Source organism: Streptomyces sp. NBC_00536 (assembly GCF_036346295.1).
In the GTDB taxonomy this organism is placed as follows: Bacteria; Actinomycetota; Actinomycetes; order Streptomycetales; family Streptomycetaceae; genus Streptomyces.
In genome coordinates this window covers 3,669,936-3,896,881 of sequence record NZ_CP107819.1, presented here as the reverse complement: position 1 = coordinate 3,896,881, position 226,946 = coordinate 3,669,936, and the positions used below count along the sequence as shown (strand labels likewise).

Sequence of the window (226,946 nt, the reverse complement as noted above, 5' to 3'; positions counted from 1 at the left end):
GTCCGCCGGATCCTCGGACTTGACGCACTTCCGGTGGCCGTGACCTGCGTACAGGTACCGGTGATGACCGGGCATTCGCTGACCGTGCGGGCCGGCTTCGAGAGCGTGGTGGAGGTGGTACGGGCCCGGGAGATCCTGGAGGCGGCCCCCGGAGTGGTCCTCGTGGACGACCCGGCGGCGGGGGAGTTCCCGACCCCGGTGGACGCCGCGGGCACGGATCCGGCCTGGGTGGGCCGGGTGCGGGTGTCCCTCGACGACCCCCGTGCACTGGAGTTCTTCGTCTGCGCGGACAATCTCCGCAAGGGCGTCGCCCTGAACGCGACCCAGATCGCGGAACTGATCGCGGGTGAATTCGCGTAATTCGCTTTGTAGGATCGGTGACGATCCCTTGATCAAGGCGAAGAGCGGTGACGCATGAGGGCGGGCGACACAATGCTGGTGAGGCTGCCGCACGCGTACAACCCTGACCGGGGGACGCGTGTCCAACTGGCGTGGCAGAGGCATTGCTCGACTTCGTGGTTCCACCGGTGCGCCCCGGGATCCTTCCGGTACGGCGCCGCCCTGCGGGCTCCGGCCCCGGCGGCGGCTTCCCGGTGATCGTGCCCCTTCCGGCGGGAACGCCGGGCGCCGGCACGTCGGCCGTGCCCGCCCCCAAGGCCAGGGGGGCACGCGTGCCCGCCCCGCGTGACGGCTCCGACGGTGCCGAGAGCGCCGCGGCGGCGGCGTCCCAGACAGCGACACCCGAGGCCGTCGGCACCACAGTCGACCACCTCACCGCGACCTACCAGGCGCACTACCGCTCCCTGCTGGGCCTGGCCGCGCTGCTCCTCGACGACACCGCCTCCTGCGAGGACGTGGTCCAGGAGGCGTTCATCCGGGTCCACTCCGCGCGCAGCCGGGTCCGCGAGCCCGAGAAGACCCTGGCGTACCTGCGCCAGACCGTCGTGAACCTCTCGCGCTCCGCGCTGCGCCGCCGCATCATCGGCCTCAAGCTGCTGTCGAAGCCGATGCCCGACATGGCGAGCGCCGAAGAGGGCGCCTACGAGCAGCTGGAGCGGGACGACCTGATCAGATCGATGCGCGGACTGCAGCGCCGCCAGCGCGAGGTGCTGGTGCTGCGTTATTTCGCGGACATGACGGAGGCCCAGGTCGCCGAGACGCTCGGGATATCCCTGGGCTCGGTGAAGGCGTACGGATCGCGGGGCATTGCCGCGCTGCGGGTGGCGATGGAGGCTGCGCAGTCATGAACGACCAGGTGAACCGCTTCGGCGGAACGCACGAAGAGGATCCCGGCCACCGCGCGCGGGACTTCGCGCCGGACGAGCTGCGCGGGCTGCTGCACGGAGCCGTCGCGGAGCTGACGCCCTCGGACGGCGCGCTGGAGCGCCTGCGCCACGCCGTCCCGGTCCGCCGGGCCCGTAAGCGCCAGGCCGTCATCGGCGCCGCCGCGGCCGTGCTGCTGTGCGGTACGGCGGTCCCGGCCGCGATGCGCCTGACGGCGGCCGAGTCCACGCCCGGCGAGCACTCCGCGATGGCGGGCCACGGCACGGCCGCGGAGGGCAAGCCCGGCGGCGCCTCCGACCCGCACGCCGCCGGAGCGGGCGAAGCCCCCCAGTCCCCGCAGCCCCCGGCCCACGGCCAGGGCGTGGGCGCGGGCGGCACCGGCAGCACCCCGCAGCCCGGGGCGCCGACCCCGTCCGCCGGCGCGGGCACCGGCCCGGCCGCCACGGGCGCCGCGACCGGCGGCGGCCCGCTGCTGCCCCCCGCCGCCCCGGGGCTGCCCGGCTGCGGCGAAGCCCAGCTCGGGGTGCGCGCGGGCGCCCGTACCGCGGAGGCCGACGGCAAGGTCTACGGCAGCTTCCGGGTCACCAACGTCTCCGCCGCGGGCTGTACGGTCACGGGCGCCGACACCGTCACCGCGGCCCCGGCGTCGGGCGCGGCCACCGGCAAGCCCGCGGTCACGGTCCTCGCGCACACCGCGGGCGATCCGGCGACCGGACTGCCGAACCCGGCGGTGGAGGCGCCCGGCCTGGTCCTCCAGCCGGCCATGGGCTACGAGGTGCGCTTCGCGTGGGTGCCCGAAGCCGCCTGTACGGGCGGCGGCGCGGCGGATCCGGGCGGCAAGCCCCCGCAGGGCGGCGGAGCGCAGGCGCAGGGCGCGCAGAGCGACGCGGGCAGCGGGGCGGCCGTCGAGCCGAGCGCCGGGCCGACGCCGCCGAGTCCCGGGGTCGAGGTCACGCACACCGCGCAGGCGGGCGCGCCCGTCACCACGACCACCATTCCCACGGCGGCCTGCGGGGGGACGCTCTACCGCACGGGCGTCATTCCGCTGGACGCGACGCCGAAGCCGTAGCGGGGGCGGGGAGGGGGACGGTGGCGCCGTCCTCCGGCAGCAGCCCGGCCTCCGCGTCGCGCAGGGTCTCGACCTCGCGCCGGTAGAGCCTGAACCACATGAAGAGCACGAAGGCCGAGAAGACGAACCACTCGCCGGTGTAGCCGAGGTTCTGGAAGGCCTTGAGGTCGAGCCCGGTGTTCGCCGGTGCCTTGGCGGGGACCGGAACCATGCCGTCCGAGGCCGTCGGCACGGTCAGCCACGCGTCGTAGAGGCCGTAGGGCACCAGGTTGACCAGGGAGGCCGCCCCGATCACGCCGAGCTGTCCGGCGGGCAGACCGCCCTGCGAGTGGACGCCCTTGCTGCTGGAACTCTCCGGGGCCTGGAGCACACCGGTGACCTCGACCCGGCCGGTGGGCGGCGCCGGGGCCCGGGCCGCGTCCGCGCTCCCCGGGAGCCAGCCGCGGACCACCGGGACGGCCTTGCCGCCGTCGGTGCGCAGCAGGGTCAGCACGTAGAAGCCGGACTTCCCGTCGAGATCCCGCTCCGGGACCAGCAGCTGTTCGGCGTACTGGCCGGAGACGGAGGCGAGGCGTCCGGAGGTCCGGGTGTCCACCGGGAGCAGGGAGTCCAGCGGGGCGGCGCTCTGGTCGGCGGGCCGTTCGGCGCTCGCCTCCCGGTGGCTGCCGACGCGGTCCTCGAACCGGCCGAGCTGCCACGTCCCCATGAACAGACAGAAGGGAACGGCCAGCACGACGAAGACGTTGATCCCCCACCAACGCGGGGTCAGGAGAAACCGGTGCACCCCACCACCGTACGGGGGGTGCACCGGTCGCTCTGTCCCGGGGCGGACCGGGTCGGGCCCGCCCCGGGCCCGGACGTCAGGCCGAGGCCCCCCGCGGCAGGTGCTTCAGCGCGAAGTCCAGCTCCATCCGGACCTGCTTGATCCGCTCCTCCACGACCAGCGAGCCGTGCCCGGCGTCGTAGCGGTAGACCTCGTGCTCGGCGCCGCGCGCCACCAGCCGCTCGACGTAGTTGTCGATCTGCCGGATCGGGCAGCGCGGGTCGTTGACGCCCGCCGCGATGTGCACCGGCGCCCGCACCGCGTCCACGTACGTCAGCGGGGACGAGGCGGCGAAGCGGTCCGGCACCTCCTCGGGCGTCCCGCCGAACAGGGTCCGGTCCAGCGCCTTGAGCGGCTCCATCTCGTCCTCGTACGCCGCCACGTAGTCGGCGACGGGCACCGCGGCCAGCCCCACCGCCCACACCTCGGGCTGCGTGCCCAGGCCCAGCAGGCTCAGGTAGCCGCCCCACGAGCCGCCGGACAGCACCAGGCGCGCCGGATCGGCGAGCCCGGACTCCACCGCCCACGCGCGCACCGCGTCGATGTCCTCCAGCTCGATCAGGCCGACCCGGTGCTTGAGGGCGTCGGTCCACTCGCGGCCGTAGCCGGTCGAGCCCCGGTAGTTGACCCGGACCACCGCGAAGCCGTGGTCCAGCCAGGCCGCGGGGGTGGCGGCGAAGGCGTCGCTGTCGTGCCAGGTCGGCCCGCCGTGGATCTCGAAGATGGTCGGGAAGGGGCCCTCGCCGTGCCCGGCCGGGCGCTGCGCGAGCGCATGGATGCGCCCGCCCGGGCCCTGGACCCACACGTCCTCGACGGGCACGGAGCCCGGCGGCCGGAAGCCCGGCGGGTCCAGCACCACCGCGCCGGTGGTGGACCGTACCGAGGCGGGCTCGGCGGCCGAGGACCACTGGTATTCGACGGTGCCGTCGGGGCGGGCGGTCGCGCCCGAGACCGTACCGGGCGGGGTGTCCACCCGGACCAGCTCCCGCGTCGCCAGGTCGTAGCGCCACAGCTCGCCGCGCGCCTCGAACTCGTGCGCGATCAGCAGGGCGCCGCCGTCCGGGTACCACTCGGCGCTCACGTCACCGGGCAGGTCGATGTCCAGGGCCTCCTCGGTGCCCGCCACGACGTCCCACACCATCGGCTCCCAGCGGCCCCGCCGCTGGTGGCCCACCAGCAGCCGGGTGTCCCCGGCGACCGGCGCGAAACCGAGCGCGGACAGGCCCAGCTCCTCCGTACCGCCCTTGGAATCGTCCAGCTCGGCGACGGTCGCCCCGTCCAGGGTGACCACGCGCAGCGAGGAGTGCATCGCGTCGCCGTGCTCGGTGTGCTCGATCACGACGAGGGTGCCGTCGCGGGAGAGGTCGCCGACGCCCGCCGACTCGTGGTGGCGGTAGATCTCCACCGGCTCCGCGCCGGGGCGCACGACGTGCAGCGTCGAGCCGTCCTCGTCGGTGGAGCGGCCCACCACGGCCGTGCCGTCCCGGCCGATCGCCAGACCGCCCGGGTAGGAGGGCTCCAGGCCCGGGGTCGCGGGCTCGTCCGGACCGCCCTCGAAGGGCTGGCGCACCCAGACGCCGAACTCGTCGCCGTCGGTGTCGGAGAACCACCAGATCCAGGCGCCGTCGGGGGAGAGGGTGCCGTCGGTGGTCCCGTTCGGGCGGTCGGTGGCCTGGCGCTGCGTGCCGCTCGCGCGGTCCCACGCGTACAGCTCGTAGGTCCCCGTCGCGTTGGAGACGAAGAGGCTGCGGTCCGGGGCGTCCTCGGCCCAGTCGGGCAGTCCCACGCGGGGGGCCCGGAACCGCTTCTCCCAGTCCGGCATGGCGGGCGGGGCACTCACATCGCTCGCATCGCTGGGCACGCCGCTGGGCACATCGCTGCTCACATCGCTGGTCATGCGCCCATTCTTGCCGCACGGCGGCATTGCCGGGGCGCGCGGTGCCGTACGGCTATAACGTCACGGTATGCGCATGATCGTCCGGGGTGCCCGGCTGCACACAGGAGAGGGCCGCGGCGCGGTCGCCGCCGACCTCGTCGACGTCGAGGTGGCCGAGGACGGCCGGATCGCCCACCTCATCCCGCACGACGACGAGCGGGAACCCCCGGTGACGGGGACCCTCGTCGAGGCGCACGGCGGGCTGCTCACCGCGCCCTTCGTCGAACCGCACATCCACCTCGACACCGCGCTGACCGCGGGCGAACCCCGCCCGAACACCTCCGGCACCCTCTGGGAGGGCATCGCCTGCTGGAGCGAACGCAAACGCACCCTGACCCGCGAGGACGTCATCGCGCGCGCCACCGAGGTGCTGCGCTGGCAGGCCGCCCAGGGCGTGCTGTACGTCCGTACGCACTGCGATGTCACCGACCCCGGCCTGACCGCGCTCGACGCCCTGGCGGAGGTCCGCGACCGGGTGCGGGACGTGATGCACCTGCAGATCGTGGCCTTCCCGCAGGAGGGCATCGTCTCCTTCCCGGACGGCGAACGGCTGATGCGCGAGGCCGTGGTGCGCGGCGCGGACGTGATCGGCGCGATCCCGCACTTCGAGGACACCCGCGAGGACGGGGTCGACTCACTGCGCTTCGCCTTCGAACTGGCCGAACGGCACGGGCTGCGCGTGGACGCCCACTGCGACGAGATCGACGACGAACAGTCGCGGTTCGTGGAGGTACTGGCGACCCTGGCGCTGCGCTCCGGACTGCGCGGCCGGGCGACCGCCTCCCACACCACCGCGATGGGTTCCTATGGCGGCGCCTACAGCTTCAAACTCCAGCGGCTGCTGGAGCGTTCCGGGATCAACCTGGTGAGCAACCCCTTCGCCAATCTCAACCTCCAGGGCCGCTTCGACGCCTACCCCAAGCGGCGCGGCCTCACCCAGGTCAAGGAGATGCTGGCGGCGGGGGTCAACGTGGCCTTCGGGCACGACGACGTGATGGACCCGTGGAACGCCCTGGGCACCGGGAACCCGCTCCAGAGCGCCCTGGTGGGCCTGTACGCCGCCCAGTTGACGGGAACGGAAGAGATCCCCACCGCGTTCTCCATGGTGACGGACCGCGCGGCCCGGGTGCTCGGGCTCGACGAGGACGCGTACGGCATCGCGGAGGGCGCCCCCGCCAACTTCGTTCTGCTGCCCGCGCCTTCGCCGACCGAGGCGCTGCGCCGCCAGGTCCGCCCGCGCCTCGTCGTCTCGAACGGCCGGATCCTCGCCGAGACCCCGGTGGCACCGACCAGGCTGAGCTGGCCGGGCGAGGACCCGGAACCGGTGGACTTCGCCCGCCGCCTACAGTGACCAGCGTCAACCGGCGTCAGGCGGAGGGGAACCGAGCGATATGTGGACGGTAGCGGGACGATCGGCGGAGGCAGCGCGGGAGATCGCCGCGGAGTATGCGGACGAGGCCCTGTTCCACCATTCGGTGCGGTCGTACGCCTTCGGCGCGCGCCATGCCGCCGAGCACGGCCTGGTGTATGACGAGGAGCTGTTCTACGTCGCCTCGCTGCTGCACGACCTGGGCCTGACCGCTCCCTTCGACAGCCACACCCTCTCCTTCGAGGAGGCGGGCGGGCACGTGGCCCGCGTGCTGACGGCGGGCCTCGGCTGGGCCCCGGCCCGGCGCGCCCGCGCCGAGGAGATCATCGTGCGGCACATGCGCGAGGACGTCACGGCCGACGAGGACGTGGAGAGCCACCTGCTGCAGGTGGGCACCAGCGCCGACGTGTCGGGCCTGCGGGTGGAGGAGTTCGACGAGCGCTTCCGCGCGGAACTCCTCGCCGCCCACCCGCGGGCGGACTTCGGCCCGTCCTTCCTGGCCCTGTTCGAGGACCAGGCCGCCCGCAAGCCGCACTGCTCGGCGGCCGGGCTGGTCGCGAACGGCATAGCGGAGCGGATCGCGAAGAACCCGCTGGGCTGAGGAACCCGCTGGGCTGACGCGTCTTCATCGGTGCGGGGCTCCGTCGTCGGTACCCTGCGCCCATGTCATGGGACTGGGACGAGGACGGAGCCCCGCACCCCCTCGCGCTGCGCCGCTCCGGGCGCAGCGAACAGGAGCCGGACCGGCTGCCCGAGGTGCGTGAACTGGAGGTGCTCGGCTGGGAACCCGCCCCCGAGCAGGCGCTGTGGGTGTTCCTGCCGTACGTGTGGCCCGCCGACGCCCGGACCTGGGTGGCGGACCGCGCCACCCGCTGGGCCGTGGAGACCCGGCTGGACGGCCACGGCAAGGTCACCGACGTCGAGTGCGCGCCGCTGTCCGCCGCCGACCTGCACGGGATGGACGCGGAGGCCGACGCGGCCCTCGCCGGCCTCGGACTGCCGCCCCGCCCGGCGGGCCGCCTGTGGCTGCTGCGCCCGGTGGGGCCCTTCGCGGACCTGGAGGCCGTACTGGCCCACCTGCACGCGGTGGCCGGGGAGCGCGCGGTGGAACCCGCGGCGACGGGGCCGTTCATGGAGCTGGTCCGCGACGAACTGACGGCCCTGCTCGACGCGACGGGCTGACGTTGACCGGGAGCGGGAGGCGGGAGCGGCGCTCAGCGCGCGAAGACCTTCGCCAGGCAGGCGCGCAGCCCCGCCGCGGTCGGCGGGGTGAGCCGGGCCGCGAGGTAGCCGTCGGGGCGGACCAGGAAGGCGGTCGGTTCCCGTACGCCGTACAGGCGGGCGAACTCGCCGCGCGCGTCGCGGTACACGGGCACCGCGTCGGCTGCGTCCGTTTTGTGCTCCGCGAGAATCGCGCACACGTCGATTTGCCCGTCCGCCGCCTCCCGCACGGCGGCCGCGAGCGGGCCGAAGCCCTCAGCCGTCGGCCCGGTCCCGTACAGGAGGAGTACGTGCTCCCGCCCGCGCAGCAGGTCGAACAGGCGCAGCGGATAGGCCGCGATCGCCCCGGCCAGCCCGGCGCAGTCGGGCGCCCGGTCGCCGGGCTGCGGGCCGGGCCCGCCGTCCGCCGACGCCGGGTCCACGAGGGGGCCGCCCCGGTAGCCGACGAGCAGCTGGGCCTCGCGCAGCATCACCGTCCGCGGGTCGTCGGGGTCGGCCTTGATCCCTTCGGCTGCGTGCCGGACGGTGCGGCCGACGACCTCCTCGCCGACCGGCCTGCGCTCGGCGTCGTAGCTCGCGAGCAGACCCGGAGCCGCGGCGCCCTCGACGGCCAGGGCCAGCTTCCAGGCCAGGTTCCAGGCGTCCTGGATACCGGTGTTCATGCCCTGCGCGCCGGTCGGCGGGTGGATGTGCGCGGCGTCCCCGGCGACGAAGACCCGGCCGTCCGCGTAGCGGTCGACCAGCCGGTGGCTGATCCGGAAGACAGACGACCAGCGCAGCGCGGAGGCGGTCGTGGGCCAGGGCGACATCCGGTCCAGGACGGCCTGGATGTGGTGCAGTCCGGGCTTGCGCCCGTCGGCGGTGTCCAGGCCGTGCGCGATCCCGTCCGGTGTACTCCCCCTGGTCGCGGCGGACAGGTCGGGCGGCACCATCATGGACATCCGGTACCGGTTCGTGCCGGGCAGCGGGACGCCCATCAGCACGTCGTCGACGGCGCCCCCGGCGTCGTGGTGCGTGGCGCGCACCGCGTACCCGCGCGGGAGGTTCCACTCGACCTCGACGTCGGCGAGCATGTACTCCTCGGGGAAGGCGCCGCCCTCGAAGCCCAGCCCGAGCCCCTTGCGCACGGTGCTGTGCGCGCCGTCGCAGCCCACCAGGAACCGGGCGCGGACCTCTTCCTCGCCGCCCGGCGTGCGCAGCCGGCAGGTCACCCCGTCGGCGTCCTGGGCGAACGACACCAGCTCGGTGGACCGCTCGATGCCCGTCCCGAACCGGTTCAGGAACGCCTCCAGGACGCGCTCCGTCTCGTACTGCGGCAGCGCGGCGAAGCCGTACGGCACCTCGGGCGGCATCACCATTTCGAGCCGGGGCTGCTCGACGCCGTCCACGTACGTCAGCTGCCCGCGCAGCCGGACCGCCAGGTCGAGGGCGTCGTGGACGAAGCCCATCCGGTCCCAGATCTCCAGGGTGCGCGGCTGGATCCCGACCGCTTTCGCGTACGGCAGCCGGGCCGGGAGCAGGTCGACGAGCCGACAGCGCACCCCGCGCCGCCGCAGCTCGGCCGCGGCCGTCAGCCCGACCGGCCCGGCCCCCGCGACCAGCACGTCAATGGTTCCTCCGGAGGTGTCCGTCATGAGTCCCTCCCGGGACGAGCCCCCGTATGAACGGCCCCCGCACTCCATGGTCACCCCGGCACTCCGCCCCGGCACGCCGACGCGAGATGCAGTGGCCCGCGGGCTGACCGTCAGTGACCCGCCGCGAGTTCCCCGCTCAGCTTTCCGTACAGCCGGGCGCTGTGTTCGTTCAGGCCGGTGATCTCGACGTTCTTGCCGCGTCGGCGGTACCTGTCCTCGATGGCGTCGAGCGCCGCGACGGAGGAGGCGTCCCAGACATGGGCGCCGGAGAGGTCGATGACGACCTCGTCGGGGTCGCCCGCGTAGTCGAACCGCCCGACCAGGTCGTTGGACGAGGCGAAGAACAGCTCGCCGGTGACCGAGTACACCACCGTGCCGCCCTCGGGGTCGGTGACGGCGGTGACGTCCGCCAGGTGCGCGACCCGCTTGGCGAAGATGACCATCGCGGTGACCGATCCGGCGACGACGCCGACGGCGAGGTTGTGCGTGGCGACCACACAGGCCACGGTCAGCACCATGACGGTGATCTCCCCGGCCGGCATCCGCCGGAGCGTCTTCGGCGCGACCGAATGCCAGTCGAAGGTCGCGAAACAGACCATCACCATGACGGCGACGAGCGCGGCCATCGGAATGTCCGAGACCAGCGGCCCGAAGGCGATGCACAGCACCATCAGGAACACACCGGCGAGGAAGGTCGACAGCCGAGTCCGGGCGCCCGACACCTTCACGTTGATCATCGTCTGGCCGATCATCGCGCAGCCGCCCATGCCGCCGAAGAACCCGGTGACGATGTTCGCGACGCCCTGCCCGACGGACTCCCGGGTCTTCGAGGACCGCGTGCCGGTGATCTCGTCGACCAGCTTCGCCGTCATCAGCGACTCCATCAGCCCGACCACCGCCATGGCCAGGGCGTACGGGGCGACGAGCGCCAGGGTGTCCAGGGTGAACGGCACGTCCGGCAGCCCCGGCACCGGCAGCGACGAGGGCAGCGCCCCCTTGTCCCCGACGGTCGGCACCGCGATCCCCGCGGCGATGGTGATGGCCGTGAGGATGACGATGGCCACGAGCGGGGCCGGAACCACCTTCGTGACCTTCGGGAAGAACACCATCAGCGCGAGCCCGCAGGCGAGCAGCGGGTAGACGGCCCACGGCACGTTCCGCACCTCGGGGACCTGGGCCATGAAGACCAGGATCGCGAGGGAGTTGACGAACCCGACCATCACCGAGCGCGGGATGAACCGCATCAGCTTCGCCACACCGAGCGCGCCGAGCACGATCTGGAAGACCCCGCCGAGGATCACCGCCGCGATCAGGTACCCCAGGCCGTACTCCCGGTTCAGCGGCGCGATCACGAGCGCCACGGCCCCCGTGGCGGCCGAGATCATCGCCGGCCGCCCGCCGACGACCGAGATCACCACAGCCATGGTGAACGAGGAGAACAGCCCGATCGCCGGATCCACCCCGGCGATGACCGAGAACGAGATCGCCTCGGGGATCAGCGCCAGCGCGACGACCAGCCCGCCGAGCACCTCGGTCCGCAGCACCTTCGGCGACAGCCACGCAGGCCGCCCCGGCCGCCGCAAACCGGGCAGCCGTACGGATATGGGGGCAGGGGAAGAAGACACGCTCACGGACCTCGGGCTGGGCGGGCACACCCGAACCGGCAGGCAGGCGTGCGGAGAAGACACGAAAGGCCCGATCCACTGAGTGGATCAGGCCTCTTGCGTCTTACGAAGTCGGGGTGGCGGGATTTGAACCCACGACCTCTTCGTCCCGAACGAAGCGCGCTGCCAAGCTGCGCTACACCCCGATCGCCGCCTTGGCGGTGTTGCTGCCCTGGCGACATCGATTACTTTAGCGGACCGTCGGCCGGAGACGAAATCCGGTTTTCGCGGGGGGTGAGGAGGGCCGGGCGGAAGCGGTCGGCCGTGACCAGGGCGAGGCCCAGGGCGTAGAAGGCGAGGCCGAGGACGAGACCGTTCACCGCGACCCGGGCGTAGCCGTACTCCGCCACGTCGATGAAGGGGTACGTGTACCGCGTCTTCGTGCCCGGGGCCAGCAGGGCGCCGCGGACCAGGGCGAACGCCAGGTACAGGAAGGGGAAGGCCAGCCACTGGGCCGCATGGCGCGGGCGCAGTCGGCGCGGGGCCGTGAGCAGTACGAAGTCCAGGGCGGCCGCGATCGGGGTGACCGTGTGCAGCAGTTGGTTGGAGACGGCCCTGGCGCCGCTGAGCTTGTCGAGGTCCTCGACCACGTTGAACGGGCTCGACGGATTGTCCAGCACCAGGTGGAAGACCAGCCCGGTGATCAGGATGAAGAGCAGCACCCCGCCCCGCCACAGGGGGCCAGGCTCCGGGCGGCGCTGCCACGCGCGCACCGCGCAGAGCCCGAAGACCACCGCCACCAGGATGTTCGTCCAGATGGTGAAGAAGCTCAGCACGACGGGAACGCTGCCGTAGACGCACTCGATCACGAGGCCCACGGTCGCGGCCAGGGCGATCAGGGCGCGGAAGGAAGCTGCGAAACCTGCTGCGATCATCCGTTCAACGTACCGGCTGGGCCGCGTCGGGTCTCAGGACGCGGCCTCAGGACGCGGCCGTCAGGGTGAGCAGGGTCGCTTCCGGCGGGCAGGCGAAGCGGACCGGGGTGAACCGGTTCGTGCCGCAGCCGGCCGAGACGTGCAGGTACGAGCGCTGCCCGGCGGCCTCGTGCGTGGAGAGGCCCTTCACCCGCTTGGCGTCCAGGTCGCAGTTGGTGACCAGGGCCCCGTAGAAGGGGACGCACAGCTGCCCGCCGTGCGTGTGCCCCGCGAGGATCAGCGGATAGCCGTCCGCCGCGAAGGCGTCCAGCGCGCGCAGGTACGGGGCGTGCACGACGGCGACCGAGAAGTCGGCGTCCGCCTCCGGACCGCCGGCCACCCGCTCGTAGCGGTCCCGCTTGATGTGCGGGTCGTCCAGACCGGTGAAGGCCAGCTCCAGCCCGTCCAGCTTCATCCGCGCCCGGGTGTTGGTGAGGTTCAGCCAGCCCGCCGCGTCGAAGGCGTCCCGCAGGTCCTCCCACGGGTTGTGGACGGCGCCGACGACCGGCTTGTTGCCGTTCAGCCCGTGCCGGCCCTGGACCTTCTCGATCAGATAGCGCCCCGGGTTGCGCAGGCGCGGTCCGTAGTAGTCGTTCGAGCCGAAGACGTAGGCGCCGGGGAACTCCATCAGCGGACCGAGCGCGTCGAGCACCTCCGGGATCCCCTCGGTGTCCGAGAGGTTGTCGCCGGTGTTCACCACGAAGTCGGGCCGCAGTCCCGCCAGGGACTGGAGCCAGGCGCGCTTCTTGCCCTGCCCGCCGACCATGTGGATGTCCGATACCTGCAGGACCCGCAGGGGCCGCATCCCCTGGGGGAGCACCGGGACGGTCACCCGGCGGAGCCGGAACGACCGTGCCTCGAAACCGGCGGCATAGGCCACACCGGCGACTCCGGCCGCGGCGATGCCCGCGGTGACCTTCAGGGGGATTCCGTAACGCGCACGCATGGCCCCATCGTCGCAGACCGGGAAAACCGGCGGGCGCCAGCGCCCCCGCACCTGGCAGACTCGACCCATGACCACGCTCAAGGCCAAGCTCAGGGAAGACCTCACCGACTCCATCAAGGCGCGCGACGAACTCCGCTCGTCCACGCTGCGACTGACCCTCACCGCCATCACCAAGGAGGAGGTCGCGGGCAAGGAAGCGCGCGAGCTCTCCGACGACGAAGTCCTCAAGGTGATCGCGAAGGAGGCGAAGAAGCGCCGCGAGGCCGCCGAGGCCTTCGCCCAGGGTGGCCGGACCGAGCAGGCCGCGCGCGAGGTGGCCGAGGGTGAGCTGCTCGACGCGTACCTGCCCAAGCAGCTCAGCGACGACGAGCTGACCGCGATCGTGGCGTCGGCCGTCGAGGAGGCCAGGGCCGCGGGCGCCGAGGGGCCGCGGGCGATGGGCGCCGTCATGAAGATCGTGAACCCGAAGGTCGCCGGGCTGGCGGAGGGCGGGCGCGTCGCCGCGACCGTCAAGAAGCTCCTCTCCTGACACCTGCGCACACATGAGGGAGGGCCCCGGTCGCGACTGCGACCGGGGCCCTCCCTCATATACGTCTGCGTACGCGCTACGGGCGGCGGCCCGTCGGCTCGCCCAGGATGCCCGCCGGGAGGCTGATGCCCGGGTCGGGCGTGCCCGGGCCGCCGCCCGGGGTGCCGGTGGTCATGCCCGCGATCGTCTGCCCGCCCGGCGCGCCGTCACCCGGCTTGCCGTCGCCGCCCGGCTTGCCGGGCTTGCCCTTGCCGGGCCGGTTCGCGGGCGGCGGGTTCTGGTTGTTGCGGCTGCCGCCGGAGGGGGTCGAGGGCTCCGGGATGTTGACCGTGGTGAAGGTCGGGGCCTCGCGCCCGGACAGCGCGCCCGAGACGGCGTCCTTCCAGATCGGGCCGGGCAGGCCGCCACCGAAGACCTTCGGGTAGTACTGCCCGCCGATGGTGATGTCCTCCATCGAGATCTTCTTCGCGCCGCCCGAGCCGACCCACACCGCGCCGGACATGTTCGGGGTGTAGCCGACGAACCAGGCGTTGTAGCGGTTGTCGGTGGTACCCGTCTTGCCCGCGCTGTCGCGGTCGGTCAGCCCGGCCTTCTCACCGGTACCGGAGTCGACCACTCCGCGCAGCAGCGTGTTGACGGTGTCGGCGGTCGTCTCCGACATCGCCTGGTCGCACTTGGACTTCGGCACCTGGAGCGCCTTGTTGTGCGAGTCGGTGATGGCCTCGATCGCGACCGGGGTGCAGTAGACGCCGCGGTTGGCGAAGGCGGCGTAGGCGTTGGCCATCGTCAGCGGGGACATCTCGGCCGAACCGAGCGCGATGGACGGGGACTCGGGGAGCTTCTCGCCGCTCGCCGGGACGACGTTCAGCTTCTGCGTCATCTCGGTGACCGGGCAGAGCCCGACCTCGCCGATCATCTGGACGAAGTACGTGTTGATGGACTTCTCCATCGCCGTCTTCAGCGCGTACGGGCCGTACTCCTCCTCGGTCTCGTTCTGCGCCTTCTCGTACTTCTTGGTCTTGGGGTCGCGCTCGTTGATGTAGTTCGTGCCGTCGCAGCGCGCGATCGGGCTCGGGTAGTCGATCTCGTACGGCGCCGGGTAGACCTTGGTCGGCAGCGTCCCGCGCTCCAGCGCCGCGGCGGCGATGAAGGGCTTGAAGGTCGAGCCCGTCTGGAAGCCGAAGTTGGAGCCGCCCATCCGCTTGTCCACGGAGTAGTTGATCTGCGTCTCGTTCTTCCCGAAGCCGTACGGCTTCGACTGACCCATCGCGAGCACCCGTCCGGTGCCCGGCTGGACCATGGTCACGGCCGTCGCGATCGAGTCGTCCGCGTAGACGTGCTCCTTGATCGAGGCGTTGGCCGCCTCCTGCGACTGCGGGTCCAGGGTGGTCCGTACGGTCAGGCCGCCCTGGTTCCAGAGCTTCGCGCGCTCCTCCCGGGTCTTGCCGAAGACCGTGTCGGTCAGGAAGGTGTTGCGCACGTAGTCGCAGAAGAAGCCCGCGCCCTTGACGGCCGTGATGCAGCCGTTCTTCGGGCGGGTCACCTTCAGGGTGACGGGCTTGAGCTTCGCCGCGTCCGCCTCCGCCTGCGAGATGTCCTTCATGTCGGCCATCCGCTGGAGGACGACATTGCGGCGCTTCATGGACTCGGCCGAGTCGTTGACCGGGTCGAAGCGGGTCGGCGACTGGACGATGCCCGCGAGCAGCGCGGCCTCGTCCAGGGTGAGGTCCTTGGCGGGCTTGCTGAAGTAGCGCTGCGCCGCCGACTCGATTCCGTACGCCTGCTGGCCGAAGTACGTGATGTTGAGGTAGTTCTCGAGGATCTTCTTCTTCCCGAGTTCCTCCTCGACCTGGATCGAGTACTTCAGCTCGCGGATCTTGCGCCCGAGGCTCTTCTCCTGGGCTTCGCGCACCTTGCTCTCGTCGTCGCCGGCCTCTTCGACGAAGACGTTCTTCACGTACTGCTGGGTGAGGGTGGAAGCGCCCTGTGCGGCGCCGCCCTCCTGCGCGTTGCGGTTCACGGCGCGCAGGATGCCCTTGAGGTCCACCGCGCCGTGTTCGTAGAAACGCGAGTCCTCGATCGCGACGATCGCCTTCTGCATGTAGGGCGAGATCGCGGTGAGCGGCACGACCTGACGGTCACGTGAATAGACAGTGGCGATCAAGCCACCTTCGGAGTCCAGAATCGTGGTGCGCTGGCTCAGCGGAGGTGTCTTCAGATTGGCCGGGATCTCGTCGAATCCCTCGACCGTGCCCTTGGCCGCGAGGCCCAGCGCGCCCGCGCCGGGGATCGCGATGCCGGCGAGCACGACTCCGGAGAGAACGGACACCCCGAGGAACCTGGCGGCCTGTTGGCTCCCCGAGAGCCCTCCGCTTGAGCGCTTCTTTCCCATGGAGGGCAGCCTACGTTCTCATTCGCCGGACACACGCGAATGCCTTGGCCTAAGCTGGCAACAACTGTCACAGCAGTGCGGCGCGACATCAACCCCGCGGCTTGTTTTTCACCCTTCCCGAATGGGGTGAACTCTTGTCCGAATCTCGCGCCCCTCTCAGGTGGCCCACCGTCGATTCACCCGAATTGCCGGAATGGTCGGGCATGTCGTCCGATCACTCCGTCGGGTGATCTGCCGCTTACCCATAGTCCGTTCGGACCATTCAAGATTGGGCCCGACGGGGGTGTTGCACTGTGTCCACCTTCCGTAACGTCCTCAACTGGTAGCGGTGAATATGCCGCTACCGCCGTGGGGGAGCCTCGATTCGGGAGAGGACGGCGCCGGGATGGGCTGGGTTACCGACTGGAGTGCGCAGGCAGCCTGCCGCACTACCGATCCGGATGAACTGTTCGTTCAAGGAGCGGCACAGAACAGGGCCAAGGCGGTGTGCACCGGATGTCCGGTGCGGACCGAATGCCTGGCCGACGCGCTCGACAATCGCGTCGAGTTCGGCGTGTGGGGCGGAATGACCGAGCGGGAGCGGCGCGCATTGCTGCGCAGGCGCCCCACCGTCACCTCGTGGCGACGGCTGCTCGAAACCGCCCGTACGGAGTACGAGCGCAGTACGGGCATCCTCACCGTGGATGTCGATGCGGAGGTTGATCTTCGGTTCGAGACGTACGCGGCAGCCGGGTAGACCCCCGCGCAGCCCGTCTACGCTCCGGCCGGTACCCCGGCCGCGAGCCGCTCTCCGATGGCCCGCAGCCCGGCGAGGTCGTGTACATCGCCGGGCAGGGCGGCCACTTCGGCCACCGCCACCTCGGGGTGCAGCGAGGTGAACCGATCGCGTGTGCGCCGCTCGCGCGCGATCACCTGCATGCGCTCGGCGTGCAGGCGCAGCAGACCAGCGGTGATCTCGTCCGCTGTGAAGTCCTTGTCGAAGTCGTCGTCCGCGCCCTCGTCCGCTGTGAACTCTTCGGCGGGGGAGCCGTCCGCGGCGGAGTCACGATGTCCAGCTTTCCCGGACTCCTGATCGACAATGCCGCCCTCTTCAAGATTCTCTGCGGCGGCCAACGCCCGCTCCGCCGAGAGCTGGTCGGCCCCGCTGCCGTGCACCCGGTTCAGCACGAGCCCGGCCAGCGGCATCCGTTCCGCGGCCAGCCGCTCCACGAAGTACGCCGCCTCGCGCACCGCGTCCGGCTCCGGCGCCGCGACCACGAGGAAGGCCGTACCGGGAGCCTGCAGCAGCCGGTACGTCGCGTCCGCGCGGGTCCGGAAGCCGCCGAACATCGTGTCCATCGCGGCCACGAAGGTCTGTACGTCCTTCAGCAGCGAGGCACCCATCAGCTTGCTCAGCGTGCCGGTCATCATCGACATGCCGACATTGAGGAACTTCATCCCGGCCCGGCCGCCGACCTTCGCCGGAGCCATCAGCACCCGGATGAACTTCCCGTCCAGGAAGGACCCCAGCCGCTTCGGCGCGTCGAGGAAGTCCAGCGCGGAGCGGCTCGGCGGGGTGTCGACGATGATCAGGTCCCAGTCGTCCCGGGCGCGCAGCTGCCCGAGCTTCTCCATCGCCATGTACTCCTGCGTGCCCGCGAACCCGGCCGACAGCGACTGGTAGAAGGGGTTGTCCAGGATGGCCTTCGCCCGCTCGCCGTCCGCGTGCCCCTCGACGATCTCGTCGAAGGTCCGCTTCATGTCCAGCATCATGGCGTGCAGTTCACCGCCGGGCTGGTCCGCGCCCGGTTCGCCGCCCACCCCGGCCACCCGCCGCGGGGTGTTGTCGAGCGTGTCGATCCCGAGGGACTGCGCCAGCCGGCGCGCCGGGTCGATGGTCAGGACGACCACCGTGCGCCCGCGCTCCGCCGCCCGTACGCCCAGTGCCGCGGCCGTGGTGGTCTTGCCGACGCCGCCCGACCCGCAGCACACGACGATCCGCGTGGCCGGATCGTCGAGCAGCGCGTCGACCGCCAGCCGCGGCGGAGTGTCCAGGCCCATGGTCCCCGTGCTCCCCAGGTTCTCGCTCATTCGGTCCCCACCTGACCCACCTGCTTGCGGAGTTCCGTCGCCAGCTCGTACAGCCCGGCCAGGTCCATCCCCGCGCCGAGCAGGGGGAGTTCGTACGCCGCCACGTCCAGCCCGTCCAGGACCGCCCGCTGCTCCCGCTCCAGCTCCACCCGGCCCGCGTGTTCCGCGGCCTGCTCCAGCAGCGGGTCCAGCAGCCGCTCCGCCAGGCCCCCGCGCCGCGCGCCGCCCAGGCCGGCCCGGGACAGCGACCGGGCCAGCTCGGCGCGGTGGTTCCCGGCGGCCGCCCGCAAGGTTCCCTCGTCCAGGTGGTGCGGTCGCATCATGTTGACGATGACCCGGCCGACCGGCAGCCCGACGGCGCGCAGTTCTGCGATGCCGTCCGCGGTCTCCTGGACCGGCATCTCCTCCAGCAGCGTCACCAGGTGCACGGCCGTCTCCGGGGACTTCAGCACCTTCATGACGGCCTGCGCCTGATTGTGGATCGGCCCGAACCGGGCCAGCCCCGCCACCTCGTCGTTGACGTTCAGGAAGCGGGTGATCCGCCCGGTCGGCGGCGCGTCCATCACCACGTGGTCGTAGACGAACCGGCCCGCCTTGTCCTTGCGCCGCACCGCCTCGCACGCCTTGCCGGTCAGCAGCACGTCCCGCAGCCCCGGCGCGATCGTGGTCGCGAAGTCGATGGCGCCCAGCTTCTTCAGGGCGCGCCCGGCCGAGCCGAGCTTGTAGAACATCTGGAGGTAGTCCAGCAGGGCCCGCTCCGCGTCGATCGCGAGCCCGAACACCTCACCGCCGCCCGGCGCGACGGCGATCTTCCGCTCCTCGTACGGGAGCGCCTCCGCCCCGAAGAGCTGTGCGATCCCCTGCCTGCCCTCCACCTCCACCAGAAGCGTGCGTCCGCCCTCGCGTGCGAGGGCGAGCGCGAATGCCGCGGCGACCGTGGTCTTTCCGGTGCCGCCCTTGCCGCTGACCACCTGGAGCCTGCTCACAGCGACCGAGCCTAATTCCTCGGTGGCGCTGTCGTGGGCGGCGGGGGCAGGACGGGTCGCGCATCACGTCCCGGGACAGGCACTACGCTCGCTCCCATGACCAAGAAGTTCGAATACGCGACCGTCCCGCTGCTGGTCCATGCCACCAAGCAGATCCTGGACACCTGGGGCGAGGACGGCTGGGAGCTGGTCCAGGTGGTGCCCGGACCGAACAACCCCGAGCAGCTCGTGGCCTACCTCAAGCGGGAGAAGGCATGACCGCCGGAGCCGTGGAAGCGCGGCTGGCCGAGCTGGGCCTGACGCTGCCCGACGTCGTCCCGCCGCTGGCCGCCTACCAGCCGGCCGTGCGCTCGGGTGCGTACGTCCACACCGCGGGCCAGCTCCCGATGGTGAAGGGCAGCATGCCGGTCACCGGCAAGGTCGGTGCGGAAGTCTCGCCCGAGCAGGCCAAGGAACTGGCCGCCGTGTGCGCGCTGAACGCCCTGGCCGCCGTGAAGTCCGTCGTGGGTGACCTCGACCGGATCGCGCGCGTCGTGAAGGTCGTCGGCTTCGTGGCCTCCGCGCCCGACTTCACCGGGCAGCCGGGCGTGCTGAACGGCGCGAGCGAGCTGCTGGGCGAGGTGCTCGGCGAGCGCGGCGTGCACGCGCGCAGCGCCGTCGGCGTCGCGGTGCTGCCGCTGGACGCACCCGTCGAGGTCGAGATCCTGGTGGAGCTGACCCCCGACGAGGTCTAGTACCCGTCACACCCCGTTGAGAACTCGAGAGCCCCCGCCCCTCCCACGAGGGGCGGGGGCTCTCGAACATCCCGCCGGTTACCCGTAGCATCCCGCCATGCCGAAAGATCCGCACGGCCAGTCGCCCAGCGAGCCCTCCGCCCCCGGCGGCCAGTGGTACCCGCCCGAGTGGCCCGACCGCATCCGCGCCCTCGCCGACGGGACGCTGACCCCCGTCGCGCCCAAGCGGGCGGCGACGGTGATGCTGCTGCGCGACGACCAGAGCGGCGCGGGCGGCGTCGGCCCCGCCGTGCACATGCTGCGCCGCCGCGCCTCGATGGCCTTCGCCGGAGGCGCGTACGCCTATCCGGGCGGCGGCGTCGACCCGCGCGACGAGGACCACCGGATCGGCTGGGCGGGCCCCGCCCTCGCCGACTGGGCCGCCCGCATGGGCACGGACACCGCCACCGCCCAGGCCATCATCTGCGGCGCGGTCCGCGAGACCTTCGAGGAGGCCGGGGTGCTGCTCGCGGGCGAGAGCCCCGACACCGTCGTCGGCGACACCACCGGGGACGACTGGGAGGCCGACCGGCGGGCGCTGGTCGCCCGGGAGGTGTCCTTCGCCGAGTTCCTGGACCGCCGGGGCCTGCTGCTGCGCTCCGACCTGCTGGGCGCCTGGGCCCGCTGGATCACCCCGGAGTTCGAGCCGCGCCGCTACGACACCTGGTTCTTCGTGGCCGCGCTCCCGGCCGGCCAGCGCACCCGCAACGCCTCCACGGAGGCCGACCGGACGGTGTGGATCCGCCCGGCCGAGGCCGCCGCGGGCTACGACAAGGGCGAGCTGCTGATGATGCCGCCGACCATTTCCACCCTGCGCTCGCTGGAGCCGTACGGGAGCGCCGCCGAGGCGCTCGCCGCGGCCGCGGGGCAGGACCTGGCCCCGGTGCTGGCCCGGGCGGTGCTGGAGGACGGTGAGGTGGTGCTCAGCTGGCCGGGCCACGACGAGTTCACCAAGCGGGTCCGCCAGGGAGGCACCTCGTGACCGACGCCGCCGCCCTGCCGGGCCAGCCGCGCGGAACCGTCACCTCCGGTCCCGCCACCGCCCGCGCGGTCAACGTACTGGCCCCCAACGCCTCCGCGATGACCCTGGACGGCACCAACACCTGGCTGGTCTCCGAACCGGACTCCGACCTCGCCGTGGTCATCGACCCCGGTCCGCTGGACGAGGGCCACCTCCAGGGCGTGATCGACACGGCCGAGCGGGCGGGCAAGCGGATCGCGCTGACCCTGCTCACGCACGGCCACTTCGACCACGCCGAGGGCGCGGGCCGCTTCGCCGAGCTGACCGGCACCAAGGTGCGCGCCCTCGACCCCGCGCTCCGCCTCGGCGACGAGGGCCTGGCGGGCGGCGACGTCATCCGGGTCGGCGGTCTGGAGCTGCGGGTCGTGCCCACCCCGGGCCACACCGGGGACTCGCTCTGCTTCCACCTCCCGGCCGACCGCGCCGTCCTGACCGGGGACACCGTCCTCGGCCGCGGCACCACGGTGGTGGCCCACCCCGACGGGCGGCTCGGCGACTACCTCGACTCGCTGCGCCGGCTGCGCTCCCTGACCGTCGACGACGGGGTGCGGACCGTCCTGCCGGGCCACGGGCCGGTCCTGGAGGACGCGCAGGGCGCCGTGGAGTTCTACCTCGCCCACCGCGCGCACCGGCTCGCCCAGGTCGAGACGGCCGTGGAGAACGGCTTCGCCACCCCCGAGCAGGTCGTCGCCCACGTCTACGCCGATGTGGACCCCTCGCTGTGGCCGGCCGCCGAGTGGTCCGTACGCGCCCAGCTGGAGTACCTGCGCGAGCACGGCCTGATCCCGGGCGGCCCGGAAACGTACAGCTGACGCACCGCTCACGGCCCCGTCAGCGCGGGGTCCGGCGGCCGTGCCGGGCGGTGTACTCGGCGGCGAGCCACGGCCCGAGGTCGTCGAGGTGCGTGCGCAGGACACCGCGGTCGCAGCCCGGGGCCAGGCCCTCGGCGGCCGCGGCCCGCATCTGGGCCGCGCGGCCGGGGTAGTACCCGCCGAAGACCTCCGCGGACTCGGCCAGATCGCTGGTCCAGCCGCCCCACCGGGGCATGACCAGGGTGAATCCGGTGCGCACGAGCCGGCGTGCGAGGAAACGGTTCAGCTTGAGCAGCTCGGCGTCCGTCCGCGCCGCCGCGGCCCGCTCGCGCGCGGCGGCGAGTACGTCGTCCAGGTCACCGTTGGTCTCCCGGGCGAGCAGGGCGTCCGGGCGGTAGCGCGGCAGGTGCTCGGCCAGGTCGGCGCCGAGCAGCGGGGTGCACAGGCAGGCGAGGAACCACCCCAGGTCGTGCCGTTCCGCCTCGCTGAGCAGGGTCTCCTTGCCGTAGAGCAGGATCCCCACGCCGTCGATCCCCGCGAAGTCCAGGTCGAGCCCGCGCGCGAGCACCTCGGCGGTGTCCCGGTCCTCACCGGAGGGCTCGCGGTGCAGGGCGAGCAGCAGATCGAGGTCGGAGCGGCCGGGCCGGGCGGTGCCGCGCGGTACGGACCCGTACAGGTAGGCGCTGTGCAGCCGCCGGCCGTACGCCTCGGCGATCCGGGTCCGCGCGGCGGCGACCACGTCCCGGAAGGGCGCGGCGACCCGTCCGAGCGAGCCCTCGCGTTCGATGAACCCCTCGGAGTCCAGCCCTCTGTGTCCCAGTCCCATGTGGATCACTGTGACATCCCGGCTCCGGCGCCCGGCGCAGGCCCGGGCGCGCGAAAGGGGGCACGCGAAAGGAGGCACGAAAGGGGGCCCTGCCCTCGCGGGCGGGACCCCCTTCACGGGTGTCGTGCGCGGACGGCCGTCAGCGCGAGCGCTTCGCCAGCCGCTCCACGTCCAGCAGGATCACGGCACGCGCTTCGAGGCGCAGCCAGCCGCGCCCGGCGAAGTCGGCCAGAGCCTTGTTCACGGTCTCGCGGGAGGCGCCGACGAGCTGTGCCAGCTCTTCCTGCGTCAGGTCGTGCACGACGTGGATGCCCTCTTCGGACTGCACGCCGAAGCGGCGCGACAGGTCCAGGAGCGCCCGGGCCACGCGGCCCGGAACGTCGGAGAAGACCAGGTCGGACATCTGGTCGTTGGTCTTGCGCAGGCGGCGGGCGACGGCGCGCAGCAGCGCGGTCGCGACCTCGGGCCGGGCGTTCAGCCAGGGCTGGAGGTCGCCGTGGCCGAGGCCGAGCAGCTTGACCTCGGTCAGCGCGGTCGCCGTGGCGGTGCGCGGTCCCGGGTCGAACAGGGACAGCTCACCGATCAGCTCGCCGGGGCCGAGCACGGCCAGCATGTTCTCGCGGCCGTCGGGCGAGGTGCGGTGCAGCTTCACCTTGCCCTCGGTCACCACATACAGGCGGTCGCCGGGATCGCCCTCGTGGAACAGGGCGTCACCGCGGGCGAGGGTCACCTCGCCCATGGATGCGCGGAGCTCCGCGGCCTGCTCGTCATCGAGCGCCGCGAAGAGCGGGGCGCGCCGCAGAACGTCGTCCACGAGTCTCTCTCCTATGTCGACCGGCGTCAGGGGACCTTCGTCCCCCATTTTGCCGGACGCCTTAAACAGTGCGATCAGTCACTCAAGTCACAAGGATGCCGGACATACGGGTGTGCTGTGCGGCGAGAGGCCAATCGGAGTGGTGTTACCAGAGGTCCGGGCGGGTGTCAGCGCCCGGCCTTAGGCTGGCCGGGTGTCCAATAAGCCGGTGAGAGCACAGGCCAAGGGGTCCGCGGGTGTGACCGCGACCCATAATTCTGCTGTGGGCGAACAGACCCCTTCCGGGTCCGCTCCGGAGGGTCCGCCGCCCGAGAAGAGTAAAGTTTCGGCCAAGAAGCCTGCTGCGAAGACGGTGAAGCCCGCGGTTAAGGCGGCGAAAGCGGAATCCCACCTCGGCATGGTCCGGCGCGCCCGCCGGATCAACCGCGAGCTGGCCGAGCTGTACCCGTACGCCCATCCGGAACTGGACTTCCGCAATCCCTTCGAGCTGCTCGTCGCCACCGTGCTGTCCGCGCAGACCACCGACCTGCGGGTGAACCAGACCACCCCGGCCCTCTTCGCCGCCTACCCCACGCCCGAGGACATGGCGCAGGCAGTGCCCGAGGAACTGGAGCAGATCATCCGGCCGACCGGGTTCTTCCGGGCGAAGGCGAAGTCCCTGCTCGGCCTCTCCACGGCGCTGCGGGACAACTTCGGCGGCGAGGTCCCGGGCCGGATCGAAGACCTGGTCACCCTGCCCGGCGTGGGGCGCAAGACCGCCAATGTCGTCCTGGGCAATGCCTTCGGCGTTCCGGGGATCACGGTCGACACCCACTTCGGCCGTCTGGTGCGCCGCTGGAAGCTGACCGAGCAGGAGGACCCGGAGAAGGTCGAGGCGGAGATCTGCGCGATCTTCCCGAAGAGCGAGTGGACGATGCTCTCGCACCGGGTCGTCTTCCATGGCCGCCGGATCTGCCACTCCCGCAAGCCCGCCTGCGGCGCCTGCCCGATCGCGCCGCTCTGCCCTTCGTACGGCGAGGGCGAGACCGACCCGGAGAAGGCGAAGCTGCTGCTCAAGTACGAGATGGGCGGGCACCCGGGCCAGCGGCTGGCCCCGCCCGCCGACTATCCGGGCCGCCCGGCGGCCCCGCTCGGCGCGGGGGCGTGAGGCCGCGGGCCACGCCGATGTGCTGAGCAGTCCTGAGGAACGAAACCGGCCACGGACCGCGTTGTCCCGGTGTCGGAAGTACAGGGAGCATGGGTGCCTATGACGCGCGGGACGCAGGACGACAGCGTGACCACCGAGACCCGGGCCCGCACCGGACCCGGGCCGGGCCACGGAGACGGCACCGGCGGGGCCGCGGCCCCCGGCGGGGTCGAGGTCAGCACGCACGGGCTGCCCGGCTGGCTCGACCCCGTCGTGGCGGCCGCCCGGACCGTCCGGCCGACCCAGCTGAGCCGCTTCCTGCCCCCCGAGGACGGCGCGGGCCGCCAGTCCGCCGTCCTGGTCCTCTTCGGCGAGGGCCCCCGCGGCCCCGAGCTGCTGCTCATGGAGCGCGCCGGAACCCTGCGCTCCCACGCGGGCCAGCCGTCCTTCCCGGGCGGCGCCCTCGACCCGCAGGACGGCGACCCGCACACCACCGGCCCGCTGCGGGCCGCCCTGCGCGAGGCCGAGGAGGAGACCGGGCTGGATCCGGCCGGAGTACAGCTCTTCGGCGTGCTGCCCCGCCTCTACATCCCGGTCAGCGAGTTCGTCGTGACCCCCGTGCTCGGCTGGTGGCGCGCGCCCAGCCCGGTCGGGGCCGTGGACCTCGCGGAGACCGCCCGGGTCTTCACGGTTCCCGTGGCGGATCTCACGGATCCCGCGCACCGGGTCACCGTCGTCCATCCCGGCGGCTACCAAGGCCCCGCATTCCAGGTCGAATCGGCCCTGGTCTGGGGTTTCACCGCCGGAGTGATCGACCGGATCCTTCATTTCGCCGGCTGGGAGCAGCCGTGGGACCGCGCACGCGAGGTCCCCCTCGACTGGCGCGCATGAGACGGTGGCCCACGTGAACGTGCTGGACATCCTGTTGCTGGTCGCCGCCGTGTGGTTCGCGATCGTGGGCTACCGCCAGGGGTTCGTCGTCGGCATTCTGTCGGTGACCGGCTTCCTCGGCGGCGGTCTCATCGCCGTGTCCCTGCTCCCGCTCGTCTGGGACCAGGTGACCGACGACAAGGCCAAGGTGTCGACCACCATGGCCGTCGTCGCGGTGGTCGTCGTCATCGTCTGCGCCTCGATCGGCCAGGCCTTCACCACGCACCTGGGCAACCGGCTGCGCCGCTACATCACCTGGTCACCGGCCCGCGTGGTCGACGCGACCGGCGGCGCCCTGGTGAACGTCATGGCGATGCTGCTGGTGGCCTGGCTGATCGGCTCCGCGCTGGCCGGGACGTCACTTCCCACGCTGGGCAAGGAGGTCCGTAACTCCAAGGTGCTCCTCGGCGTGTCGCGGGTGCTGCCCGACCAGGCCAACACGTGGTTCTCGGACTTCAGTTCCGTGCTCGCGCAGAACGGCTTCCCGCAGGTCTTCAGCCCGTTCTCGAACGAACCGATCACCGCGGTGAAGCCGCCCGACCCGGAGCTCGCCCGCGGCCCGGTCGCCGAGCGCGCCAAGCTCTCCATCGTCAAGGTGGTCGGTACGGCGCCCAGTTGCAGCAAGGTGCTGGAGGGCTCCGGATTCGTCTTCGCCCCCGGCAAGGTCATGACGAACGCGCACGTCGTCGGAGGGGTCGGCGAGCCGACCGTCCAGATCGGCGGCGAGGGCAAGCTCTATGACGGCAAGGTCGTGCTCTACGACTGGGAGCGCGACATCGCCGTCCTGGACGTGCCCAAGCTGAAGGCGCCGGCGCTCGAATTCGCCGAGAAGGACGCGGCGAGCGGCTTCGACGCGATCGTCGCCGGGTTCCCGGAGAACGGCGCGTACGACGTGCGCCCGGCCCGCGTCCGCGGCCGGATCAATGCCAACGGCCCGGACATCTACCACCGTGGCACCGTCCGCCGTGACGTCTACTCGCTCTACGCGACGGTCCGCCAGGGCAACTCCGGCGGCCCGCTGCTGGCGCCCGACGGCAAGGTGTACGGGGTCGTCTTCGCGAAGTCGCTCGACGACCCGAACACCGGGTACGCGCTGACGGCGGACGAGGTCCGCGACGACATCAGGAACGGCAGGACGGCCCAGCGCCGGATCGACAGCCAGGGCTGCGCCCTCTGAGCCCGCCGCGCACGTCCCCGCGTACGTCCTGAGCCGTACGCGTACGTCCTGAGCCGTACGCGTACGTCGCCTACGCCTGCGCCTGCCTGCGCCGTCTACGGCTGCGCCCTCTACGTGCGTGGATGGCGCAGGCGCGCCGAGACCCAGCGGGCCCGGCGGCGCAGGATCAGGGGGATTCCGAGTCGGGGGTCGTGACCATGGCCCTGCCGGCCGACCCTCTCGTGGGTGCCCGGCGCCGTGGCCGTGCGTCGTTCGCGTGCGGAGTCACCGTAGTCGTGCGTCCAGCCCATACTCCGACCTCTGCCCGTGCCCCAAGGTCCGTAATCGCGTCGGGGTCGGCCAATTGGCCTATGCGGCGGGCAAGTGAACGTTCGTAGCACAAGCGTTCCGGTTCGGTGGTCCCGGCGGAGCTCCGGTCAACGGTCCGTCAGCGGTCCGTAGGCGGTTCATGGGCGCGGGCCCCGGCGAGCGGCGAACGGGAGGTCAGCGGTCCGGTTCCGGGTCCTTGAGCCAGTTCACCAGCTCGGTGGAGAAGACGTCCGGTGCCTCCTCGTGCGGGAAGTGCCCGAGACCGTCGAACAGCCGCCACCGGTAGGGCGCTTCGACGTACTGCCCGGAACCGGCCGCGCTGCGCGTGCGCATCACCGGGTCGAGCGAGCCGTGCACGTGCAGCGTCGGCACCCGTACCGGCCGCTTCATCCGGCGGTTGAACTGGAGGCCGTCCGGCCGGGCCATGGAGCGCATCATCCAGCGGTAGGGCTCGATCGAGCAGTGCGCGGTGGACGGGATGCACATCGCGCGCCGGTAGGCGTCGATGGCCGCCTCCTCGGCGACGGCGTCCGCGCCCTCCCGGGGCAGCGGGCCCGACCATTCGCGGATCAGTTCGCCGACCAGCGCGCCCTCGTCGGCGACGAGCTGCCGCTCGGGGATGAACGGGCGCTGGAAGCCCCAGATGTGCGAACTGGCGCGGGTCTGTCCGAAGTCGGACAGCATCGCCGAGCGCCAGCGGCGCGGGTGCGGCATGGAGGAGACGACGAGCCGCCGCACCAGCTTGGGCCGCATGACGGCGGCGGTCCAGGCGAGGTACCCGCCCAGGTCGTGTCCGACGAGCGCGGCGTCGGGCTCGCCGAGCGAGCGGATCACCCCGGTGACGTCCAGGGCGAGGTTGGCGGGATCGTAACCGCGCGGGGTGCGGTCGCTGCCGCCCACCCCGCGCAGGTCCATCGCGACCGCGCGGTAGCCCGCGTCGGCGAGCGCCACCAGCTGGTGCCGCCAGGTCCACCAGAACTGCGGGAACCCGTGGAGCAGCAGGACCAGCGGCCCCTCGCCCAGCTCGGCGACATGGAACCGGGCGCCGTTGGCGGCGACGTCCCGGTGGGTCCAGGGGCCGTCGATCCGCACCGGCGAGGCAGCCGGGGGCGGGGTGCTGCTGGGGTCCGGTGTGGGCGCTGTCATGAAGACGAGCGTGCCACACCCACCGCCTTGTCACTGACCGGCCGCGGGTGCGGCTTGACGGTCCCGACGACCGCCGCGGTCTGCTTGACGGAGGCGATGGACCGCTCCGGCGGCTTGACCTTCTTGAACTTCGACACGGCGAGCAGCGCGAGCAGGCCCGCGAGCAGCAGGAACGCTCCGCCGACGATCAGGAACGACCAGGCCAGGCCGAGGCCGAGGGCGTGGATCCCGTAGGCGGCCGCGAAGCTCAGCACCGGCAGCGAGAAGATTCCGAGCACTCCGGCGATACCGATGGCGGTGGCACCGATGCCCACGCGCTTGACGTCCTGGCGCAGCTCCGCCTTCGCGAGGGCGATCTCGTCGTGCACCAGGGCGGACATCTCGGCTGTGGCCGAGGCGACCAGCTGGCCGAGTGTGCGCTCGGCCCCTTGCGCCCCTTGGTCCACTGCGCTCATCGCTCTCTCCCTCATTCGTCTGCCGGCGACGGCTGTCCTCCGTCAGTCAGATCATGCCGGACGGTCGCCTCCGGCGGGGGACCCGGTGGCACCCGCGGTGGCCGCATCAGCCCCTTCGGCGGGTCCTTCGGCGGCTCCTTCGGCGGGTCCTCCGGTGGCGGCGGCCGCGGCCCGGCGGCGGTGTTCCGCGGCCTTGTCCTCGTAGATCTTCGCCATCCGCAGGTGGTACTCCGGCTTGTTCTCCTCGTAGATGTCCGGAATGCCGTCGAGGTCCTCGTCGCGCTCCTCGTCGTCGATGAGGGCCTTGTACTTGCGGTTGCGGAGCTTGAGCATCACACCGGCGAGCACGGCCGCGATCAGCGAGCCCATCAGGACGGCGGCCTTCACCTCGTCGGTGAGCGTCTGGTCGTCGGTGAAGGCGAGTTCACCGATCAGCAGGGAGACGGTGAAACCGATGCCCGCGAGCGAGGCGACCGCGAAGACGTCGGGCCAGGCGAGGTCGTCGTTCAGCTCGGCCTTGGTGAAGCGGGCGGCGAGCCAGGTGCCGCCGAAGATGCCGATGGTCTTGCCGACGACCAGGCCGAGCACCACGCCGAGGGTTTCGGGCCGGGTGAAGACCTGCCCGATCGACTCGTCCGAGAGGGAGACGCCCGCCGAGAAGAGGGCGAAGAGCGGGACGGCCAGCCCGGCGGACACGGGCCGGACCAGGTGCTCGATGTGCTCGCCGGGGGAGTGCTCCTCGCCGTCCCCCCGGCTGCAGCGGAGCATCAGGCCCATGGCGACGCCGGCGATGGTCGCGTGCACGCCGCTGTTGTACATCAGGCCCCAGATGACCAGGGCGAGCGGGACGTAGACGTACCAGCCGCGGACGTTCTTGCGCAGCAGGAACCAGAAGAGGACGAGGCCGACGACCGCGCCGCCGAGCGCCAGGAAGTTGATCTCGCTGGTGAAGAACACCGCGATGATCAGGATGGCGAACAGGTCGTCGACGACGGCCAGGGTCAGCAGGAACGCGCGCAGGGCGGACGGCAGTGAGGTGCCGATGACGGCGAGGACGGCGAGCGCGAAGGCGATGTCGGTGGCGGTGGGGACCGCCCATCCGTCCGTCGAGCCGTTGCCGAAGACGTTGACCGCCACGTAGACCAGCGCGGGCACGGCCATGCCGCAGATGGCGGCGATGACCGGCAGGGCGGCGGCCTTGGCGTCGCGCAGGTCGCCGGCGACCAGTTCGCGCTTCAGCTCGATGCCCGCGACGAAGAAGAAGACCGCGAGCAGTCCGTCGGCTGCCCAGTGCTGGAGCGAGAGGTCCAGGCCCAGGGAGGCGGGGCCGATGTGGAAGCCGCGGACGTCGGCGTAGCTGTCGGCCAGGGCGGGGATGTTCGCCCACATCAGGGCGGCGATGGCGGCCACGAGGAGCAGGACGCCGCCGACGGTCTCGGCGCGCAGTGCGTCGGCCACGAACCGGCGCTCGGGGAGCGAGAGCCTGCCGAGGAACTTGCGGCCGGGCTGCTGGTCGGTGGGGTGGGGCGCGGCCACGTGGGGACCTCCGGGGTCGGTTGGACGGCATGACGAAGCACGTTGCCGACCAGACTTCCCGGCGCACCCTGTGGATCAAATATTTACGTTCCTAATACTTTACAGGGGGCACGCAAGGGATGTATCCGGCGATCATCACCTTAAGTGCGAAAGGGGCGCCCGGCGCGTTGTGCGCCGGACGCCCCTTTCGGTGGCCGCTCAGGTGTGTCAGTCCTCGCTGCCCGCGCTGGGCAGCTGGGTCTGGATCAGGTCCATGACCGAGGAGTCCGCGAGCGTGGTGACGTCACCGACCGCCCGGTTCTCCGCCACGTCGCGCAGCAGGCGGCGCATGATCTTGCCGGAGCGGGTCTTCGGCAGCTCCTGGACTGGCAGGATCCGCTTCGGCTTGGCGATCGGGCCGAGGGTGGCGCCCACGTGGTTCCGCAGTTCCGCGACCAGGGTGTCGGTCTCGGCGGCGCTGCCGCGCAGGATGACGAAGGCCACGATGGCCTGGCCGGTGGTCTCGTCCGCCGCGCCGACCACGGCCGCCTCGGCGACCGCGGGGTGCGAGACGAGGGCCGACTCGACCTCGGTGGTCGAGATGTTGTGGCCGGACACCAGCATCACGTCGTCGACCCGGCCGAGCAGCCAGATGTCGCCGTCGTCGTCCTTCTTGGCGCCGTCACCGGCGAAGTACTTGCCCTGGAAGCGGGACCAGTAGGTGTCGATGAACCGCTGGTCGTCGCCCCAGATGGTGCGCAGCATCGAGGGCCACGGCTCGGTGAGGACCAGGTAGCCGCCACCGCCGTTGGGGACCTCGTTGCCCTCGTCGTCCACGACGGTGGCGCCGATGCCGGGCAGCGCGCGCTGGGCCGAACCCGGCTTGGTCGCGGTGACACCGGGCAGCGGCGAGATCATCATGGCGCCGGTCTCGGTCTGCCACCACGTGTCGACGATCGGGCAGCGGTCACCGCCGATGTTCTTGCGGTACCACATCCAGGCCTCGGGGTTGATCGGCTCGCCGACCGATCCCAGCACGCGCAGGCTCGACAGGTCGAACTTCGCGGGGATGTCGTCGCCCCACTTCATGAACGTCCGGATGGCCGTCGGCGCGGTGTAGAGGATGGTGACGCCGTACTTCTGCACGACCTCCCAGAACCGCCCCTGGTGCGGGGTGTCGGGGGTGCCCTCGTACATCACCTGGGTGGCGCCGTTGGCGAGCGGCCCGTAGACGATGTAGGAGTGCCCGGTCACCCAGCCGATGTCGGCGGTGCACCAGTAGACGTCGGTCTCCGGCTTGAGGTCGAAGACGGCGTGGTGGGTGTACGAGGCCTGCGTGAGGTAGCCGCCCGAGGTGTGCAGGATGCCCTTCGGCTTCCCCGTGGTGCCCGAGGTGTAGAGGATGAAGAGCGGGTGCTCCGCGTCGAAGGCCTCGGGGGTGTGCTCGGCGGACTGGCGGCCGACGACATCGTGCCACCAGACGTCCCGGCCTTCGGAGAAGGCGGTGTCCTGGCCGGTGCGCCGGACCACGAGCACGTGCTCGACCTGCGGGCACTTGGCCACGGCTTCGTCGATGGCGGGCTTGAGCGCGGTGGGCTTGCCGCGGCGGTAGCCGCCGTCGGCGGTGATGACGAGCTTGGCGTCGGCGTCCTGGATGCGGGAGGCGACGGCGTCGGCGGAGAAACCGCCGAAGACCACGGAGTGGGCGGCGCCGAGCCGGGCGCACGCGAGCATCGCGACGACGGCCTCGGGGATCATCGGCAGGTAGACGGCGACCCGGTCGCCGGTGCGCACACCCAGCTCGGTCAGGGCGTTGGCGGCCCGGGAGACCTCGTCCTTGAGCTCGGCGTAGGTGATCGAGCGGCTGTCGCCGGGCTCGCCCTCGAAGTGGATGGCCACCCGGTCGCCGTTGCCGGCCTCGACGTGACGGTCCACGCAGTTGTAGGCGACGTTCAGCTTGCCGTCCGCGAACCACTTCGCGAAGGGCGGGTTGCTCCAGTCGAGCGTCTCGGTGGGCTCGGCGGCCCAGCTCAGCCGACGTGCCTGCTCGGCCCAGAAGCCCAGCCTGTCCGCGTCGGCCTGTTCGTACGCCGCGGCCGTCACATTGGCGGCGGTGGCCAGATCGGCGGGCGGTGCGAACCGCCGCTCCTCCTTGAGCAGGTTGGCCAGGCTGTCATTGCTCACGACATCTCCCTTTCCCAGGGTGTCCGTTGTGTCCCCGGGTATAGCTCATCAGGTCAGACACCCAGGTGACAAGACCTTGCCGAGAATTGGTTTAGACCTATACCACGGTGGGCTGGGTGCCCCGGCCCCTGGGCGGGCAGGCACCGATGGCCCCTCCCCGCGATCTCGCGGGAAGGGGCCATCGGGGGCGTTCGAGGAGGGAGCGTAGCGGTTCAGGCGTGCGTGGCCGTCCTGGGCGGGGCAGGAGCATCCCGCTTGGCCGTTTTTGCCCCCTTGGTGTCCGGCAGGACACTGTCGAAGACCCGGCAGTCGAAGAAGTCCTCGCCCGGCGAGAGCAGATAGGCCTGGGCCTCGCCGACATGGAAGTACATGCCGTGGAGTTCCAGCGTGCCCTCGGCCAGCCTGCGCGCCACCGACTCGTGGGCCCGCAGGTGCTCCAGCTGCTGCACCACATTGGTCAGACACAGCTGCTCCACGGCGTCCGCGGGCAGCCGGCCCGAGATCCGCACCCAGGCGTGGTGCCGGCTCGCCATCCTGGCCAGGCTCGGCAGCCCGTGCCGCAGCCAGCGCCGCAACGGGGTCATCGGCGCGCCCGGCGCCGCGTTGAGCAGCGCCTGCATCGCCCCGCACCCCGAATGTCCGCACACGGTGATGCTGTCCACCCGGAGCACGTCCACCGCGTATTCGATGGCGGCCGCGACGGAGTCGTCGGTGGACTCCGCGCCGGGCAGCGGCACCAGATTGCCGACATTGCGGACGGTGAACAGGTCGCCCGGCCCGCTGGCCGTGATCATGCTGGTCACCAGACGGGAGTCCGCGCAGGTCAGGAAGAGCTGCGAGGGGCTCTGCCCCTCGCGCGCCAGCCGGGCCAGCTCGTCCCGGACGTGCGGGGCGGTGTCGCGCTGGAAGGCGCCGATCCCGTTGGCCAGTTGGCCCGCTCCCCGGCGGCGCGGCCCGGCGGCGGGGCGGGCGGCCCGGGCGGACTCGGCGGCCTGTTCCCGAGCGGAGTCGGCCGACGGCTCCTGTTCCGCCGCCGCTGCCCCCGTCTCTGCCGCCTCCGTGCGGTGGTCACAGTGGTTCTGCCACGGGGTCCAGGGGCGGCAGCAGTGGTGCGCCCCGCGCTGCGCCCGGTCGGGCTCGCCGATCCGCGCTCCGGAGCGGCCGGTGATCTCCACCGAACCGCCGTGCGCCAGATGGGAGTCCTGCCAGTCCTGGAGGGTCTCGTAGGCCGCGTGGTCGATGAAGGAGCCGTCCAGCTCGATCACCGCGTGCCCGTGCTGCGGGATCTGGCCCAGCACCCGGCTGAGCCGGGGCACCGCGAGGAAGGTCAACTGGCCGCGCGCCCACACCCGGTGGACCGCGCCGTCGTCCTGCACCTCCAGGGTGATCCGGGTGCGCGCCAGCCGGTGCAGGGCGATGGCGACGGCCACCGCGATCCCGACGGCCACGCCTTCGAGCACCCCGCCGAGCACCACGGCGGTGATGGTCGTGAGGTAGACGACGATCTCCCGGTGGCGGGTGACATTGCGCAGCCGCGTGATGCTGGCCATCTGGACGCCCACGGCCATGACGAGCGCGGCCAGCGCGGCGAGCGGGATCAGGTCCAGGACGGGGACGAGCAGCCCGGCCGCGAGCACCACCCAGAGCCCGTGCAGCATCGACGACCTGCGGCTGACCGCACCGGACTTGACGTTGGCCACGCTGCGGATGGCCCCGCCGGCGACCGGCAGTCCGCCCAGCGCGCCGGAGACGATGTTCGCCAGGCCCTGGCCGCGCAGTTCCCGGTTGAGGTCGGCGCGCGCCGGGCGGCCGTCCGTACCGCGGCTGGAGGCGATCAGCTTGTCGGTGGCGACCGAGGACAGCAGCGACTCCACGCTGCCGACCAGGGTGACGGTCAGCACCGCCGCGAGGATGCCGAGGACGGGCCCCTCGGGCAGCTCGGGCAGGGCGTGACTGCTCCAGGACGGCAGGTCGACCCGGGGCAGGCTGAGCCCGCCGAAGGCCGCGAAGGCGGTGGCCGCGGCGACGGCCGCGAGCGCCGCCGGCACCTTGCGCAGCGCCCGCCCGGCCCGCCCGGGCAGCCGCGGCCAGGCGAGCAGCACGGTCAGGGTGAGCGCACTGACGGCGAGCGCCCACGGGTGGAGGTCGGCCAACTGGGCGGGCAGCCCCAGCACATTGGCCACGGCGGAACTCTGCGGGGTGCCGCCGAGCACGATGTGGAGCTGGGCGATCGCGATCGTCACGCCGACGCCCGCGAGCATCCCGTGGACGATGGACGGGCTGACCATGAGGGCCGAGCGGGCGGTGCGCAGCAGGGCCAGGCCCAGCTGGCAGAGCCCCGCGAGCACGGTGATGGCGCAGGTGGTGCGCCAGCCGTAGCGCTGGATCAACTCGGCGGTGACGACGGTGAGTCCGGTGGCGGCACCGCTCACCTGGAGCGGGGCCCCGCCGAACCGTCCGGCGACGATCCCGCCCACCGCCGCGGCCACGAGTCCCGCCTCCAGCGGGGCGCCGGTGGCGAGGGCGATGCCCAGGGAGAGTGGCAGGGCGATCAGGAAGACGGCGGCGGAGGCGGACAGGTCGGCGGCGAAGCCGGGCGGGAGCCGGGGTGGACCCCCGGGTGGCGCCGGGGGCGGGGAGCCGTGGTGGGTGGGGCGCGTGGGGGCGCTGGCGGTCATGTCCCGTCTCCTCTGGGGGCAGGGGTGAAGCGGCGGGAGTCTCAACACTCGGTAAATGGATGGTAATGCAGAGTAAAGGCTGCGCCTAGACATAGGGGTTAAATGGTCTACGAATTAACTCGCAAGGGTGATTAAGTATTTAGTCGGGCTTGTCATACCTTTCCCGGGGTGGGGCGCGTGCGACGTTTCAGCCGGAACGTGCGGAACACCGAAACGGGCAAGGGATGAGGTGGGCGGATGATGGCCGCCACGAAGAAGATCGCCGGAGGCCTGGTCGCCACGGCACTGGTCCTCGGGGTGACCGGGTGCGGCGCCTCGGAGCCCGCGAAGCCCACCGGCTCCGCGGGCGGCCAGGTCAAGAAGGGCGCCGCGGCGCCGCCGGCCCCGGGCAGCGTGAACCGGATGATCGGCGACGGCTCGACCTCGTACACAGGAACGCAGCCGAATGTGCCCAAGCCGGAAAAGCTCAAGCCCGGGGAGAAGCCGCCGCAATTCGTGGTCTTCTCGTGGGACGGGGCGGGCGAGGACAGTCAGAAGCTCTTCTCGCACTTCCGCGGGGTCGGCAAGCAGTACAACGCCCGGATGACCTATTTCCTCAGCGGCGTGTACATGCTCCCCGAGGAGAAGCGTTCCCTCTACACCGCTCCCCAGCACGCGCCGGGCCGCTCGGACATCGGCTTCGGCGATCTCCAGGGCATCAAGGACACCGCCGAGCAGGTCCGCGGCGCCTGGCTCGAAGGCAATGAGATCGGCACCCACTTCAACGGCCACTTCTGCGGCCCCGAAGGCGGCGTCGGCACCTGGTCGGTGGAGGAGTGGAAGAGCGAGATCAACCAGGCCAAGTCCTTCGTCAAGTCCTGGAAGACGAACACGCCGGCCCTCAAGCAGGAGAAGGCGCTCCCCTTCGACTACGACAAGGAACTGATCGGCGCCCGCACCCCGTGCCTCGAAGGCCAGAAGAACTTCATGCTGGCGGCGAAGGACATGGGCTTCCGCTACGACTCCAGCGGGATCAGCAAGCAGATCTGGCCCAAGAAGACGGACGGCCTGTGGGACCTGCCGCTCCAGCTGGTGCCGATGCCGGGCCGTGCGTTCGAGACGCTCAGCATGGACTACAACTACCTGGTCAACCAGTCGGGTACGACCACGCAGGGCGACCCCTCGCAGCACGCCTACTGGGGTGAGCAGATGCGCGACGGCCTGATGAAGGCCTTCGGCCGCGTCCACGAGGGCAACCGCGCTCCGCTGATCATCGGCAACCACTTCGAGTCCTGGAACGGCGGCACCTACATGCGCGCCGTGGAGGACTCCATCAAGGGCATGTGCACGCAGAAGGACGTCCGTTGCGTCACCTTCCGCGAGCTGGCCGACTGGCTGGACGCGCAGGACCCCAAGACCCTGGAGTGGATGCGCACGCTCGACGTCGGCCAGGCGCCGAAGGAGGGCTGGGCGAAGTTCCTGACCGCGGGTCCGGCGACCCCGCCCTCCGCTCCCGCGGCGCCCGCGGGCGTCAAGCCGGCTGCGGAGTCGGCAGAGGAGAGCTGAGCGGATCACCGGACGCTCCGGCGGCCACCCCCGCGAGGGGCTCGCCGAGGCGCTGGTGACCGAGGCGCTCGTGCAGGACGAAATCGGGGTCGATCTGGTCCGCCAGGTCGACCCCGGTCTTCGCGTTGCCCCAGCTCTCGGCGTTCTTCCGGTGGAAGTGCACCATCTGCTCGGTGTACCGGGCCCAGTCGCGCCCCGCGTAGGAGTCGTCGGCCGCGTCCTGCAGCACCTGCAGGGCCACCCGGTTGCTGGCCTCCAGCAGGTCGAAGGGGGCCGGGCGGCCCTTCTCCATCGCCCGTACCCAGTCGGAGTGCCCGACGGTGACGAGCAGGTCGCTCCCCACCTCGGCGCGCAGGAAGTCGATGTCGTCCTGTCCCTGGACCTTGTTTCCGACCACCCTGAGCGTGATCCCGAAGTCCCGCGCGTACTCCTTGTACTGGCGGTAGACGGAGATGCCCTTGAGGGTCGGCTCGGCGACCAGGAAGGTCATGTCGAAGCGGGTGAACATGCCGGAGGCGAAGGAGTCCGAACCGGCCGTCATGTCGACGACCACGTACTCGTCGGGGCCGTCCACGAGGTGGTTCAGGCAGAGTTCGACCGCCCCGACCTTCGAGTGGTAGCAGGCCACGCCCAGATCGGACTCGGTGAACGGCCCCGTGGCCATGAGCCGGACGTACTCGACGTCGCCCTCCTCGTGGCCGTCGAGGATGACGGTACGGGCGCACGCGTCGTAGACCGGGTTGTCCTCGGCGACGCGCAGCAGGCGGGAGCCGGTGCCGGGCGGGGTGGTCTTGATCATCATCTCGGCGGAGGTGATGCGGGGATTGGAGCCGCGCAGGTACTCCTTGATCAGCGGCAGGTGCGCACCCATGGCGGGCATCGCGGCGGCCTCTTCCTCGGTGAGGCCGAGGGCGGCGCCCAGGTGCTGGTTGATGTCGGCGTCCACCGCGACGACGGGGGCTTCATTGGCTGCGAGGTGGCGGATGAAGAGGGAGGACAGCGTGCTCTTGCCGCTGCCGCCCTTTCCCACGAAAGCGATCTTCATGTTCACCAAGCGTAGCCGCTCGGTCGCTTGGTGTGGTCGGTGTGAGTGAAGAAGGCCACTCCAAGGAGGGGTCGGTGCTATGGGTGGGCAGTGCGTAGGCTCCCTACTTATGAGTAGCGCTTCTGACCCGCTGGCCGCCCTGACCTCGCTCCCCGGTGTTCCGGAGGCGGTGGACTCCGTACGCAAGGCCGTGGACCGGGTCTACGGGCACCGGGTGATGCGCCGTCGCGCCGGGGAGATCACCTCGGAGGCCGCGCTGCGCGCGGCCCGCGGGAGCGCGGCGCTGTCCGGGGCGGACTGGGCGCTGGAAGAGGTGCGGCGGCGCAGTGACTTCGGCTCGGAGGAGCAGGCGCGGACCGTGGGCGCGGCGCTGCGGCTCACCGCCGAGGCCGGGCAGCTGCTGAGCATCTGGCGGCAGTCGCCGATGCGGGTGCTGGCACGGCTGCACCTGGTGGCGGTGGGGCAGGTGAGGACGGGTACGGGCGCGGGTGCGGGCTCGGCCGCGGCTTCCGGTTCCGCTCCGGGCGCCGACGGGATCGCCGCGGACACCGTGGGGCGGCCGCGGCTGGCCGGTGAGCCGGTGGACGAGCCGCTGGTGGAACTGCCGCTGCCGGACGCGCAAGAGGTCGCGGGGCGGCTGGAGGGGCTGTCCGGGCTGATCATCGGAGGGAGTTCGGCCCCGGCGCTGGTCACCGCGGCGGTAGTGCACGGCGAACTGCTGGCCCTGCGGCCGTTCGGTTCGTACAACGGCCTGGTCGCGCGGGCGGCCGAGCGGATCGTGCTCATCAACAGCGGCCTCGACCCGAAGGCGATCTGCCCGGCGGAGGTCGGTCACGCGGAGCAGGGCCGGGCGGCGTACCTGGCGGCCTTCGAGGGGTACGTGTCCGGGACTCCGGAGGGGATGGCGGCCTGGATCGCGCACTGCGGCCGGGCGGTCGAACTGGGTGTCCGCGAGTCGACGGCGGTGTGCGAGGCGCTGCAGCGCGGCGCCGCCTGACGCGGCCAAGGGGCCGGGCGAAGGGGCGGGGCGACTCGGGGCGACTCGGCGGGGCAAAGGGATGCGGCGACACCGTCTTGCTTTGGTGTCGCCGCTGGCATTTACGCCCAGTTACCAAGCGTCCTCGAAGATTGCCCATCAGGTCGGGAACTCTGCCCGTCACCTGGTGCGGCTGGCCCGTAATCGACGGGTCGACGTCGCGTGGGTGCTCGGCGTTCATGCATTTTGCTCGGTCCGTGGGCCTTACTGCGGTTAAAGATGATCCTCTCGGATGTTCTTTGGTCTCGCGGGCCGTTGACTCATTTGTACCCCGCTTCCGAGGTAAGCGGAACCCCTGGCCCCACTTCTTTACTTTCCGGGACGTAGTGGAGTGAATCGGACAGGGCGCGTCGGTGGGTGTGTCGGCGCTGGTCAGGGGCCGTGTGGGGTGGTCCGGGGCGGGCGGTTTCGTGCCGGTTCCGGTCCGTGCCGGTTCAGGCGGTGCCGGTTCAGGCGGTGCCGGTGACCGCCGCGAGGGCGTTCACGGCGTTCGCCCGGCGGCGGCTGGCGTACCAGACCAGGCCCGCCGTGACCGCGGCCGCGCCGACGGCCGCCGCCGCGATCAGCGCGGGGCGTGCGGGCATGGAGAGCCCGGGCAGCCGCTGCTTGAGCCGGACGGGTCGGTTGAAGACCAGGACCGGCCACTCGCGCGCGAGCGCCTCGCGGCGCAGCGCTCGGTCGGGGTTGACCGCGTGCGGGTGGCCCACGGCCTCCAGCATCGGGACGTCCGTCGCCGAGTCGCTGTAGGCATAGCAGCGCGCGAGGTCGTAGCCCTCGGACTCGGCCAACTCCCTTACGGCTTCGGCCTTGGTGGGCCCGTAGGCGTAGTACTCGATCTCGCCCGTGAAGCAGCCGTCCTCGCCGACCACCATGCGCGTGGCGACGACCCGGTCGGCGCCGAGCATCTCGCCGATCGGCTCGACCACTTCCGCGCCGGAGGTGGACACGATCACCACATCACGGCCCGCGGTGTGATGGGCCTCGATGAGGGAGGCGGCCTCGTCGTAGATGATCGGGTCGATGAGGTCGTGCAGGGCTTCGGCGACGATCTCCCGGACCTGCTGCACGTTCCACCCCTTGCAGAGCGCGGAGAGGTACTCCCGCATCCGCTCCATCTGATCGTGGTCGGCGCCGCCGGCCAGGAAGATGAACTGGGTGTACGCGGTGCGCAGCACCGCTCGCCGGTTGATCAGGCCGCCCTGGTAGAAGGACTTGCTGAACGTCAGCGTGCTCGACTTCGCAATGACCGTCTTGTCCAGGTCGAAGAAGGCAGCGGTGCGAGGCAAGGAGTGCGGCAAGGGCTGATTTTCCACGCCCCGAGCATATGCGCCCACCATTCGGCGTAAGGTGTGGCGCGTGGGTTTGCCTGAGAAGGCTCTCGGGTACACCATGGAAGTCACGGATCGTTCGCGACCGTGCTAACCCGGTCTGGCTCCTCCCCCCCCGAGTCGGACCGTGGGGACGACCCCCGCTCTCCCCCCCGGCGGGGGTCGTCGCATGTCCGGACGCGGTTTGCGTCCCTGCCTTCGGCCCCAAGTGATCATTCCTCTGGCCCCCTTGCTCGGTGGGCCTGCGTGGCGAAGGCCCTCTCCCTCTCAGACGCGTGACGCTGTGTAGTTGTTCCGGCGCGCTCTGGAACTCATCCATGTGGGTGGCGGAGTTATTCACAGGCGAGTTCCTGTCCACAGTTTTCGAGCAAGATCCACTTGATTTCCCCTCATCGCCGCACGGTGATTCCGGGCGTGAAGTCCACGGCCCGGGATTTGCGGTGAGAAAGGGGTGGAGATCATGGCTGGATCGTTCGCAGGATCGATGGCCGGGGCGATGGCGGGTCCGATGACGGGGTCGGTGGGTGGACCGACGGCCGGACCGACGGGGCGGGCTGCGGTGGGACCGATGGCGCGGGCTGTGGCGGGGGTGGTGGCCGGACCGTCGGTCGGTCCGCCGGCCGGTGGGCGGCCGCTGATCATCACGGAGGATCCGCTGCTGCTCGACGACCTGCTGCGGCTGTGCGCCGCCGCGGGGGCCGAGCCGCATGTGGACCACTCCGTGCCGGAGCACAGCGGAACGGCGTGGGCCACGGGGTCCGGTGAGGCCGAGGGGGTCGAGGAGGCCGACCGGGCCGACGGGGCCGATCGAGGTGGCGGGACACGCGGCGGCGGCTCCGGTTGGGGCTCTCGCGGGGGCGGGGGTGTCGACTGGGAGACCGCGCCGCTCGTCCTGGTCGGGGACGACGCCGCCCGGCGGGTGCGCGGTGCGCCCCGCAGGGACGGGGTGTTCCTCGTCGGGCGGGACCTGGACGACCCCCGGGTGTGGCAGCGGGCGGTGGAGATCGGGGCCGAGGAGGTGCTGCGGCTCCCGGACGCCGAGAGCAGGCTCGTCGACCGGATCGCCGATGTCGTGGAAGGCGCCGGACGGCCCGCGCTCACGGTCGGGGTGATCGGTGGGAGCGGTGGGGCCGGGGCGTCCACGCTCGCCTGCGCCCTGGCGGTGCGGGCCGCCGCCTCCGGGGAGCGGACCCTCCTCATCGACGGCGACCCGCTGGGCGGCGGTATGGACGTGCTGCTCGGGGGTGAGGGCGCGGAGGGGCTGCGCTGGCCGGACTTCGCGGGCTCGCGGGGCCGGGTCGGTGCCGACGCGCTGGCGGAGTCGCTGCCGGAACTGCATGCGCTGCGGGTGCTCAGCTGGGACCGCGGGGACCGGGTGGTGGTGCCGCCCGCGGCCATCCGGTCCGTGGTCGCCGCAGCGCGGCGTCGAGGCGGGGTGGTGGTGGTCGACCTGCCCCGGCGGGTGGACGAGGCGGTGGGCGAGGTGCTGGCCCAGCTGGACCTGGTGCTGCTCGTGGTGCCGGGCGAGCTGCGGGCCGTGGCCGCCGCCGGGCGGGTGGCGGCCGGGGTCCGGATGGTGGCCGGGGACGTGCGGGTGGTGGTCCGGGGGAGGCTCCCCGGCGGGCTGGACGCCGAGGAGGTGGCTGCGCTGCTGCGGGTGCCGCTGGCCGGGGAGGTGCCGCTGGAAGTGGGGCTGCCGGGGCGGGTGGCCGAGGGGGAGACACCGGGGACCCGGGTCCGGGGCGCGCTGGCCCGGTTCTGCGACGGCTTCTGGGAGCGGGCGCTCGCGCCTTCCGGTCAGGGGGTGTCGGTATGAGCGCGGGGCTGCTGGACGCGGTGCGCCAGCGGCTCGCCGAGAGCGGGGCCGAGCCGACCCCGGCCCGGGTGGCGGCGGCGCTGCGGGCCCAGGGGCGCCTGCTGGGGGACGCGGAAGTGCTGGGCGCGGCCGAGGAGTTGCGGTGCGAGCTGGTCGGCGCGGGCCCACTGGAGGCGCTGCTGGCCGACCCCGGGGTGACGGACGTCCTGGTGGCGGCGCCCGACCGGGTGTGGGTGGACCGGGGCGGGGGGCTGGAGCTGACCTCCGTGACCTTCGCGGACGCGGAGGCGGTGCGCAGGCTCGCGCAGCGGCTGGCCGCCGTCGCGGGCCGTCGGCTGGACGACGCGCGGCCCTGGGTGGACGCGCGGCTGCCGGACGGGACCCGGCTGCACGCGGTGCTCCCGCCGGTCTCCGTGGGGTCGGCCTGCCTGTCGTTGCGGGTGGTGCGGCCGCGGGCGTTCACCCTGGAGGAGCTGGTGGCCGCGGGGACGCTGCCCCCGGGTGGCCAGCGGCTGCTCCGGGCGCTGGTCGAGGCCCGGCTCTCGTTCCTGGTGTCCGGGGGCACCGGAACCGGGAAGACCACGCTGCTCAGCGCGTTGCTTGGGCTGGTCGGGCCGGGTGAGCGGATCGTGCTGGCCGAGGACTCGGCCGAGCTGCGCCCCGACCATCCCCACGTGGTGCGGCTGGAGGCCCGGCCCGCGAACCAGGAGGGCGCGGGCCTGGTCACCCTGGCGGATCTGGTCCGCCAGGCGCTGCGGATGCGGCCGGACCGGCTGGTGGTGGGTGAGGTGCGGGGGCCCGAGGTGGCGGATCTGCTGGCCGCGCTGAACACCGGGCACGAGGGCGGGTGCGGGACGGTCCATGCGAATGCCGCCGCGCACGTGCCGGCCCGGATGGAGGCGCTCGGGAGCGCCGCCGGGCTCGACCGGGCCGCCCTGCACAGCCAGTTGGCGGCCGCGCTGACGCTGGTGATCCATCTGGTCCGGGACCGGGGCGGGCAGCGGCGGGTGGCCGAGGTGCACGTGCTGGAGCGGGATGCCGCCGGACTGGTGGTGACGGTACCGGCGTTGCGCTGGGGTGCGCGGGGCTTCGTCCGCGAGGCGGGCTGGGAGCGGCTGCGCCCGCTGCTGGGAGGGATCCGGTGAGCGCGGGGGCACCGCTGGTGTCGGCTCCGGTGTTCGCCGCGGCGCTCTGTACCGGGGTGGCCGCCTGGCTGCTGGCCGGGGGTGACCAAGGGCCCCGGCGGGCCCGGCTGTTGCTGGCCGGAGCGGGGCCGGTGGCCCCGGGCGGGCCGGTGCCGTGGGAGCGGCTGGCCGCCGCGGTGCGGGTACGGGCGGCACGCGGGCCGGAGTGGGGCGCGCTGGCGGCCGGGCTGGTCCTCGCCGTGCTGGGCGGGTCGGTGATCCCGCTCGTCGTGGGCGCCGTGGCGGTGCCGTTGGTACGGAGGCTGCTGCGGGTCCGGCGGCGGGCCCGGGCCCGGGAGGCGCGGGCCGCGGAGGTGGTGGCCCTGTGCGGGGCCGTGGTGGGGGAGCTGCGTTCCGGGGCGCAGCCGGGGCAGGCGCTGACGGCGGCGATGCGCCGGACGGTGGCCGGACCGGGAGGTCCCGGTGCGGCGGAGACGGGGCTGCTGGCGGCGGCGGCGTTCGGCGGGGACGTGGCCGGGGCGCTGCGGCTGGCGGCCCGGGAGCCGGGTGCGGAGGGGCTGGCCGGGATGGCCGCCTGCTGGCGGGTGTCGCTGGACGGCGGTGCGGGGCTGGCGGCCGGGCTGGAGCGGCTGGAGGGGGCGTTGCGGGCGGAGCGCGACCGGGAGGAGTCGCTGCGGGCCCAGCTGGCGGGGGCGCGGTCCACCGCGGTGGTGCTCGCGCTGTTGCCGATGGTCGGGCTGCTGATGGGGACCGCCATGGGGGCCGACCCGGTGCGGGTGCTGCTGCACACACCGCTGGGGCTGGGGTGCCTGGCGGTGGGCGGGGTCCTGGAGGCGCTGGGGCTGCTGTGGTGCCGGCGGCTGATGCGGGCGGGGGAGGGGTGAGGGGCGTGGCGGGTATGGCGGGATTCGGCGCCGGGTTCACCGTCCACAGGCTGGGGACGGCGCTCTGCCTCGCGGGGGCGGTGATGTGCCTGGGGTCGGCGCTGGGCGCGCGGGTCCGGGAGCGGGCGGCCCGGCGTCGGCTCGGGGCCCTCCTCGCGGTGGTCCCGGTGCGCCGGGGACCCGTGATCGGTTTCCGGCTCCGGGGTGCGGTGGCCGGGTGGGCGGGGCCGGTCGCGGCGCTGCTGGCCGGGTGGGTCCTGGTCGGTGGGGTCGCGGGCGCGGCGGCAGGGTGCGCGGCGGCCTTCGGGGTGCGCAGGTGGCAGTGCAGGGTGCGGGCATCGCCCGGGGAGGACCCGCGGGAGGCCGCGCGCCAACTGCCGTTCGCCGCGGATCTGCTGGCCGCGTGCCTGGCGGCCGGAGCCGGGCCGGTGGAGGCGGCCGAGGTGGTCGGGGAGTCGCTGGGCGGGCCGGTGGGCGAGCGGCTGGCCCTGGCCGGGGCGGAGCTGCGGCTCGGCGGTGAACCGGGGGACGCGTGGGGCAGGTTGGCGCGGATACCGGACGCCCGGGCGCTCGCCGAGTGTCTGGACCGGGCCGCGCGGACGGGGGCGCCCGCGGCGGAGCCGGTGTCCCGGCTGGCGACGGCGCTGCGCGAGGACCGGGCTCGGCGGGCCGGGGCCAGGGCGCAGCGGGTCTCGGTGCTCATCACCGCCCCGGTCGGGCTGTGTTTCCTCCCCGCCTTTCTCTCCGTGGGGGTGGCTCCGGTGGTGATCGGAATGGCTTCCGGTCTCCTCTCCGGCCTCTCCGGCAACTGAAATCACATCAGGAACGTAAATTCACAGGAGGTTGTCATGAGGATCATGTGGGCGCGTGTCCGGTCGGCTCTGCGGGGCCGTTGCGGGGACGCGGGAATGTCGACTTCGGAATACGCCATGGGCACGATCGCGGCGTGTGCGTTCGCGGCCGTTCTGTACAAGGTGGTCACGAGTGACGCCGTCGCTGCGGCGCTCCAATCGACCATTGGAAAGGCACTCGATGTGCCCTTCTGAGCGGCTCTCTGACTGCCCGTCGGGGGAATCGGGGAAGTCCGACAGGTTCAGGAAGTCCGACAGGTTCAGGAGGTTCGGGAGGTTCGGTGAAAGGGGGGACCTGGGATATGTGACGGCCGAGGCCGCCCTCGTCATTCCGGCGCTGGTCCTTTTCGCGGCGCTGCTGGTGTGGGCGCTGATGGCGGCGGCCGCACAGATCCGGTGTGTGGACGCGGCGCGGGCCGGGGCGCGGGTCGCGGCCCGGTCCGAACCGGCCGAGGCAGCGCTCGCCGCGGCCCGGGAGGCCGCGCCGGCGGGGGCGCGGGTGGAGCTGGAACGGACCGGTGACCTGTGGCAGGTCAGGGTGAGCGCCCCCGCACCGGGTCCGGGGTCCCTGCCGGTGCGGCTCGGGGCCCGGGCGGTGGCGCTGGCCGAGGACAGCGTGGGGCCGCCGCCATGAGCCGGGACCGGGGCCGGGGCCGGAGCTGGGGCGGGGACCGGAGCCGGGGCGGGGACCGGGGTTCGGCCACGGTGTGGGCGGCCGTGGTGGCCATGGCGCTCGTGGCGGTGTTCGGGGGCGTGCTGCTGCTGGGGCAGGCGGTGGCGGCCCGGCACCGGGCCGCGGCCGTCGCGGACCTGGCGGCCCTGGCGGCGGCCGCGAGCTGGACGCACGGCCCCACGGCCGCGTGTGCCACGGCGATACGGGTGGCGGTGGCACAGGGGGCCCGGACGACGGCTTGCACGGTGTCGGGGGAGGTCGCGGAGGTCACGGCCCGCGCCTCGACGGGCCCCTTCGCCCCGCGGTCCACCTCCCGCGCGGGCCCCCGCGCGGGCCCCCGGCCGGATTCCCGTCCGGATCCAGGGGTCAGCCCTGGTGCTGGGGCGGTGGTGGGGCTGCCGACAGGAGGTGGGTGAGGAGGCGGACGGCGCCGCGTTTGTGGAGGGGGTCGTTGCCGTTGCCGCACTTGGGGGACTGGATGCAGGACGGGCAGCCGGCCTCGCACTCGCAGGCGGCGATCGCGTCACGCGTCGCGGTCAGCCAGGCGCGGGCCGTGTGGAAGGCCCGCTCCGCGAACCCGGCTCCGCCGGGGTGGCCGTCGTAGACGAAGACCGTCGGAAGGAGGGTGTCCGGGTGCAGCGGCACGGAGACGCCGCCGATGTCCCAGCGGTCGCAGGTGGCGAACAGCGGGAGCAGCCCGATGGAGGCGTGCTCGGCGGCGTGCAGGGCGCCGCCGAGGATCTCCGGATTGATCCGGGCCTCGTCGAGCTGGTCCTCGGTGACCGTCCACCACACGGCCCGGGTGCGCAGGGTGCGCGGCGGCAGGTCGAGTTTGGTCTCGCCGAGCACCTCGCCGGTGATCAGTTTGCGCCGTAGGTAGGAGACGACCTGGTTGGTGACCTCGACCGAGCCGAAACAGAGCCGGGCCCGACCCCAGGGGATCTCGGTCTCGGTGTCCAGGACGGAGATGGAGGTGATGTCGCGGGCGGTGGTGGAGAAGGGCGGGGAGGCCTCCTCGACGAGGGCGACCGAGTCCTCCAGGTCCAGGCGCCGCACCAGGTAGGTGCGGCCCTGGTGGAGGTGGACGGCGCCGTCGTGGACGGCGGTGTGGGCGGCCGCCTCGTCGACGGTGCCCAGCAGCCGGCCGGTGGCGGCCTCGACGATCTGCACCGGGCGGCCGCCGCCGCCCCGGATGTCGGTGAGGTCCGAGGCCCGCTCCCGGCGGGTCCAGTGCCAGGCCGTGGCGCGGCGGCGCAGCAGCTTCGCCGCTTCGAGCTGGGGGAGGAGGTCGCGGGCGGCCGGGCCGAAGAGGTCCAGGTCGGGTTCGGTCAGCGGCAGCTCGGCCGCCGCCGCGCACAGGTGGGGGGCGAGGACGTACGGGTTGTCGGGGTCCAGGACGGTGGCCTCCACCGGCTGCAGGAACAGGGCCTCGGGGTGGTGGACGAGGTAGGTGTCCAGCGGGTCGTCCCGGGCGATCAGGATGGCCAGGGCGCCGTGGCCGGAGCGCCCGGCCCGCCCCGCCTGCTGCCACAGGGAGGCCCGGGTGCCCGGGTAGCCGGTGATCAGGACGGCGTCCAGGCCGGAGACGTCCACGCCCAGCTCCAGGGCGGTGGTGGCGGCGAGCCCGAGCAGCTCGCCGGAGTGCAGGGCCCGCTCCAGGGCCCGGCGCTCCTCGGGCAGGTAGCCGCCCCGGTAGGCGGCCACCCGGGCCGGCAGCGAGCGGTCGACGGAGGCGAGGCGCTCCTGGGCGATCAGGGCGATCAGCTCGGCGCCGCGCCGGGAGCGCACGAAGGCGACCGTACGGACCCCCTGGACGACCAGGTCGGTCAGCAGGTCGGCGGTCTCCGCTGTGGCCGTACGGCGCACCGGGGCGCCCTTCTCGCCCTTCAGCTCGGTGAGCGGCGGCTCCCACAGGGCGAAGACGACCTCGCCGCGCGGGGAGGCGTCGTCCGTGATCTCCGTCACCGGGAGCCCGGTCAGCCGGCTCGCGGAGGCCGCCGGGTCGGTGGCGGTGGCCGAGGCGAGCAGGAAGACCGGGTCGGCGCCGTAGCGGGCGCACAGCCGCCGCAGGCGGCGCAGCACCTGGGCGACGTGGGAGCCGAAGACCCCGCGGTAGGTGTGGCACTCGTCGATGACCACGTAGCGCAGGGCGCGCAGGAAGGAGGACCAGCGGGGGTGGGCCGGGAGTATCCCCCGGTGCAGCATGTCGGGATTGGTCAGCACGTAGTTGGCGTACTGGCGGACCCATTCGCGTTCCTCGACGGGGGTGTCGCCGTCGTAGACCGCGGGCCTGACCGCGTTTCCGAGGGGCCCGGCCAGTTCCCGTACGGCGCGGCGCTGGTCGGCGGCGAGGGCCTTGGTGGGGGCGAGGTACAGGGCGGTCGCGCCGCGTCCGTTGGGTGCCTCGGCGCCGTCCGCGAGGGCGCTGAGCACCGGGGCGAGGTAGGCCAGGGACTTGCCGGAGGCGGTACCGGTGGCGACGATCACGGATTCGCCGTCCAGGGCGTGCTCGGCCGCCGCCGCCTGGTGTTCCCACGGGTGTTCGATGCCCGCGGCCTGGATCGCGGCTACGACATCCGTTCGGATGCGATCGGGCCACACTGCATGACGGCCCTCCCGAGGGGGCAAGTGCTCCGTATGGGTGATGCGCGCAGCTCGCGAAGGCCCCCGTGACAGGCGGTCCAGGACCGTGTCGGGGCTGGGTCGTGGGTCCGTGGCCGCCGTGGGCCGACCGGGACGGGGAGTATGGGACATCCGAAGTGAGTGTGTCACCGGTGTGCGGGACAATGGTCCCAAGGCGTCGTGCGCGCCTGCCGGTAAGTGATTGAATGCCATCGCGGCAGCCAATCCCTCCTCTACCTTCGGGTGAGGAGGCCCCTGGGGGGCGCCGCTCGATAGCAAGGTGCTGGAGGATCCGTGGACCTGTCCCTGTCGACTCGCACAGTTGGCGACCGCACAGTCGTCGAGGTCGGTGGCGAGATTGATGTGTATACCGCGCCCAAGCTGCGCGAGCAGTTGGTCGAGTTGGTGAACGACGGCAGCTACCACCTGGTTGTCGACATGGAGCGAGTGGACTTCCTCGACTCCACCGGCCTCGGTGTGCTCGTGGGAGGCCTCAAGCGCGTCCGCGCGCACGAGGGCTCGCTGCGCCTGGTGTGCAACCAGGAGCGCATCCTCAAGATTTTCCGCATTACCGGTCTCACCAAGGTGTTCCCGATTCACACCACGGTGGAAGACGCCGTCAACGCCACCGACTGACGGATCCCGGCAGAAGGAGCGGGGGGTTCCGGGCCACAGTGGTCCGGGCCCCCGTAAGGCACGCCCGTAGTCCGAGGGGGACGCGCATGGCCACCGTTGAACTCCGTTTCAGCGCTCAGCCCGAACACGTCCGGACGGCCCGCTTGGTCGCGGCCGCCGTGGCGCGCCGGGCCGGCGTGGAGGAGGCCGTCCTCGACGAGGTCAGACTCGCCGTGGGCGAGGCCTGTTCGCGCGCCGTCGGACTGCACCGCGGCAACGGGCTCACCGCGCCCGTGCGCGTCGTGCTGACCGAGGAGGAGAAGGTCTTCTCCATCGAGGTCGGTGACGAGGTGCCCGGGCCGTCGGGCGGCGCTGCCGCGCGCCCGTTCGGCGATCTGTCCGCCGATCCCGGCTCCGCCGCGGCGGAGGCCGACACCGACACCGAGGACGAGATGAGCCTCGCCGTGATCAGCGGGCTGGTCGACGACGTCGAGGTGACCAGTGGTGAATCGGGCGGTGTCATCAGGATGAGCTGGCCGACGACCGGAGTCTCCGAACTGCCCTAGGCCTCCCGTGTTCCCCGGTGTTTCTCTCGATAGATCTTTAATCCCATCTTCCGATATTTTTTCAAGGCCCTGCTGAGCAGGGCCTTTTTCGTTTTTCTAGATCGAATACCGGCGATCCGCGGCCGGTCCGCGAACGGTCAATGGGTTTGCCCCATTACTACTTTCGAGGGTAATGGCGTGACGCGATCTATTGCTGAGGAGCAAGAGCAGGCCAATTCCGTTTCCCACCCCCTGTTTTGATCAGGTGGCGCTCCCTACAATCCGTCCACATCTTGAGCTCATCACGTCAAGGAGGACGAATGACGGGGCTCTTCACCCCTCTCGCGCAAGACGGCACCGCTCAGCTGGCAGCTGCGGTGCTTACCGATGACAATCGGCTTATCGTGATCGTCATCGCTGCGGTGGCACTCGCCGCACTCGTGGTCGCGCAGATCCTGGTCCGCCAGGTCCTCGCCGCCGACGAGGGAACCGACCGGATGAAGGAGATCGCGGCGGCCGTCCAGGAGGGCGCCAACGCCTACCTGGGGCGGCAGTTGCGCACCCTCGGCATCTTCGCCGTCGTCGTGTTCTTCCTGCTCTTCACGCTCCCCGCCGAGAACTGGACCCAGCGGGCGGGACGTTCCGCCTTCTTCCTCGTCGGCGCGCTCTTCTCGGCCGCCACCGGCTACATCGGCATGCGTCTGGCCGTCCGCGCCAACGTCCGCGTCGCCGCGGCCGCCCGCGAGGCCACCCCCGCCGAGGGCGAACCCGCCAAGGACCTCACCGAGGTCTCCCACAAGGCCATGCGGATCGCGTTCCGCACCGGCGGCGTGGTCGGCATGTTCACCGTCGGCCTCGGCCTGCTCGGCGCCTCCTGCGTCGTGCTCGTCTACGCCGCCGACGCCCCCAAGGTCCTGGAGGGCTTCGGCCTCGGCGCCGCACTCATCGCGATGTTCATGCGCGTCGGCGGCGGCATCTTCACCAAGGCCGCCGACGTCGGCGCCGACCTGGTCGGCAAGGTCGAACAGGGCATTCCGGAGGACGATCCGAGAAATGCCGCGACCATCGCCGACAACGTGGGCGACAACGTCGGCGACTGCGCGGGAATGGCCGCCGACCTCTTCGAGTCGTACGCCGTCACGCTCGTCGCGGCGCTGATCCTGGGCAAGGCCGCCTTCGGCGACCTGGGCCTGGCCTTCCCGCTGATCGTGCCCGCGATCGGCGTCGTCACCGCGATGATCGGCATCTTCGCGGTCTCCCCGCGCCGCACCGACCGCAGCGGCATGACGGCCATCAACCGCGGCTTCTTCATCTCGGCGGTGATCTCGCTGGTGCTGGTCGCCGGCGCGGTCCTCGTCTACCTGCCGTCCAGCTTCAAGGACCTGGTGGGCGTGGAGGACGCGGGCATCACCGGCCACTCCGGCGACCCGCGCGTCTTCGCGCTCGTATCCGTGGCCATCGGCATCGTGCTCGCCGCCCTCATCCAGCAGCTCACGGGCTACTTCACCGAGACCACCCGGCGTCCCGTCCAGGACATCGGCAAGTCCTCGCTGACCGGCGCGGCCACCGTCGTCCTCGCCGGCATCTCCATCGGCCTGGAATCCGCCGTCTACACCGCGCTGCTCATCGGGCTCGGGGTCTACGGCGCGTTCCTGCTCGGCGGCACCTCGATCATGCTGGCGCTCTTCGCGGTGGCCCTGGCGGGCACCGGCCTGCTGACCACCGTCGGCGTCATCGTCGCCATGGACACCTTCGGTCCGGTCTCCGACAACGCGCAGGGCATCGCGGAGATGTCCGGCGACGTCGAGGGCGCGGGCGCCCAGGTCCTGACCGACCTGGACGCGGTGGGCAACACCACCAAGGCGATCACCAAGGGCATCGCCATCGCCACCGCCGTACTGGCCGCCGCCGCGCTCTTCGGTTCGTACCGCGACGCGATCGCCACGGCCGTCAAGGACGTCGGCGCCAAGGCCGGCGACATGGGCCTGAGCCTGGACATCTCGCAGCCCAACAACCTGGTCGGGCTGATCCTGGGCGCGGCCGTCGTGTTCCTGTTCTCGGGCCTGGCCATCAACGCGGTGTCCCGCTCCGCCGGGGCCGTGGTCTACGAGGTGCGCCGCCAGTTCCGCGAGCACCCCGGGATCATGGACTACACCGAGAAGCCCGAGTACGGGCGCGTCGTGGACATCTGCACCAAGGACGCGCTGCGCGAACTCGCCACGCCCGGCCTGCTCGCCGTGATGGCTCCCATCGCGGTCGGCTTCAGCCTCGGCGTCGGCGCGCTCGGTTCGTACCTGGCCGGCGCCATCGGCACCGGCACGCTGATGGCCGTCTTCCTCGCCAACTCCGGTGGCGCGTGGGACAACGCGAAGAAGCTCGTCGAGGACGGCCACTACGGCGGCAAGGGCAGCGACGCCCACGCCGCGACCGTCATCGGCGACACCGTCGGCGACCCGTTCAAGGACACCGCCGGTCCCGCGATCAACCCGCTGCTCAAGGTGATGAACCTGGTGGCGCTGCTGATCGCCCCGGCCGTCGTGCAGTTCAGCTACGGCGTCGACGCCAGCGCGACCGTCCGTGCGGTGGTCGCCGTCGTGGCGATCATCGTGATCGTCGCGGCGGTGTACGTGTCCAAGCGGCGCGGCATCACGGTCGGCGACGACACCGGCAGCGACGCCGCCGAGCGGGTCGCCCAGCCGGCCGACCCCGCGGTGGTCTCCTGACCGTAGGCCGAGCGGCCCTCCCGGGGGTCGTCACGCGGGACCGAATGGCGGACGGGCGGCGCGGACTGACGCGCCGTCTGTCCGTCTTTCCGCTTATCCGGATGCAGACGTGTATCTTCCGGGCCGAGAGCCTTGGAAGGGACCGATCCGGTGAACAAGAAGTTTGCGGCCGCCTTGTCCGGCGGCGCGGTACTGATGCTCGTGCTGTCCGGTTGCGGTGACGACGGCAACAAGAAGACCGACGACTGGGCCAAGAAGGTCTGCGACAAGTGGCAGCCCGAGCTGAAGAAGATCGAGGGAGCCAACGCCGACATCAAGCGCGTGGCGACCGAGAGCAGCAAGCCCGAGGACGTGCAGAAGACCGACGCGGGCGCGTTCCAGACCATGTCCGGCTCGTACAAGGCCATGGGGACGGCCTTGACGGGCGCGGGAGTTCCTCCGGTCAAGGACGGTGATGCGACCCAGAAGGCCGCCGTCAAGGGCTTCGAGGACACATCCAAGGGCTACGCGGACCTCAAGACGAAGATGGACGCCCTCGACCCCAAGGACCAGGGCAAGTTCGCCGAGGGCCTCAAGACCATCGCCAGCGGCCTCGACCAGACCACTCAGGGCGGCAAGGCGGCCCTGGAGAAGCTGAAGTCGGGCGGCCTCGACAAGGCGATGAACGGTCAGAAGGGCTGCCAGGTCTCGGCGGCTCCGGAGCCCTCGAAGAGCTGACGGAGCGACGGAGCGTACGGCGATCAGGGCGGCCGGGACCGGAAACGGGCCCGGCCGTCGCCCGTGTCGCCAGCCGTGTCTCCGCCCGTGTCCCCGCCCGTGCCGCCGCCCGTGTCCCGTGCGTCGCACGGATTGTCGGTGACAGCGGACACAATGGACGGGTGAGTACCACCAGCCTTCCCCGCCTGCCCTCGCCCGTCCGCGCCGCCGCACTGCGTTCGGCCCTGCTCGCCGCGGGCTTCACCGCCGACGGCCTGCTCGACCTGCTCGGCGCCCCCGCCTACGCCGCGCTGGCCCGCAGCGAGACGGTCCCGGCCCTGCGCGCCACCCGGGACGACGGCCCGCTGCCGAGCCTGGTGCGGCTGTTCCTGCTCCAGCGGCCCGTGCCGTACGACCGGGCCGCGGCCGCGCTGCCCGTCGAGGAGGCGCTGGCCGACGGCTGGCTGCGCCGCGCGGGGGACGACGTACACGCCGTGGTGGACGTACGGCCGTACGGCGGCCCGGACGGCGAGGACTGGTTCATCGTCTCGGACCTGGGCTGCGCGGTCGGCGGGGCCGGCGGGATCGGCAGCCGGGAGGAGGGCGTGGTCCTGGGCGTCGGCGGGGCCTCCACGACCCTGGCCGGGATCACCGTGCGCACGCCGGTCGGTTCGGCCCTGGACGTCGGCACCGGATCCGGCATCCAGGCGCTGCACGCGGCGCAGCACGCGACCCGGGTCACCGCCACCGACGTCAACCCGCGCGCCCTGGACTTCACCCGTCTGACACTTGCGCTGTCGGGGGCCCCGGAGGCCGAACTGCTCACCGGCTCGCTCTTCGAGCCGGTCGGCGACGCGACCTACGACCTGATCGTCTCCAACCCGCCCTTCGTGATCTCCCCCGGGGCCCGGCTGACCTACCGGGACGGCGGGATGGGCGGCGACGACCTGTGCCGCGCGCTGGTGCGACAGGCGGGCGAACGGCTGAATCCGGGCGGATATGCACAGTTCCTGGCCAACTGGCAGCACGTCGACGGCGAGGACTGGCACGACCGGCTGCGTTCCTGGGTGCCGGACGGCTGTGACGCGTGGATCGTGCAGCGTGATGTGCAGGATGTGACGCAATACGCAGAGCTGTGGCTGCGGGACGCGGGCGACCACCGCGAGGACCCCGAGGCGTACGCCCGGCGTTACGAGGCCTGGCTGGACGAGTTCGAGGCCCGCAAGACCCGCTCGGTCGGCTTCGGATGGATCACCCTGCGCCGCACGGACGCGGAGGCTGCGTCGATCGTGGTCGAGGAGTGGCCGCACTCGGTGGAGCAGCCGCTCGGCGACACCGTCCGGGCCCATTTCGCCCGCCAGGACTACCTGCGCGACCACGATGACGCGGCGCTGCTGGAGGGATACTTCCGGCTCGTCGAGGAGGTCGTGCAGGAGCAGGTCGGCGCGCCCGGGGCGGAGGATCCCGAACATGTCGTGCTCCGGCAGAACCGCGGGATGCGGCGCGCCACCAAGGTGGACACGGTCGGCGCGGGCTTCGCCGGAGTGTGCGACGGCTCACTGAGCGCCGGGCGGATCCTCGACGCGATCGCCCACCTGGTCGAGGAGGATCCGGTGGTGCTGCGGGACCGCACGCCGGAGGCGATCCGGCTGCTGGTGGAGCAGGGATTCCTGGAGCCCGCGGAGCCCGTGCAACCGTGAATTAACCCGGGGTTGGCGTGCCGTACGCCTGGGCCTGGAAAGGTCCGGACCGGGGGGAGCCCGGGGGGAATCCGGGGGGATTCCGGAAGCTCCCCCCGAGCGGTCCACGGGCCGCTCGGGCCGCTCACCGGGCGGCTCACGAGGCGGTTCACGGGAGCGGTTCGCGGGGCGGGGGGAACGGCATGGAAAGCGGTCCGGCGGTCTTCGCGGCAACGGTGTTCCTGCTGTTCGGAACGGCGCTGCTGGCCTGGACGGGGGCGCGCGCACGGCGCCGCGCGCCGGTCGCCGAGGGCGTGCGCCACGCCGTGGCCGTACCGGTCGCCGTGCTGGCCGGCGGGGTCTCGCTCGCCCTCGGCGTGTGGTGCCTCGGCCGGCTCTGACCCGGCCCCCGTGCCGACGTACCGCAGGGCCCGCGGGAGCGCTGGAGCGACCGGTCGCAGGCCGGTCCGGCGAGGGCTCCGGCGGAGGCTCCGGACGGGGCTCCGGGGGAGGGGCCAGACGGCCCCCGGGACACCCCGCACGGTGATCGGGAAGGGTCCGCCGCGGCATCCGGGCGGCAGAAGTGGCACTTGTCGGGTTACCGTTCGAGTGGCCGTTGCGGGCTTGTGCCGTTTGACACGGGGGCGGGTTGTACCGTCACACTCCGCAGCGTCGCCGTACCGCGACCGAGTGCCGACCGGAGAGAAGAGCCAAGTTGTCCCCGACTAGCGAGACCGCAAAGGGCGGCCGCCGACTCGTCATCGTCGAGTCTCCTGCCAAGGCGAAGACGATCAAGGGCTACCTGGGCCCGGGGTATGTCGTCGAGGCGAGTGTCGGGCACATCCGCGACCTCCCGAACGGCGCCGCCGAGGTTCCCGAGAAGTACACGGGTGAGGTCCGCCGTCTCGGCGTGGACGTCGAGCACGACTTCCAGCCGATCTATGTCGTCAATGCGGACAAGAAGGCGCAGGTCAGGAAGCTCAAGGAGCTGCTGGCCGAGTCCGACGAACTCTTCCTCGCCACCGATGAGGACCGCGAGGGCGAAGCCATCGCGTGGCACCTGCAGGAAGTCCTCAAGCCCAAGGTCCCCGTCCACCGGATGGTCTTCCACGAGATCACCAAGGACGCGATCCGCGACGCCGTCGCCAACCCGCGCGAGCTGAACCAGCGCATGGTCGACGCCCAGGAGACCCGACGGATCCTCGACCGCCTCTACGGCTACGAGGTCTCCCCGGTCCTGTGGAAGAAGGTCATGCCGCGGCTGTCGGCCGGGCGCGTCCAGTCGGTGGCCACCCGCATGGTCGTCGAGCGGGAGCGCGAGCGCATCGCCTTCCGCTCCGCCGAGTACTGGGACCTGACCGGAACCTTCTCCACCGGCCGCGCCGGCGACGCCTCCGACCCGTCCTCGCTGGTCGCCCGCCTGGGCTCGGTCGACGGCAAGCGCGTGGCCCAGGGCCGCGACTTCGGCTCCACCGGCAAGCTCAAGAGCGAGGTGCTGCACCTCGACGAGGCGAACGCCCGCTCGCTGGCCGCCGCCCTCGCCGAGACGTCCTTCGCGGTCCGCTCGGTCGAGTCCAAGCCGTACCGCCGTTCCCCGTACGCGCCGTTCCGTACGACCACGCTCCAGCAGGAGGCCTCGCGCAAGCTCGGCTTCGGTGCGAAGGCGACCATGCAGGTGGCGCAGAAGCTGTACGAGAACGGCTTCATCACCTATATGCGTACGGACTCCACGACGCTGTCCGAGACCGCCGTCACGGCGGCCCGGGCGCAGGTCACCCAGCTCTACGGGGCCGAGTACCTGCCGGAGAAGCCCCGTGTCTACGCGGGCAAGGTCAAGAACGCGCAGGAGGCGCACGAGGCGATCCGCCCCTCGGGTGATCGTTTCCGCACGCCCGCCGAGACGGGTCTGACCGGCGACCAGTTCCGTCTGTACGAGCTGATCTGGAAGCGGACCGTCGCCTCCCAGATGAAGGACGCGGTCGGCAACTCGGTCACCGTCAAGATCGGCGGCCGGGCGAGCGACGGCCGCGACGCCGAGTTCTCCGCCTCCGGCAAGACGATCACCTTCCACGGCTTCATGAAGGCGTACGTCGAAGGCGCCGACGACCCGAACGCCGAGCTGGACGACCGCGAGAAGCGGCTGCCCCAGGTCGCCGAGGGCGACGCGCTGACCGGCGAGGACATCACCGCCGACGGCCACTCGACCAAGCCCCCGGCCCGCTACACCGAGGCCTCGCTGGTCAAGGAGCTGGAAGAGCGCGAGATCGGCCGTCCGTCGACCTACGCGTCGATCATCGGCACGATCCTCGACCGCGGCTACGTCTTCAAGAAGGGCACGGCGCTCGTGCCGTCCTTCCTGTCGTTCGCCGTGGTGAACCTGCTGGAGACGCACTTCGGCCGGCTCGTCGACTACGACTTCACCGCCAAGATGGAGGACGACCTCGACCGCATCGCGCGGGGCGAGGCCCAGTCCGTGCCGTGGCTCAAGCGGTTCTACTTCGGCTCCGAGGACGCCTCCGAGGTGGTCCCGGCCAGCGGCGACCACCTGGGCGGGCTCAAGGAGCTGGTCACGGACCTGGGCGCGATCGACGCCCGGGAGATCTCCTCCTTCCCGGTCGGCGAGGGCATCGTGCTGCGCGTGGGCCGCTACGGGCCGTACGTCGAGCGCGGCGAGAAGGACTCCGAGGGCCACCAGCGGGCCGACGTACCGGAGGACATGGCTCCGGACGAGCTGACCACGGAGTACGCGGAGGAACTCTTCGCGAAGCCGAGCGGTGAGTTCGAGCTGGGCAAGGACCCGGTCAGCGGGAACGAAATCGTCGCGAAGGACGGTCGCTACGGGCCGTACGTGACGGAGATCCTCCCCGAGGGCACCCCGAAGACCGGCAAGAACGCGGTCAAGCCGCGGACGGCCTCGCTCTTCCAGTCGATGAGCCTCGACACGGTGACGCTGGAGGAAGCGCTCAAGCTGATGTCGCTGCCGCGCGTCGTCGGCGTGGACGCCGAAGGCGTCGAGATCACCGCGCAGAACGGCCGCTACGGCCCGTACCTCAAGAAGGGGACGGACTCGCGCTCCCTGGAGACCGAGGACCAGCTCTTCTCGATCACGCTGGAAGCGGCGCTGGCGATCTACGCCCAGCCCAAGCAGCGCGGCCGGGCCGCGGCCAAGCCGCCGCTGAAGGAGCTGGGCACCGACCCGGTCAGCGAGAAGCCGGTGGTGGTCAAGGACGGCCGCTTCGGGCCGTACGTGACGGACGGCGAGACGAACGCGACGCTGCGGCGGGACGACGACGTCGAGACGATCACGCCGGAGCGGGGCTACGAGCTGCTCGCGGAGAAGCGGGCGAAGGCGCCGGCGAAGAAGACCGCCAAGAAGGCCCCGGCCAAGAAGGCGACCGCGGCCAAGAAGACGACGACGGCCAAGAAGACGGCCGCGAAGAAGACGACGACGGCGAAGAAGACGACCGCGACGGCGAAGAAGACGGCGACGAAGAAGACCGCCGCCGCGACCCCGGCGACGGACGAATAGCCGCTGTCGGCAGCCGTACCGAGGGCCCCGCGCACCAGCGCGGGGCCCTCGTCCGTCCCCGCAGCCCCTCCGTCCCGGCAGGTCGGGCGAGTGAACCGTCCCGAACGGCTCCGACGGGCCGAGGGGTGGGGACGGGCAGGTGGGTCCCCGCAGGCCGAGCGAGCCCACCACCCCGAGTCACTCCGACCCGCTCAGGGCTCGCGAGCCGAGGAGACCCTCCTGCCCGGCCCCACCCCGCCCGCAGCCGCGGGTCTACGGGCCGCACCCGCCGCGGGCCCCGCAGCCCGACCCCCGCCCGCAGCCGCCGGGCCCGGGCGCGGCCCGACCCGCAGCGGGCCGCAGCCGCCCGCAGCGGGCGCCGGGGCCGCCGGGGGCGGGTGCACGGGGGCCTTGTCCACAGCCCTCCGCACCCGCCAAGCGCAGCGGATAGGCTGGGCGGATGACGCGAGCCGAGCAGCCGACGGTCGTCACGGCCCCCGAGACCCCTTCCGCCCCCACCTACGACGAAGCCCTCGCCGCGGACTCCCGCGAGCGCGCGGTGCGCGCCCTGCTGCGCACCCCCAGGCTGCGCCGCCTGTGGAGCGCCCAGCTGGTGAGCGGCATCGGCGACATGCTCGCGCTGCTGGTGCTGGTCCTGCTGGCGCTCCAGGCCGCCGTCTCGGAGGGCTCGTTCGGTGGCGGCCCGCGCGGCCCCGCGCTCGCCGTCGCGGCCGTCCTCGGCGTCCGCGTCCTGGCCACGGTGCTGTGCGGCGCGGTGCTGCTCGGCCCGCTGACCAAGCTCACGGCGCCGGGCGGCAAGCTCGACCGCCGCTGGACCATGGTCGGCGCCGACGGGGTGCGCATCGCGCTGTTCGTCGTGGCCCCGCTGTGGCTCGACTGGCTCCCGGAGCACGCGCTGACCGTGCTGCTCGCCACCGTCTTCGTCTCCGGCGCCGCCGAGCGCCTGTGGACCCTGGCCAAGGAGAGCGCGGCTCCGGCCCTGCTGCCCGGGCCGCCGCCCGAGGGCGCGACCGTACGGCCGCTGCCCGACCACCTCGACACCCTGCGCAGGCTGACCCTGCGCACGGCGTTCGCCACGCTGCCGATCGCCGCCGCCGCGCTGCTCGCGGCCACCCTGGTCGGCCGGGCGATCGGCCTCGGGGTGGACTGGTTTGCGGCCAACCAGGCCGCGCTGGGTTCGTACGTCGCCGCCGGACTCTTCGCCGCCTCCGTCTCCCTGCTGCTCCCGCTGGTGCTCCCCGGAACGAAGACCCCGCGCCCGCGCTCGCCGCTGGAGGGGCTGCGCGCCCCGAAGGCGGGGGAGCGCCCGGAGAAGGGGCGTACGGGCGCCATCCGGCTGCTCGTGCTCGCCTGCGCGGCGGTCGCCGGAGCCGTGGCCTGCGCCGTCGGCGTGTCCGCGCTGCACGCGTACGACCTGGCCGGCGGGCCCGCCACCTTCGCGCTGCTGGTGCTCGCGCTGGCCGGCGGCACCGCCGCCGGGATCCGCCTCACCCAGGCCGGGAAGATGCTGCCCGCGCTCTCGCGGCGCCGTCTGCTGGCCCTCGCGCTCGCCGTCACCGGGCTCGCCCTGCTGCTGACCGGACTGGTCGCGGACACCGCGACCGTCCTGTTCCTGACCCTGCTCGCCGGGACCGGCGCGGGGGTGGCGGCCAACACCGGGCACACCCTGCTGGACCAGGAGACCGAGGAGTTCCGCCGGGCCCGGGTCACCGAGCACCTGCACGCCACGGTCCGGGTCGCGGTCGGCCTCGGCGCCGTCGGCGCCCCGGCGCTGGCCGCGCTGATCGGCCCGCACCGGCTGGCGGCCGGCCGGGTCGTCTTCGACCACGGCGGCGCGGCCTTCGTGCTCATGCTGGTCGGCGCGCTGCTGCTGCCCGTGGCCGTGATCGTGCTGATCAAGGCGGACGACCGCCGGGGCGTCCCGCTGCGCCGGGACCTGCGCGAGGCGCTGCGCGGCGGCGAGCCGGTCCAGGCCGCCTCCGGCACCGGCTTCTTCATCGCCCTGGAGGGCGGCGACGGCGCCGGGAAGTCCACCCAGGTGGAGAAGCTCGCCGAGTGGATACGGGGCAAGGGCCACGAGGTCGTCGTCACGCGCGAGCCGGGGGCGACCCCGGTGGGCAAGCGGCTGCGCTCGATCCTGCTGGACGTCTCCTCCGCCGGTCTCTCGAACCGCGCCGAGGCACTGCTGTACGCCGCCGACCGGGCGGAGCACGTGGACACCGTGGTCCGGCCCGCCCTGGAGCGCGGCGCGGTCGTCATCTCCGACCGCTACATCGACTCGTCCGTCGCCTACCAGGGCGCGGGCCGCGACCTGTCCCCGACCGAGATCGCCCGGATCTCGCGCTGGGCCACCGACGGGCTGGTCCCGAACCTGACGATCCTGCTGGACGTCTCCCCGGAGACGGCGCGGGAGCGGTTCACGGAGGCGCCGGACCGGCTGGAATCGGAGCCCCAGGAGTTCCACCAGCGGGTGCGGGCCGGATTCCTGACCCTGGCGGCGTCCGATCCCGGGCGTTACCTGGTGGTGGACGCGGGCCAGGACCCGGAGTCGGTGGCCACGGTCGTCCGGCACCGCATGGACCGGATGCTTCCGCTGTCCGAGGCCGAGGTGGCCGCGCAGATCGAGGCGCGCCGCCTGGCGGAGGAGGAAGCGCGGCGGGCCGCCGAGGCGGAGGCCGCGCGCAAGGCCGAGGAAGCACGGCTGCGCGCTGAGGAAGCACGGCTGCGGGCCGAGGAAGAGGCCCGCAAGGCACGCGAGGAAGAGGCCGCGCGGATCGAGGCCGAGGCGGAGGCCGCCCGCAAGGCGCAGGAGGAGCGGCTGCGCGCCGAGGAGGAGGCCCGGGCCCGGGCCGAGGCCGAGCGGCTGCGTGCGGAGGCCGAGGAGAAGGCCCGCGAGGTGGAGCAGGCGCGGCTGCGCAAGCAGGCGGAGGAGGAGGCCCGGCTGCGCGCCGAGGCCGAGGAACGGCGGCTGGAGAAGCAGCGGCGGGCCGAGGAGTCCCTGCTGAGGGCGGAGGAGGCGCGGCGGCTGGCCGAGGCCGCCGCGGCGGCTGTGGCCGCCGAGGCCGCGAAGGCCGCCGCCGATGCCGCGGCGAAGGCTGCCGCCGAGAGCGCCGCTGCCGCCGCCGCGACGGCCGCGACGTCCGCGAAGGCCGCCGCCGAGGCGCCCGCGCGGCGCGTGGACATGGTCAAGGGGCCGGAGCCGGTCGCGGAACGGGCCGCGGATCCGGTCGCGGACGCGCATCCGGCGGACGCGATCACGGTGGTCACCCCGGTGGTGAAGCCGGACGACATCACCGAGACGGTGCCGGTCCCGAAGTTCACCCCGCCGCCGGCCTCCGCGCGCCCGGTCTCCCCGAACGAGGAGACGGCCGTGCTGCCGCCGATCCACAGCTCCGACCCGACGGCCCGGGTACCGCAGCGGATCTTCCGGGATTCGGCGGCCGACCAGGGCCGTGGCCACGGCGGCGACAGCGGCGGCAACGGCAATGACGTCACCCGGGAGCTGCCGGTCGTCGACGCCTCCGGCCATCCCCGCCGGCGCCCGGAGTGGGCGGAGGAGACTCCGATGGACGATCTGCCGACCCTCGCGGACGAGCTGCTCGGCCCGCGCGGGCGCGACGAGGACGACGACGAGGGCCGCCCGCGCCGCCGCTGACCGCACCCGCCGGGCGGGCCGCGAGGCCCGTCGGCCGGGATTGTCAGTGGCCCCCGCCACAATGGTGAGCGTGGCAGCGGTGAGTGACCGACTGAACGCACAAAGAGAGAAAGGCGGTGGGCGGCATGCCCGTATGGGACGACCTGGTGGGCCAGGAGCGCGTGCAGACGCAGCTGGCCGCCGCCGCCCGCGATGCCGACGCCCTGGTCACGGCCGACGCCGCGGGCGTCGAGTCGGCGACCGCGTCCAAGATGACCCACGCCTGGCTGTTCACGGGGCCGCCCGGATCCGGCCGGTCCACCGCCGCCCGGGCCTTCGCCGCGGCCCTGCAGTGCACCAGCCCGGACCGGGCACTCGGCGGTGAACCGGGCTGTGGCTTCTGCGACGGCTGCCACACCACCGTGGTCGGCACCCATTCCGATGTCGAGATCGTCCGTACCGACCTCCTCTCCATCGGCGTGAAGGACACCCGGGACCTGGTCCGCCGGGCCCAGCTGTCCCCGGCCGTGGGCCGCTGGCAGGTCATCGTCCTGGAGGACGCCGACCGGCTCACCGAGGGCGCGGGGAACGTCCTGCTGAAGGCCGTCGAGGAGCCCGCTCCGCGCACGGTGTGGCTGCTGTGCGCGCCCTCGCTGGAGGACGTGCTCCCCACCATCCGGTCCCGCTGCCGCCATCTGACGCTGCGCACCCCGTCCGTCGCCGCCGTCGCCGACGTGCTGGTCCGGCGGGACGGCATCGAGCCCGAGGTGGCCGCCGCGGCCGCCCGCGCGACGCAGGGGCACATCGGCCGGGCCCGGCGGCTCGCCACGGACGAGCGGGCCCGTAGCCGCCGGGCCGCCGTGCTCAAGCTGCCGCTCCGGGTGGACGACGTGGGGGCCTGCCTCAAGGCCGCCCAGGAGCTGGTGGACGCCGCCGCCGAGGACGCCAAGCAGGTGGCCGAGGAAGTGGACGTCAAGGAGACCGAGGAGCTGCGTGCCGCGATGGGCGCCGCCGCGGGCACCGGCGGCCGGATGCCGCGCGGCACGGCGGGCGTGATGAAGGACCTGGAGGACCGGCAGAAGCGCCGCCGCACCAGGACCCAGCGCGACACCCTCGATCTGGCCCTCACCGACCTGATCGGCTTCTACCGGGACGTGCTGGCGCTCCAGCTCGGCTCCGGACTGGCCATCGCCAATGAGGAGATACGTCCGGACCTCGACCGGGTCGCCCGAGCGTCGGGCCCGGAGCGGACCCTGCGCCGCATCGAGGGGATCATCGCGTGCCGGGAGGCACTGGACCGCAATGTGTCCCCGCTCCTCGCGGTCGAGGCGATGACGATGGCGCTGCGCGCGGGCTGAGCGCTCGCCGGAGCACGGGTGGCGCCCGGGTAGGGGTAGCGCCCGGACACGGGTGGTGACGGGGGACGCCGGGGCCGCCGGTTGACCGGCTCACCCGTACGGGCGCGACGCGGCTGGAACCGCGAGGGCCCCGCCTCGCCGGTGCGGCGGGTCCCGCGCGTGCCGCGTCACCCTCCGGACCGGGCGCGGCCTCCGTCTCCCGGGCACCGGGCAGGCCGTACGCTCCGGAGATGGACACGAGTCGCCTGCTGCGCACCACCGGAACCGTGATCGCCGCCGCCGGGCTGCTGCTCTCCGGGTGCACCTCGGGAAGTTCTGGCCCCCGCGCGGCCGCGTCCTCCTCGGGGGCCGCCTCGCCGAAGGGCCCGGGCACGGCCACCGGGGCGAGCCCGGGAGCGAGCGCCGAGGCCCCCGAGCCCACGGCGACCCCGGCCGCCCTGGCCCCGTACTACGCGCAGAAGCTGAAGTGGCGCGACTGCGGTGCGCCGGGGTTCCAGTGCTCCACGATGAAGGCCCCGCTGGACTACGCGCACCCCGGAAACGGCCAGGACATCGAGATCGCGGTCTCCCGCAAGGTGGCGACCGGCCCCGGGAAGCGGCTCGGTTCGCTGCTGGTCAACCCGGGCGGCCCGGGCGGCTCCGGCATCGGGTACCTCCAGGCGTACGCGGGCATCGGCTACCCGGCGCCCGTGCGCGCCCAGTACGACATGGTGTCCTTCGACCCGCGCGGCGTGGCCCGCAGTGCCCCGGTGGACTGTCTGACCGGCCCGCGGATGGACGCCTTCACCCAGGTGGACCAGACCCCGGACGACGCGGCGGAGCAGGCGAAGCTGGCGACGGCCTTCAAGGAGTTCGCCGCGGGCTGCGCCGAGAAGTCCAGCCGGATGCTGCCGCACGTCTCGACGGTGGAGGCGGCCAAGGACATGGACGTGCTGCGCGCGGTCCTCGGCGACGAGAAGCTGACGTACGTCGGGGCCTCGTACGGCACCTTCCTCGGGGCGACGTACGCGGACCTCTTCCCCAGCCGGGTCGGGCGCCTCGTCCTGGACGGCGCCATGGACCCGGCGCGCCCGGCGCTGGAGCTGAACCGGGATCAGACGGAGGGCTTCGAGACGGCGTTCCGCTCCTTCGCCCAGGACTGCGCGAAGCAGCCCGACTGCCCGCTCGGCCACGGGAGCCCGGACGAGGTGGCGGCGCAGCTGAAGGAGTTCTTCCGCAAGGTCGACGCCCAGCCGGTGGCCAGCGGCGACGCGGCGCGCCCGCTGGGCGAGTCCCTCGCGACGACCGGTGTGATCGCGGCGCTCTACGACCAGGCGGCCTGGCCGCAGCTGCGCGAGGCGCTGCAGAGCGCCCTGAACGGCGAGGGCGCGGGGCTGCTCGCGCTCGCGGACAGCTACTACGAGCGCGACGCGAACGGCAAGTACGCCAATCTGATGTACGCCAACGCCGCCGTGAACTGCCTGGACCAGCCCCCCGCCTTCGCCGGCCCGCAGGACGTGGAGAAGGCCCTGCCCTCCTTCGAGAAGGCCTCCCCGGTCTTCGGCGCGGGCCTCGCCTGGGCCTCGCTGAACTGCGCGTACTGGCCGGTCAAGGCGACCGGCACGGCGCATCGCGCGCAGGCGAAGGGCGCGGCCCCGATCGTGGTCGTCGGCACCGTCCGGGACCCGGCGACCCCGTACAAGTGGGCCCAGGCCCTCGCCTCCCAGCTCGACTCCGGAGTCCTGCTCACCTACGACGGCGACGGCCACACGGCCTACGGCCGCGGCAGCGACTGCATCGACACGGCGATCAACCAGTACCTCCTGGACGGCACCCCGCCCCAGAACGGCAAGAAGTGCTGACCCCCTCCGCCACCCCCTCCACCACCCCCGGCCGACCCGGTTCGGGGCACCCGGTTTAACCCTGTAGACTTGGCGCCGCTGCTGATGAGAGCCTCCCACCAGGGAAATTCTTGTCTTCCCAGCGGTGCCGCCTTAGCTCAGTTGGCCAGAGCAACGCACTCGTAATGCGTAGGTCTCGGGTTCGAATCCCGAAGGCGGCTCTAGAAGAACCTCAGGACTCACTCGCCGTGACCTGGGGTTTTTCTTATGCCCTGACGCAGGCAGGCAGGCAGGCACGCGACGCAAGGAGTGGGCATGGGCGAGCGGGTTGTGGTGCGGGAGGCCACGAGCGGGGATGTGGAGGTGGCTGCCGGGTTGTTCCGGGGGTACCTCGACTTCTACGAGGTGACCGTCGCGGATGCCGGGGCGGCGCGGGAGTTCCTTGCCGAGCGGATGCGCAACGGGGAGTCGCTCGTGCTGCTCGCCGAGGTGGAGGGCGGGGACGGGGGCGGGACCGTGGGGTTCGCTCAGGTCTACCGGACGTTCTCGTCGCTGGCGCTGCGGCCGATGTGGGTGCTGAGCGATCTCTACGTCGCCCCGGCCGGGCGGCGGAGCGGGGCGGGGCGGGCGCTGCTGCGGGAGACCCTGCGGCGGGCGCGGGAGGCCGGGGTGTCCGGGGTCCAGCTGGAGACGGCGTACGACAACCACGTCGCCCAGGGCCTGTACGAGGCCGAGGGCTTCGTGCGCGATCCGTTCCACGTGTACTTCCATGATCTGGGCTGACGTACGTGTCTCCCGGCCCGGTCACTCCCTCACGTAAAGGGTGTTCAGGGCCCAGGCGCTGAGGGTGGCGAGGGCCAGGGCCAGGGGCCACTGGTTGAGCAGGGGCGGGGCGCTCGCGAGGAGGGCCGCCAGGCCGTAGGCGCCGATCAGCGTGCCCAGCAGGGCCTGCAGACCCTCCGGCAGGCGGCCCACCCGGACCAGCAGGTAGAGGACGACCGCGATGGCCGGGAACAGCCACGGGTACTCCCGCCCCGGCCCCTGGTACAGCACCAGGTCGCGCAGGTCGGGGAACCACGTCGCGCGGAATTCGCTCACCGCCAGCTGGTGCGGGTAACTCCAGTGCGGGGACAGCTCCGTCGACTTGCGCAGCGGGGCCGTCCAGCCGCTGAGGGCGAGCATCTGCCACAGGAACAGGACCAGCGCCGCGCCCTGGCCGAACGCGGCGTACTGGCCGAGGCCCGCCACCGGACGCGGCTGCACGGTCGAGACCCGAGGGGGGACCGGGGGTGCGGGTGTGCGTGGGGGCGTGGGTGTGCGTGGGGGTGTGGGTGGGGGTGTGGGCGTGGGTGACGGCTTCGGGGGCGGTGTCGGGGTCGGCGGTGCGGCGTTGTTGTACTTGAGGCGGGCCTCGCGGGCGCGGCGCATCGCCTCGGTCGTGTCGTCCCCCATGGGTGTTCCCTTCCTCCTTGCCCGGTCCAGGTCTGCTCAGCGGTGGTGGCGTTGCTCGAAGGCGCGCTTCTGGCGCCGGGTGACCTCGGCGTCGTCGCCCGCCCGCCCGCCGTACTCGCGGGGGTCGCTGCGCAGCGAAGGGTCCCCGCAGACCGGGCAGTCGGGCCGGCGCCCGGTGCGCAGCCAGATGCTCTGGAAGGCGTGCTGGCCGGGGGCCTCGCCGAGCACCCGCGGGAAGAACCAGTGGTCGGGCTCCATGGCGAACAGGGCCATGGACAGGTTCTTGCGGAGCGGGGCCGTGAGGAATCCGCCGACCCGCTCCGGGCCGCCGCCCTCGTGCAGCAGGGCCAGCACGATCTTCGCCGCCGCCGCGGTCAGGTGCTGGATGTCGGTGAGCAGCCCGGGTACGGCGTACAGGCGGCCGGTGCCGTAGTCCGTGCGCGGCTGGTGGCCCAGCTCGCCCAGGGATTCGCGGACCCCGCCGGTCGCGCACGACCAGCAGGGCGAGCCGGGGGTGGTGAAGACGACCTCGCCGCCCGCCGCGCCGTCGTACAGGCCGATGAAGACGGCCGGGCGGCGCAGGAAGTAGGAGAGGTGGTTGAGGCGTTGCTGCGCGTGGTTGTCGTCGGTGGCGGCGACCACGAGCCGGGCGTCGGAGATCCGCTGGTGCCAGTGGTGGTCGTCGAGGGAGGCGACGTCCTTGGCCAGGACGGTGACCTTGAGCTTCGGGTTGATCTTGCGCAGCCGCCGGGCGGTGGCCTTGGCCTTGTTGCGGCCGATGTCGCGCACGCCGAACAACGACCGGCCCAGGTTGGCCGGTTCGACCCGGTCGGGGTCGACCAGGGTGAGCCGGCCCACCCCGGAGCGGACGAGCACCTCGGCGAGGTAGCTGCCGACGGAGCCGACCCCGACCAGCAGGACGTGGGTGTCTGCGAGCGCGGGGGAGAGCAGCCCCTGGGTGCGGGCGAAGAGCCCGGCGCGCGCGGCCCGGGCCCGGCCGATCCCGGTCCGGTAGACGAGCCGGCGCATCCGGCCGGGGCCCGGGGCGGAGGGCGGCGGGGGCTTCTCCGAAACATCCGGGACGAGCGAAACATCCGGGACGAGTGGGGCCTGCGGGACGAGTGGGGCCTGCGGGTCCTGTGGAACGTACGGGCCGTACGGGCCGTGCTGGGCGAAGGAATCCGGCGGGCGGGAATCCGGGGCGAGCGGCTCCCGGGCGGCCGGGAGCGGCGCGGGCGCGGTGCCGCGTACCGGCTCGGGCGTGGACGGGGACGGGGACGGGGACGAGGGGGAGGACGTACGCCGTCCCGGCTGCCCGGCACCGTTGACGCGTGGGGCGCCCGTCCCGGGTGCGGTCGTACGGGCTTCCAGGGCCCCCAGGGCTCCGAGCGACTCCCGCAGCCGGTCCTGGTCCGGGATCCGCGGGTCCCAGCCCAGCTCCCGCACGATCAGCTCGGGGTGCGGCCCGTCCGCCCCGGCCTCCTCCAGCAGCAGCGGCGGGGCCACCGGGAAGTCGGCCGTGACGAAGAGGTGGCGCGGGGTGCCCGAGCGGCCCGGGGGCAGCGGGACCCGTACCCCGGGCACCCCGCCCACCAGGCAGGTGACCGGGAAGGAGTCGGACCAGGACAGCCCGGCGTGGCGGAGCGCGCCGGCCAGCGGCACGACCACCGGACGCATCGGTTCCAGCCGGACGCCGCGCTCGCTCCACATCGCGCCGAAGAAGGAGATCCGGGCGGTGTCGGTGAACAGCTCGTGCCGCTCGCCGGGGGTGGTGACGTCGTGGGTGACGATCGGCGCGAGGTAGCGCCCGAGGTCGGGCACCGCGTCCAGGGTGCGGCCGTACTCGCGGTGGTCCTGCCGGGAGGGCCGTGGCATGCCCGACGGGTGCGAGTGGACGATGCCCTTGAAGCGGACCGGACCGGCTCCCTCCATCCGCCCTATCTCGTCCAGCAGCCATGCGGTGTTGCGGTACTCCACCTGGGTCACCCGGGCGCGCGCGTCGTGGACGAAGGCGGTCAGCACGTCGCGCCCGCGCAGCCCGAGCAGGGCGCCGCCCTGCTCGGGCCGGGTCCGCCCGATGTCCCGCCCCACCTGGTGGATCACGTAGTCGAAGACATGTACGGGCAGCACGGCATCGGTCCCTACTGCTTGCGGTTGAACGGGAAGGGGCGTCCCATGCGGACGAAATCGACTCCGAGCGCCCAGGTCGCCGAGCGCGCGTACGCCTCCTGGAGGGTGGGCTGGCCCGAACCGGAGCGCTCGGAAAGGCAGATCTTCCCGCTGTGGTAGAGGTGGAAGCCGTGCTGGTCGTGGGTGGGCAGCGTCTCCAGTGCCGGTTCGATCAGGCGGACTTGGTACTCGACCCCGTCGAAGCGCGCGCACATCACATACCGGTGCTCGAACATCGTGGTGATCTCGTAGACCCAGCCCTCGGCGCCCGGGGTGTCCTCGTAGTAGGTGTTGGCGGGCAGTTTGGTCTCGACCACCCGGCGTTCGCGCTCCAGCCGGGCCGCGTTGGCTCCGGTGGCGGCGGCGAAGGTGCTCTGCGGGACTCTGGAGAGCGGGGCGTCGTTCTCGCCGCCGGTCCCGAGCCGGACCTTGCCCTCGCGGTCCACATAGACCTCTTGCTGCCCCGCCGTGCTCTTGGACTGGCTGGCGAAGAAGCTGTCCCGGATCGCGTTGAGGTCGTACATGTCTGCCATGGTCTTCATCCCCTCCCTGAAGGTGCGATGGATCGGTGGCGCGGTGGATCGGTGGCGCGTCAGGCCCGGGTGCGGGCGATCAGTTCGCGCAGGCGGACGGTCTGCGGGTGGTCCGGGCCGTACGCCGTCCAGTGGTCGGCGTACAGGGCCTCGAACTCGGCGGCGGCGCGCTGGGTCTCACCGGCCGCGGCCAGCCAGTGGGCCTGGTCGTAGCGGATCTCCGACAGCTTCGGGTCGGTGGCGGCCAGGACCCCGGAGACGGCGGCGCGCAGTTCGAGCAGGTGCTGGGCGGCCGGGCGCGGATGGCCGGACTCGCCGATGTAGCGGGCGAGGTTGAGGGCGCACACGACGGCCAGCTGGTCGTCCGCCCCGAGCACCTGGCGGGCCCGCGCGGCCACCGGTGCGAGCCGCTCGGCGGCGGCCGCGGGGCGCCCGGCCCGGGCCAGGGCCTGGGCGAGGTGCAGGACGACGAGCCAGATTCCGCGGTGGTCGGCGGGGAGCGTGGCGTGCGCGAAGGCGAGTACGTCGCTCAGCTGCCGCACCCGCTCGGCCGTCGCGGCCTCGGTATCCCGGTCGGTCGACTCCAGTACGGCGTTGCACCGGGTCTCCACCTCCCGGGCCGGATCGGCCGGGGGCCCCGGCGGCGGTCCGGGCGGCGGCGGGGTGGGCGGGCCGATGACGACGGTGGGGCGCGGTACGACGGCCACGCTGAGCCCGCGCAGCAGCCCCGCGATCTCCCGGGCGTCGGCGGGGCGTTCGCCGGGGTTCTTGGTGAGCAGCCGGGTGACCAGGTGGTCCACGGCGGGCGGCACCTCCGGGCGCAGGGCGCGGACGGAGGGGACGGGGGCGCGGCAGTGGAGCGAGACGAGGGCGCCGTAGTCGTCGGGCGCGACGTAGGGCTGGCGGCCTGTGAGCATCTCGAAGAGGACGCAGCCGACGGCGTACAGGTCGGTGGCCGGACCGATGGGCTCCTGGAGGAAGCACTCGGGGGCCATGTACTCGGGGGTGCCCACGAGTTGGGCGTAGCCGGTGACTCCGGCCCCATAACCGAGGTCGCCGAAGAGCGTGTACGAGCGGGCGATGCCGAAGTCCAGTAAGACCAGGCTGTCCTGGGGGGCCGCGGGCCCGGCGCCGGTGCCTGACGGGGTGCCGGTTCCGGCTCTCGTTCCGGCTCCGGTGGCGCGGATCATGACGTTCGTCGGCTTGATGTCGCGGTGGACCAGGTCCCGGGCGTGGACCGGGACCAGCGCCTCGCAGAGTTCGGCGGCCCAGCGCAGTGCCTGGGCCACCGCCAGCCGGTGGCCCTTGGGGACCAGGGCGCGCAGGGTCTGCCCCTCGACGTACTGGGTGATCAGATAGAGGTGCCAGGAGCCGTCGATCCGGGCCTCGTCCACATCGTGCACCCGCACGATCCGGGGGTCGTCGATGGCGGCCAGGATCTTCGCCTCGCGCAGGAAGCGGAGGGCGGGGTGGGTGCCCCGGTCCGTGACCCGCAGGAATTTGGCCACGACCATGCGGTCGAGCCGTTGGTCGTGCGCTTTCCAGACTTCTGCCATGCCCCCTTGGAAACGCTCCAGAAGTGCGTACCGGTCCAGCACAAGGCGCCGCACGGGCGAAGGGCCCGCCCCCCGAATACCCGACATGGGACAAGGGTGGCACTCACCCGGTCATCGGTTCAGCGTATTTCTGAAACATCTCTGAACCTCGCATGGCTCTTTTGCGTCGCTACTTTGCATCGGCATAACACTCCACCACGGCTGTGGTGAAGGGGAAGCGGACCGGGGTCTCCCCGAAGGCGATCCGGCCGGCCCGGTCGCCCGCCGCGCGGATCGCCTCCGCCACGGTTTCCGCCTCCTCGGCCGGGCAGTGCACGATCACCTCGTCGTGCTGGAAGAACACCAGCTCGGCGCGGAGCGGGGCGATCGCCTGGCGCAGCGCCGCCAGCATCAGCAGGGCCCAGTCGGCGGCGCTGCCCTGGACCACGAAGTTGCGGGTGAACCGGCCGCGGGCGCGGGAGTTGGACGAGGCGTAGCCGGGCGTGTAGCCGTCGGCGCCCGGTGCGGTGTCGTCCCCGGCGTACGGGCCCCCGGACGAGCGCCCGGCGTACGAGCCTCCGCCGTACGGGCCCCCCGCGTCCGGGGCCTCCTGGGGCAGGCCCGCCTCCTCCTGGGCGCCGGCCCCCGCCGCGGGCGGGCAGGTGCGGCCCAGCCAGGTGCGGACCAGGCGGCCCTCCTCGCCCGCGCGGGCGGCGTCGTCGACGTACGCCACGGCGCGCGGGAAACGGCGGCGCAGGGCGGCGAGGTTCTTCAGGCCGTCGCCGGAGGTCTGCCCGTACACCGCGCCGAGGACGGCGATCTTGGCCATCTCGCGGTCACCCTGGAAACCCTGGCGGGAGATCGAGGTATAGAGGTCCTCGGGGCGCCCGGCCACCTCCATCAGGCCCGGGTCACGGGAGATCGCGGCCAGCACGCGGGGCTCCATCTGGTCGGCGTCCGCCACGACGAGCCGCCAGCCGGGGTCGGCGACGACCGCCCGCCGGATCACCTTGGGGATCTGCAGGGCGCCGCCGCCGTTGGTGACCCAGCGGCCGGTGACGGTGCCGCCGGGGATGTACTCGGGGTGGAACCGGCCGTCGTGCACCCAGTCCTGGAGCCAGGACCAGCCGTGCGCGGTGTAGATCCGGTACAGCTTCTTGTACTCCAGCAGCGGGGCGATGGCCGGGTGGTCGATCTCCTGGATCTCCCAGCGGCGGGTCGACTTCAGCCTGATCCCGGCGCGGGCGAAGGCCTTGATGACCTCCGCCGGGAGGTCGGGGCGGACCGGGTGGCCGAAGGCGGCGGAGATCTGCTCGGCCAGCTCGGCGAGGCGGCGCGGGGCCCCGCCGCCGCCGTACCGCTCGCCGAGCAGGTCGGTCAGCAGCGCCCGGTGCACATCGGCCCGCCAGGGCAGGCCCGCCCGGTTCATCTCGGCGGCGACGAGGAAACCGGCGGACTCGGCGGTGGTGAGCAGGTGCATGCGGTCGGGGTGGGCGGTGGCGTTGTGCCGGCGCATCTGGTCGGCGTAGACGGCGAGCAGGGCGTCGAGGGGGAGCGGGGCCGGACGGGGGTCGAAGAGCGAGGACTGCGTGCCGGGTTCGGCGGCGCGCTGCGGGGGGTCGGGCGGGACGGGGGAGTTCGTCAGGCGGGCCCAGGCGGCGGCCGCGGAACGGGGTTCGCCGAGGCGGCCCTCGTGGCCGAGGAGGAGGAGTTCGGCGTCCTCGATGTCGTAGCAGCGCTCGATGGTTGTGTGGGTGCCGGTGCCGGTGCCGGTGCCGGTGCCGGTGGCCTCGGCGAGCAGGCGGGGGTAGACGGCCTGGGTGTTGCGCCAGATCCAGCGGGTGCCTTGCGGGGCGGCCCTTACCGCTTCTCCGGGGGTGGGCGTGGTGATGCGGGGGCCTTGGCCGTCGGCCGGGGTGGCCTGCCAGTGGGCGTCCGGGGTTTCGGCCAGCACCCACCGGGTGGGGTGGTCGCTCATCGTCCGAGTGTTCCACCGGGGTCTGACAGCGGGTTCCGGGGGCGGGGCGTGTCGGGGGTGTCGGGGTGCGGGGTGTTCGGGGGCGCGGGAGGGTCGGGGTGGGGCGGGCGGCTGCACGCGGGACGCCGGGGGTGTCTCCTCGGCTCGCAAAACCTTCGCGGGGTCGGAGATGTTGCGCTGTGCTGGTTTTGCTCGGCCTGCGGGGACACCCCCGGCATCCCACGCACAGCCGCCCGCCCCGGCCCTCCCGCGCCCCCGGACACACCTGCTGGGGGGTGGGTGGGTGGGGGTGGGGGTGGTGTGTGGGCTCCTCTGCCGGGGGTTAGAGGGAGAGAGCGGCTGCGTATGTCTTCAGGGCGTCGCGCGGGGGGTTCTGGAGGAGGGTGTGGAGGGGGCCCTGGTCCGGGGTGGAGAGGAAGTCCGCGGCGATCGCGGAGTAGGTGCCGATCAGCATCGGGATCTGGAAGGGGACCGAGCCGGGGCCCGAGAGGGCGGTGCGGGCGGCGGCCAGGGTGGTCGGGGTGTACGTCGTGCCCGTCGCGGCGGCCAGGTCGGCGCCGCCGATCGCGCGGTCGCCGACCAGTTCGTACGTACGGCCCGTGTGGGGGGTGGGGTCGAGGGCCACCCGTACCGCGATGTCGGCCAGGTCTTCCCGGGCCACTGCGGCTACGGTGCCGGTGCCCAGGGGGGCGGTGATGCGGCCGTCGGGGCCGGGGGCGGCGAGGGCGGCCAGGAGTTCGGCGTACAGGCCGTTGCGCAGGACGGTCCAGGCGAGCGGGGAGTCGCGCAGGCGGCGTTCGGTCCAGCGGTGGGCGAGGGCGTAGGGGAGGTGGTCGCCTTCCGCCGTCAGGCTCGTGTAGACGATGTGGCGGACGCCCGCGCGTTCGGCCGCGCCGATCGCCGCCTCGTGGCGGGCGATGACCGTGTCGTCCTCCCCGTAGCCCGCCGAGATGAGGAGGAGGGTTTTTACGGAGGAGAGGTCGAGGGTGTGGGGGGCGTCCAGGTCGATCTTGCGTTGGTTGGGGGTCGGGGTGCGGGTGCCTGTGCGGGTGTGGGGGTGGTGGGACAGTTTGCGGGCGATGAGGGAGCCCAGGGCGCCCGAGGCGCCGGTGAGTAAGAGCATGGTCGTTTTAACGAAGGGGCGCCGTCCCGGGCACTTGGTGGGGGCGTGCCAAGCTGTTGGTGTGAAACATGTTGTTGACCGTGCCTTTGACGCGGCGCTTTATGCCCAGGACGACACCGGGCTCGATACGGGTGCGTCGCTGCTCGCCGCCGCCGCGTGGGGCGAGGTGGGGCAGGAGCTGCTGGCGCGCGGGGAGGGGTTCGTGCGCCAGGCCTGGGAGCGCGGCTGGCAGCCCGCCGATGTGGTGCGGCTGGTGCGTCGGGATCTGGACGAGCGGCACGTGCGGCTCGTCGGGGACCTGATCGCCGGGGAGGCGCGGCGCTACGAGCGGCTGCCCGCCCGGTGGGGGGCCGGGCAGGCGTGGTGGGGCGAGGATGCGGCGTACGCGGAGCGGGTGGCCGCGCGGGAGAAGTGCGACCGGTTCTCGCTGGCCACCGGCGTGCTGGAGGTGCTGCGGGTGCTGGTGCGGCTGCCGTCCGTCGAACCGGTCGGGCCGCTGCCGGGGGATCCGGCGGGGGAGCTGGAGGCGGCCGGGCACATAGAGCCGCGGATGCTCGGGCGGATCCGGGCGCTGCTGGCGAAGGCCGAGGCCACGACCTTCCCCGAGGAGGCGGAGGCGCTCAGCGCGAAGGCGCAGGAGCTGATGGCCCGGCACACCGTCGACGAGGCGCTGCTGGCCGTGCGGGGCGGGGGGTCCGGGCAGCTGCCCGGGGCCTGCCGGATCGGGGTGGAGCCGCCGTACGAGGAGGCCAAAGCGGTGCTGCTGGACGCGGTCGCGCGGGCCAACCGGTGCCAGGCGGTGTGGAACGCGGCCTTCGAGTTCTCGACGGTGGTCGGGTTCGAGGGTGACCTGGAGTCGGTGGAGCTGCTCTACACCTCGCTGCTCGTGCAGGGCACGGCGGCGATGACGCGCGCCGAGGCCGGGCAGCGGGCGGGCGGGCGCAAGCGGACCAAGACCTTCCGGCAGTCGTTCCTGCTGGCCTACGCGAGCAGGCTCGGCCAGCGGCTGGCCGAGACCGCCGAGCACACGGCCGCCGAGGTGCCGGACAACCTGCCGGCCCTGGTGGCCCGCGACGTGGCCGTCAGCTCCCGGGCCGAGGAGATGTTCCCGAAGACGACCACGACCCGGCTGCGCGGGGCCACCGACCTCGCGGGGTGGACCGACGGCACCGAGGCGGCCGACCGCGCCCACGTGGGAACGGCGGGGCGGGCGGACCGTCGGCAGGCGCTGCGGGGGTAGGGGGTGTCAGTGCGGGGCGACCTCGCCCGGGGTGCTCGGGGTGCTCGGGGTGCTCTGGTCCTCCGCCCGCATGGCCTTGGCCTCGCTCTTGAGGATGCGGGCGGACTTGCCCAGGGAGCGGGCCATGTCGGGGAGCTTCTTCGAACCGAAGACGAGGAGGCAGACGACCAGAAGGACGACCAGGTGCCAGGGTTCCATGGCGTTCCTGAGCATGCGCGTACCCACCTTTCCTATGGTGTTCACCGGCATTGAACGGCGTCGGGCCGCCTTATGGAAGCCCCAACTGACGTGTCCGTACAAATCTGAAGAAACCCTGAAAGCAGCTACGCTCGCCCCATGAGCTGGCTCCGGGCCCTGAAGGACACCGCCCGATCGGGGCTGACGGTCGAGCGGACCCGGCTGGAACCGCTGATCGCCCTGCGCGCGGGCGCCGGGCTCGCTCTGGTCATCGCCTTCGGCCTGACCTTCCTGGGGCCCGGTTCGGCGGCCAGTTCCGCCTTCGGCGCCTTCATGGCGGCCGTCGCTTCCTTCCAGCGCAGCTGGCGCCCCCGCCCGGTGCTCGCGCTCGCCTCCGGGCTGACCCTCGCCGTCAGCACCTTCATCGGCTATCTCGTCGGCTCCTCCGACACCCTGGCCTTCCTCGCGCTGCTCGCCCTGTGGACCTTCGCCTCCGGGATGCTCTGGGCGGCCGGGCCGACCGCCGGGGTGATCGCCTCCGGGAACGTGGCGATCATGCTGGTGACGGTCACCCTGCCGACCTCCGTGGCCCAGGCCGCCGGGCACGCCGCGATGATCGCCGCGGGCGGGGTGGTGCAGGCACTGCTGATCGTGCTGTTCCCGGTCCGCCGCTGGGGCGCCCAGCGCGACGCCCTGGCCGACGCGCTCGCCGCCGAGGCCGACTACGCCCGGCGGCTGCGCCACGATCCGGCCGCGCCCTTCGACCCCGCGCCGCTGATGGCGGCCCGGGCCGCCGCCACCGTCACCCGCCGCCAGGCCCGCAGCCGCCCCGCCGAGCTGCACGGGGCGCGGGGGCTCGCCGAGCGGCTCCGGCCCGTGCTGGCCTCGCTCGCCGACCCCGCGGTGGGGGCGCCGGCCGAGGGGCCCGCCCGGGCCCGGGTGCGCGAACTGCTCGGCGCCGCCGGGTCCGTACTCGACGCGGCGGCGCACGCCATCCGGCAGGGGGAGCCCGTACGGCTGCCCGCGCCCGCCCTGGCCGTCCTCAAGTCACCGGACACGCCCGACCTGCTCGACGGGGCGGCGCTGCGGGCCGCGCGCCGGCTCGCGGCCCTGCTGGACGACGTACTGGAGACCGCGGAGCCGGGGACCGGGCGGACCGCGGATCCCGCGGAATCGATGCTGCGCCCCACCCTGCCCGGGCTGGTCCCGCTGGTCGCCAAGGCGGTACGGGAGGAACTGCGCCCCGGGTCGCCGGTCCTGCGGCACGCGCTGCGGGTCACCGCGGTCGCCTCGGCGGGCTATCTGCTCGGGCACGCGCTGCCCTTCGGACACGCCTACTGGGCCCCGATGGCCGCCGTCATGGTGATGCGGCCCGACTTCAGCCAGACCTACGCGCGCGCCGTCGCCCGCTTCGGCGGCACCCTCGTCGGGGTCGCGGTCGCCACCGGCATCGTCCAGCTCGCCCACCCCGGCATGTACCTCTCCGGTCTGCTCGCCGTGGTCAGCGCCTTCCTCATGTACGTCCTGATGCGCACGGGGTACGCCGTCTCCCAGGTCTTCGTCTCGGCGTACGTCGTCTTCCTGCTCGGCATGGGCGGGGTGCGCTGGGACCAGACCGTCCCCGACCGGGTCGCCCTCACCCTCGTCGGCGGGCTGCTGGCGATGACCGGCTACGCGCTCTACCCGGCCTGGGAGACCCCGCGGCTGCGCACCCGGCTCGCCGACTGGCTCGCGGCCGCCGGGCGGTACGCGGCGGCGGTGCTCGGGCAGTACGCCGATCCGGCGGGCGCCCGCCGGGCCGATGTGCGCGAGGCGGTGCTGGCCGCCCGGGACGCCCGGGTTGCCTGGCAGGAGGCGGCGGAGCGGGCCGCCGGGGAGCCGGTGCGACACCGGGGCATCTCCCGGTCGGCCGCCGACGACGTGGCGGAGGCGCTGGCCGCGCTGGGACGCGGCGCGATGCTCCTGGAGGCGCACTTCCCGGACCGCGACCGGGCCCCGGTGCCGGGTGCGGCGGCGCTCGCCGGGGCGCTGCGGACGGCGACCGAGGAGGGCGCGCGGGCGGTACGGGAGCGGAGGGTCCCCGGGTGGGAGGCGGTCCGGGCCGTCCTGGACGGGCCCGAGGGCCCGGACCACCCGGCCCCCGGGGCGCTGCGCAGTACGGCCGAGCTGCTGCTGGAGTCGCTGGAGGAGGTCTCGGCGGCCCTCGCGGAGAAACCGGCCGCCCGGCTGTGATCAAGGGACCACGCCCCGTGCACGTGCATCTGCCCATGCAGCCGTTTCTGAACACAGCTATGATCCGGTGCAGTTGACATCTGCACTATCGGGGGCTTCCTGTGGACCACGCGTACAACGGGATGGCGGCCGCGGCACTCGACGGGGTGATGTGGCAGAAGAGCAGGCACAGCAACTCGCAGGGATCGTGCGTGGAGTTCGCCAAGCTGCCGGGAGGCAATGTGGCGGTACGGAACTCGCGTCACCCGGACGGACCGGCGCTGGTCTACACGCCGGCCGAGATAGAGGCGCTGCTCCTGGGCGTCAAGGACGGGGAATTCGACCACCTCATCGCCTGACGGCACGGGGCCGCGGGCAACAGGCACAGGGCAGCTGATCAAGCCATGCACGTGCACTGGCCGGGAACGATCGCAGTGATCGTTCCCGGCCAGTGTCGTGTGTACCGGTCATATTCCGACGGGCCGTAGGCGCGCCGGTGGCGGGCCTACGGCGGGTCAGTCCTGGAGCATGAACAGGGCCCAGACCACCTTGCCGGTGAGTCGTCCCGCGAGCGGGTGCCAGCCCCAGCTGTCGCTGTAGGAGTCCACGAGGAACAGCCCGCGCCCGGATTCGAGGTCGAAGTTCTCCTCGGTCCGCTCCGGTGAGAAACAGCCCCCCGGCCGGTCCTCGCTCGGGTCGCGCACCGCGCACACCAGCCGCGTGCTCCACCGCATCAAGTGCAGCCGCACCGGCGGGTCCTGCTCCCCGCGGGACTCCCGGGAGTCGCGAGACCCTTGCGGCGCCCCGTGCGTCCCGTGGGATTCCTCGGGCAGGGCGTGTCTCAGCGCGTTGGTGACGAGTTCGGAGACGACCAGGGACACGTCGTCGAAACGGTCGTCCAGTCCCCATTGCGCGAGCGTGGAGCGGGTGAACGAACGGGCGCCCCGCACCGCCTCGTAGCGGGCGGGCAGAGCGCAGGAGGCGGACCCGGAGACAGCCGTGGGGTCGACCGGGGGCAGCCCCTGCCGTAACGGCTCTAGCACGGTCGATCCATTCGTCCCCATGCGAGGCACTCCCGGGATTCGCGGCCGGGCGGTGGCCCTGACCAGAAAGAACTGCGGGGTGGGTCTCGCGCCGGCGCGAAGAGCACGCAGGTGCGCGGGGACCATGCTTCCGAATGCGGATGTCAGATGCAAGGGCAGATGCACGTGCACGCGCCGGACCTGTCCGGTCCCGTCATGGTTCTTGCTCATTTCTTCCTGCGCATACTTACGGACTTCTTTGGCGGGACGCAGGATTCCGTTACAGAACGAGTACGGCCAGATGCGTTTTGGTGGCAGACTGCGGCCCCTGGGGTACGGGGGCCCCGCGCCAAGGCGAAGGGGAGGGCAGGACTAGTGACCGCAGAAGCCAGCGGTTCTGTGGTGCGCCGTATTCTCCTGGGCTCGCAGCTCAGGCGGCTCCGTGAATCCCGTGGGATCACCCGTGAGGCGGCCGGCTACTCGATCCGCGCGTCCGAGTCGAAGATCAGCCGCTTGGAGTTGGGAAGGGTGAGCTTCAAGGCCAGAGACGTCGAGGACCTCCTCACGCTCTACGGAGTCATGGACGGCACCGAGCGCGAGTCGCTCCTCGGGCTCGTCCGCGAGGCCAACGCGGCGGGCTGGTGGCACAGTTACGGCGATGTCCTGCCCGGGTGGTTCCAGACCTACATCGGGCTGGAGGGCGCCGCGTCGCTCATCCGCATCTATGAGGTCCAGTTCGTCCACGGCCTGCTCCAGACCGAGGCGTACGCCCACGCCGTCGTCAGCCGCGGCATGCCCACCGCCACCGCCGCCGAGATCGACCGGCGGGTCGCGCTGCGCCTGGAGCGCCAGAAGGTGCTGGTCTCCGAGAACGCCCCCGTCTTCCATGCCGTCCTGGACGAGGCCGCGCTGCGCCGCCCGTACGGCGACCGGGACGTCATGCGGGGCCAGTTGGAGCACCTCATCGAGATCTCCCAGCGCCCCAACGTCCAACTCCAGGTCATGCCCTTCTCCTTCGGCGGGCACGCGGGCGAGAGCGGCGCCTTCACCCTGCTGCGCTTCCCCGAGTCCGACCTCCAGGACATCGTCTATCTGGAACAGCTCACCAGCGCCCTCTACCTGGACAAGGACGAGGAAGTGGGGCAGTACAGCCGGGCCATGGAACGGCTCCAGGGCGACTGCCCGGACCCGCGCCAGACCCGGGATCTTCTCCGGGGCCTGCTCCAACTGTCTTGAATCGCACGTACTATGACGACTGATCAGTCTCCGGTGCAGCGCAAGGGTGCGCGCTCGCAGTAAGGGATGGCATGTCCATATTCAGCGACCTGGCCCACCAGTACATCGACGGCGAATGGCTGGCCGGTACGGGCTCGTGGGACATCATCGACGTCAACCCCTACAACGGCGAGAAGCTCGCGGCCATCACCGTGGCCACCGTCGAGCAGGTCGACCGTGCCTACCGGGCCGCCGAGCGCGCGCAGGCCGAATGGGCCGCGACCAGCCCGTACTCCAGACGCACCGTCCTGGAACGCGCCCTGCGGATCACCGAGGAGCGCGAGCCGGAGATCGTCGAGGCGATGATCGACGAGCTGGGCGGCACCCGGCCCAAGGCCGAGTACGAGATCCACCTGGCCAAGGAGTTCATCCGCGAGGCCATCCAGCTCTCCGTCCGCCCCGAGGGCCGCATCCTGCCCTCGCCGGTGGAGGGCAAGGAGAACAGGGTCCAGCGGCTGCCCGTCGGCGTGATCGCCGTCATCAGCCCCTTCAACTTCCCCTTCCTGGTCACCATGAAGTCCGTCGCGCCCGCCCTGGCGCTCGGCAACGCCGTGGTGATCAAGCCGAACCAGAACGCCCCGGTCGTCGGCGGCGGGGTCATCGCGAAGATCTTCGAGGACGCGGGCCTCCCGGCCGGACTGCTGAACGTCCTGGTCACCGACATAGCCGAGATAGGCGACGCGCTCCTCACCCACCCGGTGCCCAAGGTGATCTCCTTCGCGGGCTCCGACCGGGTCGGCCGGCACGTCGGCGCCGTCGCCGCCCGCCACTTCAAGCGGACCGTCCTGGAGCTGAGCGGCAACAGCGCGCTGGTCGTCCTCGACGACGCCGACCTCGACTACGCGGTGGACGCGGCCGTCTTCAGCCGCTTCGTCTACCAGGGCCAGGTCTGCATGGCCGCGAACCGGATCCTCGTCGACCGCTCCGTCGCCGAGGAGTTCACCGCGAAGTTCACCGCGAAGGTCCGCTCCCTGAAGACCGGTGACCCGCACGACCCCGGCACCCACATCGGCCCGCTGATCAACTCCTTCCAGGCCGACGCGCTCACCGCGCTGGTGGACCGGGCGGTCGCCTCCGGCGCGCAGGCGCTCGTACGCGGGTCTACGCGCGGCAACCTGGTCGAACCGACGGTCCTGGCGGAACTGCCCGAGGACTCCCCGCTGCTCGGCCAGGAGATCTTCGGTCCGGTGGCCCTGCTGGTCGTCTTCGACGGCGAGGAGGAGGGCGTACGGCTGGCCAACGCGACCCCGTACGGACTCAGCGGCGCGGTCCACACCCGGGACGTCGAGCGCGGCGTGCGCTTCGCCCAGCGGATCGAGACGGGCATGATCCATGTGAACGACTCCACCATCGGGGACGAACCGCTGGCCGCGTTCGGCGGCGAGAAGGCCTCGGGCCTCGGTCGGCTGAACGGCCAGGCGACCGTGGAGGCCTTCACCACCCAGAAGTGGATCTCGGTCCAGCACGGCCGGACGCGTTTTCCGTTCTGATTCCGTTCTGAGCCCTGTACACGCGGGATCTAGGACAGCAACTGACCGCATTGGTCCCTAGATTGTTTCTTGTCGGAGACGGCGCACGGAGCCGGATCCAGAGCACACAAGAGGCGGTCGGTCAGCATGGTCACCCACGTTCCCGCGGAAGCCCCCGGCGACGAGCGCGGCGCGCTCCTGTCCTTCATCGAGACCCAGCGCGGCGGGCTGCGGCGCTCGGTCCTCGGACTCACCGAGGAGCAGGCCGCGAGCCGCCCCAGCGCCAGCGAACTCTCCCTGTCCGGGCTGCTCAAGCACGTGGCCGAGACGGAACTGGGCTGGCTGCGGATGGCCCAGCAGCAGCGGAACGAGAAGCAGCGCACGCGGGAGACCTGGCCGGACAGCTTCCGGCTGGTCGACGGGGAGTCGGTCGGCGCGGTCCTGGAGTTCTGGGACGGGGTGGTGGCCGAGCTGGAGAAGTTCGTCCACGGTCTGCCGAGCCTGGACGACACCTTCCCGCTGCCGGACGAGCCGTGGTTCCCCAAGGAGGGCCGGGTCTCGATGCGGTGGCTGCTCCTGCACCTGATCGAGGAGCACGCCCGGCACGCGGGGCACGCGGACATCGTCCGCGAGTCCCTCGACGGCAAGACCGCCTTCGAGCTGGTGGCCCAGGCGACGGGCCAGTCCTGGAGCTAGCCGAGCCGGTCGCCTGCGGCTGAGCGCCCTGGGCTCCGCCCAGACCCGCGCCTCAAACGCCGGCGGGGCTGAAAACGGCAGATCCAGCCGGGCGGGCTGAACGCGACCGCCTGCCGCCAGCTGCCTGCGGCTGAGCGTCCTGGGCTCCGCCCAGACCCGGTCCTCAAACGCCGGACGGGCTGAAAGATCCAGCCTCGCCCGGGGGCACCTCCCAGCGGTAGCTGGGGGAGTTTGAGGCGCGGGTCTGGGCGGAGCCCAGGACGGCCAGCCGCAGGCGGCTACGCGGCCAAGGTGTGCGACACGCGGGCCGTGACCCGGCGGTGCAGGACCAGGGTCGTCGCCGCCGCGAGCAGCCCCGCGGTCAGGGCGAGCAGCCACAGCGCGGCCGGGCCGAGGCCGGTGTAGAGGGTGACGCCCAGGGTGAGGGCGGCGAAGCGGGCCAGCCCCCAGGTCCAGCCGAAGGCGCCCTGGTAGCGGCCGCGGGCGTGCGCCGGGGCGAGGTTGGCGACGACCGAGGCGGCGATCCCGGCGACGACCACCTCGCCCAGCGACCAGACGGCCACGGACGCCGTGTAGCCGACGATGCCGTCCGCGAGCCCGGTCAGCGCCACGCCCACGGCGATCAGCGCGCTGCCCGCGGCCTGCACGGGCAGCTGCGGCAGCCGGGCGAGCAGACCGGAGGCGAACGGCTGCAGGGCGACCACCAGGACCGCGTTGACGGCCGCCGTCGCCCCGTACGCGGCGGGGGAGAGCCCGCTGTCGCGCATGGCCAGCGGCAGCGCCACCTCGGTCAGCGAGTACACGAAGAGCTGGACCCCGAAGAGCGGGAGCAGGGCGAGCAGCAGCCGGTCCCGCAGCACGACCCCGTAGCCGAGCCCGGCCCCCGCGGCCGTGTCCGCGGCCTTCGGCGCGCGCCGCGGCTCGCGCAGCCGGGTCGCCACCACCGTGGCGTAGATCAGCAGGGTCCCGGCGTCGACCGCGAAGAGCAGCCAGTACCCGTGGGCGGCGAGGAACCCGCCCAGCACCCCGGCGACGGCGGTGCCGATGTTGACCCCCCAGCCGAACAGCGCGTACGCCCGCTGCCTGCGCTCCGCATCCACGGCATCGGCCATCAGCGCGTACGCGGCGGGGCTGACGGTCGCCGAGGCGGCGCTCAGCAGCAGGGCCGCCGCGGCCATGGTCAGGGCGCCCGGTGCGAGGAACAGCGCGCCCTGCGCGGCCGCGGCGGCGAGGAGTCCGGTCAGCATGGTGGGGCGGCGGCCGATCCGGTCGGCGAGGAAGCCGCCGAGGACCGGACCGAGCAGGTTGCCCGCGCCGAGCGCACCGAGGACGTACGAGGTCCCGGCCCCGGTCACCCCGCGGTCGGCCAGCAGGAACACGAGGAACGGTGTCACCAGGTGACCGAGCCGGTTGACGATCGTTCCGGCGAAGACGGTCCAGACGGTGGGCGGGAGTCCGCGGAAAGTGGAGAGCATGCGAGGAGCGTGCGCCCCCGACCCCCGCTGGCCGTATTGATTAAGCTCAGGCCGAATCCAGCGGGTCGAATCCAAAACGCGGGGTGTGGGGCTGTGGGGGGCGTGGCTGTGGACTCGGAACTGAGCTTTTCGACGGCGGACCTGGCGCGGACCCGGTTCGCGGTCTCGCCGATGTGGGAGGTCGTCACCAGCTTCCGGCTGCTGGCCGGTCCGGCCGACTCCGGGCCGCACCGCCGCTGGGCGGAGCAGGTGCGTCCCCGGCTGGCGCGCGCGGGCCTGGACCGCGGCTGGCTGGCCGCGCTGGTCCCGGCCCGCGGCTACCTCGCGGACTTCCTCAATCCGGCTCCGGCCGGTCCCTTCCCGGAGCCGGCCGCCGAGCTGGCGGCCGTACGGGCCACCGCGCCCGAGCGGGTACGGGCGGACCTCGCCCGGCTGCGCGCCGAGCGCCCCGGCCCCGCGGGCGCGGCCCCCGCCCGGCTGCGGCTGCTGGAGGAGGCACCGGAGGCCGCGCTGGAGAAGGTCGCGGCCGAGATCGAGACGTACTGGGAGCTGGCGATCGCGCCCTACTGGGCCCGGATCCGGCAGCTGCTGGAGGCCGACGTCTTCCACCGGGCGCGGCTGGTGGCCGAGCACGGCTCCGCGTACGTCCTGAACGAGCTGCACGAGTCGGTGCGCTGGGACGAGGGCACCCTGCGCCTGGTCCGCAGGCACTGCGCGGTGACCCGGGAGCAGGCGGGTCCGGGGCTGCTGCTGGTGCCCTCGGCCTTCGCCTGGCCGCGGGTGCTGACCCGCTCGGTCGCGCCGGACCCGCCGCAGCTGGCGTACCCGGCGCGCGGGACCGGCACGCTGTGGGAGCCCCGGCACCCGGGGACCGCCGGGGAGGCGGTCGCCGCCGTGCTGGGCCGCTCCCGCGCGCTGCTGCTCACCGAACTCGACACTCCGGCCTCCACGACCCGGCTGGCCGCCCGGTGCGGGCTGTCCGCGCCCGCGGTCTCGCAGCACCTGACCGCCCTGCGGGGCGCCGGGCTGGTCACCGCGCACCGGGCCGGCCGGTCGGTGCTGTACGCCCGTACGACGGTCGCGGACGCGCTGCTCACCCCGGTGGGGGCGCCGTGAGTCCGTACCGGGCGCCGTGAGCCCGTACGGGCCACCGCGCTCGCGCGGGCAGGGGCGGCCGATCAGGCTGGGACCGTGCCGACGAACGCTCACGATTACCGCGACCTGAACCTGCGTGCCGTCTATGTCAACTGCACGCTCAAACGCTCGCCCGAGATCAGCAACACCGACGGTCTGATCGACAAGAGCCGGGCGGTGATGGAGTCGAACGGCGTCACCACCGAGCTGATCCGCGCCGTCGACCGCGACATCGCCACCGGGGTCTGGCCGGACATGACCGAGCACGGCTGGGAGAGCGACGACTGGCCCGTCCTGTACTCGCAGATCATGGCGGCGGACATCCTCGTCCTGGCGGGCCCGATCTGGCTGGGCGACAACAGTTCCGTGATGAAGCGGGTCATCGAGCGGCTCTACGCCTGCTCCTCCGTCCTGAACGAGGAGGGCCAGTACGCCTACTACGGCCGGGTCGGCGGCTGCCTGATCACCGGGAACGAGGACGGGGTCAAGCACTGCGCGATGAACGTCCTCTACAGCCTCCAGCACCTGGGCTACACGGTCCCGCCGCAGGCGGACGCGGGCTGGATCGGCGAGGCCGGTCCCGGCCCCTCCTACCTGGACCCGGGCTCCGGCGGCCCCGAGAACGACTTCACCAACCGCAACACCGCCTTCATGTCCTGGAACCTCATGCACCTGGCCGCCCTGCTCAGGCGCTCCGGCGGGATCCCGGCGCACGGCAACCAGCGCTCGCAGTGGGACGCGGGCTGCCGCTTCGACTTCCCCAACCCCGAGCACCGCTGAGCGGCCGCCTCCGCGGAACGGGTCGCGCTTGCACCTCACGCCACGTGAGGCGGCACAGTGAAGCGCGTACCCGAGAAGAGAAGGAGCGGAGGCGATGAGCCACTCCGTGGGACAGGTCGCCGGTTTCGCCCGCGTCACCGTGCGCACGCTGCACCACTACGACGAGATCGGGCTGCTCTCGCCGAGCGGCCGCAGCGGCGCGGGGCACCGCCGGTACGACGACGGTGACCTCGACCGGCTGCAGCGGATCCTGTTCTACCGGGAGCTGGGCTTTCCGCTCGACGAGGTGGCGGCCCTGCTGGACGATCCGGACGCCGACCCGCAGGAGCACCTGCGCAGGCAGCACGCCCTGCTGTCGGAGCGGATCGGCACCCTCCAGCGGATGGCCGCCGCCGTGGAGCGCGCGATGGAGGCACGCACGATGAGCATCAAGCTGACCCCCGAGGAGAAGTTCGAGGTCTTCGGGGACTTCGACCCGGACGAGCACGCGGCCGAGGTGGAGGAGCGCTGGGGCGGGACGGAGGCCTACGAGGAGTCCGCCCGCCGGTCCGCCGGCTACACCAAGGAGGACTGGAAGCGGATCACGGCCGAGGCCGAGGACATCTCGCGGCGCCTGGCCGAGCTGCTGGACGCGGGCGTGTCCGCGGAGTCCGGGCGGGCCATGGACCTGGCCGAGGAGCACCGCGGCTGGATCGGCCGGAACCATTACGCGTGCTCGTACGAGATGCACGTCTGCCTCGGTGAGATGTATGTGGCGGACGAGCGGTTCACGGCGTACTACGACGCGGTCCGGCCGGGGCTGGCGGTGTTCGTGCGGGACGCGATCATGGCGAACGCGGTCCGCAAGGCGTAGGGACACGACGAGGGGCGGAGTTCACGCGGCGGCCCCCACCGGGACCTGGAACCCGGTGGGGGCCGCGTGCGTTCATACTTGAAACCACTGCCATGTGCTCCCGCCCGGCGCAGGTCCTGCCCGAAAGCCCCCGATCCAGGAGACTCCGGACTCGTGAACATGCTCGCACTCGGCCCTGAGTGGATTTCCCCGGAGTATCTGATCGGGCAGTTCGGCCTGATCGGAATCCTGATCATCGTCTTCGCCGAATCGGGTCTCTTCGCGTTCCTGCCCGGTGACTCGCTGCTCTTCACGGCGGGCCTGTTCGTCGCGGCCGGCACCATCAAGCAGCCGCTGTGGCTGGTCTGCGCCCTGATCGCGGCCGCCGCGATCATCGGTGACCAGGTCGGTTACATGATCGGCAAAGTCTTCGGCCCGAAGCTCTTCAACAAGCCGAAGTCGCGGATCTTCAAGCGGGAGAACCTCGACGCGGCGCACGACTTCATGGAGAAGCACGGCCCCAAGGCCATCGTGCTCGCCCGCTTCGTGCCGATCATCCGCACCTTCGCGCCGATGGTCGCCGGCGCGACCGCGATGAAGTACCGGACCTTCCTGATGTTCAACATCATCGGCGGCGTGCTGTGGGGCGCGGGCGTCACGGTCCTGGGCTACCAGCTCGGCCAGTTCACCTTCATCAAGGACAACGTCGAGCCGATCTTCATCGGCATCGTGCTGATCTCCGTCATCCCGGTGATCTTCGAGGTGCTCAAGGCCCGCAAGGAGAAGGCGGCGCAGGCCGACGAGGCCCCCGCGCCGGGCACCGCCCCGGACGGGCTCCCGCCGGTCCAGGGCCAGCGCGGGCGGCACGCCAAGCGCTGACGGCCGTACGGACGCGCGCCCCGGGAGCACCTCGTGCCCCGGGGCGCTGTCGTACGTACGGACGCCCGTGTGTACGTACGGACCCCCGCGCGCCCCGGTCAGAAGCCGCGGGTCCGCTTGGCCGCGCGGCGCTTGGCGGCGCTCGCGGCGCCGGGGATCCGCATGAACAGCCGGGAGGTCTCCGAGCCCAGGTTGACCCCGATGGCGATGGCGAAGGCGATCGCGGCGGCGTTGGTCAGCGAGGCGAAGCCCATGCTGAGCCGGTTCTCGGCGATCAGGAGCAGCCCGTAGTACGTCGCCGAACCCGGCAGCAGCGGCCCGATGGCCGCCGTCACATAGGGCAGTGCGGAGGCGAAGCGGTAGCGCGAGAAGAGCTGCCCGAACAGGCCCACCAGCCCGGCCGCGATGGCCGTGGAGGGCACGGGCGGGATCCCGCCCGCGAAGTGCAGGGCGCCGTACGTCACCCAGGCGACCCCGCCGTTCAGGGTCACGATCAGCACGGTGGAGCGTTCCTGCTGGAGCAGGATCGCGAAGGTGAAGACCAGCACCATCGAGGCCACGATCTGGATGACCGGCCGCTGGCTGATCTGGAGGGCCTCCTCCGGATTGGGCGTGGCGCCCCACTGGAGGCCGATGTAGATCACCACCAGCACGCCCATGATGATCCCGATGAAGAGGTACATGACCTCCAGCAGCCGGGCCGAGGCGGTGATGTAGTAGCCGGTCAGGCCGTCCTGCACGGCCGCCACCAGGGCCCGCCCGGGCAGCAGCGCGAAGAGCCCGCCGGTGATCACAGCCGAGGCGCGCACGTCGATCTCGGCGAGCTTGAGGGCCACCCCGAGGGCGGCGGGCGGCATCCCGGCCACCACGAACTGGTAGAACTCCGGCAGCCCGCGCCCGGCGCACAGCCAGGCGAGCCGGTCGCCGAGGACGGCCCCGATCGCGGCCGCGAAGAACACGACCACGCCACCGCCGACGAGGGTGGAGGCGGCCCCGGCGAGCAGTCCGGCGGACAGGGTGAGCACCCAGCCGGGGTACGGGTGGCGGTTGCGGCGGATCTCGGCGAGGCGGCGGTAGGCCTCCTCCAGGGAGATTTCCCCCTCGTGCTCGTTGATGTCGTCGACGAGCCGGAAGACGGCCGCCAGCCGGGTGTAGTCGGTGCCGCGGCGGCGTACGGTCCGGCTCGCCGAGACGGGATCGTCGACCAGCGAGGGCTGGTGCGTGATCGAGAGCATGGTGAAGGTGACGGTGGGCTCGCAGCGGTCGAGCCCGTAGGCGCGGGCCACGGCGAACATCGCGGCCTCGACGTCCTCGGCCCCCTCGCCGCCCGCGAGCAGCAGCTCGCCGATGCGCAGGGTGAGGTCGAGCACGCGGCCGACGGCGGGCCCGGAGTCCTCGCTCAGGCGCTGCACGGCCTCGGGGACGGGGCGCTCGCCCACGGGCATGCGCAGCATGGTGCGCATCCGGTCCTGCCAGGGGGATTCCTTCATCCGGGAGACCGGGTACCCCTGGCCGGGGGTGTAGGCGGGCGGGGAGTGCCGGCCGCTGTAGGTGGCGGGCAGGGCGAAGGCGGAGCCCTCGGGTTCGGCGGGCGGCGCGGCGGTGCCCGCGGGGGCGGCGAACTCGGAGGTCGGCTGCTCGTCCTCGAACACGCCGGAGTCGACCCCGGGGGGCTGGCTGAAGGCGCTGCGCGCCTCGTCCGAGGCGGGCTTGCGCCGGTCGCGGTCCTCTGAATCGGCCTCTGCCGCCACGCGCGCTCCTGTGTCCCTGGGCCGGATCCCCAACCGGTGATCCAATTATGCGGAATCGTTTCGTCCGCGGCGGCCCGGGATACGCCGACGGGCGGACATCAGCGGGGATCCACTCAGTGGTGGTCGCCCTGCGCCTGCAGGCGCTTGTACGAGGCCTCGATCTCGGCCTCGGCCTCGGTGCGGCCGACCCAGTTCGCGCCCTCGACGGACTTGCCGGGCTCCAGGTCCTTGTAGACCTCGAAGAAGTGCTGGATCTCCAGGCGGTCGAACTCGGAGACGTGGTGGATGTCGCGCAGGTGCTCCACGCGCGGGTCCGAGGCCGGGACGCAGAGCAGCTTGGCGTCGCCGCCCGCCTCGTCCGTCATGTTGAACATGCCGATCGCGCGGCACTTGATCAGGCAGCCCGGGAAGGTCGGCTCGTCCAGGATGACGAGGGCGTCCAGCGGGTCGCCGTCCTCGCCGAGGGTGTTCTCGACGAAGCCGTAGTCGGCCGGGTAGCTCGTGGACGTGAAGAGGCGACGGTCCAGGCGGATCCGGCCGGTCTCGTGGTCCACTTCGTACTTGTTCCGCGAACCCTTGGGGATCTCGATGGTGACGTCGAACTCCACGTCCTGCTCCTCCATGATCAGCTGCACTGCTTCGAGACTGCTGTGAACAAACCGCGTCTGTGGACAAACTGCCCGCGCTTCCGGCCCACCCCTGCGGGTGGGGTGCCACGCTCGCGGCAAGACGCAGTGGTTAAGTGTCCCTCACGCATATGTGTGATCGCGAAAGGGGCTGGTCGAGGTGCCATTGATCAAGACATGGCAGCTCATCACAGGTTCGGCCGTGGCGGGCCTGGCCCTGTCGGCCGGCGCGGTGGCCGCGGCCGGACCTTGGGACTCCGGCCAGCGTAAGGCCGAGCGGGTCACCGCCGCCTCCTGGAGCCGTACGGGTGGCGGAGATCACGGGGACCGTCCCGTTCCGCTTGCCGCGCCGAGCGCCCCCGGCGTGCTCTCGCCGCTGCGCGCCCCCGGAGCCGCCCCGGCCGCCCCCGCCGGGAACCACGCCGCCCTCGCGGACGCGCTGCGGCCCCTGCTGGCCGATCCCGCGCTCGGCACCGCCCGCGGCGCCTCGGTCGTCGAGGCCGCCACCGGCAAGGTGCTCTTCGAGACCGGCTCGCACGAGGCGATGACCCCCGCCTCCGTCATCAAGATCGCCACCGCCTCCGCCGCGCTCGCCGCCCTCGGGCCCGAACACCGCATCCGCACCACCGTCGTCCCCGACCAGGGCGGCCGGATCGTCCTCGTCGGCGGCGGCGACCCCTCGCTCAGCGCCCGCAAGAAGAACCCCGCGGGCCCCGGCGGCAGCCTCGTCGCCCTCGCCGCCGACACCGCCCAGGCGCTGCGCTCCGCGAACACCGACACCGTCACCCTCGGGTACGACGCCACGCTCTTCAGCGGCCCCGCCCGCCACCCGATCGGCCCCAACGACAACATCGCGCCCGTCAGCGCCCTGATGGCCGACGAGGGCCGCTCCGACGAGTCCTTCGCCGGCCCGGTGGACCGCACCGACGACCCGGCCAAGGACGCCGCCCGCGCCTTCGCCGACCTGCTGCGCGAACGCGGGATCAAGGTCACCGGCGAGCCCGCCCCCGCCAAGGCCCCGGCGGGCGCCCAGCCGCTGGCCGTGACCCTCTCCACCCCGCTCGGCGGCCTCGTCGAGCGGATGCTGACCAACAGCGACAACGACATCGCCGAGGCCCTGGCCCGCCAGACCGCGCTGGCCGCCTCGAAGCCCGCGAGCTTCGAAGGCGGCGAACAGGCCGTCACCGAGCGGCTCGCCACCCTCGGCGTCGACCTGGCCGGTGCCCGCTTCGCCGACGGCAGCGGGCTGAACCGCGCCGACCGGGTCAGCGCCGGACTGCTCACCGCGCTGCTCGCCCGGGCCGCCGACCCGGCCCGGCCCGAGCTGCGGCCCGTCCTCACCGGGCTGCCCGTGGCCGGGTTCAGCGGCACCCTGCGGGCCCGCAACGCCGGGGCCTCACCGGCCGCCGGACTGCTGCGGGCCAAGACCGGCACGCTCACCGGGGTGAACTCGCTCGCCGGCGCGGTCGTCGACCCCTCCGGGCGGCTGCTCGTCTTCGCGTTCCTGACGGCGAACACCCCCGCCCCGGACGCCGCCGAGAAGGCCCTGGACAAGCTCGCCGCCACCGTCGCCACCACGCCCTGAGCCAGCCCTGAGCCCCTCAGGGGGGATCCGTAGAACGGCCCGTCCACGTACCGTTGACGCATGACGAGCATCGGTGGTGTGGAGATGGTCGACTGGAATCTCGCGGTGACGACCGCGACCCGGCTCGTACGGCCCGGCCCGGAGATCACCCGGGACGAGGCGCGGGCCGTGGTGGCGGAACTGCGCGAGCACGCCAGGACCTCGGAACGGCACGTGCGCGAGTTCACCAGGATGATGCCCGAGGGCCTCGCCGTGGAGGACACGCCGGTCCTCGTCGTCGACAGGGCCGGATGGGTCAAGGCCAATGTGGCGGGGTTCCGGGAGCTGCTGGGACCCCTGCTCGGCAAGATGCAGGAGCGGCGCGGCAGCACGCCCGGCGGGGCCGTCCTCGGCGCGGTCGGCGGCAAGGTGACCGGGGTCGAGCTGGGGATGCTGCTGAGCTTCCTGTCCTCGCGGGTGCTCGGCCAGTACGAGACCTTCGCGCCCGTCTCCCGGGACCTGCCGGGCTCCGCCACCGGCGGCGGGCGGCTGCTGCTGGTGGCGCCCAACATCGTGCACGTCGAGCGCGAGCTGGAGGTGGACCCGCACGACTTCCGGCTGTGGGTGTGCCTGCACGAGGAGACGCACCGTACCCAGTTCACCGCCGTCCCGTGGCTGCGCGAGCACCTGGAGGGCGAAATCCAGACGTTTCTCGGGGCCACCGAGATGGACCCGATGACCGTGCTGGAGCGGCTGCGCGAGGCCGCCCAGTCCCTGGTCGGGGCCCGCCCCGAGGGCGAGCGCGGGGAAGAGGGCCGCTCCCTGGTGGAACTCGTCCAGACCCCCGAGCAGCGGGAGGTGCTGGGCCGGCTCACCGCCGTCATGTCCCTGCTGGAGGGGCACGCGGACTTCGTCATGGACGGGGTCGGCCCCGAGGTGGTGCCCTCGGTCGCGGAGATCCGGGAGAAGTTCCAGACCCGCCGGGCCAGCGGCGCCGGGCGCCTCGACGCGGCCCTGCGCAAGCTGCTGGGCCTGGACGCCAAGCTGCGCCAGTACCGCGACGGCGAACGCTTCGTCCGCGCCGTTGTAGGCCAGGTCGGAATGGATGGTTTCAACCGGGTCTGGACCTCACCGAACACACTGCCGACCAAGGCGGAGATCGCCAAGCCCGCGGACTGGGTGGCCCGCGTCCACCGGCGGGGGGAGTGAAACGGCGTGAACAAGGGGGCGTAAACGTGTCCCCTCGGGGGAAGCAGCGTCACCCGTCCGAGGGACCGTGGGCCGTGGAAGGGCGTGCGATGCTCGGGGAACGGCTCGGCTCTGTCACCATCGACGCACTCTGAGTGACAGTCCGTGTGGCAGTCCGTCCTCTCGCGGGAAACTTCGCGGGGACCGGCGGGCGCAGCGAGCGGCACCCCGAGCGCGCACCACCCCCAACGCCTCCGAGGCATCCGAACTCCACCGAAGGGCACCGGACATGGGTCCCCATCCTGCGGTCGCGGCGATACGCCTGGCGGTCCGCCGCGTACTCCACGACGTCCTCACCGACCTGACCGACCCCACCGAACGCCGTACCGCCCCCGCTGCCCGCCGCGCCGACCGCGCCGACAGCAGGGCCCGCACCGACCGTGCCGGCGGCCAGCAGCCGCTCGTGCTCGTCGCCTGCTCCGGTGGCGCCGACTCCATGGCGCTCGCCTCCGCCCTCGCCTTCGAGGCCCCCAAACTCGGCATCCGGGCCGGCGGCATCACCGTCGACCACGGACTCCAGGACGGCTCCGACCTGCGCGCCGCAGAAGTCGTCAGCCGGATGACCGCGCTCCACCTGGATCCGGCGGAAGCCATCGCCGTGCGCGTCGGCCGCGACGGCGGACCCGAGGCCGCCGCCCGTGACGCCCGCTACGCCGCCCTCGACGAGGCCGCCGACCGGCTCGGCGCCGCCACCGTGCTGCTCGGCCACACCCGCGACGACCAGGCGGAAACCGTCCTGCTCGGGCTGGCCCGCGGTTCCGGCATCCGCTCCCTGTCCGGGATGGCCGAGATCTCCGGCGGCCCCGGCCGCACCGGCCGCTACCGCCGCCCCTTCCTGCACATCGACCGGCAGACCGCCCGCAAGGCCTGCATGGTCCAGTCCCTGCCCGTCTGGGACGACCCGCACAACATCGACCCCGCCTACACCCGCTCCCGGCTGCGCCACGAAGGGCTGCCCGCCCTGGAGAAGGCGCTCGGCAAGGGAGTGGTCGAGGCCCTCGCCCGGACCGCCCAGCTCTCCCGGGACGACGCCGACGCCCTCGACGCCTGGGCCGCCGACGCGGAGTCCGCCGTACGGGACGAACTCGGCCAGCTGGAGTGCGCCAAGCTCTTCGCCCTGCCCCCGGCGGTCCGCCGCCGCGTGCTGCGCAGGGCCGTCCTGTCGGCCGGTTCCCCCGCCGGTTCGCTGTTCGCCCGCCACATCGAGGAAGTGGACCGGCTGATCACGGGTTGGCGCGGTCAGGGCGCCATCAACCTGCCCGGCCGGGTCGAGGCCCAGCGCCAGGGTGGCAGACTGGTCATCCGGCAGGGCTGACGGTGCGGACTGCGCCGTCGCCCCGGGGCGGCTGAGTCCTCCGGGGAACCCCCGGAGCCACGGCGGACGACGAAAGTGATGCGGGTGGACGAGAAGGACATGGGCGACGACCTCCAGTCGGTGCTCATCACCAAGGAAGAGATCGACGCGAAGCTGGCCGAGCTGGCCGCGAAGATCGATGCGGAGTACGCGGGCAAGGACCTGCTCATCGTCGGCGTCCTCAAGGGCGCGGTGATGGTGATGGCGGACCTGGCGCGTGCCTTGTCCACCCCGCTCACCATGGACTGGATGGCGGTGTCCTCGTACGGCGCCGGGACCCAGTCCTCCGGCGTGGTCCGGATCCTCAAGGACCTGGACACCGACATCAAGGACAAGCACGTCCTGATCGTCGAGGACATCATCGACTCCGGTCTGACGCTGTCCTGGCTGCTGTCGAACCTGGGCTCGCGCCAGCCGGCCTCCCTGGAGGTCGTCACGCTGCTGCGCAAGCCCGACGCCGCCAAGGTCGCCATCGACGTCCGCTGGGTCGGCTTCGACATCCCCAACGAGTTCGTCGTGGGCTACGGCCTCGACTACGCGGAGAAGTACCGCAACCTCCCGTTCGTGGGCACGCTCGCCCCGCACGTGTACGGCGGCTGACCCCACCGTCGCTCCCGGGGTCCCCGCGGGGAACCCGGGAGCGATTCCCGCCGTTGGAGCATGCGAAGGCGGGTCTGTCAGCCGTCCCACGAGGCCGCGGGTGACAATTCAGGGGTACATTCCGAAGAACAGTCTTTACTCACAGCAGCATTTACCTACGGGCAGGAGGGACGGGGTGCTCTGCGCCCCGTATGGATGGACGTGAAGCGATACTTCCGTGGGCCGGTCATGTGGATCGTGCTGGCCGTCCTCGCCGTGGTCGTGTTGATGAACGTCGTCGGCTCCGGCGGCGGCTACAAGTCGGTGGAGACCAGCGAGGTCATCAAGGCGATCAACCAGGACCAGGTGGCGAGCGCCAAGCTCACCACCGGTGACAGCCAGATGATCAAGATCGAGCTGAAGAGTGGCGAGAAGCTCGGCAAGAACGACGGCACCAAGTTCCAGGCCAACTACATCGGGGACCAGGGCGTCGCGCTCGCCAAGGACCTCCAGACCAAGTACGACGCGGGCAAGATCGCGGACGGGTACACCGTCTCGCCGGACAAGACCAGCCCGTTCCTCAGCGTGCTGCTGTCCCTCCTGCCCTTCGTCCTGATCGTCGTGGTCTTCCTGTTCCTGATGAATCAGATGCAGGGCGGCGGCTCCCGGGTCATGAACTTCGGGAAGTCCAAGGCCAAGCTGATCACCAAGGACACCCCGAAGACGACGTTCGCCGATGTGGCGGGCTCGGACGAGGCGGTGGAGGAACTCCACGAGATCAAGGAGTTCCTGCAGGAGCCGGCGAAGTTCCAGGCCGTTGGCGCGAAGATCCCCAAGGGCGTGCTGCTCTACGGCCCGCCCGGCACCGGCAAGACCCTGCTCGCGCGCGCTGTCGCGGGCGAAGCCGGTGTTCCCTTCTACTCGATCTCCGGTTCCGACTTCGTCGAGATGTTCGTCGGTGTCGGTGCCTCGCGTGTCCGTGACCTGTTCGAACAGGCCAAGGCCAACGCTCCGGCGATCGTCTTCGTCGACGAGATCGACGCCGTCGGCCGGCACCGTGGTGCGGGTCTCGGCGGCGGTCACGACGAGCGCGAGCAGACCCTCAACCAGCTGCTGGTCGAGATGGACGGCTTCGACGTGAAGGGCGGCGTCATCCTGATCGCCGCCACGAACCGTCCGGACATCCTCGACCCGGCGCTGCTGCGCCCCGGCCGCTTCGACCGCCAGATCGCGGTGGACCGTCCGGACATGCAGGGCCGGCTGGAGATCCTCAAGGTCCACCAGAAGGGCAAGCCGGTCGCCCCGGACGTCGACCTGAGCGCGGTTTCCCGTCGTACGCCCGGTTTCACCGGCGCGGACCTGGCGAACGTGCTGAACGAAGCCGCGCTGCTCACCGCGCGCGGGGACCGGAAGCTGATCGACAACCACGCCCTGGACGAGGCGATCGACCGCGTCGTGGCGGGCCCGCAGAAGCGGACCCGGATCATGTCGGACCGGGAAAAGAAGATCACCGCGTACCACGAGGGCGGCCACGCCCTGGTCGCGGCGGCTTCCCCGAACTCCGACCCGGTCCACAAGATCACGATCTTGTCCCGTGGGCGTGCCCTGGGTTACACCATGGTCCTGCCCGACGAGGACAAGTACTCCACTACGCGCAACGAGATGCTCGACCAGCTCGCGTACATGCTGGGCGGTCGCGCGGCCGAGGAACTGGTCTTCCACGACCCGACCACGGGCGCCGCGAACGACATCGAGAAGGCCACCGCCACGGCCCGCGCGATGGTCACCCAGTACGGCATGACGGAGCGCCTGGGCGCGATCAAGTTCGGTGGCGACAACACCGAGCCGTTCCTGGGCCGCGACATGACGCACCAGCGCGACTACTCGGAAGAGGTCGCCGCGCTGGTCGACGAAGAGGTCAAGAAGCTCATCGAGACCGCGCACAACGAGGCCTGGGAAATCCTGGTCGAGAACCGCGACGTGCTCGACAACCTCGTCCTCGCGCTGCTGGAGAAGGAAACGCTGAACAAGGAGCAGATCGCCGAGGTCTTCTCGACGATCGTGAAGCGTCCGGCCCGCCCCGCGTGGACCGGATCCTCCCGTCGTACCCCGTCGACGCGTCCGCCGGTGCTCTCCCCCCGGGAGCTGTCCCTGACGAACGCGGCGAACGGAAGCTCCGCTCCCGTCACGACTCCGGTTTCCACGGAGAAGACCCCCGAGGCCGTCCCGGAGGACCGTCCCGAGAGCTGACAGAGCGAGCACTCCGGAATGGATGCCGCGGCCCCCAGGTTCTAGCCTGGGGACCGCGGCACTTTTATATGTCCAGCGCTACCAGCACTGCTGTCCAGCACTGCTGTACAGCACTGCAATGGCAGGAACGAGGAAGAGATGACCAATCCAGTGACCCTGGATGGTGAGGGCGCGCCCCGCGAGTTCGACGAGAAGCGCGCCGAGGCGGCGGTGCGCGAGCTCCTCCTCGCGGTCGGCGAGAACCCGGACCGCGAGGGCCTTCTGGAGACTCCGGCGCGGGTGGCGCGGGCCTACCGGGAGATCCTGGCGGGCCTGTGGCAGGAGCCGGAGGACGTGCTCACCACGACGTTCGACCTCGGGCACGACGAGATGGTCCTGGTGAAGGACATCGAAATCGTCAGCCTGTGCGAACACCACCTGCTGCCCTTCCACGGCGTGGCCCACGTCGGGTACATCCCGGCCGAGACCGGCAAGATCACCGGTCTGTCGAAGCTCGCCCGGCTGGTCGAGGTCTTCGCGCGCCGTCCCCAGGTGCAGGAACGCCTCACCTCCCAGATAGCCGACTCGCTGATGCGCATCCTGGAGGCCCGGGGGGCCATCGTCGTCGTCGAGGCCGAGCACATGTGCATGTCGGTCCGCGGCATCCGCAAGCCGGGCGCCAAGACCTTCACCTCGGCGGTCCGCGGCCAGCTCCGCGACCCCGCCACCCGCAGCGAGGCCATGAGCCTCATCGTGGCCCGCTGAGCGGCCAGGGCGCCTTAGGGCGCTTACGCGGCGCGTGCACGAGGCTCGCGAACGAAGGACGGCCGTCGCATCAGCGACGGCCGTCCTCTTCGTTGTACGGGGCCCGGGTCGGCCCGGGGCAGCCCGGTCAGGCGGGGGCCGTCGCGTCGTCCTCGTCGTCCGGGAGGCGCAGGACGTGCTCCAGGAAGAGGGCCGCGACGACGACCGCGACACCGGCCAGGACCGAGAAGCCCGCGTAGTAGGCCTGCTCGCGCCGGGCGGGTACGTCCAGGCCGTTCGCCAGCAGGAAGACCCCCACACCGCCGTACATGCCCGCCACGAGGGCCGCCACCAGGGCGCTGGCCTGCCCGAAGACGACCGCGCGGGCCGCCATCAGGGGATCCACGCCCTTGGCGCCCGGACGGCGCTCACGCTGGGCCTTGAGGCGGCCGCGCAGCGAGAGGGCCGTGGCACAGAGCACGGCGGCGATCACCGCGAGGACGACCGGGGCGGCCAGCGGCACCCCGGGCAGGGTCCCGTAGGCGTTCCACAGCCGGGCGCCCGCCCAGGACAGCACTCCGGCGACGGCGAAGATGCCCGCCAGGACAGCCGGCCTCAGTTGCTTCACGTGCCCGTTCCCCGCTTTCCGTACCGATGGCAGTGAACAGGCTAACGACTACTCCGGCAGGTGGAGTTCCAGGTCGGGGCGCGCCGTGACACCGTCGCGGCCGATCGCGGCCAGCAGCTCGGCGACCGTACCGCGGCCGGGGACCACGGCCTCGGGGTCGACGTCCTGCCAGGGGGCCAGGACGAAGGCCCGCAGGTGTGCCCGGGGGTGCGGGAGGGTGAGCTCCGGGTCGTCGGAGACCACGTCGGCGTACGCGACGATGTCGACGTCGATGGTGCGCGGCCCCCAGCGCTCCTCGCGGACGCGGTCGAAGGCCTCCTCGATGGCGTGCCCGCGTTCGAGCAGCGAGGACGGCGGCAGGGTGGTCTTCACCCGGACCACGGCGTTGAAGTAGGACGGCTGCGAGCCGGGCTCCACGCCCCAGGGCTCCGTCTCGTACACGGTGGAGACGGCCTTGACCCGCAGGCCCGGGGTGTCACCGAGCGCGTCGATGGCGCCCTGGAGGGTCTCCAGGCGGTTGCCGAGGTTCGCGCCGAGCGCGATGACGGCCCACCTGGGGTTGGAAAGCGTCACGTCCGCCGCGTCCACCGTCTCGACGACGGAGGCGGGGACCGGCTGTACGGTCGGGTCGCTCTGTGCGTTCAGTCCGTTGTTCATGCGCGGCTCCGGGTGATCGTGATGGTCACGTCGTCGAAGGGGACGGTGATCGGCGCGTCCGGCTTGTGCACGACGACCTCCACCTGGGCGACCGCGTCGTGCTTGAGGCAGCGCTGGGCGATCCGCTCGGCGAGGGTCTCGATCAGGTCGACCGGCTCGCCCTGGACCACCTCGACGACTTCTTCGGCGACCACGCCGTAGTGCACGGTCTTTGTCAGGTCGTCGTCCGTGGCGGCGGGCCGGGTGTCGATGTGGAGCACGAGGTCGACGATGAAGGTCTGGCCTTCCTCGCGCTCCCGGGGGAAGACGCCATGGTGTCCGCGAGCCTTGAGGCCGCGCAGCGCGACACGATCCACGCGAATCACTCCTGCTTTCGTAGGTGCTGCCGTCCGGGGCTCCCCGGGGCAAGGGCCTGAGCCGAGTGCGGTCGGCGTCGTCCGCCTTCGAATTTACCTGCGATAAAAGGCAAACCGTGCCGACGGGGTCACGAAGGCTCCTCGTCCTCGTCCTCGTCGGAGTCCGTGAGCACCGGAGAACCGTGGTGGGACCAGAGCCGCCACCCCGCCGGTGTGCGACGGAACACATTCGTCGCGACGACCAGCTGCCCCACGAGGGGGCCCAGCTCGCCGCCGTCCTCGGCGGGCCCGCCGCTGAGGATGTTCTCGGTGCAGGTGACCACGGCCGTGTCGGCTATCACGGCCACCTTGGTGTCGGTGAGGAAGAACTGGATGTATTCGGTGTGGCTCATGATCAGGGCGTACGAGCGCAGGACCTCGCCGCGGCCCGCCAGCACCGGCCAGCCCGGGTGGACGCAGGAGATCTCGTCCTCCAGCCACAGCGCCGAGAGCGCGTCGAAGTCGCCCTGCTCCATCGCCTCGTAGAAGGCCGTGTTGACCTCTTCGACCGCCTCGATGTCGGTACGGCTCACCGTGCCCCTTTCCCTGCGGGTTCGCCCGCCGTGCGGATCACTGCGCGGATCACAGTGCCCCTTCCACGGCGCGGGCCACCCGAACCGCGTCCGCGGTCGCCCGTACCTCGTGGACCCGGACGGCCCAGGCGCCCTCGTGCGCCGCGATCGCGGAGACGGCGGCGGTGGCCGCGTCCCGCTCGCGGGCGGGCGGCGGGGCGGAGCCGGTGGCGCCCGCCAGCACCCGGCCGAGGAACCGCTTGCGGGAGGCCGCGACCAGCAGCGGGAAGCCCAGCGCGCGCAGCTCGGGGAGGTGCGCGACCAGTGCCAGGTCGTGTTCGGCGTTCTTGGCGAAGCCGAGTCCCGGGTCCACGACGAGCCGCTCGGGGGCGATCCCGCCCGCGATGACCGCGTCGATCCGCTCCCGCAGCTCGGCGGTGACCTCGGCGACCACGTCCTCGTACACGGCGAGGCCGTTCATGCCCTCGCTGAAGCCGCGCCAGTGCATGACCACGAAGGGCACCTCGGCGGCCGCGACGGCCGCGATCATGCCGGGGTCGGCCAGTCCGCCGCTCACGTCGTTGACCAGCACCGCGCCCGCCTCGACGGCCCGCGCGGCCACGCTGGCCCGCATGGTGTCGACGGACACGGAGACCCCCTCGGAGGCCAGGCCGCGCACCACGGGGACGACCCGGCGCAGCTCTTCCTCCTCGTCGACCCGGGTCGCGCCGGGCCGGGTGGACTCGCCGCCGACGTCCACGAGGTCGGCGCCCTCGGCCACCAGGTCCAGGCCGCGCTTGACCGCCGCGGTGGTGTCGAACCAGCGTCCGCCGTCGGAGAACGAGTCGGGGGTGACGTTGACGACGCCCATGACCCCGCAGCGGTCCCACTGGGGCAGCCCCGTGACGATGCCCCTGGCGACGGCTCCGCGCTTCGTGTTCATGGGTCCAGGGTAGAGCTGCCCTGGATATGACAGGGCCCCGGCGCCTTTCGGCTGCCGGGGCCCTGGTGTCCGTACGCGCGTGCGCACCGGAAGTACGCCGCCGCGGAGCTACGCCGCCTGGACCTTGCGGTCGGCCTGGGCGGGCACGGTGGCGTCGTGATCGTGGTCGTGGGCGCAGGTACGGACCTGCTTCGGGCGCCGGCGGCTCTCGAAGAGGCGCGGCAGGGCCACGTTCACGAAGCCCTCCGCCTGCATCACGGCGAAGCCGATGCGGGGCAGGTCACGGCTGCTGCGGTAGACCATGAAGCGCGGCTCCCAGCGGGGGCGGAACTTCTCGTTGAACTTGTACAGCGACTCGATCTGGAACCAGCGCGAGAGGAAGACGAGCAGCCCGCGCCACATGCGCAGGACCGGACCCGCGCCGATCTTCTCGCCGCGGGCGAGCGCCGCGCGGAACATCGCGAAGTTCAGCGAGACCTTCTCGATGCCGAGGCCGGGGGAGGCCTCCAGGGAGGCCACGATCAGCAGCTCGTTCATGCCGGGGTCGGCGGCGCGGTCGCGGCGCATCATCTCCAGCGACATGCCGTCCTTGCCCCACGGGACGAAGTGCAGGACGGCCTTCAGGTCGCCGTACGGGCTGGTGTCGCCCTCCTGGACGCGGTGCGCGGTGGCGATGTAGCAGTCGCCGTCGCCCGGGTCGCCGACCCGGCCCAGCGCCATGGAGAAACCGCGCTCGGTGTCGGTGCCGCGCCACGCCTCGGCGGCGCCGCGGACCTGCTCCAGCTCGGTCGCGGTCAGCTCGCTGACCCGCCGGACCTTGGTGGTGTAGCCGTTGCGCTCGATGCGCTTGACCATCTGACGGACGTTGCGCATCGCGCGCCCGGAGAGGGAGAAGTCTTTGACGTCGACGATCGCCTCGTCGCCCAGCTCCAGGGCGTCGAGCCCGGTCTCGCGGGTCCACACCTCGCCGCCGGTCTCGGAGCAGCCGACGACGGCCGGGGTCCACGAGTGAGCCTTGGCCTCCTCCATGAACCGCTCGATCGCGCCGGGCCAGGCCTCGACGTCTCCTATGGGGTCGCCGGAGGCGAGCATCACGCTGGAGACGACGCGGTAGGTGACGGCGGCCTTGCCGCTGGGGGAGAAGACGACGGCCTTGTCGCGGCGGAGCGCGAAGTGACCGAGCGAGTCGCGGGCGCCGTGCTTGGCCAGCAGCGCGCGCAGCTTGGTCTCGTCGTCCTCGGTGAGCCGGGCGGCCGGGTGCTCGGGCCGGAAGGCGAGGTACATCGTGGTCAGCGCGGTCAGCATGCCGAGCGCGCCGAGCGAGTAGCCGACGGTCCAGGAGACGCGCCCGGCGTAGTCGACGGGGCCCTCGAAGCCGAAGATGCCGTAGACGACGTGGGTGATCTGTTCGTAGATGCCCGGATCGCCGACGACCTTGCCCGGGTGAGAGTTGACGATGATCAGGCCGAGGCCGATCGAGCCCGCGCTCATCAGGACGAAGTTGGCCAGCGCCTTCCAGCGGCTGCGCGGGTCCGGCAGCGCCTTGAATTCATTCTGGTGGCGCAGCATCAGCGCGAACAGCGCCGCCGCGAGGACCAGGGTGACGAAGGAGTGCCGGTACGCGAACTGCGCGACCGCGCCCGCGGGCAGCAGGACGACCGCCGCCCGCCAGGCCCGGCGCTTGCGGCGCTTGAGGCCGTGCGCGAGCAGGAGCAGCAGCACGCCCGCGCTGATCGCGAGGGCGGCGGCGAAGGGGCCGAGGGATCCGGGGATCACCTCGGTGAAGGCGTGGACCCTGCTGTGCCGAAAGCGCGGGAAGACACCGGCGATGATGTCGAGGAATCCGACGATCATGACGGCCGTGCCTACCAGCCCGGGTACGGCTTCCGGTCGTGGTCCGCGAAGGATTCGTCGGACCCGACTCGGAACCTGTCCCGACTTATCGCCATCTATCCTGCTAGACATCGCTTCCCGTTGCTCCGCGAGAGATCATTGGCCGAAGGCTGTGACGGCCTCCGGAGTGTGGTGCGTCCAGTAGGACGACACGAAGGGGGAGCGGGTTCACTCTCTCTTCGGAAAAACTCGTCCTGCCACTCAGAAAGACGGCTTACTGCTCATGGGTCTCACCAGCAATCTGGTTCTGGCGCTGGCCATCATCGCCGGTGTGCTGCTGTTCGCGGCAACGGTCTGGTTCTGGCCGCGGCTCTCGGGCCGCACGTTCCGTGCGTACACCGGCCGCATCGCCCTCCTCCTGGCGACGCAGCTGGCGCTGTTCTCGGCGGTCGGCCTCGCGGCCAACAAGTCCTTCCTCTTCTACGGATCCTGGGCCGACCTCTTCGGCCAGGAGACCTCCGTGGGCAAGGTCGTCGACCACTCGATGAGCAGCAAGGACATCAAGGTCGTCGACAAGCAGAAGCTCGACGTCCCGGGAGGTGCCCGCCCGGCGGTCGGCGGCCAGATCCTGAAGGTCTCGATAACGGGCCAGAAGTCGAACATAACGAGCCCGGGCTACGTCTGGCTGCCGCCGGAGTACTTCCAGCCGCAGCACGCGAAGGCCAACTTTCCGGCCGGGATCGTCCTGACCGGTTACCCGGGCACGGCGGAAAACCTGATCAAAGGGCTGAACTACCCCATGACGGCCTTCAAGCAGGCCAAAGCGGGCAAGATGAAGCCGATGATCCTGGTCATGCTCCGGCCGACCGTCGCACCGCCGCGCGACACCGAGTGCGTGGACATCCCGGGCGGCCCGCAGACCGAGACCTTCTTCGCGCAGGACCTGCCGCAGGCCATCACCTCGACCTTCCGGGTCGGCAAGAAGGCCGAGAACATGGCCTTCATCGGCAACTCGACGGGCGGCTACTGCGCCCTGAAGATCGCCGCGCACCACCCGAAGACCTTCGGCACGGCCGTGGGCCTGTCCGCCTACTACGAGGCCCCGAACGACCCGACCACCGGTGACCTCTTCCACGGCGACAACAAGCTCAAGGACCGCGCCGACGTCCTGAAGAGCATGCAGAGCAAGGCCCCGAGCGGTACGTCGTTCCTGGTCACCAGCAGTGAGAAGGGCGAGCCGAACCTCGGTGACACCCGCAAGTTCATCAAGGGCGTCAAGGGCTCGGACCGGGTCTCCTCGATCATCCTCGACAGCGGCGGCCACAACTTCAACACCTGGCGCCGGGAGATCCCCCCGATGCTGGTGTGGCTGAGCGGCCGGGTCCAGGCCTGACCCCGAGTGCAGCAGTGAGCGCGACCCGTGACCGGCCCGATGTGGCCGGTCACACGTCTTTGTACGGTCACACGTCTTGTACGGGCACACGTCTTTGTACGGTCACGCCTCGTCACACCTCTTCGTGCGGGCTCAGGCCTCCTGGAACTCCGCCCGGCGCAGTGCCCGGTGCACGCCCTCCGGAGTGAGTACGCCGACCAGCGCGCCCGACGCCGGATCCGTGACCCCGATCCGCCCCGAGTCCTCCTGGAGCAGCACCGCCAGCGCCTCGCGCAGCGTCGCCCCCAGCGCCACCGACGCGGCGGGCTCCCCCTGCCCGTCCACCGAGGCCAGGTCGGCCGCCGCCACCGCGGTCACCGCGAGCCGCTTGAGCCCCCGGTCGCTGCCCACGAACCGGGCGACGTACTCGGTGGCGGGCGCGCCCAGCACGGCGGCCGGGCTCGCGAACTGCTCGATGGTGCCCTGGCCGTAGACGGCGATGCGGTCGCCGAGCCGGATCGCCTCCTCCAGGTCGTGCGTGACCAGCAGGATCGTTTTGTGCACGGACTTCTGGAGGGCCAGCAGGTCGTTCTGCAGCCGCTCGCGGACCACCGGGTCCACCGCGCCGAACGGCTCGTCCATCAGCAATACCGGCGGATCCGCGGCGAGCGCCCGGGCCACGCCCACGCGCTGGCGCTGGCCGCCCGACAGCTGCTGCGGATAGCGGCCCCCGTAGGTGGCCGGATCCAGTCCCACCAGTTCGAGCAGCTCGGCCGCCCGGGCGCGGGCCTTGCCCTTCGGCGTGCCGATCAGCTGGGGCACGGTCGCGGTGTTCTCCAGCACCGTCTTGTGCGGGAAGAGCCCGACCTGCTGGATGACGTAGCCGATCCGGCGCCGCAGTTCGACGGGGTCGGCGGCCGCGATGTCCTCGCCGTCCAGCAGGATCCGGCCGCCGGTCGGCTCGATCAGCCGGTTGACCATTTTCATCGTGGTCGTCTTGCCGCAGCCGGACGGGCCGACGAGGGTGACCAGCTCGCCCTCGGCCACCTCGAAGGACAGGTCCTCCACGGCCGTCGTTCCGTCGGGGTAACGCTTGGTCACATGCTCGAATCGGATCACACGGCCATCCTTCCCTACCCGTGGAGGGGTTTTGTAAAGGGAGTGTTGCCCCGTTGCGAATGATTCCGGCCGTTGTCGGTGCCGGGGGTTATGGTCGCTGTACACGCGTTCGGTGAGCGGATCGGTGACTGGGGGTGAGCACGATGGCCGGGCAGAACTGCCTGGTGGCGAACGACTGGATCTGCTGGGACTACGTCACTTCCCGGAGCCAGGAGCTGACCGATGCCACCCTCCAGCACGTCTGGATCACCGTGGTCTCGGTCCTCATCGGCATCGCGGTCTCCGTCCCGCTCGCCCTGCTGGCCCGCCGCGGCCGCCGCTGGGCCGCGCCCGTGCTGGGCCTGACGACCCTGCTCTACACGATTCCCTCGCTCGCCATGTTCTCGCTGCTCCTGCCGTTCTTCGGGCTCTCGGCCTCCCTCGTGGTGACCGGCCTGGTGCTCTATTCGCTGACGATCCTCGTGCGCAATGTGCTGGCCGGGCTGGAAGGCGTACCGGAGGAGGTCCGCGAGGCGGCGCGCGGCATGGGATACGGGCCGGGCCGGCTGCTCTGGCAGGTCGAACTGCCGCTCGCGCTCCCGGCGCTGCTCGCGGGGGTCCGTATCGCCACGGTGTCGACCGTCGCCCTCACCACGGTCGGATCGATCGTCGGCAAGGGCGGCCTCGGCAATCTGATCGCGCCCGCGGTCAACAGCTCCTTCAAGGCCCAGGTGCTCACCGCCTCCGTGCTGTGCGTGCTGCTCGCGCTGGTGGCCGACCTGCTGCTGCTCGGCGTACAGCGGCTGGTCACCCCCTGGACCCGCGCCGTGCAGGAGGGCTGAGCCGATGGGAGCGCTGGGGGACGCCTGGGACTGGCTGGCGGACGGTGCCCACTGGTCCGGCGAGAGCGGGGTCTGGCACCGGCTCGCGGAACACGCCTTCGTGAGCGGGGTGGCGCTCGCCCTCGCCTGCGCGGTGGCCCTGCCGGTCGGCCTGTGGCTCGGCCACCTCGGCAAGGGCGGCGCCCTCGCCATAAACGTGTCCAACATCGGCCGGGCCGTACCGGTCTTCGCCGTCCTCGCGCTGTTCATGGTCTCGCCGCTGCGCAGCGCGGGCTATGTCCCGACGATCATCGCGCTGGTCCTGTTCGCCCTGCCGCCGCTGCTCACCAACGCCTACGTCGGCATGCGCGAGGTGGACCGCTCGGTGGTGGAGGCGGCCCGGGGCATGGGCATGTCCGGCGGCCAGCTCTTCCTGCGGGTGGAACTGCCGCTCGCCCGCCCGCTGGTGATGACCGGTCTGCGCTCCGCCGCCGTCCAGGTCATCGCGACGGCGACGATCGCGGCCATGGTCGGCCAGGGCGGCCTCGGCCGCATCATCACGGCCGGGTTCAACACCTTCAACACCCCGCAGGTCATCGCGGGCGCCCTGCTGGTGGCGGCGCTGGCCCTGCTGGTGGAAGGCGTCCTGGTGGCCGTCGACCGGCTGCTGCGCCCGGCGGGGCCCGCCCGCTGACCCTCCGTACGTCCCGTGTTTCCGCTTCACCTTCATCCCTGCTTCATTTCCGCTTCTCGACTCCTGAACGGAGCAACCATGGGCAAGACCACGCGCATCCTCGGCGCGACCCTGGGCGCGGTGGCCCTCACCGCTTCGCTCTCCGCGTGCGGCGGTGACAGCCTGGAGAAGACGAAGGACGGCGGCGCGTCGTCCTCGTCGTCGTCCGATTCCTCCTCCGCCGGGGGCAAGGGCAAGCTGGTGATCGGCGCGGCCGGGTTCACCGAGTCGAACGTGCTGGCCGAGCTGTACGCGCAGCTCCTCAAGGACGCGGGCTACGGCACCTCGATCACCACGGTCAACAACCGGGAGCTGTACGAGCCGTCGCTGGAGAAGGGCGAGATCGATGTCGTCCCGGAGTACGCGGCCACCCTCGCGGAGTTCCTCAACGCCAAGGTGAACGGCTCCAAGGCGCCGGAGGACAAGCCGGTCGCGTCCAGCGACGTGACGGCGACGGTCACGGCCCTGGAGAAGCTCGCGGGCCCGCTCGGTCTCAAGGTGCTCCCGGCGGGCGCGGCGGTCGACCAGAACGCCTTCGCGGTGACCAAGGAATTCGCGCAGAAGAACAACCTCAAGTCCCTTTCCGATCTGGGGAAGTCCGGACTGAAGGTGAAGATCGCGGCGAGTGACGAATGCGCGGTCCGCCCGTTCTGCGCCGTGGGTTTGAAGAAGACATACGGAATCGACATTTCCGGTATTGACCCCAAGGGCGTCGGCACCCCGCAGTCCAAGCAGGCCGTCAAGGACGGCGTCGACCAGCTCGTGCTCACCACGACCACCGACGCCACCCTCGACAGCTACGGCCTGGTGCTGCTGGAGGACGACAAGAAGCTCCAGAACGCGGACAACGTCCTGCCCGTCGTCAACGCCAAGGACGCGGGCACCCCGGAGGTCGCGGCCGCCCTCGACAAGCTCACCAAGGTGCTCACGACGGCCGACCTGATCGACTTGAACCGCAAGGTCGACGCCGAGCGCGCCAAGCCCGCCGACGTCGCGAAGGCCTATCTGGAGTCGAAGGGGCTGCTGAAGAAGTAGCGGAATAGCTCATCGCGCGGCCGCCAAGAAGCGGTGGCCCGCGAGCAGTTACACGTTTGATGGCCGCACGACGGGTAACTGCCCGGAATTGATTGCCGGGCAGTTGCCCACAGGCCCCGTACGCCCTGTAAATTTCAGGCCATGCCCCGTGGACGCCACCGCAATCCCGAACCCCTGCACCGGCTGCTCACGCCGACGACCCTCGCCGGTGCCTCGATCACCAGCGCGGGCGTGGCCTGGCTGCTCGCGGAACCCGTGGCGCTACGGCTGCTCGTGGCCTTCGCCGGCGCGGCCGGCGTCACCGCCGCCGTCGTCATGCGCGCCTGGGACCGGGCGGCCGGGCGCCGGGTCGCGGAACTGACCCGCGACCGGGTCAAGGACGAGTGGCGCACCGACGAGCGGATAGCCGAGCTGGAGTCCGACCTGGAGGAATCGCGCGCCCTGCGCACCCGCCTGGACACCAAGCTGCGGGCCAAGCGGGTCGAACTGGCCGGTCTGCGCGGCGAGCACGCGGCGCTCCTGCGCCGGTACGCGACGGCCGAGACCGAGCGCGCCAGCGCGCTCGAAGGCCGCCGGCTGCTGGCCATCGAGGCCGCCGCGGCCCCGGCGTCCGCCCCCAGGGAACTGCCCGCCGTCTCCGAGGAGCGCACCGCGAGCGGCGCGCCCACCCCGGTCGGCTACGCCCGGGCCAACGCCGCCCTGGCCGCCCTCGCCCGCAAGGCGGAGGCCGGCGGGGCCGGGGCGGAAGCGGAAGCCGAAGGGGACGCCGAAGCGGAATCCCGCGCGGAACCCGGTGCGGAACCCGGTGCGGTACCCGGCGCGGACGGCGTGCCCGCCGTCACGGCGGCGCCCGCCGCGCAGGCTTCCCCGGCTCCCCAGGCTCCCCGGGCTCCGCAGGCTCCCCAGGTTCCGCAGCAGGCGGTCACGCACTCGCGGCCCGGCCCGGCGGCCGCGGTTCCGGCCCGGCGGCTCGCGGCGGCCGTGGCTCCCTACGCCGCGCCGCGCCGTACGGTCTCCCGCGTCGAGGGCGGCTTCGACTTCTTCGGCACCAAGACCGCGGCCCAGGCCCGCGCCGTGATCGAGGCCGTCCAGAACGAGGACCTCGCCGACGTCGTGGGCGCCGAGGTGCTGGCCGCCCACAAGGCGGAGTCGGCGTCGGACACCGGACAGCCGGAGTTCAAGCCGTCCACCCCCGAACTGCGCGCCGTGGGCCAGGTCATCGACCTGACCGCGCACGACGAGACCGAGCCGATCGACGTCGTCCAGCTGCGCACCGCGATCTCCTAGCCGGATCCGCCCCGGCGGCCGTTATGCCCGACGGGGCGTCTACGGCACGGAGAGCGCGACCAGGCGCGCCAGGTGACGGCCCGCCACCAGCAGCGGAGTGGGGCTCTGGGCGACCTGGGAGGTCAGCTCCGCGCCCTCCAGGGTGCTGATCACCATCATGGCGAGGTCGCGGGCCTCCTCCTCGGGCACCCCGCAGGCCAGCAGCTTCGCCGCGACCAGGGTCCGCCAGTGGTCGAAGGCCTGCGCACAGGCCTCCTGTACGTCGGGCAGCCGGCCCAGGGTCTCCAGGGCCGTCACCGTCACCGGGCAGCCGTCCGCCCAGGCGGAGGTCCGGAGCGCCTCGGCGAGCAGGACCGCGACCGCCTCCACCGCCTCGGCCGCGCCGGGTTCGGCGGCGAGTCCCGCGCGGAGCAGCTCCGCGAACTCCCGGTCCCCGAACTTGATGGCGGCGACCGCCAGTTCCGGCTTGCCGCCGGGGAAGAAGTGGTACAGCGAGCCGAGGGTGGCCCCGGCTTCCTGGACGAGCTGCTTGACCGGGGTGTTCTCGTAACCGCCGTGCTGCATCAGCCGGGAGGCGGCCCGGACCAGCCGGTCCCGCGTCCCTTCCGCGCTTTTCGTGTCCCCGGCCTTCGTGTCCCCGGCCTTCGTGTCCACGGCCTTCGTGTCCACGGTCTCTTTGCTCGTCGCTGCCATGGCGCGATCGTACCCCCTCACTAGATAGAGCGTTCGTTCTAGTCCCGTGCTACGGTCGTCCCGATCACTGGATAGAGCGTTCGTTCTAGAGGGAGTTACCGCCATGCACCCCACCAGCGTCAGCATCATCGGCCTCGGTCCCATGGGCCGGGCCATGGCCGCCGTCTACCTCGACGCGGGCCACGAGGTCACCGTCTGGAACCGCAGCCCCGGCAAGGACACCGACCTCGTCGCCCGCGGTGCCCGCCGCGCCGCCACCGCCGCCGAGGCCGTCGCCGCGAGCGCGCTGACCGTCCTCAGCCTGATCGACGTCGACGCCATGTACACCGCCCTCGACGGGGCGGACCTCTCCGGCCGGACCCTGGTCAACCTCTCCTCCGACGTGCCGGACAAGGCGCGCGAGGCCGCGCTGTGGGTCGCGGAGCGCGGGGCGGCGTACCTCACCGGCGGGGTGAACGTGCCGCCGAGCGGCATCGGCCAGGAGGGCTCCACCGCCTTCGTCAGCGGCCCCGAGGAGGTCTACGCCGCCCACCGGGAGACCCTCGACCTCCTCGTCGAGACCGACTACCGGGGCGCCGACCCGGGCCACGCCCAGCTGTACTACCAGCTCAACATGATCATGTTCTGGACCTCGATGACCGGCTTCCACCAGGCCGTCGCCGTCGCCCAGGCCCACGGACTGACGGCGGCCGACGTCCTGCCCCACGCCGCCTACACGACCGACAGCATGCGCGGCTTCCTCGGCTTCTACGCCCCGCGCATCGACGCGGGCGAGCACGGCGGCGACGTGGACCGCCTCGCGATGTGCGCGGCCAGCGTGGAGCACATCCTGCACACCGCCGCCGACGCGGGCGTGGACACCGGGATCCTCGCGGCCCACGCCGACCTGTTCCGGCGCGGGCTCGCGGCCGGCCTCGGCGAGGACAGCAGCAGCCGTCTGGTCGGGCTGCTGCGCGAGCCGGCCGTCGCCGGGGTCAGTGGCTGAGGGTGTCGAACCAGCGGACCACCTGGGGCGCGGACCGTACCGCCGTTCCCCGGTGGTCCGTGTCCGCGCCCTGGTCCAGCACCGGGGCGCGGACCCCGTGGCGGGCCAGGTCCGCCGCGCAGGAGCGGGCGTTGGCGATCGGCACGTCCCGGTCGCCGCCCGCCGCGTAAAGCCGTACGGGCGCGGCGGGCTTCCAGTCGCACGCGCCGTCGCTCGCCCCGATCGCCGCGGCGAAGGCGCCGGTCGGGTGCTTGATCTGCTCGGCCCAGGCGGGGGTGAGCAAATCGGCCACGCCGGCCGGGAGCCCGGCGACGACCTCCTCCTCGGTGTGGCTGCCGTCGAACAGGCCCTCCAGCGTGCTCGCGTACGGGGCCTTGAACACCTCGGCCGGGTTCTTGTACAGGGGGTGCAGCCTGTTCTGCGCGGTCAGGTAGTAGGACAGGTAGAAGACGCCGGTCAGCGGGTCGATCCGGCCGTCGGTGAGCCCGGGCAGCTCGGCCCCGGCGATGTCGTACGGGCCCGCCATTGGGGCCAGTCCGCGCAGCCGGAAGCCGGTCCGGCCCTGGGACAGCTCGCGGCCCAGGGCCATCGCGACCTGGCCGCCCTGCGAGAACCCGGTCGCGTACACGTCGTCGGTGAGCGGGCGCCCCAGCCGGTCCCCGGCGGTGCGGGCCGCCCGGAGCATGTCCAGGGAGGCGCTCACCCCGGACGCGGTGTCCATGTACGGGTGCGCGCCGGGGCCCCCGCCCAGGCCCAGGTAGTCGGGCGCGGCGACGGCCCGCCCCGCGGCGGCGTGCAGGTAGGGGGTGATCCGGCCGAAGTCGCCCTCGGCGGAGGGGGCGTCACCGCGGAAGACGGTGGTGCCGTGCGTGTCGGAGACCAGGTCGAGGCGGTGCGGGCCGCCGCGCGGCAGGACCAGCAGCCCGGTCGCGGTGGTCGGCCGGCCCTGCGGGGTGATGGTCGCGTAGGTCAGGCGGTAGGCGCTGACCCCGTGGCGGACGGTGTCGGAGCCGATCCCGATCGTCCCGACGTACGCGCCGACCTCCGCGCGGGTCAGTTCGGCGAGCGGGGTGACGGAGAGCAGCGCGCCGCGGGCCGCGTGGGCCGACGTACCGGCCGGGGGAGCGGAGGCGGCGGGGGGTGCGGCGAGGGCCGCCGGGGCCGCCACGCCCCCCAGCACGGCGGCGAGGGCCACGGCGGCCGCGCACCGGCGCAGCCACGGGTTCTTCTTCGGGGTCGCACGGTTCTTCGCCATCGCCATCGTCATCGTCATGCGCAGGACGCTATTGCGGCCGCCCGTACGCCGACATCCGGCCGTCCCCCGGCGACCGGCGGGGGCTACCCCCCCGATACCGCGGCCGCGCTCAGGGCATCAGAACAGCGGCAGCTGCCCCGGCAGTTCGGCGAGCACGAACCCGTCGAGCGTCGGCGCCGAAGCGCCCAGCACCACGCGCGCCCGCGAGCCCGGGCAGGAGACCAGCTCGCCGCGGCCACCGGGCGGATCGTGGCGGGCGATCCGCCCGGCGGTCACGGCGCAGTCGCGTCCGCAGGTGGGGCAGGCACGGCGGGGGGAGTGGGACATGCCCCAAGTCTGCCGCCTCGCACCGACATCGCCCGCAGCGGCCGCCACTCCTCTTCGCTCCTACGGCTGCTTCTCCTTCTCTTTCTCCTGCGCCTTCTCCTTGGGGTCCGCCGGGGCGGTCGCCCGGGTCCACAGCGCGGCCCGGTCGGCCGCGTCCAGATCGTCCAGCTCCCGCCCGAAGACCTCCGCCAGCACTTCGAAGAACTCCCCGGGGGTGGCCAGTTCCCGTTTGACCGGGTCGGTGTGCGCCTCGACGCGGCTCAGGGTGCGGCCGCGCAGCACATCCATCCCGGTCGCGTCCCGGCGCAGCACGGCGAGCGTCCGTACGAACCCGGAGTCGGCGGCGGTGGTCAGCCGGACGTGCTCGGCCGCGAAGTCGGCCATCGTCGCCGGGGCCGAGCGGAAGTTCATCACCGGGAAGGGCCCGCCCACGTTGTCGAAGCTCCAGCCCGTGCGGTTCTTCAGCGGGGTGAGGGTGTACGCGAAGCCGCCCTGCAGCCAGTGGCCCTCGCGCAGCGGGAGCGGCTCGTACGGCCCGTCGCCGAGCCCGGTGTCCACGAAGTACGCCCCGGCGTCCCCGTTCGTGCCCCCGTCCCCCGGCACGCGCACGCTCAGCGCGAGGTGGTTGCCGCTGACCTTCCGGGAGGCGCGGTCGTCGTACACGCCGCCGACGTGCCGGGTGACCTCGTACCCGAGCGCTTCGAGGAGCAGCGCGAACGCGCCGTTGAGGTGGAAGCAGTACCCGCCCCGCCCCGCGGCGAGACGGCGCGCGGAGCCCTCGGGGTCGATGCCCGGCGGCCGCCCGAGCTGGATGTCGAGGTTCTCGTACGGGACGCGCCCGACGTGGGCGCGCTGCAGCGCGAACAGCGCGGCGACGGAGGGCGGTCCGGGCTCGTCGATGCCGAGCCGCCGCAGGTAGGCGCCCACCAGTTCTGGGCTCAGGCCGGAGGTCATGGCCCCCAGCCTGCTGGCTCGCCCCCGCCTTGTCGATCGCTTGTCGAGCGTCGCTTACTTGTCGACTACTTGTCGATGTCGCCCACGACGAAGAAGAGCGAGCCGAGGATGGCCACCATGTCCGCGACCAGCTGCCCCGGCAGCAGCACGGCCAGCGCCTGGATGTTGTTGAAGGACGCGGACCGCAGCTTCAGCCGGTACGGGGTCTTCTCGCCCTTCGAGACGAGGTAGTAGCCGTTGATCCCGAGGGGGTTCTCGGTCCAGGCGTACGTCTCGCCCTCCGGCGCCTTCAGGACCTTCGGGAGGCGCTGGTTGACCGGGCCCGGAGGCAGCTGTTCCATCCGGTCCAGGCAGGCCACCGCCAGGTCCAGCGCGTTGTGCGTCTGGTCCAGCAGGCACTCGAACCGGGCCAGGCAGTCGCCCTCGGTCCGGGTGACCACCTTGAGGACGTCCTGGAGGTCGCCGTAGGCGAGGTACGGCTCGTCGCGGCGCAGGTCGAAGTCCACGCCCGAGGCGCGGGCGATCGGCCCGGAGACGCCGTACGCGTGCACGGCCTCCGCCGACAGGACACCGACCCCGCGGGTCCGGCCGCGGAAGATCTCGTTCCCGTGGACCAGGTTGTCGTACACGTCCATCCGCGACCGCACGTCGGCCACCGCGGCCCGCGCCCGGCCGAGCCAGCCCGCCGGAAGGTCCTCCTTGAGGCCGCCGACCCGGTTGAACATGTAGTGCATGCGGCCGCCGGAGATCTCCTCCATGACCGCCTGGAGTTCCTCGCGCTCACGGAACGCGTGGAAGATCGGGGTGATCCCGCCCAGCTCCAGGGGGTAGGAGCCGAGGAACATCAGGTGGTTCAGCACCCGGTTCAGCTCGGCGAGCAGCGTGCGCATCCACACCGCGCGCTCGGGCACCTCCATGCCGAGCATCCGCTCGACGCCCATGACCACGCCCAGCTCGTTCGAGAACGCGGACAGCCAGTCGTGGCGGTTCGCGAGCATGACGATCTGGCGGTAGTCCCGTGCTTCGAAGAGCTTCTCCGCGCCGCGGTGCATGTAGCCGACCACGGGCTCGGCGGAGATGATCCGCTCGCCGTCCAGGACGATGCGCAGGCGCAGCACGCCGTGCGTGGAAGGGTGCTGGGGGCCGATGTTGAGCACCATGTCGGTGCTCTCCGCCGCCCCGCCGATGCCGACCGTGGTCTCCGTCATGGGCGCATTCTCGCAGCCCTACGCTGGGGCCATGGAAACGGGGACTTCGGGTGGGGCGACGGGTGTGGCGGGTGGGCCCGAGTGGGTGGGGCTGCCCAAGGGGCTGCTCTCGCTCCGGCGGCTGCTGCTGGTGATCTGGACGGGGCTGTTCGCCCTCGGTACGGGCGTCCTGCTCGGGCTGCTGGCCGGGCCGGCCTGGGCGGCGTTCGCCCTGGTCTGGGTCGGGCTGTCGGCCTGGTGCTGGGTGCTGCTCGGGCGGAACTGGCGGTCCTGGCGGTACGCCGAGCGCGCCGACGACCTGCTGATCAGCCGCGGGGTGATGTGGCGGCAGGAGACGGTGGTGCCCTACGGGCGGATGCAACTGGTCGAGGTGACCTCCGGACCGCTGGAACGCCGCTTCGGGCTGGCCTCCGTACAGCTGCACACGGCGGCCGCGACCACGGACGCGACCATTCCCGGGCTGGTCCCCGAGGAAGCCGAACGGCTGCGCGACCGGCTGACCGAACTCGGCGAGGCAAGGTCGGCGGGCTTGTGACGCCGACGACGCCGCCGACTCCGACTCCGCTCGGTGTGGAGCGCAGGCTGCACCCCTTCACCCCGCTGCGCCGCGCCTGGGTGCCCATCGGCGGCACCGCCGGTGTGATCGTCCAGCAGGGCGAACGCGCCCAGGAGTGGGTCAAGGACTCCGCCGAAGGCCTCGGCAGCGGCCTCGGGGCCCTCGTCCTGCTCGCCGTCGTCGTCGCCGCGGGCCTCTACGGCTTCCTGAGCTGGCGCTTCACCTACTACGCCGTCACCCCCACCGAACTGCGCATCCGCACCGGGCTCCTCTTCCGCCGCACCGCGCACATCCGGCTCGACCGGCTCCAGGCCGTCGACGTCACCCGGCCCCTGCTCGCCCGGATCGTCGGGGTCGCCAAACTCAAGCTCGACGTCATAGGCACCGACGACAAGGACGAACTGTCCTTTCTCTCCGAGAAGGACGCCGTCGCCCTGCGTGCCGAGCTGCTGGCGCGGGCCGCCGGATTCGCCCCCGAGGAGGCCGCCGGGGTCGGCGAGGCGCCCGTACGCGAACTGCTGCGCCTCAGCACGCGGCAGCTCGTCGAATCCCTGCTGCTCAGCGTGGGCGTCTGGGCGGCGGTCGTCGGCGGCCTCGCCGCGCCCGCCGTCGTCTTCTGGCTCAGCTCCAGCCTGTGGGCCGCCGTCGTCACCCTGGTGCCGCTGCTGGGCGCGGTGTGGGGGCGCAGCCTCGGCCGGTTCCTCACCGAATACGACTGGACGGTCGCCGAATCGCCCGACGGCCTGCGGCTGGACCACGGGCTCGCCGACCGGGCGCACGAGACGGTGCCGCCGGGGCGGGTGCAGACCGTACGGATCGTGGAACCGCTGCTGTGGCGGCGGCGCGACTGGGTCCGGGTGGAGCTGGCGGTGGCCGGGTCGAAGAACGACGTCCTGGTGCCGGTCGCTTCGCGGGAGGCGGCGTACGCGGTGGTCGCGCGGGTGCTGCCGGGGGTGGACCTGACCGGGCTGGAGTTCTCGCCCTCGCCGCGGGCCGGGGCGCGGTGGGTCGTGCCGGTGTGGTGGAAGGGGTACGGGCTTGCGCTGACCCCGGAGGTGTTCGCTTCGCGGTACGGGAGGGTGTGCCGGCGGACGGAGATCGTGCCGCACGCGAAGGTGCAGAGCGTGCGGTTGACGCAGGGGCCGTGGGCTCGGGTGTGCGGGGTGGCGAACGTGCATGTGGATACGGGGGCGAACGCGGTGGTCACGGCCCATCTGCGGGGCGCCGCCGACGCCGCCGCGCTCCTCGCGGACCAAGCGGCCCGCTCCCGCACCTCCCGCGCCACGTCCCGCCCCGACCGCTGGATGACCTGACCCTGACCCTGGCCCCCTGGGGTGGCTCGGGTCGGCTCCCGGCCTCCGGCGGGTGGTGCCTCCGGCGGCGCCTCAAACGCCGGCGGGGCTGGATTTGGCTGGGCCGGGACTCCGGCCTCCGGCGGGTGGTGCCTCCGGCGGCGCCTCAAACGCCGGCGGGGCTGGGAGGGGCTGGCCTGGCGCCGGCGGGCTGGATTTGGCCGGGCTGCGGGGACAAACCCAGCCTCGCCGGCGTTTGAGGCGCCCCCGGAGGGGACGGCGGGCCGCAGGCGGGGGTGGACCCCAGCGCACAGGGGAGGGTGGACCCCAGCGCACAGGGGCCGGGGGTTAGGACGTGGGGCCGCCGCCGGCGCGGACGAGGCCGGTTTCGTAGGCCAGGACGACGACCTGGACGCGGTCGCGGAGGTTGAGTTTGGTGAGGATGCGGCCCACGTGGGTTTTCACGGTGGCCTCCGACAGGACCAGGCGGGCCGCGATCTCGCCGTTCGACAGGCCCTGCGCGACCAGCAGCATGACCTCCCGCTCGCGCTCCGTCAGCCGCTCGACCTCCTTGTTCTGCGGCTCGGCCGAGGTCGTCGGCAGCATCGGCGCGAACCGGTCCAGCAGCCGCCGCGTGGTCGACGGGGCGACCACCGCGTCACCGGAGTGCACCGAGCGGATCGCGGCCAGCAGCTCCCCGGGCGGCACGTCCTTCAGCATGAAGCCGCTCGCACCCGCCTTCAGGCCCGAGAAGGCGTATTCGTCGAGGTCGAAGGTGGTCAGGATGATCACCTTGGGGTGTTCTTCCGGCTCGCAGATCCGCCGGGTCGCCTCGACCCCGTCGAGCTTCGGCATCCGGACGTCCATCAGCACCACGTCGACCTTGGTGGCCCGCAGCACCTCCAGCGCCTCCAGCCCGTTGCCGGCCTCGGCGACCACCTCCATGTCCGGCTGGGCGGCGAGCACCATCCGGAAGCCGGTGCGCAGCAGCACCTGGTCGTCGACGAGCATCACTCGGATGGACATGCGTTACCTCGTCCTCATCGTCATCGTCTTCGTCGGCATCATCGTCTTCGGGGTCACTTCTTCAACGGGAGCAGCGCGCTGATCCGGAAGCCGCCGCCGGGGCGCGGCCCCGCGTCCAGGGTTCCGCCGACCATACCGACCCGCTCTCGCATGCCGATCAGGCCGTGCCCGGCGCCGTCCGCGCCGCCGTCCTCGTACAGTTCGTGGGCCGCGCCGCGCCCGGTGTCCTCGACGAGCAGGCCGAGCCCGTCGTCGAAGTAGACCAGCCGGACGCTCGCGCTGGCGTCGGGTCCGCCGTGCTTGCGGGTGTTGGTGAGGGCTTCCTGGACGATCCGGTACGCCGTCAGCTCGACGCCGGTCGGCAGCGGGCGGGGGCTTCCCTCGACCTTGAAGTCGACGGTGAGTCCGGCCGTACGGACCTGCTCGACCAGCACCTCGATCTGTTCGACGTCGGGCTGCGGCACATAGTCCTCGGACTCCTGCGGTTCGCCGGTGCGCAGTACGCCGAGCAGGCGGCGCATCTCGGCGAGCGCCTGGCGGCCGGTGCCGGAGATCGTCTGGAGGGCTTCCTTGGCCTGTTCGGGGGCCGCGTCCATGACGTAGGCGGCGCCGTCGGCCTGGACGACCATCACCGAGACGTTGTGCGCGACGACGTCGTGCAGCTCGCGGGCGATCCGGGCGCGCTCGGCGGCGACCGCGATCTTGGCCTGGGCGGCGCGTTCGCCCTCCAGGCGCTGGTTCCGCTCGATGAGCTGGGCGTAGTACGCCCGCCGGGTGCGCAGGGAGTCGCCGAGCACCCAGGCCAGGGCGAAGGGCACGATCAGGGTGAGGACGAAGAAGATGTCGGCGTAGACGTCGTTCTTGTCGACGCCCCAGCGCAGCGCGGTGACGGGGGCGGCGAGCAGGCCGAGGGCGAGCGCGGTCCAGGAGGTCCAGCGGGGTACTTCCGCGGCCGCGATCGTGTACAGGATGACCAGCATGGCGAGGTTCGCCAGATTCGGCTGGGAGCCGGTGGCCAGCTGGTAGACGCCCGTGCCGACGCTGAGCCACAGCATGGGCCGGGGCCACTTGCGGCGCAGGGCCACGACCGCAGTCAGCGCGAAGACGGTCGGTACGGCGATCAGCCGCTCGCGGGTCGAGTGGTAACTCCCGGATACCTGCAGCATGGCCATCCCGAAGAGGAGGACAGCCCAGAAGCTGTCGACGCCCGTCGGGTGTCTGCGGAGGAAATCGTAGAGGCGCTGCACGTAACCCAGAGTAGGGACAGTGGATAGGTGCTGGAGTCAACCACAGGTGCGATCCGTGCGCGGGAGGTGTACTCCCGAAGGTGGAGGAGACCTGGACCTTTCCGTAGCCTTTCCGTCGTGAGCACTCAGGGTGAAGGCATGTGGCCGGTGCGGTGGCGGGTGGCCATGGAGGCCGCGCTGTACGGGCCGGACGGGTTCTACGTCCGTCCCGGTGGGCCCGGTCCCGCCGGGCACTTCCGCACCTCCGTGCACGCCTCGCCGCTGTACGCGGGCGCCGTGGCCCGGCTGCTGCTGTGGGTGGACGAGGAGCTGGGCCGCCCGGCGGAGCTGGACCTGGTCGACATGGGCGCCGGGCGCGGCGAGCTGCTGACGGGGGTGCTGCGGGAGCTGCCGGCGGAGGTGGCGGCGCGGGTGCGGGCGTACGCGGTGGAGCGGGCCGCGGAGCCCGCAGGCCTCGATCCGCGGATCCGGTGGGTGGCCGAGCCGCCCGAGGGGGCGGTGGGGCTGCTGTTCGCGAACGAATGGCTCGACAACGTGCCGCTGGACGTGGCCGAGGGCGGGCGGTACGTGCTCGTCTCCCGCGACGGTACGGAGTCACCCGGCGGGCCGCTGGAGCCGGCCGACCGGGACTGGCTGGAGCGGTGGTGGCCCGCCGGGCCCGGGATTCCGGGCGGCGGCCGGGCCGAGATCGGGCGGGCGCGCGACGAGGCGTGGGGGAGGGCGGTGGCGAGCCTCTCGCGGGGGCTGGCGGTGGCGGTGGACTACGCGCACGAGCGGTCGGCGCGGCCGCCGTACGGCACGCTGACCGGGTTCCGGGCGGGGCGGGAGGTGGCGCCGGTTCCGGACGGCGGGGGCGATGTCACCGCGCATGTCGCGCTCGATGCGTGTGCGGGGGCGGGGGTGGGGGCGGTGCTGCTGAGCCAGCGGGCGGCGCTGGGGGTGCTGGGGGTTTCGGGGGCCCGGCCGCCGCTGTCCCTCGCGTCGACGGATCCGGGGGCCTATGTGCGGGGGCTCGCGGTGGCGGGGGAGGCGGCGGAGCTTACCGCTCGCGGGGGGCTGGGGGACTTCGGGTGGCTGGTGCAGCCGGTGGGGCTGGCGGCCTGTGCGCTGCGCGGGCTGTTCCCCGACCCGCCCCTTCCCGAAACCGGGCTCTGCCCGGACCCGGTCCTCAAACGCCGGACGGGCTGAAAGGCCCATTCAAGCCTCGCCGGCGTTTGAGGCGCGGGGTCCGGGGCGGAGCCCCGGGGGGTGTTACTCCGGCACGCCGTCGTGGCCCGCGTGGAGGCCGCCTCCGCTGCCGGAACCACCCGTCGGGTGGGAGGTGACCGGCTGGGTCAGGGGCGCCAGGTCGTAGGCGTAGTGGCCGACCGCGTTCGCGATGACGTCGACATTGATGTCGAGCGCCTTCTGGTCGATGTTGGTGATGTCGTCACCCTTGGCGTGGTAGTTCACGTCGTAGGCGACCCCGGCCGTTCCGCCGAACCTGGCTGCCTGCTCCGGCGTCTTGATGCCCTCGGCGCCGGTGAACGTACCGCCCGAGGGGATGCCGACTGCGATGAACGGGCCGTAGTCCGAGCGGCCGGAGAAGTCCGTGCCCTCGTGCGGGATTTTGTTGGAGTCGAGGAAGTCGGTGATGCCCTTCTCCAGCTGCGCCGAGCCCGCGGGGCCGGGGCCCGCGCCGGTGGCGTCCGAGTCGTCGCCGTCGTAGACGAAGTACGCGGAGTTCGGCGAGGCGATCATGTCGAAGTTCAGGTAGAGCTTGATCTGCTTCTGCTGTGCGGGGGTCAGCGAGGCGACGTACGCCTCCGAGCCGAGGAGGCCGTACTCCTCCGCCGACCACCAGGCGAACTTCACCTTGTTCTTGACCTTCGACTGGCTGCTCGCGAGCCGCTGCGCGACCTGGAGGATGCCGGCCGAGCCGGAGCCGTTGTCGTTGATGCCGGGGCCCGCCGCGACCGAGTCGAGGTGCGCGCCGAGGAAGACGGTGTTGTCCGCGTCGCCGCCCTTGGTCTCCGCGACGACGTTGTACGTCTTGCGGTTCTCGCGCAGTTCCCGCAGGTCCAGGGTGACCTCGACCGGAGCGGTCGCCAGGTCGGCGACGAGCTTCTCGCCGTCGGCCTGGCTGATGCCGCCGGTGGGGACCTTGCCGACGGCCGGGTCGCCGAGGGTGCCGTTCAGACCGCCCTCGGTGTTGTTGTAGATGATGGCGCCGACCGCGCCGGCCGCGGCCGCGTTGGTCTGCTTGACGGCGAAGGTGCAGCCGCCGCGCTTGACCAGCGCGATCCTGCCGGTGAAGGCGCCCGCGGCGAAGTCGCCGGGCTCGCAGCCGTTGCTGCCGTCCGCGTCGACGGGGGCGGCGGCCAGCCGGGCGGTCACCCCGGCGGCGGGGCCGCTGGCGGTGTAGGTCATCAGGTGGATCGGGACGTCGTGGGGCGCGGCGCCGTTCACCTTCAGGGTCTGGGCGATCGCCTCGGTGTACACGAAGCTGAACTCGTTCTTCGTGACCGTGTAGCCGGCCGCCTTGAGGACCTGGCTGATGTAGGTGGCCGACTGCTCGTGGCCCTTCGAACCGGCCACCCGGGTGCCGTTGTTGTAGTCCGCGATGGACTGCAGCACCTTGAGGTGGTTGTAGGCCCCCTTCCCCGTCGCCTCGGCGACCAGCTTCCTGGCCAGCGCGTCACCCCGCGCGGCGTCACTGGCCGGGGAGCTGGCTCCGGCCGGTCCCGCGAGCAGCAGGGGCGAGGCGAGTGCTGCGGCCGCCAGGGCGGCGGTGGCTGCGGCTATACGGCGTGAGGGCATGCAGAAGTCCTTTCACGACAAGCGGGGCAGACGGATCGTCAGACAACAACAAGGCAGCAGAAGCCACGGCTGAAACTGTGAAGGAGCTGTGTGGCCGATGTGACGCACGTTAGGCAGCAAAGAGCCGTTCTGACCAGAGTTATCGCCGATTCCGGTTTATGAATTCCGTATATCGGTACGTCGATACGCACCCGGCCGACGAATTCCGGCCAGGCCCGGACACCGCCTCCGACCAGGGGCTACCGCAGGATTCCCTCGATGAAATCCGTGCCGATACGGGCCACCGTGGCCAGATCCAACTCGTGCTGTACGTACCGCCCTTGGCGCCGCGTCCGCAGAAGTCCGGCCTTCTTCAGCACGGACAGGTGGCGCGACACCTCGGGCGCCGATATCCCGTACACGGTGGCCAGTTCGCTCGTCGTATAGGACGCCCGCGCCAGACTCCGGCACAGCCGCATCCGCATCGGATGGGCCAGTGCCTCCATCCGCCGCTGGAGCAGTTCCACCGAACCGGGGGAGGAAATCAGCTCCGGCGAACCGATCGGATAATGCACCACCGGGAGCCAGCCCGGCGCGTGCACCACCAGCAGGTGCGGCCAGCCGAAGTTCGTCGGGACGAAGACCAGACCGGACCCGGCCCGCGGGTCGGTCGCCGTCGCCGTGCCGTGGACCATCTTGTCCACGGTGATCGTGGTCCCGGCCGGGTCCAGGCTCAGCGCCGCCGACACCTCCTTGAGCGCGGCGGGCAGGCCCTTGCGGCGCAGCACCTCCGCCTTGTGCCGGGCGTCCGCGTTCTGCCGCGGCTCGATCCGCCGCCAGGTGTCCGCGAAGAACGCCTCGTCGCAGTCCTCCAGCAGCCGCCGCAGCCACACCCGGACCCCCGCCGGGTCCGCCAGCAGCCGCTGCGAGAAGTCCAGCTGGTGCGGGCCGCGCGCGGCGGCCGCCTCCAGGGCCTTCGTCCGGGCCGCCGGGTCGGTCAGCGGGGACGCCGCGGTGCCGTCGTTGTAGAGCGACAGCCAGCAGTATTCGAGGGCGGCGAGCACGAACCGTTCGTCGTCCATCGAATCGAGCACGTCCAGCTCCTCGGCGAGCGTCCCGGCGGGCCGCCCGGTCCCGCCGGGCACCCCGGCGAAGGCCATGAAGATGTCCGCGAACGAACTGCGCCACATGACCTCGCCCTCCAGCAGCCGGTCGGCCAGGCACGGGTCCAGGGCGGCGGCGGTGGCGGTGGTCCAGGAGTGCAGCCCCGGGTGGTGGGCGGGCTGCGAGAGCGCGTGCAGCGCCATGCACAGCTCGGCCAGCGGCGAGGGCGCGAAGGAGATGCGCCCGGTGGGCAGGCCGGCGATGTCGATGGTGACGCTCATGCGCCCATTCTGGCCGGTCAGCGGCCGGAACGGCCGCCGCGGACACTCCGGCGGTGGGCCGATTGACGGCACGCGTCAATCGACGGGCGGGATACCGCCGACGGAGTGAGAGTGGGGACATGACCGCCATCGAGCAGTACCTCATCGACAGCTACCGGGCCACTCAGCACGGGACCCCGATGCCGCCCGAGCCGGGCCGTCACGACCTCGCCGAGCTGCGCGCCGCCCTCACCTACGAGCGCTTCCAGGCCGTACTCGACGGCCGGTCCGCGCGCCACCCGTGGCGCGCGGCCCTGCGCCGGGCGCTGGACCGGCTGCCGCGCCGCCGCCCGCACCGGACGGCCTGCTGAGCGCGGGCGGCCGGGGCGACGGCCCACGCCGTTGCCCCCGACGTCCCGCACCGTCGGCCCCCCGACCGCCTACGCCTTGCCCAATCCCTCGATCCGCTCCACGAAGCCGCGGACCGCGTCCCGCACGTCCTGCTCCGTCCACGACAGCCCCTCGTGGGCGACCGTCAGCTCCGCCATCGCCAGCCCGGGCGCGTCCTGCTCCCACCAGCGGCCGAACAGCTGGGTCCCGGTCTCCTCCGCCTGCCGCACCGACGCCTCCGTCAGCGCGTCCGCGTCGTACGCCGCCCACACGTGGAACTGGTGGGTCACCGGCACCTCCGGCACGATCCGGAACCACGGGAGCCCCGAGGCCTCCAGCCCCTCCCGCAGCGCCCCCGCGACCACCTTCGCGTGGTCCACGTACGACGGCAGCCGCGGCAGCTCCCGCTCCAGCCCGGCCAGCGCGCTCAGCGCCTGCGGGAACTGGCGGAAGACCTGGCCGCCGTACCGGTGGCGCCAGACGCGCGCCTCCTCGATCAGCGTGCGCGGTCCGGCCAGCACCGCCCCGCTCAGCCCGCCGAGCGACTTGTAGAAGGAGACGTACACGGTGTCGGCGAGGGCCGCGATCTCCGGCAGCGTCTTCCCGAAGTGGACGGTGGTCTCCCACAGCCGCGCCCCGTCGAAGTGGATGACCGCGTCCCGCTCCCGGCCCGCCGCGACCAGCTCCTCCAGCTCCTCCCAGGTGGGCAGCAGGAACCCGGGATCGCGCAGCGGCAGCTCCACCATCAGCGTGCCGAAGGGCTCCGGGTGCTCCCGTACCTCCGCGGCCGTCGGCTGGCGGGCCTCGGTCGTCGGGTACACCGTGCGCAGCCCCGATACGACGGGCAGCGCATCGTCCTCGTGCACCTCGGGATGGCTGCGCGGGTGCAGGGCCACCACCGGGCTGCCGGTACGGGCCGCCCAGCAGCGCAGCGCGACCTGCTGGGCCATGGTCCCGGACGGGAAGTACGCCGCGTCCTCCAGGCCCAGCAGCGCCGCGACCCGCCGCTCCAGCTCCGCGACCACCCCGTTGCCGTAGGTGTCGGGCCCCTCGTCCGGGTCCCGGCCCAGCAGCGCGGGCAGCGCGGCGAGCTGAGCCAGCTGCTCGGCGACGGTCGCGTCCCCGCCGCGGGAGAGCCTGCGCTCCGCGCCCCGGAAGGCGTCCTGCCGCCTCTTCTGCTGCGCCGCGTCTTCGTCCGTGTCGTATGCCATGGTCCGATCCTGCACGATCCGTCCCGACCGTCCACAGCCGTTTGCGGCGGTCCACGGCGGGCGCCGAGGCGGCGGACGGGCCGGACGGCCTGCGGCGGCAGGGCCTACGATGGCGGCGTATCGTCCGGTACCCCCCGCGGACTGGAACGGAAGAAGGCTCGCCCCGCGTGAACACACCCCATCAGACGGAGTTCCGGGATCCGTCCGCCCGCCCCGCCCGGCTCACCGTCGGCGTCGTCGGCGCGGGCCGTGTCGGACCCGCCCTGGCCCGTGCGCTCCAGCAGGCCGGGCACCGGCCCGTGGCGGTCTCCGGCGTCTCCGACGCCTCCCGGCGGCGCGCGGCGGAACTGCTGCCCGACGTGCCGCTCGTACCGCCCGGCGAGGTCCTCGCCCGGGCCGATCTGGTCCTGCTGACGGTTCCCGACGACACGCTGCCCGCGCTCGTCGAGGGCCTCGCCGAGACCGGCGCGATCCGCCCCGGACAGCTGCTCGTGCACACCTCCGGGCGCTACGGGACGGCCGTACTGGACCCCGCGCGGCGCGCCGGGGCCCTGCCGCTCGCCCTGCACCCCGCGATGACCTTCACCGGGACCATGGTCGACGTCCACCGGCTTGCGGGCTGCTCCTTCGGGGTGACCGCGCCCGACGAGCTGCGCCTGGCCGCCGAGGCCCTGGTCATCGAGATGGGCGGCGAGCCCGAGTGGATCGCGGAGGAATCCCGTCCGCTCTACCACGCGGCCCTCGCCCTCGGCGCGAACCACCTGGTCACCCTGGTGGCCCAGGCCATGGAACTGCTGCGCACCGCCGGGGTCGAGCACCCCGACCGGATGCTAGGCCCGCTGCTCGGCGCCGCCCTCGACAACGCCCTGCGCTCCGGCGACGCGGCACTGACCGGCCCGGTCGCCCGCGGTGACGCCGGTACGGTCGCCGCGCACGTCGCAGAGCTGCGCAAGCACGCCCCGGGCACCGTCGCGGGCTACCTCGCGATGGCCCGCACCACCGCCGACCGGGCCCTCGCCCACGGCCTGCTCAAGCCGGAACTGGCCGAGGACCTGCTCGGCGTGCTCGGCCAGGACGCCGAACTGCCGCTCGGCCCCGCCGCCCCGGACGACCGGCCGGACGACCTGGGAGGGGACCCCCGATGACGGACCTGCTGTCCACCGCCGACGAGCTGCACAAGCTGCCCCGTGCCCAGGCCGCCCCGCGCGTCGTGGTCATGACCATGGGAGCCCTGCACGAGGGCCACGCCACCTTGATCCGCACCGCCCGCGAGCGCGCCGGAGCCGAGGGCCAGGTCGTCGTCACCGTCTTCGTCAACCCGCTCCAGTTCGGGGCGAACGAGGACCTCGACCGCTACCCCCGCACCCTCGCCGCCGACCTGGAACTCGCCGCCGCCGCGGGCGCCGACGCGGTGTTCGCCCCGGCCGCCGACGAGGTCTACCCCGGCGGCGAACCCCAGGTGCGGATCAGCGCGGGCCCCATGGGCACCCGGCTGGAGGGCGCCACCCGCCCCGGCCACTTCGACGGCATGCTGACCGTCGTCGCCAAACTGCTCCACCTCACCCGCCCCGACACCGCGCTCTTCGGGCAGAAGGACGCCCAGCAGCTCGCCCTGATCCGGCGCATGGTGACCGACCTGAACTTCCCGGTCGAGGTGGTCGGCGTACCCACCGTCCGCGAGGACGACGGACTCGCGCTCTCCAGCCGCAACCGCTACCTCTCCGGCCCCGAGCGCCGCACCGCCCTCGCGCTGTCCCGCGCCCTGTCCGCGGGCCGCGACCGGCTCGCCGCTCAGGCCGCGCTGCGCGAGCGCGCCGAGGCGGAGGCCACCCCGGCGGGCGACGGCCGCGCCGGGGCGCTGGCCCGGCTCGGCGAATCCCGCGCCTCCGCCGACGCGCACGCGGTCGCCGCCGCGCGCGGCGGGCTGCCCGACGCCGTACGGGCCGCCGCCCGCCAGGTCCTTCAGGAGGCGGGACGTGACACACCGCCCCTGCACCTGGACTACCTGGCGCTGGTGGACCCCGCAGACTTCACCGAGGTCGGCCCCGGTCACACCGGGCCGGCCGTACTGGCCGTCGCCGCGAAAATCGGCACGACCAGGCTGATCGACAACATTCCATTGGAGTTCGGAGCACACTCGTGAGCACTGGCAGTGGTGGCGCGGCCACCCCGGCGGGCGGTACCGGCATACGGCTGCACGCCCCCGCCCCCGGCTGGTCCGTCGAGGCGGACGTCGTGGTCGTCGGCTCCGGCGTCGCGGGCCTGACGGCCGCGCTGCGCTGCGCGGCCGCGGGCCGCCGTACCGTCGTCGTCACCAAGGCGAGCCTCGACGACGGGTCCACGCGCTGGGCCCAGGGCGGCGTCGCCGCCGCCCTCGGCGACGGCGACACCCCCGAACAGCACCTGGACGACACCCTCGTGGCGGGCGCGGGCCTGTGCGACGAGGACGCCGTGCGCCTCCTGGTCACCGACGGGCCCGGCGCGGTGCGCAGGCTCATCGAGGCCGGCGCCGTCTTCGACACCTCCGCCGAGACCGGCGAGATCGAGCTGACCCGCGAGGGCGGCCACCACCGGCGCCGGATCGCGCACGCGGGCGGCGACGCCACCGGCGCCGAGATCTCCCGGGCCCTGGTGGAGGCCGTCCAGGCCGCGGGCATCGAAACCGTCGAGAACGCGCTCGTACTGGACCTGCTGACCGACGCCGAGGGCCGCACGGCCGGGGTCACCCTGCACGTCATGGGCGAGGGCCAGCACGACGGCGTCGGCGCCGTCCACGCGCCCGCCGTGATCCTGGCGACCGGCGGCATGGGCCAGGTGTTCTCCGCGACCACCAACCCCCCGGTGTCCACGGGCGACGGCGTGGCCCTCGCGCTGCGCGCCGGAGCCGAGGTCTCCGACCTCGAATTCGTCCAGTTCCACCCGACGGTGCTCTTCCTCGGCGCCGGCGCCGAAGGCCAGCAGCCGCTGGTGTCCGAGGCCGTGCGCGGCGAGGGCGCCCACCTCGTCGACGCCGACGGGGTCCGCTTCATGGTGGGCCAGCACGAGCTGGCGGAACTCGCCCCCCGCGACATCGTCGCCAAGGGCATCACCCGCCGCATGCTGGAACAGGGCGTCGACCACATGTACCTGGACGGCCGGCACTTCGGCGCGGCCATGTGGGAGCAGCGCTTCCCCACCATCCTGGCCGCCTGCCGCTCCCACGGCATCGACCCGGTGACCGAACCGGTCCCGGTCGCGCCCGCCGCGCACTACGCGAGCGGCGGGGTGCGCACCGACCTGCACGGGCGGACCACCGTCCCCGGCCTGTACGCCTGCGGCGAGGTCGCCTGCACCGGTGTGCACGGCGCGAACCGGCTCGCCTCCAACTCCCTGCTGGAGGGCCTGGTCTTCGCCGAGCGGATCGCGGAGTACATCGTGAACGCAGCGTCCCACCGGCCCGCCTCCCACGGCCCGGGCATCCCCGTCCCCGCCACCGGACCCCTGCTGCCCGCCGAGGCCCGCCTGGAGATCCAGCGGATCATGACCGGGGGCGCGGGCGTGCTGCGCTCCGCCGACTCCCTGCGCGGCGCGGCCACCGCCCTGCAGGACCTCTACACGGCGGCGCTGCACGACCTCGACGCCCACGGCAAGACGGCCGAGCCCGGCACCGACAGCTGGGAGGCGACCAACCTCCTGTGCGTGGCCCGGGTCCTGGTCGCCGCCGCGCTGCGCCGCGAGGAGACCCGCGGCTGCCACTGGCGCGAGGACCACCCCGACCGCGACGACGCGGCCTGGGGCCACCACCTCGTCGTACGGCTCTCCCGCACCGAGAAGCGCGCGCTGGTCGTGGCCGCCACCGACTCCGCGGACTTCCCGTCCGTACGCCACCTTTTGGGCACCGAAACGATGGAGCAGCAACCGTGAGCACCCCCCAGCACCACGACCACGCCGACCACGAACACACCGAACTCCCGCTGATCGACGCGGATGCCGACGGCGCGGGCGGCTGCGGCGACGACTGCGGCTGCGGCGGCGGCGAGGAGTCGGGCCTGGACCCGGCGCTCGCCGAGCTGCTCGCCGACGCGGGCCTGGACCCCATCGAGGTCGAGGACATCGCCCACATGGCGCTCTCCGAGGACCTCGACGGCGGGGTCGACGTCACCAGCGTCGCCACCGTCCCCGAGGACGCCGTCGCCACCGCCGACTTCACGGCGCGCGAAGCGGGCGTCGTCGCGGGCCTGCGGATCGCCGAAGCCGTCCTGTCCGTGGTCTGCACCGAATCGTTCGAGGTCGAGCGGCACGCGGAGGACGGCGACCGGGTCGAGGCCGGCCAGGTGCTGCTCTCCGTCCGCGCCCACACCCGGGACCTGCTGACCGGCGAGCGCAGCGCGCTCAACCTGCTCTGCCGCCTCTCGGGCATCGCGACGGCCACCCGCCGCTGGGCGGACGTCCTGGAGGGCACCGGCGCCAAGGTCCGCGACACCCGCAAGACCACCCCGGGGCTGCGCTCGCTGGAGAAGTACGCGGTCCGCTGCGGCGGCGGCGTCAACCACCGGATGTCCCTCTCGGACGCCGCGCTGGTCAAGGACAACCACGTGGTGGCCGCGGGCGGCGTCGCCCAGGCCTTCAAGGCCGTACGGGAGGCCTTCCCGGAGGTCCCGATCGAGGTCGAGGTCGACACCCTGGAGCAGGTCACCGAGGCGCTGGAGGCGGGCGCGGACCTGATCCTGCTGGACAACTTCACGCCGGAGACGACCGCCGCCGCCGTCACCGCCGTCGCGGGCCGCGCCGTCCTGGAGTCCTCGGGCCGCCTGACCCTGGAGACGGCCCGCGCGTACGCCGAGACGGGCGTGGACTACCTGGCCGTCGGTGGCCTCACCCACTCCTCGCCGATCCTGGACATCGGCCTGGACCTGCGCGAGGAGCGGTAGATGCTCCTCACCATCGACGTCGGGAACTCCCAGACGGTCCTGGGGCTCTTCGACGGTGACGAGATCGTCGAGCACTGGCGGGTCTCCACCGACCCGCGGCGCACCGCCGACGAACTGGCCGTCCTGATGCAGGGCCTGATGGGCATGCACCCGATGCTCGGCAACGAGCTGGGCGACGGCATCCACGGCATCTCGATCTGCTCGACGGTCCCGTCGGTGCTGCACGAGCTGCGCGAGGTCACCCGCCGCTACTACGGGGACGTCCCCGCCGTCCTGGTGGAGCCCGGCATCAAGACGGGCGTGCCGATCCTGACGGACAACCCGAAGGAGGTCGGCGCGGACCGCATCATCAACGCGTGCGCGGCCGTCGAGCTGTACGGCGGCCCGGCGATCGTCGTCGACTTCGGCACGGCGACCACCTTCGACGCGGTGTCCGTGAAGGGCGAGTACGTGGGCGGGGTGATCGCCCCGGGCATCGAGATCTCCATGGACGCGCTCGGCGTGCGCGGCGCGATGCTCCGCAAGATCGAGCTGGCCCGCCCGCGCAACGTCATCGGCAAGTCCACGGTCGAGGCGATGCAGTCCGGCGTGGTCTACGGCTTCGCGGGCCAGGTCGACGGCGTCGTCACCCGCATGGCGAAGGAGCTGGTCGGCCCGAACGGCGACCCGGACGACGTCCGCGTCATCGCCACGGGCGGTCTGGCCCCGATGGTCCTCGCCGACTCCTCGGAGATCGACGAGCACGAGCCCTGGCTGACCCTGATCGGCCTGCGCCTGGTCTACGAGCGCAACGCGCCGAACTTCGAGTAGTCCGCCGCCGTCTTCGGCCGCCCCTGGACCGGTCCAGGGGCGGCGCGGCGTTTCCGGCCTCAGCCCGCCGCGATCGCGCGCAGGGCGCCCAGGTGGCGGGCGTAGACCGTACGGCCCTCCGCGGTCAGGGAGAGCCAGGTGCGCGGGCGGCGGGCCACCCGCCCCTTGACCACCGCGACCCAGCCCGCCTCCTCCAGCGCCGAGACCTGCTTCGAGAGCACCGAGTCGCTGACCTCGACCAGATCGCGGACGAAGGCGAACTCGGCCTTGTCCACCGGCGCCAGCGCCGCCACCACCGACAGCCGGACGGGCGCGTTGAGCAGCGGGGCCAGCTCGTGCCGCGGATGACTGCCGGTCAAGAGGGCCTCCGCAGTTCGAGCACGGCGCCGGTGGCGAGCGGCAGCGCGCAGGCCACCGCGGCCACCGCCGCGAAGCCGGGGGTGGCGCCGAAGGCGGCCACGCCCAGCGACACGGCCAGCGTGAAGAGCACCGCCCAGGTCCCGATGATCACCCCGTGCCGCAGCCCGAACCCGCGCCGCACCACCTTCTGATGGGTGGCGTACACGCTCAGCCCGGTCACCAGCAGCGCGTTGGCCAGCCCGAAGACCACGGCCGAGGTGACGCCCTGCCACAGCACCGTCATCGGGACGAGCACCAGCTGCCCGGCGGCGAAGATCCACAGGTAGCGCGCGTACCAGCCGCTCTCCTCGCGGGCAGCCGCCTCGACCTCCGCGGCCCGGCCCAACCGGCGTCTGGCGTCGGCCGATTCGCGCATGGTTCCCCCTGGTGCTCGCCGCCGGACCGCTCGGAGTCGTCCGGACGCTTTCCAGAATGGCGTGCACTTTCCACTCTGGCAAGTAAGCGGACGCGCGGAGGGCCGGTCAGGGGCCTTCCGCCGCGCCGGAAAAGGAATTTCGGGGAATTTTGTCCGATTAGCGCGTATCTTCGGCCCATGCCCACGCCCTACGGACCCCGCGGCGGCATGGCGTTCAGTGCTGCCGAGCTGCACGTGCTCCGGCGCTCGCTCGCCCACGCCCTCCAATCCTCCACGGCCCCCCTGACGGCCGCCGACGTCCAGGACTGCCTGCGCCTGGCGCAGTCCGTGGACGAGGCGGTCTCGGAGGCGGGGAGACTCAGAGACTTCCTCGCCGCGGACCTCTCCCGGTACCGGGAGGCGCTGCCCGGCTCCCTCCCCGGCTATCTGGAACTGCTCCGGGACGCCCTGGCCGCCGGGTACGAGCCGGTGCCCGACGACCTGGCCGCCCTGCGCGCCCTGCGCGGCAACCCGGCCGCCGCGGCCCTCCTGGAGCGCGCCTCCCGGGTCGCCGAGCGGTCCGTACGCCGCCGCCTGGCCGCCCCGCGGACCCGGCTGCGCGCCCTGGCCGGGGGCAAGGAGGAAGAACCCCCGGCCCGCCCGTCCCCGCCGGAGCACCCCGGCGAACACGACGGGACCGGCGGCGCGGAACGCCCCGTACCCAAGCCCAGCGAGGTCTTCCCGCCGCGCCGCGCCCCCGTCCCGCCCCCGGCGTCCCGGCGTGCGGTGAGCTAGCTAGGGTGGGGGCATGGACTACGTTTCCGCGCTCGTGCCCCCCTTCGTGATGGCCGTGCTGTTCATCCTGCTCGTCCGGACGATCGTCAAGAGCCAGGGCGGCGCCAACAAGGCCAAGGAAGACGCCGCGATCGACGCGGTGCTCGCCCGGGCCGACGCCGCCCGCCAGCAGAGCTGACACCGGCTGACACCACGAAATCGGGCGTACGGCGCGAGGCCGTACGCCTAATTTTGTCGCGCGGCCGATTTTGTCGCGCGCCCCGGCCCGATCGCCAGGCAATTGCGGACATCCCGCACTATCGTGCTGATGTGCCTCGCCCCCTGGGAGATCTCGAAGACGCCGTCATGACGCGGGTGTGGCAGTGGAACCGCCCGGTCACTGTCCGGGAAGTGCTGGAGGACCTCCAGCAGGAACGGTCCATCGCTTACACGACGGTCATGACCGTCATGGACAATCTCCACCAGAAGGGCTGGGTCCGCCGCGAGGCCGAAGGCCGTGCCTACCGGTACACGGCGGTCTCCACCCGCGCCGCCTACTCGGCCGCGCTGATGAACGAGGCCTGGTCCACCAGTGACAATCCCGCCGCCGCCCTGGTCGCCTTCTTCGGGATGATGTCGTCCGAACAGCGCGAGGCCCTGCGGGCCGCCGTCCAGATCGTCCAGGGCGACGACCCGCCCCCCGCCGCGGAAGCCGACGCCGCCGATACCGATGAGCCGCCCTCCGACCCGGGGCGATAGCGTCCGGGCATGGAAGGCATGGAAGACGATTCGCGTCGGGACCAGGTCCAGGACGCCGCAAATGCAAAAGCAGTGACGATCCGCCGTGCCCGCACCGGCGACGTTCCCGCACTGCGCCGCCTGCTGGACCAGTACGTACAGCAGCGGATCCTGCTCGACAAAGCCCCCGTGACCCTTTACGAGGACATCCAGGAGTTCTGGGTCGCGGAACGCGGAGCCGACGGGCGCGTAGTGGGCTGCGGCGCTCTTCACGTCATGTGGGAAGACCTGGCGGAAGTCCGCACTCTCGCCGTCGACCGTGATCTCAAGGGCGGCGGTGTCGGCCATCAGGTGCTCGACAAGTTGTTGCACACGGCCCGCGCACTCGGTGTCCACCGGGTTTTCTGCCTGACCTTCGAAGTGGACTTCTTCGCCAAGCACGGCTTCGTCGAGATCGGCGAGACCCCGGTGGACACGGATGTCTACACCGAGCTGCTGCGTTCCTATGACGAGGGCGTCGCAGAGTTCCTGGGTCTCGAACGAGTGAAGCCGAACACCTTGGGCAACAGCCGGATGCTTCTGCACCTCTGATCGGATCCGATCCACGAACCGATCCGAACCGATCGATCGGAGCGGCTTTTACGGTCCTCCGCCCGCCTGTGGCCTATGTCCGAATCGCGCACGTTTCCCGTGCTGTTGAGTCCCTGAACCTCGACCCGGGGGTTTGTGTTTTCCAGGGAAAAGCGGTTTCCTTTCCGCGTACTGCATTTTCGATGAAAGGAAATCCCGGTGGCACAGAAGGTTCAGGTCCTTCTTGTCGACGACCTCGACGGCGGCGAGGCGGACGAGACCGTGACGTTCGCTCTGGACGGCAAGACCTTTGAGATCGACCTCACCACCGCCAACGCTGAAAAGCTCCGCGGTCTGCTCGAGCCCTACCTCAAGGGCGGGCGCCGCACCGGTGGCCGCGCCGCCGCGGCGGGGCGCGCCAAGGGCCGTACGGCCGCTACGGCCGGTAACCCCGACACCGCCGAGATCCGCGCCTGGGCGAAGGCCAAGGGGCTCAGCGTGAACGACCGCGGGCGCGTCCCGTCCGAGATCCGCGAGGCCTACGAGAACGCCAAGGGCTGATCCGGCGCGCCTCGCAGGGGCACGCCGGAGCCGTAAGGCCGCCTGAGGCGCGCACGGTGGCATTCCGTCGCCGCCGCGCCGACCAGGCGGACGAGATCGGGCCTCGCGCCCTGCCCCGGAGCGGGCAGGGCCGGCAGCAGTACGTCACACCCCAGCTCGGGGGGCCGCAGCCACACGGCGGCCCCCCGAGGACTTTCCCCGGCACCGCCGGGGGGAGCCGGAGCAGTCATCCGGCCACCCGCACCCAGGGCGGTCAGATCCAGGGCCACCCCGCCCCACTCCAGCCAGTCGAGCAGACCGTCCAGCTCGTCCGCGCTGCCCGCGGCCACCAGGAACCGCATCCTGCGCCCCATGAGAGCCACCGGACCCGTGGCCAGGGGCCTGCGCAACAGCTCCGCCCCGGCGTCCGAGGGCATCTCCAGTACGTCGAAACGCGTGCCGGTGACCAGCTGTGCGGGCGGCCCGCCCGCGACCGCCCAGCCGAGCACCCGCTCGTACCAGAGGGCGTGCGCCTCTTCGGGCGCGACGCGGGGCAGCGGGACGGTGAGGGTCATGCCCGGAGCAACTCCCGAAACGCCCTGGAGTTACGGCCGCCGTCACGCACCGCACGCGGATCAATGCGGAACGTAAACATCCGTAAGTCCGACCTCCCGAATTCGTGACGGAAGTCTGTTCGCCCTTAGCGGAGGCGGTGGGTGGTCCACGCATGGAGTGTCAGTCCCAACGGGTAAGACATCCCTAGTGGAGCGGGGCGGGATAGGGGTGACACCCCGATCTGAGCGGTCTCCGTTCGCCATCGGCGTACACCTGTGACGGGTATCTGCCTGGCCTGCGGGAACATCGTCTCGCACCATCGGGTTGGAGCAGTTGTCGGCTGTGTATGGCGGAGATTCCCCACCGAGTGGGGTGAGCCGCGGACGGATGTCGGCAGTTGGAATGAGCTGTCCCGCCCCGCGGGACTAGCATGCGGAAGGACAGGGCGGGGACCGACCCCGAACTGCCCGACCGCTCTGAGGAGCGATAAACGATGTTCGAGAGGTTCACCGACCGCGCGCGGCGGGTTGTCGTCCTGGCTCAGGAAGAAGCCCGGATGCTCAACCACAACTACATCGGCACTGAGCACATCCTCCTGGGCTTGATCCACGAGGGTGAGGGTGTCGCCGCTAAGGCCCTGGAGAGCCTCGGGATTTCGCTCGAGGCTGTTCGTCAGCAGGTCGAGGAGATCATCGGGCAGGGCCAGCAGGCCCCGTCCGGACACATCCCCTTCACCCCGCGGGCGAAGAAGGTCCTGGAGCTTTCGCTCCGAGAGGCCCTCCAGCTCGGCCACAACTACATCGGCACCGAGCACATCCTGCTCGGCCTGATCCGCGAGGGCGAGGGCGTCGCCGCCCAGGTCCTGGTGAAGCTGGGCGCCGATCTGAACAGGGTCCGGCAGCAGGTCATCCAGCTGCTCTCCGGTTACTCCGGGGGCGGCAAGGAAGCGGCCACGGCCGGCGGCCCGGCCGAGGGCAGCCCCTCGACCTCGCTGGTCCTCGACCAGTTCGGCCGCAATCTCACCCAGGCGGCCCGCGAATCCAAGCTCGACCCGGTCATCGGGCGCGAGAAGGAGATCGAGCGGGTCATGCAGGTGCTGTCCCGCCGGACCAAGAACAACCCGGTCCTCATCGGCGAGCCCGGCGTCGGCAAGACCGCCGTCGTCGAGGGCCTGGCCCAGGCGATCGTCAAGGGCGAGGTGCCCGAGACGCTCAAGGACAAGCACCTCTACACCCTGGACCTCGGCGCGCTCGTCGCCGGTTCCCGCTACCGCGGTGACTTCGAGGAGCGCCTGAAGAAGGTCCTCAAGGAGATCCGCACCCGCGGCGACATCATCCTGTTCATCGACGAGCTGCACACGCTCGTCGGTGCGGGTGCCGCCGAGGGCGCCATCGACGCGGCTTCGATCCTGAAGCCCATGCTGGCCCGTGGTGAGCTGCAGACCATCGGTGCCACCACGCTGGACGAGTACCGCAAGCACCTTGAGAAGGACGCGGCGCTGGAGCGCCGTTTCCAGCCGATCCAGGTGGCGGAGCCTTCCCTCCCCCACACGATCGAGATCCTCAAGGGCCTGCGCGACCGCTACGAGGCCCACCACCGCGTCTCCATCACGGACGAGGCCCTCGTGCAGGCGGCCACCCTGGCCGACCGGTACATCTCGGACCGCTTCCTCCCGGACAAGGCGATCGACCTGATCGACGAGGCCGGATCCCGGATGCGCATCCGCCGGATGACCGCGCCGCCGGACCTCCGCGAATTCGACGAGAAGATCGCGAACGTCCGTCGCGACAAGGAGTCGGCCATCGACTCCCAGGACTTCGAGAAGGCGGCTTCCCTCCGTGATTCGGAGAAGCAGCTGCTGGCGGCGAAGGCCAAGCGCGAGAAGGAGTGGAAGGCCGGCGACATGGACGTCGTGGCCGAGGTCGACGGCGAGCTGATCGCCGAAGTCCTCGCGACCGCGACCGGCATTCCGGTGTTCAAGCTGACCGAGGAGGAGTCCTCGCGGCTCCTGCGCATGGAGGACGAGCTCCACCGTCGCGTCATCGGCCAGAAGGACGCCATCAAGGCCCTTTCGCAGGCGATCCGACGGACCCGTGCGGGTCTGAAGGACCCGAAGCGTCCCGGTGGCTCGTTCATCTTCGCCGGTCCGTCCGGTGTCGGTAAGACCGAGCTGTCCAAGACGCTCGCCGAATTCCTCTTCGGTGACGAGGACGCGCTGATCTCCCTCGACATGTCGGAGTTCAGCGAGAAGCACACGGTTTCCCGCCTCTTCGGTTCGCCCCCCGGCTACGTGGGCTACGAAGAGGGCGGCCAGCTGACCGAGAAGGTCCGCCGGAAGCCGTTCTCCGTCGTCCTCTTCGACGAGGTCGAGAAGGCCCACCCGGATATCTTCAATTCCCTTCTCCAGATCCTGGAGGACGGTCGCCTGACCGACTCCCAGGGCCGGGTCGTGGACTTCAAGAACACGGTCATCATCATGACGACCAACCTGGGTACGCGGGACATCTCGAAGGGCTTCAACCTGGGCTTCGCGGCCCAGGGCGACACCAAGACCGGATACGACCGGATGAAGGCGAAGGTCAACGAAGAGCTCAAGCAGCACTTCCGGCCCGAGTTCCTCAACCGTGTCGACGACACGGTCGTCTTCCACCAGCTCACGCAGGAAGACATCATCCAGATCGTCGACCTGATGATCGCCAAGGTCGACGAGCGCCTCAAGGACCGCGACATGGGCATCGAGCTCAGCGGTGACGCGAAGCAGCTCCTCGCCAAGCGCGGCTACGACCCGATCATGGGTGCGCGTCCGCTGCGCCGCACGATCCAGCGCGAGATCGAGGACATGCTCTCGGAGAAGATCCTCTTCGGTGAGCTGCGCGCCGGTCACATCGTGGTCGTCGGCGTGGAGGGTGAGGGCGAAACCGCCAAGTTCACCTTCCGCGGCGAGGAGAAGTCCACGCTGCCGGACGTTCCCCCGATCGAGGCCACGGGTTCCGGCCCGGACCTGAGCAAGGGTGCGTAAGCGCTCTCGCTGAGTGAGCGGTACGAAGGGGCGGGCCCGGGACCGAAAGGTTCCGGGCCCGCCCCTTTTCCCGTGGGGGCGGCGTCAGAGGAGGCCGGGGAAGACGCGGGCGAGCAGCTCGGTGTTCACCGGCCCCTCGCCGCCGGTGATCCGCACATGGCGCACCGAGGGCAGGCGCAAGTCCTCGGGCGCCAGCTCCAGCACGCCCGGCGGTACGGCCAGATCGATCAGACGCCGCAGGTGGGCGATCTCCGTCCAGGTGCCGGGCCCGACCCAGCCGGGTCCCAGCCACAGCGTGACCAGGCCCGGGTGGCGCGCCAGCCCGATCAGCCTGGCTGCTCCCCGCGGGGCCGCCAGCCCGCGCAGGTCGAGCATCCGCAGGGTCGCCCGCGGCGAGATCCGCTCGACGGACCAGTCGTCGCACACCCCGCTCAGGGCCAATGTGTCCAGGTCGTGCAGGCCCTCCAGCACGGCTCCTGCCGTGGCCTCCTCGAGGACCTCCAGGTGGAGGTCGTTCAGGGGCAGGCCCGCGAGCCCGCCCACATCGCGCAGGCGCGGGCAACCGGACACGTACAGGCGGCGCAGCGACTCGTGGCCGCGCAGGACGTCGAGATCGGTCAGCCGGTCGTTCCTGTGGACGCGCAGCTCTTCGACCCGGACGCGCCGCAGATAGGCCGCCAGGGCTTCCCCGGTCAGGTCGCCGACCGTCTGCAGGTGCGGCGTCGGCGCGTACCGGCCGAGCGCGTCCAGCTCCACCGCCGAGCTGACCAACGGGCGCGACCAGTTCCTGTCGAGCCGGGGGAGCACCTCCCGGGCGTAGGCCCGCGGCTCGAAGTTGTGCCACAGCGTGGTCAGCTCCCGCTGGATCCGGGGCGAGGGGTGCCCGGCGTACCGGGCCAGGAACGGGATCGCCGGGTCGGACCGGGTGGCCCCGGCCGCGATCACCGAGTGAAGGGCCACGGAGTCGTACGGCGCCGCTTCCGGGCCCGGCAGCAGGTCGAGCACGAGGGGCCCGACCTGGCCCAGAGCCCGGGCCGCGTCCACGCTCCGGGGCGGGATCAGCTCCGTGGCGGCCGCCGTGACGCGCTCTCGCAGCTCCGGGTCCAGTTCGGCCGCGTGATCCAGCGCGCCGAAGGCCAGCAGCACCGCGCGCTCCGAGCGGCGGCCATCCAGAAGGCCCCGGATGATCTCCGCGCGCTCGCGGGGCCGGGCCTGGGCGACGGCCATGCGGATCACGTCCTCCCACTGGTCGTCCTCGGCGTGGCCGGCCAGTTCCCCGAGACCGCCCTCGTCCAGGGCGGCCCGCGCGCCCAGGAAGTCCTGGAAGGTGCGGTGCACGAACTCCACGCTGTCCGCCGAGGGCGCCCGCAGCAGGCCCGTGCGCTCCAGGAAGTGCCGCAGCACCGCCCTCGGGTCCCCCAGGGCCTCCGCCACCCCCGGTACGGACGGCAGCGCGTCCGCGATGAGGGCCTCGGCCCGGTCCCGGTCCAGTTCGGTGCGGCCGTTGCGGATCAGCCAGTACGCGAGCCGCTGGAGCAGTTGGAGCTGCGGTTCCTCGCCCAGTTCCGGCAGGCGCAGCTGCCGCTCCCGGTCGCGCCGGTGCAGCAGCATCGACAGGGCGGCCGTGTACAGCTCCTTGCGGCCGGAGGGCAGGAATCCGCGCCGCTCCCGGTGCAGGGCGCAGATCAGCCCGCACAGCAGCGGGTTGGTCGCCAGCCGCGCCAGGTCGCGCTTGGTGCGTACGGACTCCAGGAGCTGCCCCCGGTAGCCCTCCAGGGCGGCGTCGGCCTCCGCGTGCTCCGGATCCCCGCTCGCGGCGGCCGTGTGCCAGCGCCGGACGAACTCGGCGACGTTCTGCGGGGACATCGGGGCCAGGGCCAGCTCCGTGAATTCCGCTTCGGCCAGCCAGTCCTCCCGGACGGCGGACGGCCGGGAGGTCACCAGCCAGCGGTTGCCCGGGTAGGTGTCGATGAGGTCGGTGAGCCAGTCGCGGGCCCCGGCCCGTTCCGCTTCTGGGATCTCGTCGATCCCGTCGACCAGCACCAGGGCGCGCCCGGCGTCGAGCACCCGCCTCTCCCAGCCCCGCGGCTGCTCCCCGGCCAGTGGGGAGTTGGCAGCGGCCAGGAAGCCCCGGGGCGCGGGCAGCGCCCCGCCGTGCCGGGTCAGGGTGCGCAGGGGCAGGACGTAGGGGATCAGGCCGTGCAGGGGGCCGTCGGCGGGGCCGGTGGCGGCGGTGACGGTCAGCCATTGGATCAGGGTGGTCTTGCCGGATCCGGCCTCGCCGCGCAGCAGCACCCGATGGCCGCGATTCCCCGGAGTCGGGCCCGTGAAGATGCGTGCGTGAGTGCTGTCGGCCCAGAAGAAGTACGGGCCGCGCCCCGCGTCGCCGCTCCCGCGCCCGCTGACCTCCAGGCTCATGTAGGCGGTGTCCAGGGGCCATTTCGTGGTGCCGGGCGCGAGGTCGATCCCGTAGATGGTCAGGGTGCCGTGCTTGCGGGCGACCTGGGCGAGGTAGCGGGTCTCGAAGTCGGCGTCGTCGGCCAGGCGGGGGCGGGGGAGCCGGGCGAGCAGTTCGTCGGTCTTGTCGATCAGCTCGCCAAGGTCGCGGGACTGGGCGACCAGGGTGGCGGCGACGAAGGTGGAGCGCTGGGTGAAGAAGTTGACGATGTGCAGGCACAGGACGCCCAGCAGGCGCTCGTAGAAGAGTTCGGCGTCGGCGGAGAGCCCCAGGTAGGGGGCCTGGGCGCGGAGCGCGGCGGCGAATGCTTCCGGGCCGAGCCGGACCGCCTCCAGGTCCGTCAGGGTCACCTCGCCGAGCCCGTCCAGGGTCGCGGCCAGTGCGGCGGCCACCCCGGTCTCCTCGCCGGGCGGCAGCGGGCGCTCGCCGGGGGCCCGTAACGCCTCCTCGACGATCCGCTCGGCGAGCTTCAGTACGTCCGCCGGGCCGAGCGCCCGTTTCTCCTTGAGGGAGACGTACGCCGAGACGCGTACGGGCCGGTCCACCAGGCCCGCCCCGGCCCCCTCCGTACGGAACAGCTTCTTCAGCAGCGGCGTCACCACGCCCGACGCCAGCCGTATCCCCGCCACCGATGCGTCCACGAGGCGAGAGCGTAGCTCCGGTTGCCCGCCATTGGTCCCGGAATGCGCGGACAGAGGTCCTGAACCGGTGACAAGCGGCACAGGGCAAATCGGACGTACTACGTCGATTCGTAGACCGGAGGGGTCCTTGGAGGGGGTCCCCGCCCCAGGAAGGAGCCGGTCAACAGGCCCGGGACCCCTCCCGGCCGCTACGAGGCGCGGTAGTAATCGGGAGGTTTGGGAAGTCCGCGGGGCGCGGGTTACCAAGGTTCCCGCAGCCCGGCACACCGCTCAGCGTGCCGGGTCGTCACATGCCCCACCAGCTCCTGTTCCACCCGTCCCCGGAGGTCCAGTCCCATGTCGAAGAAGAGCGCCGGTACCCGCCGCATCCGCACCGCCGTCCTCGCCGCCGGGCTCGGGGCGGCCATGGTGTGCGGCGCGGGCGCCGCCTTCGCCGACGAGGCGCCGACCACCCTGACGGACACCGCCGGCCTGATCGAGGCGCAGGCGACCGCGCAGGCCGCCGTCGCCGCGGGCAAGGCGACCGGCTGGGAGGCTCCCGTGACCTCCTACACGCTGTCCGCGACCTTCGGCAAGGGCGGCAGCCTGTGGTCGCACAAGCACTCCGGCCAGGACTTCGCGGTGCCGCTCGGCACCAAGGTGCACGCCGTGCACGCGGGTGTCGTCGTCAAGGCGGGCCCGAACGGCGCCGGTGACGGCCCCGCCTACGGCAACGCCATCGTGATCAAGCACGCGGACAAGACCTACTCGCAGTACGCCCACCTGTCGAAGATCCAGGTGAAGGTCGGCCAGTCGGTCTCCGAGGACCAGCTGATCGGGCTGTCCGGCAACACCGGGAACTCCACGGGCCCGCACCTGCACTTCGAGATCCGCACCACCCCGAACTACGGCTCCGCGATCGACCCGGTGTCCTTCCTGCGCCTGGCGGGCGTCACCCTCTAGCGGTGGCGCCTCAGCTGATCAGCCACGAGTGGGTCGGCTTGACCTCGCTCTTGCCGCCCTTGACGGCTCCCACCTGCGCGGCCGTCAGCGCGCTGTCCCACACGCGGACGTTGTCCATCGCCCCGGCCCACTGGCCGGCCCAGATGGAGTGCTGGCGGGCCCGGCCCAGCTGGATCGGGCCCGGGGCGGCCCAGATCCCGCCCGCCACCGGCACCTCGCCCGCCTGCTTGCCGTCGACGTACAGCTTGATCGTCTTTGCGGTGGCGTCGTAGGTGCCGGTCAGCATCGCCCACGCGCTCGCGGTCTTCAGCCCGTCGGAGGCGACCTGCGAGGTGGTGGCCTCGGCGCCGTCGGTGCCGCTCTGGACGCGGAAGACCCACGCGTTCTTGCCGTTCACGGAGTCGTGGCCCAGCTCGAAGGAGTACGAGACCCCGTCGCCCTGGCTCACCGCGATCCGCGTCCCGCTCTTGGCCGAGGTGTAGACGCGCGCCGAGACGCTGAAGCTCTTGGTGGTGTCCACGGCCTGCCCGGCGCCCTGGGCGTAGGAGTCCGCGTTGTCCTTGAACCGGATCTCGCCGCGCTTGGTGCCCGCGCCCTGCTCGGCCTGCGGGCCGAGCGCGATGTTCGTGGAGCCGGTCCGGTCGCGCAGCAGGTTCGCCTGGCCCGGCACCGTGTGCGGATCGTCCCAGGCGGGCTCGCTGGAGGAGGGCGACGGGCTCTGCGAGCCCTCGGCCACCGGCCCCGGCTTGGGGTCGTCGCCGCCGGAGCCGGTCATGAACCAGAGGGTGGTCGCGGCGGCCACCGCGCAGGCCGCGACCGCGACGCCTATGACGATCAGGCGGCGCTTGGTGCGGCGGCCCGCGTCGGAGCGTTCCGCCATCGCCTGCCAGTCGGGCTGGGGCGCGGGGGTGAAGGCCGGCCCGGGCAGCGGCTCGGGCTCCTGCTGGAAGGGCGGCTCAGGCTGGCCGTACGGATCCGGCTGGCCGTACGGCTCCTGCTGGTACGGGTTCGGCTGCCCGGGCTGCGGGAAGCCGTATCCGCCCGCCGCGGGTGCCTGCGGATAGCCGTAGCCGCCCGCGGCGCCCGGCGCGCCCGCCCCGGGAGCCGACGGATATCCGTAGCCACCGCTCCCCGTCCCGCTGCCGCTTGCGTTCGCGGGGCCGGGCTGGGGGCTGTTCGGGCGATCCGTACCGTCAGTCATGGCACGGATGTTAAAACATCGCGGCCGCTGCCAGACAGGCCGGACGCCATGAGAACGCCCGGGGGACGGCCAGGGGACTGCCCACGGACGCCGGACGAACGGCTCAGCCCGGCAGCCGGACGACCGGGAAGCTGCCCGTCGCCGTCGGCGCGTGCTCCGGCAGCCACAGCACCGCCACCGCGCCCGCCGCCTCGCCCTCGCGGTCAACTCCGCCCGGCGCCGCGACGTTTCGGAACGTGAGCCGGGCACCCAGCACCCGCGCCTGGCCCGCCGCGATGGTCAGGCCCAGCCCGTGGCCCACGCCCGCGCGGTCCGTCGAACCGGTCCGGAAGCGGCTCGGCCCCTCGCGCAGCAGCGCCTCGGGAAAACCGGGCCCGTGGTCCCGGACGCGCACGACCCGGCCCTCGACGTCCACCTGCACCGGGGCCCGCCCGTACCGCGCCGCGTTGGCGAGGAGGTTGCCCAGGATCCGCTCCAGGCGCCGCGGGTCGGTGCTCACGATCTCGTCCGCCACGATCCGTACGGTCGCCTCCGGCATCAGCGCGGCCACCCGCCGCCCCACGAACTCGCCCAGCGCCACGTCCTGGAGCTCCGCCCGCTCGGACGCGCTGTCCAGCCGGGCCACCTCCAGCACGTCCTCGACCAGGACCCGCATCGCCTGCGCCCGGTCCCGTACCAGCTCGGTCGGGCGGCCCGGCGGCAGCAGTTCCGCCGCCGTGAGCAGACCCGTCACCGGGGTGCGCAGTTCGTGCGCGATGTCGGCGGTCACCCGGCGTTCGGCCTCCAGCCGCTGCTGGAGCGTGTCCGCCATGGCGTCCACGGCCCGCGCGAGGTCGTCGGTCTCGTCCCGGACGACACCGCCGACCGCGTCGCGCACCCGGACCTGCGGGTCGCCGAGCGCGACCCGCCCGGCGGCGGCCGCCGCCTTGCGCAGGCGCCGCGAGATCTGGCCGCCGATGAGGACGCCGAGGGCCGAGCTGCCGATGACGACCGCGAGCGATCCGACGACCAGGGCCCGGTCCAGGTCGCGCACCATGTTGGCGCTCTGCTGGAAGCCCGAGTGCATCGACAGCACCTGCCCGTTGCCGAGCGGTACGGCGGCCCAGACCTCCGGGTTGCCCTTCGGCTTCTCCTGGATGTAGGTGCCGCGCCGCCCCGAGCGCGCCTTCTCCCGCAGGTCGGCCGGCAGGTCCGGGTCGTTGAGCTTGGCGCCCATGAAGGGCTTGCGTCCGGTTTCTGCGGTGCGGGAGGCGTACTGGACGCGCTCCAGCTGTGCGTCGCGGGCGCTCTCCAGCATCGACACCCGGGCAGCGCTGTGCACCACCAGGCTCAGCGCGAGCGCGGTGAGGGCGCCCACGGCCGCGATGGCGAGGGTGATCTTCCAGCGGATGCCGGTGCGGAAGGTGAAGCTCCTCATGCCTTCAGCTTGTATCCGAAGCCCCGGACCGTCTCGATCCGGTCCTGTCCGATCTTGGTCCGCAGCCGCTGGACGTGGACGTCGACGACCCGGGTGTCGCCGCCCCAGTCGTAGTCCCACACCCGCTCCAGCAGCCGGTCCCGGGACAGGACGGTGCCGGGCGCGGAGGAGAACTCCAGCAGCAGCCGCATCTCGGTCGGGGTCAGCGCCACCGCGGCCCCGGCCTTGCGGACCTCCATGCCCTCGGTGTCGACCTCCAGGTCACCGAAGGACAGCACCCCGCGCTCCCCGTCCGGGTCGCCGTCGGAGCCGGAGCCTCCGCCGTTCGGGCCCCCGGCGTGACCGAAGCGGCGCAGGACCGCGCGGATCCGGGCGACGAGGACCGAGCCGTCGAAGGGCTTGGTGACGTAGTCGTCGGCGCCCGCCTCCAGCCCGAGGACCACGTCGATCGAGTCGGCGCGCGCGGAGAGCATGATCACGGGAACGGTGGACTCGTCGCGGATCCGGCGGCACAGGCTGACGCCGTCCATGCCGGGCACCATCACGTCGAGCAGGGCGATGTCGGGCCGGTTCGCCCGGAAGGACTCCAGGCCGGAGAGCCCGTCGGGCATGGCGGTGACCACGAACCCGTCGCGCTCCAGCGCCAGGGTCGTGGCCTCACGGATGACGTCGTCGTCCTCCACGAACAGCACGTGGGTCTCGGCCATGCCGGTCGCCTCAGTTCCTCTGCGGTGCAGTTCTTCTGCGGTTCAGTTCTTCTGTGGTGTGACGGCGGGGGCGGGCTGGGTCCCGCCACCGCCGACGTTGCTGTACTCCGAGTGCACGCGGTCGTGTTCGGTGAACTTCTCGCCGTTCCAGCGGTAGGTGATCACGTCCTCACCCGTGGCGTACGCCTCGGTCTTGACGTAGATCGGCTTGCTCACCACCAGATCGCCCCGGTCGATCTCCCCGTAGACCGGCGGCGCCTCGTCCGAGAACACATTCTCGTACTTCGTGCCGTCCTGCCTGTAGACGTACGTGCCCACCCCGATGGCATCCGAGCAGGACAGGATGTTCACCACCAGGTCCGGCTCCGCGCCCCCGGTGACCTTCCCGTAGCTGACGTCGACCGGGTACTCCTTGCCGGAGCACGGCTTGAGGTCCTTCTTGACCGCGTCGCTGACCTTCGGGTCGCCCTTCACCAGGGCCACCACGTCCTGGACCTTCTTGAAGGACGAGGCGGGCGGCTGCCCGGCGGGGGTGGGCGGCGTGGTCTTCGACACGGACTCGGTGCGCGCCGGGCCGCCGTCCCGCAGCCCGGTCCCGCCGGTGGAGCAGCCGACCGCGAACAGCACAGTGCCGACGAGGATGACCATCCCCGTCGACATCAGTACCAGCGGGCTCCTGCCCCGGAGGCCTGTTAGGCCGCGCACCGCTCCCGCCCCTCGTACTGCATGGTGTGGTCACCGCGTTCCAGCGCGCGCATGTCCAGGTCCCGGCTCTCCAGCTCCTGGCGCAGGCGTGCCAGGGCACGGTGCAGCGTGCTCTTCACGGTACCGGCCGACATGCCGAGCGCCGCGGCCGTCTCCTCGGTGCTCATCTGCTCCCAGTGTCGCAGCACGACCACGCTGCGCTGCTTGGGCGCGAGCACCTTGAGGATGTCCATCAGCAGGGCGCGGTCGGCGCGCTGCTCGGCGCCGTCCTCGACGCTGGCGTCCGGGAGCTGCTCGGTGGGGACCTCTTCGAGCTTGCGGGCGCGCCACCACTCGGTCCGCGTGTTGATCATGACGCGGCGCAGGTAGGCATCGGCGAGGGACTTGTCGGCGATGCCGTCCCAGCGGCCGTAGGTGCGCACGAGGGCGGTCTGCAGGAGGTCCTGCGCGTCGGTGGGGTCCGGGACCAGGCGACGGGCACTGCGCAGCAGCGCGTCCTGCCGAGTGCGTACGTACTCTTCGAATTCGAGTACCTCGCCGTGCGCCATCTCAGACCGCCTCCGCCCGTTTACCGCTCTTCGTCCTGCGTCCTGTGCTTCTGGATCCGAAGGTACGGAGCGGTTGTCACGGCACTGTGCGGGTGAGCCTTCGGTGGGAACACGGCTGTCCATAGGTTGTGTAACAGCGCCCGTGAGCTGGGGTTTAGCCGACTCAAGCGGAATGCGGCCCTCAGCGATGCGGCCCTCAGCCGAGCGGCAGCCGGTACGCGGTGGCGAGCACCCCGCCCTCTCCGTCGGTCAGCGGCTCGACCAGACCGTCGGCCACCAGCCCGTCCAGCGCCCGGGCCCGCTGCACCGGCTCGTCCCACACGGCGTCCAGCGCCGCCCGCGGCACCGGCCCGACCGCCTCGCGCAGCACGGCCAGCAGCCGGCCGCGCACCTGCCGGTCGGTACCGGCGTACGTCTGCCCGCGCCGCGGCGGACCCTCGTGCGCGGGCTTGCCCGCCAGCCGCCAGGCGCACAGCCCGGCCACCGGACAGCGCGCGCAGTCCGGGTTCTTCGCCGTACACACCAGCGCGCCCAGCTCCATCGAGGCCGCCGCCCACCCGGCCGCCGTCTCCTCGTCCTCCGGCAGCAGCGCCCGGGCCAGGCGCCGCTCGGCGGCGGTCGTGGCGTTCGGCGGGTACTCGACGCCGGTCGCGGTCCGGGCGAACACCCGGCGCACGTTCGTGTCCAGCACCGCGTGCCGCTGTCCGTAGGCGAAGGAGGCCACCGCCGCGGCCGTGTACTCGCCGATGCCGGGCAGCGACAGCAGCCGGTCGTGCTCCTTCGGTACGTCGCCCCCGTGCCGTTCCGTTATGGCGACGGCCGCGCCGTGCAGGCGCAGCGCCCGCCGCGGATAACCGAGGCGGCCCCAGGCCCGTACGGCCTCACCGGGCGCCTCGGCGGCCAGATCGGCGGGGCGGGGCCAGCGGGCCAGCCACTGCTCGTACACCGGCAGCACCCGGGCGACCGGGGTCTGCTGGAGCATGAACTCGCTGACCATGACGCCCCAGGGACCGGCCTCGGGACGGCGCCAGGGCAGGTCGCGGGCGTTCTCGCGGAACCAGGCGATGACGGGGGAGTGCAGCGCGCGGGCGGCTTCGGCGCCGGGCACGGTGGGCTCCTCGGACAGGGCGGCGGGGGATTCGGGGGATGCAGTCATGGCAGGGGCATCCTGGCACGATTCACCCCTCGGGCGCGGGCCCCGGACCCGTGAACAGCACGGCGGCGCGCACCCCGCTCGTCCGCATCGAGCCGATGATCCTACGGACCGGACCCGTGAGCGCGAGCACCACCAGGACGCCCACCGAGGCGCCCAGCAGCAGGCCGATCGCCACGTCGTGCGGATAGTGCACCCCGACGAAGACCCGGGAAAAGGCCATCAGCAGCGCCAGCGGCACCGTGAGCAGCGCGAGCCGCCGCACGGCCAGGGCCAGCGCGACGGCGGCGGCGCCCGCGATCACCGAGTGGTTGCTGGGGAACGACCAGTCGCCGGGCGCCGGGCACGGGATCAGCGGGGCGAGCGCGCCGGGGACCGCCCGGCAGGGCCGTTCCTCCCGCACGGTGGCCTTCACGACCTCGGAGACGACGTAGGCGACGGCCGTCGCGAGCGGCGCGAGGACGGCCAGGGCCATCGCCGCGTCGCCGCGGGTCCGCGCGCGCCACCACACGAGGAGGAAGAGCAGGCCGAACACCAGCAGCCCGTAGGCGGTCCACACCTCGGCGAGGGACCGCACCCAGCCGGGCGTGGAGTGGGCGAAATCGGTGACGTCTCGGTAGAGGTCGGAACTGTCCATCCGGCCGACCCTACGCAAACCGGCCTCAACGCCGCATCAGCCGCACGGCCCGGCCCCGCGCCCCTGGCCGTCCTGCTGGTTGTCCCGGGATGCGGCAGCGGGATGATCATCGCCAAAACACGCCGGATGTGCGGCATGTGGGGCACGGATCGCGCCCCGGACTCTCGTAAAGTTCCCTCCGTGGGATCTCTGCGCAATCCGGTCGGGCCGCTCCCCTCCTCCATCTACTGGCGACGGAGGGCCGTTCTGGCGTCCGTTGCCGCCCTGCTGGCGCTCCTCGCCGTGTGGACCGTCACCTCCGGCGGGGGTACGACCACCCAGAACGGCAAGGGCGGCGGAGGACCGCACCCGGCCGCCTCCATCACCCCCGGCGCGCCCGGATCCGGGCCGGCGATCAGTCAGGCCCCGGGCGGCCGCGACGAGTCGGGCGCGGGCGGCGCCACCGGCGGCGACCACGGAGGCGCGGCGGCGGGCGCGGGCGGGGCGGGCGGCGGCACGGGCGGCACCTCGTCCTCCGGCCCCGGCTCCGGCACCGGCGGCGCCTCGTCCTCCGGCCCCGGCCAGATCCCGGCCGACTCCCCGCTCCCCACCTGCGCGCCCAGCGCGCTCCAGTGGGAGGTCAAGAGCACCAAGAACGAGTACGAGCCGAACGAACACCCCCGCCTCGAACTCCTCGCCCGCAACGTCTCCGGCACCACCTGCAAGGTCGATCTCGGCCCCAAGCAGGCGATCCTGACCATCACTCAGGCGACCACGGGCAAAGCCGTCTGGTCCTCGGCGGACTGCCCGACGGGAGCGGGCAACCTCTTCTACCGGCTGCCGGCGAACAGCGAGACGACGTATCCGCAGGAATGGGACCGGAAGTTCAGCGCACCGTCCCAGTGCCAGACGCCTCCGGCGGGGAGCGCGGTGGCCGACACGTACGTGGTCGAGGTCAAGTCCCCCGGCATGCCGGTGGCCCGCACCTCGTTCGTCCTGAAACAGGACTGACTTGCCTCCGGCGGGCCCTCAAACGCCGGGCGGGCTGATTTTGCCCTCCGGGCAGATCCAGCCCTCCGGGCAAACTAGCCCCGCCGGGCAGACCAGCCCAGCAAATCCAGCCTCGCCGGCGTTTGAGGCGCCCCCGGAGGGCGGATGGGCCCGCACCCGGGGGCAGGCCGCACCCCGGGACCACGCTCGCGCCGCAGGCCAGAGGCTAGACGTAGCGCTCCAGGATCGAAGACTCCGCCAGCCGCGACAGCCCTTCCCGCACCGACCGCGCCCGCGCCTCGCCGACGCCGTCGACGGTCTGCAGATCGTCCACGCTCGCGGCGAGCAGCTTCTGCAGCCCCCCGAAGTGCTCCACGAGCCGCTCGATGATGGCCCCCGGCAGCCTCGGCACCTTCGCCAGCAGCCGGTACCCGCGGGGCGACACCGCCGAGTCGAGGGTTTCGGGCGAGCCCGTGTACCCCAGCCCCCGCGCCACCGTCGCCAGTTCCAGCAGCTCCGCGTGGGTGAGGGAGTCCAGCTCGGCCAGCGCCTCGTCCACCGTGCGGGAACGCTTCGCCGTCGGCTCGGGCACGTAGTCCCGGATGACCAGCTCGCGCTCCTGCTCGATCCCGACGGTCAGCTCGTCCAGCTGGAGCGACAGCAGCCGCCCGTCGGTGCCGAGTTCCACCACGTATTCGGCGATCTCGGTCGCGATCCGCCGGACCATCTCCAGCCGCTGCGCGACCGCCGTGACGTCGCGGACCGTCACCAGGTCCTCGATCTCCAGCGCGGACAGCGTGCCCGCGACCTCGTCGAGCCGCAGCTTGTACCGCTCCAGCGTGGCCAGCGCCTGGTTCGCCCGGGACAGGATCGCCCCGGACTCCTCCAGCACGCGCCGCTCGCCGTCGACGTACAGCGCGATCAGCCGCATCGACTGCGAGACCGAGACGACCGGGAAGTTGCACTGCTTGGAGACGCGGTCCGCGGTGCGGTGCCGGGTGCCCGTCTCCTCCGTGGGGATCGACGCGTCCGGTACCAGCTGGACGCCCGCCCGCAGGATCTTGGTGATGTCCTTGTCGACGATGAGCGCCCCGTCGAGCTTGCACAGCTCGCGCAGCCGGGTCGCGGTGAACTCCACGTCCAGCACGAATCCGCCGGTGCACATCGACTCGACGCTCTTGTCCATACCGAGAACGATCAGACCGCCCGTGTTGCCGCGCAGGATCCGCTCCAGGCCGTCACGCAGCTGCTGACCAGGTGCGACCGCGCTCAGCGAGGCCCGCATGAGGGCCTCCTGCTTGCTGCCTGCGCCGGACTTCCCGGATGCTGCTGCCCCGTCCTTGGCTGCCACTGCACTCCTCCGGTCGCGGGTTCCGCCGCCCCGCACCGCGGGCACAAAGGAGTGCGTACGGCCGGGCGGACCAGCACAAAGTCTACCGGCGCGCGCCGCGCCCCCGCCGTGGCTTGGCCAGTACGTCCGTCAGGGGACCCCGGACGGGCCCCCTGACCAGCCCCCTTGCCCCTCGGCTCAGCCCTCGCTCTTGGCCGGGGTCCGGCTCCGGCCGCGCGGCAGCACCCGCAGCGCGTCCCCCATGTCGGCCACCTCGATGACCTTCATCCCGGCGGGCACCTTGCCCGGGTCGACCGGCACCAGGGCGTGCGTGAAACCGAGCCGGTGCGCCTCGGCGAGCCTGCGCTGTACGCCCGTCACCCGCCGCACCTCACCGGCCAGCCCGACCTCCCCGATCGCGACGAGGTTCTTCGGCAGCGGTACGTCGCTGGCGGCCGAGGCCAGCGCCAGCGCCACGGCCAGGTCGGCGGCCGGCTCCGTCAGCTTCACCCCGCCGACGGTCGCGGTGTAGATGTCCCGCTTGCCGAGCGCGGTGATCCGGCCGCGCTGCTCCAGCACGGCCAGCATCATCGAGACCCGGGAGGTCTCCAGCCCGGAGGTGGTCCGCCGGGGCGAGGGGATCTGCGAGTCGACGGTCAGCGCCTGCACCTCGGCGACCAGCGGCCGCTTGCCCTCCAGCGTCACCGTCAGGCAGGTGCCGGGGACCGCCTCCGCGCGCCGGGTCAGGAACAGCCCGCTCGGGTCGGCGAGCCCGGTGATCCCCTCGTCGTGCAGCTCGAAGCAGCCGACCTCGTCGGTGGCGCCGTACCGGTTCTTGATGCCGCGGACCAGGCGCAGCCGGGCGTGCCGGTCGCCCTCGAAGCTGAGCACCACGTCGACGAGGTGCTCCAGCAGCCGCGGACCGGCGATCGCGCCGTCCTTGGTGACGTGGCCGACGAGCAGCGTGGACATCCCGCGCTCCTTGGAGGCCCGGATCAGCGCCCCCGCGACCTCGCGGACCTGGGCCATGCCGCCGGGCGCCCCGTCGATCTCGGGGGAGGCGATGGTCTGTACGGAGTCCAGGATCAGCAGCGACGGCTTCACCGCGTCGAGGTGTCCGAGCACCGCCGACAGGTCGGTCTCGGCCGCGAGGTAGAGGTGGTCGCTGAGCGCGCGGATCCGGTCGGCGCGCAGCCGCACCTGGCTCGCCGACTCCTCGCCCGTCACGTACAGGGTGCGGTGCTCGTCGCTCGCGGCCTTCGCCGCGACGTCCAGGAGGAGGGTGGACTTGCCGACGCCGGGCTCCCCGGCGAGCAGCACCACCGCTCCGGGGACGAGACCGCCGCCGAGCACCCGGTCCAGTTCGTCGACGCCGGTGGAGCGGGCCGTCGCCTGGCGCCCGTCGACCTGGCCGATGGGTACGGCGGCGGTGGACACGCGGCCGGCCGCGGTGGTCCGTACGGCGGGCGCGCCCGTCTCCTCGACCGTCCCCCAGGCCTGGCACTCGGGGCACCGGCCGAGCCACTTCGCGGTGGTCCAGCCGCACTCGGTACAGCGGTAGGACGGCCGGTCCTTGGCGGATGAACGGGATGTACGGGCTGCTGCCATGCCGCCAACGGTAACGGCCACCGCCGACACCCCCGCGGGGCGCCGTGGACCACGGCGTCAGGGCGGCTGTCAGCACCGACACGATCTGTTCACCCGTAAGGGCTAAAAGTGCTGAAGGCTTCCGGGCCGTCCCCGGCGCGCCGCCTACGGTCACGAGGTGAACAGCAGCAACCACGGAACCCCCGCGACACGCACCGGCGCACACCGGGCGCACGGGCGCACGCTCCCCGAGGGGGAGCAGGCGCCCTCCTCCCGCCACGAGCCGTACCTGGACGGCCTGTTCACGTACTGCCTGTCGGTCCTCTGCGACCACGACACCGCCACCGACGTGCTCGGCGAGGTCCTGGCCGTGGCCGAACGGCACCCCGGCCGCTGCCCCGACGAAGGAGACCGGCGGGCCTGGCTCTACGCCCTCGCCCGCTGGGCCTGTCTGCGCAGGCTCGCCGAACAGCGGCGCACCCGGCACGCCCCGGGCGGCGCGCACACCGCCCGGCGTGCGCCGGAGCACACCGCGAGCGGCCGCGCGCCGGGTGCGGCGACCAGACCGGGTGACGGGAGAGTGACGGGCGACGGGAGAGCGCCCGCCGGGCCGACCGCACCCGCCGCACCCGCCGACCTCCTCGACGTCAACGCGTACCGCCGGACCGAGCTGGCCCGGCTCGCCTGGCCCGAGGCCGCCGGGACCACCCCCGAGCAGCGCGAGGCCCTCGAACTCGCCGTCCGCCACCGCCTCACCGTCACCGAACTCGCCGCCGTCCTCGGCACCCCGGCCGCCGCCGCCCGCGACCTGCTCACCGGCGCCGCCTGCGAGGTCGAACGCACCCGCGCCGCGCTCGCCGTCGTCGAGACCGGCAACTGCCCCGCCGTCGCCCGGCTCACCGGGGACAGCCAGGTCCTGCTCTCCACCACCCTGCGCGCCGAACTCGTCCGCCACGTCGACGACTGCCCGATCTGCCGCCGCGTCGCCGAACGCGTCGGCGCCGGCGCCCCCTGGCCCGGTTCCGGCGGTGTCGCCGCCGGTGCCCTCCCGCTCGTCCCGGCGCCCCGGACCGGCGTGCACGCCGCGATGCTGCGCTCCGCCCGGGTCCGCGGCCGCGCCGGGGCCCCGCGCTTCGCCCGTACCGGCTTCCCCCTCGACCCCAAGGACCGGGCGGCCCGCCGCGACCGGATCCGGGCCCGGGCGGTCACCACCACCGTCGTCGCCACCGTCGTCGCGGCGCCGGTCCTGGCCCTCTGGGCCGCGTACCGCGGCGCGCCCAGCACCGGCGAGCCGACCGGCAACGCCAGCACCCGCATCTCCGCGAGCGAGCTGCAGATCCCGCCGGCTGTGGACAGCCACCCGTACGCCGCCTACGAGAACGCGGGCAACACCCGCACCACCGGCGCCGAGCCCCGCTTCACCGAAGGCGTGCAGGTACCGGACGTGTCCGTCGAGGTCATCAGCTCCGGCGCGCCCCCGAGCCCCACCACCCCCGGCGCCCCGGGCCGGCTCACCGTCACCGCCGCCTCCCGCGCCGGGGTCACCCTGCTCGAACTCACCGCGTCCGGCGGCGCCCCCGTCGACTGGCGGCTCTGGACGGACGCCCCCTGGCTCCGCGCGAGCCGCACCGCGGGCACCCTGGCCCCAGGAGAATCGGTCACCCTACGGATCACCGTGGACCCCGACGCCCAGCCCGTGGGCGCCTGGACCGCCCGGGTCGGCGTGGACCCGAGCGGCGCCATGGTCTCGATCTCCGGCCGCGGCCGCCCGGCCCCGCAGCCCAGCCAGACGCCGCCGACGGACCCGACCCCGACGCCGCAGCCCCCCACCCCGACGCCCACCCCGACCCCGACACCCCCCACGCCGACGCCCAAGCCCACCCCGACGCCGACGCCGACCGCGTCAGAGGGAACGGTTTCCCCGGCCCCCGCACCCTCTGCTTCTTCCTGACGGGCTACTTCTTCTTGTTCTTGACGGGCGGGACCGGCGGGACCGGCAGGAGCGGCGGGTCGGCCGGGTGCGGGGCCATCGGCTGCGCCGACGCCAGCCGCGCCTCGCACAGCGCCACCAGTACCTCGTAGGCCTCCTTGCCCATCAGCTCCGTCAGCTCGGGCCGGTAGGTCACGTACACCGGATCGCCCGCCCCGTGCGCGGACGTCGCCGACGTGCACCACCAGTGCAGGTCGTGGCCGCCCGGACCCCAGCCGCGCCGGTCGTACTCGCCGATCGACACCTGGAGCACCCGGGTGTCGTCCGGCCGGTCGATCCACTCGTACGTCCGCCGCACCGGCAGCTGCCAGCACACGTCCGGCTTGGTCTCCAGCGGCTCCTGGCCGCTCCTCATCGCCAGGATGTGCAGGGAACAGCCGGCCCCCGCCGGGAACCCGGGCCGGTTCAGGAAGATGCAGGCGCCGTCCCAGCGGCGGGTCTGCTTCTCCCCGTCGTCGTCGTGCTGGGTCCAGCCGGTCTCGCTGCCGACGTCGTGGAACTGCCACAGCTCCGGGGTCAGCCGCGCCACGTTCTCGGCGACCCGCTTCTCGTCGTCCTCGTCGGAGAAGTGGGCGCCGAGGGTGCAGCAGCCGTCGTCCGCGCGGCCCGGCTGGATGCCCTGGCAGCCGCTGCCGAAGATGCAGGTCCAGCGGGAGGTCAGCCAGGTCAGGTCACAGCGGAAGACCTGCTCGTCGTCGGCGGGATCGGGGAACTCCACCCACGCCCGCGCGAAGTCGAGCCCGACCTCGTCCGAGGCCGCCTTCTTGTTCTTGGTCTTGGTCGTACTCTTGCTGGCCTTCTTCGTATTGGGCACAAACCCAAGCCTAAGCGCCCCTTACGCAACCCCTACGCGTTCGGCCCAGTAGCGTTTCGCGTATGAGACTCGGTGTCCTTGACGTGGGTTCGAACACGATCCACCTGCTGGTGGTGGATGCGCACCCCGGCGCGCGCCCCCAGCCGGCGCACTCGCACAAGGTGGAACTGCGCCTGGCGGAGCTCCTCGACGAGCGCGGCGCGGTCAGCCCCGAAGGCGTGGAGCGGCTCGTCGCGGTGATCGCGGGCGCCGCCCAGGCCGCCGAGGACAAGGGCTGCGAGGACGTCCTGCCCTTCGCCACCAGCGCGGTGCGGGAGGCGACGAACGCCGACGAGGTACTGACCCGGGTCCGCGAGGAGACCGGCGTCGACCTCCAGGTCCTCAGCGGCGCCGACGAGGCCCGGCTGACCTTCCTGGCCGTACGCCGCTGGTTCGGCTGGTCGGCGGGCAAGCTGATGGTGCTCGACATCGGCGGCGGCTCCCTGGAAATCGCCTCCGGCATCGACGAGGACCCCGACACCGCCGTGTCCCTGCCGCTCGGCGCGGGCCGCCTCACCGCGGGCTGGCTCCCCGGCGACCCGCCGGACCCGGCGGACATCAAGGCCCTGCGCCGGCACGTACGGGCGCAGATCGCCCGGACGGTCGGCGAGTTCAGCCGATCGGGCGCGCCGGACCACGTCGTGGCCACCTCCAAGACCTTCCGGTCGCTGGCCCGGATCGCGGGCGCGGCCCGCTCGGCGGACGGCCTGTTCGTCCAGCGGGAACTGAGCCGCAAGTCCCTGGCGGAGTGGGTGCCGCGGCTGACGGAGATGACCACGACCCAGCGCGCGGCCCTCCCCGGCGTCTCGGAAGGCCGCGCCGCGCAGCTGCTGGCCGGGGCGATGGTGGCCGAAGCCGCCATGGACCTCTTCGGTGTCGACGACCTGGAAATCTGCCCCTGGGCCCTCCGTGAAGGCATCATCCTCCGCCGCCTGGACCACCTCCCCACCTAACCCCACCCCGCCGGCGCCCGAGTCCGCCAGGCCGCCCGCCCCCCTCCCGCCTCCGGCGGCGCCTCAATCGCCGGCGGGGCTCGGGTGTGTCGGGCGGGCTTGACGGTGCCCGGCGAGGCAGACGCGCGACGGCGCGGCCCGCCCCCGCCCCCGGCGGCGCCTCAATCGCCGGCGGGGCTGAGTGTGCACCGCGCGGCCCGCTCCCGCCTCCGGCGGGGCTGGAGGGCTGGCCGGGCGGGCGGGGCATTTCAGCCTCGCCGGCGATTGAGGCGCCCCCGGAGGGAAAGCGGCCCGCGCAGCGCATCACCCCGAGCGCACCCCCGGCCCGCCCTCAGCCCGCCCGGCGCCTGAGGGCAGAACCAGCCCGCCCGGCGCTTGAGGGCAGAAGCGCCCCGCCCAGCCGGGGCGGCCCGCCGGGCGGGACCGGGCGGAGGGCGGTGAGGGGGTCGGGGGCCGCGCCCCCGTACCCTGTCCCCGTGGCAGAACCAGTGCGCATCCCGGACGCGAAAGTCGCCCTCTCCACCGCCTCCGTCTACCCGGAGTCCACGGCGACCGCCTTCGAGATCGCCGCGCGCCTCGGCTACGACGGCGTAGAGGTGATGGTCTGGACGGACCCGGTCAGCCAGGACATCGAGGCCCTGCGCCGCCTCTCGGACCACCACCAGGTCCCGATCCTCGCGATCCACGCCCCCTGCCTCCTGATCACGCAGCGCGTCTGGTCCACCGACCCGTGGACCAAGCTCCAGCGCGCCCAGGCCGCCGCCGAGAAGCTCGGCGCGAGCACGGTCGTCGTGCACCCGCCGTTCCGCTGGCAGCGCCAGTACTCCCGGGAGTTCGTCTCCGGCATCTGGCGGATGGCCGACGAGACCGACGTCCGTTTCGCGGTCGAGAACATGTACCCCTGGCGCTACCGCGACCGCGAGATGCTCGCGTACGCCCCCGAGTGGGACGTCACCAAGGACGACTACCGGCACTTCACGGTCGACCTGTCCCACACCGCGACGGCCCGTACGGACGCCACCGCGATGATCGACCGGATGGGCGACCGCCTCGCCCACGTCCACCTCGCCGACGGAAACGGTTCCGCCAAGGACGAGCACCTCGTCCCCGGCCGCGGCACCCAGCCGTGCGCCGAACTGCTGGACCGCCTCGCCCGTACCGGCTTCGACGGCCACGTCGTCATCGAGGTCAACACCCGCCGCGCGATGTCCGCCGCCGAGCGCGAGGCGGACCTCGCCGAGGCCCTCGCCTTCACCCGCCTCCACCTGGCCAGCGCGGGCACCGGCCCCGGCACCGGCGCCGCCGCCAGGGTCCCGCGCCGATGACGGACACCCCCGCCGACAAGGCCAGGCCCCGCCGCGGCCCCGGCCGCCCCCGCCAGGACGAGGCCGACGACGGCCCCGGCACCCAGGAGCGGATCCGCCTCGCCGCCCGCTCCGAGTTCGCCGAGCGTGGCTACGACAAGACGTCCGTACGCGGGATCGCGAAGGCCGCGGGCGTGGACCCGGCGCTGATCCACCACTACTTCGGCACCAAGGACGACCTCTTCGCGGCCGCCATCGAGATGACGATGGAACCCGCCCTCGTGGTCCCGGCCGTCCTCGGCGACGGCCCCGACGGCATCGGCGAGCGCCTCGCCCGCTATTTCCTGGGCATCTGGGAGAACCCCGTCTCCCGCGCCCCGATGCTCGCCGTGATCCGCTCGGCGCTGACCCACGAGGCCGCGGCGAAGGTACTGCGCCGGCTGATCCTGCGCCGGGTCCTGGAACGGGTCGCGGCCGACCTCAACGTCCCGGACCCCACCTTCCGCGCCGAGCTGGCCGCCTCGCACATGGTGGGGATCGCCCTCCTGCGGTACGTCGTCCAGGTCGAGCCCCTCGCCTCCGCCGACCCGGAGGACATCATCACGCTGGTCGCCCCCACCCTCCAGCGGTACCTGACCGAGGAGTGACCGAGGAATGAACCCCTCGTCTCGGCATGCGGACACCTCGTCCGGATCCCGGGCGGCAGGCGTAGCCTCGTAATCTGAGCCAGAAATCTCTGACCCGGCGCCCTTCCGGCGCCACCTATGGGGAGTGAACCCGATGCCCGAGCTGAGGTCCCGCACCGTCACCCACGGCCGCAACATGGCGGGCGCACGCGCCCTTATGCGGGCGTCGGGCGTAGCGAGCGCCGACATCGGCAAGCCGATCATCGCGGTCGCCAACTCCTTCACCGAGTTCGTCCCCGGGCACACCCACCTCGCCCCGGTCGGCCGGATCGTCTCCGAAGCGATCCTGGCCGCGGGCGCCGTGCCGCGCGAGTTCAACACGATCGCGGTGGACGACGGCATCGCGATGGGCCACGGCGGCATGCTGTACTCCCTCCCCTCCCGCGACCTCATCGCGGACTCGGTCGAGTACATGGTGGAAGCGCACTGCGCCGACGCCCTGATCTGCATCTCGAACTGCGACAAGATCACCCCCGGCATGCTGATGGCCGCCATGCGCCTCAACATCCCGGTCGTCTTCGTCTCCGGCGGCCCGATGGAGGCCGGCCAGGCCACCCTCGTCGACGGCACCGTCCGCAAGCTCGACCTGATCGACGCGATGGTCGACGCCTCGAACGAGAACGTCTCCGACGAAGACGTGCTCCGCATCGAAGAGAACGCCTGCCCCACCTGCGGCTCCTGTAGCGGAATGTTCACCGCCAACTCGATGAACTGCCTCGCCGAGGCCATCGGCCTCGCCCTCCCCGGCAACGGCTCGGTCCTCGCCACGCACACCGCCCGCAAGGCGCTGTACGAGGAGGCCGGCCGCACGATCGTCGAGATCACCAAGCGCCACTACGAGCAGGACGACTACTCCGTCCTGCCCCGCTCCATCGCCACCCGCGAGGCCTTCGAGAACGCCATGGCCCTCGACATCGCCATGGGCGGCTCCACCAACACGATCCTGCACCTGCTGGCCGCGGCGCAGGAAGCGGGCCTGGACTACGACCTCAAGGACATCAACGAGGTCTCGCTCCGCGTCCCGTGCCTCGCCAAGGTCGCGCCGAACGTGGCGCCCGGCGGCACGTACTACATGGAGGACATCCACCGGGCCGGCGGCATCCCCGCCATCCTCGGCGAGCTGTACCGCGGCGGCCTCCTCAACAAGGACGTCCACACCGTGCACTCGGCGAGCATCGAGGAGTGGCTCGGCACCTGGGACGTGCGCAGCGGCACCGCGTCCGAGGAGTCCGTCGAGCTGTGGCACGCGGGCCCCGGCTGCGTCCGCTCCGCGACCGCCTTCTCGCAGTCCGAGCGCTGGGACACCCTCGACCTCGACGCCGAGGGCGGCTGCATCCGCTCCGTCGAGCACGCGTACTCCAAGGACGGCGGACTCGCCGTCCTGCACGGCAACATCGCCGTCGACGGCTGCGTCGTGAAGACGGCCGGCGTCGACGAGTCGATCTGGACCTTCGAGGGCCCGGCCGTGGTCTGCGAATCGCAGGACGAGGCCGTCGACAAGATCCTGCGCAAGGAGATCAAGCCGGGTGACGTCGTCGTCATCCGCTACGAAGGCCCGCGCGGCGGCCCCGGCATGCAGGAGATGCTCTACCCGACGTCCTTCCTCAAGGGCCGAGGCCTCGGCAAGTCCTGCGCGCTGATCACCGACGGCCGCTTCTCCGGCGGCACGTCCGGCCTCTCCATCGGCCACGCCTCCCCGGAGGCGGCCTCGGGCGGGGCCATCGCCCTCATCGAGGACGGCGACCGCATCCGGATCGACATCCCGAACCGCTCGATCGACCTCCTGGTCGACGACACCACGCTGGCGGCCCGCCGCGAGGCCCTCGGCGGCGTGTACGCCCCGAAGAACCGCGAGCGCAAGGTCTCGGCGGCGCTGCGTGCCTACGCCGCCATGGCCACCAGCGCCGACAAGGGCGCCGTCCGCGACGTCTCCCTCCTGGGCTGACCCCGCCCCGCCCTCAATCGCCGGGCAGGCTCCCCTTTGCCCTCAACCGCCGGGCAGGCTGCACAACCCCGCCCGGCGGCCCCCGGGCCGAGCCGAGCCCTCAATCGCCGGGCAGGCTTAATAACCCCGCCCGGCGGGCGCCCGGGCCGAGCTCTGACCTCAACCGCCGCGCGGGCTGATGTGCCTCCGGCGGGCCCTCAATCGCCGGGCGGGCTGGTCACGCCTCCGGCGGGCCCTCAAACGCCGGGCAGGCTGATGGTGCCCCCGCCCCGCCCTCAATCGCCGGGCAGGCTGATGGTGCCTCCGGCGGGCCCTCAATCGCCGGGCGGGCTCGGTTTTCCTGCCCGGCACTTTCGGCCCGCCCGGGCCAAATCCAGTCCAGCCTCGCCAGGCGGGCTTGGTTTGCCCGCCGGGCGCTTTCGGGCGGGCTTATTAAGCCTGCCCGGCGATTGAGGGCGTCTTTCAGCCTCGCCGGCGTTTGAGGCGCCCCCGGAGGGCAGACGGGCCGAGCGCCGAGCGTCAGGCCCAGCCCCGAGGCGGCAGGCGCCTCGGGCAGGCACATTCAGCCCGCCCGGCGATTGAGGGCATCTTTCAGCCCCGCCCGGGAGGGCTACCGCCACCCGCCAGGGTCGACGGCGAACACCGACCCGTCCGGCGCGGCGCCGAAGACCCGCCCGCCCCCCACCACCGGCACAGGCCGCAACGGCGTAAACGTGTGCTGCCCCGTAGCCATCCGCGGAGCGCTCTGCCCGACCAGCCGCCCCCGCACCGCGTCCACCGCCAGCAGCCGCCCGTCCGCCGCCATCAGGTGGACGCGCCCGTCCGCCACCACCGGCCGCGACCCCTGGCTGGCCGCGGTCTCCAGCCGCCACAGCTCCCGCTCCGCGCCCACGGCCGCCAGCGCGCCCCCGCTGCCGAAGGCGTACACCGTCCCGTCCGCGCCCAGCCCGGCCTGCGCCTGGAGCAGGGTCGTCGGCAGCAGCGTCCGCCGCTCGCCCCGCTCGCCCCGCCCGCGCAGGTCGATCCGTACCACGGCGTCCGTCACCATCCCGTCGCCCGCCAGCAGGTGCAGCGTCCCGTCCGCCACCCCCACCGGCTCCAGCAGCCCCGCCGACCGGTGCTGCCAGCGGGCGGCGCCGTCGGCCGCCGCGAGGGCGAGCACCTGGGTCGACGTACCGTCCCCGGAGGGCGTGACGGCGTACACCTCCGACCCGTCCGCCGCCGCGACCAGCTGCGCCCCGACGCCCGCCGCCCCCGCCGGACGCTTCGTCCAGCGCACGGCGCCGGTCGCCGCGTCGCGCGCCGTGACCTGCCCGTCGGCGGCGGCGATCAGCACCAGCGCCCCCGCCGGTACGACGTCCGCGCCGCGCGGGACGTCGGCCTTCCAGCGCTGCGCCCCGCTCGCCGGGTCGAGGCCCTGGAGCAGGTGGCTGCCGGACAGGTAGACGAGGACGTTCCCGCCCCCGGGGAACGGCGCCGGGTCCGCGGGCCCCGTGACCCCGGCCACCGACCATCGCACCGCGCCCGTCGCCGGATCCAGCCGGACCGCGGCGAGGCCGGCCGCCGAGCAGTACAGGGCGTCCGTCATCCAGCCGCAGGCCGGGATCCGCTGGGCGGCCCCGGGCGCGCCGGGGGTCACCGACCACGGCACGATCCGGGCGGGCGCGGCCCCGCCGGGCGTCCCGTCCAGGTGGTCGGCGACCGTCGTGGCCGGGGTCTCCCGGAACTGGACGTACCCGCCGACGGCCCCGCCGGTGACCAGCAGCCCGGTCCCCAGCACGGCGGCCACCCGCCACCGCGAGCGCCGCCGCCGCCCCGGGCGCGGCCCCGTACCGTCTGCCCGCGCGTCGGCGAGGGCATCGGAAGAGGGCCGCTCGCCGGACAGCGGCGCGTCCCGCCGGTGCGTGAGCGGCTCCGCCGCCGGGCCCCCCGCCGGGTCCGCCACGGGCAGCCGCGGTCGCGGTATGAACGCCCGCGTGTCCTCGTTCGTCGGATAGGCGGCGGAGCGCAGTACGGCGATCAGCTCGTCGGCGGTCGGCCGCGCGGCCGGGTCCTTCGCCAGGCAGCGCGCGATCAGCGGCGCCAGCTCCTGCGGCACCCCGGTCAGGTCGGGCTCGTTGTGCACCACCTGGTAGGCCACGATGTACGGGCTCTCGGAGTCGAACGGCCCGTGCCCGGTGGCCGCGTGCACCAGCAGCGCCCCCATCGCGAACACGTCCGCGGCGGGCCCGACGTCGCGCGGCCGCTGGAACTGCTCGGGCGCCATGAACGGCGGGGTCCCGATCAGCTTCCCGGTCTCGGTCCGCAGGTCGCTGTCGTACGGGCGCGAGATCCCGAAGTCGATGACCTTCGGCCCGTCGGGCGCCATCAGCACATTGCTCGGCTTGAGGTCCCGGTGGACCACCCCGGCCCGGTGGATGTCGCGCAGCGCCTCCGCGAGCCCGGCGCCGAGCCGCCCGACCTCGGCCGGGTCGAGCACCCGCTCGCGCACCCGCTCGGCGAGCGTCGGGGCGTCGATGAACAGGGTGGCCATCCACGGCCGTTCGGCATCGGGGTCGGCGTCGACGACGGGCGCGGTGAACGCGCCGCTCACCCGCCGCGCGGCGGCGACCTCCTGCTGGAAGCGGGCGCGGAACTCGGGATCCACCGCGTGCTGCGCGTGCACGATCTTCACGGCGAGCTTCAGCCCGGACGCGGAAGTGGCCAGATGGACGACGCCCATGCCGCCGGAACCGAGCACACTTTCCAGCCGGTACAGCCCGGCGTACTCCGGAAACCCGGACTGCCCAGCGCGCAGCGATCTCATCGCCCATCACCCCCGGGGGAGCCTAGTCGACGGTGCGTGCGATTCCGTAAGGGCCTGCTATCCTCCGCGAGTTGCCGGGCGCGATGGCCCGGTTCAGGTCAGTTTCAGGCCAATGGGGGAGATCAGCATGGCGGTTGACGAGACGGCGGACGTGGTGGGATCGATGGCCGCGGAGTCCGGCGACGCCGGGTACATGACGTTCCCGGTCGCACCCGATTCGCGGGTGAACGTCCGCAGCGGCCCGGGCACGGACTACCCGGTGAAGAAGGTCCTCCCGTACGGCTCCTGGGTGAAGATCGACTGCCAGACGCCCGGCACGACGGTCTCCGGCCCGTACGGCACCTCGGACATCTGGGACTGCATCGGCAACGGCCTGTACGTCGCCGACGCGTACGTGAAGACGGGCAGCGACGGCTACGTAGCCACCCGCTGCGGCTAACAGTCCCGGCGGCCCGTACCCCGTCTGACCCGTGAGACACACCGGCCCAACCGCCCACACCGGGGGATAATCACCGGTGTGAGCGACGAACGAGACGACGAACGAGACGCCGGCCGAGCCGCCGAGGGCCCCCAGCCCGAACCGATCCGGTTCTTCGGCACCACCTGGGTCGCGCACGACGGCGGCTACGCGCTGCGCCGCGCGGGCATGGCGGTCGCCTCGCTGCTGGCCGCCGTCATCGCCGCCTACCTGCTGCGCTTCGCGTACGAGGGCCTGCAGATCGGCAATGTCGGCCCCTTCCTCAGCATCTCCGTCGTCGTCCTGTTCGCGGTCGCGAGTTCCATCGCCTTCGCGAAGGCCTGGGAGTCCTTCAGCCGCCGCCCCGCGCCCTCCTCGGACGAGGCCTCGCTCAAGGGCCTCAAGGCGATCGGTTTCATCGGCGGCCTGATCGCGTACTTCCTGCGCTGCCTCATCGAGGCCCCCGGCGAAAAGCTGGCCCGCGCCGAGTACGAGCGCGCCCGCGCGGACCACACCCGCCGCCGCGGCACCCGCACCGGAAACCCCGCAGCCCGCCGCCCCAAGCGCAAAAAGAAGTAACCGGACGCGCCCACTGCCCCGAAGCCCGGCCACCTCAAGCCCCGCTCCCACAGCCCCGAAGCCGAGCCATTTCAAGCCCCGCCGGCGTTTGAGGCGCCCCCGGAGGGCAAACCGGCCCGCACGGGCCCCCCGCCCCAGCGCGCCCCGAAGCGGCCCAGCCATCTCAAGCCCCGCCGGCGTTTGAGGCGCTCCCGGAGGGCAAACCGGCCCGCACGGACCCACTCACCCCAGCCACCGCTCCCGGTCCCGGGCCCCGGCACTGGTTGACGACCGGCACCCCCAGGAGCATTATTCATCACATGATGAATAACCAGGCGGGCGGAGCCGCGGCCACCACCCCCGCCGCACACACCCCCGCCGTGCACGCCCACGACCTGACCGTCCGCCGCGGCACCCCCCGCACCCCCCGCACCGTCCTCCACGGCATCAACTTCGCCGTCCCCCGCGCCCGCATCACCGGCCTCCTCGGCCCCTCCGGCTGCGGCAAGTCCACCCTCATGCGCGCCGTCGTCGGCACCCAGGCCCAGGTCACCGGCACCCTCGACGTCCTCGGCCGCCCCGCGGGCCACCCCGAACTGCGCTCCCGCATCGGCTACGTCACCCAGGCGCCCTCCGTCTACGACGACCTCACCGTCCGGCAGAACCTCGACTACTTCGCCGCCGTCCTCGACCCCGGCCGGGCCGCCGCTGACCGCCGCCGCGCCGACGTCACCCGCGCCATCGCCGACGTGGACCTCACCACCCACGCCGACGCCCTCGCCGGAAACCTCTCCGGCGGCCAGCGCAGCCGTGTCTCCCTCGCCGTCGCCCTGCTCGGCACCCCCGAGCTGCTCGTCCTCGACGAACCCACCGTCGGCCTCGACCCCGTCCTGCGCCGCGACCTGTGGAACCTCTTCCACACCCTGGCCGACACCCGCGGCGCCACGATCCTCGTCTCCTCCCACGTCATGGACGAGGCCGAGCGCTGCCACGACCTGCTCCTCATGCGCGAGGGCCGGATCCTCGCCGAGGACACCCCGGACGCGCTGCGCGCCCGTACCCACTCCGACACCGTCGAAGAGGGATTCCTGCACCTCGTGGACGAAGCCAACGCCCAGGCCACGGAGCAGGCCACCGAGCAGGCCACCGAGCAGGCCCGCGCCGCCACCGCAGGGGAGAGCGAGACCCGATGAACACCGCCCGCACCACCGCCACCGCCCTGCGCGTCCTGCGCCAGCTCCGCCACGACCCGCGCTCCATCGCGCTCATGCTGCTCGTGCCCGTCCTGATGCTGACCCTGCTGCGCTTCGTCTTCGACGGCAGCCCGCGCACCTTCGACAGCATCGGCGCGTCACTCCTCGGGATCTTCCCCCTCATCACCATGTTCCTGGTGACCTCCATCGCGACCCTGCGCGAGCGCACCTCCGGCACCCTCGAACGCCTCCTGGCCATGCCCCTGGGCAAGGGCGACCTGATCGGCGGCTACGCCCTCGCCTTCGGCGCCGTCGCCGTCGTACAGTCCCTGCTCGCCACCGGCCTCGCCCTGTGGTTCCTCGGCCTCGACATCGTCGGCTCGCCGTGGCTGCTGCTCCTGGTCGCACTCCTCGACGCGCTGCTCGGCACCGCGCTCGGCCTGTTCGTCTCCGCCTTCGCGGCGTCCGAGTTCCAGGCCGTCCAGTTCATGCCGGCCGTGATCTTCCCCCAGCTGCTCCTGTGCGGACTCTTCGCGCCCCGCAACACGATGCAGCCGGTCCTCGAAGCCGTCTCCAACGTCCTGCCCATGTCCTACGCCGTCGACGGCATGACCCAGGTCCTCACCCACACGGACATGACCACCGACTTCGTCCGCGACGTGATCGTCGTCGCCGCCTGCGCCCTACTGGTCCTCGCCCTCGGCGCGGCCACCCTGCGCCGCCGCACACCCTGAGCCCGGGTGTAAAGATGAAGCCATGACCCAGACAGTCGCCGTTCTCGGTACCGGCAAGATCGGTGAGGCCCTGCTCAGCGGGATGATCCGAGGCGGCTGGCCCGCCTCGAAACTCCTCGTCACGGCCCGCCGCCCCGAACGCGCCGAGGAACTCCGTACGCGCTACGGCGTCGAGGCCGTCAGCAACGCCGAGGCCGCCAAGCGCGCCGACACCCTGATCCTCACGGTCAAGCCGCAGGACATGGGCAAGCTCCTCGAAGAACTCGCCCCGCACGTCCCGGCGGACCGCCTGGTCATCAGCGGCGCGGCGGGCATCCCGACCTCCTTCTTCGAGGACCGCCTCGCCGCGGGCACCCCCGTGGTCCGCGTCATGACGAACACCCCCGCCCTCGTGGACGAGGCCATGTCCGTCATCTCGGCCGGCAGCCACGCCACCGGCGCCCACCTCGCCCACACCGAGGAGATCTTCGGCGGCGTCGGCAAGACCCTGCGCGTCCCCGAGTCCCAGCAGGACGCGGCCACCGCCCTCTCCGGCTCCGGCCCGGCGTACTTCTACTTCCTCGTCGAAGCGATGACGGACGCGGGCATCCTCCTCGGCCTGCCCCGCGCCCAGGCCCACGACCTGATCGTGCAGGCGGCCGTCGGCGCCGCCGTCATGCTCCGCGACAGCGGCGAACACCCGGTCAAGCTCCGCGAGGCCGTCACCTCCCCGGCCGGTACGACGATCAACGCGATCGTGGAGCTGGAGAAGCACGGCGTACGGGCGGCCCTCATCGCGGCCCTCGAAGCGGCCCGCGACCGCAGCCGCGAACTGGCCTCCGGCAACAGCTGACGCACAGGCCAGACCGGGGTTGACACTGGCGTTCGGGGTCCGTAAGGTTCTTCGAGTTGTCCGAAGTGAGCTGCCGACCCCGGTCGGTCCCCGGACAGCCATCCGCCACTACCCATTCGAACGAAGCGACGTACGTTGTCGTCTCTTTTTCATGCGTATTTGCGAATGAGGAATCCGTGCCCGAGTGGCACCGCCGCCGATTAGGTCGGGGGCAAGGAATCCGCTAGTGTCACACCTCGTCGGAACGGCCCAACAGCCGGGAAGACAAGCCCAACTGACTGGGAGTCAGGCCCGAAAGGATCTGATAGAGTCGGACTCGCCGGAAAGGGAAACGCGAAAGCGAAAACCTGGAAAGCGAAACCCGCTTCGACCGGGAATCGGACACGAGAGAGTCTGATAGAGTCGGAAACGAAGAACGAAGCCCGGAGGAAAGCCCCAGTAGTGATACTGCGGGTGAGTACAAAGGAAGCGTCCGTTCCTTGAGAACTCAACAGCGTGCCAAAAATCAACGCCAGAAGTTGATACCCCGTCCACTTCGGTGGATGAGGTTCCTTTGAAAAAGACCTGTGAGGCCTTCGGGTGCTTGCAGGCAACCACAACAGCGAGGACGCAGTGGACGGTCGGCCATATTCCGGCATGACTGTCCCGCTCAACGCGAGTGGAAACCGGATATCCGGTAAACATTCACGGAGAGTTTGATCCTGGCTCAGGACGAACGCTGGCGGCGTGCTTAACACATGCAAGTCGAACGATGAAGCCCTTCGGGGTGGATTAGTGGCGAACGGGTGAGTAACACGTGGGCAATCTGCCCTTCACTCTGGGACAAGCCCTGGAAACGGGGTCTAATACCGGATAACACTCCTGCCTGCATGGGCGGGGGTTAAAAGCTCCGGCGGTGAAGGATGAGCCCGCGGCCTATCAGCTTGTTGGTGGGGTAATGGCCTACCAAGGCGACGACGGGTAGCCGGCCTGAGAGGGCGACCGGCCACACTGGGACTGAGACACGGCCCAGACTCCTACGGGAGGCAGCAGTGGGGAATATTGCACAATGGGCGAAAGCCTGATGCAGCGACGCCGCGTGAGGGATGACGGCCTTCGGGTTGTAAACCTCTTTCAGCAGGGAAGAAGCGAAAGTGACGGTACCTGCAGAAGAAGCGCCGGCTAACTACGTGCCAGCAGCCGCGGTAATACGTAGGGCGCAAGCGTTGTCCGGAATTATTGGGCGTAAAGAGCTCGTAGGCGGCTTGTCGCGTCGGATGTGAAAGCCCGGGGCTTAACCCCGGGTCTGCATTCGATACGGGCAGGCTAGAGTGTGGTAGGGGAGATCGGAATTCCTGGTGTAGCGGTGAAATGCGCAGATATCAGGAGGAACACCGGTGGCGAAGGCGGATCTCTGGGCCATTACTGACGCTGAGGAGCGAAAGCGTGGGGAGCGAACAGGATTAGATACCCTGGTAGTCCACGCCGTAAACGTTGGGAACTAGGTGTTGGCGACATTCCACGTCGTCGGTGCCGCAGCTAACGCATTAAGTTCCCCGCCTGGGGAGTACGGCCGCAAGGCTAAAACTCAAAGGAATTGACGGGGGCCCGCACAAGCAGCGGAGCATGTGGCTTAATTCGACGCAACGCGAAGAACCTTACCAAGGCTTGACATATACCGGAAACGGCCAGAGATGGTCGCCCCCTTGTGGTCGGTATACAGGTGGTGCATGGCTGTCGTCAGCTCGTGTCGTGAGATGTTGGGTTAAGTCCCGCAACGAGCGCAACCCTTGTTCTGTGTTGCCAGCATGCCCTTCGGGGTGATGGGGACTCACAGGAGACTGCCGGGGTCAACTCGGAGGAAGGTGGGGACGACGTCAAGTCATCATGCCCCTTATGTCTTGGGCTGCACACGTGCTACAATGGCCGGTACAATGAGCTGCGATGCCGCGAGGCGGAGCGAATCTCAAAAAGCCGGTCTCAGTTCGGATTGGGGTCTGCAACTCGACCCCATGAAGTCGGAGTTGCTAGTAATCGCAGATCAGCATTGCTGCGGTGAATACGTTCCCGGGCCTTGTACACACCGCCCGTCACGTCACGAAAGTCGGTAACACCCGAAGCCGGTGGCCCAACCCGTAAGGGAGGGAGCTGTCGAAGGTGGGACTGGCGATTGGGACGAAGTCGTAACAAGGTAGCCGTACCGGAAGGTGCGGCTGGATCACCTCCTTTCTAAGGAGCATATAGCCGACTGCGAGCGAATGACTCGCACGGTTGCTCATGGGTGGAACGTTGATTATTTGGCGCGGTTCTCAAAGCATCCTGCAAGTACTGCCTTAGGGCGTGGAAAGCATGGATTGCGGAGGGGATCGTGCCTGGCACGTTGTTGGGTATCTGAAGGTACGGCCGTGAGGTTGTGCTTTCTGCGATGCCGGCCCCAGTGAACTCGCCAGCTTGTCTGGTGGGGTGATGGGTGGCTGGTCGTTGCTTGAGAACTACACAGTGGACGCGAGCATCTGTAGGCCAAGTTTTTAAGGGCGCACGGTGGATGCCTTGGCACCAGGAACCGATGAAGGACGTGAGAGGCCGCGATAGGCCCCGGGGAGCTGCCAACTGAGCTTTGATCCGGGGGTGTCCGAATGGGGAAACCCGGCAGTCGTCATGGGCTGTCACCCACTGCTGAACACATAGGCAGTGTGGAGGGAACGCGGGGAAGTGAAACATCTCAGTACCCGCAGGAAGAGAAAACAACCGTGATTCCGGGAGTAGTGGCGAGCGAAACCGGATCAGGCCAAACCGTATGCGTGTGATACCCGGCAGGGGTTGCGCATGCGGGGTTGTGGGAATTCTTTTGATCGGTCTGCCGGCCGGTCGGCGAGTCAGAAACCGTTGATGTAGTCGAAGGACATGCGAAAGGTCCGGCGTAGAGGGTAAGACCCCCGTAGACGAAACATCAGCGGCTTGCTTAAGAATCTCCCAAGTAGCACGGGGCCCGAGAAATCCCGTGTGAATCTGGCGGGACCACCCGCTAAGCCTAAATATTCCCTGGTGACCGATAGCGGATAGTACCGTGAGGGAATGGTGAAAAGTACCGCGGGAGCGGAGTGAAATAGTACCTGAAACCGTGTGCCTACAAGCCGTGGGAGCGTCGCTCATTGAGTTTACTCAATGGGTCGTGACTGCGTGCCTTTTGAAGAATGAGCCTGCGAGTTAGCGGTGTGTAGCGAGGTTAACCCGTGTGGGGAAGCCGTAGCGAAAGCGAGTCCGAATAGGGCGATTGAGTTGCACGCTCTAGACCCGAAGCGGAGTGATCTAGCCATGGGCAGGTTGAAGCGGAGGTAAGACTTCGTGGAGGACCGAACCCACCAGGGTTGAAAACCTGGGGGATGACCTGTGGTTAGGGGTGAAAGGCCAATCAAACTCCGTGATAGCTGGTTCTCCCCGAAATGCATTTAGGTGCAGCGTCACGTGTTTCTTGCCGGAGGTAGAGCACTGGATAGGCGATGGGCCCTACCGGGTTACTGACCTTAGCCAAACTCCGAATGCCGGTAAGTGAGAGCGTGGCAGTGAGACTGTGGGGGATAAGCTCCATGGTCGAGAGGGAAACAGCCCAGAGCATCGACTAAGGCCCCTAAGCGTACGCTAAGTGGGAAAGGATGTGGAGTCGCAGAGACAACCAGGAGGTTGGCTTAGAAGCAGCCACCCTTGAAAGAGTGCGTAATAGCTCACTGGTCAAGTGATTCCGCGCCGACAATGTAGCGGGGCTCAAGCGTACCGCCGAAGTCGTGTCATTGCAGCAATAGGGCCAACGCCCGCTGTGATGGGTAGGGGAGCGTCGTGTGCCGGGTGAAGCAGCAGCGGAAGCTAGTTGTGGACGGTTCACGAGTGAGAATGCAGGCATGAGTAGCGATACACACGTGAGAAACGTGTGCGCCGATTGACTAAGGGTTCCTGGGTCAAGCTGATCTGCCCAGGGTAAGTCGGGACCTAAGGCGAGGCCGACAGGCGTAGTCGATGGACAACCGGTTGATATTCCGGTACCCGCTTTGAAACGCCCAATATCGAATCCATTAATGCTAAGGCCGTGAAGCCGTTCCGGACCCTTCGGGGAAAGGAAAGTGGTGGAGCCGCTGATCCAAGGTGGTAGTAGGTAAGCGATGGGGTGACGCAGGAAGGTAGTCCAGCCCGGGCGGTGGTAGTCCCGGGGTAAGGGTGTAGGCCGTGTGATAGGCAAATCCGTCACACATTAAGGCTGAGACCTGATGCCGAGCCGATTGTGGTGAAGTGGATGATCCTATGCTGTCGAGAAAAGCCTCTAGCGAGTTTCATGGCGGCCCGTACCCTAAACCGACTCAGGTAGTCAGGTAGAGAATACCGAGGCGTTCGGGTGAACTATGGTTAAGGAACTCGGCAAAATGCCCCCGTAACTTCGGGAGAAGGGGGGCCATCACTGGTGATCGGATTTACTCCGTGAGCTGGGGGTGGCCGCAGAGACCAGCGAGAAGCGACTGTTTACTAAAAACACAGGTCCGTGCGAAGCCGTAAGGCGATGTATACGGACTGACGCCTGCCCGGTGCTGGAACGTTAAGGGGACCGGTTAGTCACATTTCGGTGTGGCGAAGCTGAGAACTTAAGCGCCAGTAAACGGCGGTGGTAACTATAACCATCCTAAGGTAGCGAAATTCCTTGTCGGGTAAGTTCCGACCTGCACGAATGGCGTAACGACTTCTCGACTGTCTCAACCATAGGCCCGGTGAAATTGCACTACGAGTAAAGATGCTCGTTTCGCGCAGCAGGACGGAAAGACCCCGGGACCTTTACTATAGTTTGATATTGGTGTTCGGTTCGGCTTGTGTAGGATAGGTGGGAGACTTTGAAGCAGCCACGCCAGTGGTTGTGGAGTCGCCGTTGAAATACCACTCTGGTCGTGCTGGATGTCTAACCTCGGTCCGTGATCCGGATCAGGGACAGTGTCTGATGGGTAGTTTAACTGGGGCGGTTGCCTCCTAAAGAGTAACGGAGGCGCCCAAAGGTTCCCTCAGCCTGGTTGGCAATCAGGTGTTGAGTGTAAGTGCACAAGGGAGCTTGACTGTGAGACCGACGGGTCGAGCAGGGACGAAAGTCGGGACTAGTGATCCGGCAGTGGCTTGTGGAAGCGCTGTCGCTCAACGGATAAAAGGTACCCCGGGGATAACAGGCTGATCTTCCCCAAGAGTCCATATCGACGGGATGGTTTGGCACCTCGATGTCGGCTCGTCGCATCCTGGGGCTGGAGTCGGTCCCAAGGGTTGGGCTGTTCGCCCATTAAAGCGGTACGCGAGCTGGGTTTAGAACGTCGTGAGACAGTTCGGTCCCTATCCGCTGTGCGCGTAGGAATATTGAGAAGGGCTGTCCCTAGTACGAGAGGACCGGGACGGACGAACCTCTGGTGTGCCAGTTGTCCTGCCAAGGGCATGGCTGGTTGGCTACGTTCGGGAGGGATAACCGCTGAAAGCATCTAAGCGGGAAGCCTGCTTCAAGATGAGTATTCCCACCTCCTTGAGAGGGTAAGGCTCCCAGTAGACGACTGGGTTGATAGGCCAGATGTGGAAGCCCGGTAACGGGTGGAGCTGACTGGTACTAATAGGCCGAGGGCTTGTCCTCAGTTGCTCGCGTCCACTGTGTAGTTCTGAAGTAACGAACCGTGCCCATATCCGGTTTGGTTAACTTCATAGTGTTTCGGTGGTCATAGCGTTAGGGAAACGCCCGGTTACATTTCGAACCCGGAAGCTAAGCCTTTCAGCGCCGATGGTACTGCAGGGGGGACCCTGTGGGAGAGTAGGACGCCGCCGAACAATTTTTCCGGGAAAGCCCCGCACCTTATGGTGCGGGGCTTTTCTGCGTTCCAGGCAAAAAGAGTGCAGTAGAAATGCATAGGCTCGGGCGCATGAGCTACGACCTCGTCATCTTCGACAACGACGGTGTGCTGGTGGACAGCGAGCCGCTCTCCAACACCATCCTTTCCGGATACCTGACCGAGCTGGGGCACCCCACCTCCTACGAGGAGTCCCTGCGCGACTACATGGGAGCCGCTGTCCACCGGGTGCACGACCTGGTCATGGAACGGACCGGTCAGCGGCTGCCGGACGACTTCGACGACACCCTGCACGCCCGGGTGTTCGCCGCGTTCGAGCGGGACCTGCGGCCCGTCGCCGGAGCCACGGACGTCCTGGAGGAACTCACCGCGCGCGGAATCCCGTACTGCCTCGCCTCCTCCGGCAGCCACGAGCGGATCCGGGTCGGGCACCGCACCACCGGACTCGACGAGTGGTTCGAAGAGGAGTGGATCTTCAGCTCCGAGGACGTCGGCAAGGGCAAGCCCGCCCCGGACCTCTTCCTGCACGCCGCCGCACGGATGGGAGTCGAGCCGGCGCGCTGCGTCGTCGTCGAGGACAGCCCGCTCGGGGTCCAGGCCGCACGGGCCGCCGGGATGGACGTCTTCGGGTTCACCGCGATGACTCCGGCCGAGCGCCTCGCCGGTGCCACCAGCCTGTTCGGCGAGATGAAGGAACTGCCGGGACTTCTCCAACTCGATGTGTGATCGCTCTACCCACGGGTAGCCCCCGCGCCTACGCTGAGCCGCCATGACAGCAGACGTGCGGCTGCGCCGTGGACGAGGGTCCCTGGGCTTCAGCTTCTTCGTACAGGGCGTCACCTTCGCCCTCCTCGTGACCCGGATCCCCGCCGTACAGGACCAGTACGGGATATCCGACGGCCTCCTGCCCGCGTTCCTCGCCGCCGTCCCCGTCCTCGCCGGGGTGGCGAGCGTCGGTACCGAGCACCTGGTGAAGCGGGTCGCGCCCAGCACCGTACTGCGGTGGGCACAGCCGCTCGTCCTGCTCGCGCTCCTCGGCGCCGGAGCCGGGACGCGGATGTGGCACGTCGCCCTGGCGCTGGGCGCGTTCGGGCTGGCGGTGGGCGCGCTGGACGCCTCGATGAACATGCTCGGGGTGAGCCTCCAGCAGGCCTACGGCCGCAGCATCATGCTGGGCTTCCACGCCTCGTACAGCCTCGGCGGGATCGTCGGCGCGTCCGCCGCGTGGGCGGGCGCGCACTGGCACCTGTCGCTCTTCACCAGCTACCTGCCGGCCGTGGTGATCCTGCTGCCGCTCGCCTTCGCCGCCAGCCGTTATTACGTCGACCAGCGCGCGGGCGACGGACAGGGAGCCGTCCAGCCCGGCGCGGACAAGGGGCTGGGCTCCGGCGGGTTCAAGCTGCTGCTGCCGCTCTGCCTGGTCATGGCCTGCGCCTACATCGGGGACTCGACCGTCTCCAACTGGAGCGCCAAGTACCTCCAGGACGTACTGGACAGCTCCGAGCAGCTCTCCACCGTCCCCTACAACGTCTACATGGTGATGACCCTGATCGGGCGGGCCGTCGGTGACCTCGGGGTGCGCCGCTTCGGCGCGGTGGCCGTCGTACGGGCCGGGACGCTCGTCGCGGCCGGCGGCTTCGGGGTGGTCGCCGCCGCGCCCGGGGCATGGGTCGGGATGCTCGGCTTCACCCTGCTGGGGATCGGGCTGTGCGTGATCGTGCCGCAGACCTTCGCCGCGGCGGGCCGACTGTTCCCGAAGGCCTCGGACACGGCCATCGCGCGGCTCAACATCTTCAACTACGTGGGGTTCCTCGTCGGGGCGCCGCTGGTCGGCGCGCTCGGTGACGCGTGGACCTACCGGGGGGCCATGCTCGTACCGATGGCGCTGGTCCTCGTCACACTCCTCTACGCCCGCTCGTTCGCCCCGGAGGGCGCCCGATACGGTGTCGGGCATGAGCGGCGAGTCGATGACAGGGCTGTTGATGTGGGACGAGGCGGTAACGAAGTATGACTTCGGGCCCAGCCATCCGATGGATCCGGTGCGCCTGGCGCTGACCATGGGCCTGGTGCGGGCCTTCGGGCTCGACCGGGAGATGGACGTGCGCGCCGCGAAGGCCGCCGGTGACTCCACGCTGCGCCTGGTCCACCGCGAGGACTACGTCGCCGCGGTGCGGGAGGTGTCCGCCGATCCCGGGGTGGCCGACGGCTCGTACGGGCTGGGCACCATGGACGATCCGGCCTTCCACGGGATGCACGAGGCCTCCGCGCTGATCGCCGGGCAGTCGGTGGCGGCGGCGGAGGCGCTCTGGCGCGGGGACGCGGCGCACGCGGTGAACTTCGCGGGCGGGCTGCACCACGCGATGCCCGGCGGGGCGGCCGGGTTCTGCGTCTACAACGACGCCGCCCTCGCGATCGCGCGGCTGCTGGAACTGGGGGCCGAGCGGGTCGCCTACGTGGACGTGGACGTGCACCACGGCGACGGCGTGCAGGCGGCGTTCTGGGACGACCCGCGGGTGCTGACCGTCTCCCTCCACGAACATCCGCGGACCCTGTTCCCGCAGACCGGCTGGCCCGAGGAGACCGGCGGGCCGGCCGCCGAGGGATCGGCCGTCAATGTGGCGCTGCCCGCCGGGACGGGTGACGAGGGTTGGCTGCGGGCCTTCCACGCCACCGTGCCCGAGCTGCTGGCGGACTTCCGGCCGCAGGTGCTGGTGACCCAGCACGGCGCCGACACCCACTTCGAGGACCCGCTCGCCCACCTCGCGGTGTCGCTGGACGCCCAGCGGGCCGTGCAGGAGGCCTGTCACGGGCTCGCGCACGAGTACGCCGACGGGCGCTGGCTGGCCCTGGGCGGCGGGGGTTACGCGATCGTGGACGTCGTACCGCGCTCCTGGACCCATCTGGTCGCGATCGCCGCGCACCGGCCGCTGGAGCCGGAGTCGGCGGTGCCCGCGTCGTGGCGCGACGAGGTGTACGCGCGGACCCGGCAGCTGGCCCCGGCCCGGATGACGGACGGCCGCACGCCCGTGTGGCGGGAGTGGGAGTCGGGGTACGACCCGGCGGACCGGATCGACCAGGCGGTGCTGGCGACCCGGCGGGCGGTGTTCCCGCTGCGCGGGATGCTGACCTGAGCGGACGCGACCTGACCTGACCCGACCTGACCTGAGCGCAAGCGCGACATTAGGCCAACTGTGGGGCTGTTTCCCCGAATTGATGATCAGTCGGGTGGGGTGCGGCAGCATCGGAGGGTGTTGAGCACCGGCGCCCTGCGTGCGCATCTGCTGGCCGCCCGGTTGGCCGGGCCCGTCGCCACCCCCCGCGAGAAGAGCCTGCGCAGCTACCGGCTGTTCGCGGCCCGGGATCCGCGGGTGCTGCTCGGCCTGGATCCGCTCGGGGGCTGGGCGCAGCCCGATCTGCTGCGGCTGATGGCCGAGCGGTGCGGGGTCTCGGCGGATCCCGCGCACGTCAGCGGCCCGGACGTGATCGATCCGGAGCGGACGCTGGCCGGGCTGGACGCCTTCGCGCGCAAGCTCCGGGAGGCGGCGCTGGCCCGGGCCCCGGTGCTGTTCGGCACCGGCCATCCGCACCGGCTCCTGGGCTTCTACGCCGCGTTGGCCGAGGCGCTGTCGGCGGTGGGCTGTGTTGTCCTCACCCCGGCGCAGGGGGTGGCCGTGGACATGGTGACCCGGTTCGGCGTACGTACGCACCGCCTCGAATACGTACGGGGGGTCGCACTGGTACGGGAGACCGGCGCGCACCCGGTGGGGGGCGCCACCGGCGCGCACAGCCATTCGCCGCTCCCGGTTCGGATCGCGCTGGGGGCCCTGGCCGAGGCCCGGGAGCCGCTTCCGGAGCTGGTGGTCGGGGATCACGGATGGGTCTGCGGGGCAGGTCAGCTGGGTTTCGCGGCCATCGGGCTGGCGGATACGGACGACCCCGCGCTCTTCGTCGGCGAGGCCGAGGGGAGCGTCTCGGTGGTGGTTCCGCTTGATGACGCGGTGCGCTCGGACTACTACCGACCGCTCACGCGGTACGTGCTGGGGCGGGCGGGGCTCGCGGACTGAGGTGTGGCCGGGACTGGTGCCTGTAGCTCCTCTTCCCCACTCGTATCACCCGCCCCTACTCTGGGGAGTGAGCGTGCGACGACGGGGCGTAACCGGAGGGGAAGCCGGTGCCCGTCATGCGCGGAAGGTCAAAGGTGTGTCATGGCTGCTGGCGAGAGGCCTCTCAGTGAGGTTCAGTTCCTGACCGTGGCGGAGGTCGCCTCGGTGATGCGAGTGTCGAAGATGACCGTGTACCGCTTGGTGCACAACGGGCATCTGCCCGCGATCCGGGTGGGCCGGTCCTTCCGGGTCCCCGAGAACGCGGTCCACGAGTACCTCCGAGAGTCCTATGTGGGGGTGGAGTCGGCCTGAGACTGACGTCCCGGCCTCCCTCGGCCGCATGCGGATTACGGGCTCAGAGTTCTGGCGGGTAGGCTAGGCCGACGTAGGTCGTGTGGGCCCAGACGCCCCGCACCGATCCCCGCTAGCGCGGGGATGTTCCGAGAAGTGAGCGAGGGTAGTCGTGGGCTCTGTTATCAAGAAGCGGCGCAAGCGGATGGCCAAGAAGAAGCACCGCAAGCTGCTCAAGCGCACCCGCGTGCAGCGCCGTAACAAGAAGTAAACGGCAGCTGTACGTGTTTTCCACAGCCCCTCCACCATCCTGGTGGAGGGGCTGTGGTGCAGCCGGGGGACGACGAGGGAGGCGCTGAGCAGTGGGGAAGGTCGTGCTCGTGACCGGGGCAGCCCGGCAGCTGGGAGGCCGATTCGTACGCCGGATCCAGCGCGACCCGGAGGTCGAGCGGGTCATCGCGGTGGATGCGAGCACTCCGCCGCACCGGCTGGGGTCCGCCGAGTTCGTCCGTACGGACATCAGGCAGTCGGCGATCGCCAGGGTCCTCACCGAGTACTCCGTGGACACCGTGGTGCACCTCGCGGTCACCGGGGGCGGCGGTGTGGGAGCGGGCGGCGCGGGAAGCGCCGTGAAGGAAACGAACGTCATCGGGACCATGCAGCTCCTCGGGGCCTGCCAGAAGTCCCCGACGGTGCGGCGCCTGGTGGTGAAGTCCAGTACGAGTGTGTACGGGGCGGCCCCGCGGGACCCGGCCGTCTTCAGCGAGACCACCCAGCCCAAGTCACTGCCCGCCGTGGGCTTCGCCAAGGACGCGGTCGAGGTCGAGGGCTACGTACGGGGCTTCGCGCGCCGGCGGCCCGACGTGGCCGTGTGCGTACTGCGCTTCGCCAACATCCTGGGGCCCTTCGCGGACTCGGCGCTCGCCGAATACTTCTCGATGCCGGTCATGCCGACCGTGCTCGGCTACGACCCGAGGCTCCAGTTCGTCCACGAGGACGATGTGCTCGACGTCCTGAAGCTGGCGGCGGGGGAGCCCCGGCGCGGGACTCTCAACAGCGGGACCTTCAACATCGCGGGGGACGGCGTCCTGCTGCTGTCCCAGTGCTCGCGGCGGCTGGGGCGGCCGACGATACCGCTGCTGCTGCCCGCGCTCACCTGGGTGGGCTCCGCGCTGAAGGCCGTCGGGGTCACCGACTTCTCGCCGGAACAGACCAGACTGCTCACGCACGGGCGGGTCGTGGAGACCTCGCAGATGCGTGACGTGCTGGGATTCAAGCCGATGTACACGACCGCCGAGACCTTCGCGGACTTCGCGCGGAGCCGGGGGAACGGGCTGCTGCCGCCGGAGCGTGCGGGGCGGGCCGTGGACCGGATGGCGGGCGTGCTGAAGGTCGACGTCGAAGAGGGAGCGCAGCGATAGTGGCGGACGCCAAGGTCATTCCGTTCGACGAGGACCGTCCGCGCCGACGCGCCCGGCGGGTCCGGGCGCTCCCCGTGCCGGACGCCGGGACCGGGGCCGGAGCGGCCGTCGTGCCTGCGCCCGCGTCCGTGCCCGCGTCCGTGCCCGCGCCGGTGCCCGCCGCCCCGGGCGGCTGGGAGCGGCGGCTCGCGGGCGGGCTGGCGTTCCTGCGGCGCCGGGTCACCGGTGACTACGAGGTCGACGACTTCGGGTACGACAAGGAGCTGACGGACCAGGTCCTGATGTCGGTCCTGCGGCCCGTGTACGACAAGTACTTCCGGGTCGAGGTCAAGGGCATCGAGAACATCCCGAAGGAGGGTGGCGCGCTGATCGTGGCCAACCACTCCGGGACGCTGCCGCTGGACGGCCTGATGATGCAGGTCGCGGTGCACGACCACCACCCCGCGCAGCGGCACTTGCGACTGCTGGCGGCGGACCTGGTGTTCATGCTGCCGGTGGTCAACGAGCTGGCGCGCAAGGCCGGGCACACCCTGGCGTGCGCGGAGGACGCGCAGCGGCTGCTGGAGGCCGGGGAGCTGGTCGGGGTGATGCCCGAGGGCTTCAAGGGGATAGGGAAGCCCTTCGAGGACCGCTACAAGCTGCAGCGGTTCGGGCGCGGGGGCTTCGTGTCGACGGCGCTGCGGGCGGGGACGCCGATCGTGCCGTGCTCGATCGTGGGGGCGGAGGAGATCTACCCGATGATCGGCAACGCCAAGACGGTGGCGCGGCTGCTCGGGATCCCGTACTTCCCGATCACGCCGACCTTCCCGTGGCTGGGGCCGCTGGGTGCGGTGCCGCTGCCGACGAAGTGGACGATCCAGTTCGGTGAGCCGATCGCCACGGACGGGTATCCGCCGGAGGCGGCGGAGGACCCGATGCTGATGTTCAACCTGACGGATCAGGTGCGGGAGCAGATCCAGCACACGCTGTACAAGCTGCTGGTGCAGCGGCGGTCTGTCTTCTTCTGAGAGTGCTGCTGGGTGGTGCGGGTCGGTCGGCGGGGCGAGCCCCGCCGACCGACCCGACGCCAGTCCGTGTCAGTCGGCGTTCTCACCCTTGATGCCCAGGCCCGGGAGCAGGCCCGGGAGCAGGGGCGGGAGGGTGATCTCCGGATGCGGGATCTCCGGTGCGACGGGCGGCAGCGGGCCGCCGTCTTCCGGGGACGGGTGGAGCAGCCCGCCGGCGCCGCCGATGAGCCCGCCGGGGCCCGCGGACGGCGAGTCCGAGGGGGACGGGGCGGGGCCCGCGGAACCACTGGACGGGCCGGTGCCAGTGGCCGGGGGTGCGGAGTGCTGTTTGCCGCTGGTGCCCGGCTTCGACGGGGCGGACGAGCCCGGGCCCCGGGTCTGCTCCGGTGGCTTCGGAAGCAGCCCCTGGAAGGGCTCGACGTCATCGTCTATGGCCTGGAAGACCGACGTGACCTGTTCTCCCACGTCCGTGAGCTGCGCGGGGAGCTTGTCGCGCAGCTTGCCCCACGCGTCGCGGTGGGAGCGGGAGAAGGACGACAGGGTCTGGATCGGGCCGAGCGAGCCGTCCCGTTCATGTGCCGACTGGAGCAGGCGGTGGCCTTCCTCCGCGTCGTGCTTCATGCCCGCGAGGGCGCGGCGGATCTCGCCGAGCACCTCGTGGTCCAGCGCACCCGGCGACCTGCCGCGCTCCATCAGCCGACGGGCCTCCGCCAGGCGGTTCGAGGCCTGGTCGAGATAGAGCTCGCCCCGGTCCGAATCGTCGTTGGCCATGCCCAGCTTGATGTCCTCCATGCCCAGCTTCACCGGGTACAGGGAGTCACCCGGCAGGGCGTCGGTGCTGGCAGCGGCCACTCCGCTGAAGGCTCCCGCGGCCACACCGACCGTGAGGCCGCCCGCTGCGATGCCCTTGGACCAGCGGGAGCGGGGCCGCAATTTCCGGAGCGAGGTCGCCCGGTGGGCGCCGCGACCGGTCCGCTGTTCGGGCACCTGAGGGTCCGCGGCTGCACCGCCCCCGGACCTCTCCTCCATCACCATGGTCTCCATGGCGGCAATGAGCTGTGCTCGTTGCACCACTTTGACATCGGCGTCCATCTGCGGGCGTGGCATTTCGCCGAGCGCGCTCGCCAGGGCCAACAACCGGTCGCAGTCGGCAGGTTCGGCAGGTGCCTCGGACTGCTCGGCCGCCGGCTCCGGTTCCGAGGGTTCGGACGGGGTCCGATCCTCCAGGGCCTGGGCGAAGGCGTTCGCCCGCCGGTGCGGAGAAACGTTCGCGATCACTGGCGGCACCTCCTCTCGTCATGACGATCGACTCCCCGGGGTGTCCGGAAGGTTGCCTTCCTTGAGCACATCCACCCTTTCGAGTGATCGGCTTCGGGCAGGGCGTGTCCACAGGGAGCCTGCATTCCGCACAACGAGCCACGCGGCACTTGGGTTACGGACGAAGGATGATCGGACCACAGCGACGTCATGGTCAGCGGGCGTCGTCCGGGAGGAGTCGGGCCAGGGTCCGGACCGCCCGGTACTGCAAGGTCTTGATCGCCCCCTCGTTCTTCCCCATGACCCGGGCGGTCTCGGCGACCGACAGGCCCTGCAGGAAGCGCAGGGTCACGCACTCCTGCTGCTGGGGATTGAGTTTCCGTACGGCCTCCAGCAGGGCCGCGTTGGAGAGGGACTCCAGGACGGAGTCCTCGGGGCTGCGCTCCACCTCGTTGGCGTCCAGCATTTCGCCGGTCGTGACTTCGAGGCGGAAGCGGCTGGACTTGAAGTGGTCCGCCACCAGGTTGCGCGCGATCGTCACGAGCCAGGCGCCGAAGTCGCGGCCCTGCCAGGTGAAGGTGGAGATGCGGCGCAGCGCGCGCAGGAAGGTCTCACTGGTGAGGTCCTCCGCGGTCGCTTTGCCGCCGACGCGGTAATAGATGTAGCGGTAGACGGTGTCGCTGTACTGGTCGTACAGACGACCGAAGGCATCGGCCTCGCCGGCCTGGGCGCGCTCGACCAGGTCCATCATCCGGGCGCTGTCGCTGTCCGCGGTGGGACGGCGGGTGGTCGGCGTGGTCGTGCCGGTGCCGCCGCTTGACCCGGTGCCCGCGCGGCCGCGTCTGCCCACGGTCGCTCCGCCATCCGTCAGGGCATAGCAAGGACCTACGGGGCCGAGGCCGGCGGGGACCGAGGCGGCGAAAACGGGGACGGCGTACGCGGTGGGGACGAAGCCACGCAGGTGGTCGATGACCGTTGCGCGCAGCGTAGCCAGGCCCGAGGCGTCAACCCCGACAGGTGGGTACACGGGACTCCCAGAGGCAGAGCTTCCATCACGTGCAGTGCGGGACCGTTCACTCGTCGTGGCGACGAATGGGCGGTGGCATGCGTTTGAGGAGAATAACGCTTCGTACAGGCAGCACTACACCTAGTTGCTCAAATCACCGGTTCCGTCGCTTCTGTTGCGTGTCGAGGGCATATTCAGTCGCACTCGGTGATCAGTTATTGATCACTTCTGCACTCGGAATGGTGGCTTCCAGGGCGCCTCGCGACCGAGTCGGGCATGCCGGAATGCCGCGCCAGGGGCACGGGTAGAGGGAGGGAATGCCCGTCGCGGGCCCGGGAGCCGGGCCCGCGGGGCGTGACGGCCGGGCGGATGCCCGTGGTTGCCGCGGTGTTGCCGTGGTGGGGCTACTTGCGGCGCCGGTGCAGGGCGATCGCGGCGGCCGCGCCGCCCGCGATCGCGCCGACTCCGGCGGCCGCCGGGACGCCGACCTTCACGGCCTTGCGGCCGGTGCGATAGTCGCGCAGTCGCCAGTCGTGGGCCCGGGCATGCTTGCGCAGTTTTGTATCGGGATTGATCGCGTACGGATGTCCGACCAGTGACAGCATCGGAATGTCGTTGTGCGAGTCGCTGTACGCGGCGCAGTGCGCGAGGTCGAGCCCCTCGGCGGCGGCCAGCGCGCGCACGGCCTCGGCCTTGGCGGGGCCGTGCAGCGGCTCGCCCACCAGGCGGCCGGTGTAGATGCCGTCCACGGACTCGGCGACGGTGCCCAGGGCTCCGGTCAGGCCGAGCCGGCGGGCGATGATCGTGGCGGTCTCGACCGGGGCGGCCGTGACGAGCCACACCTTCTGGCCCGCGTCGAGGTGGGCCTGGGCCAGGGCGCGGGTGCCCGGCCAGATCCGCTCCGCCATGTACTCGTCGTAGATCTCCTCGCCGATCGACATCAGCTCGGAGACGCGGTGGCCCTTGACGATGGACAGGGCGCTGTCGCGCGCGTCCTGCATGTGCTCGGGGTCCTCGACCCCGGCGAGCCGGAACCAGGCCTGCTGCCAGGCGAAGCGGGCCAGCTCGCGGCGGCGGAAGAACTCGCGCTTGTAGAGGCCGCGGCCGAAGTGGAAGATCGCGGCGCCCTGCATGACGGTGTTGTCGAGGTCGAAGAAGGCCGCGGCCAGCTCGTCGCCGGGGACGGGGAACTCGGGCTCGGCGGGCGCGGGGGCCTCGGGCGGCGCGGTGTCCTGTGGGGTGGCGGAGCTGAGGGAGAAGTCGATCGCGGCCGGATCGTCGGCCAGCGCGGTCTTGCGGGCGGCCTCGGCCGAGGCCTCGCCTGCCAGCACGCTCCGCGCCGTGGCGGAGTGTCTACGGGGGGTGAGCCATCCCAGAGCGGCCATGTGGCGAGCATAGCCACTGTGTTCGGAACTTCCCGAACCAGGCGGATTCCAGGCCGGTGAACAATGGATGCATGAGCCCTTTGCTGCGCCGTAAGGAAAAGAAGAGTCCGGCAGAGCGGATGGTCACCTTGATCGGCAAGCCGGGGTGCCATCTCTGTGACGAGGCCCAGGAAGTGATCGGGAAAGTGTGCGCCGACACGGGTGCGCAATGGGAGAAGAAGGACATCTCGCAGGACGAAGAGCTCTACCGCTTGTACTGGGAGCAAATTCCGGTGGTCCTCATCGATGGCGAACAGCACACCTTCTGGAGGGTGAACCCGGACCGGCTCCGCCGGGCATTGGGGGCCTGACCCGTTCGCCGGTTACCATCGTGGGCGATTTATGGGGTCTCGGGGGCGTATCGATGAGGGATGTGTACGGTTTTGCCCCCTTCGGGATTTGAACGGGTTCGGCGCGGCGATGGTTCCGCGCCGAGGTGCCCGGGGCGCGTGACCCCGGTCACTTTGCTCGGACAAATTGGACACTATCTTTGTGCACGCGTTCACAAAGACATAGCCTGCATCCGACGGGGTGGTCCTGGGACAAGAGGCCACCTGCAGCCCCGCTCATCCCGCAGGAGCATCGTGGCAACTGGCCGAACTCACCGACCGGCGACCCGCAGCCGAGGTATTCCCGAGGCCACTGTCGCCCGGCTTCCGCTGTACTTGCGCGCCCTCACGGCGCTCTCCGAGCGCTCGGTACCCACGGTGTCCTCCGAGGAGCTCGCGGCCGCCGCCGGAGTCAACTCCGCGAAGCTGCGCAAGGACTTCTCCTACCTCGGGTCCTACGGCACCCGGGGCGTCGGCTACGACGTCGAGTACCTCGTCTACCAGATCTCCCGCGAACTCGGGCTGACCCAGGACTGGCCGGTCGTCATCGTCGGCATCGGCAACCTCGGCGCCGCCCTCGCCAACTACGGCGGCTTCGCCTCGCGCGGGTTCCGCGTGGCCGCGCTCATCGACGCCGACCCGGCGATGGCCGGGAAGCCGGTCGCGGGCATGCCGGTGCAGCACACCGACGAGCTGGAAAAGATCATTTCGGAGAACGGCGTCTCCATCGGGGTCATCGCGACCCCGGCGGGCGCCGCCCAGCAGGTCAGCGAGCGGCTGATCGCGGCCGGAGTGACCTCCATCCTGAACTTCGCGCCGACCGTCCTGTCGGTGCCGGAGGGCGTGGACGTGCGCAAGGTCGACCTCTCGATCGAGCTGCAGATCCTCGCCTTCCACGAGCAGCGCAAGGCGGGCGAAGGCGCCGCCGCGGCCGCGGCCGCCGCCGATGAGGACGAGGACACCTCGCCGCTGGCCTCCCTGCCGCAGCCCGCCGCCACCCGTGCCCCGGCAGCCTCCGCCGTCGCTCCGGCGCGCAAGGGCGGCCCGGAGGGCGACGTACCGGCGGTGATGCCGGCATGAGTCTGCTCGTCGTAGGGCTGAGCCACCGCAGCGCGCCCGTCAGCGTGCTCGAACGCGCCTCGCTCTCCACCGATGCCAAGGCGAAGCTGCTGCACGACACCCTGGCCGCCGAACCGGCGACCGAGGCGGCCGTGCTCGCCACGTGCAACCGGATCGAGCTGTACGCCGACGTGGACAAGTTCCACGCCGGTGTCGCCGAGCTGTCCACGCTCCTGGCGCAGCACAGCGGTGTCGCGCTGGAGGAACTCACCCCTTATCTGTATGTGCACTACGAGGACCGGGCCGTCCACCACCTCTTCTCGGTGGCGTGCGGACTGGACTCGATGGTCGTCGGCGAGGGCCAGATCCTCGGGCAGATCAAGGACGCGCTCGCGCTGGGGCAGGAGCTCCACACCGCGGGGCGTCTGATCAACGACCTCTTCCAGCAGGCGCTGCGGGTCGGCAAGCGGGCGCACTCGGAGACCGGCATCGACCGGGCCGGGCAGTCGCTCGTCACCTTCGGGCTGGAGCAGCTGGCCGTGCGGGTGCCGGTGGCGGAGTGGGCCCAGGGCAAGCGGGCGCTGGTGATCGGTGCCGGGTCGATGTCCTCGCTGGCCGCGGCGACGCTGGCGCGGGTCGGGGTGGCGGAGGTTGTCGTCGCCAACCGGACTTCTGCTCGTGCCGAGCGGCTGGTGGAGATTCTGCGGGGCGGTGGCGCCGCTGCTCGGGTCGTTGCCATGGCTGATGTGGCCGACGAGCTGACACGAGTCGACGTGGTCGTTTCCTGTACCGGGGCCACGGGTCTTGTGCTGACCGGGGATGACGTGGTCGGGGCGCTGGCCAAGGCCGAGGCCGAGGCCGGGGGTGCCCTGCGGGGCTTCCGGGGCTCCGCCCCGGACCCCGCGCCTCAAACGCCGGCGGGGCTGGGTTTGGCTCCGGCCGGGCTGGATGTGGCCGAGGCGGGAGCCGTGCCGGGCTCCCGGGGCTCTGCCCCGGACCCCGCGCCTCAATCGCCGGCGGGGCTGGATTCCGCCCCCGCCGGGCTCCGGAACGCCGAGGTCGTCGCGCGGCTCGTTGCCGCTGCCGAAGGGGGGCGGCGGCTGGCTGATGCCGGGGCCGCTCGGACCCTGACCGCCGCTGCCGTCGCCGAGACGGACGGGTGTCCCGTCGGGCTCGACGCGCTTGTCGGGGATCCCGCGCGCAGTGGCGACGGGCGGTCCGCTCTTACCGGGGTCGACGCGAACGCGCTGGAGCTGCACGGGACCTGGGCCGATCAGGGTGAGGCCGCCGCGCAGCGGCAGCCGCGCCGGACCGGGCGGGCCCTGGACGCGGGGGCCGACGTACGGCTCGCGCTCCTGGACCTGGCGATGCCCCGCGACATCGACGCCGCCGTGCACCGGATCCCCGGGGTGCGTCTCGTCGACATCGAGTCGCTCGCCGAGGCCTCCGCCGACGCGCCGATGGCCGCCGACGTGGACGCCGTACGTACGATCGTCGCGGACGAGGTGGCCGCCTTCGGGGCGGCCCAGCGCGCCGCGCACATCACCCCCACCGTCGTCGCCCTGCGCGCGATGGCCGCCGAAGTGGTGGCCATGGAAGTGGCGCGGCTCGACGGCCGGGTACCCGATCTCGACGAGCGGCAGCGGGCCGAAGTGACGCAGACCGTGCGCCGCGTCGTCGACAAGCTCCTCCACGCGCCGACCGTGCGCGTCAAGCAGCTCGCGAGCGAGCCCGGCGGCGCCGGGTACGCCGAGGCGCTGCGTGAACTCTTCGACCTCGACCCGCAGACGGTGGCATCCGTCAGCCGGGCTGACGCGGCCGATCCGAAGAACGACGACGACCCAGGACGGGCATCATGAACTCACGTCCCGACCAGCCCCTCCGGCTTGGGACACGGCGCAGCACACTGGCCATGTCCCAGTCGGGACACGTCGCCGAAGCGGTCCGCGCCGTCACCGGCCGGCCCGTCGAACTCGTGGAGATCACGACGTACGGCGACGTCTCCAAGGAGCTGCTCGCGCAGATCGGCGGCACCGGTGTGTTCGTCACCGCGCTGCGCGAGGCGCTGCTGCGCGGCGACGTCGACTTCGCCGTGCACTCGCTCAAGGACCTGCCGACCACGCAGCCCGACGAGCTGGTGATCGCCGCGATGCCGCAGCGCGAGGACGCGCGTGACGCGCTCGTGGCGCGCGACGGCCTGACCTTCGAGCAGCTGCCCGACGGTGCCCGCATCGGTACCGGTTCGCCGCGCCGCATGGCGCAGCTCAACCACTACGCCCGCGCGCTGGGGAAGGTCATCGAGACCGTCCCGATCCGCGGCAACGTCGACACCCGCATCGGGTTCGTGCGCAGCGGTGAGCTGGACGCGGTGGTCCTGGCCGCCGCCGGGCTCAACCGGATCGGCCGCGGCGACGAGGCGACCGACCTGATGTCGGTCGACAACATGCTGCCCGCCCCCGGCCAGGGGGCCCTCGCGGTCGAGTGCCTCGCGTCCAACGCGGACCTCATCGCCGCGCTCGGTGAACTCGACGACCCGTACACGCGGGCCGCCGTCACCGCCGAGCGTGCCCTGCTCGCCGCCCTGGAGGCCGGCTGCAGCGCCCCCGTGGGCGCGCTCGCCGACCTTCTGGCCGACGGGCAGACTGTCAACGAAATGCGCCTGCGCGGCGTCGTCGGAACGCTCGACGGCTCGACGCTGGTGCAGCTGTCCACCACCGGACCCGTCCCCCACTCGTACGAAGAGGCAGTGGCGCTCGGCCGCGAACTCGCGGACGAGATGCTGGCCAAGGGCGCGGCCGGTCTGATGGGGGAGCGATCCCTTTGAACCCCTCACGTCCCACCACTCCCGCCTTCGCGGCTGTACCCGCGCACGGGCAGGTCACCTTCCTCGGTGCCGGCCCGGGCGACCCGGGGCTGCTGACGCTGCGCGCGGTCGAGGCCCTCGCGGCCGCCGACGTGCTGATCGCGGAGCCGGAGGTGCTGGAAGTCGTCCGTACGCATGCGCGCACGGGTGTCGACACGCCTCAACTGACGGTCGCTGACGAGAAGTCGGCAGCCGCCGGTGTCCCTGTCATCCGGGACGCGGCCAATATTGTCATGGAGGCCGCGCGCTCCGGCAGGCGGGTCGTCCGTGCGGTGACCGGGGACCCCGGCCTCGACGGGAACGCCGCCGAGGAGATGCTCGCCTGCATCAACGAGGGCATCACCTTCGAGGTCGTGCCGGGCGTCGCGAACGCGGTGGGCGTGCCCGCCTACGCCGGGGTGCCGCTGCGCGGCCGCTCCGGCGCGGACGTGCGCTTCGTCGACGCGAAGAACGCCTCGGCCCGCTGCTGGAGCGAGGTCGGCACCAGCGACGGGATCGTCGTGGTCTCCGCGACCCTGGAGACGGTGTCCGCCGCGGCCGCCGAGCTGGTGAGCGCCGGGCGCAAGCCCGACACCGCGCTGACGGTGACCGTGGGCGGTACGACGACCCGCCAGCGGACCTGGACCGCGACCCTGGGCACCATCGCCCAGGTGTTCAAGCAGGGCAAGGTGCTCCCCTCGCCCGAGGGCTCCCGGCCGGTCATAGCCGTGGTCGGTGAGCACGGCGCCGCCGCGCGGCGCGAGGAGATGGCCTGGTTCGAGTCGAAGCCGCTGTTCGGCTGGCGGGTGCTCGTACCGCGGACCAAGGAACAGGCCGCCTCGCTCTCCGACCAGCTGCGTTCCTACGGCGCGGTGCCGCACGAGGTGCCGACGATCGCCGTGGAGCCGCCGCGCACCCCGCAGCAGATGGAACGCGCGGTGAAGGGCCTGGTGACGGGCCGCTACGAGTGGATCGCCTTCACGAGCGTCAACGCGGTGAAGGCGGTGCGGGAGAAGTTCGAGGAGTACGGGCTCGACGCGCGCGCCTTCGCGGGCATCAAGGTCGCCGCGGTGGGCGAGCAGACCGCCGCCGCGCTGGTCGAGTTCGGCGTGAAGCCGGACCTGGTGCCGAGCGGTGAGCAGTCCGCGGCCGGACTCCTGGAGGACTGGCCGCCCTACGACCCGGTCTTCGACCCGATCGACCGCGTCTTCCTGCCGCGCGCCGACATCGCGACGGAGACGCTGGTGGCCGGGCTGATAGAGCTGGGCTGGGAGGTCGACGACGTCACGGCCTACCGCACCGTGCGCGCCTCGCCGCCCCCCGCGGACACCCGTGAGGCGATCAAGGGCGGCGGTTTCGACGCGGTGCTCTTCACCTCGTCCTCGACCGTGCGCAACCTGGTCGGCATCGCGGGCAAGCCGCACAACGTGACGGTCATCGCCTGCATCGGTCCCGCGACCGCGAAGACGGCGGAGGAACACGGCCTGCGGGTCGACGTCCTCTCGCCGGAGCCGAGCGTCTCGAAGCTGGCGGAAGCGCTGGCCGAGTACGGGGCCGCGCGCCGCGACGCGGCGAAGGAGGCGGGCGAGGTCGTCTGCCGCCCGAGCGAGCGGCGTCCGGGCGCGCGTCGGCGTCGTACGACCTGACCTGCCGGTCGGTCGGTCGTGGAGTTACCCCACTGGGGCCTGGGTGCGATGCGCGCCCGGGCCCCAGTGGCATGCTCGGGGCATGACGGAGCTGGGGGAAGAGGTGCAGCGCGAGCTGTGCGCGGCGGTGGCGGCTTTCGACGTGGACGCGGCCGAGCGGCTCGTGGAGTGCGGCGCCGATGCGGTCCGGGCACTGCCGGACGGGACGACCCCGCTGCTGCGGGCGGTCACCAGCGGATCCCCGGCGTTGGTGTCGGCGCTGCTGGGGCACGAGCCGCAGGTGCCCGGGGCGCAGCGGGTACGGCTGCTGGAGACGGCACGGGAGCTGGACGCGCGGGGCGCGGAGGCGGAGCTGCGGCGCCGGACGAGGGCGGACGGCCCCGTGGAGCGGCGGTGGGTCGAGGAGTGGTGGGCCGATGTCGAGGAACTCACCCTCGGCGGGCTGACGGTCCGCGACGGGTACACGGGCGTGCTGACCACGCTGGAGGCGGCCTTCGGCGTACGGACGCCGGTGGCCGAGCTGATGGCCCGTGCGGTCCGCCGCCCGGACCCCTGCCATGCGGTGTGGGCGGCGAGCCGGTACGCCGTCGGGCCGCGGCCGGAAGGCGAAGCCTGGGCGGAGGTGCTGGACTTCCACCGCCATTCCTTGGCGGCGTACCGGCTCTTCGTCGCCGACTGCCTGGACTCCCGGGAAGAGGTCGTGAGCCTCGGTGCGCCCTGGTACGAGGAGGAGCGGCGGCTGCTGCATGCCTGGGTGGCCGGGGAACCGGACGCGGGCGTGCTCGCGCAGCTGCTCAAGGCCTTCGCGGGGGAGGACCACCTGAACGGGGACAGCGTCGGGCTGCTGCACATGGCGCATCCCGATCCGCGGGTGCGCCGGGAGGTGCCGCACTGCTTCGGCCTGCTGGGCGTCCCGCTGTCGGACCGGGTCCGGGCGGCGCTGCACGCCATGGCGGGCGACCCGGACGCGGGGGTGCGGAGCTCGGTGGCCGATGCGCTGGCCTACGCGGAGTCGACGGCCGCCTCCCGGGAGGTGCTCCTGCGGCTGCTCGGGGACGCGGAGCACGACGTACGGCTCACCACCGCCGGGGCGCTGGCCCAGTGGGCACAGCAGGGGACGCCGGAGGTGGTGGAGGCGCTGGCCGCGCTGCTGGACGAGGAGGACCAACTGCTGCGCCTGGAGGGGGCCTTCGGGCTGGCGATCCGCGACGACCCGCGCACGCCGGAGGCGTACGAGCGGGTGGGCCCGCTGGGCCCGGAGTTCGAGCACGACCACCGGGCCGACGGGCTGTGGCGGTGGAAGTTCAGGCAGCGACCCAACGCGTGAGCCCGGCCCAGGCGGCGGGGCTGACGGCCAGGGTGGGGCCGTCGGTGACCTTTGAGTCCCGGACGTGGACGGTGTCGGTGGAGGGGGCGACCTCGACGCATTGGCCGCCTTCGCTCCCGCTGTAGCTGGACTTGAACCACGTCAGGGGGGCGTTCATGTCTCTCCTAGCAGCCGGTCCAACAGGTCCTTCGTCTCTGCGAAGTTGAGGGCCTGTGACCGCAGCATCGCATATTTCTGAGTGAGGATGCTGACCTCATTCGGGTCGCGGACGAGGAAGCTGCCGCGCTGCGTTTCGGAGTATGCGAGCTGCTGGAACTCGGGTGTTTCCAGCAGGGTGAAGGAGCCATCGAGACCCGCGTGAGCGGTGATGCCGAGGGGCAGCACCTGAAGGGAGACGGTCGGGCGGTCGGCGCAGGCGCGCAGGTGGCGCAGCTGCTCCCGGTAGACCTCGACGCCGCCGATGCGGTCCCGGAGGGGCGCCTCCCAGATGATGAAGCTGAGGGTCGGCGGGACCGGCCGGTCCAGGATCCGCTGGCGCTGGATCCGGTGGGCGGTCTGCAGCTCTATCTTCGCCTCGCCGACGAACGGCACGCGGCAGCCGAGGACCGCGCGGGCGTAGTTCTCGGTCTGGAGCAGACCGGGGACGGTGAGCGTGTCGTACCAGGAGAGGGCGAGAGCCTCCTTCTCCCGCTCCATGTACTCCTCCGCCCAGGCGGGGATCATGTCGACCTCGGGGAGGCGGTTCGCCGCGACCGTGAGGAGGCCCGGCAGGCCGAGGATCCGGTCCATCTTCTCGGCCACGGCGGGCATGAGGGCGCGCCTGCCCTGTTCGATCGAGGCGACCGTCTCGACGTCGATGTGCAGCGCTTCGGCGAGCGCGCGCTGGGTCATTCCCTTGGCGATGCGCGCGGCGGCGACCAGCGCGCCGACCATCTTCATCGCCGTCTCGTTGGGCCGTGGCCTCTTGCGTGGTGGCATGCTAGTGAACTCCCCGCCTGGGCACGAGAGATACCGGTACCGACCCGTACTCGTGAAGGAGTACGGGTAACTCACCTCCCCCAGGCTAGTCACGCACCGCGACGATGGCGGGGTGATTCCGGAAATTCATGCCGCCCTGCTGCGCGAGCGGTGCTACCCCCGCAGCCGTCGAACTGTCCGCTCTGCCAGGGAGTTTGCGGCGGTCACACTGCACAGGTGGGGTGTCACACACCGCCAGGACGACGTGTTGCTCTGCGTGAGCGAGCTGGCGACCAATGCCGTGCTGCGCGGGGTCCCGCCCGGGCGCGGGTACCGGTTGCGGCTGCTGCGGTTCGGGGGCCTCGTACGGGTCGAGGTGCACGACAGCGGCGGCGGGCGGCCGTGCGTACAGGACCGGGACCCGGAGGCCGAGGGCGGGCGCGGGCTGCTGCTCGTCGCCGCGCTCGCGGACCGGTGGGGGGTCGGGACGCGGGTGCCCGGGAAGGTGGTGTGGTGCGAGTTCGGGCTGGGGGAGAGCGGCCCCGGGGACCCCCTAGGCTGGGTCTCGACTGCTGTCGAAGTGCGAAGAGGCGACTGAAGATGAGCGCGTACGGAACCTTCCCCGGCTCGCGGCCCCGCCGGCTGCGCGGCACCCCGGCGATGCGGCGGATGGTCGCGGAGAACCGGCTGCACCCCTCCGACCTGATCCTCCCGGCGTTCGTACGGGAAGGCATCAGCGAGCCGATCGCGATCTCGGCCATGCCGGGCGTGGTCCAGCACACCCGGGACACGCTGCGGAAGGCCGCGGCCGAGGCCGTGGCGGCGGGCGTCTCGGGGATCATGCTCTTCGGGGTCCCGGCGGACGAGAACAAGGACGCGCTCGGCACCGCGGGCACGGAGCCGGACGGCATCCTGCAGCTCGCGATCCGCGACGTGAAGGCCGAGGTCGGCGACGACCTCGTCATCATGTCGGACCTGTGCCTGGACGAGTTCACCGACCACGGCCACTGCGGCGTGCTGGACGAGCACGGCCGCGTCGACAACGACGCGACGCTGGAGCGGTACGCCGAGATGGCGCAGGTCCAGGCCGACGCGGGCGTCCACATGGTGGGCCCGAGCGGCATGATGGACGGCCAGGTCGGCGTGGTCCGTGATGCGCTCGACGAGACCGGGCACGAGGACGTCGCGATCCTGGCCTACACGGCGAAGTACTCCTCCGCCTTCTACGGCCCCTTCCGCGAGGCCGTCGGCTCCTCGCTCCAGGGCGACCGCAAGACGTACCAGCAGGACCCGGCGAACTCCCGGGAGTCGATGCGCGAGCTGGCGCTCGACCTCGAAGAGGGCGCCGACATGGTGATGGTCAAGCCCGCGGGGCCGTACCTGGACATCCTGTACCGGGTCGCGCAGGCCGTGGACGTGCCGGTGGCCGCGTACCAGATCAGTGGCGAGTTCGCGATGGTCGAGGCGGCGGCGGAGAAGGGCTGGATCGAGCGCGAGCGCGCCATCCTGGAGACCCTGACCGGCATCAAGCGGGCGGGCGCCGACACGATCCTGACGTACTGGGCGACCGAGGTCGCCGGCTGGCTGCGCGAAGCGCGCTGACCCGGAGGCGCGCCTCGCCAACTGCTCTACCCTGACCCGATGGTGAAGCAGCAGCGTGGCGAGGCGACCGTCGATCTCATCCTGAGAACGGCCCTGCGCGTCTACGCCGAGTCCGGCCAGCAGGGCTTCACCGTCAGCGCCGTCACGGCGGCCGGAAAGGTCAGCCTCGGCAGCCTCTACCACCACTTCGGCAGCTTCGACGGGCTCGCCGCCGCGCTCTACACCCAGTGCATGGGCAAGCTGTTCGACGAGATGAACGAGGCGCTGCGGCGCAGCCGCACCGCCCGCACCGGGGTCCGCGCGATCGTTGACGCCTACCTGCGCTTCACGCAGGAACAGCGGGAGGCCGCGCTCTTCATCCACGCCTCGGCCTACTCCGGTTACCTCGCCATGCACGCCGAGGAGATCCGGGCGGCCAAGGAGGTCATGCTCGCGCCGATGAACGAGTGGATGCGGGCCCGGATGGAGAAGGGCGAGGTCGCGCCGCTGCCGGGGCCGCTGATCGAGGTCCTCGTCATGGGGCCGGTGGCGGAGGCCGCGCGGCGCTGGCTGTCCAGTACGTACGACGTCGAACTCGCGGAACTCACCGAACTGGCCCGGCTGTTGCCGGACCGTATCTGGCGCTCGCTGGAACCGAGCCCTAGCTAGAGGGATGTTCTAGATCCGCTTCCAGATCGGGCTTCCTCAAGCGAGTTCCGGGGAGCGACACTTGGGGTCATGACCGGTGACGACTCCGCCCCCGCGCCGGACCCCGTCGAGTACCTGGAACGCGTCCAGTGGCACTCCTTCCGCCGGGCGTGCGCCACCATGCGGCTGCACGACGCCCTGCAGAAGCGGATCTGGGCCTACCGCCATCCGCACGAGGAGGCGCTGGGCTGGATCCCCGACGAGGGAGGCTCCGCGGAGCTGGCCGGGTGGCTGGCGGGTGCGGACGCCGAATGCGCGGTGTACGTGCACGAGTCCCCGGGACCCTGGCCGCCGACGGGCCGCGGGCTTGACGCCGGTCGACTGGTGGTGGCCGCTGCCGTCTGGCCGCGCGAGGGTCTCTCGGGGCTGCGCATCGCCGCCTACGGGCGGGACGGCTCGCTGGACGAGGTCACCACCGACGGCGTGCGCCTGGAGGACACCCACCTCGACGTTCCGTGGTTACGGTCCTGCTTGCCGGGACCGGTCGTGCCGCGGTGGGCCCCGGAGCCGGCCCCGCGCCGGGCGCTGGACCGGTGGCGCCGGGCGGCCGCGGGCCGCTTCGACTGGCTGTAGCGCGGGTGGGGGCGCACGCTGGAGGCAGACGCCTGGAGGTGGTGGGTCATGTCCACACTCGTCGGATGGCATGTGGAACTGGAATTCTCCGAGGAGGGCCACCGCACGAGCACGGCTGCCCTGCTCAGGCTCGCTGACGGCTCCGAGGTGAAGGGCCGCGGCTACGCGATGCGGCACCCGTCCGACCCGGAACAGCTGAGGGTCGGAGAGGAGATCGCGGGCGCCCGCGCCCTCATGGACCTCGCGTCCCAACTGCTGCAGAAGGCCCACGGCGAAATCGACGAGGCGACGGGGAAGCACTCATACCCGCTCAACCGCTGACCGGACCCGTGTCGGGGGCGGCGGGTGATCGCTCGCCGCGTCAGCGCAATACGCGCTTGCCCGCGAGGAAGGCGGAGAGGTCCCGCACGTCCAGTACGCGGATGGCCTCGGCGGCTCCGGGGAGGGCATCCCGGCAGGCCGTGATGTCGCGCGGGTCGGAGGTCCGGTCCCCAGGCTGGTCCACGGCTGCTAGCAGAATGCTTGCACCGCGACTATTCTTGTTGCATGGCCACTCTGTACGTACGTGATCTGTCCGACGAGGCGCTCGCCGAGCTGAAGATACGAGCTGCCCGTAGCCGCCAGTCGCTTCAGGCGTATGCCCGGACCCTGCTGGAGGAGGAGGCCGCGACGCCGTCCGTCGAGGATGTCGTCGCGCGGATCCGCTCCCGCGTATCGGCCGAGCTGAGCGTGGAGGAGGTCCTCGGCGACCTCGACGCCGGACGGCGGCGCGAATGATCGTGATCGACGCGAGCGCCGTCGTCATGCTGGTCGCGGACGCAGGTCCGGTGGGCGAGGCGGTACGCGAGCGGGTGGTGGGCGAACGCCTCGCCGCGCCCTACCTGCTCGATGTGGAGGTGACGCAGGCGCTACTCGGCCGCCACCGGGGAGGCAAGCTCACCGACCGCCAACTGGACGCGGCCTGGGACGACTTCGCGGCCCTGCCGGTCCGGCGGATGGAACACCTCCCGGTGCTGCCCCGGGTACGCGAGCTGTACGCGAACCTCTCCGCATACGACGCCACCTACGTGGCGCTGGCCGAGGGACTCCAGGTGCCACTCGTCACCTGCGACGCGCGCATCGCCCGCTCCGGGAGCCCGCGGTGCAAGGTCGAGGTCTTCGGCGCGGGGTGAGGTGCGGGGAGGCCCCGGCTGCGCCGGGCGCGGCTTCGCCGCGGGGGCGGTGGCTTCGGGTGTGCGGGGTCGGGGATCGTCCGGGGGCTGCCCGTCAGTTCAACTGTCTCTTCGTGCCGGTGCGGCCTGTCAAGGGCGCTCCTTCGTCGCGTCGCTTCGCGATGGCCTGCGGCCACCCTTGACAGCCCACCCCGTCACGAAAAGCCAAGAACTGTCGGGCGGCCCCCGGGGGAAGGCCTGGGGGACCTGGTCCATGGTCCAGTGTTCTGGTCACCGGCCCGGGGGCTGGGTGAGCCCAAGCCGCGCCCTCCGGGCGGACAAGCGACAAGCGCGCGAGCAAATCGCTACACAGTTGCGCTCGGGGAGGCGTCTGCGGGCTGTTTGGGGCCCGGACTTCCGTCAGGCCGAAGTGGAGAGGGGTCTGGCAGTCGTCCGCCCCAAAGTGGGGGGCCCAAAGCATCACAAAAGGGGCATTGTGGAGGGGTGTTGAGTGTCGAGCGCGCCTTGACCCGACTCCATGCTCATGTGGCCGAGCTTTCGGCTCCCCGCACCGGCCACCAGCCCCAAACGGGCCGCAGACGCCGCTCTCAGAGGAGCGCGTAGCGATAAAGGTGCGCGTCTGTCGCTTGTCCGCCCGGAGGGCGCGGCTTGGCCGCATCCGGGATCGGGCTGGGCCGCTCCCACCCCCGGTAAGAGGGCATTGTCCCCCATGCCTTCCCCCGGGGGCCGCCCGACAGTTCTTGGCTTTTCGTGGGGACGTGCCCTGTCAAGGGTGGCCGAAGGCCATCGCGAAGCGACGCGACCGCAGGGAGCGCCCTTGACAGGGCGCGGCACCGCGAAGAGACAGTTGAACTGGCGGGCAGCCCCCGGAGTCTCTCCGACCCCGGAGGCGCAGCGCCACCGCTCTCGCGGCGTAGCCGCGCCCCACGGGCGGGCGATCAGAGGCGCTCGGGCGTCCTGATGCCCAGGAGGGACATGCCCTTGGTGAGGGTGCGGGCGGTGAGGTCGGCCAGGAAGAGGCGGTTCTCGCCGACGGCGAGTTCCGGCTCCGGCTTGATGACCGGGCACTGGTCGTAGAACGTGGTGAACAGCGAGGACAGCTGGTAGAGGTACGCGGCCAGCTTGTGCGGCGCGTAGTCCGAGGCCGCCTCCTCGATCAGTTCGCCGAAGGTGTCCAGGTGCAGGCCCAGCGCGCGCTCGGCCGGGGCCAGCTCCAGCTCCGGGTGCGCGAGGGGGCTGCGGTCGCCCGCCTTGCGCAGGATGGAGCGGATGCGGGCGTACGCGTACTGGAGGTAGACCGAGGTGTCGCCGTTCAGCGAGACCATCTGGTCGAGGTCGAACTTGTAGTCGCGCGCGGCGGAGGTGGAGAGGTCCGCGTACTTCACGGCGCCGATGCCGACGTACCGGCCGTTCTCGACGATCTCGGCCTCGGACAGGCCGATCTTCTCGGCCTTCTCGCGTACGACCGCCGTCGCCCGGTCCACGGCCTCGTCCAGGAGGTCCACCAGCCGGACCGTCTCGCCCTCGCGGGTCTTGAACGGCTTGCCGTCCTTGCCGAGGACGGTGCCGAAGGCGAGCTGGACGGCCTTGGTGTCCTCGTTCAGCCAGCCCGCGCGGCGGGCCGTCTCGAAGACCATCTTGAAGTGCAGGGACTGGCGCGCGTCCACGACGTACAGCAGGGTCGAGGCCTTGAGGTTGCCCACCCGGTCGCGGATCGCGGACAGGTCGGTCGCGGCGTAGCCGAAGCCGCCGTCGGACTTCTGGACGATCAGCGGGGTCGGGTTGCCGTCCGGGCCCTTGACGTCCTCGAAGAACACGCACAGCGCGCCGTTGGAGCGGACGGCGACGCCCGACTCCTCCAGCAGGCGGCAGGTCTCCACCAGCATGTCGTTGTAACCGGACTCGCCGACGACGTCGGGGTCCTGGATGTCCATGTCGAGCTTGTTGAAGACGGAGTAGAAGTAGATCTTCGACTCGTCGACGAACCGCTGCCACAGGGCCAGGGTCTCGGGCTCGCCCGCCTGGAGGTTCACGACCCGGGCGCGGGCGCGGGTCTTGAACTCCTCGTCGGAGTCGAAGAGCACGCGCGAGGCCTTGTAGAGGCGGTTGAGGTTCGACATCGCCTCTTCGCCGGAGACCTCCTCGCGCGGGCCGTGGTCCAGCTCGTGCGGGTGCTCGATCAGGTACTGGATGAGCATGCCGAACTGGGTGCCCCAGTCGCCGATGTGGTGGCGCCGGATCACCGTCTCGCCGGTGAACTCCAGGATCTCGACCATCGCGGCGCCGATCACGGCGGAGCGCAGGTGGCCGACGTGCATCTCCTTGGCCACGTTCGGCTGGGCGTAGTCGATGACCGTGGTGCCCGCGGTCTGCGAGACCGGCACGCCGAGGCGCGCGTCGGCGGCGCGGGCCGCGAGGGTCTCGATGATCGCCCGGTCGGTGACCGTGATGTTCAGGAAGCCGGGTCCGGAGACCTCGATCTCCTTGATCAGGTCGCCGTCACCGCCGGCGGGGATCCCGCCGACCACGGTCGTCGCCAGCTCGCGCGGGTTGGCCTTGGCCTTCTTCGCGAGCGCCAGGATGCCGTTGGCCTGGAAGTCGGCCCGGTCGCTTCGTCGCAGCAGCGGGTCGGCGCCACCGGCCTCCGGCAGGGCGGAGGCAAGGGCGTCGGCGACGCGCTGGTTGACGGAAGAAGCGAGGGAAGGGACCGAGGCCATGAGCTGCCGTTCCTGTGAGGTCGTGTCTGAGCGTGTACTTGGGTGTTCCGACAAGTGCCGAGTATCCCATGCGGGCGCCTTCGGTTTCGCGGGAGAAAACAACCTCGGAGCGCTCTGTTCCGTCTGGGATGATGGCTGAAGCCGGTATTCGAGATAGAAGGACGTGACGTGGCTCAGAGCGCGCAGAGCAGCACCGAGACCGACTGGGTCTCCCGTTTCGCGGACGAGGTCATCGCCGAGGCGGAGCGCCGAGCCCCCGGTAAAACCGTCGTCGTCGCGTCCGGACTCTCCCCCTCCGGTCCGATCCACCTGGGCAACCTGCGCGAGGTCATGACCCCGCACCTGGTCGCGGACGAGATCCGCCGCCGGGGCATCGAGGTGCGGCACGTCCTGTCCTGGGACGACTACGACCGCTACCGCAAGGTGCCGGCCGGTATCCCCGGGGTGGACCCCGAGACGTACGGCCAGTACATCGGCATGCCGCTGACCTCGGTCCCCGCCCCGGCCGGGTCGGCGTACGCGACCTGGGCCGAGCACTTCAAGGCCGCCATGGTCGAGGCGCTGGCCGAGCTGGGCGTCGAGTACGACCCGATCAGCCAGACCGAGCAGTACACGACGGGCGTGTACCGCGAGCAGGTGCTCTTCGCGATGAAGCACCGCGGCGACATCGACGCCGTGCTCGACCAGTACCGCACCAAGCAGAAGCCGGGCGGCAAGAAGCCCCAGCAGAAGCAGGTCGACGAGGCCGAGCTGGAGGCCGCCGAGGGTTCGGGCGCCGCGGGCGAGGACGACGGCAGCGTCGGCGAGGGCGGGTACTTCCCGTACAAGCCGTACTGCGGTCAGTGCGGCAAGGACTTCACCAAGGTGACGTCCTACGACGACACGACGACCGAGCTGACCTACGTCTGCACCGAGGACGAGTACACCGAGACGGTCAAGCTCAGCGAGTTCAACCGCGGCAAGCTGGTCTGGAAGGTCGACTGGCCGATGCGCTGGGCCTTCGAGGGCGTGGTCTTCGAGCCCTCGGGCGTCGACCACTCCTCGCCCGGCTCGTCGTTCCAGGTCGGCGGCCAGATCGTGCACATCTTCGGCGGCGAGCAGCCGATCGGTCCGATGTACGCGTTCGTCGGCATCAGCGGCATGGCGAAGATGTCCTCCAGCAAGGGCGGGGTCCCGACCCCGGCCGACGCGCTGAAGATCATGGAGCCGCAGCTGCTGCGCTGGCTGTACGCCCGCCGCAGGCCGAACCAGTCCTTCAAGATCGCCTTCGACCAGGAGATCCAGCGGCTGTACGACGAGTGGGACAAGCTGGAGGCCAAGGTCGCCGACGGCTCCGTGCTCCCCGCCGACGCCGCCTCGCACGCGCGCGCCGTGCGGACCGCCGCCGGTGAGCTGCCGCGCACGCCGCGGCCGCTGCCGTACCGCACGCTCGCCTCGGTCGTGGACATCACGGGCGGGCACGACGAGCAGACGGTCCGGATCCTGAACGACCTCGACCCGGCGAACCCGCTGGGCTCGCTGGACGACGTACGCCCGCGGCTGGACCGCGCCGAGAACTGGATCAGCACCCAGGTCCCGGCCGACCAGCGCACGCTGGTGCGCGAGGAGCCGGACGCCGAGCTGCTGGGCTCGCTGGACGACGAGGGCCGCGAGTCGCTGCGGCTGCTGCTGGAGGGCCTGGACTCGCACTGGTCGCTCGACGGGCTGACCACGCTCGTCTACGGCGTGCCGAAGGTGATGGCCGGCCTGGAGCCGGACGCCAAGCCGACGCCGGAGCTGAAGGTCGCGCAGCGGACGTTCTTCGCGCTGCTCTACCGCCTGCTGGTGACCCGGGAGACCGGGCCGCGGCTGCCCACGCTGCTGCTCGCGGTCGGCGCGGACCGGGTGCGCAAGCTGCTCGCCGTCTGATGACCGGGTGACCGAGTGACCGAGTGATACGGAGAAGGGCCCGGACCCCCTGGGGGGTTCGGGCCCTTCTTTGTGGTGCCGGGAACTCCGTCACGCGATGTGTTCGTTCTCCAGGTCCGTCTGGTAGCGCTGCTTCAGCTCCGGCATCAGCCGCTTGAGCGTGGTGGCGCTGCGCGGGTGGACGATGCCGTGGCCGTCGGAGAGGTGTATGTCGAGCTGCTCGGGGCTCGGCCAGTTGCCGTGCTCGTCGACGTAGGTGCGGAAGACCTCGTAGGCCGCTTCGGCGAACTTCACCTCGTCGACCGGGGTGAGGTCCTCGTCGGCGACGGGGGCTTCGGCCGCCGGGGCCTCGGCGGCCGGGACCGGGGGCTGCTGCGCCGGGGCGTCGTCCGGGCCGGTCGGGGGCAGGACCGGGGTGGGCTCCAGGCCGTCGACGTACTGCGGGTTGTAGGCGCCCGCGTACGCCGCCTGCGGGGCCAGCGGGGCCGCGAACCAGGCGCTGTTGTGGGCCGCGGGCATCGCCGTCGGGTCGACCGCGAAGGCGGGCGGTCCGGCGCTGTGGGCGGGCTGCCCGGGACCGGGGCCGGGGCCAGGTCCCGGGCCGGTCGCCTGTGCGGGGAGTACGGCCTGCGGCGGGGCCGCCGCGGGATGCGGCTGGGCGGCCGCGACCGGCAGCCCGCCGGGGTGGCGCGCCTCCAGGGCGGCCCGTGCCGCCTCGGCGTCCGCGACCGGCGGCAGCAGCGCGGGCTCGATGCCCGCGGCCGCCAGCCCCTCGGGGACGGTCTGGGACAGCGGTACGCCGATCCGGGCCAGGCGCAGCGGCATGAGCGCCTCGACGGGGGCCTTGCGGCGCCAGGCGCGCCCGTAGCGGGCCTGGAGGCGGGCCTGGTAGATCAGCCGGTCCTGTTCCATGCCGACCGCCTGCTCGTAGGAGCGCAGCTCCCACAGCTTCATCCGGCGCCACAGCTTGAAGGTGGGGACCGGTGAGAGCAGCCAGCGGGTGATCCGCACGCCCTCCATGTGCCGGTCCGCGGTGATGTCGGCGATCCGCCCCACCGCGTGCCGGGCGGCCTCGACCGTCACCACGAACAGGATCGGGATGACGGCGTGCATGCCGACGCCCAGCGGGTCCGGCCAGGCCGCCGCGCCGTTGAAGGCGATGGTCGCGGCGGTCAGCAGCCACGCCGTCTGGCGCAGCAGCGGGAAGGGGATGCGGATCCACGTCAGCAGCAGGTCGAGCGCGAGCAGCACGCAGATGCCCATGTCGATGCCGATCGGGAACACCAGCGAGAAGGAGCCGAACCCCTTCTGCAGCGCCAGCGCGCGCACCGCGGCGTAGGAACCGGCGAAGCCGATCCCCGCGATGACGACGGCGCCGGCGACGACGACGCCGATGAGTATCCGGTGCGTACGAGTCAGCTGCATCGCGGCCACCCGCGATCCCCTCCCACTATCAAGCTATCCAGCTACGGAGCTACGGCAGGCACAGCGTACGGGTGACGTGATGTCACCTGGTCCGCGGGCCCGTTCGGCCCTGTTCGGCCCCGTTTGGCCCTGCGGCCGGGTCAGGAGGCGGACGCTCAGGAGGCGGACGCGGACTCCGACGGGGACTCCGACGGGGCGGGGTCGGACGGGGACTGCGAGGAGCCCGGCTGGTCCTTGGCGCCGGCGACCGAGTTCACGGCCTCGCGGGTCGCGGCGATCGCGCTCTCCAGCAGCTTCGCCGGGTCGGGGGCGGCCGCGCCCTCGTAGGCGGCGCCGTTGTAGTCCAGGGAGACGACGACGTTCTGCGTGCGCACGATGACCGTGGTGTTGAAGAAGTCCGCGCCGTCCTTCTTCGTGGTGTAGGTGACCGAGGTGCCCTGGTCGCCGACGCCGCCCACCTGGTCGGTCTTCACGTTCTGCGCGCCCTCGACGGCCTTCGCCGTCGCGAGCTGCTTGTTGTACTGCTCCTCGGCGCGCTTGTTGCCGCTGCCGAGGGACTCGTGCGAGTCGTAGCGGACCAGGGACACCGCGAGCCAGCGGTAGTCGGAGCCCTTGAGGCCGTTCTCGTCCAGGCCGTTCCAGGAGCAGCTGGCGCGGCTGGTCAGGTCGTTCGACTTGGTGGCCGTTCCGTTCTTGTCCTTGGCCTTGGGGACGAGTGCCTCGATGGTCTTCGCCTGGACCGTCTTGCACGGGTCGGGCAGCGTGGCGAACGCGGCCTTCTCGGGGGCGGTCGACGGCTTCGTGCTCGGCGACTTGGACGAAGCGGACGAGTCGGACTTCTTGCCCGTGTCCGCGCTCTTGCCCGAGTCGGACGAGCAACCGGAGACGGCGAGGATCACCGGGACGGCTGCGCAGGCGATGACACGGGTGAGGCGCGAGGCTGATCGGTGCATGATTCCTTCGTACGTTTGTGTGTCTATGGGCACGGGGACCCGGGCAACGGTAGCCCGACCGGGCGGCTGGCTGCTGTGCCCGCCGTCACGCGGGGGCCGCGCGAAGACCGGCGGGCGGTCGTCGGACGGCCGCTGATCGGCCGCTGACCAGGTATTCGGTCGCCGTGCCGGGGTCCGGACCGGGTTCCGGTCACGCGTTGAAACGTTCCACCAGGGCCTCCGCCAACTGGTGCGCTTCGTCCTGCGTTTCCGCGCTGGAGGGGACCCCGCCGGGCAGTGCGGGCTGCACGCCGTACTCCACGGTGACGATGACGTTCGCGGTGCGGAAGACGATGCGTACGGTCCGCACCTGGGCGGCGGAACCGGCCGCGCTGAGCCGGTCCTCGACGAAGGCGGCGTTCCCGAGCCCCTCCAGGACGCGGGAACCCAGCTCGGGCGGGGTGGGCGAGGTGGAGGGCGCGGGGGTGCCGGAGGACGCGGCTGCGGCGGGGGGCACGGGGCTCGTACTGGCGCCCGGGCCGGGGGTCGTACCCGGGCTGGGGACCGTGCCCGGGCTGGGGACCGTACCCGCGCTGGGGACCGTACTCGCGCCGGGGTTCGTACTCGCGCCGGGCGTCGGGGCGGTCGAGGGGGCGGTCGAGGGGACGGGGGCCGGGAGGTGGGCGTCGGCGAGGCGGCGCTCGTAGACCTGCCGCGCCTTGTCGTCGTCGCTGCTCGCGGCCCGGTCGTAGGAGACGACCCGCTCGAAGCCGACGGACAGCAGGCGGGTCTCCTCGGGGGTCTGCGCCTTCCAGCGGCAGCCGACGCGCCGGTCGCCGTCGTACGAGGTGTCCGCGGTCCCGGCGTAGAGCTGGTCGCGCTGCTCCGAGGTGAGCGTGGCCGCGGCCGGGAGCATGGCCTTCAGCCGCTTCCCTTCGACCGCCTTGCAGGGCGAGGGCAGGCTGCGGTACTTCCCCGGCGGCGCGGCGACGGGCGCGGTGCCGCCCGCCTTGGAGTCGGTGGTGACCCCCGTGCCGGTGCCGGAGGTGCACCCGGCCATGAGCGCGGTGAGCATCAGGATGCCGGGAAGGACTTGCCGTACCGCGTTGCGCTGCACGTCGTCTGGCTCCGTTCGACAGGCTGTGGGTGGGCTGTGGGTGGGCTGTGGGTGGGCGGCGGGTGGGTCCTCGGTCAGGACCGCGGTCGGGAAATTGCGTTGCCGGTGCTGGGCCGCGCGTGGACACAATGTCTATCGCACACGCTGGTGCTGACGCCGGTCCCATGTCGTCTTTGGGACCTGTTGCGAGGCTTTTTGCGTATTGAGACTTTTCTGTGGTTAACAGGGTGTTGGGGACGTCATGTCGTATGTAGAGGTACCCGGGGCGAAGGTCCCGATCCGGATGTGGACCGATCCGTCCACGGTCGAGGACAGCGCGATGCGACAGCTGCACAACGTCGCGACCCTGCCCTGGATCAAGGGCCTGGCCGTCATGCCGGACGTGCACTACGGCAAGGGCGCCACCGTCGGCTCGGTGATCGCGATGAAGGACGCGGTCTGTCCGGCCGCGGTGGGGGTGGACATCGGCTGCGGCATGTCGGCCGTACGGACCTCGCTGACGGCCAACGACCTGCCCGGGGACCTGTCACGGCTGCGGTCGAAGATCGAGCAGGCGATCCCCGTCGGGGCGGGCCTCCACAAGGAGGCGGTGGACCCGGCGCGCCTGTACGACTTCGCGGCCGACGGCTTCGACGACCTCTGGACGCGCTTCGACTACATCGCGGACGCGGTCAAGTTCCGCCGCGAGCGGGCCGCGAAGCAGATCGGCACGCTCGGGGGCGGCAACCACTTCATCGAGTTCTGCCTCGACGAGGCGGGCACGGTCTGGCTGATGCTGCACTCGGGCTCCCGGAACATCGGCAACGAGCTGGCCGAGCACCACATGGGCGTGGCCCGCGGGCTCGCGCACAACCAGGACCTGGTGGACCGGGACCTCGCGGTGTTCCTGGCGGCCACGCCGCAGATGCAGGACTACCGCAACGACCTCTTCTGGGCGCAGGAGTACGCGAAGTACAACCGCGCCGTGATGATGAGCCTCTTCAAGGAGGTCATCCGCAGGGAGTTCCGCAAGGCGAAGGTCTCCTTCGACCACGAGATCAGCTGCCACCACAACTACGTGTCCGAAGAGCGCTACGACGGCATGGACCTGCTGGTCACGCGGAAGGGCGCGATCCGGGCGGGCAGCGGGGACTTCGGGATCATCCCGGGCTCGATGGGCACCGGCTCGTACATCGTGAAGGGCCTCGGCAACGAGAAGTCCTTCAACTCGGCCTCGCACGGCGCGGGCCGGAAGATGAGCCGGACGGCGGCGAAGAAGCGGTTCTCCACGCGGGACCTGGCGGACCAGACCAAGGGCGTGGAGTGCCGCAAGGACTCCGGCGTCGTGGACGAGATCCCGGGCGCCTACAAGCCGATCGAGCAGGTCATCGACCAGCAGACCGACCTGGTCGAGGTCGTGGCCAAGCTGAAGCAGCTCATCTGCGTCAAGGGCTGATCCCGGCCGGGGTCTGGTGGGGGTGCGGTTATCGGGGCGCAGTTGTCGGGGGAGTGGAGGGACCCGGACCGTTCGACGGTCGGGGTCCCTCCGCGTGCCCGGGGGTGGCTGTGCGGGGGCGGGTCCCCCGCCCGGCGTGTCCGGGACCGCTCCAACCTCCTTCTCCTGGAGGTCGATCCGCGTGTCACAGGGCCGTGATCCAATGGTGTGATGGCATGGGATGAATGGGACAGTGCGAAAGCGGAAGTGACTGCCCAACGGCAAGCCTCGACGCGGCTCAACCAACTGCCGGGTGGCCCGGGAGGTGACGGACCGGCCGACCTCGTCGTGCACCAGGACGACCTCGGAGCCGTCGGCCACGAGGCCTTCGTGCTGCACAGCCAGTTGCTGAAGGGGGCCGACATCGCCGGCGCCGGCGGTGACAAGGAGGGCGTCGGCTCCACGATGCAGGCAGCAGCGGCCCTGACGGGCAGCAACTTCGCTCTCGGGGATGAGCTGGCGACGACGGTGTCCATCTGGACCTCGCAGGTCAAGAGCGTCCTTCAGGCGTGTGCTCACATATCGAACCACCTGGACTACTCGAAGAAGTCGCACGCCGAGAACGACGCCGCGATCGCCGCGTCCTTCCGGAACCGGGATGGCTCGGCCGTGCCCGTTTCCCGCCTCACCGAGTACTTCACGTAGGGGGAGCGCCTCATGAACTACACCGAGCTCATGGAAGTCGACCTCGGCAAACTGGGGACGGCCGTCGCCGACTGGAAGCGCATGGCCGGGGAGATGCAGCGGCTCGGTGGCGAGGCCCGCGACGGTGTGAAGGCGAAGGCCGAAAAGGCCCGCTGGGAGGGCATCAACGCAGGTGTGACCAGGGACTTCGTCGGCAAGACGGTGAAGGAGTTCGAGGATCTCCACACGGAGGCGCAGAGCATTTTCAGCGTCCTTGATGACGCGCACGCCGAGCTGCAGGGGATCCAGCAGCAGGCCAGGAGTGTCACCGCCGAGGCCAAGGAGAAGGGCTTCAGCGTTACCGGACGCGCGGACGGATCCGTGGTGATCGCGGATGCCCTCATCTGTGAGGTGGAGGGGCCCGGTCAGAGAAAACGCGACATGATGCGGTGGTACGCCGACACGCTGACCGGGTTCGTGAGCCACGCCACCGAGGTGGACGCGGCTGCTGTACGGGCGCTGCGAGCGAGCCACGGTGGTGATCCGGCCAATCCCGGCCACGCGTCGTACACGTCGCTCGACGAGGACATGCTGCCCCGCGCCCTGAAACTCGCCGGTCTGGGAGCGGACGCCAGCGACAAGCAGCGCGCGGAGCTGCGGCGGCTGTGGCAGTCGTTGAGTCCTGAGTCTCGGGCGCAGCTGTGGGTGCAGCGCAGGGAGCAGCTGTTGGCGGGCGGCCTGTTGACCCCCTCGGTGAAGCGGGTGGCCGCTGACGACGGGGCGGGGCCATACGACGTCGCTACACCCGGCTTGGGGGACTACTGGAAGGAACTCCAGGCCAACGGGATCTCGAACAGCGGTGACTTCATCGGTAAGACGGACGCGGCCCGGCACATGGACCACTATCTGCACGGGACCGGCAGGACACTCGACCTCGATGTCGACAGGATGCTGAGCGACGAGGACGACACGGTCCTGCGTGACGTGTCTGCGGCGACGCGCGCCAAGCTGGAGGGCGAATGGCGTCGCCAGGCGCTGGACGCCTTCGCGCAGTCGGGCGGCAAGCCCGTCGCGATCCCCGTGGAGACCGCGGGCGAGGGATATACCCACGACAAGGGTCCGGACGGCACGGCGAACTGGTACCTGGCCGTGGGCAGCGCCATGACGAACACCACGGGCGTCGTGACGGCGGTGCCGGGCCCGGACGGCAGTCCGCGCGTCAGCATCGACTATCAGGTCAATGTGTGGGACCGGTACAACTGGGACCCGGGCAAGGCCACGCCCATCGGTCCGACCACGGTGACCGACGCCGATATGGCCCGCCTGCACACGACGGGGCAGGCCAGGGAATTCGATATGCGGGGGAGTAGTTCGGTGCAGCAGCACGACGTGGGCCCGGGCGGCTCCTGGCCCGATCCGAAGAGCCCGGGGCGGGACGGCACGCGGACCGACATCGGCCGGAATGGGGACGCACGTTGAACGTGGAGCCGTGGGGCAGGTGGCATCTGGGTCTGGTGGGCGGGGTGGTCGTGCTCATGGGGCTGGTGGCCGGGTGCTCGGGGGCGACGGTGAGCGGCACCCGGGCGGGGGAGCGTTCGTCGGGGCAGGTGTCGTATTGGGTGGACGGGGCCACCGTGGAGTCGGTCGCCAGGACGTTGCGTGTGAGGGTGCCCGTGGCGGCGACCGGGGCGAAGGCGGCGCACTGGCGGGGTTTGCAGGACGATGGCCTGATCATGGCGTTCGTCCTCCCCACTGCCGGGGTCGACGAGTTCGTCGCTCAGCTGAAGCCGGATGTGCCGCTTGGCCTGCGGGAGCAGCCACTCGCCCGCAACACGAACCCGTCGACGCCGTTCTCGCACCTGGGGTTGCCGGAGCCTGACCTGCTGGCGAGGGTCCGCGAAGGCCAGGTGTGTGCGCCGTGCGAGGGCGACCTCAACTGGCTGAAGGTCGCGGTGGTGCAGGTCGACGCCGCCAGCAGCCGGGTCTATCTCAGCGGTGTCGACTGAGCGCTTGGCCGCCCGATCGGTGATCGACCGTGTTCGCCGGCGGGGACATTCGGCGCGTCTTTGCCCGTACGGGCGCAAGGGGTGTGGCGGGGCAACTCGTGGGGTGTGCGCGGGGGTTGACGCGTGGAGTTGGTCTAGACCAAGGTGTGCGCCATGTGGAGATCTCGGGTGGTTCTCGGTGTGTTCGCTTCGCTGTCGCTCACCTTCGGGGTGGCCGGATCCGCCGTGGCGGGGGCGGGTACGGGTACAGGTACGGGGGTGCCGGTCGCGGCTGCCGTCTCCGCTGCTGACGGGGTGGGGCTGCCGCCGGTCGTGGCGCACGTACCGACCTCCGACAAGGTCGTCTTCATCACCATCGACGACGGGTGGAACCATGACCCCGCCGCCGCGCGGACGCTGATCGACAAGCGGGTGCCGGTGACCCTGTTCCTGCTGCCCGGGGCCACCTCGTACGACACCGGCTACTTCACGGACCTCATCGAGCAGGGCCGGGCCACCGTCGAGAACCACACCGTCAACCACCCGGACCTGACCACCCTCGACGCGGCCGGCAAGGACGCGGAGGTGTGCGGGGCGCGGGAGCAGCTCAAGGGGACCTTCGGGCGGGCGCCGCAGCTGCTGCGGCCGCCGTACGGGGCCGTCAACGACGACGTGCGGCTCGCGGCGAAGGCGTGCGGGGCGAAGGCCCTGGTCACCTGGACCCACGACGTCACCACCTGGAGCGAGACCCCGCCGACCCCGAAGCTCCAGGCGGGGGACATCGTGCTGCTGCACTTCACGCCCACGCTGGAGGCCGACCTGGAGCGTGCGCTGGGCGCCGCGAAGGCCGCGGGACTGAAGCCCGCGGCCCTCATGCCCCAGCTCAAGGCCGCCGGGCTGGTCTAGGGGGTGTCCTTCGGAGCCTGCCGGTTACAGGTCGCGGTGGACCTTCGTGTTCGAGGCCTGGGCGCGCGGGCGGACCACCAGCAGGTCGATGTTGACGTGGCTGGGACGGGTCACCGCCCAGGTGATCGTGTCGGCCACGTCGTCGGCCGAGAGCGGGTCGGCGACGCCCGCGTACACCTTGGCCGCCTTCTCCGCGTCCCCGCGGAAGCGGGTGGTGGCGAACTCCTCCGTCTTGACCATGCCCGGCGCGATCTCGATCACGCGGACCGGCTGGCCGACGATCTCCAGGCGGAGGGTCTCGGCCAGGACGCGGGCGCCGTTCTTCGCGGCGACGTAGCCCGCGCCGCCCTCGTAGGTCGAGTGGCCGGCGGTCGAGGACAGGATGACGACGGTGCCGTCACCGGAGGCGGTCAGGGCCGGGAGCAGGGCCTGGGTGACATTGAGGGTGCCGATGACGTTGACCTCGTACATCGTGCGCCAGTCGGCCGGGTCGCCGGTGGCGACGGGCTCGGCGCCGATGGCCCCGCCCGCGTTGTTGACCAGCACGTTGACGGAGGGGAAGCGCTCCAGGGACGCGGCGAAGGCGTCGACGGCGGCGCGGTCCGTCACGTCCAGGGCGTGGGCGGTGGCGAGCTGACCGGCCGCGGTGATCTCGGCGGCCAGCTGCTCGATGCGGTCCTTGCGGCGGGCGGTCAGCACGACGTGGTAGCCCGCGCCGGCGAGCTGCCGTGCGGTGGCCGCGCCGATTCCGCTGCTCGCCCCGGTGACGACTGCGATGCGGGGGGTCATGGGAGCGCTCCTCGTTCGGGTGATCTATACCCGGCCAGCATAGGCATGCGTACGAACCTCCGGGCGGGGGCCGCGGGTGCTCAGCGGCCGCGCGGGGCGTACATGATCAGGGCCATCCCGGCCAGGCAGACCAGGGCCCCGGCGATGTCCCAGCGGTCGGGCCGGTAGCCGTCGGCGACCATGCCCCAGGCGAGGGATCCGGCCACGAAGACCCCGCCGTAGGCGGCCAGTACCCGGGCGAAGTCGCCTTCGGGCTGGAGGGTGGCGACGAAGCCGTAGAGGCCGAGGGCGATGACCCCGGCGCCGATCCAGACCCAGCCCTTGTGGTCGCGCACGCCCTGCCAGACGAGCCAGGCGCCGCCGATCTCCAGGACGGCGGCGAGGGCGAACAGGGACACGGAGCGGACGATCAGCATGGGGCAACCCTGGCATGACGGCTGTGGCTGGCCGGCCTGGACCCGGCGCGGATGGAGGGGGACGCGCCCTCGTTCGTGTGATGGTCCGACCGGTGGGGGGTGGGGGTCGTTAGCCTCCGCGCGTGGAGGTGGTGACGGTGATGGTGTCGGTGCGCCGTGGCGTCGTACGAAGCGTGGTGGCCCTCGGGCTGGTGCTGGCCGGGGCGGCGGCCCAGACGGGAGCCGCGCAGGCGGGGGTGGGGGCCGCGCGGGCCGGGGCAGGGGCCGCGCGGGCCGGGGTGACGGGGGGAGTATCCGAGACGGATCTGGCCTACCACGGGCGGGTGAACCTGTCCGGCGGGCGGCTCGCCGTCTGGGTGGTCCCGGAGAACCAGGGGCCCGCCGCCCTCGCGAACACCACCCTGCGGCTACGGCTCTCCGCGGACCTCGCCGACGGCCAGGAACTGGCGGAGGGGTGCGCCCGGGCCGGTCACCGCGAGGTGATGTGCGAGACGGGCGCCCTGCCCGCGCACGGGCGGGGCCGCCACATCGGCCTGCGGATGCGGCTCAAGGAGCGGCCGCCGGAGGTGGTGGTGCGCGTGGACACCTGGTGGGACGGCGGCGCGACCGACCGCAACCACGCCAACGACGAGCACGTGGTGCTGGCCCTCGACACCGGCGACTCCTACTCCTTCTGAGCTACTCCTTCTGGGTCCTACTCCTTCTGGGGCCGCAGGATCCAGCCCGCGACGGCCCGGGTGACCTCGGCCGGGGTGGGCGCGGGGGCGGACCAGGCGACGTACCCGTCGGGACGTACGAGCACGCAGGCGGTACGTCCGGACGTGCGCCAGGAGGCGTGCGTGAGCCCCGGCTCCGGCGCGCCGACGGCGGGCGCCATCTCGGGTGGGGCGATCAGGACGAAGCCGCCCGCGCGCAGCAGCTCGTACAGCCTGCCCTCGCGCAGGACGGCGTCCGGCGCGCGGCGGCCCGCTGGCCGGGTGGCGCCGGGCGGCGGGGGGTACGAGATCCCGATCCCGGAGACCATGCCGAGCGCGCGGGCGCGCACGGGCCGGAGCCCGCCCACCAGCCTGCCCCCGAGGTCGCGGGCGAGGCGGCGGGCGGGGGTGGCGGCCATCGCGAACCGGGTCAGGGCGCCGCTGCCGCGCAGCACGAGGCGGCCGACGGGGTGCCGTTCGCGCTCGTAACTGTCGAGCAGCGCCTCGGGGTCGGGGGCCCGGCCGAGGAGGACGGCGGCGAGCTTCCAGGAGAGGTTGGCGGCGTCCTGGAGGCCGGTGTTCATGCCCTGGCCGCCCGCGGGGGAGTGCACGTGGGCGGCGTCCCCGGCGAGGAAGACGCGGCCCACGCGGTAGTGCGGGACCTGGCGTTCATCGGAGTGGAAGCGGGAGATCCAGCGGGCGTCGTGCATGCCGTGGTCGGTGCCGAGGGCGGTGCGGGTGATGCTGCGCAGCTCGTCGAGGCCGACGGGGTCGTCGTCCTTGGCCCGGCCGTCGCGGTGCCAGGCGATGGCCCGGTACCAGCCGTCGCCGAAGGGGACGAGGAAGGCGAAGGCCTGGCCGTTGCCGTCGACGGCGAGCTGGTCCGCGGGTTCTTCGGCCAGGCGTACGTCGGCCAGCACCATCGAGGTGACCACGGCGTGGCCGGGGAAGGGCAGGCCGAGTTCGCGGCGGACGGTGGAGCGGACGCCGTCCGCGCCGACGACGTGGCGGGCGTGCAGGGTGGCGGCGGCGGCGGCGGCGGTGGGGGTGGCGGTGGTGGTGGTGGTCGTGGCTTGTGCACCGGCGGGGGAGCGGAGGTCGAGGGTGACGGTGTCCTGACCCTCGCCCTGGTGCAGTGCGATCAGCTCATGGTCGTACCGGATGTCCACACCTGTGGACAACGCGCGACGCTCCAGCAGGCGTTCGGTCTCAAATTGGGGGGTGATGAGAACGAACGGGAAGCGGGTGGGGAGCATGTCGAGGGAGAGGGTGAGTCCGCCGAAGAGGCGCAGCCGGCCCATCGGGCGGCCGGTGGCGACGAGGTCGTCGGCGAGCCCGCGCGCGTCGAGGAGTTCGAGGGTGCGGGCGTGGACGGCGAAGGCGCGCGTGAGGTTGGCGGCGGTCTGCGGGCGGCGCTCGATCAGGGTGACGGTCAGTCCGGCGGCGGCGAGATCTCCGGCGATCAGCAGTCCGGTGGGACCGGCGCCGATCACCGCGACGTCCACGACATCCACGGTGTTCGCGACGTCCGCGGTGTTCGCGGCGCCTGCGCTGTCCGCGGTGTCCGTGATGTCCGCAGCGGGCTCGGGGGCTGGGGCTGGGGCTGTCATGGTGGGGAAGTCTGCCCGCCCCCGGCGTGCCCTACGCGGTGACGCTGCCGCCGAATTCGGCCAGCGCCTCGCTGACGATCACTTCGAGACGGGCGTGGTGCGCGCCCCGCCAGTAGACGCGCGCGCAGTCGGTGCACTGGGCGAACACGTCGTAGGAGCGCTGTGTGCCGCCTTCCAGGAGATCGCCCACGCTGTCCTTGTCGGCCGCGCGCAGCGTGCCGTTGCAGGCGGTGCAGCGGGTCCAGGGCGTCAGGTGCGGTGCGAACCGGCCCAGGATGTCGCGCAGTTGCTCGTCAGGGCTGTCGCTGTAGACGTAGGCGCCCGCCCAGATCTCGCGGCGCCGCAGCAGGCCGCGGTCGCGGGTGAGCAGGACGCGCCGCTCGGCGGCGGAGCGGGTGGCGAGTGCGGGGTCGCCGATGTCCTCGTTCTCGTAGGCCGCGTCGATGCCGAGCAGGCGCATCCGGCGGGCGAGCGTGCCGAGGTGGACGTCGAGGAGGAAGCGGAGCGGGGCCCCGGGCACCTGCTGGGGGCGGGTGACCCCGAACACCTCGACGGACTCGCCGCCTTGGGGCACGTGGGAGACGGGTACCTCGAGGCCGTCCACGAGCAGCCGGCCGACCTCGGTGAGCGGGACGCCGGTCGATTCGACGACGTGGCCGAGGCTGGAGGTGCCGTCGATGGTGGTGGGCACGCGCTCGGCGCGCCGGCTGGGCGAGGTGAAGACGCGCAGCTCGGGGGCGAGGGTGAGGTTGATGTCCGGTCCGTTCACAAGTCTCAGCATGCCAGCTCGGGGTGGGGCGGCGAAGGACAATTAGGCGTCGGTGGCGGCTTCCTGGTCATAGGCGTCGCGGTGGGCGCTGACCTGGTCGAAGTGTTCCTCGGCCCAGTGCTTCACGGAGGACAGGAGGCCGCCGAGGCTGTGGCCGAGGGGGGTGAGGCGGTAGTCGACGCGGACGGGGACGGAGGCGGTGACGGTGCGGGTGACGAGGCCGTCGCGTTCAAGGGCACGCAGGGTCTGGGTGAGCATCTTCTGGCTGACCCCGGGGATGCGGCGGCCGAGGTCGCTGTAGCGCATGGACTCGGTCTGGCCGAGGGCGCTGAGGATGAGGCCGACCCATTTGTCGCTGATGCGGGCCAGGAGCTGGCTGGTCGGGCACTCCTTGAGGAAGGCGTCGTAGGCGTGGCGGGCCTCTTGGCGACGGGTCTCGGCAGTGCGGGTGGCCATGGCGGGCTCACTTTCGGGTCCGGTACGCACCTTGGAGTGCGTACTTACGAAACGAAAGTACCTCTCCTTAAGTTAGTGCGCATCGGAACGAACGAAATCGAGCGCAAGGGAAGAGACCCATGAGCGAGAACCAGGTCGGCGAGACCCAGGCCGGTGAGACCCAGGTCGGCGAGAACCAGCGGCAGATCAGCGCGTCGGTCGTCACCTCCTTCGGGGGGCCCGAGCAGGTCGTGACGGCCCGGGTGCCGCTGCCGGTCCCGGCGGCCGGTCAGGTACGGGTCCGGGTGCGGACGGCGGGGCTCAACCCGGTGGACGGGCTGGTCCGGGCGGGGGTCTTCGGGGGCGGGGGTGAGCGGCTCGGCTTCGGCTGGGACGTGGCCGGGGAGATCGACGCGGTCGGCGCCGGGGTCACCGGCTGGAGCACCGGTCAGCGGGTCGTCGGACTGCACTACGGCGCGGTCAAGGGGCTCGGGACGCATGCGGAGTACGTCGTCCTGGACGCGGGGGCCGTCGCCGCTGCCCCGGAGTCCGTGGACGCGACGGCCGCCGCGGTGCTGCCGCTCAGCGGGCTGACCGCGGCCCGGGCGCTGGGACAGCTGGGGCTGGCGGCCGGGGACTCGGTGCTGATCACCGGCGCCGCCGGGGTGATCGGCGGGCTCGCGGTCCAGCTCGCGGTGCGCGCCGGGCTGGCCGTGACCGCGCTGGCGGCCCCGGCGGACGAGGAGTTGGTCCGGTCGCTGGGCGCCACCGGGTTCGTGGCCCGGGGCACGTCGGGGGCGGATGCGGGCGTGCGGGTGGACGGGGTGCTGGACGCGGCGGTCCTGGGGGAGGCCGCGCTGGACTTCGTACGCGACGGCGGTGTCTACGGCGGGCTGCGGCCGGGCGGGGCTCCCGCGCCGGTCCGCGGGATCCGGGTCGTCGAGCAGGAGGTCGCCGCGGACGGGGCGCACCTGGCGGAACTGGTGTCCCTGGTCGACGCGGGCGCGCTGACCCTGCGGGTGGCGGGGACGTACGCCCTGGAGGACGCGGCCGAGGCGCACGCCCGCCTCGCGGAGGGCGGCGCCCGGGGCCGGCTGGTCCTGACGGTGGCCTGAGCCGGGGCCCGTCAGAAGGGCCCTGTCAGGCAGGCCCTCAGGAGGGCAGGGTGTAGCGCCAGTCGTGGCTCGGGTGGAAGACGCCGGGCGGGTATTCGAAGTTGACGTCACCGAGCGACTCGAAGCCCGCCCGTCGGCACACGGAGTTGGAGGCGGGGTGGTCGGTGCCGGGGAAGGCGTGCACGAGGCGGCGCGAGCCGTGCTCCGCGACGTAGGCGAGCATTTCGGTGACCGCCGCCACCGCGAGGCCGCGGCCCTGGTGCTCGGGGAAGATCGCCCAGCCGGCCTCGTAGACCTCTTCGTCCCGCCATTCGCGGGTCCAGAAGCCCACGGAGCCGACGGTTTCGCCCGTCTCCGCCAGGCTCACCCGGAACATCCGCCCGGCGGCGGGCTCCCGGTCGCTCAGGGCGAGGTACCGGCGCTGGCGGTCGGCCAGCTTCTCCTCGGACTCGGGTCCCCCCAAGTACTTCGTCATCTCGGGCTCGTTGGCCCGCAGCAGCAACCCGAAGTCCTCCTGGGACCAGGGAGTCAGACGCAGCGATATTTCCATGTTCAGGAGGGTACGAGGAACTCCTCCCCGCTGTCCGGGACTCGGCCCCAAGTCACGGCCGGAACCGGTCAGCCGGGCAGCCGGTGACGGACGATGTCCCGCACGTCCTCAAGCCACTTCCGCAGCCGCACGCCCCGGGGCGGGAGGACGCCAAGCCCCAGCGTCGCCGCCGACTTCTGGAGAAGCCGATCCGACTCGTTGAGGAGCAGGAATTCCGTTCCATTCCCACGCGGTTTGCGGCGGCGACGGGGAAGGAGCCGTCGGCGCCGCGAGGAACTGCCGCAGATGCCCGCCGATCACGGCAAGACACTGCTCCACCGTCCTGCCCTGGGGAGGATGGATGTGAGGTAGGAGGTCGACGTCATCAGCCATCTCGCCGTTGAACAATCCGGTCGCCAGAAGGTCGTCGATTTCTGCTGCCGCCTCGGCTGCGCGAGCGGGGTGAATCGCGGCTTCCCTCAGGTAGGCACTGAGCGCGACGCCGGAGCGGTCCTCTGTGTCATCAAAGGTATAGCCGGATACTTCATGGGAGCGCAGGAGCTGACGCAGCTCACGAAAACGATCGTTCGACGGTGTCACCGGGTTCAAGCCTGCTTCTTGACATGGGCAGGGGCGGGCAGCCTCCACGGTGAGGCGCCCGGGGGTGAACGGTCAGGGCCAGACCAGGCAGTACGGCTGGTGGCCGGCTTCGTGGAGGCGGTGGGAGAAGTCCTGCCACTCGTGCAGGAGCTGGTAGACGTTGAACGCGTCGCGCGGGCCGCCGCGGTCGGGGACCGTGGACCAGATGAAGGCCGCCGCGCCGACGGACTCCTCGCCGATGCCGCGCAGCGGGTCGACCACCGTCATGGGGAGCTTGACCACCGCGTAGTCGGGGTGCAGGACCACCAGTTCCAGCGGCGGGACCTTGTGCAGGGGTATGCCCTCGATGCCGGTGAGGACCATCGCCGCCACCGTCTCCGGCTTGATCTTGGTGAACAGGCCGCCCATGCCGAGTTCGTCGCCGCCGAGCTCTTCGGGCCGCATCGAGATCGGGACGCGCGCCGCCGTCGCACCGTCCGGGGCGCCGAAGTACTTGTAGGTCACTCCCATGCCGCGACCACCGCCAGCCGCGGGGACCGCGCTCGTGGGGGCCGGTGTGCCGTCCACCGCGTCCGCGCCCCGGCGGCGGTGCTTGCCGCGGCGCCGGGCATCACGGGAAACGTCTCGGGAAACGTCACGGGAAGCATCGCGGGCGGCATCACGGGAAGCGTCGCGGGCCTCGCGCGCACGCTCGGGCCCCAGGCCGTCCGTACCCTCGCCCGGTCCGCCACCGCGTTGCATATCTCCACCCGACTGGTCTTGCCTGCCCCGGCCCCGTGACCCCCGCCACGCGGCCTGATCATCATGGCAGTGACCTCCCCCGCGGCGGCGCGGTGAAACGCCCGTCCGCAAGTCTGTCGCGGCCTCTGAGACCATGGCTGGTGTGAGCTACCCGTATCCGTATGAAGCCCCAGTCTCGCAGAACCTGTTTGACCGCGCGTCCCTCGTGACCCCCGGCGGCGTGAACTCTCCGGTGCGTGCATTCCGCGCCGTGGGGGGAACGCCCCGGTTCATGGTGTCCGGTACCGGTCCGTACCTCACCGATGCCGATGGCCGCGAGTACGTCGACCTGGTCTGCTCGTGGGGGCCGATGATCCTCGGCCATTCCCACCCCGCCGTGATCGAGGCCGTGCAGGCCGCGGTCTCCCGCGGCACGTCCTTCGGCACCCCCGGCGAGGGCGAGGTCGCGCTCGCCGAGGAGATCGTCGCGCGGATCGAGCCCGTCGAGCAGGTGCGCCTGGTGTCCTCCGGTACGGAGGCCACCATGTCCGCGATCCGGCTGGCCCGCGGCTTCACCGGCCGGGCCAAGATCGTGAAGTTCGCGGGCTGCTACCACGGCCACGTGGACGCGCTCCTCGCCGCCGCCGGTTCGGGCCTCGCGACCTTCGCGCTGCCCGACACCCCCGGTGTGACGGGCGCGCAGGCCGGCGACACGATCGTCCTCCCCTACAACGACCTCGAAGCGGTCCGTGCCGCCTTCGCCGCGCACCCCGGTGAGATCGCCTGTGTGATCACCGAGGCCGCGCCCGGCAACATGGGCGTGGTGACCCCTGGCGAGGGGTTCAACCAGGGCCTGGCCGACCTGTGCCGCGCGAACGGCGCGCTGTACATCTCCGACGAGGTGATGACGGGCTTCCGCACCTCCCGCGCCGGCTGGTTCGGCGTGGACGGGGTCACGCCCGACCTGATGACCTTCGGCAAGGTCATGGGCGGCGGCTTCCCGGCCGCGGCCTTCGGCGGCCGCGCCGACGTCATGGGGCACCTGGCCCCCGTCGGCCCCGTCTACCAGGCGGGCACCCTCTCCGGTAACCCGATCGCGACGGCCGCCGGTCTCGCGCAGCTGCGGCTGCTCGACGAGGCGGCGTACGCGAAGGTCGACGCCGTGTCGGCCGAGATCCAGGGCCTGGTGACGGACGCGCTCCGCAAGGAGGGCGTGGCGCACCGGCTGCAGACCGCGTCCAACATGTTCTCCGTCTTCTTCACCGAGGACGAGGTCAGGAACTACGACGACGCCAAGAAGCAGGAGAGCTTCCGCTTCACCGGCTTCTTCCACTCGATGCTGGCGCAGGGCGTCTACCTGCCGCCCTCGTCCTTCGAGTCCTGGTTCGTCTCCACCGCCCACGACGAGCGGGCGATCGAGCGCATCGCCGCGGCACTGCCCGCCGCCGCCCGCGCCGCCGCCGAGGCCACCCCGGAGGCCGCCGCATGAGCAGCAGCGACATCACCGTCGTCCACCTGATGCGCCACGGTGAGGTGCACAACCCGGACGGGGTCCTCTACGGGCGCCGCCCCGGCTACCACCTGTCCGAGCTGGGCCGGCAGATGGCCGAGCGGGTCGCCGAGCACCTGGAGAACCGCGACATCACGCATGTCGTGTCCTCCCCGCTGGAGCGCGCGCAGGAGACGGCGGCGCCGATCGCCAAGGCGCACAGCCTGGACCTGGCGACCGACGACCGGCTGATCGAGGCGGCCAACGTCTTCGAGGGCAAGACCTTCGGCGTCGGCGACGGCGCGCTGCGCAAGCCCGCCAACTGGAAGCACCTGACGAACCCGTTCCAGCCGTCCTGGGGCGAGCCGTACGTCGAGCAGGTGGTCCGGATGATGGGCGCGCTGGACGCGGCGCGCGACGCGGCCCGCGGTCACGAGGCGGTGTGCGTGAGCCACCAGCTGCCGATCTGGATCGTGCGCAGCTTCGCCGAGAAGCGCAGGCTGTGGCACGACCCGCGGCGCCGGCAGTGCACGCTGGCTTCGCTCACGTCGTTCACGTACCAGGGCGACAAGATCGTGTCGGTGGGCTACAGCGAGCCGGCCCGGGACCTGGTCCCGGCGCATCTGCTCGCGGGCGCGAAGCCGGTGAAGGGCGCGTCGAAGGCGTTCGGCGCCTGATCTGATCCGGTCCCCGGGCGGCGCCTGATCCGGTCTCCGGGCGACACCTGACGATGCCTCGGCGACCGGCCGTTCGATCGTCAAGATTCGCCATGACTTGACCTAATTTCATACAAGTCGCCGCGCGGGTACCGCGCCACCGACCACCCTGCGCATGGAATGTCCGTTTATACGACATTCCAGCGCGGGGTGAGCGAGGTGGGCGACATGCGTGAAGTCAGCCGAAGGGGCGCGCTCAGTCTGGGGCTTGGGGCCGGACTCGGCGCCGTGGCCGCGATGGGCATCGCGGGATGCGGCGGCGGTTCCGGGTCCGGTTCCGGTTCAGGGCCCGGTTCCGGTTCCGGTGACGCCCGGATGGGGACGGGATCCGGCAAGGCCGGGCCCGCCCCGAGCGGCGGCGCCGCGCACCCGGTCCGGCGCATCGGTGACGGTTCCACCGCCGACACCGGACCGCAGCCGAACCAGCCCGCGAAGCCGGTGCCCCTCCAGCCCGGGGAGACCCCGCCCCAGTTCGTCGTCTTCAGCTGGGACGGCGCGGGCGAGATCGGCAACGGCCTCTTCCCGCGCTTCCTCAAGCTCGCCAAGGACCACCACGCGGGCATGACCTTCTTCCTCTCCGGGATCTACCTGCTCCCCGAGTCGAAGCGGGACCTCTACCGGCCGCCGAACAACCCGGTGGGCGCCTCGGACATCGGCTACCTCAAGGACGAGAACGTCCGCAACACGCTGAAGTGCGTGCGCCAGGCGTGGCTCGACGGTCACGAGATCGGCACCCACTTCAACGGGCACTTCTGCGGCGGATCCGGTTCGGTCGGCAACTGGACCCCGCAGGACTGGCAGAGCGAGATCGACCAGGCCGTGTCCTTCGTCACCAACTGGCGCACCAACACCGGCTTCACCGACCTCGAACCGCTGCCCTTCGACTACGCGAAGGAGCTGGTCGGCGCCCGTACGCCGTGTCTGCTCGGCCAGGACCAGCTGCTGCCCACCGCCGAGAAGCTCGGCTGGCGCTACGACGCCAGCTCGCCCGGCGGCCTGCAGCAGTGGCCGGAGAAGAAGGGGAGCGTGTGGGACCTGCCGCTGCAGTCCATGCCCTTCCCCGGGCACTCCTTCGAGGTGCTGTCGATGGACTACAACATCCTCGCCAACCAGTCGAAGAACACCACCCGCGGCGTTCCCTCCAACTACCCGGGCTGGCGCAGCCAGGCCGCGGCCGCCTACCAGGGCGGCTTCCGGCGGGCCTACGAGACCAACCGCGCCCCGCTCTTCATCGGCAACCACTTCGAGGACTGGAACGGCGGGATCTACATGGACGCCGTCGAGGAAGCGCTCAAGTCCATGGCGGACAAAAGCGACGTACGCCTCGTATCGTTCCGGCAGTTCACCGACTGGCTGGACGTCCAGGACCCCAAGGTGCTGGCCAAGCTGCGCGGACTGGCGCCCGGTCAGCCGCCCACCGGTGGCTGGAAGGGCTTCCTCACCACGGCCTGACCGGCGCCTGACCAGCGCCTGACCAGCGGCTGACCGGTTGTCGGCCGGTCGTCGGCCGGTTGTCGGACGGGCGGCCGGGGGGCGCGCAAGATCCACAATTCGCCCATGCGAAACTTTTCACATGAGCCTTAGCCGCGCGCGTGTCCGTCGTAGTCGCCGCCGCTCGACCAGCGGTCGCGCCGTCCTGCTGACCGCGGTGGCCGTCGCGGGCGCCCTCACCCTCACCGCCTGCGGAGATTCGGCCGGCGGCAGTAAGTCCGCCGGTTCCGGGGGCGGCAACTACGTGACGGGCCCGGGCGGCATCTCCACCGTCGCCAAGGGCAAGCGCGACGACGCCCCCAAGCTCGACGGCGAGACGGTCGACGGCAAGACGCTCGACACGACCACCCTCAAGGGCAAGGTCGTCGTCCTCAACGTGTGGGGCTCCTGGTGCCCGCCGTGCCGCGCCGAGGCCCCCTATTTCGCCAAGGTCTCCAAGGAGCTGGCCGACGCGGGCAAGGACATCGCCTTCGTCGGGATCAACACCCGCGACAACAGCAAGCAGAACGCGGTCTCCTTCGAGGAGAACTTCGGGATCACCTACCCGAGCCTCTACGACCCCGACGGAAAGCTGATGCTCCGCTTCCCCAAGGGCACGCTCAACGCGCAGTCGATCCCCTCCACGATCGTCCTCGACAAGGAGGGCAAGATCGCCGCCCGCACCCTGGTCGCGGTCAACGAGGAGCAGTTGCGCAAGATGATCGACCCGCTCCTCGCGGAGAAGTGACCGGCGTGAACGAGACCGTACTCGGCGGAGCCCTGCTGCTCGCCCTGCCCATCGCCGTACTCGCCGGGCTCGTCTCCTTCTTCTCCCCGTGCGTGCTGCCGCTCGTCCCCGGCTACCTCTCCTACGTCACCGGCGTCACCGGCGCCGACATGGCGGAGGCCCGGCGCGGGCGGATGCTGGCCGGCGCGAGCCTGTTCATCCTCGGCTTCACCGCCGTCTTCGTCTCCACCGGCGCGCTCTTCGGCTACTTCGGCGATGTCCTCCAGGACAACCGGGCCGTGATCTCGCGGGTGCTGGGCGGTGTGGTCATCCTCATGGGGCTGTTCTTCATGGGGCTGATCCCGGGCCTGACGATGCGGGAGTTCCGCTTCCACAAGAAGCCCACCGGCGGCCTGATCGGCGCCCCCGTCCTCGGTGTCCTCTTCGGCATCGGCTGGACGCCCTGCATGGGCCCGACCCTCGCCGCCGTGAACACGCTCTCCCTGAACGAGGCGAGCGCCGGGCGCGGCGCACTGCTGACCACGGCGTACTGTCTGGGCCTCGGCCTGCCCTTCATCCTCGCCGCGATCGCCTTCCGCAAGGCGCTCGGCGCGTTCGGCTGGGTGAAGAAGCACTATGCGTGGGTGATGCGCATCGGCGGCGGCATGCTGATCCTGACCGGTCTGCTGCTCGTCACAGGTTGGTGGGACACCATCGTCAGCGACATGCAGAGCTGGACACAGGGCTTCACGGTGGGGATCTGAGGACTAAAAGCACATGAGTACGAGCGACAAGGCGCCCACCGTGGCGTCGGACCCCGAGGCCTCCGCGGCCGCCACCGCAGCGGCCGCCACCGAGGCCGCAGCGGCCGCCACCGACGCCGCCGCCGCGGCCCAGCTGTCCACCGCCCCGCTGGAGGACCCGCCGGCCGGCGGCCCCGCCGTCGGCATCGGCGTGCTCGGCTGGATCCGCTGGTTCTGGCGGCAGCTCACCTCCATGCGGGTGGCGCTGATCCTGCTCTTCCTGCTGTCCCTCGGCTCGATCCCCGGCTCGCTGATCCCGCAGAACCGGGTCGACCCGATGAAGGTGTCGATCTGGAAGGGCAAGCACGAGTTCTGGGTGCCGGTCGCCGAGAAGCTCCAGCTCTTCGACGTCTACAGCTCGGTGTGGTTCTCCGCGATCTACATCCTGCTCTTCGTGTCGCTGATCGGCTGCATCGTCCCGCGCACCTGGCAGTTCGTCGGCCAGCTCCGCGGCCGCCCGCCGGGTGCCCCCCGGCGCCTGGACCGGCTGCCCGCCTACACGACCTGGCGCACCGGGGCGGCTCCGGACGAGGTGCTCTCGTACGCGAAGGAGGTGCTCGGCGGGCGCCGCTTCCGTACCGACGCGGACCCCTCGGGGAGTGCGGTCGCCGCCGAGAAGGGCTATCTGCGCGAGGCCGGGAACCTGATGTTCCACCTCGCGCTGATCGTGATGCTGGTGGCCTTCGCCACCGGCCAGCTGCTCAAGTCCGAGGGCGGCAAGCTCGTCCTGCGCGGCAAGGGCTTCTCGAACACGCTCACCCAGTACGACGACTTCAAGTCCGGCAGCCTCTTCAGCTCGGACGACCTGCCGCCCTTCAGCTTCACCCTGGACCAGTTCGACGCGGAGTACGAGAAGACCGGCCCGCAGAAGGGCACCCCGCGCGAGTTCAAGGCGTACGTCACCTACAGCAAGGGCGCGCACGGCACCCCGACGAAGACCGAGATCGAGGTCAACAAGCCGCTCGACGTCGAGGGCTCCAAGGTCTACCTGCTGGGCCACGGCTACGCGCCCGTCATCTCGGTGACCGACCCCTCCGGCAAGGTGGTCTTCAAGGACGCCGTGCCGATGCTGCCGCAGGACGCGAACCTGACCTCCGCCGGAGCCGTCAAGGTCACCGACGGCTACCAGGACAAGAACGGCAAGAAGGAGCAGCTGGGCTTCAACGCCCGGTTCGTGCCGACCTTCGCGGGCAAGGGCAAGGGCACCATGCTCTCCCAGTTCCCCGCCCCCGACTTCCCGGTCCTGGCGCTCAACGCCTGGCACGGCAGCCTGGGCGTGGACTCGGGGCTGCCGCAGAACGTGTACCAGCTGGACACCGCCAAGCTGCAGCAGTTCAAGAAGGAGAACGGCGAACCGTTCGCCGAGCTGATGATCCCCGGCGACACGATGACGCTCCCGGACGGCGCGGGCACCGTGAAGTTCGAGGGCATCGAGCGCTGGGCCACCTTCCAGATCTCCCAGGAGCCCGGCACCGGCTACGCGCTGGCGGGCGCGATCGCGGCCATCCTGGGCCTCGCCGCCTCGCTGTTCATCCAGCGCCGCCGGGTCTGGGTCCGGGCGGTGACCGGCGCGGACGGCGTGACCGTCGTCGAGATGGCGGGACTCGGCCGCAGCGAGTCCGCCAAGCTCCCCGAGGAACTCGCGGACCTGGCCGCCCGGCTGAACGAGCGGGCGCCGACCGCGCCCGAGCCCGATCCCGAGCCCGATCCCGAGCCCGAGTCCGAGTCCGAGTCCGCGCCCGAGTCCGCCCCTGCACCCGGCAACAACCCTGTCGAAGCAACCGTTGAAGGAGAACGCGGATGACGCTGCTCGCAGCAGCCGCGACCAACACGAGCCTGGCCCACGCCAGCAACGTGCTGATCTATTCGTCGATGGCGGTCTACACCCTCGCCTTCTTCGCCCACATCGCCGAATGGGTCTTCGGCAGCCGCAGCAAGGTGGCCCGTACGGCCAACGCGCTGACGGCGGGCGCGGGCGCCGCCAAGGCCCCCGCCGTCCAGGTCCGCACCAAGGCGGGGGGCACCGCGGTGCTCGACAAGCCGCAGGTCGTCACCCGCTCCGCCACCGGCACCCGGGACGTGCCGGACGGTCCGGGCGCGGCGGGCGGCACGGTCCAGGGCGACCTGTACGGCCGGATCGCGATCTCGCTGACCTTCCTCGGCTTCCTGCTCGCGGCGGGCGGCGTGGTCAGCCGCGCCCTGTCGGTGCAGCGGGCGCCCTGGGGCAACATGTACGAGTTCTCGATCACCTTCTCCACGGTGGCCGCCGGCGCGTACCTGCTGCTGCTGGTGCTGGGCAAGAACGTCCGCTGGCTGGGCCTGCTCCTGGTCACTACCGTCCTGCTGGACCTGGGCGTGGCCACGACCTGGCTCTACACCGACAGCGCGGCGCTGGTCCCGGCCCTGCACTCGTACTGGCTGTGGATCCACGTCTCCACCGCGATCATCTGCGGCGCGGTCTTCTACATCGGCGCGGCCGGTACGGTCCTCTACCTGTTCCGCGACGGCTACGAGAGCCAGCTCGCCCAGGGCGCCAAGCCGGGCACCTTCCGCGCCTCGGTGCTGGAGCGGCTGCCCTCGGCGGCCTCGCTCGACAAGTTCTCGTACCGGATCAACGCGGCGGTCTTCCCGCTGTGGACCTTCACGATCATCGCGGGCGCGATCTGGGCGAACGACGCCTGGGGCCGGTACTGGGGCTGGGACCCCAAGGAGGTCTGGTCCTTCATCACCTGGGTCGCCTACGCCTGCTACCTGCACGCGCGCGCCACGGCCGGCTGGAAGGGCCGCAAGGCCGCCTACCTGGCGCTCTTCGCCTTCGCGTGCTGGATCTGGAACTACTACGGCGTGAACATCCTGCTCAACGGCAAGCACTCGTACGGCGGGGTGTGAGCGACGGGGTGTGAGCGACACCCCCGCCGAGCCGCACACCGGCTGAAGGACGGCTACCCCTTGTTGTCGGGGTCGCCGTCCTTCTTGCGGTCCCGGTCCTTGTCCTTGTCCCTGTCCGTCTCGTCCCGCAGGGACTTCAGGAACTCGGGGTTGTCGTCCGGCGCGACCCACTGCGCGCGCCGCGCGCGGCCGCCGCCGCCGAAACCACCGGCCTCGACGCGCTTCTTCCCGGCGAACAGCCACACGACGGGGCCGACGATCGAGAACAGCAGGATGATGATCACCCACACCACCTTCGGGAGGTGCTTGACCTCTTCCTCGGGCGTGTTCAGGCAGTCGATGAAGGCGTAGATGGTCAGCGCGATGATCAGCAGGAACGGCAGATAGCGCAGCACGTGAGAGCCAGACCCCCAAGACGGTGGCGGGGCCGCTCGGGCCCCGGTGACTCTCCCAGGGTAGTCCGTGGCCGATACTGGGTCGCATGGCTTACGACGATCTCCGCTCGCTGCTCCGGGCTCTGGAGCGGGAGGGCGACCTCAAGCGCATCAAGGCCGAAGTGGACCCGTACCTGGAGGTCGGGGAGATCGTCGACAGAGTGAACAAGGCGGGCGGGCCCGCGCTGCTCTTCGAGAACGTCAAGGGCTCGGCGATGCCGCTGGCCATGAACGTCTTCGGCACCGACCGCCGCCTGCTCAAGGCGCTGGGCCTGAAGTCCTACGCCGAGATCAGCGACAAGATCGGCGGCCTGCTCAAGCCCGAGCTGCCGCAGGGTTTCATCGGCGTCCGCGAGGCCTTCGGCAAGCTCGGCTCGATGGTGCACGTGCCGCCGAAGAAGGTGAAGGGCGAGTCCGCGCCCGTCCAGGAGGTCGTCCTCACCGGGGACGACGTGGACCTGGACCAACTGCCGGCCCTCTTCACCTGGCCCAAGGACGGCGGCTCCTTCTTCAACCTGGGGCTGACCCACACCAAGCACCCCGAGACCGGCGTGCGCAACCTGGGTCTCTACCGCCTCCAGCGCCACGACAAGCGCACCATCGGCATGCACTGGCAGATCCACAAGGACAGCCGCAACCACTACGCCGTCGCCGCCAAGAAGGGCGAGCGGCTGCCGGTCGCGATCGCCTTCGGCTGCCCCCCGGCCGTGACGTACGCGTCCACCGCGCCGCTGCCGGGCGACATCGACGAGTACCTCTTCGCCGGGTTCGTCGCGGGCAAGCGGATCGAGATGGTGGACTGCAAGACCGTCCCGCTCCAGGTCCCGGCCAATGCCGAGGTCGTCATCGAGGGCTGGCTGGAGCCGGGGGAGATGCTCCCCGAGGGCCCCTTCGGCGACCACACCGGTTTCTACACCCCGCAGGAGCCCTTCCCGGCCCTGACGATCGACTGCGTGACGATGCGCAAGCGTCCGCTGATCCAGTCGATCGTGGTCGGCCGCCCGCCGACCGAGGACGGGCCGCTGGGCCGCGCGACGGAGCGTTTCTTCCTGCCGCTGCTCAAGATCATCGTCCCGGACATCGTGGACTACCACCTGCCGGAGTCGGGCGGCTTCCACAACTGCGCGATCGTCTCGATCGACAAGAAGTACCCCAAGCACGCGCAGAAGGTCATGCACGCGATCTGGGGCGCGCACATGATGTCGCTGACCAAGCTGATCATCGTGGTGGACGCCGACTGCGATGTGCACGACCTGCACGAGGTGTCCTGGCGGGCGCTGGGCAACACGGACTACGCGCGCGACCTCACCATCGTCGAAGGCCCGGTGGACCACCTGGACCACGCCTCCTACCAGCAGTTCTGGGGCGGCAAGGCGGGCATCGACGCCACCAAGAAACTCCCCGAAGAGGGCTACACGCGGGACGGCGGCTGGCCCGACATGGTCGAGTCCGACCCCGCGACCGCCGCCCTCGTCGACCGCCGCTGGAAGGAGTACGGCCTGTGAGCCAGACCGCTGGGGGCCCCGCCCTCTTCATCGGTGACGACACGGCGTACGTCGCCCTCGTGCGCCCCGAACTGGACCCGGCCGACCCGGACATCCGCGAGGCCGCCGCCGCGGCGGGCGTCACCCCGGAGGAGTTCGTGGGCCCGGGCACCATCTGGGCCCTGATGAGCGAGGACGCGAACGGCGAGGGCGACGGCTTCGAGCTGCCCGGCCTGCGCGACATCGAGGCCGACGACTTCGCCGGGCAGCTGGCCGCCGGGCTGGCGGGCAGCGAGGCCTTCACCCTGGAGGCCGGTTCGGTGCTGCGCCTGGACGCCCGTCCCGCCGACGGCGACAGCTGGGCGGTGAGCGCCGAGGTCACCCCGCCCGAGGGCCACGACGGCCAGGGGCCGCAGTCGCTGGACCTGGGGCGGCTGGTCTCGGCCGCGCTCCTGAGCGACCTCGAAGAGTTCCGGAGAAGCCTCGCATGATGACCACCGCCGACGAAGTGGTCGGACCCGGCCCCGCGCCGCGGCCCACCGGCAAGGTGAAGGCGTTCCTGCGGCTGGTGATGATCGAGCACTCGGTCTTCGCGCTGCCCTTCGCCTACATCGCCGCGCTCACCGCGATGTTCCAGCTGGACCGTGAGGTGCACTGGGTCAAGCTGCTGCTGGTCACCATCGCCATGGTGGGCCTGCGCACCTTCGCGATGGCCGCGAACCGGATCATCGACCGCGAGATCGACGCCCGCAACCCGCGCACCGCGGGCCGCGAGCTGGTGACCGGCGCGGTCTCCGTACGCTCCGCCTGGACCGGTGCGGGCATCGCGCTCGCCGTGTTCCTCGGGGCGGCGGCGCTGCTGAACCCGCTGTGCCTGGCGCTGGCGCCCATCGCGGTGATCCCGATGGTGGTGTACCCGTACGGCAAGCGGTTCACGAACTTCCCGCACGCCATCCTGGGGCTCGCCCAGGCGATGGGTCCGGTCGGGGCCTGGCTCGCGGTCACCGGTGAGTGGTCCTGGGACGCGGTGATCCTCGGGCTCGCGGTCGGCGTGTGGATCGGCGGCTTCGACCTGATCTTCGGCTGCCAGGACGTGGCGGCCGACCGCGCCGAGGGCGTCAAGTCCGTCCCGGCCCGCTTCGGTGTCCCGGCGGCGCTTTGGGGGTCGCGAGTCTGTCATGTCGTGACCACCGGGCTGCTGGTCTGGTACGCGCTGGCGACCGGCGCGGGGGCCTTCTTCTGGACCGGGCTGATCGTCGTGGTGGCCGCCTTCGGCTACGAGCACACGATCGTGACCCCCAAGGACCTGTCCCGGCTGAACCGGGCCTTCTTCACCGTCAACGGCTTCATCGGGATCGCGCTCTTCGTGTGCGCGCTGGGCGACCTGATGGTGCGGGGGCTGGTGCTCTAAGTCCCGGATAGGCTCGGACGCATGAGTGACGGCAAGCGCACCCCCTGGGTGGTCGGGGTTTCGGGGGCGTCCGGTACGCCGTACGCGGCGTCCGTGCTGCGGGGGCTGCTCGCGGCGGGGGAGAGCGTGGACCTGGTGGTCAGCCGGTCCGCGCGGCTCACGCTGCTGGACGAGACCGGGATCGCCTTCCGGGACGCGCACTGGCGCGCGGACCTGGAGCAGTGGCTGGAGCGGGGGGCCGACGGGAAACCGGGCACCTTCACCGGCCTCGATCTGGACCCGGTGCGGTACTGGAACGCCGGGGACCTGGCGGCCGGGCCGTCATCGGGCTCGTACCCGGTCAAGGGGATGCTCATCGTGCCCGCGTCCACGGCGTGCGTGGCGGGGGTGGCGCTGGGGCTGTCGAAGGACCTGCTCCAGCGGGTGGCGAGCGTCACGCTCAAGGAGCGGCGCCGGCTGGTGGTCGTGGTGCGGGAGACCCCGCTGAGCGGTCAGACGCTCAAGGCACTGGTGACGCTGGACGAGGCGGGCGCAGTGGTGCTGCCCGCCTCTCCGGCGTTCTACGCGGGTGCGACGCACATCCAGGATCTGGCTGACTTCGTCGCGGGGCGGGTGCTGGACGCGGCAGGGGTGCCGCACCGGCTGTACCGCCGTTGGGACGGGGAGCTGGGCGCGGCCCGTGCTCCCGGTCCCGGTGTGGGTGTTGGCGAGGACTAGCCCGGGGGAACCGGGACTAGCGCTTCTTGGCGCCGAACGCCTTGCGGGCCTTGTCGACACGCTGGGCTGCGGCGGGCTGGTGGGCACGGGATCGGTTGGCCAGCTCCTGGAGCTGTCGCATCTGCGCGTAGGCCATCTCGATCGTGTACACGGTGAACCACTCCTGAAGATCGTCAGATCATCGTTGATCTGTTGAAAGATTCACAGGGTGTTGACCCTGTGTGCCTTAGATTCTATACGTAAACTTGCGGGATCGCCGAATAATGGAAGGCTCCAGGTATATGGACACCGTGGACAGGCAGCTCATCCAGGCCCTCCGGGAGAACGGCCGTGCCTCCTACGCGGAGCTGGGCCGGCTCGTGGGCCTCTCCGGCCCCAGCGTCACCGACCGGATCAACCGGCTGGAAACGGCCGGTGTGATCACCGGCTACCGCGCGACCGTGGACGCGGCCTCGCTCGGCCTCGGCGTCACCGCGCTGATCGGCATCTCCCTCTCCGACGCCGCGGACCACGAGGACGTGGCCCGGCGGCTGCGCGACCTCGCGGAGATCGAGGACTGCTGGTTCATCGCGGGCGACGACTCCTTCATGCTCAAGGTGCGCGCGAACGACGTGGACGGCCTGGAGAAGATCATCCGCAGGCTGTCCGGCACCAAGGGTGTCTCCCGGACCCGCACCACCATCGTGCTCTCCACCAAGTGGGAGAACCGGGTCGGGGAACTGCCGGAAGAGCACTGAGAGTACGGTGGGTCGGGGTCACGACAGACATAGCAGGACAGACAGCAGGACAGACACAGGAGGCGACCGGCAGATGGACGCTGGGCTCAAGCGCGAGCTGGAGGAGAAGGTCCGCTCCGGCGAGCGGCTGACGCGTGAGGACGGCATCGCCCTCTACGAGTCGGACGATCTGGCCTGGCTCGGTGGCCTCGCCCACGAGGTGCGGACCCGCAAGAACGGTGACGTGGTCCACTTCAACGTCAACCGTCACCTCAACATGACGAACGTCTGCACCGCCTCCTGCGCCTACTGCTCGTTCCAGCGCAAGCCGGGCGAGAAGGACGCGTACACGATGCGCATCGAGGAAGCCGTTCGCCTGGCCAAGACCATGGAGAACGAGAACCTCACCGAGCTGCACATCGTCAACGGCCTGCACCCCAACCTGCCGTGGCGGTACTACCCGCGCTCGCTGAGCGAGCTGAAGAAGGCGCTGCCGAACGTCTCGCTGAAGGCGTTCACGGCGACGGAGATCCACCACTTCGAGACGATCTCCGGTCTCACGGCGTCCGAGATCCTGGACGAGCTGATCGAGGCCGGCCTGGAGTCGCTCACCGGCGGCGGCGCGGAGATCTTCGACTGGGAGGTCCGTCAGCACATCGTCGACCACCGCACCCACTGGGAAGACTGGTCGC

208 protein-coding genes, 2 tRNA genes, 3 rRNA genes and 1 pseudogene (2 of these 214 cut by a window edge) are annotated in these 226,946 nt (G+C 71.7%); 130 read left to right on the top strand and 84 right to left on the bottom strand.

What is annotated here, in order from left to right; genetic code table 11:
• The 3 genes from OHS33_RS16935 to OHS33_RS16925 all read left to right on the top strand — a co-directional run.
• Positions 1–360, top strand: partial view of an aspartate-semialdehyde dehydrogenase gene (locus tag OHS33_RS16935; RefSeq protein WP_330331241.1) — the 3' portion only. 714 nt of this gene lie to the left of the window's left edge; the window shows 360 of its 1,074 coding nt (coding positions 715–1,074); its start codon lies off the left edge, out of view; the stop codon is at positions 358–360.
• 131 nt (positions 361–491) lie between these two features.
• Positions 492–1,247 (top strand): SigE family RNA polymerase sigma factor, encoded by a 756-nt coding sequence (locus tag OHS33_RS16930; RefSeq protein ID WP_443065313.1) that lies wholly within the window; start codon positions 492–494, stop codon positions 1,245–1,247.
• Entirely contained in the window at positions 1,244–2,353 is a 1,110-nt protein-coding gene (locus OHS33_RS16925; protein WP_330331240.1) for a hypothetical protein, read from the top strand. Before OHS33_RS16930 ends, OHS33_RS16925 begins: the two co-directional genes overlap by 4 nt.
• Here OHS33_RS16925 and OHS33_RS16920 read toward each other — a convergent pair.
• Both OHS33_RS16920 and OHS33_RS16915 read right to left on the bottom strand, forming a co-directional pair.
• Positions 2,322–3,137, bottom strand: a complete 816-nt coding sequence (locus OHS33_RS16920; protein WP_330331239.1) for an SURF1 family protein — start codon at positions 3,135–3,137, stop codon at positions 2,322–2,324. The two genes, OHS33_RS16925 and OHS33_RS16920, sit on opposite strands and share 32 nt — an antisense overlap.
• 76 nt (positions 3,138–3,213) lie before the next feature.
• Positions 3,214–4,998 carry a S9 family peptidase gene (locus OHS33_RS16915; protein ID WP_330335082.1) on the bottom strand — a complete coding sequence of 595 codons (1,785 nt, stop codon included), beginning with the start codon at positions 4,996–4,998 and terminating at the stop codon, positions 3,214–3,216.
• 142 nt (positions 4,999–5,140) lie between these two features.
• Here OHS33_RS16915 and codA point away from each other — a divergent pair, with 142 nt between their 5' ends.
• The 3 genes from codA to OHS33_RS16900 all read left to right on the top strand — a co-directional run bounded on the left by codA (position 5,141) and on the right by OHS33_RS16900 (position 7,663).
• A complete protein-coding gene (gene codA, locus OHS33_RS16910) occupies positions 5,141–6,463 on the top strand; it encodes a cytosine deaminase (RefSeq protein WP_330331238.1) in 1,323 nt (440 codons plus the stop codon).
• Between the two features lie 40 nt (positions 6,464–6,503).
• On the top strand, positions 6,504–7,082 hold the full coding sequence (locus OHS33_RS16905; protein ID WP_330331237.1) for an HD domain-containing protein: 579 nt from the start codon (positions 6,504–6,506) through the stop codon (positions 7,080–7,082).
• A 62-nt stretch (positions 7,083–7,144) separates the two neighbouring features.
• Positions 7,145–7,663 (top strand): DUF5956 family protein, encoded by a 519-nt coding sequence (locus tag OHS33_RS16900; RefSeq protein ID WP_330331236.1) that lies wholly within the window; start codon positions 7,145–7,147, stop codon positions 7,661–7,663.
• Between the two features lie 32 nt (positions 7,664–7,695).
• On the opposite strand, the gene OHS33_RS16895 is transcribed toward OHS33_RS16900, so the two are convergent.
• The 5 genes from OHS33_RS16895 to OHS33_RS16875 all read right to left on the bottom strand — a co-directional run bounded on the left by OHS33_RS16895 (position 7,696) and on the right by OHS33_RS16875 (position 12,860).
• The gene (locus OHS33_RS16895) at positions 7,696–9,336 is read right to left on the bottom strand and encodes an FAD-dependent monooxygenase (protein ID WP_330331235.1); all 1,641 of its coding nucleotides are present in this window, start codon (positions 9,334–9,336) and stop codon (positions 7,696–7,698) included.
• A 110-nt stretch (positions 9,337–9,446) separates the two neighbouring features.
• A complete protein-coding gene (locus OHS33_RS16890; protein ID WP_330331234.1) occupies positions 9,447–10,961 on the bottom strand; it encodes a SulP family inorganic anion transporter in 1,515 nt (504 codons plus the stop codon).
• 111 nt (positions 10,962–11,072) lie between these two features.
• Positions 11,073–11,146 (bottom strand) — tRNA-Pro (locus OHS33_RS16885).
• Between the two features lie 39 nt (positions 11,147–11,185).
• The gene (locus OHS33_RS16880) at positions 11,186–11,875 is read right to left on the bottom strand and encodes a Pr6Pr family membrane protein (protein ID WP_330331233.1); all 690 of its coding nucleotides are present in this window, start codon (positions 11,873–11,875) and stop codon (positions 11,186–11,188) included.
• Positions 11,876–11,921: 46 nt separating this feature from the next.
• Complete coding sequence (locus OHS33_RS16875) at positions 11,922–12,860, bottom strand: metallophosphoesterase (protein ID WP_330331232.1); 939 nt, start codon at positions 12,858–12,860, stop codon at positions 11,922–11,924.
• A 67-nt stretch (positions 12,861–12,927) separates the two neighbouring features.
• Between OHS33_RS16875 and OHS33_RS16870 the strand changes: the two genes are divergently transcribed.
• Entirely contained in the window at positions 12,928–13,389 is a 462-nt protein-coding gene (locus OHS33_RS16870; protein ID WP_330331231.1) for a GatB/YqeY domain-containing protein, read from the top strand.
• A 76-nt stretch (positions 13,390–13,465) separates the two neighbouring features.
• Here OHS33_RS16870 and OHS33_RS16865 read toward each other — a convergent pair whose 3' ends face one another.
• Complete coding sequence (locus OHS33_RS16865; RefSeq protein ID WP_330331230.1) at positions 13,466–15,781, bottom strand: transglycosylase domain-containing protein; 2,316 nt, start codon at positions 15,779–15,781, stop codon at positions 13,466–13,468.
• A gap of 385 nt (positions 15,782–16,166) precedes the next feature.
• On the opposite strand from OHS33_RS16865, the gene OHS33_RS16860 reads away from it, so the two are divergent.
• Positions 16,167–16,517, top strand: coding sequence for a WhiB family transcriptional regulator (locus OHS33_RS16860; protein WP_330331229.1), 351 nt, complete (start codon positions 16,167–16,169; stop codon positions 16,515–16,517).
• A 17-nt stretch (positions 16,518–16,534) separates the two neighbouring features.
• Here the strand turns inward: OHS33_RS16860 and OHS33_RS16855 are convergent, their stop codons facing one another.
• A complete protein-coding gene (locus OHS33_RS16855; protein WP_443065312.1) occupies positions 16,535–17,851 on the bottom strand; it encodes an ArsA family ATPase in 1,317 nt (438 codons plus the stop codon).
• The gene (locus OHS33_RS16850; RefSeq protein WP_330331228.1) at positions 17,848–18,837 is read right to left on the bottom strand and encodes an ArsA family ATPase; all 990 of its coding nucleotides are present in this window, start codon (positions 18,835–18,837) and stop codon (positions 17,848–17,850) included. Before OHS33_RS16850 ends, OHS33_RS16855 begins: the two co-directional genes overlap by 4 nt.
• Before the next feature lie 96 nt (positions 18,838–18,933).
• Between OHS33_RS16850 and OHS33_RS16845 the strand changes: the two genes are divergently transcribed.
• The 4 genes from OHS33_RS16845 (at position 18,934) to OHS33_RS16830 (ending at position 21,443) form a co-directional block, all read left to right on the top strand.
• Complete coding sequence (locus OHS33_RS16845; RefSeq protein WP_007264966.1) at positions 18,934–19,095, top strand: DUF4177 domain-containing protein; 162 nt, start codon at positions 18,934–18,936, stop codon at positions 19,093–19,095.
• Complete coding sequence (locus OHS33_RS16840) at positions 19,092–19,571, top strand: RidA family protein (protein ID WP_330331227.1); 480 nt, start codon at positions 19,092–19,094, stop codon at positions 19,569–19,571. Before OHS33_RS16845 ends, OHS33_RS16840 begins: the two co-directional genes overlap by 4 nt.
• Positions 19,572–19,668: 97 nt before the next feature.
• The gene (locus OHS33_RS16835; protein WP_330331226.1) at positions 19,669–20,592 is read left to right on the top strand and encodes an NUDIX hydrolase; all 924 of its coding nucleotides are present in this window, start codon (positions 19,669–19,671) and stop codon (positions 20,590–20,592) included.
• Entirely contained in the window at positions 20,589–21,443 is an 855-nt protein-coding gene (locus OHS33_RS16830) for an MBL fold metallo-hydrolase (RefSeq protein WP_330331225.1), read from the top strand. Before OHS33_RS16835 ends, OHS33_RS16830 begins: the two co-directional genes overlap by 4 nt.
• A 19-nt stretch (positions 21,444–21,462) precedes the next feature.
• On the opposite strand, the gene OHS33_RS16825 is transcribed toward OHS33_RS16830, so the two are convergent.
• Positions 21,463–22,269, bottom strand: coding sequence for a nucleotidyltransferase domain-containing protein (locus OHS33_RS16825; protein WP_330331224.1), 807 nt, complete (start codon positions 22,267–22,269; stop codon positions 21,463–21,465).
• Between the two features lie 139 nt (positions 22,270–22,408).
• On the bottom strand, positions 22,409–23,083 hold the full coding sequence (locus OHS33_RS16820) for a Crp/Fnr family transcriptional regulator (protein WP_003981529.1): 675 nt from the start codon (positions 23,081–23,083) through the stop codon (positions 22,409–22,411).
• A 262-nt stretch (positions 23,084–23,345) separates the two neighbouring features.
• On the opposite strand from OHS33_RS16820, the gene nth reads away from it, so the two are divergent.
• The 3 genes from nth (at position 23,346) to OHS33_RS16805 (ending at position 26,316) form a co-directional block, all read left to right on the top strand.
• On the top strand, positions 23,346–24,230 hold the full coding sequence (gene nth / locus OHS33_RS16815; protein WP_443065311.1) for an endonuclease III: 885 nt from the start codon (positions 23,346–23,348) through the stop codon (positions 24,228–24,230).
• Positions 24,231–24,329: 99 nt separating this feature from the next.
• Positions 24,330–25,100 (top strand): NUDIX hydrolase, encoded by a 771-nt coding sequence (locus tag OHS33_RS16810; protein ID WP_443065451.1) that lies wholly within the window; start codon positions 24,330–24,332, stop codon positions 25,098–25,100.
• 13 nt (positions 25,101–25,113) lie between these two features.
• Positions 25,114–26,316, top strand: a complete 1,203-nt coding sequence (locus OHS33_RS16805) for a MarP family serine protease (RefSeq protein WP_330331221.1) — start codon at positions 25,114–25,116, stop codon at positions 26,314–26,316.
• Positions 26,317–26,426: 110 nt separating this feature from the next.
• Here OHS33_RS16805 and OHS33_RS16800 read toward each other — a convergent pair whose 3' ends face one another.
• The 6 genes from OHS33_RS16800 to OHS33_RS16775 all read right to left on the bottom strand — a co-directional run bounded on the left by OHS33_RS16800 (position 26,427) and on the right by OHS33_RS16775 (position 34,603).
• Complete coding sequence (locus OHS33_RS16800; protein WP_330331220.1) at positions 26,427–26,606, bottom strand: hypothetical protein; 180 nt, start codon at positions 26,604–26,606, stop codon at positions 26,427–26,429.
• 193 nt (positions 26,607–26,799) lie between these two features.
• Positions 26,800–27,771: an alpha/beta fold hydrolase gene (locus OHS33_RS16795; protein WP_330331219.1), complete on the bottom strand. Its 972-nt coding sequence runs from the start codon at positions 27,769–27,771 to the stop codon at positions 26,800–26,802.
• Positions 27,768–28,226: a phage holin family protein gene (locus OHS33_RS16790; protein ID WP_330331218.1), complete on the bottom strand. Its 459-nt coding sequence runs from the start codon at positions 28,224–28,226 to the stop codon at positions 27,768–27,770. Before OHS33_RS16790 ends, OHS33_RS16795 begins: the two co-directional genes overlap by 4 nt.
• 51 nt (positions 28,227–28,277) lie before the next feature.
• Complete coding sequence (gene nhaA / locus OHS33_RS16785) at positions 28,278–29,762, bottom strand: Na+/H+ antiporter NhaA (RefSeq protein WP_330331217.1); 1,485 nt, start codon at positions 29,760–29,762, stop codon at positions 28,278–28,280.
• Between the two features lie 207 nt (positions 29,763–29,969).
• Complete coding sequence (acs, locus tag OHS33_RS16780) at positions 29,970–31,967, bottom strand: acetate--CoA ligase (protein ID WP_330335080.1); 1,998 nt, start codon at positions 31,965–31,967, stop codon at positions 29,970–29,972.
• A 170-nt stretch (positions 31,968–32,137) separates the two neighbouring features.
• The gene (locus OHS33_RS16775; protein ID WP_330331216.1) at positions 32,138–34,603 is read right to left on the bottom strand and encodes a SulP family inorganic anion transporter; all 2,466 of its coding nucleotides are present in this window, start codon (positions 34,601–34,603) and stop codon (positions 32,138–32,140) included.
• Positions 34,604–34,840: 237 nt separating this feature from the next.
• On the opposite strand from OHS33_RS16775, the gene OHS33_RS16770 reads away from it, so the two are divergent.
• Positions 34,841–36,148, top strand: coding sequence for a hypothetical protein (locus tag OHS33_RS16770; RefSeq protein ID WP_330331215.1), 1,308 nt, complete (start codon positions 34,841–34,843; stop codon positions 36,146–36,148).
• Here OHS33_RS16770 and OHS33_RS16765 read toward each other — a convergent pair.
• The gene (locus tag OHS33_RS16765; RefSeq protein WP_330331214.1) at positions 36,114–37,193 is read right to left on the bottom strand and encodes an ATP-binding protein; all 1,080 of its coding nucleotides are present in this window, start codon (positions 37,191–37,193) and stop codon (positions 36,114–36,116) included. The genes OHS33_RS16770 and OHS33_RS16765 overlap by 35 nt on opposite strands.
• Positions 37,194–37,302: 109 nt before the next feature.
• Between OHS33_RS16765 and OHS33_RS16760 the strand changes: the two genes are divergently transcribed.
• Positions 37,303–38,190, top strand: coding sequence for an oxidoreductase (locus OHS33_RS16760; protein ID WP_330331213.1), 888 nt, complete (start codon positions 37,303–37,305; stop codon positions 38,188–38,190).
• A 488-nt stretch (positions 38,191–38,678) separates the two neighbouring features.
• Here the strand turns inward: OHS33_RS16760 and OHS33_RS16755 are convergent, their stop codons facing one another.
• Positions 38,679–39,566 (bottom strand): HAD family hydrolase, encoded by an 888-nt coding sequence (locus OHS33_RS16755; RefSeq protein ID WP_330331212.1) that lies wholly within the window; start codon positions 39,564–39,566, stop codon positions 38,679–38,681.
• A gap of 559 nt (positions 39,567–40,125) precedes the next feature.
• Here OHS33_RS16755 and ssd point away from each other — a divergent pair.
• The 7 genes from ssd (at position 40,126) to OHS33_RS16720 (ending at position 45,342) form a co-directional block, all read left to right on the top strand.
• Positions 40,126–41,373: a septum site-determining protein Ssd gene (gene ssd / locus OHS33_RS16750; RefSeq protein WP_330331211.1), complete on the top strand. Its 1,248-nt coding sequence runs from the start codon at positions 40,126–40,128 to the stop codon at positions 41,371–41,373.
• On the top strand, positions 41,370–42,518 hold the full coding sequence (locus OHS33_RS16745; RefSeq protein ID WP_330331210.1) for a TadA family conjugal transfer-associated ATPase: 1,149 nt from the start codon (positions 41,370–41,372) through the stop codon (positions 42,516–42,518). Before ssd ends, OHS33_RS16745 begins: the two co-directional genes overlap by 4 nt.
• Positions 42,515–43,402, top strand: coding sequence for a type II secretion system F family protein (locus tag OHS33_RS16740; RefSeq protein ID WP_330331209.1), 888 nt, complete (start codon positions 42,515–42,517; stop codon positions 43,400–43,402). The genes OHS33_RS16745 and OHS33_RS16740 overlap by 4 nt, the downstream gene beginning before the upstream one ends.
• Before the next feature lie 14 nt (positions 43,403–43,416).
• Complete coding sequence (locus OHS33_RS16735) at positions 43,417–44,214, top strand: type II secretion system F family protein (RefSeq protein WP_330331208.1); 798 nt, start codon at positions 43,417–43,419, stop codon at positions 44,212–44,214.
• A gap of 45 nt (positions 44,215–44,259) precedes the next feature.
• Positions 44,260–44,448: a DUF4244 domain-containing protein gene (locus OHS33_RS16730; protein WP_443065450.1), complete on the top strand. Its 189-nt coding sequence runs from the start codon at positions 44,260–44,262 to the stop codon at positions 44,446–44,448.
• 109 nt (positions 44,449–44,557) lie between these two features.
• On the top strand, positions 44,558–44,887 hold the full coding sequence (locus OHS33_RS16725; protein WP_443065310.1) for a TadE family type IV pilus minor pilin: 330 nt from the start codon (positions 44,558–44,560) through the stop codon (positions 44,885–44,887).
• Entirely contained in the window at positions 44,884–45,342 is a 459-nt protein-coding gene (locus OHS33_RS16720; protein WP_330331205.1) for an Rv3654c family TadE-like protein, read from the top strand. Before OHS33_RS16725 ends, OHS33_RS16720 begins: the two co-directional genes overlap by 4 nt.
• Here OHS33_RS16720 and OHS33_RS16715 read toward each other — a convergent pair.
• Positions 45,293–47,761, bottom strand: a complete 2,469-nt coding sequence (locus tag OHS33_RS16715; RefSeq protein ID WP_330331204.1) for a DEAD/DEAH box helicase — start codon at positions 47,759–47,761, stop codon at positions 45,293–45,295. The two genes, OHS33_RS16720 and OHS33_RS16715, sit on opposite strands and share 50 nt — an antisense overlap.
• A gap of 81 nt (positions 47,762–47,842) precedes the next feature.
• Between OHS33_RS16715 and bldG the strand changes: the two genes are divergently transcribed.
• From bldG to OHS33_RS16655, 12 genes are all read left to right on the top strand, one after another.
• Positions 47,843–48,184, top strand: a complete 342-nt coding sequence (gene bldG, locus OHS33_RS16710; protein WP_008743037.1) for an anti-sigma factor antagonist BldG — start codon at positions 47,843–47,845, stop codon at positions 48,182–48,184.
• Between the two features lie 86 nt (positions 48,185–48,270).
• A complete protein-coding gene (locus tag OHS33_RS16705; RefSeq protein WP_330331203.1) occupies positions 48,271–48,729 on the top strand; it encodes an ATP-binding protein in 459 nt (152 codons plus the stop codon).
• A gap of 299 nt (positions 48,730–49,028) precedes the next feature.
• Positions 49,029–51,431, top strand: a complete 2,403-nt coding sequence (locus OHS33_RS16700) for a sodium-translocating pyrophosphatase (protein WP_330331202.1) — start codon at positions 49,029–49,031, stop codon at positions 51,429–51,431.
• Positions 51,432–51,581: 150 nt separating this feature from the next.
• A complete protein-coding gene (locus tag OHS33_RS16695) occupies positions 51,582–52,148 on the top strand; it encodes a small secreted protein (protein WP_330331201.1) in 567 nt (188 codons plus the stop codon).
• A 161-nt stretch (positions 52,149–52,309) separates the two neighbouring features.
• The gene (locus OHS33_RS16690) at positions 52,310–53,827 is read left to right on the top strand and encodes a DUF7059 domain-containing protein (protein WP_330331200.1); all 1,518 of its coding nucleotides are present in this window, start codon (positions 52,310–52,312) and stop codon (positions 53,825–53,827) included.
• 182 nt (positions 53,828–54,009) lie between these two features.
• Positions 54,010–54,207: a hypothetical protein gene (locus tag OHS33_RS16685; protein ID WP_330331199.1), complete on the top strand. Its 198-nt coding sequence runs from the start codon at positions 54,010–54,012 to the stop codon at positions 54,205–54,207.
• A gap of 314 nt (positions 54,208–54,521) precedes the next feature.
• Positions 54,522–57,335: a type I DNA topoisomerase gene (gene topA, locus OHS33_RS16680; RefSeq protein WP_330331198.1), complete on the top strand. Its 2,814-nt coding sequence runs from the start codon at positions 54,522–54,524 to the stop codon at positions 57,333–57,335.
• 439 nt (positions 57,336–57,774) lie between these two features.
• Positions 57,775–60,990, top strand: a complete 3,216-nt coding sequence (gene tmk / locus OHS33_RS16675) for a dTMP kinase (RefSeq protein ID WP_330331197.1) — start codon at positions 57,775–57,777, stop codon at positions 60,988–60,990.
• A 125-nt stretch (positions 60,991–61,115) separates the two neighbouring features.
• The gene (locus OHS33_RS16670; RefSeq protein ID WP_330331196.1) at positions 61,116–62,327 is read left to right on the top strand and encodes a DNA polymerase III subunit delta'; all 1,212 of its coding nucleotides are present in this window, start codon (positions 61,116–61,118) and stop codon (positions 62,325–62,327) included.
• Positions 62,328–62,557: 230 nt separating this feature from the next.
• On the top strand, positions 62,558–64,168 hold the full coding sequence (locus OHS33_RS16665; RefSeq protein WP_330331195.1) for an alpha/beta hydrolase: 1,611 nt from the start codon (positions 62,558–62,560) through the stop codon (positions 64,166–64,168).
• Positions 64,169–64,294: 126 nt separating this feature from the next.
• A tRNA-Thr gene (locus tag OHS33_RS16660) sits at positions 64,295–64,368 on the top strand.
• A 94-nt stretch (positions 64,369–64,462) separates the two neighbouring features.
• Complete coding sequence (locus tag OHS33_RS16655; RefSeq protein ID WP_330331194.1) at positions 64,463–64,930, top strand: GNAT family N-acetyltransferase; 468 nt, start codon at positions 64,463–64,465, stop codon at positions 64,928–64,930.
• Between the two features lie 21 nt (positions 64,931–64,951).
• Here OHS33_RS16655 and OHS33_RS16650 read toward each other — a convergent pair whose 3' ends face one another.
• The 6 genes from OHS33_RS16650 to OHS33_RS16625 all read right to left on the bottom strand — a co-directional run bounded on the left by OHS33_RS16650 (position 64,952) and on the right by OHS33_RS16625 (position 72,937).
• On the bottom strand, positions 64,952–65,410 hold the full coding sequence (locus OHS33_RS16650; protein ID WP_330331193.1) for a hypothetical protein: 459 nt from the start codon (positions 65,408–65,410) through the stop codon (positions 64,952–64,954).
• A 225-nt stretch (positions 65,411–65,635) separates the two neighbouring features.
• Complete coding sequence (locus tag OHS33_RS16645; protein ID WP_330331192.1) at positions 65,636–67,729, bottom strand: ThiF family adenylyltransferase; 2,094 nt, start codon at positions 67,727–67,729, stop codon at positions 65,636–65,638.
• A gap of 11 nt (positions 67,730–67,740) precedes the next feature.
• Complete coding sequence (locus OHS33_RS16640) at positions 67,741–68,310, bottom strand: hypothetical protein (RefSeq protein ID WP_330331191.1); 570 nt, start codon at positions 68,308–68,310, stop codon at positions 67,741–67,743.
• A gap of 50 nt (positions 68,311–68,360) precedes the next feature.
• Positions 68,361–69,857: a serine/threonine-protein kinase gene (locus OHS33_RS16635; RefSeq protein ID WP_330331190.1), complete on the bottom strand. Its 1,497-nt coding sequence runs from the start codon at positions 69,855–69,857 to the stop codon at positions 68,361–68,363.
• A 169-nt stretch (positions 69,858–70,026) separates the two neighbouring features.
• Positions 70,027–71,814 (bottom strand): bifunctional 3'-5' exonuclease/DNA polymerase, encoded by a 1,788-nt coding sequence (locus tag OHS33_RS16630; RefSeq protein ID WP_330331189.1) that lies wholly within the window; start codon positions 71,812–71,814, stop codon positions 70,027–70,029.
• A gap of 322 nt (positions 71,815–72,136) precedes the next feature.
• Positions 72,137–72,937, bottom strand: coding sequence for an NAD(P)H-binding protein (locus tag OHS33_RS16625; RefSeq protein WP_330331188.1), 801 nt, complete (start codon positions 72,935–72,937; stop codon positions 72,137–72,139).
• Positions 72,938–72,998: 61 nt separating this feature from the next.
• Here OHS33_RS16625 and OHS33_RS16620 point away from each other — a divergent pair, with 61 nt between their 5' ends.
• Positions 72,999–74,177 carry a DUF2786 domain-containing protein gene (locus OHS33_RS16620; protein ID WP_330331187.1) on the top strand — a complete coding sequence of 393 codons (1,179 nt, stop codon included), beginning with the start codon at positions 72,999–73,001 and terminating at the stop codon, positions 74,175–74,177.
• Between the two features lie 6 nt (positions 74,178–74,183).
• Here OHS33_RS16620 and tatA read toward each other — a convergent pair whose 3' ends face one another.
• Positions 74,184–74,390, bottom strand: a complete 207-nt coding sequence (gene tatA, locus OHS33_RS16615; RefSeq protein WP_330331186.1) for a Sec-independent protein translocase subunit TatA — start codon at positions 74,388–74,390, stop codon at positions 74,184–74,186.
• Between the two features lie 123 nt (positions 74,391–74,513).
• Here tatA and OHS33_RS16610 point away from each other — a divergent pair, with 123 nt between their 5' ends.
• Together OHS33_RS16610 and OHS33_RS16605 are read left to right on the top strand one after the other, a co-directional pair.
• A complete protein-coding gene (locus OHS33_RS16610) occupies positions 74,514–76,586 on the top strand; it encodes an FUSC family protein (RefSeq protein ID WP_330331185.1) in 2,073 nt (690 codons plus the stop codon).
• Between the two features lie 101 nt (positions 76,587–76,687).
• Complete coding sequence (locus OHS33_RS16605; protein ID WP_330331184.1) at positions 76,688–76,924, top strand: DUF397 domain-containing protein; 237 nt, start codon at positions 76,688–76,690, stop codon at positions 76,922–76,924.
• A gap of 156 nt (positions 76,925–77,080) precedes the next feature.
• On the opposite strand, the gene OHS33_RS16600 is transcribed toward OHS33_RS16605, so the two are convergent.
• Positions 77,081–77,629 carry an ATP-binding protein gene (locus OHS33_RS16600; RefSeq protein ID WP_330331183.1) on the bottom strand — a complete coding sequence of 183 codons (549 nt, stop codon included), beginning with the start codon at positions 77,627–77,629 and terminating at the stop codon, positions 77,081–77,083.
• A gap of 357 nt (positions 77,630–77,986) precedes the next feature.
• On the opposite strand from OHS33_RS16600, the gene OHS33_RS16595 reads away from it, so the two are divergent.
• The 3 genes from OHS33_RS16595 to OHS33_RS16585 all read left to right on the top strand — a co-directional run bounded on the left by OHS33_RS16595 (position 77,987) and on the right by OHS33_RS16585 (position 81,027).
• On the top strand, positions 77,987–78,823 hold the full coding sequence (locus OHS33_RS16595) for a helix-turn-helix domain-containing protein (protein ID WP_330335079.1): 837 nt from the start codon (positions 77,987–77,989) through the stop codon (positions 78,821–78,823).
• A 71-nt stretch (positions 78,824–78,894) separates the two neighbouring features.
• Positions 78,895–80,352, top strand: coding sequence for an aldehyde dehydrogenase family protein (locus OHS33_RS16590; RefSeq protein WP_330331182.1), 1,458 nt, complete (start codon positions 78,895–78,897; stop codon positions 80,350–80,352).
• 126 nt (positions 80,353–80,478) lie between these two features.
• On the top strand, positions 80,479–81,027 hold the full coding sequence (locus OHS33_RS16585; protein ID WP_330331181.1) for a DinB family protein: 549 nt from the start codon (positions 80,479–80,481) through the stop codon (positions 81,025–81,027).
• 278 nt (positions 81,028–81,305) lie between these two features.
• Here OHS33_RS16585 and OHS33_RS16580 read toward each other — a convergent pair whose 3' ends face one another.
• Entirely contained in the window at positions 81,306–82,502 is a 1,197-nt protein-coding gene (locus tag OHS33_RS16580) for an MFS transporter (RefSeq protein WP_330331180.1), read from the bottom strand.
• A gap of 108 nt (positions 82,503–82,610) precedes the next feature.
• On the opposite strand from OHS33_RS16580, the gene OHS33_RS16575 reads away from it, so the two are divergent.
• From OHS33_RS16575 to OHS33_RS16560, 4 genes and pseudogenes are all read left to right on the top strand, one after another.
• A complete protein-coding gene (locus tag OHS33_RS16575; protein WP_330331179.1) occupies positions 82,611–83,618 on the top strand; it encodes an ArsR/SmtB family transcription factor in 1,008 nt (335 codons plus the stop codon).
• A gap of 75 nt (positions 83,619–83,693) precedes the next feature.
• Positions 83,694–84,416 (top strand): flavodoxin family protein, encoded by a 723-nt coding sequence (locus OHS33_RS16570; RefSeq protein WP_330331178.1) that lies wholly within the window; start codon positions 83,694–83,696, stop codon positions 84,414–84,416.
• Positions 84,417–84,510: 94 nt separating this feature from the next.
• Positions 84,511–85,269 carry a MerR family transcriptional regulator gene (locus OHS33_RS16565; RefSeq protein ID WP_330331177.1) on the top strand — a complete coding sequence of 253 codons (759 nt, stop codon included), beginning with the start codon at positions 84,511–84,513 and terminating at the stop codon, positions 85,267–85,269.
• Between the two features lie 153 nt (positions 85,270–85,422).
• Positions 85,423–86,076: pseudogene (locus tag OHS33_RS16560) on the top strand (DedA family protein); the annotation flags it as partial.
• A 149-nt stretch (positions 86,077–86,225) separates the two neighbouring features.
• Here OHS33_RS16560 and OHS33_RS16555 read toward each other — a convergent pair.
• Together OHS33_RS16555 and OHS33_RS16550 are read right to left on the bottom strand one after the other, a co-directional pair.
• Positions 86,226–87,878 carry a threonine/serine ThrE exporter family protein gene (locus OHS33_RS16555; RefSeq protein WP_330331176.1) on the bottom strand — a complete coding sequence of 551 codons (1,653 nt, stop codon included), beginning with the start codon at positions 87,876–87,878 and terminating at the stop codon, positions 86,226–86,228.
• Between the two features lie 113 nt (positions 87,879–87,991).
• Entirely contained in the window at positions 87,992–88,486 is a 495-nt protein-coding gene (locus OHS33_RS16550) for an inorganic diphosphatase (RefSeq protein WP_330335078.1), read from the bottom strand.
• Between the two features lie 178 nt (positions 88,487–88,664).
• On the opposite strand from OHS33_RS16550, the gene dacB reads away from it, so the two are divergent.
• The 6 genes from dacB (at position 88,665) to folE (ending at position 96,243) form a co-directional block, all read left to right on the top strand.
• Positions 88,665–90,089, top strand: a complete 1,425-nt coding sequence (gene dacB, locus OHS33_RS16545) for a D-alanyl-D-alanine carboxypeptidase/D-alanyl-D-alanine endopeptidase (RefSeq protein ID WP_330331175.1) — start codon at positions 88,665–88,667, stop codon at positions 90,087–90,089.
• 60 nt (positions 90,090–90,149) lie between these two features.
• Positions 90,150–91,277, top strand: coding sequence for a zinc-dependent metalloprotease (locus OHS33_RS16540; RefSeq protein WP_330331174.1), 1,128 nt, complete (start codon positions 90,150–90,152; stop codon positions 91,275–91,277).
• Positions 91,278–91,545: 268 nt separating this feature from the next.
• Positions 91,546–92,631: a tRNA lysidine(34) synthetase TilS gene (gene tilS / locus OHS33_RS16535; RefSeq protein ID WP_330331173.1), complete on the top strand. Its 1,086-nt coding sequence runs from the start codon at positions 91,546–91,548 to the stop codon at positions 92,629–92,631.
• A gap of 78 nt (positions 92,632–92,709) precedes the next feature.
• Positions 92,710–93,270, top strand: a complete 561-nt coding sequence (hpt, locus tag OHS33_RS16530; RefSeq protein ID WP_330331172.1) for a hypoxanthine phosphoribosyltransferase — start codon at positions 92,710–92,712, stop codon at positions 93,268–93,270.
• Positions 93,271–93,465: 195 nt separating this feature from the next.
• Complete coding sequence (ftsH, locus tag OHS33_RS16525; protein WP_330331171.1) at positions 93,466–95,499, top strand: ATP-dependent zinc metalloprotease FtsH; 2,034 nt, start codon at positions 93,466–93,468, stop codon at positions 95,497–95,499.
• 138 nt (positions 95,500–95,637) lie between these two features.
• A complete protein-coding gene (folE, locus tag OHS33_RS16520; protein WP_330331170.1) occupies positions 95,638–96,243 on the top strand; it encodes a GTP cyclohydrolase I FolE in 606 nt (201 codons plus the stop codon).
• Positions 96,244–96,370: 127 nt separating this feature from the next.
• Here the strand turns inward: folE and OHS33_RS16515 are convergent, their stop codons facing one another.
• The 6 genes from OHS33_RS16515 to OHS33_RS16490 all read right to left on the bottom strand — a co-directional run bounded on the left by OHS33_RS16515 (position 96,371) and on the right by OHS33_RS16490 (position 101,322).
• Positions 96,371–96,850, bottom strand: coding sequence for a DUF3180 domain-containing protein (locus OHS33_RS16515; RefSeq protein ID WP_330331169.1), 480 nt, complete (start codon positions 96,848–96,850; stop codon positions 96,371–96,373).
• Positions 96,851–96,898: 48 nt separating this feature from the next.
• Positions 96,899–97,507: a 2-amino-4-hydroxy-6-hydroxymethyldihydropteridine diphosphokinase gene (folK, locus tag OHS33_RS16510; protein ID WP_330331168.1), complete on the bottom strand. Its 609-nt coding sequence runs from the start codon at positions 97,505–97,507 to the stop codon at positions 96,899–96,901.
• Positions 97,504–97,863, bottom strand: a complete 360-nt coding sequence (folB, locus tag OHS33_RS16505) for a dihydroneopterin aldolase (RefSeq protein ID WP_330331167.1) — start codon at positions 97,861–97,863, stop codon at positions 97,504–97,506. Before folB ends, folK begins: the two co-directional genes overlap by 4 nt.
• A 128-nt stretch (positions 97,864–97,991) precedes the next feature.
• Positions 97,992–98,435, bottom strand: coding sequence for a nuclear transport factor 2 family protein (locus tag OHS33_RS16500; RefSeq protein WP_330331166.1), 444 nt, complete (start codon positions 98,433–98,435; stop codon positions 97,992–97,994).
• A 49-nt stretch (positions 98,436–98,484) separates the two neighbouring features.
• A complete protein-coding gene (gene folP / locus OHS33_RS16495; RefSeq protein ID WP_330331165.1) occupies positions 98,485–99,357 on the bottom strand; it encodes a dihydropteroate synthase in 873 nt (290 codons plus the stop codon).
• A gap of 108 nt (positions 99,358–99,465) precedes the next feature.
• Positions 99,466–101,322 (bottom strand): phosphatidylglycerol lysyltransferase domain-containing protein, encoded by a 1,857-nt coding sequence (locus OHS33_RS16490; RefSeq protein ID WP_330331164.1) that lies wholly within the window; start codon positions 101,320–101,322, stop codon positions 99,466–99,468.
• 151 nt (positions 101,323–101,473) lie between these two features.
• Between OHS33_RS16490 and OHS33_RS16485 the strand changes: the two genes are divergently transcribed.
• Positions 101,474–102,583, top strand: coding sequence for an alpha/beta hydrolase (locus OHS33_RS16485; RefSeq protein WP_330331163.1), 1,110 nt, complete (start codon positions 101,474–101,476; stop codon positions 102,581–102,583).
• A 132-nt stretch (positions 102,584–102,715) separates the two neighbouring features.
• On the opposite strand, the gene OHS33_RS16480 is transcribed toward OHS33_RS16485, so the two are convergent.
• Complete coding sequence (locus OHS33_RS16480) at positions 102,716–103,681, bottom strand: ABC transporter ATP-binding protein (RefSeq protein WP_330331162.1); 966 nt, start codon at positions 103,679–103,681, stop codon at positions 102,716–102,718.
• A 143-nt stretch (positions 103,682–103,824) separates the two neighbouring features.
• Here OHS33_RS16480 and OHS33_RS16475 point away from each other — a divergent pair, with 143 nt between their 5' ends.
• The 4 genes from OHS33_RS16475 to OHS33_RS16460 all read left to right on the top strand — a co-directional run bounded on the left by OHS33_RS16475 (position 103,825) and on the right by OHS33_RS16460 (position 107,536).
• Complete coding sequence (locus OHS33_RS16475; RefSeq protein WP_330335077.1) at positions 103,825–104,502, top strand: ABC transporter permease; 678 nt, start codon at positions 103,825–103,827, stop codon at positions 104,500–104,502.
• 4 nt (positions 104,503–104,506) lie between these two features.
• Positions 104,507–105,175 carry an ABC transporter permease gene (locus OHS33_RS16470; RefSeq protein WP_330331161.1) on the top strand — a complete coding sequence of 223 codons (669 nt, stop codon included), beginning with the start codon at positions 104,507–104,509 and terminating at the stop codon, positions 105,173–105,175.
• Between the two features lie 78 nt (positions 105,176–105,253).
• The gene (locus OHS33_RS16465; protein ID WP_330331160.1) at positions 105,254–106,249 is read left to right on the top strand and encodes an ABC transporter substrate-binding protein; all 996 of its coding nucleotides are present in this window, start codon (positions 105,254–105,256) and stop codon (positions 106,247–106,249) included.
• A gap of 141 nt (positions 106,250–106,390) precedes the next feature.
• Positions 106,391–107,536: a hypothetical protein gene (locus OHS33_RS16460; protein ID WP_330331159.1), complete on the top strand. Its 1,146-nt coding sequence runs from the start codon at positions 106,391–106,393 to the stop codon at positions 107,534–107,536.
• Positions 107,537–107,575: 39 nt separating this feature from the next.
• Here OHS33_RS16460 and OHS33_RS16455 read toward each other — a convergent pair whose 3' ends face one another.
• Complete coding sequence (locus OHS33_RS16455; protein WP_330331158.1) at positions 107,576–108,229, bottom strand: TetR/AcrR family transcriptional regulator; 654 nt, start codon at positions 108,227–108,229, stop codon at positions 107,576–107,578.
• Positions 108,230–108,332: 103 nt separating this feature from the next.
• On the opposite strand from OHS33_RS16455, the gene OHS33_RS16450 reads away from it, so the two are divergent.
• Entirely contained in the window at positions 108,333–109,214 is an 882-nt protein-coding gene (locus tag OHS33_RS16450; RefSeq protein ID WP_330331157.1) for an NAD(P)-dependent oxidoreductase, read from the top strand.
• On the opposite strand, the gene OHS33_RS16445 is transcribed toward OHS33_RS16450, so the two are convergent.
• From OHS33_RS16445 to OHS33_RS16430, 4 genes are all read right to left on the bottom strand, one after another.
• A complete protein-coding gene (locus OHS33_RS16445; RefSeq protein ID WP_330331156.1) occupies positions 109,204–110,487 on the bottom strand; it encodes an alpha/beta hydrolase in 1,284 nt (427 codons plus the stop codon). The two genes, OHS33_RS16450 and OHS33_RS16445, sit on opposite strands and share 11 nt — an antisense overlap.
• A 99-nt stretch (positions 110,488–110,586) precedes the next feature.
• The gene (locus tag OHS33_RS16440; RefSeq protein WP_330331155.1) at positions 110,587–110,796 is read right to left on the bottom strand and encodes a hypothetical protein; all 210 of its coding nucleotides are present in this window, start codon (positions 110,794–110,796) and stop codon (positions 110,587–110,589) included.
• 60 nt (positions 110,797–110,856) lie between these two features.
• Entirely contained in the window at positions 110,857–111,750 is an 894-nt protein-coding gene (locus OHS33_RS16435; protein WP_330331154.1) for an arylamine N-acetyltransferase family protein, read from the bottom strand.
• A 65-nt stretch (positions 111,751–111,815) separates the two neighbouring features.
• Positions 111,816–112,958, bottom strand: a complete 1,143-nt coding sequence (locus OHS33_RS16430; protein ID WP_330331153.1) for an NADH-quinone oxidoreductase subunit D — start codon at positions 112,956–112,958, stop codon at positions 111,816–111,818.
• Between the two features lie 31 nt (positions 112,959–112,989).
• Here OHS33_RS16430 and OHS33_RS16425 point away from each other — a divergent pair, with 31 nt between their 5' ends.
• Together OHS33_RS16425 and OHS33_RS16420 are read left to right on the top strand one after the other, a co-directional pair.
• Positions 112,990–113,493 (top strand): PH domain-containing protein, encoded by a 504-nt coding sequence (locus OHS33_RS16425; RefSeq protein WP_330331152.1) that lies wholly within the window; start codon positions 112,990–112,992, stop codon positions 113,491–113,493.
• Positions 113,490–114,827, top strand: a complete 1,338-nt coding sequence (locus OHS33_RS16420) for a PH domain-containing protein (protein ID WP_330331151.1) — start codon at positions 113,490–113,492, stop codon at positions 114,825–114,827. Before OHS33_RS16425 ends, OHS33_RS16420 begins: the two co-directional genes overlap by 4 nt.
• A gap of 327 nt (positions 114,828–115,154) precedes the next feature.
• Here the strand turns inward: OHS33_RS16420 and OHS33_RS16415 are convergent, their stop codons facing one another.
• Positions 115,155–115,832 (bottom strand): response regulator transcription factor, encoded by a 678-nt coding sequence (locus OHS33_RS16415; RefSeq protein WP_330331150.1) that lies wholly within the window; start codon positions 115,830–115,832, stop codon positions 115,155–115,157.
• 53 nt (positions 115,833–115,885) lie between these two features.
• Positions 115,886–117,079: a sensor histidine kinase gene (locus OHS33_RS16410; RefSeq protein WP_330331149.1), complete on the bottom strand. Its 1,194-nt coding sequence runs from the start codon at positions 117,077–117,079 to the stop codon at positions 115,886–115,888.
• Positions 117,080–117,217: 138 nt separating this feature from the next.
• Here OHS33_RS16410 and OHS33_RS16405 point away from each other — a divergent pair, with 138 nt between their 5' ends.
• On the top strand, positions 117,218–118,267 hold the full coding sequence (locus tag OHS33_RS16405; RefSeq protein WP_330335076.1) for an SAM-dependent methyltransferase: 1,050 nt from the start codon (positions 117,218–117,220) through the stop codon (positions 118,265–118,267).
• A 63-nt stretch (positions 118,268–118,330) separates the two neighbouring features.
• Here OHS33_RS16405 and OHS33_RS16400 read toward each other — a convergent pair whose 3' ends face one another.
• Both OHS33_RS16400 and OHS33_RS16395 read right to left on the bottom strand, forming a co-directional pair.
• Entirely contained in the window at positions 118,331–119,878 is a 1,548-nt protein-coding gene (locus OHS33_RS16400; protein ID WP_330331148.1) for a M28 family metallopeptidase, read from the bottom strand.
• A 239-nt stretch (positions 119,879–120,117) separates the two neighbouring features.
• Entirely contained in the window at positions 120,118–121,242 is a 1,125-nt protein-coding gene (locus OHS33_RS16395) for a DUF5937 family protein (protein ID WP_330331147.1), read from the bottom strand.
• 119 nt (positions 121,243–121,361) lie between these two features.
• On the opposite strand from OHS33_RS16395, the gene OHS33_RS16390 reads away from it, so the two are divergent.
• Entirely contained in the window at positions 121,362–121,592 is a 231-nt protein-coding gene (locus OHS33_RS16390) for a hypothetical protein (protein ID WP_330331146.1), read from the top strand.
• Between the two features lie 69 nt (positions 121,593–121,661).
• Here the strand turns inward: OHS33_RS16390 and OHS33_RS16385 are convergent, their stop codons facing one another.
• On the bottom strand, positions 121,662–122,822 hold the full coding sequence (locus tag OHS33_RS16385) for a threonine aldolase family protein (protein WP_330331145.1): 1,161 nt from the start codon (positions 122,820–122,822) through the stop codon (positions 121,662–121,664).
• A 167-nt stretch (positions 122,823–122,989) separates the two neighbouring features.
• On the opposite strand from OHS33_RS16385, the gene OHS33_RS16380 reads away from it, so the two are divergent.
• Genes OHS33_RS16380 through OHS33_RS16360 form a run of 5 tightly spaced genes read left to right on the top strand, consistent with a single transcriptional unit; the run spans position 122,990 to position 128,542 of the window.
• Positions 122,990–123,967 carry a Rossmann-like and DUF2520 domain-containing protein gene (locus OHS33_RS16380; RefSeq protein WP_330331144.1) on the top strand — a complete coding sequence of 326 codons (978 nt, stop codon included), beginning with the start codon at positions 122,990–122,992 and terminating at the stop codon, positions 123,965–123,967.
• Positions 123,964–124,965, top strand: a complete 1,002-nt coding sequence (gene panC / locus OHS33_RS16375; RefSeq protein ID WP_330331143.1) for a pantoate--beta-alanine ligase — start codon at positions 123,964–123,966, stop codon at positions 124,963–124,965. Before OHS33_RS16380 ends, panC begins: the two co-directional genes overlap by 4 nt.
• The gene (locus OHS33_RS16370) at positions 124,962–126,725 is read left to right on the top strand and encodes an L-aspartate oxidase (protein WP_330331142.1); all 1,764 of its coding nucleotides are present in this window, start codon (positions 124,962–124,964) and stop codon (positions 126,723–126,725) included. Before panC ends, OHS33_RS16370 begins: the two co-directional genes overlap by 4 nt.
• Positions 126,722–127,732: a carboxylating nicotinate-nucleotide diphosphorylase gene (gene nadC, locus OHS33_RS16365; RefSeq protein ID WP_443065309.1), complete on the top strand. Its 1,011-nt coding sequence runs from the start codon at positions 126,722–126,724 to the stop codon at positions 127,730–127,732. Before OHS33_RS16370 ends, nadC begins: the two co-directional genes overlap by 4 nt.
• Positions 127,733–128,542, top strand: coding sequence for a type III pantothenate kinase (locus OHS33_RS16360; protein ID WP_330331141.1), 810 nt, complete (start codon positions 127,733–127,735; stop codon positions 128,540–128,542).
• Between the two features lie 59 nt (positions 128,543–128,601).
• On the opposite strand, the gene OHS33_RS16355 is transcribed toward OHS33_RS16360, so the two are convergent.
• Both OHS33_RS16355 and OHS33_RS16350 read right to left on the bottom strand, forming a co-directional pair.
• Positions 128,602–128,901: a winged helix-turn-helix domain-containing protein gene (locus OHS33_RS16355; RefSeq protein ID WP_330331140.1), complete on the bottom strand. Its 300-nt coding sequence runs from the start codon at positions 128,899–128,901 to the stop codon at positions 128,602–128,604.
• On the bottom strand, positions 128,898–129,317 hold the full coding sequence (locus tag OHS33_RS16350; RefSeq protein ID WP_330331139.1) for a hypothetical protein: 420 nt from the start codon (positions 129,315–129,317) through the stop codon (positions 128,898–128,900). Before OHS33_RS16350 ends, OHS33_RS16355 begins: the two co-directional genes overlap by 4 nt.
• A 207-nt stretch (positions 129,318–129,524) precedes the next feature.
• On the opposite strand from OHS33_RS16350, the gene OHS33_RS16345 reads away from it, so the two are divergent.
• The 5 genes from OHS33_RS16345 (at position 129,525) to OHS33_RS16325 (ending at position 131,939) form a co-directional block, all read left to right on the top strand.
• Positions 129,525–130,091 carry a hypothetical protein gene (locus tag OHS33_RS16345; protein ID WP_330335074.1) on the top strand — a complete coding sequence of 189 codons (567 nt, stop codon included), beginning with the start codon at positions 129,525–129,527 and terminating at the stop codon, positions 130,089–130,091.
• 13 nt (positions 130,092–130,104) lie between these two features.
• Positions 130,105–130,269 (top strand): hypothetical protein, encoded by a 165-nt coding sequence (locus OHS33_RS16340; protein ID WP_330331138.1) that lies wholly within the window; start codon positions 130,105–130,107, stop codon positions 130,267–130,269.
• A gap of 131 nt (positions 130,270–130,400) precedes the next feature.
• On the top strand, positions 130,401–130,829 hold the full coding sequence (locus OHS33_RS16335; protein WP_330331137.1) for a BlaI/MecI/CopY family transcriptional regulator: 429 nt from the start codon (positions 130,401–130,403) through the stop codon (positions 130,827–130,829).
• Between the two features lie 18 nt (positions 130,830–130,847).
• The gene (locus tag OHS33_RS16330; RefSeq protein ID WP_330335073.1) at positions 130,848–131,399 is read left to right on the top strand and encodes an amino-acid N-acetyltransferase; all 552 of its coding nucleotides are present in this window, start codon (positions 130,848–130,850) and stop codon (positions 131,397–131,399) included.
• 198 nt (positions 131,400–131,597) lie between these two features.
• Entirely contained in the window at positions 131,598–131,939 is a 342-nt protein-coding gene (locus OHS33_RS16325; RefSeq protein ID WP_330331136.1) for a histone-like nucleoid-structuring protein Lsr2, read from the top strand.
• Here OHS33_RS16325 and OHS33_RS16320 read toward each other — a convergent pair.
• Positions 131,918–132,493 carry an SCO3374 family protein gene (locus OHS33_RS16320; RefSeq protein ID WP_330331135.1) on the bottom strand — a complete coding sequence of 192 codons (576 nt, stop codon included), beginning with the start codon at positions 132,491–132,493 and terminating at the stop codon, positions 131,918–131,920. The genes OHS33_RS16325 and OHS33_RS16320 overlap by 22 nt on opposite strands.
• Before the next feature lie 473 nt (positions 132,494–132,966).
• Here OHS33_RS16320 and OHS33_RS16315 point away from each other — a divergent pair, with 473 nt between their 5' ends.
• Complete coding sequence (locus OHS33_RS16315; RefSeq protein WP_330331134.1) at positions 132,967–135,492, top strand: ATP-dependent Clp protease ATP-binding subunit; 2,526 nt, start codon at positions 132,967–132,969, stop codon at positions 135,490–135,492.
• 84 nt (positions 135,493–135,576) lie between these two features.
• Here OHS33_RS16315 and OHS33_RS16310 read toward each other — a convergent pair whose 3' ends face one another.
• The gene (locus OHS33_RS16310) at positions 135,577–138,591 is read right to left on the bottom strand and encodes an NACHT domain-containing protein (protein WP_330331133.1); all 3,015 of its coding nucleotides are present in this window, start codon (positions 138,589–138,591) and stop codon (positions 135,577–135,579) included.
• 336 nt (positions 138,592–138,927) lie between these two features.
• Between OHS33_RS16310 and OHS33_RS16305 the strand changes: the two genes are divergently transcribed.
• A complete protein-coding gene (locus tag OHS33_RS16305; protein WP_330331132.1) occupies positions 138,928–139,533 on the top strand; it encodes a M23 family metallopeptidase in 606 nt (201 codons plus the stop codon).
• 10 nt (positions 139,534–139,543) lie between these two features.
• On the opposite strand, the gene OHS33_RS16300 is transcribed toward OHS33_RS16305, so the two are convergent.
• The 7 genes from OHS33_RS16300 to OHS33_RS16270 form a co-directional block, all read right to left on the bottom strand.
• Entirely contained in the window at positions 139,544–140,734 is a 1,191-nt protein-coding gene (locus OHS33_RS16300; RefSeq protein ID WP_330331131.1) for a LamG-like jellyroll fold domain-containing protein, read from the bottom strand.
• A 103-nt stretch (positions 140,735–140,837) separates the two neighbouring features.
• The gene (gene cseC / locus OHS33_RS16295; protein ID WP_330331130.1) at positions 140,838–142,151 is read right to left on the bottom strand and encodes a two-component system sensor histidine kinase CseC; all 1,314 of its coding nucleotides are present in this window, start codon (positions 142,149–142,151) and stop codon (positions 140,838–140,840) included.
• Entirely contained in the window at positions 142,148–142,858 is a 711-nt protein-coding gene (gene cseB, locus OHS33_RS16290) for a two-component system response regulator CseB (RefSeq protein WP_330331129.1), read from the bottom strand. The genes cseC and cseB overlap by 4 nt, the downstream gene beginning before the upstream one ends.
• Before the next feature lie 42 nt (positions 142,859–142,900).
• The gene (locus OHS33_RS16285) at positions 142,901–143,518 is read right to left on the bottom strand and encodes a hypothetical protein (protein ID WP_330331128.1); all 618 of its coding nucleotides are present in this window, start codon (positions 143,516–143,518) and stop codon (positions 142,901–142,903) included.
• A 32-nt stretch (positions 143,519–143,550) separates the two neighbouring features.
• Positions 143,551–144,111, bottom strand: a complete 561-nt coding sequence (locus OHS33_RS16280) for a SigE family RNA polymerase sigma factor (protein WP_330331127.1) — start codon at positions 144,109–144,111, stop codon at positions 143,551–143,553.
• Between the two features lie 196 nt (positions 144,112–144,307).
• Positions 144,308–145,267, bottom strand: coding sequence for an A/G-specific adenine glycosylase (locus OHS33_RS16275; protein ID WP_330331126.1), 960 nt, complete (start codon positions 145,265–145,267; stop codon positions 144,308–144,310).
• A gap of 22 nt (positions 145,268–145,289) precedes the next feature.
• Positions 145,290–145,901 (bottom strand): phosphatase PAP2 family protein, encoded by a 612-nt coding sequence (locus OHS33_RS16270; protein ID WP_330331125.1) that lies wholly within the window; start codon positions 145,899–145,901, stop codon positions 145,290–145,292.
• A gap of 180 nt (positions 145,902–146,081) precedes the next feature.
• On the opposite strand from OHS33_RS16270, the gene OHS33_RS16265 reads away from it, so the two are divergent.
• The gene (locus OHS33_RS16265; RefSeq protein ID WP_330331124.1) at positions 146,082–146,891 is read left to right on the top strand and encodes a hypothetical protein; all 810 of its coding nucleotides are present in this window, start codon (positions 146,082–146,084) and stop codon (positions 146,889–146,891) included.
• A 205-nt stretch (positions 146,892–147,096) separates the two neighbouring features.
• On the opposite strand, the gene disA is transcribed toward OHS33_RS16265, so the two are convergent.
• Positions 147,097–148,221 carry a DNA integrity scanning diadenylate cyclase DisA gene (gene disA / locus OHS33_RS16260; protein ID WP_330331123.1) on the bottom strand — a complete coding sequence of 375 codons (1,125 nt, stop codon included), beginning with the start codon at positions 148,219–148,221 and terminating at the stop codon, positions 147,097–147,099.
• Between the two features lie 177 nt (positions 148,222–148,398).
• Entirely contained in the window at positions 148,399–149,808 is a 1,410-nt protein-coding gene (gene radA / locus OHS33_RS16255) for a DNA repair protein RadA (protein ID WP_330331122.1), read from the bottom strand.
• Positions 149,809–149,965: 157 nt separating this feature from the next.
• On the opposite strand from radA, the gene OHS33_RS16250 reads away from it, so the two are divergent.
• On the top strand, positions 149,966–151,738 hold the full coding sequence (locus OHS33_RS16250; RefSeq protein ID WP_330331121.1) for a BACON domain-containing protein: 1,773 nt from the start codon (positions 149,966–149,968) through the stop codon (positions 151,736–151,738).
• 4 nt (positions 151,739–151,742) lie between these two features.
• Here the strand turns inward: OHS33_RS16250 and OHS33_RS16245 are convergent, their stop codons facing one another.
• A complete protein-coding gene (locus OHS33_RS16245) occupies positions 151,743–152,591 on the bottom strand; it encodes a hypothetical protein (RefSeq protein WP_330331120.1) in 849 nt (282 codons plus the stop codon).
• A gap of 62 nt (positions 152,592–152,653) precedes the next feature.
• On the opposite strand from OHS33_RS16245, the gene OHS33_RS16240 reads away from it, so the two are divergent.
• The 4 genes from OHS33_RS16240 to ilvD all read left to right on the top strand — a co-directional run bounded on the left by OHS33_RS16240 (position 152,654) and on the right by ilvD (position 157,518).
• On the top strand, positions 152,654–153,583 hold the full coding sequence (locus tag OHS33_RS16240) for a Ppx/GppA phosphatase family protein (RefSeq protein ID WP_330331119.1): 930 nt from the start codon (positions 152,654–152,656) through the stop codon (positions 153,581–153,583).
• A gap of 476 nt (positions 153,584–154,059) precedes the next feature.
• Positions 154,060–154,908 carry a sugar phosphate isomerase/epimerase family protein gene (locus OHS33_RS16235; RefSeq protein ID WP_330331118.1) on the top strand — a complete coding sequence of 283 codons (849 nt, stop codon included), beginning with the start codon at positions 154,060–154,062 and terminating at the stop codon, positions 154,906–154,908.
• The gene (locus OHS33_RS16230; RefSeq protein ID WP_330331117.1) at positions 154,905–155,534 is read left to right on the top strand and encodes a TetR/AcrR family transcriptional regulator; all 630 of its coding nucleotides are present in this window, start codon (positions 154,905–154,907) and stop codon (positions 155,532–155,534) included. The genes OHS33_RS16235 and OHS33_RS16230 overlap by 4 nt, the downstream gene beginning before the upstream one ends.
• 133 nt (positions 155,535–155,667) lie before the next feature.
• The gene (ilvD, locus tag OHS33_RS16225) at positions 155,668–157,518 is read left to right on the top strand and encodes a dihydroxy-acid dehydratase (protein WP_330331116.1); all 1,851 of its coding nucleotides are present in this window, start codon (positions 155,668–155,670) and stop codon (positions 157,516–157,518) included.
• Positions 157,519–158,128: 610 nt separating this feature from the next.
• On the opposite strand, the gene OHS33_RS16220 is transcribed toward ilvD, so the two are convergent.
• On the bottom strand, positions 158,129–160,324 hold the full coding sequence (locus tag OHS33_RS16220) for a serine/threonine-protein kinase (protein WP_330331115.1): 2,196 nt from the start codon (positions 160,322–160,324) through the stop codon (positions 158,129–158,131).
• A gap of 127 nt (positions 160,325–160,451) precedes the next feature.
• Between OHS33_RS16220 and OHS33_RS16215 the strand changes: the two genes are divergently transcribed.
• The 16 genes from OHS33_RS16215 to OHS33_RS16140 all read left to right on the top strand — a co-directional run bounded on the left by OHS33_RS16215 (position 160,452) and on the right by OHS33_RS16140 (position 176,751).
• A complete protein-coding gene (locus OHS33_RS16215) occupies positions 160,452–160,763 on the top strand; it encodes a peptidase (RefSeq protein ID WP_443065308.1) in 312 nt (103 codons plus the stop codon).
• Positions 160,764–160,841: 78 nt separating this feature from the next.
• Entirely contained in the window at positions 160,842–161,360 is a 519-nt protein-coding gene (locus OHS33_RS16210; RefSeq protein ID WP_330331114.1) for a hypothetical protein, read from the top strand.
• A gap of 299 nt (positions 161,361–161,659) precedes the next feature.
• Positions 161,660–162,532: an ABC transporter ATP-binding protein gene (locus OHS33_RS16205; protein WP_330331113.1), complete on the top strand. Its 873-nt coding sequence runs from the start codon at positions 161,660–161,662 to the stop codon at positions 162,530–162,532.
• Positions 162,529–163,266, top strand: coding sequence for an ABC transporter permease (locus tag OHS33_RS16200; RefSeq protein WP_330331112.1), 738 nt, complete (start codon positions 162,529–162,531; stop codon positions 163,264–163,266). The genes OHS33_RS16205 and OHS33_RS16200 overlap by 4 nt, the downstream gene beginning before the upstream one ends.
• Before the next feature lie 22 nt (positions 163,267–163,288).
• Complete coding sequence (proC, locus tag OHS33_RS16195) at positions 163,289–164,098, top strand: pyrroline-5-carboxylate reductase (RefSeq protein WP_330331111.1); 810 nt, start codon at positions 163,289–163,291, stop codon at positions 164,096–164,098.
• Positions 164,099–164,781: 683 nt separating this feature from the next.
• Positions 164,782–166,306 (top strand): 16S ribosomal RNA (locus tag OHS33_RS16190).
• A gap of 289 nt (positions 166,307–166,595) precedes the next feature.
• Positions 166,596–169,718, top strand: a 23S ribosomal RNA gene (locus OHS33_RS16185).
• Positions 169,719–169,792: 74 nt separating this feature from the next.
• A 5S ribosomal RNA gene (rrf, locus tag OHS33_RS16180) occupies positions 169,793–169,909 on the top strand.
• The 16S, 23S and 5S rRNA genes sit together here, the layout of an rRNA operon.
• Before the next feature lie 92 nt (positions 169,910–170,001).
• Positions 170,002–170,655: an HAD family hydrolase gene (locus tag OHS33_RS16175; RefSeq protein WP_330331110.1), complete on the top strand. Its 654-nt coding sequence runs from the start codon at positions 170,002–170,004 to the stop codon at positions 170,653–170,655.
• 43 nt (positions 170,656–170,698) lie between these two features.
• Positions 170,699–171,940, top strand: a complete 1,242-nt coding sequence (locus OHS33_RS16170) for an MFS transporter (protein WP_330331109.1) — start codon at positions 170,699–170,701, stop codon at positions 171,938–171,940.
• Positions 171,912–173,060: an acetoin utilization protein AcuC gene (locus tag OHS33_RS16165; RefSeq protein WP_443065449.1), complete on the top strand. Its 1,149-nt coding sequence runs from the start codon at positions 171,912–171,914 to the stop codon at positions 173,058–173,060. Before OHS33_RS16170 ends, OHS33_RS16165 begins: the two co-directional genes overlap by 29 nt.
• Before the next feature lie 117 nt (positions 173,061–173,177).
• Complete coding sequence (locus OHS33_RS16160) at positions 173,178–173,993, top strand: phosphatase (RefSeq protein WP_330331107.1); 816 nt, start codon at positions 173,178–173,180, stop codon at positions 173,991–173,993.
• 141 nt (positions 173,994–174,134) lie between these two features.
• Complete coding sequence (locus OHS33_RS16155; RefSeq protein ID WP_008738568.1) at positions 174,135–174,344, top strand: helix-turn-helix domain-containing protein; 210 nt, start codon at positions 174,135–174,137, stop codon at positions 174,342–174,344.
• A 151-nt stretch (positions 174,345–174,495) separates the two neighbouring features.
• Positions 174,496–174,594 carry a 30S ribosomal protein bS22 gene (locus OHS33_RS16150; RefSeq protein WP_003948845.1) on the top strand — a complete coding sequence of 33 codons (99 nt, stop codon included), beginning with the start codon at positions 174,496–174,498 and terminating at the stop codon, positions 174,592–174,594.
• 91 nt (positions 174,595–174,685) lie between these two features.
• Positions 174,686–175,744 (top strand): NAD-dependent epimerase/dehydratase family protein, encoded by a 1,059-nt coding sequence (locus tag OHS33_RS16145; protein WP_330331106.1) that lies wholly within the window; start codon positions 174,686–174,688, stop codon positions 175,742–175,744.
• A complete protein-coding gene (locus OHS33_RS16140) occupies positions 175,744–176,751 on the top strand; it encodes a lysophospholipid acyltransferase family protein (protein ID WP_330331105.1) in 1,008 nt (335 codons plus the stop codon). Before OHS33_RS16145 ends, OHS33_RS16140 begins: the two co-directional genes overlap by 1 nt.
• Positions 176,752–176,820: 69 nt before the next feature.
• Here OHS33_RS16140 and OHS33_RS16135 read toward each other — a convergent pair whose 3' ends face one another.
• The 3 genes from OHS33_RS16135 to OHS33_RS16125 form a co-directional block, all read right to left on the bottom strand.
• Positions 176,821–178,029 (bottom strand): DUF5667 domain-containing protein, encoded by a 1,209-nt coding sequence (locus OHS33_RS16135; RefSeq protein ID WP_330331104.1) that lies wholly within the window; start codon positions 178,027–178,029, stop codon positions 176,821–176,823.
• Between the two features lie 193 nt (positions 178,030–178,222).
• Entirely contained in the window at positions 178,223–179,035 is an 813-nt protein-coding gene (locus tag OHS33_RS16130) for an ECF subfamily RNA polymerase sigma factor, BldN family (RefSeq protein WP_330331103.1), read from the bottom strand.
• Between the two features lie 383 nt (positions 179,036–179,418).
• A complete protein-coding gene (locus OHS33_RS16125; RefSeq protein ID WP_330331102.1) occupies positions 179,419–180,399 on the bottom strand; it encodes an HAD family hydrolase in 981 nt (326 codons plus the stop codon).
• A 71-nt stretch (positions 180,400–180,470) separates the two neighbouring features.
• Between OHS33_RS16125 and OHS33_RS16120 the strand changes: the two genes are divergently transcribed.
• The 6 genes from OHS33_RS16120 (at position 180,471) to OHS33_RS16095 (ending at position 187,641) form a co-directional block, all read left to right on the top strand.
• Positions 180,471–180,749: a glutaredoxin family protein gene (locus OHS33_RS16120; protein ID WP_330331101.1), complete on the top strand. Its 279-nt coding sequence runs from the start codon at positions 180,471–180,473 to the stop codon at positions 180,747–180,749.
• Positions 180,750–181,022: 273 nt separating this feature from the next.
• Positions 181,023–181,847, top strand: a complete 825-nt coding sequence (locus OHS33_RS16115) for a redox-sensing transcriptional repressor Rex (protein WP_330331100.1) — start codon at positions 181,023–181,025, stop codon at positions 181,845–181,847.
• Positions 181,844–183,685 carry a glutamyl-tRNA reductase gene (locus OHS33_RS16110; protein WP_330331099.1) on the top strand — a complete coding sequence of 614 codons (1,842 nt, stop codon included), beginning with the start codon at positions 181,844–181,846 and terminating at the stop codon, positions 183,683–183,685. Before OHS33_RS16115 ends, OHS33_RS16110 begins: the two co-directional genes overlap by 4 nt.
• On the top strand, positions 183,682–184,650 hold the full coding sequence (hemC, locus tag OHS33_RS16105) for a hydroxymethylbilane synthase (RefSeq protein ID WP_330331098.1): 969 nt from the start codon (positions 183,682–183,684) through the stop codon (positions 184,648–184,650). Before OHS33_RS16110 ends, hemC begins: the two co-directional genes overlap by 4 nt.
• Positions 184,647–186,314, top strand: coding sequence for a uroporphyrinogen-III synthase (locus tag OHS33_RS16100; protein WP_330331097.1), 1,668 nt, complete (start codon positions 184,647–184,649; stop codon positions 186,312–186,314). Before hemC ends, OHS33_RS16100 begins: the two co-directional genes overlap by 4 nt.
• Before the next feature lie 82 nt (positions 186,315–186,396).
• Positions 186,397–187,641 (top strand): HEAT repeat domain-containing protein, encoded by a 1,245-nt coding sequence (locus OHS33_RS16095; RefSeq protein WP_330331096.1) that lies wholly within the window; start codon positions 186,397–186,399, stop codon positions 187,639–187,641.
• Here OHS33_RS16095 and OHS33_RS16090 read toward each other — a convergent pair.
• Positions 187,619–187,798, bottom strand: a complete 180-nt coding sequence (locus OHS33_RS16090; protein ID WP_330331095.1) for a DUF397 domain-containing protein — start codon at positions 187,796–187,798, stop codon at positions 187,619–187,621. The two genes, OHS33_RS16095 and OHS33_RS16090, sit on opposite strands and share 23 nt — an antisense overlap.
• Positions 187,795–188,619 (bottom strand): helix-turn-helix domain-containing protein, encoded by an 825-nt coding sequence (locus OHS33_RS16085; RefSeq protein WP_330331094.1) that lies wholly within the window; start codon positions 188,617–188,619, stop codon positions 187,795–187,797. The genes OHS33_RS16090 and OHS33_RS16085 overlap by 4 nt, the downstream gene beginning before the upstream one ends.
• A gap of 112 nt (positions 188,620–188,731) precedes the next feature.
• Here OHS33_RS16085 and OHS33_RS16080 point away from each other — a divergent pair, with 112 nt between their 5' ends.
• From OHS33_RS16080 to OHS33_RS16060, 5 genes are all read left to right on the top strand, one after another.
• Positions 188,732–189,196: an ATP-binding protein gene (locus OHS33_RS16080; protein WP_330331093.1), complete on the top strand. Its 465-nt coding sequence runs from the start codon at positions 188,732–188,734 to the stop codon at positions 189,194–189,196.
• A 2-nt stretch (positions 189,197–189,198) separates the two neighbouring features.
• The gene (gene hemB, locus OHS33_RS16075) at positions 189,199–190,200 is read left to right on the top strand and encodes a porphobilinogen synthase (RefSeq protein ID WP_330331092.1); all 1,002 of its coding nucleotides are present in this window, start codon (positions 189,199–189,201) and stop codon (positions 190,198–190,200) included.
• A 39-nt stretch (positions 190,201–190,239) separates the two neighbouring features.
• Positions 190,240–190,848 (top strand): TetR/AcrR family transcriptional regulator, encoded by a 609-nt coding sequence (locus OHS33_RS16070; RefSeq protein ID WP_330331091.1) that lies wholly within the window; start codon positions 190,240–190,242, stop codon positions 190,846–190,848.
• 69 nt (positions 190,849–190,917) lie between these two features.
• Positions 190,918–191,460, top strand: coding sequence for a hypothetical protein (locus tag OHS33_RS16065; protein ID WP_330331090.1), 543 nt, complete (start codon positions 190,918–190,920; stop codon positions 191,458–191,460).
• A gap of 48 nt (positions 191,461–191,508) precedes the next feature.
• Positions 191,509–191,781 (top strand): DUF1876 domain-containing protein, encoded by a 273-nt coding sequence (locus tag OHS33_RS16060; RefSeq protein ID WP_330331089.1) that lies wholly within the window; start codon positions 191,509–191,511, stop codon positions 191,779–191,781.
• Between the two features lie 40 nt (positions 191,782–191,821).
• Here OHS33_RS16060 and OHS33_RS16055 read toward each other — a convergent pair whose 3' ends face one another.
• A complete protein-coding gene (locus OHS33_RS16055; RefSeq protein WP_330331088.1) occupies positions 191,822–191,965 on the bottom strand; it encodes a hypothetical protein in 144 nt (47 codons plus the stop codon).
• Positions 191,966–192,006: 41 nt separating this feature from the next.
• Between OHS33_RS16055 and OHS33_RS16050 the strand changes: the two genes are divergently transcribed.
• Both OHS33_RS16050 and OHS33_RS16045 read left to right on the top strand, forming a co-directional pair.
• Entirely contained in the window at positions 192,007–192,237 is a 231-nt protein-coding gene (locus tag OHS33_RS16050; RefSeq protein ID WP_330331087.1) for a FitA-like ribbon-helix-helix domain-containing protein, read from the top strand.
• On the top strand, positions 192,234–192,632 hold the full coding sequence (locus OHS33_RS16045; RefSeq protein WP_330331086.1) for a type II toxin-antitoxin system VapC family toxin: 399 nt from the start codon (positions 192,234–192,236) through the stop codon (positions 192,630–192,632). The genes OHS33_RS16050 and OHS33_RS16045 overlap by 4 nt, the downstream gene beginning before the upstream one ends.
• 938 nt (positions 192,633–193,570) lie before the next feature.
• Here OHS33_RS16045 and argS read toward each other — a convergent pair.
• Positions 193,571–195,349 (bottom strand): arginine--tRNA ligase, encoded by a 1,779-nt coding sequence (gene argS, locus OHS33_RS16040; RefSeq protein WP_330331085.1) that lies wholly within the window; start codon positions 195,347–195,349, stop codon positions 193,571–193,573.
• A gap of 168 nt (positions 195,350–195,517) precedes the next feature.
• On the opposite strand from argS, the gene lysS reads away from it, so the two are divergent.
• Positions 195,518–197,257: a lysine--tRNA ligase gene (gene lysS / locus OHS33_RS16035; RefSeq protein ID WP_330331084.1), complete on the top strand. Its 1,740-nt coding sequence runs from the start codon at positions 195,518–195,520 to the stop codon at positions 197,255–197,257.
• Positions 197,258–197,347: 90 nt separating this feature from the next.
• Here the strand turns inward: lysS and OHS33_RS16030 are convergent, their stop codons facing one another.
• The 3 genes from OHS33_RS16030 to OHS33_RS16020 all read right to left on the bottom strand — a co-directional run bounded on the left by OHS33_RS16030 (position 197,348) and on the right by OHS33_RS16020 (position 200,731).
• The gene (locus OHS33_RS16030; protein WP_330331083.1) at positions 197,348–198,691 is read right to left on the bottom strand and encodes a DUF2637 domain-containing protein; all 1,344 of its coding nucleotides are present in this window, start codon (positions 198,689–198,691) and stop codon (positions 197,348–197,350) included.
• Positions 198,692–198,837: 146 nt separating this feature from the next.
• Complete coding sequence (locus tag OHS33_RS16025; protein WP_330331082.1) at positions 198,838–199,635, bottom strand: DUF3558 family protein; 798 nt, start codon at positions 199,633–199,635, stop codon at positions 198,838–198,840.
• Between the two features lie 190 nt (positions 199,636–199,825).
• Positions 199,826–200,731 (bottom strand): DUF3558 domain-containing protein, encoded by a 906-nt coding sequence (locus OHS33_RS16020; RefSeq protein WP_330331081.1) that lies wholly within the window; start codon positions 200,729–200,731, stop codon positions 199,826–199,828.
• A gap of 241 nt (positions 200,732–200,972) precedes the next feature.
• Between OHS33_RS16020 and OHS33_RS16015 the strand changes: the two genes are divergently transcribed.
• The 5 genes from OHS33_RS16015 to OHS33_RS15995 all read left to right on the top strand — a co-directional run bounded on the left by OHS33_RS16015 (position 200,973) and on the right by OHS33_RS15995 (position 205,720).
• The gene (locus tag OHS33_RS16015; RefSeq protein WP_330331080.1) at positions 200,973–202,166 is read left to right on the top strand and encodes an RtcB family protein; all 1,194 of its coding nucleotides are present in this window, start codon (positions 200,973–200,975) and stop codon (positions 202,164–202,166) included.
• 210 nt (positions 202,167–202,376) lie between these two features.
• Complete coding sequence (locus tag OHS33_RS16010) at positions 202,377–202,850, top strand: hypothetical protein (RefSeq protein ID WP_330331079.1); 474 nt, start codon at positions 202,377–202,379, stop codon at positions 202,848–202,850.
• 12 nt (positions 202,851–202,862) lie between these two features.
• Positions 202,863–204,308, top strand: coding sequence for a hypothetical protein (locus OHS33_RS16005; protein ID WP_330331078.1), 1,446 nt, complete (start codon positions 202,863–202,865; stop codon positions 204,306–204,308).
• Positions 204,305–204,835: a hypothetical protein gene (locus OHS33_RS16000; protein WP_330331077.1), complete on the top strand. Its 531-nt coding sequence runs from the start codon at positions 204,305–204,307 to the stop codon at positions 204,833–204,835. The genes OHS33_RS16005 and OHS33_RS16000 overlap by 4 nt, the downstream gene beginning before the upstream one ends.
• 153 nt (positions 204,836–204,988) lie before the next feature.
• Positions 204,989–205,720, top strand: coding sequence for a polysaccharide deacetylase family protein (locus OHS33_RS15995; RefSeq protein ID WP_330331076.1), 732 nt, complete (start codon positions 204,989–204,991; stop codon positions 205,718–205,720).
• Positions 205,721–205,744: 24 nt separating this feature from the next.
• On the opposite strand, the gene OHS33_RS15990 is transcribed toward OHS33_RS15995, so the two are convergent.
• Entirely contained in the window at positions 205,745–206,509 is a 765-nt protein-coding gene (locus tag OHS33_RS15990) for an SDR family oxidoreductase (RefSeq protein ID WP_330331075.1), read from the bottom strand.
• Positions 206,510–206,589: 80 nt separating this feature from the next.
• Positions 206,590–206,925: a YnfA family protein gene (locus OHS33_RS15985; RefSeq protein WP_330331074.1), complete on the bottom strand. Its 336-nt coding sequence runs from the start codon at positions 206,923–206,925 to the stop codon at positions 206,590–206,592.
• Positions 206,926–207,047: 122 nt separating this feature from the next.
• On the opposite strand from OHS33_RS15985, the gene OHS33_RS15980 reads away from it, so the two are divergent.
• Complete coding sequence (locus OHS33_RS15980; RefSeq protein ID WP_330331073.1) at positions 207,048–207,602, top strand: hypothetical protein; 555 nt, start codon at positions 207,048–207,050, stop codon at positions 207,600–207,602.
• Positions 207,603–207,619: 17 nt separating this feature from the next.
• Here OHS33_RS15980 and OHS33_RS15975 read toward each other — a convergent pair whose 3' ends face one another.
• Genes OHS33_RS15975 through OHS33_RS15965 form a run of 3 tightly spaced genes read right to left on the bottom strand, consistent with a single transcriptional unit; the run spans position 207,620 to position 210,455 of the window.
• Positions 207,620–209,230, bottom strand: coding sequence for an FAD-dependent oxidoreductase (locus OHS33_RS15975; RefSeq protein ID WP_330331072.1), 1,611 nt, complete (start codon positions 209,228–209,230; stop codon positions 207,620–207,622).
• Positions 209,231–209,261: 31 nt separating this feature from the next.
• Complete coding sequence (locus tag OHS33_RS15970; RefSeq protein WP_330331071.1) at positions 209,262–209,999, bottom strand: Mut7-C RNAse domain-containing protein; 738 nt, start codon at positions 209,997–209,999, stop codon at positions 209,262–209,264.
• Positions 210,000–210,041: 42 nt separating this feature from the next.
• Positions 210,042–210,455: a winged helix-turn-helix transcriptional regulator gene (locus OHS33_RS15965; protein ID WP_330331070.1), complete on the bottom strand. Its 414-nt coding sequence runs from the start codon at positions 210,453–210,455 to the stop codon at positions 210,042–210,044.
• A gap of 185 nt (positions 210,456–210,640) precedes the next feature.
• Here OHS33_RS15965 and OHS33_RS15960 point away from each other — a divergent pair, with 185 nt between their 5' ends.
• A complete protein-coding gene (locus OHS33_RS15960; RefSeq protein ID WP_330335071.1) occupies positions 210,641–211,549 on the top strand; it encodes an NADP-dependent oxidoreductase in 909 nt (302 codons plus the stop codon).
• 37 nt (positions 211,550–211,586) lie between these two features.
• Here OHS33_RS15960 and OHS33_RS15955 read toward each other — a convergent pair whose 3' ends face one another.
• The 3 genes from OHS33_RS15955 to OHS33_RS15945 all read right to left on the bottom strand — a co-directional run bounded on the left by OHS33_RS15955 (position 211,587) and on the right by OHS33_RS15945 (position 213,188).
• Positions 211,587–212,099 (bottom strand): GNAT family N-acetyltransferase, encoded by a 513-nt coding sequence (locus tag OHS33_RS15955; protein ID WP_330331069.1) that lies wholly within the window; start codon positions 212,097–212,099, stop codon positions 211,587–211,589.
• A gap of 108 nt (positions 212,100–212,207) precedes the next feature.
• On the bottom strand, positions 212,208–212,687 hold the full coding sequence (locus OHS33_RS15950; RefSeq protein ID WP_330331068.1) for a hypothetical protein: 480 nt from the start codon (positions 212,685–212,687) through the stop codon (positions 212,208–212,210).
• A 63-nt stretch (positions 212,688–212,750) separates the two neighbouring features.
• Positions 212,751–213,188 (bottom strand): hypothetical protein, encoded by a 438-nt coding sequence (locus tag OHS33_RS15945; protein WP_330331067.1) that lies wholly within the window; start codon positions 213,186–213,188, stop codon positions 212,751–212,753.
• A gap of 364 nt (positions 213,189–213,552) precedes the next feature.
• Here OHS33_RS15945 and hemL point away from each other — a divergent pair, with 364 nt between their 5' ends.
• The 7 genes from hemL (at position 213,553) to ccsB (ending at position 221,492) form a co-directional block, all read left to right on the top strand.
• Positions 213,553–214,887 (top strand): glutamate-1-semialdehyde 2,1-aminomutase, encoded by a 1,335-nt coding sequence (gene hemL / locus OHS33_RS15940; protein ID WP_330331066.1) that lies wholly within the window; start codon positions 213,553–213,555, stop codon positions 214,885–214,887.
• Complete coding sequence (locus tag OHS33_RS15935; RefSeq protein ID WP_330331065.1) at positions 214,884–215,564, top strand: histidine phosphatase family protein; 681 nt, start codon at positions 214,884–214,886, stop codon at positions 215,562–215,564. Before hemL ends, OHS33_RS15935 begins: the two co-directional genes overlap by 4 nt.
• Before the next feature lie 207 nt (positions 215,565–215,771).
• Positions 215,772–217,055 (top strand): hypothetical protein, encoded by a 1,284-nt coding sequence (locus OHS33_RS15930; RefSeq protein ID WP_330331064.1) that lies wholly within the window; start codon positions 215,772–215,774, stop codon positions 217,053–217,055.
• A 121-nt stretch (positions 217,056–217,176) separates the two neighbouring features.
• Positions 217,177–217,821, top strand: coding sequence for a TlpA family protein disulfide reductase (locus tag OHS33_RS15925; RefSeq protein ID WP_330331063.1), 645 nt, complete (start codon positions 217,177–217,179; stop codon positions 217,819–217,821).
• Complete coding sequence (locus tag OHS33_RS15920) at positions 217,818–218,564, top strand: cytochrome c biogenesis CcdA family protein (RefSeq protein WP_283460092.1); 747 nt, start codon at positions 217,818–217,820, stop codon at positions 218,562–218,564. The genes OHS33_RS15925 and OHS33_RS15920 overlap by 4 nt, the downstream gene beginning before the upstream one ends.
• Before the next feature lie 13 nt (positions 218,565–218,577).
• The gene (gene resB / locus OHS33_RS15915) at positions 218,578–220,407 is read left to right on the top strand and encodes a cytochrome c biogenesis protein ResB (protein WP_330331062.1); all 1,830 of its coding nucleotides are present in this window, start codon (positions 218,578–218,580) and stop codon (positions 220,405–220,407) included.
• Positions 220,408–220,409: 2 nt separating this feature from the next.
• The gene (ccsB, locus tag OHS33_RS15910; RefSeq protein WP_330335070.1) at positions 220,410–221,492 is read left to right on the top strand and encodes a c-type cytochrome biogenesis protein CcsB; all 1,083 of its coding nucleotides are present in this window, start codon (positions 220,410–220,412) and stop codon (positions 221,490–221,492) included.
• A 53-nt stretch (positions 221,493–221,545) separates the two neighbouring features.
• Here the strand turns inward: ccsB and OHS33_RS15905 are convergent, their stop codons facing one another.
• On the bottom strand, positions 221,546–221,887 hold the full coding sequence (locus OHS33_RS15905; protein WP_330331061.1) for a PLD nuclease N-terminal domain-containing protein: 342 nt from the start codon (positions 221,885–221,887) through the stop codon (positions 221,546–221,548).
• A gap of 86 nt (positions 221,888–221,973) precedes the next feature.
• Here OHS33_RS15905 and OHS33_RS15900 point away from each other — a divergent pair, with 86 nt between their 5' ends.
• The 4 genes from OHS33_RS15900 to OHS33_RS15885 are packed head-to-tail and all read left to right on the top strand — an operon-like array spanning position 221,974 to position 225,538.
• Positions 221,974–223,431 carry a menaquinone biosynthesis decarboxylase gene (locus OHS33_RS15900; protein WP_330331060.1) on the top strand — a complete coding sequence of 486 codons (1,458 nt, stop codon included), beginning with the start codon at positions 221,974–221,976 and terminating at the stop codon, positions 223,429–223,431.
• Positions 223,428–223,901, top strand: coding sequence for a hypothetical protein (locus tag OHS33_RS15895; protein WP_330331059.1), 474 nt, complete (start codon positions 223,428–223,430; stop codon positions 223,899–223,901). Before OHS33_RS15900 ends, OHS33_RS15895 begins: the two co-directional genes overlap by 4 nt.
• Positions 223,898–224,821, top strand: coding sequence for a menaquinone biosynthesis prenyltransferase MqnP (gene mqnP, locus OHS33_RS15890; protein ID WP_443065307.1), 924 nt, complete (start codon positions 223,898–223,900; stop codon positions 224,819–224,821). Before OHS33_RS15895 ends, mqnP begins: the two co-directional genes overlap by 4 nt.
• A 21-nt stretch (positions 224,822–224,842) precedes the next feature.
• Entirely contained in the window at positions 224,843–225,538 is a 696-nt protein-coding gene (locus OHS33_RS15885; protein WP_330331058.1) for a UbiX family flavin prenyltransferase, read from the top strand.
• 16 nt (positions 225,539–225,554) lie between these two features.
• Here OHS33_RS15885 and OHS33_RS15880 read toward each other — a convergent pair whose 3' ends face one another.
• Entirely contained in the window at positions 225,555–225,689 is a 135-nt protein-coding gene (locus OHS33_RS15880; RefSeq protein ID WP_330335351.1) for a hypothetical protein, read from the bottom strand.
• A gap of 130 nt (positions 225,690–225,819) precedes the next feature.
• Here OHS33_RS15880 and OHS33_RS15875 point away from each other — a divergent pair, with 130 nt between their 5' ends.
• Complete coding sequence (locus tag OHS33_RS15875) at positions 225,820–226,275, top strand: Lrp/AsnC family transcriptional regulator (protein ID WP_330331057.1); 456 nt, start codon at positions 225,820–225,822, stop codon at positions 226,273–226,275.
• Between the two features lie 73 nt (positions 226,276–226,348).
• Positions 226,349–226,946, top strand: the 5' portion of a protein-coding gene (gene mqnE / locus OHS33_RS15870; RefSeq protein ID WP_330331056.1) for an aminofutalosine synthase MqnE. 566 nt of this gene lie beyond the right edge of the window; the window shows 598 of its 1,164 coding nt (coding positions 1–598); it begins with the start codon at positions 226,349–226,351; the stop codon falls past the right edge of the window.

Coding starts and splice junctions, on each gene's coding strand:
- OHS33_RS16925 (WP_330331240.1), top strand. CDS start 1,244: ATGAACGACCAGGTGAACCGCTTCGGCGGAACGCACGAAGAGGATCCC.
- OHS33_RS16915 (WP_330335082.1), bottom strand. CDS start 4,998: ATGCCGGACTGGGAGAAGCGGTTCCGGGCCCCCCGCGTGGGACTGCCC.
- codA (WP_330331238.1), top strand. CDS start 5,141: ATGCGCATGATCGTCCGGGGTGCCCGGCTGCACACAGGAGAGGGCCGC.
- OHS33_RS16905 (WP_330331237.1), top strand. CDS start 6,504: ATGTGGACGGTAGCGGGACGATCGGCGGAGGCAGCGCGGGAGATCGCC.
- OHS33_RS16900 (WP_330331236.1), top strand. CDS start 7,145: ATGTCATGGGACTGGGACGAGGACGGAGCCCCGCACCCCCTCGCGCTG.
- OHS33_RS16895 (WP_330331235.1), bottom strand. CDS start 9,336: ATGACGGACACCTCCGGAGGAACCATTGACGTGCTGGTCGCGGGGGCC.
- OHS33_RS16880 (WP_330331233.1), bottom strand. CDS start 11,875: ATGATCGCAGCAGGTTTCGCAGCTTCCTTCCGCGCCCTGATCGCCCTG.
- OHS33_RS16875 (WP_330331232.1), bottom strand. CDS start 12,860: ATGCGTGCGCGTTACGGAATCCCCCTGAAGGTCACCGCGGGCATCGCC.
- OHS33_RS16870 (WP_330331231.1), top strand. CDS start 12,928: ATGACCACGCTCAAGGCCAAGCTCAGGGAAGACCTCACCGACTCCATC.
- OHS33_RS16865 (WP_330331230.1), bottom strand. CDS start 15,781: ATGGGAAAGAAGCGCTCAAGCGGAGGGCTCTCGGGGAGCCAACAGGCC.
- OHS33_RS16860 (WP_330331229.1), top strand. CDS start 16,167: ATGGGCTGGGTTACCGACTGGAGTGCGCAGGCAGCCTGCCGCACTACC.
- OHS33_RS16855 (WP_443065312.1), bottom strand. CDS start 17,851: ATGAGCGAGAACCTGGGGAGCACGGGGACCATGGGCCTGGACACTCCG.
- OHS33_RS16845 (WP_007264966.1), top strand. CDS start 18,934: ATGACCAAGAAGTTCGAATACGCGACCGTCCCGCTGCTGGTCCATGCC.
- OHS33_RS16840 (WP_330331227.1), top strand. CDS start 19,092: ATGACCGCCGGAGCCGTGGAAGCGCGGCTGGCCGAGCTGGGCCTGACG.
- OHS33_RS16835 (WP_330331226.1), top strand. CDS start 19,669: ATGCCGAAAGATCCGCACGGCCAGTCGCCCAGCGAGCCCTCCGCCCCC.
- OHS33_RS16825 (WP_330331224.1), bottom strand. CDS start 22,269: ATGGGACTGGGACACAGAGGGCTGGACTCCGAGGGGTTCATCGAACGC.
- OHS33_RS16810 (WP_443065451.1), top strand. CDS start 24,330: ATGACGCGCGGGACGCAGGACGACAGCGTGACCACCGAGACCCGGGCC.
- OHS33_RS16800 (WP_330331220.1), bottom strand. CDS start 26,606: ATGGGCTGGACGCACGACTACGGTGACTCCGCACGCGAACGACGCACG.
- OHS33_RS16795 (WP_330331219.1), bottom strand. CDS start 27,771: ATGACAGCGCCCACACCGGACCCCAGCAGCACCCCGCCCCCGGCTGCC.
- OHS33_RS16790 (WP_330331218.1), bottom strand. CDS start 28,226: ATGAGCGCAGTGGACCAAGGGGCGCAAGGGGCCGAGCGCACACTCGGC.
- OHS33_RS16775 (WP_330331216.1), bottom strand. CDS start 34,603: ATGACCGCCAGCGCCCCCACGCGCCCCACCCACCACGGCTCCCCGCCC.
- OHS33_RS16770 (WP_330331215.1), top strand. CDS start 34,841: ATGATGGCCGCCACGAAGAAGATCGCCGGAGGCCTGGTCGCCACGGCA.
- OHS33_RS16765 (WP_330331214.1), bottom strand. CDS start 37,193: ATGAAGATCGCTTTCGTGGGAAAGGGCGGCAGCGGCAAGAGCACGCTG.
- OHS33_RS16760 (WP_330331213.1), top strand. CDS start 37,303: ATGAGTAGCGCTTCTGACCCGCTGGCCGCCCTGACCTCGCTCCCCGGT.
- OHS33_RS16755 (WP_330331212.1), bottom strand. CDS start 39,566: ATGGTGGGCGCATATGCTCGGGGCGTGGAAAATCAGCCCTTGCCGCAC.
- ssd (WP_330331211.1), top strand. CDS start 40,126: ATGGCGCGGGCTGTGGCGGGGGTGGTGGCCGGACCGTCGGTCGGTCCG.
- OHS33_RS16745 (WP_330331210.1), top strand. CDS start 41,370: ATGAGCGCGGGGCTGCTGGACGCGGTGCGCCAGCGGCTCGCCGAGAGC.
- OHS33_RS16735 (WP_330331208.1), top strand. CDS start 43,417: ATGGCGGGATTCGGCGCCGGGTTCACCGTCCACAGGCTGGGGACGGCG.
- OHS33_RS16730 (WP_443065450.1), top strand. CDS start 44,260: ATGTGGGCGCGTGTCCGGTCGGCTCTGCGGGGCCGTTGCGGGGACGCG.
- OHS33_RS16720 (WP_330331205.1), top strand. CDS start 44,884: ATGAGCCGGGACCGGGGCCGGGGCCGGAGCTGGGGCGGGGACCGGAGC.
- OHS33_RS16715 (WP_330331204.1), bottom strand. CDS start 47,761: ATGGCATTCAATCACTTACCGGCAGGCGCGCACGACGCCTTGGGACCA.
- OHS33_RS16705 (WP_330331203.1), top strand. CDS start 48,271: ATGGCCACCGTTGAACTCCGTTTCAGCGCTCAGCCCGAACACGTCCGG.
- OHS33_RS16700 (WP_330331202.1), top strand. CDS start 49,029: ATGACGGGGCTCTTCACCCCTCTCGCGCAAGACGGCACCGCTCAGCTG.
- OHS33_RS16685 (WP_330331199.1), top strand. CDS start 54,010: ATGGAAAGCGGTCCGGCGGTCTTCGCGGCAACGGTGTTCCTGCTGTTC.
- tmk (WP_330331197.1), top strand. CDS start 57,775: ATGACGCGAGCCGAGCAGCCGACGGTCGTCACGGCCCCCGAGACCCCT.
- OHS33_RS16670 (WP_330331196.1), top strand. CDS start 61,116: ATGCCCGTATGGGACGACCTGGTGGGCCAGGAGCGCGTGCAGACGCAG.
- OHS33_RS16665 (WP_330331195.1), top strand. CDS start 62,558: ATGGACACGAGTCGCCTGCTGCGCACCACCGGAACCGTGATCGCCGCC.
- OHS33_RS16655 (WP_330331194.1), top strand. CDS start 64,463: ATGGGCGAGCGGGTTGTGGTGCGGGAGGCCACGAGCGGGGATGTGGAG.
- OHS33_RS16640 (WP_330331191.1), bottom strand. CDS start 68,310: ATGAAGACCATGGCAGACATGTACGACCTCAACGCGATCCGGGACAGC.
- OHS33_RS16635 (WP_330331190.1), bottom strand. CDS start 69,857: ATGGCAGAAGTCTGGAAAGCGCACGACCAACGGCTCGACCGCATGGTC.
- OHS33_RS16630 (WP_330331189.1), bottom strand. CDS start 71,814: ATGAGCGACCACCCCACCCGGTGGGTGCTGGCCGAAACCCCGGACGCC.
- OHS33_RS16625 (WP_330331188.1), bottom strand. CDS start 72,937: ATGCTCTTACTCACCGGCGCCTCGGGCGCCCTGGGCTCCCTCATCGCC.
- tatA (WP_330331186.1), bottom strand. CDS start 74,390: ATGCTCAGGAACGCCATGGAACCCTGGCACCTGGTCGTCCTTCTGGTC.
- OHS33_RS16610 (WP_330331185.1), top strand. CDS start 74,514: ATGAGCTGGCTCCGGGCCCTGAAGGACACCGCCCGATCGGGGCTGACG.
- OHS33_RS16600 (WP_330331183.1), bottom strand. CDS start 77,629: ATGGGGACGAATGGATCGACCGTGCTAGAGCCGTTACGGCAGGGGCTG.
- OHS33_RS16590 (WP_330331182.1), top strand. CDS start 78,895: ATGTCCATATTCAGCGACCTGGCCCACCAGTACATCGACGGCGAATGG.
- OHS33_RS16585 (WP_330331181.1), top strand. CDS start 80,479: ATGGTCACCCACGTTCCCGCGGAAGCCCCCGGCGACGAGCGCGGCGCG.
- OHS33_RS16580 (WP_330331180.1), bottom strand. CDS start 82,502: ATGCTCTCCACTTTCCGCGGACTCCCGCCCACCGTCTGGACCGTCTTC.
- OHS33_RS16565 (WP_330331177.1), top strand. CDS start 84,511: ATGAGCCACTCCGTGGGACAGGTCGCCGGTTTCGCCCGCGTCACCGTG.
- OHS33_RS16540 (WP_330331174.1), top strand. CDS start 90,150: ATGACGAGCATCGGTGGTGTGGAGATGGTCGACTGGAATCTCGCGGTG.
- tilS (WP_330331173.1), top strand. CDS start 91,546: ATGGGTCCCCATCCTGCGGTCGCGGCGATACGCCTGGCGGTCCGCCGC.
- hpt (WP_330331172.1), top strand. CDS start 92,710: ATGCGGGTGGACGAGAAGGACATGGGCGACGACCTCCAGTCGGTGCTC.
- ftsH (WP_330331171.1), top strand. CDS start 93,466: ATGGACGTGAAGCGATACTTCCGTGGGCCGGTCATGTGGATCGTGCTG.
- folE (WP_330331170.1), top strand. CDS start 95,638: ATGACCAATCCAGTGACCCTGGATGGTGAGGGCGCGCCCCGCGAGTTC.
- folK (WP_330331168.1), bottom strand. CDS start 97,507: ATGAACAACGGACTGAACGCACAGAGCGACCCGACCGTACAGCCGGTC.
- folP (WP_330331165.1), bottom strand. CDS start 99,357: ATGAACACGAAGCGCGGAGCCGTCGCCAGGGGCATCGTCACGGGGCTG.
- OHS33_RS16490 (WP_330331164.1), bottom strand. CDS start 101,322: ATGTCTAGCAGGATAGATGGCGATAAGTCGGGACAGGTTCCGAGTCGG.
- OHS33_RS16485 (WP_330331163.1), top strand. CDS start 101,474: ATGGGTCTCACCAGCAATCTGGTTCTGGCGCTGGCCATCATCGCCGGT.
- OHS33_RS16475 (WP_330335077.1), top strand. CDS start 103,825: ATGGCCGGGCAGAACTGCCTGGTGGCGAACGACTGGATCTGCTGGGAC.
- OHS33_RS16470 (WP_330331161.1), top strand. CDS start 104,507: ATGGGAGCGCTGGGGGACGCCTGGGACTGGCTGGCGGACGGTGCCCAC.
- OHS33_RS16465 (WP_330331160.1), top strand. CDS start 105,254: ATGGGCAAGACCACGCGCATCCTCGGCGCGACCCTGGGCGCGGTGGCC.
- OHS33_RS16460 (WP_330331159.1), top strand. CDS start 106,391: ATGCCCCGTGGACGCCACCGCAATCCCGAACCCCTGCACCGGCTGCTC.
- OHS33_RS16455 (WP_330331158.1), bottom strand. CDS start 108,229: ATGGCAGCGACGAGCAAAGAGACCGTGGACACGAAGGCCGTGGACACG.
- OHS33_RS16450 (WP_330331157.1), top strand. CDS start 108,333: ATGCACCCCACCAGCGTCAGCATCATCGGCCTCGGTCCCATGGGCCGG.
- OHS33_RS16445 (WP_330331156.1), bottom strand. CDS start 110,487: ATGACGATGACGATGGCGATGGCGAAGAACCGTGCGACCCCGAAGAAG.
- OHS33_RS16440 (WP_330331155.1), bottom strand. CDS start 110,796: ATGTCCCACTCCCCCCGCCGTGCCTGCCCCACCTGCGGACGCGACTGC.
- OHS33_RS16435 (WP_330331154.1), bottom strand. CDS start 111,750: ATGACCTCCGGCCTGAGCCCAGAACTGGTGGGCGCCTACCTGCGGCGG.
- OHS33_RS16430 (WP_330331153.1), bottom strand. CDS start 112,958: ATGACGGAGACCACGGTCGGCATCGGCGGGGCGGCGGAGAGCACCGAC.
- OHS33_RS16425 (WP_330331152.1), top strand. CDS start 112,990: ATGGAAACGGGGACTTCGGGTGGGGCGACGGGTGTGGCGGGTGGGCCC.
- OHS33_RS16415 (WP_330331150.1), bottom strand. CDS start 115,832: ATGTCCATCCGAGTGATGCTCGTCGACGACCAGGTGCTGCTGCGCACC.
- OHS33_RS16405 (WP_330335076.1), top strand. CDS start 117,218: ATGTGGCCGGTGCGGTGGCGGGTGGCCATGGAGGCCGCGCTGTACGGG.
- OHS33_RS16400 (WP_330331148.1), bottom strand. CDS start 119,878: ATGCCCTCACGCCGTATAGCCGCAGCCACCGCCGCCCTGGCGGCCGCA.
- OHS33_RS16395 (WP_330331147.1), bottom strand. CDS start 121,242: ATGAGCGTCACCATCGACATCGCCGGCCTGCCCACCGGGCGCATCTCC.
- OHS33_RS16390 (WP_330331146.1), top strand. CDS start 121,362: ATGACCGCCATCGAGCAGTACCTCATCGACAGCTACCGGGCCACTCAG.
- OHS33_RS16385 (WP_330331145.1), bottom strand. CDS start 122,822: ATGGCATACGACACGGACGAAGACGCGGCGCAGCAGAAGAGGCGGCAG.
- panC (WP_330331143.1), top strand. CDS start 123,964: ATGACGGACCTGCTGTCCACCGCCGACGAGCTGCACAAGCTGCCCCGT.
- OHS33_RS16360 (WP_330331141.1), top strand. CDS start 127,733: ATGCTCCTCACCATCGACGTCGGGAACTCCCAGACGGTCCTGGGGCTC.
- OHS33_RS16350 (WP_330331139.1), bottom strand. CDS start 129,317: ATGCGCGAATCGGCCGACGCCAGACGCCGGTTGGGCCGGGCCGCGGAG.
- OHS33_RS16345 (WP_330335074.1), top strand. CDS start 129,525: ATGGCGTTCAGTGCTGCCGAGCTGCACGTGCTCCGGCGCTCGCTCGCC.
- OHS33_RS16340 (WP_330331138.1), top strand. CDS start 130,105: ATGGACTACGTTTCCGCGCTCGTGCCCCCCTTCGTGATGGCCGTGCTG.
- OHS33_RS16330 (WP_330335073.1), top strand. CDS start 130,848: ATGGAAGACGATTCGCGTCGGGACCAGGTCCAGGACGCCGCAAATGCA.
- OHS33_RS16320 (WP_330331135.1), bottom strand. CDS start 132,493: ATGACCCTCACCGTCCCGCTGCCCCGCGTCGCGCCCGAAGAGGCGCAC.
- OHS33_RS16315 (WP_330331134.1), top strand. CDS start 132,967: ATGTTCGAGAGGTTCACCGACCGCGCGCGGCGGGTTGTCGTCCTGGCT.
- OHS33_RS16305 (WP_330331132.1), top strand. CDS start 138,928: ATGTCGAAGAAGAGCGCCGGTACCCGCCGCATCCGCACCGCCGTCCTC.
- OHS33_RS16300 (WP_330331131.1), bottom strand. CDS start 140,734: ATGACTGACGGTACGGATCGCCCGAACAGCCCCCAGCCCGGCCCCGCG.
- cseC (WP_330331130.1), bottom strand. CDS start 142,151: ATGAGGAGCTTCACCTTCCGCACCGGCATCCGCTGGAAGATCACCCTC.
- cseB (WP_330331129.1), bottom strand. CDS start 142,858: ATGGCCGAGACCCACGTGCTGTTCGTGGAGGACGACGACGTCATCCGT.
- OHS33_RS16285 (WP_330331128.1), bottom strand. CDS start 143,518: ATGTCGACGGGGATGGTCATCCTCGTCGGCACTGTGCTGTTCGCGGTC.
- OHS33_RS16280 (WP_330331127.1), bottom strand. CDS start 144,111: ATGGCGCACGGCGAGGTACTCGAATTCGAAGAGTACGTACGCACTCGG.
- OHS33_RS16275 (WP_330331126.1), bottom strand. CDS start 145,267: ATGACTGCATCCCCCGAATCCCCCGCCGCCCTGTCCGAGGAGCCCACC.
- OHS33_RS16270 (WP_330331125.1), bottom strand. CDS start 145,901: ATGGACAGTTCCGACCTCTACCGAGACGTCACCGATTTCGCCCACTCC.
- radA (WP_330331122.1), bottom strand. CDS start 149,808: ATGGCAGCAGCCCGTACATCCCGTTCATCCGCCAAGGACCGGCCGTCC.
- OHS33_RS16240 (WP_330331119.1), top strand. CDS start 152,654: ATGAGACTCGGTGTCCTTGACGTGGGTTCGAACACGATCCACCTGCTG.
- OHS33_RS16230 (WP_330331117.1), top strand. CDS start 154,905: ATGACGGACACCCCCGCCGACAAGGCCAGGCCCCGCCGCGGCCCCGGC.
- ilvD (WP_330331116.1), top strand. CDS start 155,668: ATGCCCGAGCTGAGGTCCCGCACCGTCACCCACGGCCGCAACATGGCG.
- OHS33_RS16220 (WP_330331115.1), bottom strand. CDS start 160,324: ATGAGATCGCTGCGCGCTGGGCAGTCCGGGTTTCCGGAGTACGCCGGG.
- OHS33_RS16215 (WP_443065308.1), top strand. CDS start 160,452: ATGGCGGTTGACGAGACGGCGGACGTGGTGGGATCGATGGCCGCGGAG.
- OHS33_RS16205 (WP_330331113.1), top strand. CDS start 161,660: ATGATGAATAACCAGGCGGGCGGAGCCGCGGCCACCACCCCCGCCGCA.
- OHS33_RS16200 (WP_330331112.1), top strand. CDS start 162,529: ATGAACACCGCCCGCACCACCGCCACCGCCCTGCGCGTCCTGCGCCAG.
- proC (WP_330331111.1), top strand. CDS start 163,289: ATGACCCAGACAGTCGCCGTTCTCGGTACCGGCAAGATCGGTGAGGCC.
- OHS33_RS16175 (WP_330331110.1), top strand. CDS start 170,002: ATGAGCTACGACCTCGTCATCTTCGACAACGACGGTGTGCTGGTGGAC.
- OHS33_RS16170 (WP_330331109.1), top strand. CDS start 170,699: ATGACAGCAGACGTGCGGCTGCGCCGTGGACGAGGGTCCCTGGGCTTC.
- OHS33_RS16165 (WP_443065449.1), top strand. CDS start 171,912: ATGTGGGACGAGGCGGTAACGAAGTATGACTTCGGGCCCAGCCATCCG.
- OHS33_RS16155 (WP_008738568.1), top strand. CDS start 174,135: ATGGCTGCTGGCGAGAGGCCTCTCAGTGAGGTTCAGTTCCTGACCGTG.
- OHS33_RS16125 (WP_330331102.1), bottom strand. CDS start 180,399: ATGGCCGCTCTGGGATGGCTCACCCCCCGTAGACACTCCGCCACGGCG.
- OHS33_RS16120 (WP_330331101.1), top strand. CDS start 180,471: ATGAGCCCTTTGCTGCGCCGTAAGGAAAAGAAGAGTCCGGCAGAGCGG.
- OHS33_RS16110 (WP_330331099.1), top strand. CDS start 181,844: ATGAGTCTGCTCGTCGTAGGGCTGAGCCACCGCAGCGCGCCCGTCAGC.
- hemC (WP_330331098.1), top strand. CDS start 183,682: ATGAACTCACGTCCCGACCAGCCCCTCCGGCTTGGGACACGGCGCAGC.
- OHS33_RS16095 (WP_330331096.1), top strand. CDS start 186,397: ATGACGGAGCTGGGGGAAGAGGTGCAGCGCGAGCTGTGCGCGGCGGTG.
- OHS33_RS16090 (WP_330331095.1), bottom strand. CDS start 187,798: ATGAACGCCCCCCTGACGTGGTTCAAGTCCAGCTACAGCGGGAGCGAA.
- OHS33_RS16085 (WP_330331094.1), bottom strand. CDS start 188,619: ATGCCACCACGCAAGAGGCCACGGCCCAACGAGACGGCGATGAAGATG.
- hemB (WP_330331092.1), top strand. CDS start 189,199: ATGAGCGCGTACGGAACCTTCCCCGGCTCGCGGCCCCGCCGGCTGCGC.
- OHS33_RS16070 (WP_330331091.1), top strand. CDS start 190,240: ATGGTGAAGCAGCAGCGTGGCGAGGCGACCGTCGATCTCATCCTGAGA.
- OHS33_RS16065 (WP_330331090.1), top strand. CDS start 190,918: ATGACCGGTGACGACTCCGCCCCCGCGCCGGACCCCGTCGAGTACCTG.
- OHS33_RS16060 (WP_330331089.1), top strand. CDS start 191,509: ATGTCCACACTCGTCGGATGGCATGTGGAACTGGAATTCTCCGAGGAG.
- OHS33_RS16050 (WP_330331087.1), top strand. CDS start 192,007: ATGGCCACTCTGTACGTACGTGATCTGTCCGACGAGGCGCTCGCCGAG.
- OHS33_RS16045 (WP_330331086.1), top strand. CDS start 192,234: ATGATCGTGATCGACGCGAGCGCCGTCGTCATGCTGGTCGCGGACGCA.
- argS (WP_330331085.1), bottom strand. CDS start 195,349: ATGGCCTCGGTCCCTTCCCTCGCTTCTTCCGTCAACCAGCGCGTCGCC.
- OHS33_RS16025 (WP_330331082.1), bottom strand. CDS start 199,635: ATGCACCGATCAGCCTCGCGCCTCACCCGTGTCATCGCCTGCGCAGCC.
- OHS33_RS16015 (WP_330331080.1), top strand. CDS start 200,973: ATGTCGTATGTAGAGGTACCCGGGGCGAAGGTCCCGATCCGGATGTGG.
- OHS33_RS16010 (WP_330331079.1), top strand. CDS start 202,377: ATGGCATGGGATGAATGGGACAGTGCGAAAGCGGAAGTGACTGCCCAA.
- OHS33_RS16005 (WP_330331078.1), top strand. CDS start 202,863: ATGAACTACACCGAGCTCATGGAAGTCGACCTCGGCAAACTGGGGACG.
- OHS33_RS15995 (WP_330331076.1), top strand. CDS start 204,989: ATGTGGAGATCTCGGGTGGTTCTCGGTGTGTTCGCTTCGCTGTCGCTC.
- OHS33_RS15990 (WP_330331075.1), bottom strand. CDS start 206,509: ATGACCCCCCGCATCGCAGTCGTCACCGGGGCGAGCAGCGGAATCGGC.
- OHS33_RS15985 (WP_330331074.1), bottom strand. CDS start 206,925: ATGCTGATCGTCCGCTCCGTGTCCCTGTTCGCCCTCGCCGCCGTCCTG.
- OHS33_RS15975 (WP_330331072.1), bottom strand. CDS start 209,230: ATGACAGCCCCAGCCCCAGCCCCCGAGCCCGCTGCGGACATCACGGAC.
- OHS33_RS15965 (WP_330331070.1), bottom strand. CDS start 210,455: ATGGCCACCCGCACTGCCGAGACCCGTCGCCAAGAGGCCCGCCACGCC.
- OHS33_RS15955 (WP_330331069.1), bottom strand. CDS start 212,099: ATGGAAATATCGCTGCGTCTGACTCCCTGGTCCCAGGAGGACTTCGGG.
- OHS33_RS15945 (WP_330331067.1), bottom strand. CDS start 213,188: ATGGGAGTGACCTACAAGTACTTCGGCGCCCCGGACGGTGCGACGGCG.
- hemL (WP_330331066.1), top strand. CDS start 213,553: ATGGCTGGTGTGAGCTACCCGTATCCGTATGAAGCCCCAGTCTCGCAG.
- OHS33_RS15935 (WP_330331065.1), top strand. CDS start 214,884: ATGAGCAGCAGCGACATCACCGTCGTCCACCTGATGCGCCACGGTGAG.
- OHS33_RS15930 (WP_330331064.1), top strand. CDS start 215,772: ATGCGTGAAGTCAGCCGAAGGGGCGCGCTCAGTCTGGGGCTTGGGGCC.
- OHS33_RS15925 (WP_330331063.1), top strand. CDS start 217,177: ATGAGCCTTAGCCGCGCGCGTGTCCGTCGTAGTCGCCGCCGCTCGACC.
- resB (WP_330331062.1), top strand. CDS start 218,578: ATGAGTACGAGCGACAAGGCGCCCACCGTGGCGTCGGACCCCGAGGCC.
- OHS33_RS15900 (WP_330331060.1), top strand. CDS start 221,974: ATGGCTTACGACGATCTCCGCTCGCTGCTCCGGGCTCTGGAGCGGGAG.
- mqnP (WP_443065307.1), top strand. CDS start 223,898: ATGATGACCACCGCCGACGAAGTGGTCGGACCCGGCCCCGCGCCGCGG.
- OHS33_RS15885 (WP_330331058.1), top strand. CDS start 224,843: ATGAGTGACGGCAAGCGCACCCCCTGGGTGGTCGGGGTTTCGGGGGCG.
- OHS33_RS15875 (WP_330331057.1), top strand. CDS start 225,820: ATGGACACCGTGGACAGGCAGCTCATCCAGGCCCTCCGGGAGAACGGC.